General features: G+C 73.1%; 219 protein-coding genes, 4 tRNA genes and 4 pseudogenes (2 of these 227 only partly in view). 149 read left to right on the top strand and 78 right to left on the bottom strand.

The genetic code is table 11. The annotated features are described in order from the left end of the window. The 3 genes from mshD to AC0OLQ_RS33495 all read right to left on the bottom strand — a co-directional run. Positions 1 to 139 carry the beginning of a mycothiol synthase gene (gene mshD / locus AC0OLQ_RS33505; RefSeq protein ID WP_484529458.1) on the bottom strand. It extends 788 nt beyond the left edge of the window, so only the first 139 of its 927 coding nucleotides appear in the window; the start codon lies at positions 137 to 139; its stop codon lies off the left edge, out of view. Positions 140 to 205: 66 nt separating this feature from the next. After that, positions 206 to 1,075 carry a polysaccharide deacetylase family protein gene (locus AC0OLQ_RS33500; protein WP_484529457.1) on the bottom strand — a complete coding sequence of 290 codons (870 nt, stop codon included), beginning with the start codon at positions 1,073 to 1,075 and terminating at the stop codon, positions 206 to 208. 153 nt (positions 1,076 to 1,228) lie between these two features. Beyond that, positions 1,229 to 1,942 carry a winged helix-turn-helix transcriptional regulator gene (locus AC0OLQ_RS33495; protein WP_357334434.1) on the bottom strand — a complete coding sequence of 238 codons (714 nt, stop codon included), beginning with the start codon at positions 1,940 to 1,942 and terminating at the stop codon, positions 1,229 to 1,231. Between the two features lie 252 nt (positions 1,943 to 2,194). Here AC0OLQ_RS33495 and AC0OLQ_RS33490 point away from each other — a divergent pair, with 252 nt between their 5' ends. The 6 genes from AC0OLQ_RS33490 to AC0OLQ_RS33465 all read left to right on the top strand — a co-directional run bounded on the left by AC0OLQ_RS33490 (position 2,195) and on the right by AC0OLQ_RS33465 (position 6,620). Further along, on the top strand, positions 2,195 to 3,235 hold the full coding sequence (locus tag AC0OLQ_RS33490) for a hypothetical protein (RefSeq protein ID WP_484529456.1): 1,041 nt from the start codon (positions 2,195 to 2,197) through the stop codon (positions 3,233 to 3,235). A 79-nt stretch (positions 3,236 to 3,314) separates the two neighbouring features. After that, on the top strand, positions 3,315 to 4,100 hold the full coding sequence (locus AC0OLQ_RS33485) for an LmeA family phospholipid-binding protein (RefSeq protein ID WP_357334439.1): 786 nt from the start codon (positions 3,315 to 3,317) through the stop codon (positions 4,098 to 4,100). Between the two features lie 82 nt (positions 4,101 to 4,182). Further along, positions 4,183 to 4,260 carry an Ms5788A family Cys-rich leader peptide gene (locus tag AC0OLQ_RS33480; protein WP_311202345.1) on the top strand — a complete coding sequence of 26 codons (78 nt, stop codon included), beginning with the start codon at positions 4,183 to 4,185 and terminating at the stop codon, positions 4,258 to 4,260. A 204-nt stretch (positions 4,261 to 4,464) separates the two neighbouring features. Then, the gene (locus AC0OLQ_RS33475) at positions 4,465 to 5,313 is read left to right on the top strand and encodes a sulfurtransferase (RefSeq protein ID WP_484529455.1); all 849 of its coding nucleotides are present in this window, start codon (positions 4,465 to 4,467) and stop codon (positions 5,311 to 5,313) included. Between the two features lie 5 nt (positions 5,314 to 5,318). Then, positions 5,319 to 5,642: a DUF1416 domain-containing protein gene (locus AC0OLQ_RS33470; RefSeq protein WP_357334443.1), complete on the top strand. Its 324-nt coding sequence runs from the start codon at positions 5,319 to 5,321 to the stop codon at positions 5,640 to 5,642. A 114-nt stretch (positions 5,643 to 5,756) separates the two neighbouring features. After that, positions 5,757 to 6,620: a hypothetical protein gene (locus AC0OLQ_RS33465; protein ID WP_484529454.1), complete on the top strand. Its 864-nt coding sequence runs from the start codon at positions 5,757 to 5,759 to the stop codon at positions 6,618 to 6,620. 9 nt (positions 6,621 to 6,629) lie between these two features. Here the strand turns inward: AC0OLQ_RS33465 and AC0OLQ_RS33460 are convergent, their stop codons facing one another. The 3 genes from AC0OLQ_RS33460 to AC0OLQ_RS33450 all read right to left on the bottom strand — a co-directional run bounded on the left by AC0OLQ_RS33460 (position 6,630) and on the right by AC0OLQ_RS33450 (position 9,521). Next, a complete protein-coding gene (locus tag AC0OLQ_RS33460; RefSeq protein WP_484529453.1) occupies positions 6,630 to 8,684 on the bottom strand; it encodes an amylo-alpha-1,6-glucosidase in 2,055 nt (684 codons plus the stop codon). Continuing rightward, complete coding sequence (locus AC0OLQ_RS33455; RefSeq protein WP_357334451.1) at positions 8,681 to 9,061, bottom strand: SCP2 sterol-binding domain-containing protein; 381 nt, start codon at positions 9,059 to 9,061, stop codon at positions 8,681 to 8,683. Before AC0OLQ_RS33455 ends, AC0OLQ_RS33460 begins: the two co-directional genes overlap by 4 nt. Before the next feature lie 85 nt (positions 9,062 to 9,146). Further along, a complete protein-coding gene (locus tag AC0OLQ_RS33450) occupies positions 9,147 to 9,521 on the bottom strand; it encodes a DsrE family protein (protein ID WP_357334453.1) in 375 nt (124 codons plus the stop codon). A 12-nt stretch (positions 9,522 to 9,533) separates the two neighbouring features. Between AC0OLQ_RS33450 and mtfM the strand changes: the two genes are divergently transcribed. Together mtfM and AC0OLQ_RS33440 are read left to right on the top strand one after the other, a co-directional pair. After that, complete coding sequence (mtfM, locus tag AC0OLQ_RS33445) at positions 9,534 to 9,638, top strand: small membrane protein MtfM (RefSeq protein ID WP_046570768.1); 105 nt, start codon at positions 9,534 to 9,536, stop codon at positions 9,636 to 9,638. Next, on the top strand, positions 9,632 to 10,222 hold the full coding sequence (locus AC0OLQ_RS33440) for a heme-binding beta-barrel domain-containing protein (protein ID WP_357334456.1): 591 nt from the start codon (positions 9,632 to 9,634) through the stop codon (positions 10,220 to 10,222). Before mtfM ends, AC0OLQ_RS33440 begins: the two co-directional genes overlap by 7 nt. Positions 10,223 to 10,314: 92 nt before the next feature. Here the strand turns inward: AC0OLQ_RS33440 and AC0OLQ_RS33435 are convergent, their stop codons facing one another. Further along, positions 10,315 to 11,163, bottom strand: coding sequence for an aminotransferase class IV (locus AC0OLQ_RS33435; protein ID WP_484529452.1), 849 nt, complete (start codon positions 11,161 to 11,163; stop codon positions 10,315 to 10,317). A gap of 67 nt (positions 11,164 to 11,230) precedes the next feature. On the opposite strand from AC0OLQ_RS33435, the gene AC0OLQ_RS33430 reads away from it, so the two are divergent. The 4 genes from AC0OLQ_RS33430 (at position 11,231) to AC0OLQ_RS33415 (ending at position 14,769) form a co-directional block, all read left to right on the top strand. Beyond that, complete coding sequence (locus AC0OLQ_RS33430) at positions 11,231 to 11,656, top strand: Fur family transcriptional regulator (protein ID WP_357334461.1); 426 nt, start codon at positions 11,231 to 11,233, stop codon at positions 11,654 to 11,656. Next, entirely contained in the window at positions 11,657 to 12,769 is a 1,113-nt protein-coding gene (gene ygfZ / locus AC0OLQ_RS33425; RefSeq protein ID WP_484529451.1) for a CAF17-like 4Fe-4S cluster assembly/insertion protein YgfZ, read from the top strand. 118 nt (positions 12,770 to 12,887) lie between these two features. After that, positions 12,888 to 13,715: a beta-keto acid cleavage family enzyme gene (locus tag AC0OLQ_RS33420; RefSeq protein ID WP_484529450.1), complete on the top strand. Its 828-nt coding sequence runs from the start codon at positions 12,888 to 12,890 to the stop codon at positions 13,713 to 13,715. A 94-nt stretch (positions 13,716 to 13,809) separates the two neighbouring features. Then, positions 13,810 to 14,769 (top strand): asparaginase, encoded by a 960-nt coding sequence (locus AC0OLQ_RS33415; protein ID WP_484529449.1) that lies wholly within the window; start codon positions 13,810 to 13,812, stop codon positions 14,767 to 14,769. Between the two features lie 9 nt (positions 14,770 to 14,778). On the opposite strand, the gene AC0OLQ_RS33410 is transcribed toward AC0OLQ_RS33415, so the two are convergent. Further along, complete coding sequence (locus AC0OLQ_RS33410) at positions 14,779 to 15,576, bottom strand: alpha/beta fold hydrolase (protein ID WP_484529448.1); 798 nt, start codon at positions 15,574 to 15,576, stop codon at positions 14,779 to 14,781. A gap of 111 nt (positions 15,577 to 15,687) precedes the next feature. On the opposite strand from AC0OLQ_RS33410, the gene AC0OLQ_RS33405 reads away from it, so the two are divergent. From AC0OLQ_RS33405 to AC0OLQ_RS33385, 5 genes are all read left to right on the top strand, one after another. Next, positions 15,688 to 16,287: a helix-turn-helix domain-containing protein gene (locus AC0OLQ_RS33405; protein ID WP_357334473.1), complete on the top strand. Its 600-nt coding sequence runs from the start codon at positions 15,688 to 15,690 to the stop codon at positions 16,285 to 16,287. Continuing rightward, positions 16,284 to 16,946, top strand: a complete 663-nt coding sequence (locus AC0OLQ_RS33400) for a hypothetical protein (protein WP_484529447.1) — start codon at positions 16,284 to 16,286, stop codon at positions 16,944 to 16,946. Before AC0OLQ_RS33405 ends, AC0OLQ_RS33400 begins: the two co-directional genes overlap by 4 nt. A gap of 72 nt (positions 16,947 to 17,018) precedes the next feature. Then, positions 17,019 to 17,339 (top strand): DUF2516 family protein, encoded by a 321-nt coding sequence (locus tag AC0OLQ_RS33395; protein ID WP_357334478.1) that lies wholly within the window; start codon positions 17,019 to 17,021, stop codon positions 17,337 to 17,339. Further along, positions 17,336 to 18,223, top strand: coding sequence for an alpha/beta fold hydrolase (locus AC0OLQ_RS33390; RefSeq protein ID WP_357334480.1), 888 nt, complete (start codon positions 17,336 to 17,338; stop codon positions 18,221 to 18,223). Before AC0OLQ_RS33395 ends, AC0OLQ_RS33390 begins: the two co-directional genes overlap by 4 nt. Positions 18,224 to 18,234: 11 nt before the next feature. Continuing rightward, positions 18,235 to 18,972 carry an alanyl-tRNA editing protein gene (locus AC0OLQ_RS33385; RefSeq protein ID WP_484529446.1) on the top strand — a complete coding sequence of 246 codons (738 nt, stop codon included), beginning with the start codon at positions 18,235 to 18,237 and terminating at the stop codon, positions 18,970 to 18,972. Positions 18,973 to 18,975: 3 nt separating this feature from the next. Here AC0OLQ_RS33385 and AC0OLQ_RS33380 read toward each other — a convergent pair whose 3' ends face one another. Next, on the bottom strand, positions 18,976 to 19,698 hold the full coding sequence (locus AC0OLQ_RS33380; protein ID WP_484532500.1) for a nucleotidyltransferase domain-containing protein: 723 nt from the start codon (positions 19,696 to 19,698) through the stop codon (positions 18,976 to 18,978). Between the two features lie 76 nt (positions 19,699 to 19,774). Between AC0OLQ_RS33380 and AC0OLQ_RS33375 the strand changes: the two genes are divergently transcribed. Then, complete coding sequence (locus AC0OLQ_RS33375; RefSeq protein WP_484529445.1) at positions 19,775 to 20,689, top strand: SDR family oxidoreductase; 915 nt, start codon at positions 19,775 to 19,777, stop codon at positions 20,687 to 20,689. On the opposite strand, the gene AC0OLQ_RS33370 is transcribed toward AC0OLQ_RS33375, so the two are convergent. Then, the gene (locus AC0OLQ_RS33370) at positions 20,680 to 21,681 is read right to left on the bottom strand and encodes a helix-turn-helix transcriptional regulator (RefSeq protein ID WP_484529444.1); all 1,002 of its coding nucleotides are present in this window, start codon (positions 21,679 to 21,681) and stop codon (positions 20,680 to 20,682) included. The two genes, AC0OLQ_RS33375 and AC0OLQ_RS33370, sit on opposite strands and share 10 nt — an antisense overlap. A 64-nt stretch (positions 21,682 to 21,745) precedes the next feature. Here AC0OLQ_RS33370 and AC0OLQ_RS33365 point away from each other — a divergent pair, with 64 nt between their 5' ends. From AC0OLQ_RS33365 to mca, 4 genes are all read left to right on the top strand, one after another. Further along, on the top strand, positions 21,746 to 22,540 hold the full coding sequence (locus AC0OLQ_RS33365) for an EI24 domain-containing protein (RefSeq protein ID WP_484529443.1): 795 nt from the start codon (positions 21,746 to 21,748) through the stop codon (positions 22,538 to 22,540). A gap of 1 nt (position 22,541) precedes the next feature. Next, a complete protein-coding gene (locus AC0OLQ_RS33360) occupies positions 22,542 to 23,057 on the top strand; it encodes an O-acetyl-ADP-ribose deacetylase (RefSeq protein ID WP_484529442.1) in 516 nt (171 codons plus the stop codon). 154 nt (positions 23,058 to 23,211) lie between these two features. Beyond that, entirely contained in the window at positions 23,212 to 23,829 is a 618-nt protein-coding gene (locus tag AC0OLQ_RS33355) for a TetR/AcrR family transcriptional regulator (RefSeq protein ID WP_484529441.1), read from the top strand. A gap of 12 nt (positions 23,830 to 23,841) precedes the next feature. Further along, on the top strand, positions 23,842 to 24,696 hold the full coding sequence (mca, locus tag AC0OLQ_RS33350; protein WP_484529440.1) for a mycothiol conjugate amidase Mca: 855 nt from the start codon (positions 23,842 to 23,844) through the stop codon (positions 24,694 to 24,696). On the opposite strand, the gene AC0OLQ_RS33345 is transcribed toward mca, so the two are convergent. Together AC0OLQ_RS33345 and AC0OLQ_RS33340 are read right to left on the bottom strand one after the other, a co-directional pair. Continuing rightward, on the bottom strand, positions 24,689 to 25,594 hold the full coding sequence (locus tag AC0OLQ_RS33345; RefSeq protein WP_484529439.1) for a GNAT family N-acetyltransferase: 906 nt from the start codon (positions 25,592 to 25,594) through the stop codon (positions 24,689 to 24,691). The genes mca and AC0OLQ_RS33345 overlap by 8 nt on opposite strands. A 60-nt stretch (positions 25,595 to 25,654) precedes the next feature. Continuing rightward, positions 25,655 to 26,071, bottom strand: coding sequence for a RidA family protein (locus tag AC0OLQ_RS33340; RefSeq protein WP_484529438.1), 417 nt, complete (start codon positions 26,069 to 26,071; stop codon positions 25,655 to 25,657). A gap of 124 nt (positions 26,072 to 26,195) precedes the next feature. Between AC0OLQ_RS33340 and AC0OLQ_RS33335 the strand changes: the two genes are divergently transcribed. After that, positions 26,196 to 26,480, top strand: a complete 285-nt coding sequence (locus AC0OLQ_RS33335; RefSeq protein WP_484529437.1) for a hypothetical protein — start codon at positions 26,196 to 26,198, stop codon at positions 26,478 to 26,480. A gap of 41 nt (positions 26,481 to 26,521) precedes the next feature. Here the strand turns inward: AC0OLQ_RS33335 and AC0OLQ_RS33330 are convergent, their stop codons facing one another. From AC0OLQ_RS33330 to AC0OLQ_RS33305, 6 genes and pseudogenes are all read right to left on the bottom strand, one after another. After that, on the bottom strand, positions 26,522 to 27,529 hold the full coding sequence (locus AC0OLQ_RS33330; RefSeq protein ID WP_357334508.1) for a LacI family DNA-binding transcriptional regulator: 1,008 nt from the start codon (positions 27,527 to 27,529) through the stop codon (positions 26,522 to 26,524). 19 nt (positions 27,530 to 27,548) lie between these two features. After that, a pseudogene (locus AC0OLQ_RS33325) lies at positions 27,549 to 27,731 on the bottom strand (family 1 glycosylhydrolase); the annotation flags it as partial. Between the two features lie 11 nt (positions 27,732 to 27,742). Beyond that, positions 27,743 to 28,576 (bottom strand): carbohydrate ABC transporter permease, encoded by an 834-nt coding sequence (locus AC0OLQ_RS33320; RefSeq protein WP_484529436.1) that lies wholly within the window; start codon positions 28,574 to 28,576, stop codon positions 27,743 to 27,745. Further along, positions 28,573 to 29,562, bottom strand: coding sequence for a carbohydrate ABC transporter permease (locus AC0OLQ_RS33315; RefSeq protein ID WP_484529435.1), 990 nt, complete (start codon positions 29,560 to 29,562; stop codon positions 28,573 to 28,575). The genes AC0OLQ_RS33320 and AC0OLQ_RS33315 overlap by 4 nt, the downstream gene beginning before the upstream one ends. A gap of 68 nt (positions 29,563 to 29,630) precedes the next feature. Continuing rightward, positions 29,631 to 30,941 carry an ABC transporter substrate-binding protein gene (locus AC0OLQ_RS33310; RefSeq protein ID WP_484529434.1) on the bottom strand — a complete coding sequence of 437 codons (1,311 nt, stop codon included), beginning with the start codon at positions 30,939 to 30,941 and terminating at the stop codon, positions 29,631 to 29,633. Positions 30,942 to 31,138: 197 nt separating this feature from the next. Next, positions 31,139 to 31,894, bottom strand: coding sequence for a maleylpyruvate isomerase family mycothiol-dependent enzyme (locus AC0OLQ_RS33305; protein ID WP_357334517.1), 756 nt, complete (start codon positions 31,892 to 31,894; stop codon positions 31,139 to 31,141). Positions 31,895 to 31,964: 70 nt separating this feature from the next. Between AC0OLQ_RS33305 and AC0OLQ_RS33300 the strand changes: the two genes are divergently transcribed. After that, positions 31,965 to 33,056: a UDP-N-acetylmuramate dehydrogenase gene (locus AC0OLQ_RS33300; protein ID WP_484529433.1), complete on the top strand. Its 1,092-nt coding sequence runs from the start codon at positions 31,965 to 31,967 to the stop codon at positions 33,054 to 33,056. 151 nt (positions 33,057 to 33,207) lie between these two features. Here AC0OLQ_RS33300 and AC0OLQ_RS33295 read toward each other — a convergent pair whose 3' ends face one another. After that, positions 33,208 to 33,990 (bottom strand): class I SAM-dependent methyltransferase, encoded by a 783-nt coding sequence (locus tag AC0OLQ_RS33295; RefSeq protein ID WP_484529432.1) that lies wholly within the window; start codon positions 33,988 to 33,990, stop codon positions 33,208 to 33,210. Continuing rightward, on the bottom strand, positions 33,990 to 34,754 hold the full coding sequence (locus AC0OLQ_RS33290) for an SDR family NAD(P)-dependent oxidoreductase (protein WP_484529431.1): 765 nt from the start codon (positions 34,752 to 34,754) through the stop codon (positions 33,990 to 33,992). The genes AC0OLQ_RS33295 and AC0OLQ_RS33290 overlap by 1 nt, the downstream gene beginning before the upstream one ends. A gap of 171 nt (positions 34,755 to 34,925) precedes the next feature. Between AC0OLQ_RS33290 and mshA the strand changes: the two genes are divergently transcribed. The 3 genes from mshA (at position 34,926) to AC0OLQ_RS33275 (ending at position 38,005) form a co-directional block, all read left to right on the top strand. Next, the gene (gene mshA, locus AC0OLQ_RS33285; protein ID WP_484529430.1) at positions 34,926 to 36,287 is read left to right on the top strand and encodes a D-inositol-3-phosphate glycosyltransferase; all 1,362 of its coding nucleotides are present in this window, start codon (positions 34,926 to 34,928) and stop codon (positions 36,285 to 36,287) included. 37 nt (positions 36,288 to 36,324) lie between these two features. After that, positions 36,325 to 36,858, top strand: a complete 534-nt coding sequence (locus tag AC0OLQ_RS33280; protein WP_357334529.1) for a type III secretion system chaperone family protein — start codon at positions 36,325 to 36,327, stop codon at positions 36,856 to 36,858. Positions 36,859 to 37,387: 529 nt separating this feature from the next. Next, entirely contained in the window at positions 37,388 to 38,005 is a 618-nt protein-coding gene (locus AC0OLQ_RS33275) for a hypothetical protein (RefSeq protein WP_484532499.1), read from the top strand. A gap of 380 nt (positions 38,006 to 38,385) precedes the next feature. Here the strand turns inward: AC0OLQ_RS33275 and AC0OLQ_RS33270 are convergent, their stop codons facing one another. Then, on the bottom strand, positions 38,386 to 39,642 hold the full coding sequence (locus tag AC0OLQ_RS33270; RefSeq protein WP_484529429.1) for an MFS transporter: 1,257 nt from the start codon (positions 39,640 to 39,642) through the stop codon (positions 38,386 to 38,388). Positions 39,643 to 39,745: 103 nt separating this feature from the next. Further along, positions 39,746 to 41,071: an MDR family MFS transporter gene (locus AC0OLQ_RS33265; RefSeq protein WP_484529428.1), complete on the bottom strand. Its 1,326-nt coding sequence runs from the start codon at positions 41,069 to 41,071 to the stop codon at positions 39,746 to 39,748. Between the two features lie 150 nt (positions 41,072 to 41,221). Between AC0OLQ_RS33265 and AC0OLQ_RS33260 the strand changes: the two genes are divergently transcribed. Further along, positions 41,222 to 41,989 (top strand): phosphoglyceromutase, encoded by a 768-nt coding sequence (locus AC0OLQ_RS33260; RefSeq protein ID WP_484529427.1) that lies wholly within the window; start codon positions 41,222 to 41,224, stop codon positions 41,987 to 41,989. Positions 41,990 to 42,039: 50 nt separating this feature from the next. Here AC0OLQ_RS33260 and phoU read toward each other — a convergent pair whose 3' ends face one another. Further along, a complete protein-coding gene (gene phoU / locus AC0OLQ_RS33255) occupies positions 42,040 to 42,693 on the bottom strand; it encodes a phosphate signaling complex protein PhoU (protein ID WP_484529426.1) in 654 nt (217 codons plus the stop codon). Between the two features lie 210 nt (positions 42,694 to 42,903). Here phoU and AC0OLQ_RS33250 point away from each other — a divergent pair, with 210 nt between their 5' ends. From AC0OLQ_RS33250 to AC0OLQ_RS33240, 3 genes are all read left to right on the top strand, one after another. Continuing rightward, positions 42,904 to 44,196: a sensor histidine kinase gene (locus tag AC0OLQ_RS33250; RefSeq protein ID WP_484529425.1), complete on the top strand. Its 1,293-nt coding sequence runs from the start codon at positions 42,904 to 42,906 to the stop codon at positions 44,194 to 44,196. 22 nt (positions 44,197 to 44,218) lie between these two features. Next, positions 44,219 to 44,902, top strand: a complete 684-nt coding sequence (locus AC0OLQ_RS33245; protein WP_357334545.1) for a response regulator — start codon at positions 44,219 to 44,221, stop codon at positions 44,900 to 44,902. A gap of 672 nt (positions 44,903 to 45,574) precedes the next feature. Then, positions 45,575 to 46,147 (top strand): hypothetical protein, encoded by a 573-nt coding sequence (locus AC0OLQ_RS33240; protein ID WP_484529424.1) that lies wholly within the window; start codon positions 45,575 to 45,577, stop codon positions 46,145 to 46,147. Between the two features lie 62 nt (positions 46,148 to 46,209). Here AC0OLQ_RS33240 and AC0OLQ_RS33235 read toward each other — a convergent pair whose 3' ends face one another. After that, positions 46,210 to 46,884 (bottom strand): response regulator, encoded by a 675-nt coding sequence (locus AC0OLQ_RS33235; protein ID WP_484529423.1) that lies wholly within the window; start codon positions 46,882 to 46,884, stop codon positions 46,210 to 46,212. Continuing rightward, positions 46,881 to 48,527, bottom strand: a complete 1,647-nt coding sequence (locus AC0OLQ_RS33230) for a sensor histidine kinase (RefSeq protein ID WP_357334552.1) — start codon at positions 48,525 to 48,527, stop codon at positions 46,881 to 46,883. Before AC0OLQ_RS33230 ends, AC0OLQ_RS33235 begins: the two co-directional genes overlap by 4 nt. A gap of 99 nt (positions 48,528 to 48,626) precedes the next feature. On the opposite strand from AC0OLQ_RS33230, the gene AC0OLQ_RS33225 reads away from it, so the two are divergent. From AC0OLQ_RS33225 to rraA, 6 genes are read left to right on the top strand one after another with little or no spacing between them, the layout of a single operon-like run. Next, entirely contained in the window at positions 48,627 to 49,634 is a 1,008-nt protein-coding gene (locus AC0OLQ_RS33225; protein ID WP_484529422.1) for a Bug family tripartite tricarboxylate transporter substrate binding protein, read from the top strand. A gap of 5 nt (positions 49,635 to 49,639) precedes the next feature. Next, positions 49,640 to 50,284, top strand: a complete 645-nt coding sequence (locus tag AC0OLQ_RS33220; protein ID WP_484529421.1) for a tripartite tricarboxylate transporter TctB family protein — start codon at positions 49,640 to 49,642, stop codon at positions 50,282 to 50,284. Next, entirely contained in the window at positions 50,285 to 51,787 is a 1,503-nt protein-coding gene (locus AC0OLQ_RS33215; RefSeq protein ID WP_484529420.1) for a tripartite tricarboxylate transporter permease, read from the top strand. It begins immediately after the preceding gene. After that, positions 51,784 to 52,176: a universal stress protein gene (locus AC0OLQ_RS33210; protein WP_091317572.1), complete on the top strand. Its 393-nt coding sequence runs from the start codon at positions 51,784 to 51,786 to the stop codon at positions 52,174 to 52,176. The genes AC0OLQ_RS33215 and AC0OLQ_RS33210 overlap by 4 nt, the downstream gene beginning before the upstream one ends. Next, positions 52,177 to 53,379 carry an MFS transporter gene (locus AC0OLQ_RS33205; protein ID WP_484529419.1) on the top strand — a complete coding sequence of 401 codons (1,203 nt, stop codon included), beginning with the start codon at positions 52,177 to 52,179 and terminating at the stop codon, positions 53,377 to 53,379. Between the two features lie 13 nt (positions 53,380 to 53,392). Continuing rightward, positions 53,393 to 53,875 carry a ribonuclease E activity regulator RraA gene (rraA, locus tag AC0OLQ_RS33200; RefSeq protein ID WP_484529418.1) on the top strand — a complete coding sequence of 161 codons (483 nt, stop codon included), beginning with the start codon at positions 53,393 to 53,395 and terminating at the stop codon, positions 53,873 to 53,875. Between the two features lie 16 nt (positions 53,876 to 53,891). Here the strand turns inward: rraA and AC0OLQ_RS33195 are convergent, their stop codons facing one another. After that, the gene (locus AC0OLQ_RS33195) at positions 53,892 to 54,701 is read right to left on the bottom strand and encodes a DUF3109 family protein (RefSeq protein WP_357334570.1); all 810 of its coding nucleotides are present in this window, start codon (positions 54,699 to 54,701) and stop codon (positions 53,892 to 53,894) included. Between the two features lie 74 nt (positions 54,702 to 54,775). On the opposite strand from AC0OLQ_RS33195, the gene AC0OLQ_RS33190 reads away from it, so the two are divergent. Continuing rightward, positions 54,776 to 55,720 (top strand): Ppx/GppA phosphatase family protein, encoded by a 945-nt coding sequence (locus AC0OLQ_RS33190; RefSeq protein ID WP_484529417.1) that lies wholly within the window; start codon positions 54,776 to 54,778, stop codon positions 55,718 to 55,720. Positions 55,721 to 55,796: 76 nt separating this feature from the next. Beyond that, positions 55,797 to 56,603: a sugar phosphate isomerase/epimerase family protein gene (locus AC0OLQ_RS33185; RefSeq protein ID WP_484529416.1), complete on the top strand. Its 807-nt coding sequence runs from the start codon at positions 55,797 to 55,799 to the stop codon at positions 56,601 to 56,603. Between the two features lie 20 nt (positions 56,604 to 56,623). On the opposite strand, the gene AC0OLQ_RS33180 is transcribed toward AC0OLQ_RS33185, so the two are convergent. Genes AC0OLQ_RS33180 through AC0OLQ_RS33170 form a run of 3 tightly spaced genes read right to left on the bottom strand, consistent with a single transcriptional unit; the run spans position 56,624 to position 58,662 of the window. Beyond that, positions 56,624 to 57,199: a CGNR zinc finger domain-containing protein gene (locus tag AC0OLQ_RS33180; RefSeq protein WP_484529415.1), complete on the bottom strand. Its 576-nt coding sequence runs from the start codon at positions 57,197 to 57,199 to the stop codon at positions 56,624 to 56,626. A gap of 19 nt (positions 57,200 to 57,218) precedes the next feature. Continuing rightward, complete coding sequence (locus tag AC0OLQ_RS33175; RefSeq protein ID WP_484529414.1) at positions 57,219 to 58,385, bottom strand: glutathionylspermidine synthase family protein; 1,167 nt, start codon at positions 58,383 to 58,385, stop codon at positions 57,219 to 57,221. 1 nt (position 58,386) lies between these two features. Continuing rightward, complete coding sequence (locus AC0OLQ_RS33170; protein ID WP_484529413.1) at positions 58,387 to 58,662, bottom strand: hypothetical protein; 276 nt, start codon at positions 58,660 to 58,662, stop codon at positions 58,387 to 58,389. Positions 58,663 to 58,779: 117 nt separating this feature from the next. On the opposite strand from AC0OLQ_RS33170, the gene AC0OLQ_RS33165 reads away from it, so the two are divergent. After that, positions 58,780 to 59,700, top strand: a complete 921-nt coding sequence (locus AC0OLQ_RS33165; RefSeq protein WP_357334584.1) for a proline dehydrogenase family protein — start codon at positions 58,780 to 58,782, stop codon at positions 59,698 to 59,700. A 1-nt stretch (position 59,701) separates the two neighbouring features. Here AC0OLQ_RS33165 and AC0OLQ_RS33160 read toward each other — a convergent pair whose 3' ends face one another. Continuing rightward, the gene (locus tag AC0OLQ_RS33160; protein ID WP_484529412.1) at positions 59,702 to 60,106 is read right to left on the bottom strand and encodes a VOC family protein; all 405 of its coding nucleotides are present in this window, start codon (positions 60,104 to 60,106) and stop codon (positions 59,702 to 59,704) included. Between the two features lie 77 nt (positions 60,107 to 60,183). On the opposite strand from AC0OLQ_RS33160, the gene AC0OLQ_RS33155 reads away from it, so the two are divergent. The 3 genes from AC0OLQ_RS33155 to AC0OLQ_RS33145 are packed head-to-tail and all read left to right on the top strand — an operon-like array spanning position 60,184 to position 61,872. Continuing rightward, on the top strand, positions 60,184 to 60,978 hold the full coding sequence (locus tag AC0OLQ_RS33155; RefSeq protein ID WP_484529411.1) for an alpha/beta fold hydrolase: 795 nt from the start codon (positions 60,184 to 60,186) through the stop codon (positions 60,976 to 60,978). After that, complete coding sequence (locus AC0OLQ_RS33150) at positions 60,971 to 61,540, top strand: TetR-like C-terminal domain-containing protein (protein ID WP_484529410.1); 570 nt, start codon at positions 60,971 to 60,973, stop codon at positions 61,538 to 61,540. The genes AC0OLQ_RS33155 and AC0OLQ_RS33150 overlap by 8 nt, the downstream gene beginning before the upstream one ends. Then, entirely contained in the window at positions 61,537 to 61,872 is a 336-nt protein-coding gene (locus AC0OLQ_RS33145) for a YrdB family protein (protein WP_484529409.1), read from the top strand. Before AC0OLQ_RS33150 ends, AC0OLQ_RS33145 begins: the two co-directional genes overlap by 4 nt. A 251-nt stretch (positions 61,873 to 62,123) precedes the next feature. On the opposite strand, the gene AC0OLQ_RS33140 is transcribed toward AC0OLQ_RS33145, so the two are convergent. Beyond that, on the bottom strand, positions 62,124 to 63,362 hold the full coding sequence (locus AC0OLQ_RS33140; RefSeq protein ID WP_484529408.1) for a hypothetical protein: 1,239 nt from the start codon (positions 63,360 to 63,362) through the stop codon (positions 62,124 to 62,126). Positions 63,363 to 63,443: 81 nt separating this feature from the next. Between AC0OLQ_RS33140 and AC0OLQ_RS33135 the strand changes: the two genes are divergently transcribed. The 8 genes from AC0OLQ_RS33135 (at position 63,444) to AC0OLQ_RS33100 (ending at position 71,295) form a co-directional block, all read left to right on the top strand. Further along, positions 63,444 to 64,664, top strand: a complete 1,221-nt coding sequence (locus AC0OLQ_RS33135; RefSeq protein ID WP_484529407.1) for a hypothetical protein — start codon at positions 63,444 to 63,446, stop codon at positions 64,662 to 64,664. Positions 64,665 to 64,693: 29 nt separating this feature from the next. Next, positions 64,694 to 66,088 (top strand): efflux RND transporter periplasmic adaptor subunit, encoded by a 1,395-nt coding sequence (locus AC0OLQ_RS33130; protein ID WP_484529406.1) that lies wholly within the window; start codon positions 64,694 to 64,696, stop codon positions 66,086 to 66,088. Further along, the gene (locus AC0OLQ_RS33125; RefSeq protein WP_484529405.1) at positions 66,085 to 66,954 is read left to right on the top strand and encodes an ABC transporter ATP-binding protein; all 870 of its coding nucleotides are present in this window, start codon (positions 66,085 to 66,087) and stop codon (positions 66,952 to 66,954) included. The genes AC0OLQ_RS33130 and AC0OLQ_RS33125 overlap by 4 nt, the downstream gene beginning before the upstream one ends. Next, positions 66,951 to 68,135, top strand: a complete 1,185-nt coding sequence (locus AC0OLQ_RS33120; protein WP_357334599.1) for an ABC transporter permease — start codon at positions 66,951 to 66,953, stop codon at positions 68,133 to 68,135. Before AC0OLQ_RS33125 ends, AC0OLQ_RS33120 begins: the two co-directional genes overlap by 4 nt. Positions 68,136 to 68,365: 230 nt before the next feature. Then, complete coding sequence (locus AC0OLQ_RS33115) at positions 68,366 to 68,575, top strand: helix-turn-helix domain-containing protein (RefSeq protein ID WP_046564428.1); 210 nt, start codon at positions 68,366 to 68,368, stop codon at positions 68,573 to 68,575. A 219-nt stretch (positions 68,576 to 68,794) separates the two neighbouring features. Beyond that, positions 68,795 to 68,896: a 30S ribosomal protein bS22 gene (locus AC0OLQ_RS33110; protein WP_007465623.1), complete on the top strand. Its 102-nt coding sequence runs from the start codon at positions 68,795 to 68,797 to the stop codon at positions 68,894 to 68,896. A 120-nt stretch (positions 68,897 to 69,016) separates the two neighbouring features. Beyond that, entirely contained in the window at positions 69,017 to 70,090 is a 1,074-nt protein-coding gene (locus tag AC0OLQ_RS33105) for an NAD-dependent epimerase/dehydratase family protein (RefSeq protein WP_484529404.1), read from the top strand. A 227-nt stretch (positions 70,091 to 70,317) separates the two neighbouring features. Further along, the gene (locus AC0OLQ_RS33100) at positions 70,318 to 71,295 is read left to right on the top strand and encodes a lysophospholipid acyltransferase family protein (RefSeq protein ID WP_484532498.1); all 978 of its coding nucleotides are present in this window, start codon (positions 70,318 to 70,320) and stop codon (positions 71,293 to 71,295) included. 21 nt (positions 71,296 to 71,316) lie between these two features. Here AC0OLQ_RS33100 and AC0OLQ_RS33095 read toward each other — a convergent pair whose 3' ends face one another. From AC0OLQ_RS33095 to AC0OLQ_RS33085, 3 genes are all read right to left on the bottom strand, one after another. Beyond that, positions 71,317 to 72,240: an HAD family hydrolase gene (locus AC0OLQ_RS33095; protein WP_357334772.1), complete on the bottom strand. Its 924-nt coding sequence runs from the start codon at positions 72,238 to 72,240 to the stop codon at positions 71,317 to 71,319. A 65-nt stretch (positions 72,241 to 72,305) separates the two neighbouring features. Continuing rightward, on the bottom strand, positions 72,306 to 73,166 hold the full coding sequence (locus tag AC0OLQ_RS33090) for a DUF5667 domain-containing protein (RefSeq protein WP_484529403.1): 861 nt from the start codon (positions 73,164 to 73,166) through the stop codon (positions 72,306 to 72,308). Between the two features lie 291 nt (positions 73,167 to 73,457). Beyond that, positions 73,458 to 74,438, bottom strand: a complete 981-nt coding sequence (locus tag AC0OLQ_RS33085) for an ECF subfamily RNA polymerase sigma factor, BldN family (protein WP_357334608.1) — start codon at positions 74,436 to 74,438, stop codon at positions 73,458 to 73,460. 549 nt (positions 74,439 to 74,987) lie between these two features. Here AC0OLQ_RS33085 and AC0OLQ_RS33080 point away from each other — a divergent pair. The 3 genes from AC0OLQ_RS33080 to AC0OLQ_RS33070 are packed head-to-tail and all read left to right on the top strand — an operon-like array spanning position 74,988 to position 77,535. Next, on the top strand, positions 74,988 to 76,622 hold the full coding sequence (locus AC0OLQ_RS33080; RefSeq protein WP_484529402.1) for an AMP-binding protein: 1,635 nt from the start codon (positions 74,988 to 74,990) through the stop codon (positions 76,620 to 76,622). After that, complete coding sequence (locus tag AC0OLQ_RS33075) at positions 76,612 to 76,866, top strand: glutaredoxin family protein (RefSeq protein WP_484529401.1); 255 nt, start codon at positions 76,612 to 76,614, stop codon at positions 76,864 to 76,866. The genes AC0OLQ_RS33080 and AC0OLQ_RS33075 overlap by 11 nt, the downstream gene beginning before the upstream one ends. 21 nt (positions 76,867 to 76,887) lie before the next feature. Beyond that, a complete protein-coding gene (locus tag AC0OLQ_RS33070) occupies positions 76,888 to 77,535 on the top strand; it encodes an HAD family hydrolase (protein WP_484529400.1) in 648 nt (215 codons plus the stop codon). A gap of 36 nt (positions 77,536 to 77,571) precedes the next feature. Here AC0OLQ_RS33070 and AC0OLQ_RS33065 read toward each other — a convergent pair whose 3' ends face one another. Both AC0OLQ_RS33065 and AC0OLQ_RS33060 read right to left on the bottom strand, forming a co-directional pair. Beyond that, complete coding sequence (locus AC0OLQ_RS33065) at positions 77,572 to 78,234, bottom strand: response regulator (RefSeq protein WP_484529399.1); 663 nt, start codon at positions 78,232 to 78,234, stop codon at positions 77,572 to 77,574. A 41-nt stretch (positions 78,235 to 78,275) separates the two neighbouring features. Next, positions 78,276 to 79,580, bottom strand: coding sequence for a sensor histidine kinase (locus tag AC0OLQ_RS33060; RefSeq protein WP_484529398.1), 1,305 nt, complete (start codon positions 79,578 to 79,580; stop codon positions 78,276 to 78,278). Between the two features lie 391 nt (positions 79,581 to 79,971). On the opposite strand from AC0OLQ_RS33060, the gene AC0OLQ_RS33055 reads away from it, so the two are divergent. The 5 genes from AC0OLQ_RS33055 to hemB are packed head-to-tail and all read left to right on the top strand — an operon-like array spanning position 79,972 to position 85,609. After that, positions 79,972 to 80,709, top strand: coding sequence for a redox-sensing transcriptional repressor Rex (locus AC0OLQ_RS33055; protein ID WP_484529397.1), 738 nt, complete (start codon positions 79,972 to 79,974; stop codon positions 80,707 to 80,709). After that, positions 80,706 to 82,070, top strand: coding sequence for a glutamyl-tRNA reductase (locus AC0OLQ_RS33050; RefSeq protein WP_484529396.1), 1,365 nt, complete (start codon positions 80,706 to 80,708; stop codon positions 82,068 to 82,070). Before AC0OLQ_RS33055 ends, AC0OLQ_RS33050 begins: the two co-directional genes overlap by 4 nt. Then, on the top strand, positions 82,067 to 83,035 hold the full coding sequence (hemC, locus tag AC0OLQ_RS33045; protein WP_357334628.1) for a hydroxymethylbilane synthase: 969 nt from the start codon (positions 82,067 to 82,069) through the stop codon (positions 83,033 to 83,035). The genes AC0OLQ_RS33050 and hemC overlap by 4 nt, the downstream gene beginning before the upstream one ends. After that, positions 83,032 to 84,612, top strand: coding sequence for a bifunctional uroporphyrinogen-III C-methyltransferase/uroporphyrinogen-III synthase (locus AC0OLQ_RS33040; protein ID WP_484529395.1), 1,581 nt, complete (start codon positions 83,032 to 83,034; stop codon positions 84,610 to 84,612). Before hemC ends, AC0OLQ_RS33040 begins: the two co-directional genes overlap by 4 nt. A gap of 13 nt (positions 84,613 to 84,625) precedes the next feature. Then, positions 84,626 to 85,609, top strand: a complete 984-nt coding sequence (hemB, locus tag AC0OLQ_RS33035; protein ID WP_357334633.1) for a porphobilinogen synthase — start codon at positions 84,626 to 84,628, stop codon at positions 85,607 to 85,609. Here hemB and AC0OLQ_RS33030 read toward each other — a convergent pair. The 4 genes from AC0OLQ_RS33030 to AC0OLQ_RS33015 are packed head-to-tail and all read right to left on the bottom strand — an operon-like array spanning position 85,603 to position 89,413. Next, complete coding sequence (locus AC0OLQ_RS33030; protein WP_484529394.1) at positions 85,603 to 86,769, bottom strand: hypothetical protein; 1,167 nt, start codon at positions 86,767 to 86,769, stop codon at positions 85,603 to 85,605. The two genes, hemB and AC0OLQ_RS33030, sit on opposite strands and share 7 nt — an antisense overlap. Positions 86,770 to 86,771: 2 nt before the next feature. After that, the gene (locus AC0OLQ_RS33025; RefSeq protein ID WP_484529393.1) at positions 86,772 to 87,266 is read right to left on the bottom strand and encodes an RNA polymerase sigma factor; all 495 of its coding nucleotides are present in this window, start codon (positions 87,264 to 87,266) and stop codon (positions 86,772 to 86,774) included. A 46-nt stretch (positions 87,267 to 87,312) separates the two neighbouring features. Continuing rightward, positions 87,313 to 88,827, bottom strand: coding sequence for a DHA2 family efflux MFS transporter permease subunit (locus tag AC0OLQ_RS33020; RefSeq protein WP_484529392.1), 1,515 nt, complete (start codon positions 88,825 to 88,827; stop codon positions 87,313 to 87,315). 1 nt (position 88,828) lies between these two features. Beyond that, positions 88,829 to 89,413, bottom strand: a complete 585-nt coding sequence (locus tag AC0OLQ_RS33015) for an NADPH-dependent FMN reductase (protein WP_484529391.1) — start codon at positions 89,411 to 89,413, stop codon at positions 88,829 to 88,831. A gap of 57 nt (positions 89,414 to 89,470) precedes the next feature. On the opposite strand from AC0OLQ_RS33015, the gene AC0OLQ_RS33010 reads away from it, so the two are divergent. Then, positions 89,471 to 89,818: a MerR family transcriptional regulator gene (locus tag AC0OLQ_RS33010; RefSeq protein ID WP_484529390.1), complete on the top strand. Its 348-nt coding sequence runs from the start codon at positions 89,471 to 89,473 to the stop codon at positions 89,816 to 89,818. A 71-nt stretch (positions 89,819 to 89,889) separates the two neighbouring features. Here AC0OLQ_RS33010 and AC0OLQ_RS33005 read toward each other — a convergent pair whose 3' ends face one another. The 3 genes from AC0OLQ_RS33005 to AC0OLQ_RS32995 all read right to left on the bottom strand — a co-directional run bounded on the left by AC0OLQ_RS33005 (position 89,890) and on the right by AC0OLQ_RS32995 (position 95,692). After that, a complete protein-coding gene (locus AC0OLQ_RS33005; RefSeq protein WP_484529389.1) occupies positions 89,890 to 93,162 on the bottom strand; it encodes a lamin tail domain-containing protein in 3,273 nt (1,090 codons plus the stop codon). A gap of 94 nt (positions 93,163 to 93,256) precedes the next feature. After that, positions 93,257 to 94,273 (bottom strand): GNAT family N-acetyltransferase, encoded by a 1,017-nt coding sequence (locus AC0OLQ_RS33000; RefSeq protein ID WP_484532497.1) that lies wholly within the window; start codon positions 94,271 to 94,273, stop codon positions 93,257 to 93,259. Positions 94,274 to 94,345: 72 nt separating this feature from the next. After that, on the bottom strand, positions 94,346 to 95,692 hold the full coding sequence (locus AC0OLQ_RS32995) for a lytic transglycosylase domain-containing protein (RefSeq protein WP_484529388.1): 1,347 nt from the start codon (positions 95,690 to 95,692) through the stop codon (positions 94,346 to 94,348). Positions 95,693 to 95,730: 38 nt separating this feature from the next. Between AC0OLQ_RS32995 and AC0OLQ_RS32990 the strand changes: the two genes are divergently transcribed. Continuing rightward, on the top strand, positions 95,731 to 95,952 hold the full coding sequence (locus AC0OLQ_RS32990) for an FmdB family zinc ribbon protein (RefSeq protein WP_484529387.1): 222 nt from the start codon (positions 95,731 to 95,733) through the stop codon (positions 95,950 to 95,952). Between the two features lie 156 nt (positions 95,953 to 96,108). After that, a complete protein-coding gene (locus AC0OLQ_RS32985; protein ID WP_484529386.1) occupies positions 96,109 to 98,907 on the top strand; it encodes an ATP-binding protein in 2,799 nt (932 codons plus the stop codon). A gap of 87 nt (positions 98,908 to 98,994) precedes the next feature. Here the strand turns inward: AC0OLQ_RS32985 and AC0OLQ_RS32980 are convergent, their stop codons facing one another. After that, positions 98,995 to 99,534, bottom strand: a complete 540-nt coding sequence (locus AC0OLQ_RS32980; RefSeq protein ID WP_484529385.1) for a phospholipase — start codon at positions 99,532 to 99,534, stop codon at positions 98,995 to 98,997. Positions 99,535 to 99,710: 176 nt separating this feature from the next. Between AC0OLQ_RS32980 and AC0OLQ_RS32975 the strand changes: the two genes are divergently transcribed. Then, positions 99,711 to 100,358 (top strand): PadR family transcriptional regulator, encoded by a 648-nt coding sequence (locus AC0OLQ_RS32975; RefSeq protein ID WP_484529384.1) that lies wholly within the window; start codon positions 99,711 to 99,713, stop codon positions 100,356 to 100,358. A 163-nt stretch (positions 100,359 to 100,521) separates the two neighbouring features. After that, a complete protein-coding gene (locus tag AC0OLQ_RS32970) occupies positions 100,522 to 101,208 on the top strand; it encodes a class I SAM-dependent methyltransferase (RefSeq protein ID WP_484529383.1) in 687 nt (228 codons plus the stop codon). 51 nt (positions 101,209 to 101,259) lie between these two features. Here AC0OLQ_RS32970 and AC0OLQ_RS32965 read toward each other — a convergent pair whose 3' ends face one another. Then, a complete protein-coding gene (locus AC0OLQ_RS32965; RefSeq protein ID WP_484529382.1) occupies positions 101,260 to 102,918 on the bottom strand; it encodes a glycoside hydrolase family 10-like protein in 1,659 nt (552 codons plus the stop codon). Between the two features lie 306 nt (positions 102,919 to 103,224). Here AC0OLQ_RS32965 and AC0OLQ_RS32960 point away from each other — a divergent pair, with 306 nt between their 5' ends. Then, the gene (locus AC0OLQ_RS32960; protein ID WP_484529381.1) at positions 103,225 to 104,718 is read left to right on the top strand and encodes an amino acid permease; all 1,494 of its coding nucleotides are present in this window, start codon (positions 103,225 to 103,227) and stop codon (positions 104,716 to 104,718) included. Positions 104,719 to 104,775: 57 nt separating this feature from the next. Here the strand turns inward: AC0OLQ_RS32960 and AC0OLQ_RS32955 are convergent, their stop codons facing one another. From AC0OLQ_RS32955 to arfA, 5 genes are read right to left on the bottom strand one after another with little or no spacing between them, the layout of a single operon-like run. Further along, positions 104,776 to 105,789 (bottom strand): glycoside hydrolase family 43 protein, encoded by a 1,014-nt coding sequence (locus AC0OLQ_RS32955; protein WP_484529380.1) that lies wholly within the window; start codon positions 105,787 to 105,789, stop codon positions 104,776 to 104,778. Beyond that, the gene (locus tag AC0OLQ_RS32950) at positions 105,786 to 106,610 is read right to left on the bottom strand and encodes a carbohydrate ABC transporter permease (protein ID WP_357334670.1); all 825 of its coding nucleotides are present in this window, start codon (positions 106,608 to 106,610) and stop codon (positions 105,786 to 105,788) included. The genes AC0OLQ_RS32955 and AC0OLQ_RS32950 overlap by 4 nt, the downstream gene beginning before the upstream one ends. Before the next feature lie 10 nt (positions 106,611 to 106,620). Beyond that, the gene (locus tag AC0OLQ_RS32945; protein ID WP_484529379.1) at positions 106,621 to 107,583 is read right to left on the bottom strand and encodes a carbohydrate ABC transporter permease; all 963 of its coding nucleotides are present in this window, start codon (positions 107,581 to 107,583) and stop codon (positions 106,621 to 106,623) included. A 6-nt stretch (positions 107,584 to 107,589) separates the two neighbouring features. Next, the gene (locus tag AC0OLQ_RS32940; protein WP_484529378.1) at positions 107,590 to 108,921 is read right to left on the bottom strand and encodes an ABC transporter substrate-binding protein; all 1,332 of its coding nucleotides are present in this window, start codon (positions 108,919 to 108,921) and stop codon (positions 107,590 to 107,592) included. 37 nt (positions 108,922 to 108,958) lie between these two features. Next, positions 108,959 to 110,470: an arabinosylfuranosidase ArfA gene (gene arfA / locus AC0OLQ_RS32935; RefSeq protein WP_484529377.1), complete on the bottom strand. Its 1,512-nt coding sequence runs from the start codon at positions 110,468 to 110,470 to the stop codon at positions 108,959 to 108,961. Between the two features lie 148 nt (positions 110,471 to 110,618). On the opposite strand from arfA, the gene AC0OLQ_RS32930 reads away from it, so the two are divergent. Beyond that, positions 110,619 to 111,626 (top strand): LacI family DNA-binding transcriptional regulator, encoded by a 1,008-nt coding sequence (locus AC0OLQ_RS32930; protein WP_484529376.1) that lies wholly within the window; start codon positions 110,619 to 110,621, stop codon positions 111,624 to 111,626. A 49-nt stretch (positions 111,627 to 111,675) separates the two neighbouring features. Here the strand turns inward: AC0OLQ_RS32930 and AC0OLQ_RS32925 are convergent, their stop codons facing one another. The 3 genes from AC0OLQ_RS32925 to AC0OLQ_RS32915 form a co-directional block, all read right to left on the bottom strand. After that, entirely contained in the window at positions 111,676 to 112,401 is a 726-nt protein-coding gene (locus tag AC0OLQ_RS32925; protein WP_484529375.1) for a methyltransferase domain-containing protein, read from the bottom strand. 87 nt (positions 112,402 to 112,488) lie between these two features. Next, complete coding sequence (locus tag AC0OLQ_RS32920) at positions 112,489 to 112,806, bottom strand: hypothetical protein (RefSeq protein WP_262282959.1); 318 nt, start codon at positions 112,804 to 112,806, stop codon at positions 112,489 to 112,491. Between the two features lie 38 nt (positions 112,807 to 112,844). Then, entirely contained in the window at positions 112,845 to 114,482 is a 1,638-nt protein-coding gene (locus AC0OLQ_RS32915) for an ABC-F family ATP-binding cassette domain-containing protein (protein WP_484529374.1), read from the bottom strand. Between the two features lie 89 nt (positions 114,483 to 114,571). Between AC0OLQ_RS32915 and AC0OLQ_RS32910 the strand changes: the two genes are divergently transcribed. From AC0OLQ_RS32910 to AC0OLQ_RS32895, 4 genes are all read left to right on the top strand, one after another. After that, positions 114,572 to 115,342: an ROK family protein gene (locus tag AC0OLQ_RS32910; RefSeq protein ID WP_357334686.1), complete on the top strand. Its 771-nt coding sequence runs from the start codon at positions 114,572 to 114,574 to the stop codon at positions 115,340 to 115,342. Positions 115,343 to 115,430: 88 nt separating this feature from the next. Then, a complete protein-coding gene (locus AC0OLQ_RS32905) occupies positions 115,431 to 115,796 on the top strand; it encodes a tetratricopeptide repeat protein (protein WP_484529373.1) in 366 nt (121 codons plus the stop codon). Between the two features lie 59 nt (positions 115,797 to 115,855). Next, complete coding sequence (locus tag AC0OLQ_RS32900; protein WP_046564396.1) at positions 115,856 to 116,110, top strand: Smr/MutS family protein; 255 nt, start codon at positions 115,856 to 115,858, stop codon at positions 116,108 to 116,110. 342 nt (positions 116,111 to 116,452) lie between these two features. Continuing rightward, complete coding sequence (locus AC0OLQ_RS32895; protein WP_484529372.1) at positions 116,453 to 116,929, top strand: hypothetical protein; 477 nt, start codon at positions 116,453 to 116,455, stop codon at positions 116,927 to 116,929. A 112-nt stretch (positions 116,930 to 117,041) separates the two neighbouring features. Here AC0OLQ_RS32895 and AC0OLQ_RS32890 read toward each other — a convergent pair whose 3' ends face one another. From AC0OLQ_RS32890 to AC0OLQ_RS32880, 3 genes are all read right to left on the bottom strand, one after another. Further along, complete coding sequence (locus AC0OLQ_RS32890) at positions 117,042 to 117,449, bottom strand: DUF2267 domain-containing protein (RefSeq protein ID WP_484529371.1); 408 nt, start codon at positions 117,447 to 117,449, stop codon at positions 117,042 to 117,044. Positions 117,450 to 117,522: 73 nt separating this feature from the next. Beyond that, positions 117,523 to 117,681, bottom strand: coding sequence for a hypothetical protein (locus tag AC0OLQ_RS32885; RefSeq protein WP_484529370.1), 159 nt, complete (start codon positions 117,679 to 117,681; stop codon positions 117,523 to 117,525). 188 nt (positions 117,682 to 117,869) lie between these two features. Beyond that, a complete protein-coding gene (locus tag AC0OLQ_RS32880) occupies positions 117,870 to 118,568 on the bottom strand; it encodes a DUF998 domain-containing protein (RefSeq protein WP_484529369.1) in 699 nt (232 codons plus the stop codon). Positions 118,569 to 118,655: 87 nt separating this feature from the next. Here AC0OLQ_RS32880 and AC0OLQ_RS32875 point away from each other — a divergent pair, with 87 nt between their 5' ends. Further along, positions 118,656 to 119,264, top strand: coding sequence for a PadR family transcriptional regulator (locus AC0OLQ_RS32875; protein WP_484529368.1), 609 nt, complete (start codon positions 118,656 to 118,658; stop codon positions 119,262 to 119,264). A 94-nt stretch (positions 119,265 to 119,358) separates the two neighbouring features. Here the strand turns inward: AC0OLQ_RS32875 and AC0OLQ_RS32870 are convergent, their stop codons facing one another. From AC0OLQ_RS32870 to AC0OLQ_RS32860, 3 genes are read right to left on the bottom strand one after another with little or no spacing between them, the layout of a single operon-like run. Beyond that, a complete protein-coding gene (locus AC0OLQ_RS32870) occupies positions 119,359 to 120,054 on the bottom strand; it encodes a cation diffusion facilitator family transporter (RefSeq protein WP_484529367.1) in 696 nt (231 codons plus the stop codon). Continuing rightward, positions 120,051 to 120,410, bottom strand: coding sequence for an ArsR/SmtB family transcription factor (locus AC0OLQ_RS32865; protein WP_484529366.1), 360 nt, complete (start codon positions 120,408 to 120,410; stop codon positions 120,051 to 120,053). Before AC0OLQ_RS32865 ends, AC0OLQ_RS32870 begins: the two co-directional genes overlap by 4 nt. A gap of 57 nt (positions 120,411 to 120,467) precedes the next feature. Next, positions 120,468 to 120,938 carry a hypothetical protein gene (locus tag AC0OLQ_RS32860; RefSeq protein ID WP_484529365.1) on the bottom strand — a complete coding sequence of 157 codons (471 nt, stop codon included), beginning with the start codon at positions 120,936 to 120,938 and terminating at the stop codon, positions 120,468 to 120,470. Positions 120,939 to 121,124: 186 nt separating this feature from the next. Here AC0OLQ_RS32860 and AC0OLQ_RS32855 point away from each other — a divergent pair, with 186 nt between their 5' ends. Further along, complete coding sequence (locus tag AC0OLQ_RS32855; RefSeq protein ID WP_484529364.1) at positions 121,125 to 122,294, top strand: low temperature requirement protein A; 1,170 nt, start codon at positions 121,125 to 121,127, stop codon at positions 122,292 to 122,294. 18 nt (positions 122,295 to 122,312) lie between these two features. Here the strand turns inward: AC0OLQ_RS32855 and AC0OLQ_RS32850 are convergent, their stop codons facing one another. Together AC0OLQ_RS32850 and AC0OLQ_RS32845 are read right to left on the bottom strand one after the other, a co-directional pair. Then, positions 122,313 to 122,915 (bottom strand): dihydrofolate reductase family protein, encoded by a 603-nt coding sequence (locus tag AC0OLQ_RS32850; protein ID WP_484529363.1) that lies wholly within the window; start codon positions 122,913 to 122,915, stop codon positions 122,313 to 122,315. Between the two features lie 96 nt (positions 122,916 to 123,011). After that, the gene (locus AC0OLQ_RS32845; protein WP_484529362.1) at positions 123,012 to 125,438 is read right to left on the bottom strand and encodes a M28 family peptidase; all 2,427 of its coding nucleotides are present in this window, start codon (positions 125,436 to 125,438) and stop codon (positions 123,012 to 123,014) included. Between the two features lie 299 nt (positions 125,439 to 125,737). Between AC0OLQ_RS32845 and AC0OLQ_RS32840 the strand changes: the two genes are divergently transcribed. From AC0OLQ_RS32840 to AC0OLQ_RS32810, 7 genes are all read left to right on the top strand, one after another. Beyond that, the gene (locus tag AC0OLQ_RS32840; RefSeq protein ID WP_357338443.1) at positions 125,738 to 126,934 is read left to right on the top strand and encodes a PP2C family protein-serine/threonine phosphatase; all 1,197 of its coding nucleotides are present in this window, start codon (positions 125,738 to 125,740) and stop codon (positions 126,932 to 126,934) included. A gap of 55 nt (positions 126,935 to 126,989) precedes the next feature. After that, positions 126,990 to 128,729 (top strand): sensor histidine kinase, encoded by a 1,740-nt coding sequence (locus AC0OLQ_RS32835; protein ID WP_484529361.1) that lies wholly within the window; start codon positions 126,990 to 126,992, stop codon positions 128,727 to 128,729. Beyond that, positions 128,726 to 129,178: a response regulator gene (locus tag AC0OLQ_RS32830; protein ID WP_357338445.1), complete on the top strand. Its 453-nt coding sequence runs from the start codon at positions 128,726 to 128,728 to the stop codon at positions 129,176 to 129,178. The genes AC0OLQ_RS32835 and AC0OLQ_RS32830 overlap by 4 nt, the downstream gene beginning before the upstream one ends. Further along, positions 129,171 to 129,980 (top strand): inositol monophosphatase family protein, encoded by an 810-nt coding sequence (locus AC0OLQ_RS32825; RefSeq protein ID WP_484529360.1) that lies wholly within the window; start codon positions 129,171 to 129,173, stop codon positions 129,978 to 129,980. The genes AC0OLQ_RS32830 and AC0OLQ_RS32825 overlap by 8 nt, the downstream gene beginning before the upstream one ends. A gap of 193 nt (positions 129,981 to 130,173) precedes the next feature. After that, positions 130,174 to 131,214, top strand: coding sequence for a coiled-coil domain-containing protein (locus tag AC0OLQ_RS32820; protein ID WP_484529359.1), 1,041 nt, complete (start codon positions 130,174 to 130,176; stop codon positions 131,212 to 131,214). Positions 131,215 to 131,250: 36 nt separating this feature from the next. Continuing rightward, positions 131,251 to 132,804 (top strand): fused MFS/spermidine synthase, encoded by a 1,554-nt coding sequence (locus AC0OLQ_RS32815; protein ID WP_484529358.1) that lies wholly within the window; start codon positions 131,251 to 131,253, stop codon positions 132,802 to 132,804. Between the two features lie 71 nt (positions 132,805 to 132,875). Next, the gene (locus AC0OLQ_RS32810) at positions 132,876 to 134,492 is read left to right on the top strand and encodes a serine/threonine-protein kinase (RefSeq protein WP_484529357.1); all 1,617 of its coding nucleotides are present in this window, start codon (positions 132,876 to 132,878) and stop codon (positions 134,490 to 134,492) included. A 50-nt stretch (positions 134,493 to 134,542) separates the two neighbouring features. On the opposite strand, the gene AC0OLQ_RS32805 is transcribed toward AC0OLQ_RS32810, so the two are convergent. Beyond that, positions 134,543 to 135,211 carry a potassium channel family protein gene (locus AC0OLQ_RS32805; RefSeq protein WP_484529356.1) on the bottom strand — a complete coding sequence of 223 codons (669 nt, stop codon included), beginning with the start codon at positions 135,209 to 135,211 and terminating at the stop codon, positions 134,543 to 134,545. Further along, positions 135,201 to 136,535, bottom strand: a complete 1,335-nt coding sequence (locus AC0OLQ_RS32800; RefSeq protein ID WP_484529355.1) for a TrkH family potassium uptake protein — start codon at positions 136,533 to 136,535, stop codon at positions 135,201 to 135,203. The genes AC0OLQ_RS32805 and AC0OLQ_RS32800 overlap by 11 nt, the downstream gene beginning before the upstream one ends. Positions 136,536 to 137,031: 496 nt before the next feature. Between AC0OLQ_RS32800 and AC0OLQ_RS32795 the strand changes: the two genes are divergently transcribed. From AC0OLQ_RS32795 to AC0OLQ_RS32770, 6 genes are all read left to right on the top strand, one after another. Next, positions 137,032 to 138,234: a substrate-binding domain-containing protein gene (locus tag AC0OLQ_RS32795; protein ID WP_357338468.1), complete on the top strand. Its 1,203-nt coding sequence runs from the start codon at positions 137,032 to 137,034 to the stop codon at positions 138,232 to 138,234. Between the two features lie 2 nt (positions 138,235 to 138,236). Continuing rightward, entirely contained in the window at positions 138,237 to 138,980 is a 744-nt protein-coding gene (locus AC0OLQ_RS32790; RefSeq protein WP_484529354.1) for an ABC transporter ATP-binding protein, read from the top strand. Next, the gene (locus AC0OLQ_RS32785) at positions 138,977 to 139,720 is read left to right on the top strand and encodes an ABC transporter ATP-binding protein (RefSeq protein WP_484529353.1); all 744 of its coding nucleotides are present in this window, start codon (positions 138,977 to 138,979) and stop codon (positions 139,718 to 139,720) included. The genes AC0OLQ_RS32790 and AC0OLQ_RS32785 overlap by 4 nt, the downstream gene beginning before the upstream one ends. After that, a complete protein-coding gene (locus AC0OLQ_RS32780; protein WP_357338477.1) occupies positions 139,717 to 140,607 on the top strand; it encodes a branched-chain amino acid ABC transporter permease in 891 nt (296 codons plus the stop codon). Before AC0OLQ_RS32785 ends, AC0OLQ_RS32780 begins: the two co-directional genes overlap by 4 nt. Further along, the gene (locus AC0OLQ_RS32775; protein WP_484529352.1) at positions 140,604 to 141,719 is read left to right on the top strand and encodes a branched-chain amino acid ABC transporter permease; all 1,116 of its coding nucleotides are present in this window, start codon (positions 140,604 to 140,606) and stop codon (positions 141,717 to 141,719) included. The genes AC0OLQ_RS32780 and AC0OLQ_RS32775 overlap by 4 nt, the downstream gene beginning before the upstream one ends. Positions 141,720 to 141,798: 79 nt before the next feature. After that, a complete protein-coding gene (locus tag AC0OLQ_RS32770; protein ID WP_484529351.1) occupies positions 141,799 to 142,548 on the top strand; it encodes an SDR family NAD(P)-dependent oxidoreductase in 750 nt (249 codons plus the stop codon). 54 nt (positions 142,549 to 142,602) lie between these two features. Here AC0OLQ_RS32770 and AC0OLQ_RS32765 read toward each other — a convergent pair whose 3' ends face one another. Then, positions 142,603 to 143,424, bottom strand: a complete 822-nt coding sequence (locus AC0OLQ_RS32765) for a hypothetical protein (protein ID WP_484529350.1) — start codon at positions 143,422 to 143,424, stop codon at positions 142,603 to 142,605. A gap of 142 nt (positions 143,425 to 143,566) precedes the next feature. Between AC0OLQ_RS32765 and AC0OLQ_RS32760 the strand changes: the two genes are divergently transcribed. The 4 genes from AC0OLQ_RS32760 (at position 143,567) to AC0OLQ_RS32745 (ending at position 148,836) form a co-directional block, all read left to right on the top strand. Beyond that, positions 143,567 to 145,324: an AfsR/SARP family transcriptional regulator gene (locus AC0OLQ_RS32760; RefSeq protein ID WP_484529349.1), complete on the top strand. Its 1,758-nt coding sequence runs from the start codon at positions 143,567 to 143,569 to the stop codon at positions 145,322 to 145,324. A gap of 9 nt (positions 145,325 to 145,333) precedes the next feature. After that, entirely contained in the window at positions 145,334 to 147,454 is a 2,121-nt protein-coding gene (locus AC0OLQ_RS32755) for a RecQ family ATP-dependent DNA helicase (protein WP_484529348.1), read from the top strand. Between the two features lie 109 nt (positions 147,455 to 147,563). Beyond that, positions 147,564 to 147,794: a heavy-metal-associated domain-containing protein gene (locus AC0OLQ_RS32750; RefSeq protein WP_484529347.1), complete on the top strand. Its 231-nt coding sequence runs from the start codon at positions 147,564 to 147,566 to the stop codon at positions 147,792 to 147,794. Between the two features lie 91 nt (positions 147,795 to 147,885). Beyond that, a complete protein-coding gene (locus AC0OLQ_RS32745) occupies positions 147,886 to 148,836 on the top strand; it encodes a hypothetical protein (RefSeq protein ID WP_484529346.1) in 951 nt (316 codons plus the stop codon). 16 nt (positions 148,837 to 148,852) lie between these two features. On the opposite strand, the gene AC0OLQ_RS32740 is transcribed toward AC0OLQ_RS32745, so the two are convergent. Continuing rightward, positions 148,853 to 149,275, bottom strand: coding sequence for a helix-turn-helix domain-containing protein (locus tag AC0OLQ_RS32740; protein WP_484529345.1), 423 nt, complete (start codon positions 149,273 to 149,275; stop codon positions 148,853 to 148,855). Between the two features lie 190 nt (positions 149,276 to 149,465). On the opposite strand from AC0OLQ_RS32740, the gene AC0OLQ_RS32735 reads away from it, so the two are divergent. Continuing rightward, positions 149,466 to 149,897: a hypothetical protein gene (locus AC0OLQ_RS32735; RefSeq protein ID WP_484529344.1), complete on the top strand. Its 432-nt coding sequence runs from the start codon at positions 149,466 to 149,468 to the stop codon at positions 149,895 to 149,897. Here AC0OLQ_RS32735 and AC0OLQ_RS32730 read toward each other — a convergent pair. Continuing rightward, a complete protein-coding gene (locus AC0OLQ_RS32730; RefSeq protein ID WP_484529343.1) occupies positions 149,894 to 151,042 on the bottom strand; it encodes a class I SAM-dependent methyltransferase in 1,149 nt (382 codons plus the stop codon). The two genes, AC0OLQ_RS32735 and AC0OLQ_RS32730, sit on opposite strands and share 4 nt — an antisense overlap. A gap of 87 nt (positions 151,043 to 151,129) precedes the next feature. Beyond that, on the bottom strand, positions 151,130 to 152,803 hold the full coding sequence (locus AC0OLQ_RS32725; protein WP_484529342.1) for a DEAD/DEAH box helicase: 1,674 nt from the start codon (positions 152,801 to 152,803) through the stop codon (positions 151,130 to 151,132). A 297-nt stretch (positions 152,804 to 153,100) separates the two neighbouring features. Here AC0OLQ_RS32725 and AC0OLQ_RS32720 point away from each other — a divergent pair, with 297 nt between their 5' ends. Next, on the top strand, positions 153,101 to 153,742 hold the full coding sequence (locus AC0OLQ_RS32720; protein ID WP_484529341.1) for a ferritin-like fold-containing protein: 642 nt from the start codon (positions 153,101 to 153,103) through the stop codon (positions 153,740 to 153,742). A gap of 83 nt (positions 153,743 to 153,825) precedes the next feature. Here the strand turns inward: AC0OLQ_RS32720 and AC0OLQ_RS32715 are convergent, their stop codons facing one another. After that, positions 153,826 to 154,053 carry a DUF3107 domain-containing protein gene (locus tag AC0OLQ_RS32715; protein ID WP_107079692.1) on the bottom strand — a complete coding sequence of 76 codons (228 nt, stop codon included), beginning with the start codon at positions 154,051 to 154,053 and terminating at the stop codon, positions 153,826 to 153,828. A gap of 65 nt (positions 154,054 to 154,118) precedes the next feature. Beyond that, positions 154,119 to 154,757 (bottom strand): TetR/AcrR family transcriptional regulator, encoded by a 639-nt coding sequence (locus AC0OLQ_RS32710; RefSeq protein WP_074472473.1) that lies wholly within the window; start codon positions 154,755 to 154,757, stop codon positions 154,119 to 154,121. A 1,170-nt stretch (positions 154,758 to 155,927) separates the two neighbouring features. On the opposite strand from AC0OLQ_RS32710, the pseudogene AC0OLQ_RS32705 reads away from it, so the two are divergent. The 6 genes and pseudogenes from AC0OLQ_RS32705 to AC0OLQ_RS32680 form a co-directional block, all read left to right on the top strand. Further along, positions 155,928 to 157,879 (top strand): annotated as a pseudogene (locus tag AC0OLQ_RS32705) (hypothetical protein); the annotation flags it as partial. A gap of 39 nt (positions 157,880 to 157,918) precedes the next feature. After that, a complete protein-coding gene (locus AC0OLQ_RS32700; protein WP_484529340.1) occupies positions 157,919 to 158,962 on the top strand; it encodes an alpha/beta fold hydrolase in 1,044 nt (347 codons plus the stop codon). A 5-nt stretch (positions 158,963 to 158,967) separates the two neighbouring features. Next, positions 158,968 to 159,831, top strand: coding sequence for a DUF3152 domain-containing protein (locus AC0OLQ_RS32695; RefSeq protein WP_484529339.1), 864 nt, complete (start codon positions 158,968 to 158,970; stop codon positions 159,829 to 159,831). A 222-nt stretch (positions 159,832 to 160,053) separates the two neighbouring features. Beyond that, positions 160,054 to 160,818 carry a DUF3152 domain-containing protein gene (locus AC0OLQ_RS32690; RefSeq protein ID WP_484532496.1) on the top strand — a complete coding sequence of 255 codons (765 nt, stop codon included), beginning with the start codon at positions 160,054 to 160,056 and terminating at the stop codon, positions 160,816 to 160,818. 107 nt (positions 160,819 to 160,925) lie between these two features. Continuing rightward, positions 160,926 to 162,107, top strand: a complete 1,182-nt coding sequence (moeZ, locus tag AC0OLQ_RS32685; RefSeq protein WP_484529338.1) for an adenylyltransferase/sulfurtransferase MoeZ — start codon at positions 160,926 to 160,928, stop codon at positions 162,105 to 162,107. Between the two features lie 74 nt (positions 162,108 to 162,181). Then, positions 162,182 to 163,051 (top strand): annotated as a pseudogene (locus tag AC0OLQ_RS32680) (prenyltransferase/squalene oxidase repeat-containing protein); the annotation flags it as partial. A 195-nt stretch (positions 163,052 to 163,246) separates the two neighbouring features. On the opposite strand, the gene AC0OLQ_RS32675 reads toward AC0OLQ_RS32680, so the two are convergent. Together AC0OLQ_RS32675 and proB are read right to left on the bottom strand one after the other, a co-directional pair. Continuing rightward, on the bottom strand, positions 163,247 to 164,488 hold the full coding sequence (locus tag AC0OLQ_RS32675; RefSeq protein ID WP_484529337.1) for a glutamate-5-semialdehyde dehydrogenase: 1,242 nt from the start codon (positions 164,486 to 164,488) through the stop codon (positions 163,247 to 163,249). 11 nt (positions 164,489 to 164,499) lie between these two features. After that, positions 164,500 to 165,657 (bottom strand): glutamate 5-kinase, encoded by a 1,158-nt coding sequence (proB, locus tag AC0OLQ_RS32670; protein WP_484529336.1) that lies wholly within the window; start codon positions 165,655 to 165,657, stop codon positions 164,500 to 164,502. Positions 165,658 to 165,670: 13 nt separating this feature from the next. On the opposite strand from proB, the gene AC0OLQ_RS32665 reads away from it, so the two are divergent. From AC0OLQ_RS32665 to AC0OLQ_RS32650, 4 genes are all read left to right on the top strand, one after another. After that, positions 165,671 to 165,985, top strand: a complete 315-nt coding sequence (locus AC0OLQ_RS32665; RefSeq protein WP_091317788.1) for an MGMT family protein — start codon at positions 165,671 to 165,673, stop codon at positions 165,983 to 165,985. Positions 165,986 to 166,017: 32 nt separating this feature from the next. Then, a complete protein-coding gene (locus tag AC0OLQ_RS32660; RefSeq protein WP_484529335.1) occupies positions 166,018 to 167,388 on the top strand; it encodes an MFS transporter in 1,371 nt (456 codons plus the stop codon). Positions 167,389 to 167,443: 55 nt separating this feature from the next. Then, on the top strand, positions 167,444 to 168,919 hold the full coding sequence (locus AC0OLQ_RS32655) for a pyridoxal phosphate-dependent decarboxylase family protein (protein ID WP_484529334.1): 1,476 nt from the start codon (positions 167,444 to 167,446) through the stop codon (positions 168,917 to 168,919). 179 nt (positions 168,920 to 169,098) lie between these two features. Then, complete coding sequence (locus AC0OLQ_RS32650) at positions 169,099 to 170,484, top strand: D-glucuronyl C5-epimerase family protein (RefSeq protein ID WP_484529333.1); 1,386 nt, start codon at positions 169,099 to 169,101, stop codon at positions 170,482 to 170,484. Between the two features lie 104 nt (positions 170,485 to 170,588). On the opposite strand, the gene AC0OLQ_RS32645 is transcribed toward AC0OLQ_RS32650, so the two are convergent. Next, positions 170,589 to 171,788: a hypothetical protein gene (locus AC0OLQ_RS32645; protein ID WP_484529332.1), complete on the bottom strand. Its 1,200-nt coding sequence runs from the start codon at positions 171,786 to 171,788 to the stop codon at positions 170,589 to 170,591. After that, positions 171,781 to 172,350 (bottom strand): SigE family RNA polymerase sigma factor, encoded by a 570-nt coding sequence (locus AC0OLQ_RS32640; RefSeq protein WP_484529331.1) that lies wholly within the window; start codon positions 172,348 to 172,350, stop codon positions 171,781 to 171,783. Before AC0OLQ_RS32640 ends, AC0OLQ_RS32645 begins: the two co-directional genes overlap by 8 nt. Positions 172,351 to 172,485: 135 nt before the next feature. On the opposite strand from AC0OLQ_RS32640, the gene AC0OLQ_RS32635 reads away from it, so the two are divergent. After that, the gene (locus AC0OLQ_RS32635) at positions 172,486 to 173,061 is read left to right on the top strand and encodes an NADH-quinone oxidoreductase subunit B (RefSeq protein ID WP_357338547.1); all 576 of its coding nucleotides are present in this window, start codon (positions 172,486 to 172,488) and stop codon (positions 173,059 to 173,061) included. 35 nt (positions 173,062 to 173,096) lie between these two features. After that, positions 173,097 to 174,413, top strand: a complete 1,317-nt coding sequence (locus tag AC0OLQ_RS32630; protein WP_484529330.1) for a DUF2252 domain-containing protein — start codon at positions 173,097 to 173,099, stop codon at positions 174,411 to 174,413. A gap of 39 nt (positions 174,414 to 174,452) precedes the next feature. On the opposite strand, the gene AC0OLQ_RS32625 is transcribed toward AC0OLQ_RS32630, so the two are convergent. After that, positions 174,453 to 175,499 carry a glucose 1-dehydrogenase gene (locus AC0OLQ_RS32625; RefSeq protein WP_484529329.1) on the bottom strand — a complete coding sequence of 349 codons (1,047 nt, stop codon included), beginning with the start codon at positions 175,497 to 175,499 and terminating at the stop codon, positions 174,453 to 174,455. Positions 175,500 to 175,612: 113 nt separating this feature from the next. Between AC0OLQ_RS32625 and AC0OLQ_RS32620 the strand changes: the two are divergent. Together AC0OLQ_RS32620 and nuoH are read left to right on the top strand one after the other, a co-directional pair. After that, positions 175,613 to 176,212, top strand: a pseudogene (locus AC0OLQ_RS32620) (NADH-quinone oxidoreductase subunit C); the annotation flags it as partial. 275 nt (positions 176,213 to 176,487) lie between these two features. Next, positions 176,488 to 177,450, top strand: coding sequence for an NADH-quinone oxidoreductase subunit NuoH (gene nuoH / locus AC0OLQ_RS32615; protein WP_357338559.1), 963 nt, complete (start codon positions 176,488 to 176,490; stop codon positions 177,448 to 177,450). A gap of 21 nt (positions 177,451 to 177,471) precedes the next feature. Here nuoH and AC0OLQ_RS32610 read toward each other — a convergent pair whose 3' ends face one another. Beyond that, positions 177,472 to 178,527 carry a glutathione S-transferase family protein gene (locus tag AC0OLQ_RS32610; protein ID WP_484529328.1) on the bottom strand — a complete coding sequence of 352 codons (1,056 nt, stop codon included), beginning with the start codon at positions 178,525 to 178,527 and terminating at the stop codon, positions 177,472 to 177,474. A gap of 95 nt (positions 178,528 to 178,622) precedes the next feature. Here AC0OLQ_RS32610 and AC0OLQ_RS32605 point away from each other — a divergent pair, with 95 nt between their 5' ends. The 9 genes from AC0OLQ_RS32605 (at position 178,623) to AC0OLQ_RS32565 (ending at position 187,990) form a co-directional block, all read left to right on the top strand. Next, positions 178,623 to 179,045, top strand: a complete 423-nt coding sequence (locus AC0OLQ_RS32605) for an ester cyclase (protein ID WP_357338563.1) — start codon at positions 178,623 to 178,625, stop codon at positions 179,043 to 179,045. Positions 179,046 to 179,114: 69 nt separating this feature from the next. Beyond that, positions 179,115 to 179,708 carry a NuoI/complex I 23 kDa subunit family protein gene (locus AC0OLQ_RS32600; RefSeq protein ID WP_357338569.1) on the top strand — a complete coding sequence of 198 codons (594 nt, stop codon included), beginning with the start codon at positions 179,115 to 179,117 and terminating at the stop codon, positions 179,706 to 179,708. Continuing rightward, positions 179,705 to 180,307 carry an NADH-quinone oxidoreductase subunit J family protein gene (locus AC0OLQ_RS32595; protein WP_484529327.1) on the top strand — a complete coding sequence of 201 codons (603 nt, stop codon included), beginning with the start codon at positions 179,705 to 179,707 and terminating at the stop codon, positions 180,305 to 180,307. The genes AC0OLQ_RS32600 and AC0OLQ_RS32595 overlap by 4 nt, the downstream gene beginning before the upstream one ends. Beyond that, positions 180,304 to 180,681 (top strand): NADH-quinone oxidoreductase subunit NuoK, encoded by a 378-nt coding sequence (gene nuoK, locus AC0OLQ_RS32590; RefSeq protein ID WP_484529326.1) that lies wholly within the window; start codon positions 180,304 to 180,306, stop codon positions 180,679 to 180,681. The genes AC0OLQ_RS32595 and nuoK overlap by 4 nt, the downstream gene beginning before the upstream one ends. Continuing rightward, positions 180,678 to 182,603 (top strand): NADH-quinone oxidoreductase subunit 5 family protein, encoded by a 1,926-nt coding sequence (locus AC0OLQ_RS32585; protein WP_484529325.1) that lies wholly within the window; start codon positions 180,678 to 180,680, stop codon positions 182,601 to 182,603. Before nuoK ends, AC0OLQ_RS32585 begins: the two co-directional genes overlap by 4 nt. Continuing rightward, entirely contained in the window at positions 182,600 to 184,105 is a 1,506-nt protein-coding gene (locus AC0OLQ_RS32580) for a complex I subunit 4 family protein (protein WP_484529324.1), read from the top strand. The genes AC0OLQ_RS32585 and AC0OLQ_RS32580 overlap by 4 nt, the downstream gene beginning before the upstream one ends. After that, positions 184,102 to 185,568, top strand: a complete 1,467-nt coding sequence (locus tag AC0OLQ_RS32575) for an NADH-quinone oxidoreductase subunit N (RefSeq protein ID WP_484529323.1) — start codon at positions 184,102 to 184,104, stop codon at positions 185,566 to 185,568. Before AC0OLQ_RS32580 ends, AC0OLQ_RS32575 begins: the two co-directional genes overlap by 4 nt. Positions 185,569 to 185,716: 148 nt before the next feature. Continuing rightward, on the top strand, positions 185,717 to 186,595 hold the full coding sequence (htpX, locus tag AC0OLQ_RS32570; RefSeq protein WP_357338588.1) for a zinc metalloprotease HtpX: 879 nt from the start codon (positions 185,717 to 185,719) through the stop codon (positions 186,593 to 186,595). Positions 186,596 to 186,730: 135 nt separating this feature from the next. Continuing rightward, the gene (locus AC0OLQ_RS32565) at positions 186,731 to 187,990 is read left to right on the top strand and encodes an MFS transporter (RefSeq protein WP_484529322.1); all 1,260 of its coding nucleotides are present in this window, start codon (positions 186,731 to 186,733) and stop codon (positions 187,988 to 187,990) included. A 215-nt stretch (positions 187,991 to 188,205) separates the two neighbouring features. Here AC0OLQ_RS32565 and AC0OLQ_RS32560 read toward each other — a convergent pair whose 3' ends face one another. Beyond that, positions 188,206 to 188,793 carry a DinB family protein gene (locus tag AC0OLQ_RS32560; RefSeq protein ID WP_484529321.1) on the bottom strand — a complete coding sequence of 196 codons (588 nt, stop codon included), beginning with the start codon at positions 188,791 to 188,793 and terminating at the stop codon, positions 188,206 to 188,208. A 133-nt stretch (positions 188,794 to 188,926) separates the two neighbouring features. After that, entirely contained in the window at positions 188,927 to 189,421 is a 495-nt protein-coding gene (locus AC0OLQ_RS32555; protein ID WP_357338596.1) for a YajQ family cyclic di-GMP-binding protein, read from the bottom strand. A gap of 147 nt (positions 189,422 to 189,568) precedes the next feature. Here AC0OLQ_RS32555 and AC0OLQ_RS32550 point away from each other — a divergent pair. Both AC0OLQ_RS32550 and AC0OLQ_RS32545 read left to right on the top strand, forming a co-directional pair. Continuing rightward, a tRNA-Tyr gene (locus AC0OLQ_RS32550) sits at positions 189,569 to 189,652 on the top strand. A gap of 172 nt (positions 189,653 to 189,824) precedes the next feature. Continuing rightward, complete coding sequence (locus AC0OLQ_RS32545; RefSeq protein ID WP_484529320.1) at positions 189,825 to 190,208, top strand: DUF2750 domain-containing protein; 384 nt, start codon at positions 189,825 to 189,827, stop codon at positions 190,206 to 190,208. Positions 190,209 to 190,611: 403 nt separating this feature from the next. On the opposite strand, the gene AC0OLQ_RS32540 is transcribed toward AC0OLQ_RS32545, so the two are convergent. Next, positions 190,612 to 191,253 carry a GNAT family N-acetyltransferase gene (locus tag AC0OLQ_RS32540; RefSeq protein WP_484529319.1) on the bottom strand — a complete coding sequence of 214 codons (642 nt, stop codon included), beginning with the start codon at positions 191,251 to 191,253 and terminating at the stop codon, positions 190,612 to 190,614. Between the two features lie 704 nt (positions 191,254 to 191,957). Between AC0OLQ_RS32540 and AC0OLQ_RS32535 the strand changes: the two genes are divergently transcribed. From AC0OLQ_RS32535 to rpmC, 33 genes are all read left to right on the top strand, one after another. Then, positions 191,958 to 194,486 carry a putative bifunctional diguanylate cyclase/phosphodiesterase gene (locus AC0OLQ_RS32535; protein ID WP_484529318.1) on the top strand — a complete coding sequence of 843 codons (2,529 nt, stop codon included), beginning with the start codon at positions 191,958 to 191,960 and terminating at the stop codon, positions 194,484 to 194,486. Between the two features lie 96 nt (positions 194,487 to 194,582). After that, positions 194,583 to 194,655, top strand: a tRNA-Thr gene (locus tag AC0OLQ_RS32530). A gap of 25 nt (positions 194,656 to 194,680) precedes the next feature. Beyond that, positions 194,681 to 194,753: transfer RNA gene (locus AC0OLQ_RS32525), tRNA-Met, on the top strand. 131 nt (positions 194,754 to 194,884) lie between these two features. Next, positions 194,885 to 195,052 carry a 50S ribosomal protein L33 gene (gene rpmG, locus AC0OLQ_RS32520; protein WP_012184342.1) on the top strand — a complete coding sequence of 56 codons (168 nt, stop codon included), beginning with the start codon at positions 194,885 to 194,887 and terminating at the stop codon, positions 195,050 to 195,052. A 119-nt stretch (positions 195,053 to 195,171) separates the two neighbouring features. Next, entirely contained in the window at positions 195,172 to 195,618 is a 447-nt protein-coding gene (locus tag AC0OLQ_RS32515; protein ID WP_357338617.1) for an FAS1-like dehydratase domain-containing protein, read from the top strand. 3 nt (positions 195,619 to 195,621) lie between these two features. Continuing rightward, the gene (locus AC0OLQ_RS32510) at positions 195,622 to 196,014 is read left to right on the top strand and encodes a MaoC family dehydratase (protein WP_484529317.1); all 393 of its coding nucleotides are present in this window, start codon (positions 195,622 to 195,624) and stop codon (positions 196,012 to 196,014) included. A 126-nt stretch (positions 196,015 to 196,140) separates the two neighbouring features. Continuing rightward, positions 196,141 to 196,213: transfer RNA gene (locus AC0OLQ_RS32505), tRNA-Trp, on the top strand. A gap of 214 nt (positions 196,214 to 196,427) precedes the next feature. Further along, positions 196,428 to 196,820 (top strand): preprotein translocase subunit SecE, encoded by a 393-nt coding sequence (gene secE / locus AC0OLQ_RS32500; RefSeq protein ID WP_357338622.1) that lies wholly within the window; start codon positions 196,428 to 196,430, stop codon positions 196,818 to 196,820. 35 nt (positions 196,821 to 196,855) lie between these two features. Continuing rightward, positions 196,856 to 197,578: a transcription termination/antitermination protein NusG gene (nusG, locus tag AC0OLQ_RS32495; RefSeq protein WP_046567240.1), complete on the top strand. Its 723-nt coding sequence runs from the start codon at positions 196,856 to 196,858 to the stop codon at positions 197,576 to 197,578. A 187-nt stretch (positions 197,579 to 197,765) separates the two neighbouring features. Beyond that, positions 197,766 to 198,197: a 50S ribosomal protein L11 gene (rplK, locus tag AC0OLQ_RS32490; RefSeq protein WP_091570017.1), complete on the top strand. Its 432-nt coding sequence runs from the start codon at positions 197,766 to 197,768 to the stop codon at positions 198,195 to 198,197. 83 nt (positions 198,198 to 198,280) lie between these two features. Further along, a complete protein-coding gene (rplA, locus tag AC0OLQ_RS32485) occupies positions 198,281 to 198,997 on the top strand; it encodes a 50S ribosomal protein L1 (protein ID WP_357338631.1) in 717 nt (238 codons plus the stop codon). A 78-nt stretch (positions 198,998 to 199,075) separates the two neighbouring features. Continuing rightward, complete coding sequence (locus AC0OLQ_RS32480; RefSeq protein ID WP_484529316.1) at positions 199,076 to 199,978, top strand: ATP-binding cassette domain-containing protein; 903 nt, start codon at positions 199,076 to 199,078, stop codon at positions 199,976 to 199,978. Next, complete coding sequence (locus AC0OLQ_RS32475; protein ID WP_484529315.1) at positions 199,975 to 200,664, top strand: hypothetical protein; 690 nt, start codon at positions 199,975 to 199,977, stop codon at positions 200,662 to 200,664. Before AC0OLQ_RS32480 ends, AC0OLQ_RS32475 begins: the two co-directional genes overlap by 4 nt. Before the next feature lie 313 nt (positions 200,665 to 200,977). Continuing rightward, on the top strand, positions 200,978 to 201,523 hold the full coding sequence (gene rplJ, locus AC0OLQ_RS32470) for a 50S ribosomal protein L10 (RefSeq protein ID WP_046567232.1): 546 nt from the start codon (positions 200,978 to 200,980) through the stop codon (positions 201,521 to 201,523). A gap of 54 nt (positions 201,524 to 201,577) precedes the next feature. Further along, complete coding sequence (rplL, locus tag AC0OLQ_RS32465) at positions 201,578 to 201,964, top strand: 50S ribosomal protein L7/L12 (protein WP_091317960.1); 387 nt, start codon at positions 201,578 to 201,580, stop codon at positions 201,962 to 201,964. Positions 201,965 to 202,537: 573 nt separating this feature from the next. Beyond that, a complete protein-coding gene (gene rpoB / locus AC0OLQ_RS32460; RefSeq protein WP_357338638.1) occupies positions 202,538 to 205,969 on the top strand; it encodes a DNA-directed RNA polymerase subunit beta in 3,432 nt (1,143 codons plus the stop codon). Between the two features lie 81 nt (positions 205,970 to 206,050). After that, positions 206,051 to 209,938, top strand: a complete 3,888-nt coding sequence (locus AC0OLQ_RS32455; protein WP_484529314.1) for a DNA-directed RNA polymerase subunit beta' — start codon at positions 206,051 to 206,053, stop codon at positions 209,936 to 209,938. Positions 209,939 to 210,007: 69 nt separating this feature from the next. Beyond that, complete coding sequence (locus AC0OLQ_RS32450) at positions 210,008 to 210,376, top strand: hypothetical protein (protein WP_484529313.1); 369 nt, start codon at positions 210,008 to 210,010, stop codon at positions 210,374 to 210,376. Positions 210,377 to 210,921: 545 nt separating this feature from the next. Next, positions 210,922 to 211,344, top strand: a complete 423-nt coding sequence (locus AC0OLQ_RS32445; protein ID WP_357338979.1) for a hypothetical protein — start codon at positions 210,922 to 210,924, stop codon at positions 211,342 to 211,344. A gap of 534 nt (positions 211,345 to 211,878) precedes the next feature. After that, on the top strand, positions 211,879 to 212,253 hold the full coding sequence (gene rpsL / locus AC0OLQ_RS32440; protein WP_007465318.1) for a 30S ribosomal protein S12: 375 nt from the start codon (positions 211,879 to 211,881) through the stop codon (positions 212,251 to 212,253). Position 212,254: 1 nt separating this feature from the next. Next, positions 212,255 to 212,725: a 30S ribosomal protein S7 gene (gene rpsG / locus AC0OLQ_RS32435; protein ID WP_088647009.1), complete on the top strand. Its 471-nt coding sequence runs from the start codon at positions 212,255 to 212,257 to the stop codon at positions 212,723 to 212,725. Between the two features lie 75 nt (positions 212,726 to 212,800). After that, positions 212,801 to 214,897, top strand: a complete 2,097-nt coding sequence (gene fusA, locus AC0OLQ_RS32430) for an elongation factor G (protein ID WP_484529312.1) — start codon at positions 212,801 to 212,803, stop codon at positions 214,895 to 214,897. Positions 214,898 to 215,121: 224 nt separating this feature from the next. After that, positions 215,122 to 216,315, top strand: a complete 1,194-nt coding sequence (gene tuf, locus AC0OLQ_RS32425) for an elongation factor Tu (protein ID WP_262283035.1) — start codon at positions 215,122 to 215,124, stop codon at positions 216,313 to 216,315. 353 nt (positions 216,316 to 216,668) lie between these two features. Continuing rightward, entirely contained in the window at positions 216,669 to 216,977 is a 309-nt protein-coding gene (gene rpsJ, locus AC0OLQ_RS32420; protein WP_007073037.1) for a 30S ribosomal protein S10, read from the top strand. A gap of 11 nt (positions 216,978 to 216,988) precedes the next feature. Further along, entirely contained in the window at positions 216,989 to 217,654 is a 666-nt protein-coding gene (rplC, locus tag AC0OLQ_RS32415) for a 50S ribosomal protein L3 (RefSeq protein WP_357338663.1), read from the top strand. Continuing rightward, positions 217,651 to 218,301: a 50S ribosomal protein L4 gene (gene rplD / locus AC0OLQ_RS32410; RefSeq protein ID WP_355638003.1), complete on the top strand. Its 651-nt coding sequence runs from the start codon at positions 217,651 to 217,653 to the stop codon at positions 218,299 to 218,301. Before rplC ends, rplD begins: the two co-directional genes overlap by 4 nt. Continuing rightward, complete coding sequence (gene rplW / locus AC0OLQ_RS32405; protein ID WP_091317975.1) at positions 218,298 to 218,600, top strand: 50S ribosomal protein L23; 303 nt, start codon at positions 218,298 to 218,300, stop codon at positions 218,598 to 218,600. Before rplD ends, rplW begins: the two co-directional genes overlap by 4 nt. 12 nt (positions 218,601 to 218,612) lie before the next feature. Then, positions 218,613 to 219,452 carry a 50S ribosomal protein L2 gene (gene rplB / locus AC0OLQ_RS32400; protein ID WP_088976123.1) on the top strand — a complete coding sequence of 280 codons (840 nt, stop codon included), beginning with the start codon at positions 218,613 to 218,615 and terminating at the stop codon, positions 219,450 to 219,452. Between the two features lie 12 nt (positions 219,453 to 219,464). Further along, positions 219,465 to 219,746 carry a 30S ribosomal protein S19 gene (gene rpsS / locus AC0OLQ_RS32395; protein WP_007073032.1) on the top strand — a complete coding sequence of 94 codons (282 nt, stop codon included), beginning with the start codon at positions 219,465 to 219,467 and terminating at the stop codon, positions 219,744 to 219,746. 40 nt (positions 219,747 to 219,786) lie between these two features. Continuing rightward, positions 219,787 to 220,278: a 50S ribosomal protein L22 gene (rplV, locus tag AC0OLQ_RS32390; protein WP_484529311.1), complete on the top strand. Its 492-nt coding sequence runs from the start codon at positions 219,787 to 219,789 to the stop codon at positions 220,276 to 220,278. Then, positions 220,278 to 221,147: a 30S ribosomal protein S3 gene (gene rpsC / locus AC0OLQ_RS32385; protein ID WP_107076466.1), complete on the top strand. Its 870-nt coding sequence runs from the start codon at positions 220,278 to 220,280 to the stop codon at positions 221,145 to 221,147. Before rplV ends, rpsC begins: the two co-directional genes overlap by 1 nt. Positions 221,148 to 221,150: 3 nt before the next feature. Further along, a complete protein-coding gene (gene rplP, locus AC0OLQ_RS32380) occupies positions 221,151 to 221,576 on the top strand; it encodes a 50S ribosomal protein L16 (RefSeq protein ID WP_073834927.1) in 426 nt (141 codons plus the stop codon). Then, positions 221,576 to 221,648: the start of a 50S ribosomal protein L29 gene (gene rpmC / locus AC0OLQ_RS32375; protein ID WP_007073028.1), read on the top strand. It continues 164 nt past the right edge of the window; the window shows 73 of its 237 coding nt (coding positions 1-73); its start codon is at positions 221,576 to 221,578; the stop codon falls past the right edge of the window. Before rplP ends, rpmC begins: the two co-directional genes overlap by 1 nt.

Genomic DNA, 221,648 nt, shown 5'->3' with positions numbered 1-221,648 from the left:
GCAGTACGTGCTCGTCGAGCGGGTCGGCGCCGTCCGTGTCGCCGCCTGCGCGCGCGAGCGCCAGCACCTCGGCGACCTCGTCCGGCGCGAGCCGGTCGGCGCGGGCGACACGGTCGGCGGTCGGCGCGGTGCTGCTCATCCCGCCACCGTAGCGGCCGGCGAGCCGCCGATCATGCCGGACGCGGGCACCGGCCGGTGGCGGTGGTCACGTGGTGCCGGTGGGCAGCGCCTCGAGCTGGTAGCGGTGCAGCAGTTCGGGGAGCAGGTGCTGCAACGCCTCGACCGTGCCGGACCGGTCGCCGCCCGCGTCGTGCATGAGCACGATCGAGCCCGGCTTGGTCTGCGACAGCACCGTGTCGACTATCCGGTCGGCGCCGGGCGCCTGCCAGTCGCTCGGGTCCACCGCCCAGTGCAGCGGCGTCATGCCCAGCTCCTCGCAGACCGACACCACCGGGTTCGTCCAGGCCCCGCCCGGCTGCCGGAAGTACGCGATCCGCGCGTCCGGCGCGGCCGCCCGGATCGCGTCGCTGGTGCGCAGCAGGTCGTTCCGGATCGCCTCCGGCGAGAGCTTGCCCAGGCCGATGTCGTGGTTCCAGGAGTGGTTGCAGAGGGTGTGCCCGTCGGCCACGATCGACCGGACCAGGTCCGGGTGGCTCTCCACGTTCTCGCCGACCACGCAGAAGGTGGCCTTCACGCCGTACTCCTTGAGCAGCGCGAGCACCTGCGGGGTCCAGTGTGGGTCGGGGCCGTCGTCGAAGGTCAGTGCGACGCGGGCGGAGCCGGTGGTGATCTGCGCGCCGTACGGGCCCTCGCTGTCGTCGCCCTGGCGGGCCTGGTCCGGCGCGCTCGGGCTGGCGTCGGGGCTCGGCCCGCCGTAACCGCCGCCGGGCGGGCCGGGGAAGTCGGTGCTGGGCGGCTGGTCGCCGTAGCGCGGGGCGTGGACGCTGGCGGCCACGCCGGTGCCCTGCGGCGGGTGCTCGGGCACCAGGCTGCGCCCCAGCGCGTACGCCGAGCCGAGCAGCGCTGCCGCCACCAGCGTCACCATCCCGGCCGCGCGCAGCGTCGAGGCCGGCATCAGGAGGGCCGACCGTTCGTCGCCCCCGTGGTCATCACACGCACCGTCGCCCCCTTTGCCCGGCAGATCCGGCAGTCAGATTAGGTCTGACCGGCCGAGCAAAACGGGCATAAGGGGAAAACCTCGCCCGATGGGGGAGGGTGTGGGGCTCCGTCAGACGGAGAGCGGGGCGGGCTCCGACTCCGGCAGCGAGCGCGACGGCGGCACGACGAACTTGTAGCCCACCTGACGCACCGTGCCGATCATCGACTCGTACTCGGAGCCGAGCTTGGCCCGCAGCCGCCGGACGTGCACGTCGACCGTGCGGGTGCCGCCGAAGTAGTCGTAGCCCCAGACCTCGCGGAGCAACTGGTCCCGGGTGAACACCCGGCCCGGGTGCTGGGCGAGGAACTTCAGCAGCTCGAACTCCTTGTAGGTGAGGTCGAGCGGGCGGCCCTTCAGCTTGGCCGCGTAGGTGTCCGGGTCGATGGTCAGCTCGCCGGCCCGGATCGAGCCGCCGGCGCCCGCCGTCGCGTTGCTCAACCGGCCGACCGCGAGCCGCAGCCGTGCCTCCACCTCCGCCGGCCCCGCCCCGGCGAGGATCACGTCGTCCACGCCCCAGTCGGCGTTGAGCGCGATGAGACCGGCCTCGGTGACGACCGCGACCAGCGGGACGCCCAGCCCGGTGGCGTGCAGCATCCGGCAGGTCGCGCGGGCCTCGCTCAGCTCCGCGCGGGCGTCGACCAGGACGGCGTCCGGGGTCGGGCCGGAGACGAGCGTGCGCACGTCGCGCGGCGCGGTGCGGACCGAGTGCGGCAGCAGGTCGAGCGCCGGCAGCACGGCCGATGGTTCACCTGCGCGCGCGGTCACCAGAAGCAGGAGCTCCACACGATCACCTCCGTCCCGGCGGCGCTCCGGCCGCGCGCGACCAGCGGCACTCCCACCGGGGGGTGGCGCTGAGAATTTGCGTGGGTCCCGGCGTCGCTGACGGGCGGGTAACGGCTTGAGCGTAACCGATCGCCCGGCCTTCACCTCTGTGCCCTTTCCTGTTTGTCTGATCTGCCCTTGATCGCGGCTCAGGTTTTAACGTTGCCGAAACCGTGACTCCGCGGGGCCGGCCCGGTCTGGCACGATCGGGGCGTGTTTCCCTCCACCTCGCCCGACACCGGCCGTGGCCCGTGGCCCGACGCGGCTCCCGGGCCCGCCGGCCCCGCCCATGGCTACCCGCCGGCCCCGCGAACCGGTCCGGCCGCCGACGACGGGCGGGCGCGCAAGGGTCCCCGCCGGCTCCGCAAGGGCGGGCCGGGGCGGCGCCCGGACGACGAGCCCGACGAGGCGCCCGAGGAGGAGGTGCCGCCGGTCCCGGTGCGCCGCTCGCTGGCGCTGACCGTCGCGGGCTTCGCCGCGCTGCTCGGCGTCGGTCTGGTGCTCGGCGCGCAGACGGCCGGCCCGGGGCACCGGCTGCCCTTCGCGTTCATCATCTTCGGCGTCCAACTGCTCTTCGTGCTCGCCTGGACGATGGCCATGCGCCCGCCCGCGCTGCTGGTCGTCGCGCTGGTCAGCGCCGGTGCGGCCGGGATCGCCGACGCCGCGGCCGTGCAGTCGGAGATCGCCGGCCTGGCCCCCCTCGGCTACGCCGCCGCCGCCGGTTTCGTGCTCGGCGTGCTCGGCCAGCTGTTCCGCCGGGTGGACCGGGTGCGGGTCACCGACTCGCTGGGCAGCACCCTGCTCATCGTGGTGGGGGTGGTTGCCTTCGCCACGCTCATCGTGCTCAGCCGGATCCCGAAGGGCACCCAGGCGATCACCGTCTGCCTCACCGCGACCGGGGTGGCCCTGCTGGTGGCCCGGCTGACCGACGCGGTGGTCCCCCGGCCCCGGCTCGCCCCGCAGGTGCCCCGGGGCGCCGCCGGCGTGGTCGCCGGCGCCATGCTCGGCACCCTGACCAGCGCCGTGCTCGGCAGCTACCTGGTCGGCTTCACCCCGACCAGCGCCGCGCTGGTCGGCCTGGTCACCGCGGGAACCGCCGTGCTGGCCGACCTCGCCGTCGGCTACGCCGAGGCGGGCCGGCTGATGGCCGGCGAGACGCCGACCATGTGGGTCGCCCGGCACATGCAGGGCCCGCTGGGTGGCTTCGCGCTCGCCGCGCCGGCCGCGTACGCCATGTGCGTGCTCTTCCTCTGAGCGATTGGGGAAACGGCGCCTCGGGTAAGTACGGTTGCGGCGCGAGACGCGGTGATCGGTGGCGAGGGCAGGAGGCGGCGTGGCGGAGACGTACCCGGCGAACGAGGGCCGGCCCCGACGGCGGGGCCGGAAGGTGCTGGTCGGTTTCGTCGTCCTGCTGCTGGTCCTGGCCGGGCTCCTGATCGTCGCCGACCGGGTGGCCGCCGGCGTGGCCGAGCGGGCTATCGCCGACCAGGTGAAGAAGGAGGTCGCCAAGCAGGACGCGCAGTCCTCGGCGCCCAAGGTCGAGGTCGGTGGCTTCCCGTTCCTCACCCAGGTGCTCGCCGGGAAGTACGAGCGCATCTCGATCGTGCTGACCGACGTGACGGGCAACGTGCAGGGCGACGCGGTCAGCGTGCCGCGGCTGGACGTCGACGCCCGCAACGTCAAGGCGTCGCTGGACACCCTCCGCTCCGGACAGGGTGACGTGGTGGCCGAGACCGTCGACGGCCGGGGCACGGTGACCTACGACAGCCTGGCGAAGCTGCTCGACCGGCCCGGGCTCACCCTCGGCGAGCGGAACGGCAAGCTCGCGGTCACCGCGCCGGTGGACATCCTCGGCGCCAAGCTCACCGTCAACGGCACCGCCGACGTGACGGTCGCCAACGGCAAGGTGGCCCTGCGCTTCAACGACGTGACCGCCGAGGGCCTGCCCAACCTGCCGCTCGCCAAGACGCTGCTGGCCAACTACGCCAAGGGCATCTCCGTCGACGTGCCCCTGCCGGAGCTGCCCTTCCAGCTCAACGTGCGCAAGGTGGAGCCGAGGCCGGAGGGCCTCGTGGTCGACGCCGACGCGCGGAACGTGCCGATCAACTCCGCCGGCTGAGGCCCGTCCGCCGCCCGGGCGGTGTCCCGGATGCTGGTCGGTCCGCTGGCGCCGGCCGGGCCGGCTGGTAGTGTCCCTCTCCATGGGGACGCTCCTCACCAAACGGCGCGCGGTCGACCTGTGCCGCGTGGCCACCTGCCTGTGTCGCCCCGTCATCTGACGGCGGGGCTGTCCTCGGTCGCATAGCGGCCACCGGCACGCAGGGTCCGCGTACCCTCCGGTTTTCCCCCTGATCGCCCGGCAGCGGCGCCGTCGCACGTACCCGTGATCCGTTCCTAGCTCTGGGTCCCGCGCGTGGTGCGACAATCACCGACTTCGATCTCCGCGCGCAGGCTCACCATCCATCCTCACAGGGAGTGATCTGATGAGTCGCGACACCGCACTCGTCTCGGCCGAGTGGGCCGAGAAGAACATCGACGCCCCGGGCGTCGTCTTCGTCGAGGTCGACGAGGACACCTCGGCCTACGACACCGGCCACATCGCGGGCGCCGTCAAGCTCGACTGGCGTACCGACCTGCAGGACCCGGTGCGCCGGGACTTCGTCAACCAGGCCCAGTTCGCGGCGCTGCTCTCCGCGCGCGGCATCGCCAACGACGACACCGTCATCCTCTACGGCGGCAACAACAACTGGTTCGCCGCGTACGCGTACTGGTACTTCAAGCTCTACGGCCACCGCGACGTCAAGCTGCTCGACGGCGGCCGCAAGAAGTGGGAACTGGACGCCCGCCCGCTGGTGACGGACAAGGTGGACCGCCCGGCGACGCAGTACGTGGCGCAGGCGGCGGACACCTCGATCCGCGCCTTCCGCGACGAGGTGGTCGACGCGATCGGCACCAAGAACCTGGTCGACGTGCGCAGCCCCGACGAGTACGCCGGCCGGCTGCTCGCCCCGGCCCACCTCCCGCAGGAGCAGGCGCAGCGGGCCGGCCACGTGCCGACCGCGATCAGCGTCCCGTGGTCGAAGGCCGCCAACGAGGACGGCACGTTCAAGTCCGACGACGAGCTGCGCCGGATCTACGCCGACGCCGGGCTGGACGACAGCAGGGAGACCATCGCCTACTGCCGGATCGGCGAGCGCTCCTCGCACACCTGGTTCGTCCTGCAGGAGCTGCTCGGCCACCGCAACGTGAAGAACTACGACGGCTCCTGGACCGAGTACGGCTCGCTGGTCGGCGTGCCGGTCGCGCTCGGCGACGAGCCCGGGGAGGCCTGATCCCCATGACTGCTCCCACCGCCGCGGGCTGCGCCGCCCCGGACCAGGCCGCCCCCCTTCCGGCCAGCCTGGACCTGGAGAAGGAGACCGTCATCACCGGCCTGGTCAAGGCCGAGTCCGGCGAGGTCGTGCCGGGCGCGTACGTCCGGCTGCTCGACTCGACGGGCGAGTTCACCGCCGAGGTGGTGACCTCGCCGGCCGGCCAGTTCCGGTTCTTCGCGGCGCCGGGCGACTGGACCCTGCGGGCGCTCTCCCGGCACGGCAACGGCGACACCGCCGTCGCCGCCGCCCGCGGGATCAACGAGGTGACCGTCACGGTCGCCGCCTGACCCACGCTCTGATCGTGGCCCGTCGCCCCACCCGGGGCGGCGGGCCACGGGCGTTCCGGGGGCGGGACGCCGGGCGTGACCGGGCAGCTCGTCGCCGCGTGACACCATGGCCCGGTGAGTGGTGCCGTCCAGGGGGGATACGCCCCGCCGACCCGTCCCGACCAGCCGGCCTCCGGCCGGCGCCGGCTGCGCTGGCTGGTGGCCGCCACGGTGGCGTGGGCTGTGCTGCTCGCCGGGCTGACCTGGTGGTCGGTGCGGCAGGACCCGCCGACCGTCAAGGAGCAGCGTCCGCTGGACCAGGCCGGGCCGGTGGTGGACCGGGCGCTCGGCCGGCTGACCGCCGCGGTCGGTCGGGACGGGGTGCCCGCCCTCCTGCCGGACCGGATCGAGCGCGGCTGCCGGGTCACCCCGTTCGAGGACGGCGCCGAGCTGGAGCGCGGCGTGGAGGTCGTGCTGGCCGGCGACGACGTACGCGGGCTGCTCCAGCGGGTGGCCGACCGGCTGCCGGCGGACTGGCGGGCGGGCGTCTCCACGTTCGACGGCGAGCCGGTGCTGCGCGCCGACGCCGGGGAGTTCGTCGCGGTCGAGGGCCGGGCCGGCGCACCCGGGCGGGTGCTGCTCACCGCCGCCACCGGTTGCCGCCCGGTGGGTGCGGGCTACCGGACCCCGGCAGCCGACGCGGTGGCCGAGACCGCGGAGGCGCGGCGGGCCGCGATGCGCTGGGGCGGTGCCGCCGGGGCGGTCCAGGTGCTCGTGGCACCCTGCCCCGAGGGCGGCTCGGCTCGCACGGCGCGGGCGGAGACGGCCGGCGGGCCGGCCGGGTCTCCGCTGGCGGCGGCCTTCCGGGACGCCGCCGACGGCTCCCCGGTGCTCCGCGACTCCGCTGACGAATACGCGCTGCGGGGCAGCTTCGCGGTGCTGGCCGAGCGGGTCGACGACCGGGTCCGGGTGGCGGTCACCAGTCCCTGCCGGGCCTGATCCGGCCCGTCAGTGCCCGGTGCCGTGGTCGTGCGGCGTGCGGCTGCGGCCCAGCGCGTCCACCCGGCCCCACCGGCCGGGGATGTCCAGCAGCTCCACCCGGCCCATCCCGCTCGGGACGGTCGGATCGATGATCAGGTGGTCGCCCTGCGGTTCCAGGCCGAGCATCACCCGCAGCAGCAGCAGCGGGGTGCCGGCCGACCAGGCCTGCGGGCTGCACGCGGTGGGGTACTCCACCGGGTAGTCGGTGAGGTCGCGCTCGTAGCCGGCGAACGCCTCGGGGAGCCGGCCGTTGAAGTAGCGGGACGCGCCGAGCATCGCGTCGCAGATCTGGCCCGCCTCGTCCCGGAACCCGTACTTCCACAGGCCCCAAGCGATGATCGAGTTGTCGAACGGCCAGACCGTGCCGACGTGGTAACCGATCGGGTTGTAGCGGCCCTGGTCGTCGGCGAGGGTCCGCACGCCCCAGCCGGAGAAGAGCTTGGGCCCGAGCAGGTGCCCGGCCACCGTCGCCGCCCGCGACTCGTCGACGATGCCGCTCCAGAGCAGGTGGCCGATGTTGGAGGAGAGGGCGTCCACGTGCCGCCCGTCGGGGTCGAGGGCGAGCGCGTAGTACTCCCGCTCCGGGATCCAGAAGTCCCGGTTGAACCGCTCCTTCAGCGCCGCCGCCTCGCGCTCCAGCCGGTCGGCGTACGCCGGGTCGTTCCAGAAGGTCCGGGCCAGCCGGGCGCCCCGCAACTTGGCGTCGTACGCGTAGCCCTGGAGTTCGCAGGTGGCTCGGGGAAAGTCCGGCAGCCGCCCGTCGGAGTAGGAGATCGAGTCCCAGGAGTCCTTCCAGCACTGGTTCTGCAGGCCGGTCTCCGGATTGCGGGTCATGTACGAGACGTAGCCGGTGCCGAGCAGGTCCCCGTACGTGTCGAGCCAGTCCAGCGCGCTCCGGGCCTCGTGCTCCAGCTGCTTGATCAGCTTCGTGTCCCCGGTCCACCGCTCGTACTCGTCGAGCAGGATCACGAAGAGCGCCGTGGTGTCGGCCGAGCCGTAGTACGGCGCGTGCGGCTGTTCCTGGAAGCCGGCGGTCTCGCCGTAGCGCAGCTCGTGCAGGATCTTGCCGGGCTCCTCGTCCCGGAAGTCGTCCAGCCGGCTGCCCTGGAGGGCGGCCAGCATGAGGATGGTCGGCGGGACCAGGTCGGGCAGGAACGGCAGCACCTGGAGCGAGGTGAAGATGCTGTCCCGCCCGAACAGGGTCATGAACCACGGCAGGCCGGCGGCGAGCAGCCGTACGCCCAGCGCGATCGACTCGTACCGGAGGGCGGCCAGGTCGTTCAGGCTGCGCCGGTACGCCCCGGCCAGCGGCTCGCAGTCGCAGCCCAGCTTCGGGGCCCGCTCGATCAGCTCGTTCTGCTCGGCGTGAATGGCCGCCACCGAGCGGTGCCCGCCGAGCGGCAGGGTGGCCCGGATGTCCTCTCCGCGCGCCCCGAAGATCATCGTGGCCACCTGCAGCCGGGTGGTCCACTCGCCGTGCGGCGCGACCCGGAGCCGGAAGGTCATCCCCTCCCGGTCGACGTCGGCCGGCGCCGTGCTGGCCACCACCGCCTCCCGGTGGAACCCCTCCCGCCGGTAGGTGAGCCGCAGCTGGTTCTCGCTGACCGTGGGCGTGGTGTGCCCCTTCTTCTGCCGCTGGTGCTTGATCTCGAACAGGTCGGCGAAGTCGGAGCCGACGTCCAGCCGGAGGGTGAACTCCACCTCCTGGCCGGAGTGGTTGAGCAGGGTCAGCTCCTCCTCGAAGCTGCCGCCGATGGACCGGCTGCGGATCATCGAGACCTTGGCGTCCAGGTAGTGCGTCGGCTCGCCGGGCACCAGGAAGAACCGGGTCCGGTACGACAGCGAGTCGTCGATCGAGAGCGCGTCCAGCCGCTGCCCGTTGAGGGTGAGGATCCAGGTGGAGACGAACCGTGTGTCGAAGGAGAAGAGCCCGGTGGGGAAGTCGAACGACGGCTCGATGTCGCCGCGCCGGTCGCTGACCAGGAAGGTGTTGCCGTCCAGGATGCTGACGCGTTCCCTCATCCCGACCGCCGGACGTGTTCGCGGGCGGTCTCCCGGGGGTCCCGGACGCCGGGCGGACCGGGGAAGAACCGGCGGAACACCAGGAACAGCACCACGTTGCCGCTGAAGGTGGCCTCGTTGCGCAGCACCGCCGCCATGCCGGCCTGCCGGCCGGTGACCAGATCCTCGAAGAGGTCGGCGCTGACCGTGAAGACGGCGTCGGCCGGCAGTTGCTCCCGGCTCACCCGGACGGTCCCGGGCGCCAGCTCCAGGTACCAATGCTCGGTGCGGTTCTCGGTGGTCAGGTCCAGCTGGATGCGACCACGGGTCGGACCGCGCAGCACCGCCGGAGCACGCGCCGGCAGGGATGCGAAGAACCGCTCGGCCGCCTCACCCACATTCGAATCGTAGGCAGCGGTGGGACATGTCGGGCCAGGATCGGCAGTCCACGCGGAACGGACATTCGCCGCGTGGCCGGGAGGGTCAGTAGACGAGGGCCTGGGCGCCCTCGGCCATTACCTCCTCGACGAAGACCGCCGCCCCGGCGATCCGCACGCCGGGGATCACGTCGCCCGGGCCGATGTCGCGGCGGGCCGCGCACTGGGTGCAGGCCGTCACCTTGCCGGTGGTCAGGATGACGTGCAGCAGCTCGGCCAGCGGCGCGGAGTGCGGCAGTTCGAAGTCCTGCGCGCGCCCGGGCAGCGCGAACCAGGTCGACTCCCCGGTGAGCCAGAGCGAGACGTCGACGCCGGCGGCGGCCGCGGTGGCGGCGACGGTGAAGGCCTGTGCGCAGCGCTCCGGGGCGTCCGCGCCGGCGGTGGCCTTGACGACGAGAGTGCGGGCCATGACGCCCAGCATAGGATGACCGGGATGGTTACCGAGATCGGGTTCGTCAGCCTGCTGGTCGCCGGCCTCGGCGCGCTCGCCGGTGGCCTCGTCTACCTCGCTGTTCGCATCTCGAGAGGAAAATGGTGAGCGAGAACCCGCTCCAGCCGCCGTGGCTGAACGCGCCGCCGGTCGACCCGTACCCGTACGAGGAGAGCCACGACCTGCGTGTCGGCCCGAAGCTGCACCGGAGCCTGGACGGGCTGCTGCCGTACATCGGGGTGTGGCGCGGGCGGGGTCGCGGCGGTTTCCCCACCATCGAGGACTTCGACTTCGCCCAGGAGATCCGGATCAGCCACGACGGCCGGCCCTTCCTGTTCTACGAGTCCCGCGCCTGGATCCTCGACGAGCAGAGCCGTCCGGTCCGCCCGGCCGGCCGCGAGGTGGGCTGGTGGCGTCCGGTGCTGGACGGCGACCGGGTCACCGACGAGCTGGAAGCGCTGATGACCACGCCCACCGGCGTGATGGAGCTGCACATCGGCAAGCGCAAGGGCACCCAGATCGAGTTCGCCACCGACGCGGTGGTCCGCACGGCCACGGCCAAGGAGGTCACCGCCGGCGCCCGCCTCTTCGGCATCGTCGAGGGCGCCCTCCTCTACGCCCAGGAGATGGCCGCCATGGGCCACGCCCTGAGCCCTCACCTCTCCGCCCGCCTGACCCGCGTAGCCGGCTGACCCCCGCCCACCCCGGCCTTCCGGCCGGGCCATCCCGTTGATCATGAAGTTGGCGGCGACAAATCGGACGTCGAACGCCGCCAACCTCATGATCAATCAGTGGGGAAGCCCAGGAGGGTGAGGAGGGGGGCGGTCAGGGGGGAGTGTGGGCGGGGGGTTTTGTCCAGGGCGGTCACCTCGGCCAGGCCGCGGAGGGACGAGGTGAGCCAGATGGCGTCGGCCTCGTGCAGGTCGGTCGGGGTGGGCAGGCGTTCGTCGGCCCTGAGGCCCAGCTCGCCCGCGTGGTCCAGGAGCCACCGGGCGGTGACGCCGGGGAGGATCCCGGTGGCCGCGGCCGGGACCGTGCAGAGGGTGCCGTCGCTCAGCCAGACGACGTTCGCGGTGGGCGCCTCCAGTACGTAGCCGTCGGTGGAGACCCAGAGGACGTCGTCCACGCCGACCCGTTCCGCCCAGCGGCGGGCGGCGGTGCTCAGCGCGTACGAGGTGGACTTGACCCCGACCGGGAGCCAGCCCAGCTCGGGGCGGGAGCGGGCGGCCACCCCGAGCGGCAGGGTGGCGACCGTCACCCCGTCCCGCCGGGCCCGCCGCGCGGCCGCCGGCACCTCGCCCAGCGTCGCGTACACCGTGGGTGGCCCGCCGCCCTCCGGGCCCCGCGTGCAGACCAGCCGCACGGCGCCCTCGACCTCCGGCGGCCAGCCCGCGCGAACCGTGTCGAGCAGCTCGACCAGCACGTCGTCGGGGGGCAGGGGCAGCCCGATCGCGGCGGCACCGGCCCGCAGCCGGGCCAGGTGGGCGTCGCGCAGCCAGGGCCGTCCGCCGCGCAGGTGCAGGGTCTCGAAGAGGCCGTCGCCGTGCAGCACGCCCCGGTCGTCGCCGCGCAGCACCGGCTCGCCGGCCGGCACCAGACCCCGGCCCGGCACGGCCACCCGCGTCGCCACCACGAGCGCAGCGTAGTGGCGTACCCCGGCGGCGGGCGGACCGGCGCGGCGGCCGAACTATGATCGAACGGTGTCCGAATCCTCCCTGGCGGAACTGCTCCGCTCCCGTGGGCTGCGGCTGACGGCGCAGCGGCAGCTGGTCCTCCAGGCTGTCCTGGACCTGGGGCACGCCACGCCGGAGCAGGTGCACACGGCGGTCCGCGAGGTGGCCGCCGGGGTCAACATCACCACCATCTACCGCACGCTGGAGCTGCTGGAACGGCTCGGGCTGGTGACCCACACCCACCTGTCGCACGGTTCGCCGACCTACCATGCGGCCGGTGAGCACCAGCACGTCCACCTGGTCTGCCGGGAGTGCGGCGCGATCGACGAGATCGACCCCGAGTTGCTCCGGCCGCTCGCCGACCAGTTGGCCGCGCAGCGGGGATTCCGGGTCGACATCGGGCACGTGGCGCTCTTCGGCGTCTGCGGCCAGTGCGAGGGACGGGGAGCGTAAATGATCGACATCGCGGGAGCGGTCACGGCCGAGGCCATCGACGAGGAGACCCGGGACCAGCCGGAGCCGGCGCACCGGGCGGCCGGGGTCGGCCCGGTGGCCGCCCACTACGGCGACCCGATGCGCGAGCAGCGCACCCTGACCACCGGCGTCGGCCTGGTCGACCGCTCGCACCGCGGGGTGGTCGCGGTGCCGGGCGAGGAGCGGATGACCTGGCTGCACACGCTGACCAGCCAGCACCTGGCCGCGCTGCGTCCGTGGCAGGGCACCGAGCTGCTGGTGCTCTCGCCGCACGGGCACGTCGAGCAGCACGCCATGGTCGCCGAGGACGGCGAGACCACCTGGCTGGACACCGAACCCGGAATGACCGGCGGTCTGCTGTCCTACCTGGAGAAGATGCGGTTCTTCAGCAAGGTCGACCCGCGCGACGTCACGGCCGACCACGCACTGCTCTCGCTGGTCGGGCCGGAGGCCACCGGCGCGCTCGACACCCTCGGGGTCACCGGGCTGGCCGAGCCGGACGTGGTCGCGGTGCCGGGTCCGAAGTTCCGCTCCGGCGAGCTGCCGCCCCGGCCCTCCGTGGTGTACGACGTGAAGCCGCTGGCGGTCGGCGGCTGGGCCCGGCGGGTGGCGCTCGGCGTCGACCTGCTGGTGCCTCGCCCGGCCATGGCTGGGGTGGTCGAGGAACTGCGCGGCGCCGGCGTGCCGGTGGCCGGGCTGTGGGCGTACGAGGCGGTGCGGGTGGCCGCCCGGCGGGCGCGGGCCGGGGTGGACACCGACCACCGGACCATCCCCGCCGAGGTGGGCCTGATCGGCCCGGCCGTGCACCTGGACAAGGGCTGCTACCGCGGGCAGGAGACGGTGGCCCGGGTGCACAACATGGGCAAGCCGCCGCGCCGGCTCGTCCTGCTGCACCTGGACGGGGTGACCACCGACCAGCCGCCGGCCGCCGGCACGCCGGTGACCCTGGACGGCCGGGCGGTCGGCTTCGTCGGCACCGCGGTGCACCACTTCGAGCTGGGTCAGATCGCCCTCGCCGTGCTCAAGCGCAACGTGGCCGACGACGCCCGGCTGATGGTCGGCGAAACGGCCGCCGCCATCGATCCGGCGTAAGGGATGTCGTCCTGGCGGCCGTAAGGCGGAAAATCTTCCGCTTCCGGTGGTCGTCGCACCCGATTCTGCTGCGTTCCGGCTGTCGACCGGAGGGGAGTCGGCGGTTTAGGATCCCGGCATGACCACAGGGACGTTGATCACGGTTGCCCCCACCGGCGCGGAGTCGGCCAAGGCGGAGGTGCCGGCGCTGCCGGTGACCCTCGACGAGCTGCTGCTGACCGCCAAGGAGTGCGAGGCGCTCGGCGCCGCCGTGATCCACGTCCACATCCGCGACGACGAGGCGAAGCCCACCCTCGACCAGGGCCGGCTGCGGGAGACCGTGGCGGCGCTGCGGCAGAGCACCGACCTCATCGTGCAGCTCTCCTCCGGCGGCGCGGTAACCGACCCGGAGGCCGCCCGGCTGGCCGTGCTCGACGCCGCCCCGGACATGGCCTCCTGCACCATGGGCACGGTCAACTTCGGCGACGACGTGTTCCTCAACCGCTGGGAGTTCATCGTCGACCTGCACACCCGGATGCAGGAGCGGGGCGTCGTCCCCGAGTACGAGATCTTCGACCTCGGCCACCTCACCGCGCTCCAGCGGCTGCTCGGCAAGTACGGCCTGCCGCACGGCGGGCACGTGCACGTCGACTTCGTGATGGGCGTGCCGGGGGGCATGCCGGGCACCACGGCCACCCTGGTCGCCGCCCAGCAGATGCTGCGCGACCTGCCCGAGGGCACCACCTTCTCGGCCACCGGCATCGGCCGCAGCACCATCCCGGTGATGCTGGCCTCGCTCTCGGCCGGCGGTCACCTCCGGGTTGGCATGGAGGACACGGTCACCTACGCCAAGGGCCGGCCGGTCGAGTCCAACATGCAACTCGTCGCCCGGGCGGTCGGCTTCGCCCAGCTCGCCCAGCGTCCGCCGCTGACCACCGCCGAGGCCCGGGCGCTGCTCGGCCTGTAAGCGACGGTCCGCCCCGCACCCCTGTACGCCGGCGGCCGACGCCGCTGGTCACCCCGGTGCCGGGCTCGCTGAGGCCGTCGGTACCGTCCACCCCGTGGGAAAGACGTACGAGGGCGGCGTGCCGCTCGCCGAGGTGGTCCGGTCCGGGTTCGTGGAGGGCGTCCACCGTGGCTCCGTGGCGGTGCTCGACGCCACCGGCGCGCCGGTGTCCGGGACGGGGGACACCAGCTCGGCGATCTTCCCCCGGTCGTCCAACAAGCCGATGCAGGCGATCGGGATGCTCCGGGCCGGCCTGCCGCTCACCGATCCGGCCGACGTGGCGCTGGTCTCGGCGAGCCACGCCGGCGAGGAGTTCCACGTCGAGCGGGTGACCGCCCTGCTGCGCGGCGCCGGCCTGACCGAGGAGGCGCTGCACTGCCCGCCGGACCTGCCGGTCGGCGAGGCGGCCCGGGAAGCGGTGCTGCGCGCCGGGGGCGGGCGGACCCGGACCCTGATGAACTGTTCCGGCAAGCACACCGGGATGCTGCTCACCTGCCTGACCGCCGGCTGGCCGCTGGACGGCTACTGGCGCCCCGAGCACCCGCTCCAGCAGCGGCTCAGCGCCGCGATCGAGGAGTTCACCGGCGAGCGGGCGGCGGCCGTCGGGGTGGACGGCTGCGGCGCTCCGGTGCTGGCCGTCTCGCTGACCGGGCTGGCGCGGGCCTTCCTGCGGCTGGTCTCCGCCGAGCCAGGCACCGTCGAGCGGACCGTGGCCGACGCGATGCGGGCGTACCCGGAACTGGTGGGCGGCACCCAGGCCGACGACACCCGGCTGATGCGCGGCGTACCCGGGCTGCTGGCCAAGGTCGGCGCGGAGGGCGTGATCGCGGCGGCGGTGCCGGGGGTCGGCGCGGTCGCGCTCAAGATCGACGACGGCGCCGCACGGGCCCGGATGCCGGTGCTGGTGTCGGCGCTGCGCCGGCTCGGCGTCGAGGCCCCGGTGCTGACCGAGTACGCCGAGGTGCCGCTGCTCGGCGGCGGCCTGCCGGTCGGGGCGGTCCGCCCGGTCTGGTGACCGGGCCGCTCAGCGGAGGAAGTCGAGCAGCGCGGCGTTGACCGGTTCGGGGCGCTCCAGCGGCAGCAGGTGACCGGCGTCCGGCACGTCCGGCAGCCGCACGCCCCGCGGGGCCTCGGCGGCGATCCGGTCGGCCAGCCGGCGGATGTCGGCCAGGTCGTCTGCGCCCGCGCCGACCAGCACCGGCATCGACAGCTCGGCCAGCCGGTCGATCGCCGGCGGATCGAGCTCGCCCGCCTCGACCGCGCTGAGCGCCTGCTCGGCGGCGAGCGCCCGGCGGTCCATCTCCTCGGCGAACCGGATCAGCTCCGGGTCGACGTCGGCCGGCTCGCGGGTCGGGCCGACCACCCAGAACCGCACCTCGCCGGCCGCGGTCGCGGTGAAGTCCTCCGGGTCCACGTCACCGACCAGCTCCTCCCAGAGCTGCTCGGTCTCCTCGGACCACTCGTTGCCGGAGACCGGGGCGCCGAAGAGGGCCAGCGCGGCGACCCGGTCGGGGTACGCCAGCGCGGTGTCCACCACGACCTTGCCGCCGAACGAGCAGCCGACCAGGGCGGCCTGCGCGACGCCCAGCGCGTCGAGCAGCCCGATGACGTCGTCGTGGTGAGCGAACGGGGTGGGTGGCAGTTCGGAGTCGCCGTAGCCGCGCAGGTCGGGGACGATGACCCGGTGCCGGGCGGCGAGCGCGGACAGCTGGCTCCGCCACATCCGGCGGTCGGCGATGCCCGCGTGCAACAGCACCACGGGGCTGCCGGTGCCGGCCTCGTCGTACGCGAAAGAGGCGCCATTGACTTCGATCTTGACCACGGGGGAACCGTACGGACCGGACGCCGGGCGCGCAACCGGCTGTCCGTGACCTCGCTAACTCCGGCAAGCGTTTCGCTTGCAGCAGCTAGCACCACGGGCTAGCGTGGGGTCATGGCCACCAGCAAGGATCTTCCCGACGTCGGCGGGTTCATTCGCGACCTGCGGCGCAACGCCAAGATCTCACTGCGTCAGCTCGCCGAGCAGGCCGGCGTCAGCAACCCCTACCTGAGCCAGATCGAGCGCGGCCTGCGCAAGCCGAGCGCCGAGGTGCTCCAGCAGCTCGCCAGCGCGCTGCGCGTCTCCACCCCGGCCATGTACCTCCGCGCCGGGCTGCTGGACGACAAGGAGGGGCAGGGCGTGCTCGCGGCGATCGCCGTCGACCCCGAGCTGACCATGGCCCAGAAGCAGTCGCTCACCCAGATCTACGAGACGTTCCGTCGGGAGAACGCGCGCCTCGCCGAGGCGACGGCCGCGGCGCAGGCCACCGAACCGACCGAGCCGGGCACGGCGCCGGAGGCCCCGGCCACCGTCGCGCCGGCTGCGACCGGCCCCACGACGCCGGACGGCACCCCGACCGAGGCGGTCCTCGAGTCGGTCGCCGTCACCGAGGCGGGCCCGGCGCCCGCCCCGAGCACCGCCGTCCCCCAGAAGAAGACCGCCCGCACGGTGGTCCGAAAGGCCGCCGGTGCGGCCGAAGAGGAGCAGTCATGACCCAGCCGAAGACCAACCGCATCCCCGCCCCCGTCTACGCCGCCGCCGGCGCCGGCGAGCTGGCCCTCCAGCAGCTGCGCAAGCTGCCCACCGTGGTCAGTGGCCTCGGCGTTCGGGTCGTCGCCGACCTCGGTGGCAAGGCCGTCCTCACCGGCTTCGAGCTGCGCCAGCGGGCGACCGAGACGCTGAAGACCGCCAACCTGACCGCGACCGAGCTCCGGGAGAAGGCCGGCTCCGCCGACCTCGACCTGGACAAGCTGCGCGAGGCCGCCAACCTGGACAAGCTCCGGGAGGCCGCCAACCTGGACAAGCTGCGGGAGGCCGCCGGCCGCAACGCCGCCGCCGTGCTGGCCGGCGCGCAGGCCGCGCAGGAGCGGGCCCTGGCCGCGTACGCCGAGCTGGTCGCCCGCGGTGAGCGGGTCGTCGGCGCGGGCGTGCTGGAAGCCGCCGACACGGTGAACGCCGACATCGAGGCGACCGAGGCCGACACCACCCCGGTCGCGCCGGCCGAGGTCCCCACCCCGGCCGAGGTGGCCGCGGTCGTCGAGGCCAAGCCCGCCGTCAAGCGGACCCGGGCCAAGGCGACCACCGCCAAGGCCGACACCCCCTCGGCGAAGCTGCCGAAGACCACGAAGCGGACCCGCCCGGCCGCCGAGTGAGTCGAAGCTGGACCGAGACCCCGGACAGCGTCCTGTCGGACGTTTCCGGGGTCTCGGCATAAGCTTGCCGACATGGCCACTGCCGCGCCGCTCTTCTTCGACGACGTCCGCCTCGTGATCGAGCTGATCCTGCTCGTCTTCGCCCTGGTCATCGAGGCCGTCTCCCTGGTGCACGCGATCACCCAGCGGTCCGACGCGTTCGCCGCGATCGGCACCCTGCCCAAGGGCGGCTGGATCGCCATCCTGGCCGTCTGCATGGTGCTCACCCTGCTCGGCGTCGGGGGCGGCGTGCTGAGCATCTTCGGCCTGATCGGCATCGCGGCGGCGCTGATCTACCTGCTCGACGTCCGGGTCGGGCTGCGCGACCTGCACGACGGCCGAGGCTTCTGGTGAGGAGTTTCCGCTGGCCCCCGCCGCCGGACGGCGGCCCCCGCACCTGGGGCCCCGGCCCCGGCGCGCCCCGCACCGGCCGGCCGGCCCTGCCCGAGCCGGAGACCGAGCTGGTCACCACCCCGCACGGCGTACGCCTGGAACGGCTGGTCACCGGCACCGGTGACCCGGTCACCGTGTTCGCTCACGGGCTGGGCAACGGCATCGCCACCACCCGCCCGTTCGGCAGCGGGGTCACCGGCCGGCGGATCTTCTTCCAGTTCCGCGGGCACGGCCGCTCCGACTCGCCGCCCGGCCCGTGGAGCTACCTCGATCTGGCTCGTGACCTGCGGGCCGTCGCCGACCTCGGCGGCGCCACCCGGGCCTTCGGGGCCAGCCTCGGCGCCGGTGCGCTCTGCCGCCTGCTCGTCGAGAGCCCGGACCGCTTCGAGAAGCTGGTCTTCTTCCTGCCGGCCGTGCTGGACACCCCGCGCGGCGAGGTGGCCCGGGCCCGGCTCACCGACCTGCTCGACGCCGTGGCCGACGGCGACGCCTCCGCGCTGGCCGACGTGGTTGCGCTGGAGCTGCCGCCCTCGGTCCGCAACACCCCGGCCGGCTGGGCCTACCTGCGGCAGCGGCTCGACCAACTGCTCCGCGACGGCCTTGCGCCGGGCCTGGCCGGCCTGCCCGAGCAGGCCCCGCTGCGCGACGCCGGGGCGCTCGCCACGGTCACCGCGCCGGCCCTGGTGATCGGCTGCGCGGGCGACGACCTGCACCCGGTGGCCGTCGCCGAGCAGTTGGCCGCCGCGCTGCCCGGGGCCACCCTGCACGTGTACGACCGGCCGGGCGTGCTCTGGACGGAACGCGCCGACCTGAGGGAGCGGATCTCGACGTTCCTCAACGGGTAACGTCGGCGGTCATGGGCGTCACACACCACGGCCGCACGCACCGCCTCGACCTCGCCGACCCCACCCTGCGGGAATGGCGCTGCACGGTGCTCGCGGCCGATCCCGAGCAGGGCATCGTGCTGGACCGGTCGGCCTTCTACCCGGGCGGCGGCGGGCAGCCGCCGGACCACGGGGTGCTGCTCTGGCAGGGGGTGCAGACCCGGATCGTGGGCACCCGCAAGGGCGACGACCTCTGGCTCGTCCCGGCCGAGGGTGACCCGGTGCCGCCGGTCGGCACCGCCGTCGCCGGCGCGGTCGAGGACACCCGGCGGACCATGCTGATGCGTACCCACTCCGGCCTGCACGTGCTCTGCGGCGTGGTGTTCCGCGACTTCGGCGCGCTGGTCACCGGCGGCAACATGGAACCGGGCGAGGCCAGGATGGACTTCAACCTCCCCGAGGTGCCGCCGGACTTCAAGGCCCGGATCGAGGACCTGGTCAACGCCGAGGTGGCCGCGGACCGGTCGGTCGCCGTCCGGGTGCTGCCCCGGGCGGAGGCGCTGGCCCTGCCCGACATCATCCGTACCCAGTCCAACCTGATCCCGCCGGAGGAGCAGGAGGTACGGATCGTCGACATCGTCGGGCTGGACGTGCAGGCCGACGGCGGCACGCATGTCGCCTCCACCGCACAGATCGGCAAGGTCCAGGTGGTCAAGGTGGAGAGCAAGGGCCGCGCCAACCGCCGGGTACGCGTCCGCCTCACCGACTGAGGGTCAGCGCGGCAGGTGGGCCGCCCGGACGTCGAGCAGCCACCGTTCCACGGCCTCCTCGTCCGGGCGCTCCGGCAGCGGGGTGCGGATCCGGGCGAAGTCCTGCTCGGCCGCCGCCACCAGGGCCTCCGCCTCGGCCAGCGCGCCGCCGGCGACCCGCTCGCCGAACGCCCGGAACCACTCCGGGTCGGCGAGCCGGATCTCCAGCACACCGGTCGCGTAGAGCACCCGGCCCTGGTGCAGCAGCCGGGCCAGGTGCCGGGCGTGCTTCGCCGACCGCCGCCGCCCGCCGACCTGCGACGACTCCGGCTCGGCGCGTCTGCCGCCGCGCCGCGACCCGGAGCCGTCGGTGTCTCGCATGGTCAGCTTGCGGAACTGCTGGCTCGCGTAGCCGAGGTAGGCGTCCCGGACCCGGGGCGCGCTGAGGAACGCCGCGCGGATGCCGATCAGCCGCTCGCCGAATTCGGTGCGGGTCTCGTAGCACTCCGCGGGCAGCCACATCAGCTCGGTGGCGGTCGGGTTCCCGCTCAGCGCCAGGCGGGCGTACTTCGCGCACTCGTGCAGGGTCACGTCCGGATCCGTCGTCACCACGGACTCGCGCGGCGGGTGCAGGCCGTGGAAGGCGACCGTGGGCGCGGCGAAGACGCCGATCCGGTCCACGTCCGAGCCCGGGCCGGCCAGCCCGTACGCGACCGAGCCGACGATTCCGGAGAGCAGCAGGTGCATGCCGGCCATGATGGCCGATCCGGATCGCTCGGGAAACCGGACTTCCGCTGTCAGGTGTCGGTGCCATGGTGGTGGCATGACGACACCGCTGACAGGGAAGATCGCGCTCGTCGCCGGCGCGACCCGGGGCGCTGGGCGGCAGATCGCCGTCCAGCTCGGCGCCGCCGGGGCCACCGTCTACGCCACCGGCCGTTCCACCCGCGAACGCCGCTCCGAGATGGGCCGGCCGGAGACCATCGAGGAGACCGCCGAGCTGGTGACCGCGGCCGGCGGCACCGGCATCGCCGTCGCCGTCGACCACCTCGATCCCGAGCAGGTCCGTGGCCTCGTCGCGCGGATCGACGCCGAACAGGGCCGCCTCGACGTGCTGGTCAACGACATCTGGGGCGCCGACCCGCTGATCACCTGGGAGAAGCCGGTCTGGGAGCAGCCCCTCGACGCCGGCTTCCGCACCCTCCGGCTGGCCGTCGACACCCACATCATCACCAGCCACTTCGCCCTGCCGCTGCTGATCCGCAACCCCGGGGGCCTGGTGGTCGAGATCGGCGACGGGACCAAGGAGTACAACGACACCGAATACCGGCTCTCGGTCTTCTACGACCTGGCCAAGGTGTCGGTGAACCGGCTCGCCTTCAGCCAGGCGCACGAACTGGCGCCGCGTGGCGCCACCGCGGTCGCGCTCACCCCGGGCTGGCTGCGCTCGGAGGCCATGCTGGAGCACTTCGGCGTCACCGAGGCGAACTGGCGCGACGGCGCGGCCACCGACCCGCACTTCGTCATGTCGGAGACGCCGGCCTTCGTCGGGCGCGCGGTGGCCGCCCTTGCCGCCGACCCGGACCGGGCCCGCTGGAACGGGCGGTCCGTGGACAGTGGCGGGCTGGCCCAGGTGTACGGCTTCACCGACCTCGACGGCACCCGCCCGCACTGGGCGCGCTACTACGAGGAGGTGGTCCGGCCCGGCAAGCCGGCGAACGACACCGGCTACCGCTGACCGGCTTCCGGCGGGTCCGCGTCGTCGGCGTAGAGCGCGGCCGCGCGGCGGGCCGCCGCGGCGCAGCGGGCCCGCAGCTCGGGCGGGTCGAGCACCTCCACCTCGGGGCCGAGCGCCAGCAGTTGGGAGTACGCCACCTCGACCGACTCGACGGGCAGCCGGAGCACCACCCGACCCTGCCCGTCGGGCCGGCCGGCGGCGGCCACCGCCTCGGCGTAGACGAACGGGGCGTCGGCCAGGTGCCGCAACGCGCGCAGGCCGGCCGGGCTGAGCCGCACGGTCACCTCGGCCCGGAGCATGTCCCGCAGGAATGCCTCGGCCTGCCCGCGCCAGTACGCCCCGAGGTCGAAGCCCTCGTCCCGGACGAAGCCCTCCTCGCCCACCTCGGCGCCGACCACCCGGTCCACCCGGTACGTCCGCCACCCGTCGCCGACCCGCCCGACCAGGTACCAGACGCCGTTCTTCAGCACCAGCCCGTACGGCGCGACCGCGCGGGTCACCTCCCGGTCGCCGCGCCGGTAGCGCAGCTCGACCAGCCGGTCCCGCCAGACCGCCCGGGCCAGCTCGGCCAGCCACGGCGGCGGGGCGGATTCCCGGAACCAGCCCGGCACGTCCAGGTGGAACCGCTGGCCGGCCCGGGCGGGCGCGTCCCGCAGGCTCGGCGGCAGCGCGGCGAGCACCTTCAGCTCGGCGGCGGCCACCGCGTCGGCGAGCCCCATGTCGCCGGCCGGTCCGGGCAGCCCGGCCAGGAAGAGCGCCTCCGCCTCGTCCCGGGTCAGCCCGGTCAGCCGGGTCCGGTAGCCGCCGAGCAGGCGGTAGCCGCCGGTCCGGCCGCGGTCGGCGTACACCGGCACTCCGGCCGCGGAGAGCGCCAGCACGTCGCGGTAGACGGTGCGCTCGGAGACCTCCAGCTCCCGCGCCAGCTCGGCGGCGGTCATCGTCTCCCGCGACTGGAGCAGCAGGATCAGCGAGATCAGCCGGGACGCGCGCACCCGCCCATCTTGCCCCCGGCGCGAAACCGGTACGAGGTGCGGTCGGCCACTAGGCTCTCCGGTCGTGGACGCACCCCGCCTCGCCGCCCCCGTGACCGGCGCCGTCACCCGTTTCCTCGCCGGCGCCGGGCTGCTGCTGCGCGGCCTCGGCCTCTACGTCCGCAGCCCCGGGCTGATGCTGCTCGGGATCGTGCCGGCGCTGATCACCGGCGCGCTGTTCGTGGCCCTGTTCGCCACCCTGCTGTACTTCGTGGACGACCTCGCCGCGCTGGTCACCCCGTTCGCGGACGACTGGCCGGCGACCGGGCGCAGCCTCGTCCGGGTGGCGGCCGGGCTGGCCGTCGTGGGGCTGGCCGGCCTGCTCGGGGTGGTCACCTTCACCGCGGTCACGCTGGCCGTCGGCGACCCGTTCTACGAGAAGATCTCCGAGCGGGTGGAGGACCGCCTCGGCGGTACGCCCGGCGCAGTCGAGGTGCCGTTCTGGGCCTCGCTGCGGCGCAGCATCCTCGACTCGTTGCGCCTGGTGGCCATCTCGGCGCTGGTCGGCGTACCCCTCTTCGTGGCCGGTTTCATCCCGGTGGTCGGGCAGACGGTGGTCCCGGTGGTCGGCGCCCTGGTGGGCGGCTGGTTCCTCGCCCTGGAGCTGGTCGGCGCGCCGTTCTACCGGCGCGGCATGCGACTGCCGGAGCGGCGGTCGTTGCTCAGGGCGGACCGGCCGACCACCCTGGGCTTCGGGGTGGCGGTGTTCGTCTGCTTCCTGATCCCGCTCGGCGCGGTGCTGGTCATGCCGGCCGCCGTCGCGGGCGCCACCCTGCTGGCCCGCCGTTCGCTCGGGCAGTCCGTCGTCGAGGAGGGGTGACATGGAGACCGTCCTGATCGAGGGGGACATCACCGCGCAGCAGGTCGACGCCGTCGTCAACGCGGCCAACTCCTCGCTGCTCGGCGGCGGGGGCGTGGACGGCGCGATCCACCGCAAGGGTGGACCGGCCATCCTGGAGGAGTGCCGGGCACTCCGCGCCTCCCGCTACGGCCGAGGACTGCCCACCGGCCAGGCGGTCGCCACCACCGCCGGCCACCTGCCGGCCCGCTGGGTGGTGCACACCGTCGGTCCGGTCTTCTCCCCGCGCGAGGACCGGTCGGCGCTGCTGCGCGACTGCTACGCCAACAGCCTCCGGGTCGCCGACGACCTGGGAGCCCTGAGCGTCGCCTTCCCGTTGATCTCCGCCGGCATCTACGGCTGGCCGGTCGAGGACGCGGTGGCGCAGGCGCTGGCCGTGCTGCACGCGGCCACCCCGGTGAACGTCACCGAGGCCCGGCTGGTGCTCTTCGGCGCGGACACCTACGCGACCGCCGTCCGGGTCGCCGCCGGGGGCTGAGCCGAGCCCGCCCCGGGGCGGGCCCGACGTGGAACGCGGGTTCACCAGGTGATGCGCAGGTTCATCGCTGCCTCCCTTCGGTTCGGTGACACGCTACGGGGCAAAATTCCTGTGCTCAACCTAAATTTAGGGCGAGCATATGTATGCTCTTGGGGTGAGCGAGAGCCTGCGCGACCGCAAGAAGCGGCTGACCCGGCAGGCGATCTCCGACGTGGCGACCCGCCTGTTCCTGGCCCGCGGCTACGAGCAGGTCACCATCGCCGAGATCGCCGAGGCGGCGGGGGTCGCGAAGATGACCGTGACGAACTACTTCCCGCGCAAGGAGGACCTGGCCCTCGACGTCGCCGACGACTTCGTTGCCCTGCTGGCGGCGGCCGTCGCCGACCGGCCCGCCGGGGAGCGGGTGCTGGCTGCGCTCCAGCGGCGGTACGCCGAAGCGGTGGCCCGGCGGGACGCCCTGGTCGGTTTCGCGGGGGAGCCGTTCGTCCGGCTGATCCAGGACAGCCCGGCGCTCTCCGCCCGCCTGCGCGAGCTGCACGAGCTGCGCGAACGAGCCCTTGCCGCCCGGCTCGCCGACGAACGCGGAACCGGTGCGGAGGACCTGCCCGTGCGGGTGCTGGCCGCGCAACTCGCCGGGGCCTACCGGGTGCTGTTCGACGAGGCGTTCCGGCTGATCCGGGCCGGGCACGGCGAGGACGAGGTGCAAGCGGCCCTGGCCGAGGCCGGATCCCGCACATTCGCGCAGCTGGCCGCCGGCCTCGACCGGAGCTGACGAGAGGAGCACATGTCCACCCCGTTGCGGCTGATGGCCGTCCACGCCCACCCCGACGACGAATCCAGCAAGGGCGCTGCCACCCTGGCCCGGTACGCCGCCGAGGGGGTGGACGTGCTGGTGGTGACCTGCACCGGCGGAGAGCGCGGCGACATCCTCAACCCGGCTGTGGACCGCCCGGAGGTCCGCGCCGACCTGGCCCGGGTTCGCGCCTCGGAGATGGCCGCCGCCGCGGCCGTGCTCGGCGTGCGGCAGCGGTTCCTGGGCTTCGTCGACTCCGGACTGCCCGCCGACGGGGCCGAGTTACCCGCCGACGCGTTCGCCCGGCTCCCGCTCGCCGTGGCGGCGGCCCCCCTGGTGGCGCTGGTCCGCGAGTTCCGGCCCCAGGTGATCGTCAGCTATGACCCCAGCGGCGGCTACCCGCACCCCGACCACCTGCTGACCCATCGGGTGACCCGGCACGCCTTCGACGCCGCCGCCGACCCCGTCGCGTATCGGGGAAGCGGCCCGGCCTGGGCGGCGGCGAAGCTCTACTACCTGGTCTCGTTCAGTCGGTCCTGGTTCCGGGCCCTGCACGACGCCACTCGCGCCGCCGGGCTGCCCTCGGCCATGGCGGAGGTGCTGCGGGAGCTGCCCGAGGACCTGCCCGAGCCCCGGGTGACGACCCGGGTGGAGTGCGCCCGGTACTTCGCCACCCGCGACCGGGCGCTGCGGGCGCACACCACCCAGGTGGACCCGGCCCACCCGTTCTTCGCCCACTCCCGCGAGATCGAGCGGATGGCCTGGCCCACCGAGGACTACGAGCTGGCCAAGGCCCGGGTGCCGGTCTCGCTGCCGGAGGACGACCTCTTCGCCGGCCTCAGGTGAGGTCGCGCAGGCAGGACCACTGGGCGGCCACCGGCCGGTAGCCGAGCCGGGCGTTGATCGCCAGCATCGGCGCGTTCGCCTCGTCGTTCGAGGTGTACGCGGTGCGTACCCCGGAGGTCGCGGCCCGGTGCAGTGCGGCCTGCTTCGCCAGCCGGGCCAGGCCGCGCCCGCGGTGTCCGGGGACCGTGCCGGTGAAGTCCGACCACATCCGGTCGCCGTCCCGCTTGACCAGGCTGATGGCGACCAGCGTGCCGTCCACCTCGGCCACCGTGCTGGCGTCCCGATCCAGGCCCACGTTCTCCCAGACCTCGTGGTGCCAGATGTCGTAGCCCAGCGCGTCCGTCGGGACGTCGCCCGGCTCGTCCATCGACGACTCGGCGTCCACCCGGTGGATCCGGCGCGGGTCCACCTCGGTGGCCGTGAGAAGCCGCACGCCGCGCGGCGGCTCGGGCATCGGCGGGGCGGGCCGGAGGTCGAGCGCGGAGTAGCGCAGCTCGCGACTGGGTGTGAAACCGTGCCGCCGGGCGAACGGCAGGGAGTCGGGCTGGGACCAGGTGAGCAGCCGTTTCGCACCGATCAGGCGCAGGTGGCCGAGCGCGGCGTCCAGGAGGGCCGTGCCGAGTCCCCGGAGCCGGTGCGCCGGGTGGACGTGCAGGGTCGAGATCTCCCCGACGTTCGCCGCCGACGTGTGGCTGTTCCGGTACGCCGACACCCAGCCGACCACCTGCCCGTCCACCTCGGCCACCCAGGCCGCCCAGTCCTCGGCGGGCGGCGGCTCGGCGATCATGCGGCGGGTCGACTCGACGCCCCGCACCAGGTACGGGTGGACGACGGTGCGCAGCGCCACGACACCGGGCGCGTCCTCGGGGCGGGCACGTCTGATCAGGTCCTCGGTCATCCGGCCGACCCTAGGGCCGTCGCCCCTCCACCCGCGACGGGTTTATCGGGGCGGGTCGGCTCAGCCCATCTCCGCCCGGACCGCGGCGACCGCCTCGACCTCGACGAGCTGGTCCGGGTAGCCGAGCACGGCCACCCCGAGCAGCGTGCTGGGTGGATCGTGGTCGCCGAACGCGTCCCGGACGACCTGCCAGACGGACACCAGGTCGGTGCGGTCGCCGCTGGCCACGTAGACGGTGGTCTTGACGACATCGCCGAGCCGGGCGCCGGCGGCGACCAGTGCGGTCTCCAGGTTGGCCATCACCTGCCGGGCCTGGGCGGCGGGGTCGCCCGGCGCGACCGTCCGCCCCTCGGCGTCCAGCGGGCAGGCCCCGGCCGTGAAGATCAACCGCGCGGGCTGCGCGACCTCGGCCGCGTAGGCGTACTCGGCGACGTCGGAGAGCTGGGGCGCGCGGATCAGGCGCACGATGCCGGTCACCGGGCGACCGTAGCGCCGGTCGCCCCGGCCCGCGACGCAATACGCGGCCGCTCGCGGTCGGAAACTCTGGAGGTGAGCAGCTGCGATACCTTGCCGACCACGGAGTTCTGGAGGGGAGGCGCTGATGGAACCGCCCGAGCGGCCCGACATCAGACTCACCTTGTCCAGGGAGCAGGCCCTGGTGCTGTCCGACTGGCTGGACCGGCGGATGTCGGAGAAGGACTTCGCCGCCCTGGTCGACGACCGCGCGGTCTGGTCGCCGCTGCTCAAGCTGGCCGGCAGCCTGGAGACGCAATTGGCGGAGATCTTCGCCGCCAACTACAGCCAGCTGCTGGACGATGCGCGGCAGCGACTGCTGCCGGCCCTGGGTGAGTTCGGGCTGCCGGAAGGCGACGACTCGGCGGACTGATGTCTTGCGCTGGTGTTCCACACGTATGACGGAAGAGCGGATCAGGCGGATTCGCGGACCACCAGCTCGGTGGGGAGCATCAGGGCCTGCTCGACCTGCTCGCCCGCCGCGATCCGGAGCAGCTGCCGGGTCATCGCCCGTCCCAGCTCCACTATCGGCTGCTTCACGGTGGTCAGCGGCGGCTCGGTGTACGCGGCCGTCTCGATGTCGTCGAACCCGATCACCGCGACGTCGTCCGGCACCCGCCGGCCGGCCTCCCGCAGGGTGCGCAGCGCGGCGTGTGCCATCAGGTCGGACGCCGCGAACACCGCGTCCAGCTCCGGGTCGGCGGCGAGCAGTTGTCGCATGGCCGCGCTGCCCGACTCCCGGGTGAAGTCGCCGTACGCGACCAGCTCCGGCAGGCCGGCCGCGGCGACCGTCTCCCGGTAGCCGATCAGCCGTTCGATGCCGGCGACCATGTCCTGCGGCCCGGCGATGGTGGCGATCCGCCGCCGACCGTTCCCGATCAGGTGCCGGACCGCCTCGGCCACTCCGCCGACGTGGTCCACGTCGACGTACGGCACCTCGGCGCCGTCGAGGGGGCGGCCGCTGCACACCACCGGGATGCCGAGCCGGGCCAGCCGGCCCGGGAGCGGGTCCTCGCCGTGTAGCGAGGCGAAGAGCACCCCGTCGACGTGCCGCCCGGTGGTGTACCGCTCGACCCGTTCGTGGCCCGCCGGCGAGCCGGCCAGCATGAGCACGAGTTGCTTGTCGGCGGCCTCCAGCTCCTGAGCCGCGCCGCGGATGATCCCCGGAAAGACCTGGTCGTCGGAGAAGACCCGGGTGGCCGCCTCGGGAAGGACCAGCGCCACCGAGTCGGTGCGCTGGGTGACCAGGCTGCGGGCGGCGAGGTTCGGGACGTACCCCAGTTCCTCGACCGCCCGGCGGACCGCCTGCTGGATCGACGCGGCGACCGTGGTGGAGCCGTTGACCACCCGGGAGACCGTGGCCCGGGACACCCCTGCCCGCTTGGCCACCGCCTCCAGGGTCGGTCGCTGTGCCGTCGTCATCCCCGTCACCACCACCTCGTCACAGCCCGTTCCGGGAGATCACCCCCTGGTGCCAACGGGCATTTTCCTTCGGTGTGCGCCGCTGGGTCAGGTAGTCGACGTGGACGATCCCGAACCGCTTCCGGTAGCCCTCGGCCCATTCGAAGTTGTCCAGCAACGACCATACGAGATAACCGCGCAGGTCGACGCCGCGGGCGACGGCCTGCAGCGCGGTCACGCCTTGACCGCGCCTTCCATGATCCCGCCGATGATCTGGCGGCCGAACACCACGAACACCAGCAGCAGGGGCAGGGTGGCGATGGCCGTTCCGGTGAACACCTGCGACATGTCCTGGTAGTAGCCGTCGGACAGGGCCCGCAGCGACAGCTGCACGGTCGGGTTCTCCGGATCGTTGAGCACCGCGTACGGCCAGAGGAAGTCGTTCCAGGTGGTCATGAAGGTGAGCAGGCCGAGCACCGCGGCGGCCGGCCGCAGCGCCGGGAGCACCACGTTCCAGTAGATCCGCGCGGTGTTGCAGCCGTCCATCCGCGCCGCCTCGATCAGCTCGGTGCTGACCGCCTGGCCGGCGTACTGGCGCATCATGAACACGCCGAAGCCGGTGACCAGCGCCGGCACGATGACCGCCGGCAACCGGTCGTTCCAGTTCAGCTTGGTCATCAGCAGGTAGAGCGGGATCACGCCGAGCTGGGCGGGCACCATCATCGTGGCCACGATGACCAGCAGCAGCGCGTTGCGCCCGCGGAAGCGCAGCTTGGCGAAGGCGAACCCGGCCAGGGTGGAGAAGAAGACCACGGAGACGGTGACCGTGCCGGCCACGATCGCCGAGTTGATCAGGCCGGTGAGGAAGTACGCGTCGGTGTTGGCGAAGAGCCGGGCGATGTTGGCGCCGAGGTTGCCGCCCGGGGTGACCGGGGGCGGGACCTGGCCCATGGCGTCGCTGGTCCGGCTGGCCACCACGAACATCCAGTAGATCGGGAAGATCGACATCAGCGCCGTGAGGGTGAGCGCCAGGTAGGTGAGCCGGCCGGCCGACCAGAGGCGGGTCATCGGGGGTCCTCCTTGCGCGCGCCGCCGCCGAGCCGGCGAAGGAGCAGGACGTTGACGGCCGCGACCACCGCGATGAGCGCGAAGAGCAGCCAGGCGATCGCCGAGCCGTAGCCGAAGTTGTAGTGCGGCGCGAAGGCGTTCTCGAACATGTACATGGTCACCGTCTGCGACTCGCGCAGCGGCCCGCCGCGGATCGCGTTGGTGCCCGAGTTGAACAGCCGGGGCTCGGTGAAGAGCTGGAGCCCGCCGATGGTGGAGATGATGACCGCGAAGATGATCGTCGGCTTGAGCAGCGGCACGGTGATCGACCAGAACTGCCGGGCCCGGCCGGCCCCGTCGATCGCCGCGGACTCGTAGAGGTCGCGCGGGATGGCCTGCATGGCGGCCAGGAAGATCAGCGCGTTGTAGCCGGTCCACCGCCAGTCGACCATGGTGGAGATGGCCACCCAGGAGGCGAGCCGGTTGGCCTTCCAGTCGATCGCGTCGACGCCGACGTGGTCGAGCAGCCAGTTGATCATGCCGAAGTCGCGGCCGAAGAGCACCGCGAAGACGATCGCCACCGCGGCGGTGGAGGTGACGTTCGGGATCAGCACCGCCATCCGCCAGGTGGTCCGGGCCCGGAGCTGCCGGTTGAGCAGGTTGGCCAGCCAGAGCGCGAGCAGCAGTTGCGGGACCGTGGAGATGACGAAGATGCCGAGGGTGTTGACCACCGAGTGCCAGAAGTCGGGGTCGCCCAGCAGTTGGCTGTAGTTGTCGAGCCCGACGAACGGGTGCTCGGCGCCGAGCAGGTCCCAGTCGTGCAGCGAGACCCAGAAGGTGTAGGCCAGCGGGTAGATCCCGAAGACCCCGAAGAGCAGGAAGAACGGGGCGATGTAGAGGTAGGGCGAGTATCTCGTGTCGAACCGGCTGAGCCGGACGCCCCGGGAGGGGCGGGCGGCGCCGGGTGCCGGTAGGACCGGCGGGCGGGCGTCGAGCTGGACTGCCATGGCCCGGGACTCCTTTCCGTCGTGCGGGCGGCACCCGTCGCCGGGGCCGCCCGCACGCCTGGCTCGGGTTACTTGGCGGCGGCCTTCCCGGCGTTGGAGACCGCGTCGGTCCAGCCCTGCTCCGGGCTGCGCTTGCCCAGTTCCACGGTGCGCACGGCGTTCTCCACCTCGGTGCGGACGGCCTGGTTCTTCGGGCCCATGTAGACCGGCTTCAGGCTGGTGGCGCCCGCGGCGAAGATCCTGCCGACCGGGGCCGTCGAGAAGTACGCGTTGGTCGACTCGACGATCGCCGGGTCCGCCAGCGCCTGCGGGGAGGAGGGCAGCGGGCCCTTGGCCTTGAACGCGCCGATCTGCCCCTTGGCGCTGGTCAGGAACTTCGCCAGCTCGATGGCCTCGGCCTGGTGCCTGCCCTGCTTCGGCACCGCGAGGAAGGAGCCGCCCCAGTTGCCGCCGTTGCCGGGGACCTGGGCGATGTCCCACTTGCCCTTGGCGCCCGGGCCGGCGTTGCCCTCGATGACCCCGGTCATCCAGGCCGGGCAGGCGATGGTCGCGAACTTCGACTGCTTGAACGCGGAGACCCACTCCTCCGACCACGACCCGTACCGGCCCGACAGGCCGGAGTCGATGATGTCCATCGTGGTGTCGTACGCCTGCCGGACCGCGGGGTTGCTGTCGACGACCAGGTTGTTGCCGGTGTCGTAGTAGCTGTAGCCGGTGGTGTTGCCGGCGGTCTGGAGCAGGATGGTGTTGAACGTGTTCGTGGCGGCGTCGAGGAACGCGGCGCCGGTGTTCTTCGCCTTGAACTGCTCGCCGACCCTGATGTAGTCGGCCCAGGTGGGCCAGAGCTTCGAGACCGCCTCCCGCTCGGTGGGCAGGCCGGCCTTGGCGAACAGGTCCTTGCGGTAGCACATGGCCATGCCGCCGACGTCGGTGCCGAGGCCGATGAGCTGCTTGCCGTCGGCGGTGAGCCCCTGGTTCCACTTCCAGTCCAGGAAGTTGCCCTTCAGGTCGGCGGCGCCGTGGTCGAGCAGGTTGACGAAGTTCTGCGGGTTGGCCTTGTACTCGACCAGCAGGCCCTCCTCGATGGCGACGATGTCGCCCGCGCCCTTGCCCGCGGCGAGCCACTGGGTGAGCTTCGGCGAGTACTCGTCCAGGTTGCTGCCGGTGCCCCGCTCGACGATCTTCACGTCGGGGTGGCCGGCCATGTACTCCTTGTAGAGCTCCTCGTAGCCGAACTGGCCGAAGACGTCGACGGTGAGCGTGACCGGGCCACCGGCGGCGGCCTCGTCGTCACCGCCCCCGCAGGCGGTGGCGCCCAGCAGCGCGGTGGTGGCGACCAGGGCCACCGCGGCCAGGCGGCGGCGCGTGAAGGTGACCATCTCTTATCTGACCCCTCTAGGCGTATCGGGTGGTGGCGGGCGGTTCCGGAACTGAGAGAGCGCTCTCACGACAGGGTGGTGGCTGCCCCGGAACCTGTCAAGAGAGCGCTCTCAGAGCGCCCGGAAAAAGGCGGAGAGTGGCGCCCGGGTAGGAAACGCCGCTCTCCGCCCGATGTCGCGGGAAGCCTCCTGGCGGGTCAGCCCACCCGCAGCCCGCCGAGCAGGCGGCGGTCGCCCGCCACCCCGAGGGCGTCGAAGCTGATCCGGCCCATCACCGCCAGCAGCAGGTCGCTGGCGGTCCCGGTCACCTGCACCCGGGCGTGGTGGTCGTCGTGGTCGAGGATCGTCGCGGTGTCGAGCAGGGCCATCCCCTCGCCGCGTAGCCGCAGGTACCAGTCCTGGGCGGCGTCGGTGGCGGTCAGCTGGACCACCCCGTGCCACTGGCCGGGCTGGATCCGCCGACCCGCCGGCAGCCAGGTGTCCAGCACCTCGCTCACCCCGTCGGCCGCGAGCTTGGCCTCGATCGGCCCACCCGCGCCGATGGCGAGCTGGGCGTCCCAGCGGTGCACCGCGGTCTCGTGCGCCATCCGGCGCGGCCAGAAGGCCGCCTTCTTCGGCTGCGGGGCGAAGTTCCAGGCGGGAGCCTCCGGGTCCAGCGCCTCGAAGAGCGTGAGCAGCCGCTCGTACTCCTGGCCGTACCACTGGGCCGGGGTCAGGCCGGCCGGCGGCTCGGGGTCGTGCCGCTCGGGGCGGCTGGTCGTCCCGGCGGTCACCACCGTGCGCGCCCAGACGTAGACCCGGGTGAGGTGGTGGGCGAGGTGCGAGACCGTCCAGCCGGGACAGGACAGCACCGGTGTCTCGGGGGGTGCCTCCGCGACGGCGGCGGCGAAGGCGGGGCCCTCCATCCGCAACGCGCCGATCCAGAAGTCCTTCGTGCCGTGCAGTCTGCTCATCGCCATCCTCCCGGGGGTGACCGGGCCACCAGTGGGTGCCGCGGCTACCCCTCAGCCTAGGGTGAGAGGCGTGTCAGACGTCTACGCCGAACCGACGACCGGAGCAGACCCCACCGACCCGGCCACCCTGGCGCGCTACACCACGCTGCGCCTGGGCGGCCCCGCCGGACGGCTGGAGATCGCCACCAGCGCCGACGACATCGTCCGCGAGGTGCAGGAGGCGGAGGCGCGCGAGCAGGCCGTCCTCCTGCTCGCCGGCGGCAGCAACGTGGTGATCGGCGACCAGGGCTTCCCCGGCACCGTCGTGCTGATCCGCTCCCGGGGCTTCCGGGTCGTCGCCGAGGACGCCGACACCGTCACCGTACGGGTCGAGGCCGGCGAGCCCTGGGACGACCTCGTCGGCGCCACCGTCGAGCGTGGCTGGTCGGGGCTGGAGTGCCTCTCCGGCATCCCCGGCTCGGCCGGCGCCACCCCGATCCAGAACGTCGGCGCGTACGGCCAGGAGGTGGCCGAGACGATCACCGCGGTCGAGGCGTACGACCGGACCCACCGCACCGTGGTCCGGATCGCGGCGGCCGACTGCGGGTTCGCCTACCGGGGCAGCATCTTCAAGTACAGCGACCGCTGGGTCGTGCTGTCGGTCGACTTCCGGCTCACCCGCTCGCCGCTCTCCGGTCCGGTGCGCTACGCCGAACTGGCCCGGGCGCTCGGTGTCGAGGTGGGCGACCGGGTGCCGCTGGCCGACGCCCGGGCCACCGTGCGGCGGCTGCGCGCCGGCAAGGGCATGGTGCTCGACCCGCAGGACCCGGACACCTGGTCGGTGGGCTCGTTCTTCACCAACCCGGTGCTGGAGCGGGAGGCGTACGAGCTGCTCCGGGAGCGCGCCGCCGACCTGGGCGAGCCGCCGTCCTGGCCGTGCCCGGGAGACACGGTAAAGGTGAGCGCCGCCTGGCTGATCGACAAGGCCGGCTTCGGCAAGGGGCACACCGGCCCCGAGGGCGTCGCCATCTCCACCAAGCACACCCTGGCCCTGACCAACCGCACCGGCACCGCGAGCACGGCCGCCCTGGTCGCCCTGGCCCGCGACATCCGCGACGGGGTCCACGCCCGCTTCGGGGTGACCCTCCACCCCGAACCCGTCCTCATCAACTGCACAATCTGACCCCCGGGTCCCACCCTCACCCACGCCCCTCAACCCGGTGATCATGAGGTTAGCGGCGACAAATCGGACAGAAGTTGGCGTTAACTTCATGATCAACGGGGATGGCGCGGGCCGGGCGGCGGCGGGGCGGGCGGCGGCCGGGCGGGCTGGGTCAGGTGGGGGCGACTGTGGGCCAGGGGACAGTGAGTTCGCCGAGGCGCCAGCGGCGGGGGCGGTCCAGGACGGGCCAGCCGGCCTCCTTCACCGCGGCGACCGCGCGGGTCCAGCGGTCGCGGGGGCCGAAGGGGGCGTAGCCGGCGGTGGACCGCCAGGCGCTCTGCAGGGCCTCGATCAGGTCGTGGATCGGCTCGCCGGGGACGTTGCGGTGGATGAGCGCCTTGGGCAGCCGCTCGGCCAGCTCGGCCGGGCTGGCCAGGGTGGTGAGCTTCGCGGCCAGGGTCAGCGTGCGCGGGCCGGTGGCGTCGAGCAGCACCCAGCCGCCGAGCCGCCCCAGCTCGTCGCAGGTCCCCTCGACCAGCAGGCCGCCCGGGGCGAGCCGCCCGGTGACCGTACGCCAGGCGTCGGCCACCTCGCCCTCGTCGTACTGCCGCAGCACGTTGAACGCGCGGACCAGGGCGGGGCGGAGCCCGGCCAGTTCGAAGCCGCCCCGGGCGAAGGTGAGCCCGGGCGGGTCGGCGGCCGGCTGGGCGGCGGCCACGCGTACCGGATCGATCTCCAGCCCGACCACCCGGACGTCGGCGCGGACCGCGGCCGCGAGCCGGGCCCGCAGCTCGACGGCGGTGACCGGGGTGGCGCCGTAGCCCAGGTCGACCACGAGGGGGTCGGCGGCGGCGCGCAGCGCGTCGCCGCAGGTCGCGACGATCCAGTTGTCCACCCGCCGGAGCCGGTTCGGATTCGTCGTGCCCCGGGTGACCACCCCGAGCGGCCGGACCATCAGGCGGTCCGGTGCACCTTGTGCTGGGCGGCCTGGGCCAGCGGGCGGACCACGAGCTGGTCGATGTTGACGTGGTGCGGGCGGGTGGCGCACCAGGCGACGCAGTCGGCCACATCCTCGGCGACCAGCGGCTCGGCCACCCCGGCATAGACGGCGGCGGCCCGGTCGGCGTCGCCGCCGAACCGGACGAGGCCGAACTCCTCGGTCTTCACCATGCCGGGGTCGATCTCGATGACCCGGACCGGCCGGCCGCACAACTCCAGCCGGAGCGTGCCGGCGATCGCGGTCTGCGCGTGCTTGGCCGCCGCGTAGCCGCCACCGCCCTCGTAGACGACGTGCCCGGCGGTGGAGCTGACGATCACCACGGTGCCGGCGCCGGAGGACTCCAGCGCGGGCAGCAGCGCCTTGGTGACCCGGAGCGTGCCGAGCACGTTGACGTCGTACATCCACTGCCAGTCGCTGACGTCGGCGGACTCCACCGGGTCCAGCCCGCGCGCCCCGCCGGCGTTGTTCACCAGCAGGGTGACCGGGCCGGGAGCGGCGGCGGCCGCGGCGGCCAGGCCGGCGACCGACTCCTCCGAGGTCACGTCGCACTCCACCGCGGTGGCCGCGCCGCCGGCCGCCTCGATCTCGGCGACCAGGCCGGCCAGCCGGTCGGTACGCCGCGCGGCGGCGAGCACGTGGAAACCCTCGGCGGCCAGCCGGCGGGCGGTGGCCGCGCCGATCCCGCTGGACGCCCCGGTGATGATGGCGACTGAGGTCATCCGGTCATTCTCACCCGGCGCCCCGCTCCACGCGGTGATGAGGTCCGTCACGCCCGGGACCCGCCGGGGCGCATTTCCGAACCCCGATGGGGAAGATGACATCCGGCGCGGAGGTTGACCGAGATGCGCCGGTCGTGCGGGACGGCATCAACCGTGACAGAGGGAGCGGACGTGGCGGATTTGCACACCGGTGTCGGTCGTCAGCGAGGTGCCCTGCCGTGGCCGAGGCCGCGCCGGATCGCCACCCTCTCCGTGCACACCTCGCCGCTGCACCAGCCCGGCACGGGCGACGCCGGCGGCATGAACGTCTACATCCTGGAGGTCGCCCGGCGGCTGGCCGAGGCCGACGTCGAGGTGGAGATCTTCACCCGGGCCACCTCCGGCGACCTGCCGCCGGTGGTCGAGATGGCGCCCGGGGTGAGCGTCCGGCACGTGACGGCGGGCCCGCTCGAAGGGCTGACCAAGGAGGAGCTGCCCGGCCAGCTCTGCGCGTTCACCGCCGGGGTGCTCCGCGCCGAGGCGGCCCGCCCGCCGGGTCACTACGACCTGATCCACTCGCACTACTGGCTCTCCGGGCAGGTGGGCTGGCTGGCCAAGGAGCGCTGGGGCGTCCCGCTGGTGCACACCGCGCACACCCTGGCGAAGGTCAAGAACGCTCAGCTCGCCGCCGGAGACCGGCCCGAGCCCAAGGCGCGCGTGATCGGCGAGGAGCAGGTGGTCGCCGAGGCCGACCGGCTGGTCGCCAACACCCGGGTCGAGGCGCACGACCTGATCGGCCGGTACGACGCCGAGCCCGCCCGGGTGGCCGTGGTGGAGCCCGGCGTGGACCTGGACCGGTTCCGCCCCGCCCCCGGTGACCGGGACGCGGCTGTCCTGGCGGCCCGCCGCCGCCTCGGCCTGCCGACCAGCGGCTACGTGGTGGCCTTCGTCGGCCGGATCCAGCCGCTCAAGGCCCCGGACGTGCTGGTCCGGGCTGTCGCGGCGTTGCGCGAGCGGGAGCCCGCGCTGGCCGACGAGGTGACCGTGGTGATCTGTGGCGGCCCGAGTGGCAGCGGGCTGGACCGTCCCACCGCCCTGATCGAGCTGGCCGCCTCGCTGGGGGTCGCCGACCGGGTGCGGTTCCTCCCGCCGCAGACCGGCGACAACCTGCCCGCCCTCTACCGCGCGGCCGACCTCGTCGCGGTGCCCTCGTACAACGAGTCGTTCGGGCTGGTCGCGCTGGAGGCCCAGGCCTGCGGCACGCCGGTGCTGGCGGCCGCCGTGGGCGGGCTGGTCACCGCGGTCCGGGACGGCGTCAGCGGGGTGCTCATCGACGGCCACGACCCGGTCGACTGGGCCCGGGCGCTGGCCCGCCTGCTGCCCGAGCGGCTGCGCCGGGCCACCCTGGCCCGGGGCGCCGAACGGCACGCCCTCGCCTTCTCCTGGAACCGCACCGTCTCCGGCCTGCTCACCGTCTACGGCGAGGCGATGGCCGAGCACCGGGCCCGGCTGGCCGGCCGGCTCGGCGACCCCGCGCTCACCTGCTCCTGGTGAGCGGCGGCCTTCGGGGGCCGGCCGTAGAGTGGGTGCGATGAGCCGCAGGAGTGAGGTCGCCGCGCTGATCGAGGCCGTCTGCGCCGACCGCGAGCTGGAGTGGGAATCCACCGGCGAGACATCGTACGCGGTCACCCTGCCGGGGACCCACAAGCTCAAGACGATCTGCAACCTGATCGTCGGCGAGCACGCGCTGCGGGTCGAGGCGTTCGTGATGCGCCAGCCCGACGAGCGCCGCGAGGAACTCTGGGCCTGGCTGCTCCAGCGCAACGCCCGGATGTACGGCGTCTCCTTCTCCATCGACGCGGTCGGCGACGTCTACCTGACCGGTCGGGTCAACCTGGCCGGGGTCGACGCCGACGAACTGGACCGCCTGCTCGGGTCCGTGCTGACCTACGCCGACGAGTCCTTCGACAGCATGCTGGAGATCGGCTTCGGCACCGCCATCCGCCGGGAGTGGGAGTGGCGGGTCAAGCGGGGCGAGTCGACGGCCAATCTGGCGGCGTTCGCTCACCTCTTCGAACCCTCGACCTCGGCCGGCCCGGCCGCCGGAGGTTCGGCGCCGTCCTGACGGGTATGCCGCACCGCGCGGTGCGGCATTTGGGACCCACCGCGGGCCGAGGACGGACTGTCGAGGAGCGTGTCCCATGGCTCAGCGCAACAGCTCAAGTCGCGGCACGACTGCGACCAAACGCCAGCCGGGCAATCAGACGGCGAACACCCCGGGGATCTCCGAATCCGAGATCTCCCGGATGAAGGTCGACGACATTCGAGGTCAGCTGCGCCGGCGCGGGATCTCCGGTACCTCCGCCATGCGCAAGCCGGACCTGGTGAAGACCCTGGTCCGGTCGCTGCGCTCGGAGGGTCGCGGCGGCGCGGCGCGGAAGAGCACCGGCCCGGCCGGCCGGGCGCCGGCGACGAAGCGGACGACCGCGGCGAAGAAGACCACCGCGGCGAAGAAGACGACGGCGGCACGCAAGACCGCGCCGTCCCGGGCCAAGGCCGCGCCGGCGGCGAAGGCCACGGGCGCCCGCGCCAAGGCGGCGCCGGCGAAGAAGGCGGCGGGTACTCGGGCCAAGGCGGCGCCCGCGAAGAAGACGGTGGGTGCCCGGGCCAAGGCCGCGCCGGCGAAGAAGACGGTGGGGGCCCGGGCCAAGGCGGCGCCGGCGAAGAAGGCGGCGGGTACTCGGGCCAAGGCGGCGCCCGCGAAGAAGACGGCGGGTGCCTGGGCCAAGGCCGCGCCCGCGAAGAAGGCGGCCGGCGGCCGGGCCAAGGCCGCGCCGGCGAAGAAGGCCGTGGGCGGCGCGGGGCCGTCCCGGGGCGGGGGTACGGCGGCGACGGCCACGTCGGTCCGGAGCGGCCGGTCGGCCTCCCGGTCGGTTAGTTCGTCCCAGCAGATCACGTCGCTAGACGATCGTCCGGAGCGTCCCGGGCGGAGCCTGGTGACGACCAACCACGAGGTCATCCAGCGGTGGGCCCGGGCCCGCAACGCAAAGCCGGCCACCATCGCCGGAACCGAGCGGGACGACCGTCCCGGGGTGCTGACGTTCAACATCCCCGGATACCGGGAGAGCAGCCGGATCCGCGAGGTGAGCTGGGACGACTGGTTCCGGACGTTCGACCTGCGGGGGCTAAACCTGATCTACCAGGAGCAGATGCGGGACGGCCGGCAGAGCAACTTCTTCCGGACTGAGAACCCGAATCGCGAGGACGCCTGAGGTTTAGGGGAATGGCCGGCGGGAACCCGCTGTTGGCCAACGAAGAGACCGGAGCAGGGACAGCCGGATTTCCGACACGGACGCTGTGACGGGCAAGACAGCGATCTGGGTTGAATCCGGAATCCGGGCGAACTAACTTTATTGCACCGCGCCACGCTTGGAATCGTTCGGGGGAGCGGCGGATCGATCAGATCCGCGCAAGCGAGGCGCGAGGGATCGGGTGGATCACACCGTTGGGGGACGGTGCCACCCGTGGAACCGGCGGCGCGAGCGGGCGACGCTTACGGGGGTGAGGGTCGCCCGCCGCCGCCGGGTCGTACGGTGCGAGCGCCCATCACGACGGGGGTCGTGGTGGGCGCTCGACGCCGTTCCGGGGACGTTCAGCGCCCCGCCGAGACCGTCTGCGCCCGCTCCGCGGCGACCCGCAGCGCAACGACCCGGCGTTCCCGCGCCGGCCCGGCCAGCAGGTGACCGGCCGCCGCGACCAGGCCCAGGGCCCCCACTACCAGCCAGTGCCGTTCGCCGAGATGCTGGAGGCTGAGCCCGCCCAGCGCCGGCGCCACGAAGGACGCGGCCGGGAAGGTCAGGTAGAACACCGACTGGTAGCGGGCGCGCAGCTCGGGCGGGGCGAGGTCGGCGTTGATCTGCGCGTTCGGCGGCGCGGCGAGCATCTGCCCGACCGTCCACACCACGGCCGCGCCCAGGTAGAGCGGCAGGCCGTCGGCGACGGTCAGCGCTCCGAAGCCGAGCGCCATCAGCCCGGTGGAGACCGCCAGCACGGTCGACTTCCGGTAGGGCTCGATGAGCCGGGGCACGAAGAGCTGCCCGGCCACGATCAGCGCGCCGCCGAGCGCCACCACCAGCCCGTACGCCGAGGGGCGGAGCCCGTCCGCCCGCATCGCCAGCGGCATGATCGTCGAGGTCTGCATGGTGAGCACGGCCAGCAGGAAGGTCAGCCCGACGAAGGTCAGGAAGGTGCGGTCGGTCAGCGCGGTGTGCAGCCCGGGCCGTCGGCCCGCCACCGCGCGTGGGGTGACCGCCGGGCGGCGGGTGAGGGTCTCCGGCACCTTCAGCGCGATGACCACGGCCGCCGCCAGGGTGGCTGCCGCGTCGACCAGGAACAGCGCCAGGAAGCTCGCCTCGGCGAGCACCCCGGCCAGCAGCGAGGCCACCGCCATGCCCAGGTTGAACGCCCAGAACTGGAGGTTGAACGCGCGGGAGCGGCGGGCCTCCGGCACCACGTCCACGATGGCGGCGACGAACGCCGGGCTGGGCATCGAGTGCACCAGCCCGACCAGCGCGGCCAGCACGGCGATCACCGCCAGCTGCCGACTGAACGCCAGCGCCACCATGAGCCCGGCCGCGCCCAGGTGGGCGGCGAGCAGGGTGGCCCGCCGGCCCCACCGGTCGGCCAGCACCCCGCCGAGCAGCGTGCCGACCGCGCCGCCGGCCCCGTACGCCCCGACGACCAGGCCGGCCAGCGACGGCGAGGCGCCCCGGGCGGCGGTCAGGTAGAGCGACAGGAAGAGCATGGCGAAGGCGCCGGCCCGGTTGATCAGCAGGCCGGACCAGAGGTACCAGAACGTGGCGGGGAGCCCGCCGGCCGTGTCGTGCCACCAGCGCCGCAGGCCGTGCACCCGTCCTCCTGGGAAAGTTTGTTAACCGATCCGCTCTGTTGACCGTAGTGGCCCGAGCCGGCGGTTGCCGGCGTGGCGCTGGTCACCCCCCGGTCGGCGTACCTCAGGAGGTGACGCGGACTGGCTCGGCGGGTGCGGTGGCCGCGGCCTCGGCGGCCTCCGGCACCGGGGTGCGGACCACGGTCACCGGCGTGACCGGGATGCCCGGGGTGCTTAGCCGGGCCGCGCGCCGTTCCCGGGCCGGGCCGGAGACCAGGTGGGCCACCGCCATCACGGCCCCGATCACCGCGCAGCCGAGCCAGAGCGCGGTGTTGCCGGCGTGTTCACGGACCAGGCCGCCGAGGACCGGCGCGGTCGCCCCGGCGAGCTGCCAGGAGAGCGAGAAGGCGCCCTGGTACCGGCCGCGCAGCGCGGCGGGGGACAGCTCGGCGATCAGGGTGGCGTTGGACGGCGAGTTGAGCATCTCGCCGACCGTCCAGATCAGCACGGTCAGGCCGTAGAGCCAGGCGGTGTCGGCGAACGCGGTCAGCCCGAAGCCGACGCCCGTCACCAGCGCGGCGAGCGCGAGCACGTGCGAGCGGCTCCGGCCCTTGATCAGCTTGGGCACGAAGAGCTGGCCCACCACGATCAGCACCCCGTTGAGCGCGATCACCGAGCCGTACGTGGCCGGGCTCAGCCCGGAGTCGCCCATGGCGATCGGCAGCATCGAGATGTGCTGGAGGAAGACCAGCGCGGCGAACAGGTTGAGCGCCACGAAGCCCAGGAAGACCCGGTCGGTGAGGATGGTCCGCAGGGCGCCCGCGGGAGCCGCCGCGCCCTTGCTCACGGGGCCGGGCAGAGCCGACCGGGTCTCCCCGACCCGGGTGAAGATGATCAGCGCGGTGACCAGCGTGGTCGCCGCGTCGACCAGGAAGAGCAGCAGGTAGCTGGACTGGGCGGCGACGCCGGCCAGCACCGCGGCGCAGGCGAAGCCCAGGTTGATCGCCCAGTAGTTCAGCGAGAAGGCCCGCAGCCGGTCCTTCTCCGGCACCACGTCGACCATCATGGCGCCGAACGCCGGGCGGGCCGCCTCGGCGAAGGTGCCGAGCAGCAGCGCGCCCAGCGCCACCGCCCAGAGCGGCCGGGCCAGGCCGAGCGCGACCATCATGGTGGCCGCGCCGAGGTGCGCGGTGAGCAGGGTGGGCCGGCGTCCCCACCGGTCGGTCAGGGTGCCGCCGACCGTGGTGCCGACCGCGCCGCCGACGCCCCAGAGCCCGATGACCAGACCGGCCTGGGAGGCCGAGAAGTCGCGCTCCTGGGTGAGGTAGATGGCGAGGAAGACCAGGACGAACGAGCCGAGCCGGTTGATCAGGGTGCCGGTCCAGAGGTACCAGAAGGTCCTCGGTAGCCCGCCTGTGGTGTCCCGGAACCAGCCCCGTACCGTCCGCATCCCCGCGCCCCCGATTTGTAATGACCGATCTATCCCCAGCGCCTTACAACCTAGTCCCGCCCCGGAACGCCGGTCATCAGCTTTTCCACGTGGTGGTCGTCACGACCCGTCCCCGCGTGTCCGCCGAGCCGGTACGGCAGGATGATCGGCATGACTGCGAGCGAGGGGCCCACCGTCGGGACGCTGGTCCTGCTGCGGCACGGCGAGAGCGACTGGAACGCCAAGAACCTCTTCACCGGCTGGGTCGACGTCGACCTGACCACCAAGGGTGAGGCCGAGGCGCGGCGCGGCGGTGAGCTGCTGCGCGAGCACAACCTGCTGCCGGACGTGGTGCACACGAGCGTGCTGCGCCGCGCCATCCGCACCGCCGAGCTGGCGCTCAGCGCTGCCGACCGGCACTGGATCGCGGTGCGCCGGTCGTGGCGGCTCAACGAGCGCCACTACGGCGCTCTGCAGGGCAAGAACAAGAAGCAGACCCTGGACGAGTACGGCGAGGACCAGTTCATGCTCTGGCGCCGCTCGTACGACACGCCGCCGCCCCCGATCGACGACGCGGACGAGTGGTCGCAGGTCGGCGACCCCCGGTACAAGCTGCTGCCCACCGAGCTGATGCCGCGGACCGAGTGCCTGAAGGACGTCGTCGAGCGGATGCTGCCCTACTGGTACGACTCGATCGTGCCGGACGTCCTGGCCGGCCGGACGGTGCTGGTGGCGGCGCACGGCAACTCGCTGCGCGCTTTGGTCAAGCACCTCGACCAGATCTCCGACGAGGCGATCGCCAAGCTGAACATCCCCACCGGCATCCCGCTCCGCTACGACCTCGACCCCCACCTGCGCCCGCAGGTCCTCGGCGGGACCTACCTCGACCCCGACGCCGCCAAGGAGGCCGCCGCCGCGGTCGCCAACCAGGGCCGCTGACGCCGACGACGAAGGCCCCCGGGTGACCGGGGGCCTTCGTGGTGTCCGGGTCAGCTCGCCGAGGGCGCGGCCTCGCCGGTGATCAGATAGACCACGTGCTCGCCCGCGTTCACCGCGTGGTCGGCGAAGCGCTCGTAGAAGCGGCCCAGCAGGGTCGCGTCGATCGCGGTCTCCACCCCGTACGGCCAGTCGTCGCCGAGCAGCACGCCGAAGAGGCTCTTGTGCAGGTCGTCCATGGTGTCGTCGTCGCGGTCCAGCTCCGCGGCGAGGTCGGCGTCGGGCTTCGCCAGCACCGAGGCGATCTTCTCGGCCATCCGGTCGGCGATGGCGGCCATGTCGGTGAAGACCGGGCGCAGCTCGGCCGGCACCGCTGGCGAGGGGTGCCGGCGCAGCGCCGTCTTGGCCACGTGGTCGGCCAGGTCGCCCATCCGCTCCAGATCGGCGGCCACGTGCAGGGCGGTGATCATGGCGCGCAGGTCGGAGGCGACCGGGGCCTGCCGGGCCAGCAGGTCGCAGACCCGCTCCTCCACGTGCCGGTACAGCTCGTCGATCTCGGCGTCCCGCGCGATCACCGTCTCCGACGCGACGCGGTCCGCGGTGAGCAGGCCCCTGGTGGCCTGCCGCATGGCCGCCCGTACGCCCTCGGCCATGTCCACCAGCAGTTGGCTGACAATCTGCAGGTCGGCCCGGAACTCGTCGCGCATCGTCACTTCCTGGGGTCGGTGTCGCCGCCTTCGGCCGCAAGGGCCGGGTGCGGCGTGAGCAGGTGCGCGGCCCACGGTAGGCCGGGGAACCGCCGTCAAGATGAACGCGGGTGAACGACGAGGGACCCGCGAGTTAACTTTGCCGGAAGCGAGAGTGGTTCGTCCCGTTCTGACCGATCACCGGGTTAACAATGACCATACGATCGCCGGGTGGAATGGGCGGTGGCGGTCGTGGTGGCCGTGGCGCTGGCGACCGGGCTGGTCGCCGGAATCCTGCTGTCCGGACCCGTTCAGGAATGGCGGCGCCGGTCGGTGTCGCCGGGAGGCCGGTCCTCCCGCCGCAGTTCAGGGAGGCCCGCGATTCCCAAGGACCAGCAGGGCGGGCTCTCCGGGCTCGGCCGCAAGACGGTCGACGCGCTGCGCGCCGGCGTGGTGGTGCTCGACCCGGACGACGTCCCGGTGCTGGTGAACCCGGCCGCCCGTGCGCTGGGCCTGCTCCGCACCGGGGCGACACCCGGATCCATCGCCGCGCACCCGCTGATCCGTACCCTCGCCGGGCAGGTCCGCCGCACGGGCGTGCGCCGCGAGATCGAGCTGGACCTGCCGCGCGGTCGCGACACCGCGGGAGACAACCCGCTCGGCGTGCACCTGCGCGCCATGGGGCTGGGCGCCGGCTACATCTCGATCGAGGCGGCCGACGTCACCGAGTCGCACCGGCTGGCCCGGGTGCGGCGGGACTTCGTGGCCAACGTGAGCCACGAGCTGAAGACCCCAATCGGCGCCCTCCAGCTGCTCGCCGAGGCGCTGGTGGACGCCACCGAACCGGCCGGCGACGGGCCGGCCGAACTCTCTGAGGACCTGGTCGCCGCCCGGCGGTTCGCCGAGCGGATCCAGCACGAGTCGACCCGGCTCGGCCGGCTGGTGCAGGAACTGCTGGAGCTGACCCGGCTTCAGGGCGCCGAGCCGCAGCCCGCCCCAGAGCCCGTCTCGCTGGACTGGGTGATCGCCGAGGTGATCGACCGGACCCGGACCGCGGCCACCGCCCGGCACGTGGAGATCCTCGTCGAGGGGCGGCGTGGGCTCACCGCGTACGGCAGCGACAGCCAGCTCGCCACCGCGGTGGCGAATCTGGTGGAGAACGCCATCAACTACTCGGCCGAGGACACCACGGTCCGGGTGACCACCCGGGCGACGGACGAGCACGTCGAGATCGCCGTCGCCGACCAGGGCATCGGCATCGCCCCGAACGACGTCGACCGGATCTTCGAGCGGTTCTACCGGGCCGACCAGGCCCGCTCCCGGTCCACCGGGGGCACCGGCCTGGGTCTGGCCATCGTCAAACACATCGCCAGCAACCATGGCGGTCGGGTGGATGTGTCGAGCACTCTTGGTGGGGGGTCGACGTTCACCCTCCGGCTGCCCGCCCGCCCCCCGGACGACCCGGAGGCGACACTCTCCTCCGCTGAGATCGAGGCCGGCCCGGCCGAGCTCCGGCAGGTCTGACCGACAGGAAGGAAACACCCCGTTGAGCCGCGTACTGGTGGTGGAGGACGAGGAATCGTTCTCCGACGCCCTGTCCTACATGCTCCGCAAGGAGGGCTTCGAGGTCTCCGTCGCCGCGACGGGTCCCTCCGCCCTCACCGAGTTCGACCGGACCGGCGCCGACATCGTGCTGCTCGACCTGATGCTGCCCGAGATGTCGGGCACCGAGGTCTGCCGCCAGCTCCGGCAGCGGTCCCACGTGCCGATCATCATGGTCACCGCCCGGGACAGTGAGATCGACAAGGTGGTCGGCCTGGAGATCGGGGCCGACGACTACGTCACCAAGCCGTACTCGCCGCGCGAGCTGGTCGCCCGGATCCGGGCCGTGCTGCGCCGGCAGACCGCTGAGGCCGCCGAGTCCGGTGCGCCGACGCTGGCCGCCGGGCCGGTCCGGATGGACATCGAGCGGCACGTGGTGACCGTCGACGGCGGCGCCGTGCAGCTCCCGCTCAAGGAGTTCGAGCTGCTGGAGCTGCTGCTCCGCAACGCCGGCCGGGTGCTCACCCGCGGACAGCTCATCGACCGGGTCTGGGGCGCCGACTACGTGGGCGACACCAAGACGCTGGACGTGCACGTCAAGCGGCTGCGCTCCAAGGTCGAGCCGGAGCCGTCCGCCCCGCGCTACATCGTCACGGTCCGCGGCCTGGGCTACAAGTTCGAGCCGTGACCGGTCCGGCTTCGGCCCCCGCGTCCCGTTTGCGGTGATCATGAAGTTATTTCCGTCCGCACCGGCGTGTCGGGGCAACAACTTCATGATCGGCACCACGCCCGTTCCGTGATCGACTCCAGCTCGGCGGGGTGGCGGTGTCCGGGGTGCAATAAGGGACGCCAGCGCGGCGGCCTGGAGCTTCCTTGGCTACGGGTGAGGGTGCTGGGTGTAATGTCCGGTTCCCAGCGTCCATGGTGCGCTGAGTGGAACGCCATGTATGTCTCCGGGGCCCGATGACCTACATGGTGTTCCACCGGCGGTGTCGGCTTGGGCGGAGTGTCCGTTTCCGGGGTGGTCGGCGGCACTCTGACGGCGGAATGGCGGGCGGGCGGGGGTCGTTGTATCCGGGTGAACGGCTGAGGAAGACGCCCCGCCCGGCGGGGGACCGGCCCCCCGGGGCTGCCCGCCGAGGTGGGTGCGCTGAGCCCGGAATGATGGTGGGCTGCCGGTCGTTGTACATGGTCCCGGCGCGACGAAGAGGCCCCGGCCCCGCGCGCTGGATGATCCCCCAAGACTTTTTGCTCGATCCCCTCAAAGACTTTGTTGAGCGCCTGACGGTGCTTGCGGACACCGGATTGCCGACCTCCCCCGGTCGGGGTGTGCGCCAACCCCCGAATGGAGCTAACCCCCATGAACACGATGCTGCGTAAGAGCGTGCTCGGTATTGCTGGTCTGGCCTTCACCGGTGGCATCTTCGCCGGTCCGATCGCCGCCCACGCCGAGCCGGTGCACGACAGCAAGCCGGCCGCGGTGGCGGTGCAGGGTGACAAGCTGATCCCGCACGGTGTGCAGGGCGCCCAGTCGAAGATCGCTCTGAACGACGAGCAGACCGCCAACGCCAAGGCGATCATCGCCGCCACGAAGAAGGCCGGTCTCCCGAAGCGGGCCGCGGTCATCTCGATCGCCACCAGCCTGCAGGAGTCGAAGCTGGAGAACCTCGGCCACCTCGGCGACAAGAACGACCACGACTCGCTGGGCCTGTTCCAGCAGCGCCCGTCCAGCGGTTGGGGTTCGCCGGAGCAGATCACCGACCCCGAGTACTCCACGCTTGCGTTCCTGAAGGGTCTGAAGCAGGTCGACGGCTGGCAGGACATGCCGCTGACCGACGCCGCCCAGACCGTGCAGGTCTCGGCCTACCCGGACGCCTACGCCCAGTGGGAGCGGCAGGCCGCCGACATCGTCGCCCACAACTGGAACAGCTGACACAAGCAAACAACGCTGGCCGGCACCCGAACACCGGGGTGCCGGCCAGCGGCATCTTCAGGTCAGGACAGCCAGGTGTAGCGGCGTTCGGGCCGGCCGGCCGCGCCGTACTTCAGGGTGACCTCGGCCCGGCCGGTGCCCGAGAAGTGCTCCAGGTAGCGGCGGGCGCTGACCCGGGAGATGCCGACCCGGTCGGCGCACTCGCTGGCCGATAGCGTGCCCTCGTGCTCGCGCAGGGCGCGTTCCACCAGCTCGGCGGTCTCCGGGCTGAGGCCCCGGGGCAGGGTCGCGGTGGCGGCGGGCGAGCCGCTGCGGGACAGCACCCGGTCGACGTCGGCCTGGTCGGCGACGACGGCCGCGCGCAGCGCGGTGCGGCGGACGGCGTACTGCTCCAGCCGGGTGCGCAGCTCGTCGAAGCCGAACGGCTTGAGCAGGTAGTTGACGGCGCCGTAGCGGACCGCCCGGCGGACCGCCTCGGCCTCCCGGGCGGCGCTGATCACCAGCACGTCGCAGTCGTGCCCGGCGGCCCGGATCCGGGTCACCACATCCAGGCCGAACATGTCCGGCAGGTAGAGGTCGAGCAGGACCAGGTCGGGGCGGAGCTGGTCCACCGCGGCCACGGCCTGCTCGCCGGTGCTGGCGGCGCCGACCACCCGGAAGCCGTCGATCCGCTCGACGAAGCCACGGTGGATCCGGGCCACCATGAAGTCGTCGTCGACGACGAGTACGTCGATCATCGCGCCTCCTGCCAGACGTTCGGGGGCACCGAGATCCGCGCGGTGAACATCGCGCCCTCGTCGGTGTTCGCCACGGCCACCTCGCCGCCGCGGCGGTGGCAGACCAGCCGGGTGAGCGCGAGGCCGATCCCGCGCTCGCCGCCCTCGGCCGCCTTGGTGGTGAAGCCGTGGGTGAACACCTCCTGCGCCAGCTCGGGCGCCACCCCGGGGCCGGAGTCGCGGACCACGATCTCCACCGAGGCGGCGTCCTGGCGAAGTTCGACCTCCACCCAGGCGGGGCGGTCGGACGAGTCGGCGGCCACCGCCTCGACCGCGTTGTCCACCAGGTTGCCGAGGACGGTGGCCACATCCGCCGCCAGCTCCGGCGGCAGCCGGTCCAGCCCGGTCCGTTCGGAGACCCGCAGCTCCACCCGGCGCTCGGCGGCCACCGCCGACTTCGCCATGAGCAGCGCCGCCACCGCCGTGTCGTGGATTCGGCTGGTCACCGTGAGGTCGAGCGAGGCGCGGTGCCGGCTCAGCGCGTCGACGTACCGGACCACCTCGTCGTGCTCGCCGATCTGGATCAGCCCGGAGATCGTGTGCAACTGGTTGGCGAACTCGTGGGTCTGCGCCCTGAGCAGTTCGGTGGTGCTGCGGAACGAGCCGATCTCCTGCTCCAGCCGGGCCAGCTCGGTCCGGTCCCGCAGGGTGGTGACGGAGCCGAGCCGGTGACCGTCCTTGCGGACCGTCATCCGGTTCATCACCAGCACCCGGCCGCCCCGGACCACCACCTGGTCCCGGGCCTCCGGGCCGCTCCCCGCGCCGGCCAGCACGTCCCGCAGCCGGCCGTTGATCCTCAGCTCGGCGAGGCTGCGGCCGAGGCAGTGTTCGGGCAGGTCGAGCAGGCGTCGGCCGACCGCGTTGACCAGGGTGATCCGGTGCTGGGGGTCCAACGCGATCACCCCCTCGGCGATGCCGTGCAGCAGCGCCTCCCGGTGCTCGGCCAGCCCGGCGATCTCCCGGGGCTCCAGGCCGAGGGTCTGCCGCTTGATCCGGCGGGCCAGCAGCCACGATCCGACCACCCCGAGGCCGCAGGCGATGCCCAGGTAGGTGAGCAGGTAGGACGAGGCGCCGACGAGCCGCTCCGACCAGGTCGGCGCCGCCTCGCCGACCACCACCACGCCCAGGTACCGCCCGAGGTTCTTCTTGGTCTTCGGGTCGTCGCCGAGCACCGGCACCTGGGCCACCAGCTGCCGCGAGCCGTCGATCTCCAGCTCGCCGAACCAGCTCCGGCCGTCCGCCACCCGGGGGTCGCCGAGCACCACCCGGCTGCCCACCAGCGTCGGGTTGGTCGAGGCGACCACCCGGCCCCGGGCGTTCGCGACGGTCACCGAGGTGACGCCGTACTGGGTGAAGGTGTTCTGCACCAGCGGGGCGATGGCCTCGCCCGGCGCGGGCTGGTCGAGCTGGTCGCGGAGCAGGGGGCTGCCGCCGAGCCGTTCGCCGAGGGTGGCGACCCGGCGCCCCTCGACCCGGTTGAACGTCGCCGCCGACTGGGCCAGCGAGACGGCGGCGACCGCCACCAACACCACGACGATGATCGCGAGCTGGAGGATCAGCAGCTGCCCGGCGAGCGTGCGGCGCCGGGACGTGACCGCGACCACAAAGACCTCAACTTCCGCTGGTGACACAACGCAGACAAGCTGCCCGGGTGGAGGCCACCATCTTGCCGCTGGACTCATTCGAAACGGAAGAGAAACAAGATGGCAACTAGGAGAAACGTGCTGGTCATGGGGGTCGCCGCCGCCTCGGCGCTGGCCCTGGCTGCCTGTGGCGCCACCGCCGACAAGAACGAGGGCGGCTCCAGCAACGACGGCAAGCCGGTCAGCGGACTGCGGATCATGGTGCCGAACACCCCCGGTGGCGGATACGACACCACCGCCCGGACCGCCGCCAAGGTGATGGAGGACGCCAAGATCGCCACCGGCGTGCAGGTGTTCAACCTGCCCGGCGCGGGCGGCACGGTCGGCCTCCAGCGGACCGTGAACGAGAAGGGCAACGGCAAGCTGGCCATGCAGATGGGCCTGGGCGTGGTCGGTGCCTCGTACACCTCCAAGTCGGCGGCGACGCTGACCCAGACCACCCCGCTGGCCAAGCTGATCGAGGAGGCCGGCGCCATCGTGGTGCCGAAGGACTCCCCGTACAAGACCATCAACGACCTGGTCGCGGCGTGGAAGGCCAACCCGAAGGGCATCGCGGTCGGCGGCGGCTCCTCGCCCGGCGGCCCGGACCACCTGCTGCCCATGCAGCTCGCCAAGACCGTCGGCATCGACCCGCGCCAGGTCAACTTCGTCTCGTACGACGGCGGCGGCGAACTGCTGCCCGCCGTCCTCGGCGGCAAGGTGGCCTTCGGCGCCAGCGGGTTCGGCGAGTTCCTCGACCAGGTCGAGGCCGGCCAGATCCGGGTCCTCGCGGTGACCAGCGAGGCGCCGATCGAGGCGCTCAAGGAGGTGCCGACCCTGAAGTCCGCCGGCATCGACCTGGTCTTCACCAACTGGCGGGGCATCGTGGCGCCGCCCGGCATCAGCGACGCCGACAAGAAGGTCTGGATCGACGTGCTGACGAAGATGCACGAGTCGGAGGCGTGGAAGGCCGAGCTGACGAAGCGCGGTTGGACCGACGCGTTCGTCACCGGCGACGAGTTCGGCACCTTCCTCACCGAGCAGGACAAGGCAGTGGCCGACGTACTCAAGCAGCTCGGGTTGGCATGAGCGGCATGACGACGCGACCGGACCGGGGCGGCGAGCCGCCGTCCCGGCCCCCGGTCGTACCGGACATCCCGGCGCAGCCGGGCGCCGCGCGTACATCGGAGAAGCCGGCGGCCCCGGCGACTGGGACCGACCCGGCGGCGGACGCCGTGGCGGAGCCGGTCCGGAAGCCCGACCGGGCGCAGTACGGCGTCTGTGCGTTTCTCGCCCTGGTCGGCGGGCTGGTCATCTTCGACGCGACGACCCGGATCGGGAGCGCGATCAACACAGCCGACCCGATCGGCCCCAAGCCGGTGCCGATCCTGCTCGGTGTGCTGCTGCTCGTCATCGCGACGATCTACGCGGTGGACGTGGCCCGCGGCGGCGCCGGCGAGCCGGAGGCCGGCGAGGACGTCGATCTGACCGTTCCCGTCGACTGGCGCACCGTGCTGCTGCTCATCGGCGCGTTCCTGGTCAACGCCGTGCTCATCGAGCGGCTCGGCTGGGTGATCAGCGGAACGATCCTCTTCTGGGGTTCGGCGTACGCGCTGGGCAACCGGCACTACGTGCGCAACCTGCTGATCGCCGTCGCGCTGTCGTTGATCACGTTCTACACCTTCGCCATCGGGCTCGGCGTCGACCTGCCCGCGGGCGTGCTGCAAGGGATCCTGTAGATGGACAACTTCGCCAATCTGCTCGACGGGTTCGCCAATGTGCTGACCCCGATGAACCTGCTGTTCGCGCTGCTCGGGGTGACCATCGGCACCGCCGTCGGCGTGCTGCCCGGCATCGGCCCGGCGATGACCGTGGCGCTGCTCCTGCCGGTCACCTACGGGATGGAGCCGGCCCAGGCCTTCATCATGTTCGCCGGCATCTTCTACGGCGGCATGTACGGCGGTTCCACCACCTCGATCCTGTTGAACACCCCCGGCGAGTCCTCGTCGGTGGTGACCGCGATCGAGGGCAACAGGATGGCGAAGGCGGGCCGGGCCGCCCAGGCGCTGGCCACCGCCGCGATCGGCTCGTTCGTCGCCGGCACCATCGCCACCGTGCTGCTGGTGGTGGTCACGCCGCCGGTGGTGCAGTTCGCGATCAGCCTCGGCGCACCCGACTACTTCGCGCTGATGCTGTTGGCGTTCGTGTCCGTCACCGCGGTGCTCGGAGCGTCCCGGGTACGCGGCTTCGCCTCGCTGGTGCTCGGCCTGGTGATCGGTGTGATCGGCATCGACCAGTCCGGCCAGCAGCGGCTCACCTTCGGGCTGCCGCAGCTCGCCGATGGCATCGACGTGGTCGTGGTGGCCGTGGGCATCTTCGCCGTGGGCGAGGCGCTCTGGATCGCCGCGCACCTGCGGCGCAAGTCCGGCGAGGTGATCCCGGTGGGCCAGCCGTGGATGGGGAAGCAGGACTGGAAGCGGTCCTGGAAGCCGTGGTTGCGCGGCACGGCGTTCGGGTTCCCGTTCGGCGCGGTGCCGGCGGGCGGGGCGGAGATCCCCACCTTCCTGTCGTACGTCACCGAGAAGAAGCTGACGAAGCACCCGGAGGAGTTCGGCCGGGGGGCGATCGAGGGCGTCGCCGGTCCGGAGGCCGCGAACAACGCCTCGGCCGCGGGCACCCTGGTGCCGATGCTGGCGATCGGCCTGCCGACCAACGCCACCGCCGCGGTGATGCTGGCCGCCTTCGAGGGGTACGGCATCCAGCCCGGTCCGCTGCTCTTCACCCGGGAGTCCAGCCTGGTCTGGACGCTGATCGCCAGCCTGTTCGTGGGCAACCTGCTGCTGCTGGTGCTCAACCTGCCGCTCGCCCCGGCCTGGGCGCGGCTGCTGCGGATCCCGCGCCCCTACCTCTACGCCGGGATCCTCTTCTTCGCCTCGATGGGCGCGTACGCGGTCAACGCCCAGCCGTTCGACCTGTTCCTGCTGCTCGCCCTCGGCCTGCTCGGCTTCGGCATGCGCCGCTTCGGGTTGCCGATCCTGCCGCTGATCGTCGGCACCATCCTCGGCCCGCGTGCCGAGCTGCAGGGCCGGCGCGCGTTGCAGCTCTCCGGCGGTGAGCTGCACGGGCTGATCGGCGGCTGGGTGTCCTGGCTGATCTACGCCACGGTCGCCGCGGTGCTCCTCTGGCCGCTGATCGGCCGGTTCGTGGTCCGTCCGCTGCGCGGAAGGTCGGTGACGGCATGACGGTGCTGGTGGGGTACGTCCCCTCGCCGCTGGGCGAGGCGGCCCTGCGGGCCGCGATCGAGCAGGCCCGGTTCCGGGACGAGCCGGTGCTGGTGGTGAACACCTCGCGCGGCGACGCGTACGTCGACCCGCGGCTCGCCCAGGAGCCGGACCTGGACCGGGTGGTCCGCGAACTGGTCGCCGCCGGGGTGCCGCACGACGTCCGGCAGCTCATGCGAGGGCGGGACGCGGCGGAGGAGATCGCCGAGATCGCCGAGACCGAGGACGTGTCGCTGGTCGTGATCGGCATCCGGCACCGCACGCCGGTCGGCAAGCTGATCATGGGCTCGACCGCGCAGGAGATCCTGCTCCGGGTGCCCTGCCCGGTGCTCGCCGTGAAGGCCGACTGAGTGGCGCCCGGGGCCTCCGCGGTCCCCGGGCGCGCCCAGACCGGCCTGCTGCTCACGCACACCGTCGCGGTGCAGGCGGTCACCTTCATGCTCCGGCCGGCGTCCGCGTACCGGGCGTTGGAGCTGGACGTGCCGGGGGCCTGGCTGGCTGTGCTCGGGGCCAGCTTCGCCGTCGTACCCCTGGTGCTGGCCGTGCCCTCCGGGCACGCCGTGGATCGGCTCGGCGAGCGCCGCGTCGCGCTCGCCGGGTCGGCCCTGCTGGTCGCCGCCGGCCTCGGCTTCGTGCTGCTCGCCGGCTCGGTGGTCGGCCTGGTCCTGGCCAGCATGGCGCTCGGCACCGCACACCTCTGCGCGGTGGTCGCCCAGCAGGCGCTGGTCGCCAACCGCACCTCGGCCGACCGCTACGACGCCGCGTTCGGCTACTACACCTTCGCCGCCTCGCTGGGTCAGGCGCTCGGGCCCGGCCTGATCGTGCTCTTCGGCGGGGACCGCCCGATCCCCGACACCCGGTCCATCTTCCTCGGCGCCACGGTGGTGGCGCTGCCGCTGCTGGTCGTCGCGCTGTTCCTGCGCCCGTCCGGACACCACCGGCAGGCCGCCGACGGTTCCGGCGCCGATGGGCTGCGCGACCTGCTCCGCCGGCCCGGCCTGGTCCGCGCCCTCGTGGTGAGCTGCGTCGTCCTGGCGGCGGTCGACATCACCCTGGTCTACCTGCCCGCGCTCGGCGCGGAACGCGACATCGCCGCCGGTTCGATCGGCATCCTGCTCGCGGTCCGGGCGGTCGCCTCGATGGCGTCCCGGCTGCTGCTCGGCCGGCTCGTGGCCGCGCTCGGCCGGCGGGTCGTGCTGGTCGGCACCGTGGCGCTCTCCGCCGTCGGGCTGGCCCTGCTGCTGCCGCCGCTGCCGTTCGCGGTGCTGCTGGTCGTGGTCGCGGTGGCCGGGCTCGGGCTGGGTGCGGGCCAGCCGCTGACCATGTCATTCCTGGCCGAGGTGGCGCCGCCCGGGCTGCGCGGCCGGGCGATGTCGCTGCGGCTCACCGGCAATCGGCTCGGTCAGGTGCTCATCCCCAGCGCGGCCGGCGCGCTGGCGGCCGGTACGGGCGCGGCCGGCGTCCTCGCCTGCACCGCGGCCGGCCTGGCCGGCGCGGCCGTCACCGCCTCCCGCCTGCACCGGCCGCCGCCCGCGGATCCGATCCCTGAGTGAGAGAAGGACGACCATGGAGACCCCCACGACCGCCGACCTCTACGACCGGCACGGCGACGCCCTCGGTTCGTGCGACACCCAGTTGCGTCAGTTCGGCGGGGTCCGGGCCTTCGCCGGACCGGCCGTCACAGTGCGCTGCTTCCAGGACAACGCCCTGGTCAAGTCGATCGTGGCCGAGCCGGGGGAGGGCCGGGTGCTGGTGGTGGACGGCGGCGGCTCGCTGCACACCGCCCTGATGGGTGACCTCATCGCCGGCACGGCAGCGGAGAACGGCTGGGCCGGCGTGGTGATCAACGGCGCGGTCCGCGACGTCGTCGCCCTCGGTGCCCTGCCGATCGGCATCAAGGCGCTGGGCACGAACCCGCGCAAGAGCGCCAAGACCGGCGCCGGCGAGCGGGACGTGCCGGTGTCGTTCGGCAACTGCGTCTTCGCGCCCGGTGCGGAGGTGCACAGCGACGACGACGGCGTCGTCGTGCTGCTCGGACCAGTCAGATGATCCGCCGGACGGGGCCCTAAGCCTCGGTGGCCGGGTGCGGGGCGACCTGGCCCTGACGGAGCCGGGCCGCGCAGAGCTCGGCCAGCTTCGCGTACGCGGGGGCGCCGATCAGCGCGGTCAGCTCCGGGCCGTAGGAGATGTACATCGGCTCGGCGCCGACGTGCGCGTCGGTGGAGGAGGTGCACCACCAGTCCAGGTCGTGACCGCCCGCGCCCCAGCCGCGCCGGTCGAACTCGCTGAGCGTCGAGATCAGCACCTTGGTGTTGTCCGGCCGCTTGTGCCAGTCCTGGTCGCGGCGGATCGGCAGCTGCCAGCAGACGTCCGGCTTGTATTGCAGCGGGTGCACCCCGTCGCGCAGCGCCTGGGCGTGCAGCGCGCAGCCGCCCCCGCCGGGGAAGTCGACGTCGTTGAGGAAGACGCAGGGCGCGTCGGCGGCCCGGGTGGCCGTCCGCCGGGCGGGGTTCTTCCCGTCGATCGTGTCGTTCTCGGTCCAGTTCTTGAAGCCCCGGCGGAAATGCTGCCAGGTCTGCGGGGTGAGCCGCTTGACCGCCGCCCGGACCCGCTTCTCGTCGTCGCCGTCGGTGAAGAACGCGCCGTGTGAGCAGCAGCCGTCCGCGGCGCGGCCGGCGACGATGCCGTGGCAGCCCTTGCCGAAGATGCACGTCCAGCGGGAGAGCAGCCAGGTCAGGTCGGCCCGCACCACGTGCTTCGCGTCGGCCGGGTCGACGAACTCGATCCACTCCCGCGGGAAGTCCAGCCCGACCTCCCGGCTGCGCGGGTCGTCGGGGTCGTCCACCAGCACGTGAAGTTCGATCTGCCCTGTCACCCGGACCAGCGTACGCGGGGTGACCCCGCCCGGCCGGCGAGCCGAGGAAACGTGTTGGCCCTAGGGTCGTCAGCATGCGACTGGGTGTCCTCGACGTCGGTTCCAACACGGTGCACCTGCTGGTGGTCGACGCGCACCACGGCGCCCACCCGTGGCCGGCGCACTCCGAGAAGGTGGTGCTCCGGCTGGCCGAGCAGATGGGCCCGGACGGCGCGCTGACCGACGCGGGCGCCGACGGGCTGGTCAAGGCCGTCAGCATGGCGCGGGCGGCGGCGGACGGGCTGGAGGCCGAAGACCTGCTGGCCTTCGCCACCAGCGCGGTGCGCGACGCCAGCAACGCCGGCGAGGTGCTGGCCCGGGTCCGCGACGAGACCGGCGTACGCCTGGAGGTGCTCTCCGGCGCGGACGAGGCGCGGATGACCTTCCTGGCGGTCCGGCGCTGGTTCGGCTGGTCCGCCGGCCGGCTGCTGGCGATGGACATCGGGGGCGGCTCGCTGGAGCTGGCCGCCGGCATCGACGAGGGCCCGGACGTGGCGGTCTCGTTGCCGCTGGGCGCGGGGCGGCTGAGCCGGGAGCGGCTCAAGGTCGACCCGTCCGGCACCGTCCCGCCGTCGGCCGAGGCCGTCGAGGAGCTGCGGGAGTACGTCGACGCGCAGCTCGACCCGGCGGTCGAACAGCTCACCGAGGTGGGCTGGGAGCGTCCGGTGGCCACCTCGAAGACGTTCCGGACGCTGGCCCGGCTGGCCGGTGCGGCGCCCTCCGGGGCCGGGCTCTGGGCCCGGCGCAGCCTGACCCGTACCGGGCTGCGGCAGGTGCTCGGCTTCATCCGGCACATCCCGCCGGCCCAACTGCCCGAGCTGGAGGGGGTCAGCGCGCAGCGGGCCCACCAGCTCCTCGCCGGGGCGGTGGTGGCCGAGGCGGTGCTGCGCCGGCTCGACGTGGACTGCCTGGACATCTGCCCCTGGGCGCTGCGCGAGGGGGTCATCCTGCGCCGGTTGGATCAGCTGGCGCCGATGTGATCCCGGCCTGCCGCTCCAGGTGTTTTGTGGATACTCGTCCCGATGCTTTGTGGCGGGTGCGGCTACCCTCAGGGGTGTGACTTCCCGCGTTCCGGTGCTCCTGTCCACGTCCTCGGTCTTCCCTGAGCGGACCGCGGCGGCGTTCCAGCTCGCCTCGACGCTCGGATACGACGGCATCGAGGTGATGGTCTGGACCGACCCGGTCAGCCAGGACCCGGGCGCGCTGCGCGGCCTCGCCGACCACTACGGCGTCCCGGTCCTCTCGGTGCACGCGCCCTGCCTGCTGGTCACCCAGCGGGTGTGGAGCCCCGACCCGTGGGAGCGGCTGCGCAGGGCCGCCGAGCTGGCCGAGACGCTGGAGGCGCCCACCGTCGTGGTGCACCCGCCGTTCACCTGGCAGCGCGACTACGCCCGCAACTTCGCCGTAGGGCTGGACCAGATCGCCGGCCGCTTCGGCGGGCTGCGCTTCGCCGTGGAGAACATGTACCCGGTGCGGATGGCCGGCCGGCAGTTCGTCCCGTACGTGCCGGGCTGGGACCCGACCGACACCGGCTACGCCGCGTACACGCTGGACCTCTCGCACTGCGCGGCATCCCACACCGACGCCCTGGCCATGGCCGACCGGATGGGGTCCGCCCTGGCCCACGTGCACCTGGGCGACGGCACCGGCGAGGGGCGCGACGAGCACCTGGTGCCCGGGCGCGGCGGCCAGCCCTGCGCGGAGCTGCTCCGCTCGCTGGCCGGCCGGGGCTTCACCGGCTCGGTGGCGGTCGAGGTGACCACCCGGGGCGCGAAGAGCCGCGCGGTCCGCGAGGCGGACCTGCGCGAGTCGCTCGAGTTCGCCCGGGCCAACCTGACCGCCCCCTCCCCGGTCGAGGCCTGACCAGGAGTCGGAGCGGCGGGTCAGCTCACCGGGGTCAGCGGTTCCGGCTGGGCCGGAACGGTCACCTGGTCACCGACGGCGGCCCGCTTGCGGGCCCGGTGCGCGGCCACGTGCGAGCGGGTGGCGCAGCGCTCCGAGCAGAACCGCCGGCAGCAGTTCGACGAGGTGTCCAAGTAGACGTTGCCGCAGCGCTCGTCTGCGCAGACGCCGAACCGGGCGCTGCCGTACTCGCAGAGCCAGACCGACAGCCCCCAGACCGCGCCGGCCAGGTATTCGGAGCTGACCGAGGCGCCCCGGCTGGTCACGTGCATGTGCCAGTCGGAGGAGTCGTGGCCGGAGATGCGCGGCTGCACGGGGAACGCCTCCAGCAGCGCGTTCAGCTCCGTCACCGCCTCGGCGTCGCGGCCCGAGGTGCCGTAGTCGAAGATGTCGCGCAGGCGCTTCTGCGCCCGCCGGAAGATCGCCAGGTCCCGATCGGCGACCTCGTCGCGCATCCACGCGTTGTCGTCGGGGAAGAGGGCCCGCAGGTCGTCGAGGTCGTCCAGACGGGCGTTGACGAGATCAACACCGGTCCGGGCGTACGCGTCGAAGTTCACGACACCAACGGTAGACGACTCACGGGCTACGCGGCGCGTCGATGTAGTGGGGCAGGAACCGCGCGTAACCGTCCGTGATGAGACTCTCGCTCTCCCGGAGGCCCGCGCCGGCCGACTCGCCGTCCACGATCCAGCTGCCCAGCACCAACCGGCTGCCCGCGAACTCGGGCAACGCCCGGAACTCCTGGTAGCAGAAGCCCTCGTCGCCGTAGATCCCCGGGTTGGTGATCTCGGTGCCGGCGCTGACGATGCGGACCGAGCCGCCCTCCCGGCCGAGCAGCGGCTTGGCCACGTACTCGGTCATCCCGCGCGGCGAGTCCAGGTACGCGGGGAGCAGATACTCGTGGCCCGGGTAGAGCTCCCAGAGCACGGCCAGCAGCGCCTTGTTCGACAGCAGCAGCTTCCAGGCCGGCTCGATCCAGGTGGTCGGGGTGCCCGGCGCCAGGGCCGGCGGCCCGTACGGCTCGGCGAGCATCCACTCCCAGGGGTAGAGCTTGAAGCAGGTGGTGATCGGCCGGTCCTCGGCGTCGACGAAGCGCCGCCCGTCCCAGCCGACCCGCTGGATCGGCAGGAGCGTGACGTCCAACCCCGCCTGCCGGGCGGTCTCGGCCAGGTAGCCGGCGGTGATCTGGTCCTCGCCCGACTCCTCCTCCGCCGACCAGACCACGTGCACCCGGGGGTCGTGCAGGCCGGCGCCGATCTTGGCCCAGGCGCCGACCAGCCGCTCGTGCAGGCTGTTCCACTGGTCCGCGTCCGGGCGGGTGTGCTCCAGCCAGTACCACTGCACGATGCTCGCCTCGACCAGCGCGGTCGGGGTGTCGGCGTTGTACTCCAGCAGCTTCGGGGGCCAGCTGCCGTCGTACCAGAGGTCGAAGCGGCCGTAGAGGGTCGGCGGGGCCTCCCGCAGCGACCGGGCGACCGCCTCGGCGGCCCACTCCGGGATGCCGAACTCGGCGTACCGGTTGCGGGCCACCACGTGCTCGGCGGCGGCCACCGACATCCGGTGCAGCTCCTCGGTGGCCTCCTCCAGCCGGAGCACCTCGTCCAGCTCGAAGGCGTACGCGGCGGTCTCGTCCCAGTACGACATGATCCCGCCGTCGGGCAGTTCGGTGTCGACGTACACCAGGCCCTGGGCCCGGACGGTGGCGTCCCAGTCGGGGCGCGGGGTGCTCGCCTCGCGCCGCACCTCAGCCGCCGCAGGAGGCGAGGTGGGTGCCGAAGCCGCCGCGCTCGGGCAGCGCCGCGGCGACCGGCGCGGGGGTGTCCCGGGCGGCGGTGGCCGGTGCGGGGACCCGCAGCGCCACGGCGACGGTGTCGGCACCTCCGCCGGCCGGGCCCAGGGCGCAGTCGTCATCATCGTCGTCGTATCCGGTGTTGCAGCCGGAGAGGGCGAGGGCCAGGGCGGTCAGGGCGCCGAGCTGCACGGTGGCCGACCGGAGCCGGCGTCGGGGGCGTCGTTCCACGTGATCGTTGTAGCGGATCCCCGCCAGCCGGGCCGTCCCGCGGTCCCCACCGGAACGCTGCGTGACGTTGCCCGCCGCCCCCGGCGCGGGCCCACCGCCGGGCGTTACGCTCGGCTCATGCTCCGTTCCGTCATCCTCGCCGCCTCCCGGTCATCCCAGGTCGAGCGGCTCGTCGCGACGGCCCCGTTCACCCGGGATGTCGTCCGCCGGTTCGTCGCCGGCGCCGGCACCGACGACGCGCTGCGCGCGACCCGCGCACTCGTCGCCGACGGCCAAGCGGTCACCCTCGACAACCTCGGTGAGGACACCGTCACCCCGGAGCAGGCGAACGCCACCCGGGACGAATACCTCAAGCTGCTGCGCCTGCTCGGCGCCGCCGGGCTCACCCCGGCCGCCGAGGTCAGCGTGAAGCTCTCCGCGCTCGGGCAGATGTTCGACGAGCAACTCGCGTACGACAGCGCGCGGGCGATCTGCGCGGCGGCCGACGCGGCGGGCACCACGGTCACCCTGGACATGGAGGACCACACCACCACCGACTCGACCCTGGACATCCTGGCCAAGCTGCGCAAGGACTACCCGTCGACCGGTGCGGTGCTCCAGGCCTACCTGCGGCGGACCGAGTCGGACTGCCGCGAGCTGTCCGGCGCCGGCTCCCGGGTACGGCTCTGCAAGGGCGCGTACAAGGAGCCCGAGTCGGTGGCGTACCAGTCCGCCCGCGAGGTGGACAAGTCGTACGTGCGCTGCCTGAACGTGCTGATGTCCGGGGACGGCTACCCGATGCTGGCCACCCACGACCCGCGCCTGATCGCCATCGGCGAGGACCGGGCCCGCTGGTTCGACCGCGGCCCGGAGCGGTTCGAGTTCCAGATGCTGTTCGGCATCCGCCCCGAGGAGCAGAAGCGCCTCGTCGGCGACGGCTACACCGTGCGCACCTACGTCCCGTACGGCGACCAGTGGTACGGCTACCTGATGCGCCGGCTGGCCGAGCGCCCGGCCAACATGGTGTTCTTCGGCCGCGCGCTGATGTCGAAGAAGTGACTCAGGCGTTCGACCAGGTCCGGGTGCAGAGCACCAGCCGGTAGCCGTCCGGATCGGCGAACGTCACCCCCCAGCGGTCCCAGTACGGGCCGGCGGAGACCCTGGTCCCGCCGGCCCGTTCCAGTCGGTCGGCCAGTTCGTCGTCGACCGGCCCGTCGAGGTAGAGCACGAACAGGTCCTCCGTGGTGGGGCGTGGGGCGACGCTCGGCTGCCCGCCGCCGACCAGTTCCAGGTGCCAACCCGCGCCCGGCCAGCCGAGCATCACCAGGTCGTGCTCGCCGGGCCCGTCCGCGGCGCCGCGGTAGAGCACGTCCAGGCCCAGGCCGTCGGCCCAGAACCGTTCGGCGACGGCCAGGTCGCGGCTGGGGCGGGCGAGGCGTACGTGGGTGTCTGCGGAGAGCGGCATACGCGAAATCCTCCGAGCTCCACCCGACTTGAGGTCAACCCTTGACGGCGGAAGCTAATGGCATTAGCTTTGCGGCTATGACGATTAGCCAGGTGGACCGGGACGGCGGAACCATCGCGTACGAGGTGCACGGGGACGGGCCGCTGGTGGTCCTCTCGCACGGCATGGGAGAGAACCGGGGATCCTTCCGCCACCTGGTGCCCCGGCTGGTGGCGGCCGGCTACCGGGTCGCCACTGTCGACGTGCGCGGGCACGGCGACTCCAGCCCGCGCTGGCCCAGCTACGCCCCGGCCGAGATCGGCGGCGACCTGCTCGCCGTGGTCCGGGCGATCGGCGGCGGCCCGGCCACCCTGGTCGGCAGCTCGTCCAGCGCCGCCGCCGTGGTCTTCGCCGCCGCCGACGCCCCGGCGCTGGTCAACGGCATCGTGCAGGTCAGCCCGTTCGTCGCCGCGCCGAAACCGAACCCGGTGCTGCGGGCGGCCCAGGCGGTCGTGCTGCGCAGCCCGCGGCTGTTCGGCATGTTCCACCGCACCCTGTTCCCGGGCGCGCGGCCGGCCGACGACGCCGCGTACCGGAAGGAGATGGTCGCCAAGCTGCGCGGCCGGATGGCCGCGGTGCGCGGCGTGGTCGCGCCGGTCGACCCGCACTGGACCGCGCGGGCCCGGGAGGTGCGGCAGCCGGTGCTGGTGCTCATGGGCACGAAGGACCCGGACTTCCCGGACCCCGGTGCCGAGGCGCGGGCCGCCCGCCGCCACTTCGCCACCGCTGAGGCCCGCATGATCGCCGACTCCGGTCGCTACCCGCACGCCGACCAGCCCGACGCGACCGCCGCCGACCTGGTCGAGTTCCTGGCGGTGACCTCCGGTGCCTAGGGCCGGCCTGACTCCGCAGACCGTGGTCCGCGAGGCTGCCGTGCTCGCCGACGAGGTCGGCCACGACCGGCTCACCCTGGCCGCGCTCGCCGCCCGGCTCGGTGTCGCGCTGCCCAGCCTCTACAAGCACGTGCGGGGCGTGGACGCGCTGCACCAGAAGCTGGCCGTGCTGGCCACCGCGGAGGTCGCCACCGAGCTGACCACCGCCGCCGCGGGCCGGGCCGGTGGCGACGCGCTGCGCGCCGCCGCCACCGCCCTGCGGGAGTACGCCCGCCGGCACCCCGGCCGCTACCCGGCCACGCAGCGGGCGCCCGACCCCGACGACCCCGAGCACCTCGCCGCCGCCGAGCGGGCCGTCGGCGCGATCTACGCGATCCTGCGCGGGTACGACCTCAGCGGCGACGCGGCGGTCGACGCCACCAGGATGTTCCGGGCTGCGGTGCACGGGTTCATCACCCTCGAGGCGGCCGGCGGGTTCGGTCTGCCCCGGGACATCGACCGTTCCTTCGACGAGATGGTGGCCGCGCTGGACACCGCGTACCGCAACTGGAGGTCCCGGTGAAGGCCGCCCTGCTCACGCTCATCTTCCTGCTGGAGCTGGCCCTGCTCGCGGCCGCCGGCTGGTGGGGGTTCACCCTCGACGCCGGCTGGCCGGTACGGCTGCTCGCCGGCCTCGGCGCGCCGCTGGCGATCGCCGTGGTCTGGGGGCTGTTCTGCTCGCCCCGGGCCACCGTGGCGCTGCCCGCGCCGGCCAAGCTGAGCGTGCAGGCCGCCTGCTTCCTCACCGGCGGCCTGCTGCTCGCCCTGGCCGGGCGGCCCGTGCCGGGCGCGGTGCTGGTGGCCCTCTGGGCGCTCGACAAGACCCTGCTCACCCTCTCCGGCGAGAAGATCTGACCCTGATCCACCGGCTCCGAGTTCCGCCCCGCGGTTCCCCGGTGGCTCGGGTCGGTCGCCGTTCGAGCTGACGCCACAGACGACTCCCCACCTCCCCGATCCCGGCGGCCCTCCGGCTCGGGGAGGTGGCGGTGTCCGCGCCCGCTCTCTTGCTCGCCCCGGATCTTGGACGATTTCGGCCCCTCTGGGGGCCGTTTCCTACCAAGATCTCGTCCGGGCACTTCGCCGTCGGGGCTGAGGCGTTTACGTCATCAAGTTTGTAGGCGGGGAAACAGTTTGTGGGCGGCGAACTGAGAGCGCGGGCGGGCGGAGCCGGTTCGGCTCGGGGCGGCGCGCGGGGGACTCTTCCCGCCTCGCCCGATTGGTCGTACCCTTCGCCGGTGACCGACGGTGACGAGCGGCCCGCCGACGCGACGGCGAGCGGCGACGAGCAGCCGGCCACCGTGTCGCCGGACGGCGACAGTCCGGCCCGCCACCCGGCTGCTGCCGGGGCCGGCGAACCCGGCCGCACTGCCGCGCCGGACGGCATCCCGGCAGCCGAGAACGACGAGCCAGCAGAGAACGCCGATCGAGCCGGAAACGCCCAGCCGGCCAAGAACGACGGGCCAACCGGCAACGACGGGCCAGCCGGAAACGCTGAGCGAGCCGGAAACGCTGAGCGAGCCGGAAACGCTGAGCGAGCCGGAAACGCTGAGCGAGCCGGAAACGCTGAGCGAGCCGGAAACGCTGAGCGAGCCGGAAACGCTGAGCGAGCCGGAAACGCTGAGCGAGCCGGAAACGCTGAGCGAGCCGGAAACGCTGAGCGAGCCGGAAACGCTGAGCGAGCCGGAAACGCTGAGCGAGCCGGAAACGCTGAGCGAGCCGGAAACGCTGAGCGAGCCGGAAACGCTGAGCGAGCCGGAAACGCTGAGCGAGCCGGAAACGCTGAGCGAGCCGGAAACGCTGAGCGAGCCGGAAACGCTGAGCGAGCCGGAAACGCTGAGCGAGCCGGAAACGCTGAGCGAGCCGGAAACGCTGAGCGAGCCGGAAACGCTGAGCGAGCCGGAAACGCTGAGCGAGCCGGAAACGCTGAGCGAGCCGGAAACGCTGAGCGAGCCGGAAACGCTGAGCGAGCCGGAAACGCTGAGCGAGCCGGAAACGCTGAGCGAGCCGGAAACGCTGAGCGAGCCGGAAACGCTGAGCGAGCCGGAAACGCCGCCGAGCCAACCGGAAACGCCGAGCCGGCCAAGAACGACGGGCCAAGCGGCAACGACGGGCCAGCCGGAAACGCCGAGCGAGCCGGAAACGCCGCCGAGCGAGCCGGAAACGCCGAGCCGGCCAAGAACGATGAGCCAGCCGGGAACGACGGGCCAGCCGGGAACGACGGGCCCGAGGACGACGAGCCAGCCGTCCGGTGCGCGCTCGACGGTGCCGAGGATGTCGCCCCGGCACCCCGGCCGCAGCCCGGCCCGCCCGGTCACCCGCCCGGCGTTCACCCGCCCGGCGTTCACCCGTTCGTCGCGGGCGGCGGGCCGACGCCGGGGGTCGTACCGGAGCTGTCGGGCCGGCGGCGGCGTTGGCGGCTCTGGACGGTGCTGGGGCTGGTCCTCGTGCTGGTGGCGTGCGGCGTTCCCGGCGTACTCCTGCTCGGGCTGCTGCGCGACGCGGCCGGACGGCCGGCGGCGGGCCGGGACGACCGCGGCACGGCGGCCGAGCGGCGCCTCGGTGAGCGGATGGCGGCCCAGCTCGACCGGCAGGCCGCCGCCCTGCTCAACGGTGACCGGGCCGGCTTCCTCGCCGTCGCCGAGCCCGCCGCCCGACCCGCGCTCACCCGGCGGTACGCCGCGCTGCGCGCGCTCCGGGTCACCGCCTGGCGACCGGCGGCGGACGGGGTGCCGTCGGCGGTCGACCGGCGGCCGGGGGAGTGGCGGCTGACGGTGACGGTCGGCTACTGCTTCGTGGTGCCGGGCTGCGCACCGAGCAGCGTCGAGCTGGGCACCCGGTGGCGGGTGGTGGGTGACGCCGAACCCCGGCTGACCGCGGTCGAGGAGTCCCGGGCGACGTCGGCCGGCGCGCGGCCCTGGGAGGTCAGCGACCTGGCCGTGGCGGTCGGGAAGCGGGCCGTGGTCGCCACCACGCCGGCGCTGCGGGCCAAGCTGCCCGGCCTGCTCGCCCAGGCCGAGGCCGCCGCCCGGGTCGCCGACGGGTACGCGGTGGCCGGCCGACCGCCGGACCGCTACCTGGTCTACTACGCCGGCCGCGCCGAGTGGCAGCGCTGGTACGGCGGTGGCCGGCCGAAGTGGACCGCCGGGTACGCGGTCGGCGTCGGCGGCGGGCGCCACGACATCGTGCTCAACGCGCAGAGCCTGACGCCGACCGGCGTCGACGACCTGCTCCGGCATGAGCTGACCCACGCCGCGTCGCTGCCCGACGGGGGCTACGCGGACCGGTCGAGCTGGTGGCTGGTGGAAGGGCTGGCCGAGTACGCGGGCGCGGACGGCCAGCCGGTGGACCGCTACGAGGGCCTGGCCGAGGTGCGCAGGCTCGTCCGCGGCGGGTGGAACGGCCGGCTCGACGCGCTGGCGCCGGCCGACGACGCGGCGGACGACCGGGTCGGCGGCGCCTACGGCATCGGTTACCTGGCCGTGCGTCACCTGGTCGACCGGTACGGCGAGCAGCGGGTGCTGGACTTCTTCCGGGCCGTGGTGCACGAACGCCGGTCGATGGCCGAGGCCGCCGACGAGGTGTTCGGCGAGCCCTGGGCGGGGCTGCACGACGACTGCGTCGCCTACCTCCGGGCGGTCGCCGGCTGAGGCGTCGATGCTGGTCGACGGGTCGTAGCATGGGCCGGGTGGCCCGCACCCCCTCGCCGCGGCTGCCCGCGGCCCGCCGCCTCCGCCTTCACACCGCCCTCCTCGCCGTCGTCGCGCTGACCGGCGCCACCGCCGCCTCGTGCGGCGACGATCCGGCCACCGTCAGCGTGGCCCAGGTGGGCCGCTCCCCGGTGACCGAGGTGATCGACGCGCCGGCCACGGTGACCGCCCGGGCCGCCGCCACCCTCACCGCCCCCGCCGAGGGCACCGTGGTCAGCCTGCGCGTCCAGCCCGGACAGCGGGTCACCCGGGGGCAGGTGCTCGCCGTGATCGACTCGCCGTCCGCGCGGGACCGGTTGACGCAGGCCCGGGCGGCGCTGCGCGCGGCGAAGCGGGCCGGCCGGGGCGTCGGCGTCGGCGACCTGGGCGGCCGCCGGCGGGACACCGACCAGGCCGCCACCGAGGCGTTCGCCGCAGCCCGCAAGGCGGCCGGGAAGATCGGCGACCCGCAGTTGCGGTCCGCGCTGCTGCTCCAGGTCGAGTCGGCGCAGCAGCAGTACGCGTCGGCCGCCCGCGCCGCCGACCGGGCGGTCAGTGCCGTGCAGCGCGGGGTGGCCGGGCTGAACAGCGCCGTCGGCGCACTGTCGACCGCACAGCGCCTCCAGGCCCAGCAGGCGTACGACCTGGCCAAGGCGACGGTCGACGCGCTGACCCTGCGCGCCCCGATCGCCGGGGTGGTGCAGCCGGGCGGTACCCGGGCGGCCACCCCGACCGACCTCGGCGGACTGCTCGGCGCGGCCGGGGGCGCGGTGCCCGGCCTCGACCCGTCGGCCCTCGGGGCGGCCGGGCAGGGCGGCCCGCCGGCGGGGGTGGACGACGCGGTACCGGCCGGTGGCCGGGTCACCGCGGGCACGCCGGTGCTGACCGTGGTGGACACCGGGCAGCTCGGCCTGCTCGCCGAGGTGGACGAGACCGACGTGCTGCTGGTCCGGGCCGGGCTGACCGCCACGGTCGAGCTGGACGCGGTGACCGGCGCGACGTACGACGCCACGGTCCGCTCGGTGGACGTGCTGCCGACCAGCTCGGCCCGGGGCGGGGTCACCTACCGGGTCCGGCTCGGCCTCGGCGCCGGGCGGCTCGGCGAGGGCGAGGCCGCCCCGACGCCGCGCCCCGGCATGAACGCCGTGGTCCACCTCCGGGTCCGCGAGGCGGCCGACGCGGTGGCCGTACCCGCCTCGGCGGTCTTCTCCGCCGACGGGCGGGACGCGGTCTGGCTGCTGCGGGACGGGAAGGCCGACCGGGTGCCGGTGACCGTGGGCGTGCAGGGGCAGGACCTGGTGCAGATCGTCAGCGGGGTGCGGGCCGGCGACCGGATCGTGGTGCGCGGCGCCGACCAGGTCCACGACGGCCAGGAACTGCCGTGAGCGTCGCCGCGATCGAGGCGGTCGACGTGTCCCGCACGTACGAGCTGGACGGGGTCTCGGTGCCCGCGCTGCGCGGCGTGTCCCTCACCATCGAGCAGGGCGAGTACGTGGCGGTGATCGGGCCCTCCGGCTCGGGCAAGTCCACGCTGATGCACCTGCTCGGCGGGCTGGACCGGCCGACCGGCGGCCGGCTGGTGATCGGTGGCCGGGACGTGACCACCCTGACCGCGCCGGAGCTGGCGACGCTGCGCAACGAGACCATCGGCTTCGTCTTCCAGGCGTTCCACCTGCTGCCCCGGACGTCCGCGGTGGACAACGTGGCGCTGCCCCTGGTCTACCGGGGCCTCGGGGCGCGGCAGCGGCGGGAACGCGCGGCGGCGGTGCTCGGCCGGGTCGGGCTGGGGCACCGGCTGGGCCACCGCCCCAACCAGCTCTCCGGCGGCGAGCAGCAGCGGGTGGCGATCGCCCGGGCCCTGGTCACCGACCCGGCGGTGCTGCTCGCCGACGAGCCCACCGGCAACCTGGACAGCGCCACCGGCGAGGCGGTGCTGGAGCTGCTGGAACAGTTGAACGCCGAGTCCGGGGTGGCGCTGGTGATGGTGACCCACGACCCGGAGGTGGCGGCCCGGGCCCGCCGGCGGATCGCGGTCCGGGACGGGCTGATCCGGTCCGACACCGTTCATGATCGACCGCTGTCGGGCGGCGACGGTCGACCTGAGACACTGGACGCCGCTCCCAGCGCGGAGCCCCGGTCCGCGTCCGGAAGCGGCCCGGGGCACCCGTCCGGTGGCTCCGGTGGCGCCACCGGAGCCACCGGACGCCTTCCGCGCAGCGGCGGACCGGCCGCGGCCGGGGGTGCCCGGTGAGGCTGGCCGAGGCCTGGCGGGTCGCGTTGGACGCGCTGCGGGCCAACCGGATGCGCAGCGCGCTGACCATGCTCGGGGTGATCATCGGGGTCGCCTCGGTGGTGCTGCTGGTGGCCATCGGCACCGGCACCAAGCAGAAGGTCGAACAGCAGGTGGAGGGCCTCGGCTCGAACCTGCTCCTGGTGGTGCCCGGCAAGCTCGACGTCGGCACCGCCCCGGTGGTCTCGCCGCTGGACCTCAAGGACGTGGACGCCGTCTCCCGGGTGGTCGGTGACCCCGGCCGGGTGGCCGTCACGATCGCCTCCGGCGCGACCGCACGGGCCGGCACCCGTTCCGACTTCACCACCGTGCAGGGGGTGCTGGAGACCACCCCGACGGTCTTCACCCGCTCGCTGGCCCGGGGCCGCTATCTGAGCGGCGCCGACGTGGACACCAGCCGCCGGGTGGCGGTGCTCGGCGCGTCCGTGGCCCGGGCGCTCTTTCCCGACCGGGACCCGCTCGGCCAGCAGGTCACCCTTGCCGGGGTCCGGTTCCGGGTGATCGGCGTCTTCACCCCGCTCGGGCAGAGCCTCGGCGTGGACCGGGACGACGAGGTGCACATCCCGGTGACCGCCGCGCAGCGGCTCTGGGGGACCCAGCGGATCGACGGCATCGCGGTGAAGGCGCCCGACCGGGAGCGGATCGACCAGCTCGGCGAGAGGATCGTCGCCGAGCTGGCCCGCCGGCACCCGGACACCGAGTTCAGCGCGGTCACCCAGCAGCAGATCCTCGGCGTGCTCGGCGACATCCTCGGCGTGCTCACCGGGGTCCTCGCCGCCATCGCCGGCATCTCGCTGCTGGTCGGCGGCGTCGGCGTCTCCAACATCATGCTGGTCTCGGTCCGCGAACGGACCCGCGAGATCGGCCTGCGCAAGGCGGTCGGCGCGCGGCCCCGGGACATCGGCGTGCAGTTCCTGCTGGAGGCGGTCCTGCTCACCTCGATCGGCGGGCTGACCGGGATGGCACTCGGGGTGGGCACCGCGCTGCTGGTCGACGCGGTCTCGCCGATCCCGGCGGCGATCACCTGGTGGTCCCTGGCGCTCGCCTTCGGCGTCTCGGCGGCCGTCGGCATCGTCTTCGGGGTGGTGCCCGCCCAGCGCGCCGGCCGGCTCGACCCCGTGGTGGCGCTGCGCGCCGAGTGACGTCCCGGAAACCATGGCGGGCTCCCGGGATCGGGACAGGCCACCCGTCCGGGCGAAAAACACCAGCTCGACACGGGGTGACCAGGGGCCCATCCATGATCAAACGAAGGAAGGGATCGCGCCGGTCACAGCCGCCCCGCTACCGTACTGGTAACACGCGCGTCGCTCGTCGTGGCGGGAAACAACCTGCTCGGCGGCACGCGCCGGGCATGGGAATGGGTCGGTGAGCCATGGCCGGGTCGCAGTCCGACGCTCGACTGTCGGATGTCAGGTTCCTGACCGTCGCCGAGGTGGCGACGGTCATGCGGGTGTCCAAGATGACGGTCTACCGTCTCGTGCACAGCGGTGAGCTGACCGCGGTGCGGGTCGGTCGGTCGTTCCGGGTGCCCGAGCACGCCGTGCACGAATACCTCCGGGGCGCGTTCCAGGAAACCGCCTGACACGTCGCCGGCCAGGCCGGCGAGTGCGACGTAACGGGCATCGACGGGGGCGCGTTGGTCCTGCTGATGCACTCCGGCTACCCTGGACCCCGACCGTGACCGCACCCTGGTGTGCCCTGCCCACCACGCGGGTCCGGTCCGTTGTCCGCAAGCGGTCACGACACCACCCCCCGTGGTGTCTTCCGGTCCGCCCCGCACGTTGCATCGAAAGGCTGTCGTATGGGCTCGGTGGTCAAGAAGCGCCGCAAGCGCATGGCTAAGAAGAAGCACCGCAAGCTGCTGCGCAAGACCCGCGTCCAGCGTCGCCGTCTCGGCAAGTGACCGGGGCCGGGCTGCGGCCCGGCACCCGGCACCACTTGCCAACTGTCGACCCTCGGAGGCTCAGTTGATCAGGCCGCGGACGTCCCGGCTCGATCCCGCCTGCCGGACAAGGCGCACGACATGACCCCCGGTGGCACCTCAGGTGCTCCGGGGGTCGTCGTCGTGACCGGGGTCGGTCGCTATCTCGGCGCGCACGTCGCCGCCCGGCTCGCCGCCGACCCGCGCATCGAACGCGTCATCGGCGTCGACCCGGCCACGCCGAGCCCCGAGCTCACCGACCTGCTCGCCGGGGTCGAGCGGGTCCGGCTCGACCTCGACTCGCTCGGCGGCCTCCTGGTCGACCTCGACGTCGACGCCGTGGTGCACCTGGCGCTGGTCACCGCCCCCGACCCCCAGCAGGGCGGCCGGGCGGCGATGAAGGAACAGAACGTCATCGGCACCATGCAGCTCCTCGCCGCCTGCCAGCGGGCGCCCCGGCTACGCAAGCTGGTGGTCCGCTCGTCGACCGCCGCTTACGGGGTGTCGTTCCGGGATCCGGCCGTCTTCACCGAGGAGACCGAGCCACGCGAGGTGCCGCGCGGCGGTTTCGGCCGCGACATCCTCGACATCGAGGGGTACGTCCGCGGCTTCCGTCGCCGCCGGCCCGACGTCACCGCGACCGTGCTGCGCTTCGCGCCGTTCATCGGCTCGACCGCCGACACCACGCTCACCCGATACTTCGCCCAGCCCGTGGTGCCCACCGTCTTCGGCCGGGACCCGCGGCTGCAGTTCGTCCACTTCGACGACGCCCTGGAGGTGCTGCACCGGTCGGTCGCCGAGGAGCACGCCGGGACGTACAACGTCGCCGGGCCGGGTGTGCTCTCGCTGTCGCAGGCGATCCGCCGGGCCGGCCGGGTGGCCGTGCCGGTGCTGGAGCCGGGCCTCGCCGGGTTCGCCGCGATCGCCCGCAGCCTCGGCTTCGGCCGCTACGGACTGGACCAGGTCGACCTCTTCGTGCACGGTCGGGTGGTGGACACCACCAGACTGGAGCGCGAGTACGGCTTCACGCCCCGCACCACCGCGGCCGCCTTCGACGACTTCATCCGCGCCCACCATGGCGGCGTGGTGGTGACCCGGGACCAGCTCGCCACGGCCGAGCAGTTGGTGCTGGAGGGCATCCGGCAGGTCCGGTCGGCCGTGCGGGAGCGCTCGTGAGCGCGGCGGAGGAGCGGGGCGAGGCGCGGTACGACGTACCGCTGACCGTGCCCGGGCCGGACGCGGAGCCGGCGCGGCGCAACGGGCACCGGCGGGCCACGGCGGCCGCCGCCGAGCCGACGATGAAGGCGGCACCGGCGGCCGCGGACGAGCCGGACACCTCCACCGACGAGCCGGCGCCGAGCCCCAGGACGGGCGCGCCGGGCGAGGCCGCCCCGAAGAAGACGATGGCGAAGAAGGCCGTCGCCAAGAAGGCGGTCGCGAAGAAGGCCGTCGCAAAGAAGCCGACGGGCGAGCCGGTCGGGGCGCAGGACCGGCCGGGCGACGTGACCCCGCCCGGGCCGGCGGTGGCCGACCGGCCGGGGGACCACTGGGACCGGAAGGTCGCCAAGGGGCTGGCCTTCCTGCGGCGACGGCTCGCCGGCGACTACGAGGTGGACGAGTTCGGCTTCGACCCCGACCTCACCGACGCCGTCTTCCACCCGCTGGTCCGGCTGCTCTACCGGGACTGGTTCCGCACCGAGGTCGGTGGCGTCGAGCACGTTCCCGCCGAGGGGGCCGGCCTGGTGGTCGGCAACCACTCCGGCACGGTGGCGCTGGACGCGCTGGTGCTCGCCGCCGCGCTGCACGACCGGCACCCGGCGCGCCGCTACCTGCGGCTGCTCGGCGCCGACCTGGTCTTCCGGATGCCGGTGGTCTCCGAGATCGCCCGCAAGACCGGCGGCACGGTGGCCTGCAACCCCGACGCGGAACGGCTGCTCGGCAACGGCGAGCTGGTCGGTGTCTTCCCGGAGGGCTTCAAGGGGGTCGGCAAGCTCTACGCCGACCGCTACAAGCTCCAGCGCTTCGGGCGGGGCGGGTTCGTCTCGGCGGCGCTGCGGACCGGCACGCCGATCGTGCCGGTGGCGATCGTCGGCGGCGAGGAGATCTACCCGATGCTCGCCGACATCAAGCCGCTGGCCCGGCTGCTCAAGCTGCCATACTTCCCGGTCACGCCGACCTTCCCCTGGCTGGGGCCGCTGGGCATGGTGCCGCTGCCGAGCAAGTGGCTGATCGAGTTCTGCCCGCCGATCCCGACCGCGCACCTGCGCGACTCGGCCGACGATCCGCTGGTCGTGTTCAACCTCGCCGACCAGGTGCGGGAGACCATCCAGCAGACCCTGCACCGGCTGCTCGAACGCCGCCCGGACCCGTTCGGCCCCTGACCGACCGGCTGCGGCCCGGGGTCAGTCGACGCGCTGGCGGCGGCGGTGCAGGGCCAGCCCGGCGGTGACCGCGCCGGCGACCAGCCCGGCGGCGGCCGTGGACGGCACGGCGATCTTCACGGCCCGCCGGCCGGTGCGGAAGTCGCGGACGTCCCAGCCCCGCTCGCGGGCCCGCCGGAGCAGCGCGGGATCCGGGTTGACCGCCACCGGGCGCCCCACCGTGGAGAGCATCGGCAGGTCGTTGGCGGAGTCGCTGTAGGCCGCGCAGCGGCCCAGCTCCAGCCCTTCGACCGCGGCGAGCTGGGTGATGGCCTCGGCCTTGGCCGGCCCGTGCATGAGGTCGCCGACCAGCCGGCCGGTGTACGCCCCGTCGACCACCTCGGCGACCGTGCCGATCGCCCCGGTCAGGCCGAGCCGGGTCGCGATCACCCGCCCGATCTCCACCGGGGCGGCGCTGACCAGCCAGACCCGCTCGCCCGCGTCGAGGTGGCGCTGGGCCAGCTTGCGGGTGCCGGCCCAGATGCGCGGTGCCATCAGCTCGTCGAAGATCTCCTCGGCGAGGCGCTCCACGTCGTCCACCCGCCAGCCTTCGATGAAGGCGAGCGCCGCCTCCTTGGCCTGCGACATGTCCCCGGCGTGCTCGGTGGCGAGCAGCCGGAACTTCGCCTGCTGCCAGGCGAACCGGGCCAGGTCGCCGGTGGTGAAGTACTTCCGGGCGGCCAGCCCGCGGGCGAACCAGTAGATCGACGCGCCCTGCATCATCGTGTTGTCCACGTCGAAGAAGGCGGCGGCCGTCGGGTCGGGGGTGACGGTGGCCGGGGGCGCCTCCGGGGTCTCCGACCAGCCGGCGGTGTGCCCGTGGACGTCGGTGCTGACGGTCACCTTCCGGCTCCCGGTCACGACGTCCTCCCCTCGACGACCCCACGTACGCCCATCCGAGCCTATCCGGCGGGATGTGACGGACGGGTGTCCGGCGGGAGAAGTGTGGCGTGGACGGCTCTCCGCGCGGCTCAGCGGTCGCCGGGGCAGGTGGTCGGGGCGGGCCCGAGCGCGTCGCTGGCCGCCGGGGCCGGCAGCCCGCAGGCGATCGCCTCGCGAAGCGCGTCGGCACGCCGGCCGGCCGCGTCGAGCAGGGCGAGCGAGTGGCGGGTGCGGTCCCGGTCGGCCTGGTCCGACCGGTCGAGCAGCCCGCTGACCGCCCGGCGCTGGCCGCCGAGGAACGTGTCGAGGGCGTCCAGCGCCGCCGGGTCGGAGCGCTGCGCGGCCACCGTGGTCAGCAGGCGTACGCCCTGCCGGGTGTCGGCGTCCATGTCGTCCAGCACGGCGCTGAAGCCGAGCCGGTCGTGGCGGACCGTGGCGGCCTCGTCGAGCCGGGTGCGGGCGAAGTCGAGGAAGAGCTGGCCCCGGCTGATGTCGGAACTGGCCAGGGCGAGCTGGGCGCGCTCGGTCGAGCGCTTCATGCCGTAGAGGGCGTCGCCGGGCAGCGCGTTCTCGCTGGCGGCGGAGATGCCGGAGAGGGCGATCGCCCCGGCGGCCACGCCGACCAGGATCGCGCCGCGGGCCCGGGCCCGTCGCCCGGTCATCGCCGGCAGCAGCGAGCCGCGTATGCCGCTGGCGGCGCCGGCCTTCGCCGGGGCGGCAACGCCCTCGCGCTCGGCGGTGGCGACGAGCATCGCCCGCAGCCCGGTACGGAATTCCGCGTCCACCTCGGCGTCCGGCCGCTCGGCGGTGAGCCGCCGGCTCACCGCGACGAGCGCGGTGAGTTCGTCGTCGGCCCGGGAACGGACGTGGTGCCGCCGGCCGCCGTTGGCCTCGTCGAGGAGCTGCGCGAAGCGCTCGGCACGCCGACGGGAGAAGAGGTCGCTGTCCACCGCAGGCACCCCCTCTCGCTGGTCACGGCCGCTCTGGCCGTCGTCGTCACCAGCGACCGGTGGCAGCGTGCGGCCGACGGTCGACCGGGACGGCCGACCTGACCCACCGGACCGGATGGCCCGGGGGACGCCGGGACAACCACTGGTCGCACCCGGAGAAACGGTCCGCGCCGGTCGCCGGTTACGGGCCGGTCGGTGACGAAATCACCAAGAGTGATCGCGGTCGCGAGGTGCGGAGGGCGCGCGTGACCGCGCCCGGTGGGGTCGCCGGGCGGGTGGAAGCGGGTCGGGTCAGGGCTGGAAGCCGTCGGGCAGCAGCCGGGCCAGGGCCCGGACCGCCCGGTACTGCAACGCCTTGATGGCGCCCTCGTTCTTGCCCATGGCGCGGGCCGTCTCGGCCACCGAGAAGCCCTGGAGGAAGCGGAGCACGATGCACTCCTGCTGCTCCGGGTTGAGCTGCTTGACGGCGGTGAGCAGGGCGACGTTGGTGATGTGCTCGACCACCGCCGCCTCCGGGCTGCCCTCGGGCCCCCGGTCCTCCCGGTCGGCGTCGAGCACGTCGCCGGTCGTCACCTCCAGCCGGTAGCGGCCGGACTTGAAGTGGTCGGCGACCAGGTTGCGGGCGATGGTGACCAGCCAGGCGCCGAGGTCGCGCCCCTGCCAGGTGAAGCTGCCGATCCGCTTTAGCGCCCGGAGGAACGTGTCCGAGGTGAGGTCCTCGGCGAGCTGGCGGTTGCCGACCCGGAAGTAGACGAACCGGAAGACGGTGTCGACGTACCGGTCGTAGATCAGGCCGAACGCCTCGGCCTCCCCGGCCTGCGCCCGCTCGACCAGCGCCCAGACCTCGGTGGCCGGGTCGGACGGGTCGGGGCGGCTCGGGTAGCCGGTGGCCGGGGCGGCGGTCGCCGGGACGGCCGGCAGCACCGCCGTGTCGGCGGCGGTCACGGCGGGCAGGACGGCGGTCTCGGCGGCCGAGGGCTCGCTGTTGGCCCCGGCCTCACCGCGCCGGCCCTGGGCCGGCATGGCCGGCCGGGACGGGGCGCCGAGCCGGCCGGCGGCGGGTTTCGCGTTGCCGCCGGGCACCGTCGGGCGCGGTGGCGCCTCGTTGTGGTGCGTGCGGTTGCGGATCCGCCGTCCCTCGCCGCGCACCGCGAGACCGCGGGTCCCGTCGGCGGCGGTCCGTGGAGCGGGCTCCAGGCGCTCGTTGACGGGTGTTCGCTGGGTCGGGCCGGTCACCCCGGCCGGCCGGTCCGCGTAACCGAAGGTGGTCACCGCACCTCCCCGGGCGCGGCCGTTCCGGGACGTGCCGACGGGCGGCAGGTCTCCTTGAGGTGCTGGTCCAATGCGCTCACAGGCACGGGGGCCTCCTCGGGCTGAGGGGTGTCGACTCACGGCAAACGGGGTGAGCCGACCCGAGTGATGATAGGGCCAACGTCACCCGCGCGTGGCAAGTCCGTTACACAGAGCGGAAGTATTTCCGGTCGCGTCGCACAAATGGCGGACGCCTTGTCCGTCGTGTGCGGTTGACTTTCGCGCCGGTAGCTGGTCCGGAGTGGAAAGTCCTGGTCGGACCCAATTTTGTTGCGCCCTCGGCGTGTCGCGGCGGCGGCCCGGCCGGTGCGTTTCCGGCTGCCCGGACGACCCGGTCGGCCGACCGGCGGAGAGCCCTGTCCCACATTCGGGAATCCCGGGTGCCGGGGTGGACAGTCCCGTGGAGGGGACGCGTCCGGCGTGTCCGGTGGCGCATCGGCATCCGCCACGCGTCGCGGCCCGGTGTTCGGGCGTGGCCGGGCGGACGCGGCTGTGCCAGACTCAGCCACCGTGCAGGACGCAGCCGACAGTTCAGCGCCGAACCTCGCCGACCGGCTCCGCCGGGCGGCCGCCGTCCACGGTGACCGTCCCGCGCTGCATTGGCGCGACCGGACGCTGACCTGGTCGGCCCTGGACGCCTCGGTCACCGCGACCGCCCGCGCGCTGGCCGCAGCGGCGCCACCGTCCGCACCCGACGGCCATCCGCCCCGGGTGGCGATCGCCCTCGGCAACACCCCGGACTTCGTGGTCACCTACCTGGCCGTGCTCCGGGCCGGCCTGGTGGCGGTGCCGGTCAACCCAGGCTTCACCGCCCGGGAGCTGCGGCACGTGCTCGCCGACTCCGGGGCCGCCGTGCTGGTCGGCGCGGCGGAGGTGACCCGCCGGGTGTCCGCCGACGAACTGCCCGCCCTCACCGCGGTGCACACCGCCCCGCCGGTCACCGACGGTGACCAGGCGACCGGCTTCCCGATCCGGGGCGGGGACGACCTCGCCGTCCTGCTCTACACCTCGGGCACCGAGGGCCGGCCCAAGGGCGCCATGCTGTCGCACCGGGCGCTGGCCGCCAACCACGCCCAGGTCGACCGGATCGACCCGCCGGTGGTCGGCCCCGACGACACCGTGCTGCTCGCACTGCCGCTCTTCCACGCGTACGGGTTGAACTCCGGGCTCGGGGCCGTGGTGCACCACGGCGCGACCGGGGTGTTGGTCGACGAGCCCGGCCCGGCCGGGGCGCTCGACGAGATCGCCCGGCACCGGGTCAGCGTGGTGGTCGGCGTACCGTCGATGTTCCTGGCCTGGGCCGACGCGGCGGGCGACCCGGCCGCGGCGCTGGCCTCGGTGCGGGTCGCGGTGTGCGGCGCGGCGCCGCTGCCGCCGGCCGCCGGAGCGCGCTTCACCGAGGTGACCGGGCACCCCGTGCACGTCGGGTACGGGCTCACCGAGACCGCCCCGGTGCTCACCTCCACGCTGGTCGGCGGCGAGCCGAAGCCGGGCTCCATCGGCCGCCCGCTGCCCGGCGTCGAGCTGCGGCTGGTCGGGTCCGACGGCACGGAGCTGTGGCGCGACGGGGTGCCGGCGGCCGAGGAGGACGCCGACGAGCTGGACCTCTCCGACGACCCGACGGGCACCGACCCGGGGCAGATCGTGGTGCGCGGCGACAACCTGTTCGACGGCTACTGGCCGGACGGGCGCGGCGGCCCCGACCCGGACGGCAGCTGGTGGCCCACCGGCGACGTGGCGTACGCGGACGAGGACGGCGACCTCTTCCTGGTCGACCGGCTCGGCGAGCTGATCCTGGTCAACGGCTTCAACGTCTACCCGCACGAGGTGGAGCTGGTGCTCCAGGCGCACCCCGGGGTGGCCGAGTCGGCCGTCCTGGGGGTGCCGCACCCGCGGACCGGGGAGACTGTCCGGGCGTACGTGGTGCGGGCGGCCGGCTCGACGGTGACGACGGAGGAGCTGCTCGCCCACTGCGCGCGTAACCTGGCCCGGTTCAAGTGCCCGACCGCCGTCGAGTTCGTCGAACGCCTGCCCCACTCGGCGATCGGCAAGGTACGCAAGACCGAGCTCCGCCCGGCGGTGCCCCCGGTGCCCGCGCCGGCGCCGCCGACCGAGATCCGCACGGAGGTATCCGATGTCCAGTGACGCCCGGCTCGCCCTGATCACCCGGCCCGACTGCCACCTCTGCGAGGACGCGAAGGCGGCGCTCGACCGGGTGGTGGCGGTCACCGGGGACCGCTGGATCGAGAAGGACGTGACCGGCGACCTCGAGCTGGAGCGCGAGTACGGCGACCGGCTGCCGGTGGTGCTGCTCGACGGCAAGGAGCACGGCTACTGGCGGGTCGAGGAGGATCGGCTGCTGCGGGACCTGACCACCCCGCAGCTCTGAGCTGCCCCTTACAGTGCAGCGATGACCGCTGTGCGCCGCCACCTGGTGTGGGACTGGAACGGAACCCTCCTCGACGACCTCGACCTGGTGGTGCGGGCCACCAACGTCGCCTTCGCCAGCGCCGGCGGTCCGGTGGTCACGACCGACGAACACCGGGTCCGATTCCGCCGCCCGATCGCCGACTACTACGCCGAGATGCTCGGCCGGGCGATCGACGACGAGGCGTTCGGCCGGCTCGACCGGATCTTCCACGAGGCGTACCGGGCCGGATTGACGAGCTGCGCGCTGGCCGCCGACGCCACGGCCGCGATCGCCGCCTGGCCGGGCAGCCAGTCGCTGCTGTCCATGTGGTTCCACGACGAACTGGTGCCCACGGTGCACACCTACGGGCTGACCCCGCATTTCACCCGGGTGGACGGGCTGCGCGCGGCGGTCGGCGGCGGGCCGAAGGCGGAGTGGCTGGCGAAGCACCTGGCCGAGCTGGGCCTCGACGGCCGGCAGGTGGTGCTCATCGGCGACTCGCTGGACGACGCCGACGCCGCGCTCTCCGTCGGCGCCCGCTGCGTCCTCTACACCGGCGGCCTCTCCGACCCCGCCCGCCTGCGCACCTCCGGCCACCCGGTGGCCGACACCCTCACCGAGGCGGTCACCCTCGCTCAGGCGTGGTGATCGACTAGTGCCTGCCGGCCAGCGCGATCCGCGGCCTCAGGCGCGGAGGTGGGTGAGGACGGCGAGGACCCGGCGGTGGTGGTTGGTGGCGTCGGGGGGCAGGTCCAGCTTGGTGAAGATGTTCCGGACGTGCTTCTCGACGGCGCCGTCGCTGACCACCAGGGCGCGGGCGATGGCGGTGTTCGAGCGGCCCTCGGCCATCAGGGCCAGCACCTCGCGTTCGCGCGGGGTCAGCTCGGCCAGCGGGTCGTTCCGGCGGCGCCGGACCAGGAGCTGGCTGATCACCTCCGGGTCCAGCACCGTGCCCCCGGCGGCCACCCGGGCCAGCGCGTCCAGGAACTCGTCGATCGCGGCCACCCGGTCCTTGAGCAGGTAGCCGATCCCGCCCCCGCCGGCCCCGCCGCCGGTGGTGGCGAGAAGGTCGTCGGCGTACGACACCTCGACGTACTGGGAGAGCACCAGGACCGGCGTACGCGGCACCCGCCGCCGGGCCTCCACGGCCGCCCGGAGCCCCTCGTCGGTGTGCGACGGCGGCATCCGCACGTCCACCACCGAGACGTCCGGCCGGTGCGCCACCACCGCCTCGACCAGGGCGTCCCCGTCACCGACGGCGGCCACCACCTCGTGCCCCGACTCGGTCAGCAGCCGCATCAGCCCCTCCCGGAGCAGTACGGCGTCGTCCGCGATCACCACCCGCATGGGTCCGGTGTCTACCACGTCCTGGACCCACTGAGGGGACGTCACCGGGGAAGTTCCGCGTGGATCCGGGTCGGCCCGCCGGTCGGGCTGGCCACCTCCAGGGTCCCGCCGGCGGCCCGGACCCGGTCGGCGATGCCGCTCAGCCCGTGCCCCTTGGCCAGGTGGGCGCCGCCGATCCCGTCGTCTGCGACGGTGATCTCCAGCCGGCCGACCTTCCGGGTCACCTCGACCCGGCAGGCGGCGGCCCGGCTGTGCTTGGCCACGTTGGTCAGCGCCTCGGCCACCACGAAGTAGGCGGTGCTCTCCAGCCCTGGGTCGAGCCGCCCGGCGGCGGTGCCCAGCTCGTCGTCGATCACCAGCTCGGTGGGGACCAGGGCGCGGGCGGCCAGCGCGGCCAGCGCGCTGGGCAGGCCCCGGTCGACCAGGATCGGCGGGGCGATGCCCCGGGACAGGGCGCGCAGCTCGTCGAGGGTGTCCCGGGTCTGGCTGACCGCCTCGTCCAGGGTCCGGCGGGCCGCCTCCGGGTCGGCGGCGAGCTGCTGGCGGGCCCGGCTGAGGTCCATGGCGAGGCGGACCAGGCGCTGCTGGGGGCCGTCGTGGATGTCCCGCTCCAGCCGGCGCAGGGCGGACGCCTCGGCGGACGCGGCGGCCCGCTTCTGCTCCTCCAGCGTGGTGATCCGCTGCCGCATCTCGGCCACCCCGGTGAGCAGCGAGTACGCCAGGGCGGCCTGGATCCGGGCACACGCCCTGGCCACCAGGGGCAGGGTGAACAGGGCGAACACGCCGATCGCGGTGTTCAGGGCGACCCGCGCCCCGGCCCCGTCGCCCATCCCGAGCAGCTGGCTCAGGTCCTGGTCGTTGGGGCCGCGCGGGATGGCCCAGTCGTACGCGCCGTACAGCGTCCCGGTGAGGGCCAGCGCCCACCAGACCAGCACCACCACGAAGGTGGGCAGGGTCACCAGCAGCCGGACGAAGGCGTGCAGCAGGTCGAGCCAGGACTGCGGGTCGCGCATCGGGGTCAGGACCCGCCGCCAGAAGCCCGCGCCCCGCTCGGGGGCCAGGTAGACCGGGCGGACCCGGGGCTGGCGCAGCACGGCGGGCAGCCGCAGCCGTTCCAGGTCGGCGAGCCCCCGGGCGGCGTACAGGGCGCCGGCGAGGACCGGCAGGCCGAGCGTGGTGACCAGCAACCCGGCGGTGAGCGAGATCCCGGCCACGGCCAGCACGAAGCCGACCAGTGCCAGCGGGAGGCTGAAGAGCACGTAGCCGGAGTCGCGCACGAGTTGGCGGACGAGGCCCCGGACGGGGGTGGTGGGGGTGGGCGCGGCGCCCAGCGGTACGGCGGTCATGCTCCGAGGCTATGGGCCGGGAGCGGCCCGACCCATCCCGTGCGCGGGCCTCTCCGGGGTGGGGTTCTCCCTACCTGCCGGAGTGACTCACGCCTCTTCGCGACGGTGACACAGCGCTACCGGGCGCGCGCGATTGGTCAGAGAAGTCTGGATTGAGCAATAATCGCCACGCGGCGCCGAGGGAGCTCCGTCTATCGATCTTGTTGGAATGGAGGGGCAGGTGGAGGCGCGTCGCGAGCTATCAAGATCGCGATTTGTGCACCTCTTCACAAGCGCCTACTCTGTAGTTCCGACGCGCCCTGCTAGCACAGCCGGCAACATCGGTCGCCAGCGGGAGCCCCGGAACGACCGGTCACCGTCGCTGGTCGAGGATCGCACCGCACGGAGTCTCATGAGTCAGCACCGTCACCCTGGCGCGACCGGCCGCGCCGGTGCCGTACCGGCGCTTCCGGACCTGCCCGAGGCGACCGTCGCGCGGCTCCCGGAATACCTCCGTGCCCTGCACGCGATCGCCGAGACCGGTCACGACACGGTCTCCAGCGAGGGGCTCGCCAACGCCGCCGGGGTCAACTCGGCGAAGCTCCGCAAGGACCTCTCCCACCTCGGCTCGTACGGCACCCGGGGCGTCGGCTACGACGTCACGCTGCTGATCGACCAGATCGAGTCGGTGCTCGGGCTCACCCAGTGCCGCTCGGTCGCGCTGGTCGGCGTGGGTAATCTCGGTCACGCCCTGGCCGGCTACGACGGCTTCGCCAGCCGCGGCTTCCGGATCGCCGCGCTCTTCGACGCGGATCCGTCCCGGGTCGGCGAGGAGATCAACGGGCTGGTCGTCCGGCACGTCGACGAGCTGGGCCGGGTCGCCGTCGAGGAGTCGATCTCGATCGGCGTGATCGCCACCCCCGCCCCGGCCGCCCAGGCGGTCGCCGATCAGCTCGTGGCGGTCGGCGTGACGAGCATCCTCAACTTCGCGCCCTGCGTACTCTCGGTTCCGGAGGGAGTCGACGTGCGCAAGGTCGACCTCGCGATCGAGCTGCAGATCCTGTCCTTCCACGAGCACCGCAAGGCGTCGCTGACCGCGCTCCCCGGCGGGCTCGTGGCGACCGATACCCAGGAGGCGATCGGCACGTGAAACTGCTCGTCGTCGGCGCGTCCTACCGCACCGCCCCCGTCGCTACGCTGGAGCAGCTGGCGGTCCCGCCCGCGGACCTCATCCGCACCCTGGACCGCCTGGTCGCCCAGCCGTACGTGGCCGAGGCCGTGATCGTCTCCACCTGCAACCGCGTCGAGGTCTACGCGGCCGTCTCCGGCTTCCACGGCGGCCTCGGGGACATCTGCGCGGTCCTGGCCGACCAGGCCGGCGCCACGCCGGCAGCGCTCGCCAACCACCTCTACGTGCACTACGACGCCGCCGCCGTGGACCACGTCTTCCGGGTCGCCTCCGGGCTGGACTCGATGGTGGTCGGCGAGGCGCAGATCCTCGGCCAGCTCCGCGACGCGTACCACTCGGCCAGCGGCGCGGACTCGGCCGGCCGGCTGCTGCACGAGCTGATGCAGCAGGCGCTGCGGGTAGGCAAGCGCGCGCACGCCGAGACCAACATCGACCGGGCCGGGCAGAGCGTGGTCACCGCCGCCCTCGACCTGGCTGCCGACCTGCTCGACGGCGACCTGACCGGGCGGCCCGCCATGGTGGTCGGCGCGGGGGCGATGGGCTCGCTGGGCGTGGCCACCCTCTCCCGGCTGGGCGCCGGCCCGCTCACCGTCACCAACCGGGGCGCCGAGCGGGCCGTCCGGCTGGCCGCGTCCTACGGCGCGACCGCCGTGCCGATGACCGAGCTGGTCGACGCGCTCACCACGGTGGACGTCGTGGTGGCCGCCACCGCGGCCACCGAGCCGGTCCTCACCCGCGACGTGGTGACCCGGGCGCTGGCCCGCCGGGACGCCGCCCGGGGCCCGCTGGTCCTGCTCGACCTGGCCGTCCCGCGCGACGTCGAGGAGGGCGTCGCCGCGCTGCCCGGCGTCGAGGTGATCGACATCGACCGGATGGCGGCGATCCTCGCCGACGGCCCGGCCGCCGCCGACGCCGCCGAGGTGGCCCGGATCGTGGCCGGCGAGGTCGAGGCGTTCCTGAGCTGGCTGCGCGGCGCCGACGTGGCGCCCACCGTGGCGGCCCTGCGCGGGCGCGCCGACGACGTGGTCTCCGCTGAGCTGCGCCGGCTCGCCCAGCGCCGCCCGGACCTCACCGACGACCAGCGCGCCGAGGTGGCCCGCACCGTGCACCGGGTGGTGCAGCGGCTGCTGCACCAGCCGACCGTCCGGGTCCGCCAGCTCGCCGCCGAGCCCGGCGGCGACCAGTACGCCGCCCTGCTGCGCGAGCTGTTCGACCTCGAGGTGCCGCAGCAGACCTCCCCGGTCGACACCGTCCCCGACGTGGTGGAAGCGGAGATCGTCATGCCGGCCGACCCGATCCAGCCCACCGGAGGTGCGCGATGACCGCCCCCCTGCGTCTCGGCACCCGGGGCAGCGCCCTGGCGATGGCCCAGTCCGGCCACGTCGCCGAGGCTCTCACCGCGGCCACCGGCCGCCCGGTCGAGCTCGTCGAGGTGGTGACCGCCGGCGACCGCTCCGCGGCCCCGGTGCACCGGCTCGGCGTCGGCGTCTTCGTCTCCGCGCTGCGGGACGCGCTGGCCGCCCGGGAGATCGACTTCGCCGTCCACTCGTACAAGGACCTGCCCACCGCCGCGGCGCCCGGCCTGCACATCGCCGCCGTGCCGCCCCGGCAGGACCCGCGGGACGCGCTGATCGCCCGCGACGGCCGGACCCTCGCCGAGCTGCCGCCCGGCGCCCGGGTCGGCACCGGCGCGCTGCGCCGCATCGCCCAGCTGCACGCCCTCGGACTGCAGCTGGAGGTCACCCCGATCCGGGGCAACGTCGACACCCGCCTCGGCCGGGTGCTCGGCCCGGACGCCGACCTCGACGCGGTCGTGCTGGCCCGGGCCGGGCTCGCCCGCCTCGGCCGGACCGGCGTGATCACCGAGACGCTCGATCCGATGCTGATGCTGCCCGCGCCCGCCCAGGGCGCGCTGGCGGTGGAGTGCCGGATCGACGATCAGGACCTGGTCGAGCTGCTCGGCGTGCTCGACCACGCACCGTCCCGCGCCGCGGTCGTCGCGGAGCGGGCACTGCTGGCCACCCTGGAGGCCGGGTGCAGCGCGCCCGTCGCCGCCTACGGCGAACTCGCCGAGGGTGACGCCGGTGAGGAGATCTACCTGCGCGGGGCGGTGATCAGCCCGGACGGTACCCGTGACCTCCGGCTGTCCCGCACCGGAACGCCCGCCGACGCGGCGGAGATCGGCAAGGCACTCGCCGCCGAACTCCTCGAACTCGGCGCCGACTCGATCCTCGGCCAAGAAGGACACACCGGCCCGGGGACCCAGCAATTTGGGAGCACAGAATGACCCGCACCCGTAAGCCCGTAGGCCGGATCGCGTTCGTCGGGGCCGGCCCCGGCGACCCGGGCCTGCTGACCCGCCGGGCGGTGGACGCCCTGGTCGAGGCCGACCAGGTGGTGTACGACCGGGGAGTCCCCGAGTCGTTGCTCGAGTACGTCCGCGCCCAGGCCAGGCCCGACGCCGAGTTCAGCCCCGCCGAGGGCGTGCCGGGGGATGTGGCGAAGGTGCTGATCTCCGCGGCCCGGTCCGGCCAGAACGCCGTGCACCTGGTCGCCGGCGACCCGTTCGGCCACGACTCGGTGGTCAAGGAGGTGCAGGCGGTGGCGCGTACCGCCGCGCACTTCGAGGTGGTGCCGGGCGTCGGCCAGGCCGAGGGCGTGGCCACCTACGCCGGCGTGCCGCTGCCCGGGGTGCGTACCGCCGCCGACGTCGAGGACGTCACCACGCTCGACTTCGACGCGCTGGCCGCCGCCGTGGTCCGGGGCTCGCTGGCGATCGCGGTGGACGCCGGTGACCTGGCCGCCATCCGGGACGGCCTGCTGGCCGCCGGGGTGGACGGCGCCACCGCCGTCGGGGTGACCGGCGACGGCACCGGCGAGACGCAGTACACCACCACGTCGACCGTGGACTCCTTCGTCGCGGCGGCGCTCGGCTTCACCGGCCGCGTCGTGCTCACCGTCGGCGCGGGCGTCTCCGACCGCGACAAGCTGAGCTGGTGGGAGAACCGGCCGCTGTACGGCTGGAAGGTGCTCGTCCCCCGCACCAAGGAGCAGGCCGGCGCGATGAGCGCGCGGCTGCGCGCGTACGGGGCGATCCCGTGCGAGGTGCCGACCATCGCGGTCGAGCCGCCGCGCACCCCGGCCCAGATGGAGCGGGCGGTCAAGGGCCTGGTCGACGGCCGGTACGCCTGGGTGATCTTCACCTCGGTGAACGCGGTCCGGGCGGTCTGGGAGAAGTTCGCCGAGCACGGTCTGGACGCCCGCCACTTCGGCGGCGTCAAGATCGCCTGCATCGGCGAGGCCACCGCCGAGGCGGTCCGCGCCTTCGGCATCCAGCCGGAGCTGATCCCCTCCGGGGAGCAGTCCTCCGAGGGCCTGCTGGCCGAGTTCTCGCCGCACGACGAGATCCTCGACCCGGTCGGCCGGGTGCTGCTGCCGCGCGCCGACATCGCCACCGAGACCCTGGCCGCCGGGCTCACCGAGCGGGGCTGGGAGGTCGACGACGTGACCGCGTACCGGACCGTCCGGGCCGCGCCGCCGCCCGCCGAGATCCGCGACGCGATCAAGTCGGGCGGGTTCGACGCGGTGCTCTTCACCTCGTCCTCGACCGTCCGGAACCTGGTCGGAATCGCCGGGAAGCCCCACGCGCGTACCGTTGTTGCCGTCATCGGGCCCAAGACGGCGGAGACCGCCACGGAGTTCGGCCTGCGGGTCGACGTGCAGCCGCCGCACGCCTCGGTGCCCGATCTGGTGGAGGCGCTCGCCGCCTACGCCGTCGAGCTGCGCGAGAAGCTCGCCGCCATGCCGGCCAAGCAGCGCCGCGGCTCGAAGGTGCAGGGCCCGACCGCCCTGAGGTTCCGCTGACAGGAGGCCCCCCATGTCGTACCCCGAGATCCGGCCCCGCCGGCTGCGCCGTAACGCGGCCGTGCGGCGGCTGGTCTCCGAGACCCGCGTCGACCCGGCCGAGCTGGTCGTGCCGATGTTCGTCAAGGAGGGGCTGACCGAGCCACGGGCCGTGGCGTCGCTCCCGGGGGTGCTCCAGCACTCCCGGGACTCGCTGCGCAAGGCCGCCGTCGAGGCGGTCCAGGCCGGGGTCGGCGGGATCATGCTCTTCGGGGTGCCCGCGGCGCGGGACGAGACCGGGTCGGGCGGCATCGACCCGGACGGCATCCTCAACGTGGCCATCCGGGACGTGATCGCCGAGGTCGGCGACGCCACCGTGGTGATGAGCGACCTCTGCCTGGACGAGTTCACCTCGCACGGGCACTGCGGCCTGCTCACCCCCGACGGCGCCGTGGACAACGACGCCACCCTGGCGGCGTACGCCCGGATGGCGGTCGCCCAGGCCGACGCCGGGGTCCACGTGGTCGGGCCGTCCGGGATGATGGACGGCCAGGTCGGCGTGGTCCGCCGGGCCCTCGACGGCGCCGGGCACCAGGACGTGTCGATCCTCGCGTACGCGGTCAAGTACGCCTCCGCCTTCTTCGGCCCGTTCCGCGACGCCGTCGAGTCGGCCCTGGAGGGCGACCGGAGCACCTACCAGCAGGACCCGGCCAACCTGCGCGAGTCGCTGCGCGAGGTCGAGCTGGACGTCGCCGAGGGCGCCGACATGGTGATGGTCAAGCCGGCCCTGCCCTACCTCGACGTGGTCGCGGCGGTCCGGGCCGCGGTCGACGTCCCGGTCGCCGCCTACCAGGTCTCCGGCGAGTACGCGATGGTCGAGGCGGCCGCCGCGAACGGCTGGATCGACCGCGAGCGGACGATCCTGGAGACGCTCACCTCGATCCGCCGGGCCGGCGCGCAGATCATCCTCACCTACTGGGCGGTCGAGGCGGCCCAGCTGCTCCGCCAACGCTACTGAACGCCGACCGTCACCACCCGGGCCAGCTCCCCGACGGAGTAGACCTTCCGGGGCGGGTCCGGTAGCTGCGCCCAGACCACCCGGATGGTGGTGTCGTCGACCCAGGCGACCCCCCAGATCCCGCCGGACGTCAGGCCCGCGATGGTGTCCGCCGTCCCGATGACCTGGTCGGCCCGGCGCTGCCCGGTCGCGGTGTCGAGGATCGCCACCCGGTACTCCAGCGACCGTTCGGCGACCGGCCGGCGGTAGGGGACCGCCACGAGGGTGCCGTCCGGAGAGAGCCGGATCGACGGCGCGCAGTCGCCGTCCACCGTGGGACGGGACAGCCGGGTCCCGCCGGCCAGCCGCCGTACCTCCAGCCGGCAACGGGTCATGTCCGGCGCGCCCGTCGTTGACACCACCAGGCCCGCCGCCACGTCGGCACCCCGGAAGGGCAGCTCGCCGTCGGCCTTCGCGGCGACGCGGATGAGGGTCCTCTCCCTCCCGGTGGCCAGCTCGTGGGCCACCAGACCCATCCCATCGCGGACCAGGTAGGCGTACCGGGCGTCCGCCCCGACGAGGCTGAGGGCCTGCCCCTTGACCCGGACCTCCCGGCTCACCTGCACCCGGTCCTCCGGCCCGAGCACCATGAGCCGGATCGAGAGGCCCGCCACGTCCGGGCCGTCCGGCCGTCGCACGCCGGGCATGAGGTCGGTGAGCTTGAGACCCACCAGCCGCCCGTCCGGCAGCGGCACGGTCTGCTCCCAGCCGGCGGGGACCCGGTGCCGGACCACCGAGCCGTCGGCGGTCAGCTCGCTCGCGGTGCCGGCGACCAGGCCGATCTCCGGACCGTTCCGCACCGGCCGGACGCTCCCGCCCTCGCCGGAGAGGATCAGGCGTTGCGCGGGCCCGCGCGTGGGCGGCATGGCCGGCCTCGTCCCCGCCGGTCGGACCGACGGCGCGGACACCGGGCCGGCCGCCCGGTCGTCGCGGGCGAGCAGCGGGACGGCACCGCCGGTGAAAGCGACCAGCACCACCAGCCCCGCCACGCCGGTCACGCTCCGGCGGCGACGCCGGGCGCGGGCCCGCCGGCGGATGGTCGCCAGGTCCGCCGGGTGCGGAGCGGTCGCGCGTGCGGCGCGGTGGACCAGCTCGGCAAGGTCCTCGGGTACGACGTCCACGGTCACTCCTCCTCGGCCAGGGCGGCCCGCAGTTCGGCCAGCCCTCGGGAGAGGCGGCTGCGGACGGTGCCCTCGGTCAGGTTCAGCACGGCGGCGGTCTCGGCGGTGGAGAGGTCCAGCAGCACCCGGCAGACGATGACGGTGCGCCGGGCGGCGGGCAGCCGCTCCAGGGCGGACCGGGCGGCCAGCCCGGCCGGGTCCGGGGCGGCCGTCGCCGGGTGCCGGTCCTCGGCCGGCGGCCGTTCCCGGCGCACCTTCCGCCACCAGGAGGTGGCCCAGTTCAGCCCGACCCGGAACACCCAGCCGCCCGGGTTGTCCAGCCGGCGCACCCGGTCCCAGCGGGCGTACGCCCGGGCCATCGCCTCGTCGGTCGCCTCGCGGGCCACCGCGCCGTCCCCGACGGCCAGTGCGAGCGCGCGGTGGACCCGGTCGACGTGGTCCCGGTAGAACTGCTCGAACGGCAGCTCGGCGGGGGGCACGTCGCGGCGCGTCAGCACCGGCGTCCGTGTGGCCGGCGTGGCGGGATGGTTGCCCATGTCAGGTTCACGCCCGAGGGGCCCCGGGCGTTCCCGCCGAATCCACGTGACGGCTCCCGACTTCGTTCGGCGCGGGTCCGGGGCGGCGGTCGCCCGTGCCGGCGGGCAGGCGCCGGCTGGTCAGCCAGGCCAGCGCGAGCAGCACCCCCGACGTCGCCAGCGCGAACCGTACGGCCCGGGCCAGGTCGGCGGCGTACGCCGTCCGGTCGGCGGGCGCGAGCCGGGCGGCGGCGACGAGCCCGTCCTCGCCGAGGCCGGGAGCGAACCGGCCGACCAGCCAGGAGAGCGTGGCGGCGAGCAGTGCCGTGCCCACGGCCACCGCGCTGTTCGACACGGTGGTGAGCAGGGTGCTGCCGGCCGGGATGTCGTCGCGGGCCAGGGCGCGGCTGGCGGCGGCCATGGTGGGCATCAGGGTGGCGCCGGTGCCCAGCCCGGTGACCACCCCGAGCACCGCGAGCAGCGGATAGGAGGTGTCGGCGTCGAGTACCGCCACCCGGGCCGCCGTGCCGGCCAGCGCGGTCGCGATGCCGAGCCCGACCACCAGCCGCGGCGAGACCCGGTCCACCAGCCGGGTGGCGACCTGGAGCATCAGTCCGGTGGCCACCGCCTGCGGGATGCCCAGCGTGCCGGCCAGGGTGGCCGAGTCACCCCGGACCAGCTGCACGTAGGCCGGCAGGATCAGGAACGAGCCGAAGTAGCCGGCGGCGAAGAGCCCCACCGTGGCGGCGCCGGCCGCCATCCCGGGCACCCGCAGCACGGACAGCCGCAGCAGCGGGTGCGGCACCCGACCGGCCCGTGCGACGAACCCGGCCACCAGCACGCCGCCGACCAGGAGCGGCACCAGCACCGGCGCGGTGCGCAGCCCGCCCCGCTCGCCGGTGACGCTGAGCCCGTAGACGGCCAGGGCCAGGCCGGGGCAGAGCAGCAGCAGGCCGGGCAGGTCGAGCCGAGCGGCCGGCCGGGCGTCGGTGGCAGGCAGCATTCGCCGGCCGAGCAGCAGCGCCGCCACCCCGACGGGCAGGTTGATCCAGAAGATCCACCGCCAGGAGGCGTGATCCAGCAGCGCGCCCCCGAGCACCGGCCCGACCAGCGGGCCGACCAGGACCGGCAGCCCGGCCAGGCTCATCATCCGGCCGCGTCGGTCCGGCGGTACGGCGGCCAGCGCGATCGCCATCCCCACCGGGTTGAGCAGGCCGCCGCCGATGCCCTGGACGACCCGGAACGCGATCAGCGGGCCGACCGCCCAGGCGCACCCGGCCAGCAGCGAGCCGGCGGTGAACAGGGCCAGCGCGGCCAGGTAGGCCCGGCGGGCGCCGAACCGGCCGGCCACCCAGGCGGCGGCGGGCATCACCGCGACCAGGGCCAGCGCGTACGCGCTGGTGACCCAGCCGATCGTGGCGATGCCGGCGTCGAACTCCTCGACCAGCCGGGGCACGGCGACCACCGTCACGGTGGTGTCGATGACCGCGAGGAGGCCACCGAGGGTCAGGTACCAGCCGAGGCGGTATGCGGTGCGATCCACGTCAGCTCCCGTACGGCCGGTCGCGGCGGGCGGTGCGCAGCGCCTCGCCCCACCAGGCCAGCTCGTCGAGGGTGGCGTCGGCGGCCCGACCCAGCGGCCCGTCGTCGACCAGCCGGCCCTGCCGGTCGAGGCGCTCCCAGGGGGCGGTGAGCACCACCCCGGTGCGGGTGGTGGTGGCGTGCAGTTCGGCGAAGACCAGCCGGAGCTGCTCGACCGCGCGGATCCCGCCGGACCCGGCGCCGTACGAGACGAAGGCGACCGGCTTGGCGGTCCACTCCCGGTGGTGCCAGTCGATGGCGTTCTTCAGCGCGGCCGGGAAGCTGTGGTTGTACTCCGGGGTCACCACCACGAACGCGTCCGCGGCGGCCAGCCGCTCGGCGATCGGGCTGGCCGGGTTGCCGCCGGGCGGGGTGTCGGCGAGCGGGAGTGGCACCTCGGCCAGGTCGACCAGGTCCACCCGGAGGTCGTCGCGGCGGGCGGCCCGGTCGGTGAACCAGTCGGCGATGAGCCGGCCCATCCGGGGCTGGCGGACGCTGCCGACGAGCACGGCGAGGGTGAGCGGGGTCCGGAGTTCTTGCGTCGTCATGCGCTCGACGCTAAAACCGAAACAATTGTTGAAGTCAACCCGCGCGGAGGAGTGACGGTGGGCACGTTCACGGTGGGCGAGGTGGCCCGGGAGAGCGGGGTGAGCGGCTCCGCGATCCGCTTCTACGAGCGGCAGGGCCTCATCGAGGCCACCCGGACCGGCGGCAACCAGCGCCGGTTCGGCTCGGACGCGGCCTGCCGGGTGCGGGTCGCCCGGGTGGCCCAGCGGATCGGCCTCAGCGTCACCGAGATCCGGGATTTGCTCGCCGCCCTGCCGCCCGACCCCGGCCTCGCCGACTGGCAGGCCCTGCACGAGAAACTGACCGGCGAGGCGGAACGCCGGATCCGCGAGCTGCACGTCGCGCTCGACGACATCCGCTCCGGGCGCCGGCTCTGCGAGCTGTGACCCGGGCGGACGGGAACGGCCCGCCGTCCGGCCGGTGAGCCGGGCGACGGGCCGTTTCGCGGGTGCGGCCGTCAGTCGTCGTCGCGGATGGTGCCGACGCCGACCGGGTCGGTGAGCCGGAGCCCCGGCACGCCCGCCACGTACAGCTTGAGCTGCTCGTCCGCCTCGGGCTTCCGGTCACCGCGGACGGTCACCGGGAAGGTCAGCGAGGTCTGGCCGGCGGCCAGGGTCCGGCAGCCCACGTACGGGTCGTAGTCCGACCCGGCCTGCGCCGTGGTGCCGTAGGTGGTGGCGCAGAGCAGGGCCGGCTCCGAGAGCGGGCGGGAGACGGTCACCGTGAACGTCATGGTGCTGTCGCCCTTGTCGCCCTCGGCCACCGCCGCGTCGGAGACGCTCAGCGACGCGCGGGAGCGGAACCGGGCCACCTGCGGGTCGTGGTCGCTGGCCCCCCGGTCGCCCAGGTCCTCGGCGTCGGTGGGGTAGTCGGCGTTGATGTGCGCCGTGCGGACCTGGACGAGGTCCTCGTGCAGCGGGTCGTTGACGAAGAGGTTGTCCAGCGTCTGCGCCTGCCCGTCGTAGGTGTACGAGTAGGCCGCCGCCGGCACGTCCGCCACCAGGTTGTCCCAGAGGTTGTGCAGCCCGGCCTGGTAGAGCGGGGCGAGCTGGTCCGACGGCGTCGGGTTCGCCGCCGTGGCGATCGGGTCGTCCGGGCGCGGGAAGACGTTCAGGTCACCGCCGTAGATCACCCGCGCGTTCGGGTCGGCCGCCTCGACGGCCTGCACCAGCGCCGCCCCGTACGCGGCCTGCTCCCGCCGCTGCCCGACCCGGCTGTCCGGACCGGACGAGAAGTGGTTGGTGGCCGCCCACAGCGTGAAGTGCTCCGCCGAGCCGGGCGCCGCCGCCACGGTGAACTTGGCCAGCTGGACCGCCCGGGTGTAGACGTTGCTGCCGTCCACCCCGGTCGAGCGGTCGACGTCGGCCGGCAGCACGGCGTTGAACCCCTTCGGGTTCTGCACGTCGGCGTTCGACGGCAGGGCCGCCGAGCGGTACTGCACGGTCGGCGCCGAGCCCAGCAGCGGGTCGGTGGCGCTCGCCTCGGCCAGCGTCAGCCGGTCGGTGCGGTAGAGGAACGCAGAGGCGATGCCCCGGGCGTCCGCGCCGGTCCGGTCGTACGCCGCCGCGTAGGCGGGGCCGCCGTTGGCCGCGATGGTCAACGCCAGCTCCTGGATGGTGTCCGGGGCGCCGTCGGCGTTGTTCGTGTCGCCACAGACCAGCTTGCCGTCGGCCACCGCGCAGATGTCCTGGTCCTCGGCCTCCTGTACGAGCACCAGGTCCGGGCTGTGCAGGGCGCCGGTGATCTGCCGCGCCTGCACGCCCAGCTTCTCGGTGTACGCCGCCTCGCTGGCCGGCACGTAGTCGAACGGCGGGCTGACCCCGGTGCAGCCCGAGTTGCCGGCGAAGTCGCAGCCGTCGAACGGGTCGTCCCGGTAGTCGTACAGGTTCTCCACGTTGTAAGTGGCGACCGCGACCTCGCTGTTCCGGTCGGCCGGCAGCGGCGGGTTGTTCTCCGCCGGGTCCGCGCCGCCGGTCAGGGTCAGCTGCTCGGGCTGCACGCTGTACTTGCTGAACGCGTACGAGATGGCGCCGTAGGCGCCCTCGGTCAGCGTGTCGTAGGTGCGGGCCTCGGGCAGCAGCGCGGCCGAGTCCCCGGCGGTCGCCTTCACGCCGCCGGCGCCCAGCAGGATCCGCTGGTAGTTGCCGTTGTCGAACAGCGTGCCCGGGATGTCGTCCAGCGGGTGCGCGTCCCGGAACACCCGACGGGCGTACGGGTCGGACCGCTTCATGATCGGGTCCTCGCGGTCCAGCACGTAGATCTCGGAGTCCAGGGTGGACGCGAAGATGTGCCGCGGGGCGGAGATTCCGCTGCCGGAACGGACCCGCATCCGCTCGCCCTCGTGCCGCTCCCAGAACAGGCCGGCGGCGGCCGCGTCGGCCGGCGGCCGGGCGTCGTCCACCCGCACGGCGCTGTCCACGTCCAGCCCGGAGTCGAGCTTGCGCACCAGCGAGGCGCTGGAGAGCTGGGTCTGGTTGAAGTACTCGGAGACCCGGCCGCGCAGCACCACCTCGTCGCCCACGGTCGGGGCGTAGCCGCCGATCAGCGTGGTGAACGAGCCCATGAAGACGAAGATGCCGTCCGAGGTGAGCGGGTCGCCGTCCTCGGCGCCGGTGCGGCTCTGCAGGTAGAAGCCCCACTGGTCGGCGCCGGCGGAGCTGCGGGTCAGCGACTTCTGGGTGATCACGCCGCGCACGTCGTAGAGCATGGAGCTGGTGCCGTTGCCGCTGGCCGGGGCGAGCGGCGACCGGTCGGTGCGGCCGTCCTCGTCGTCACCGGTGCGGCCCTGCACCTCGCCCACCGACAGCACGGCGGTGGCCTGCACGGTCAGCGTGCAGGTCGCGGTGCCGCCCTCGGCGTCGGTGGAGGTGACGGTGACCGAGTAGGCGCCGGCCGGGAGGCCGGTGGCGGTCAGCGTGGCGGTGGCCGTGCCGCCGACCGCGGCGGCCGGGGTGAACCCGGTACGGCTGATCGAGCCGCTCGCCGGAGTCGGATTGACCGTGGTGACCGCGAGGTCGGTGACGGTGTCGTCGGCGTCGGTGGCGGTGACCTGGCGGGTCGCGGTGGCGCCCGCCTCCAGGGTCAGCGTGCCGCCGCAGGTCAGCGTCGGCGCCTGGTCGACCGGGCCGCCGCCGTCGATGCTGTGGCTGCCCAGCCCGTCGAAGGTGTCGGTGGCGAAGCCGGCCCACTGCACGGCCGGGTCGAACGGGTCCGCCGGGTTGGTGTCGCCGGCGCTCACCGAGGGGAGCCGGCGCAGGGTGTTGTCGGCCGTGCTGGTGAGCCCGGTGCCCCACTCGCTGCCCGGGTCGATGCCGACCTGGCCGATCGAGTCGACCACGGTCGTGCCCTTGCGCAGCACGATCGCGTCGTCGCCGTTGTAGAGCGAGCCGCCGTAGGTCTGGTCGGCCTGGGCGAGGATCGCCGGCGCGGCCGCCGAGGCGGCGAAGACGAAGACGTCACCCGCGGCGACCGTGCCGGTCAGCGGCACGTTGGTCGACGTGGTGGCGCCGTTGAAGTAGAGCTGGAGCTGGTAGCCGGCGGCGGCCAGGTCGATCGGGGCCCCGGTGCCGTTGTAGAGCTCGACGGCCTTGTTGTTGGACAGGCCCTCGACGTACTCGGAGATGAACAGGTCGGTGGGCGCGGCGCTGGCCGCGGGGGGCGCGATCCCGATGGCCGTGACGGAGACGGCGGCGGTGGTCGCGAGCGCGGCGAAGGTGCGGCGCGGGCGCATGGAGCCTCCACGATGGGTGGACAGGAACTAACGCACGTTAAGTGCCCTTCCGGTCCGCCGTCCATCCCCCGAGCAGCCGTTTGGTGAATATCTGTCAGCGCGGGCTGTCGAGCCGGTGCACCAGCTCGGCCACGTCGACGCTGTATTCGCACCAGTCCCGGTCGGGGCGGTAGCCCAGCTCGGCGTTGACCTTCAGCATCGCCTCGTTGGCCTGCGCGTTCCAGGTCTGCACCTCGGCCAGCTCCGGCTCGGCGGAGCGCAGCTCCAGCAGCATCCGGGCCTTGATGGCCCGGTCGATCCCGTAGCCCCGGTGGTCCCGGACCACGATCGTGTCGTACTGGTCGGCCCGGGTCGGGTGCTGCGCCGGCACCACCACCTCGGTCAGCCCGGCCACCTCGCCGGTCTGCTCGTGCCGGGCCAGCACGATGTACGGCTTCATGCCCCGCCGGTGCAGCGTGTCGAGGCTGTCCCGCAGCCGCTCCGGGTCGTAGGAGCTGGGCCGCAGCTCACCGTCGTCCACGTCGCGCACCTCGGCCTTGGCCCGCGCGTACGCCTCGATCAGGTCGTCCGGCGGCCCGCCCGGGCAGAACTCGACGTGGTAGCCGGCGCCCACCTCGGTGGCCATCTCGGCCAGCGCCGGCCACTCGACCGCGCCCAGGTCGAGCACGCTGCGGGTCTCGACGTATTCCCGGGCGAAGCCCAGCGCCTCGTAGAACGCCACGGCCGGGGTGCCGCCGACCACCTCCACGCCGATCGACTGGAAGCCCTCGTCCCAGACCCGGCGGGCGGCCACCCGCACCAGCTCACGGCCCAGCCGGCCGCGCCGGACATTCGGGTGCACCAGCACCTCCAGCACGCCGATGCCGCCGAGGAGCAGCACGTTGATGTGACCGAGCATCGGCCCGGGGGTGCCGTCGGCGGCGGGGTCGGCCTCGGCGACCCAGGAGATCCGGCGTTCACCCGGCATCACCTCGGAGAGGTACTCCCGCAGGGAGTTCTCCCGCCAGGGCGGATCCTGCGGCAGGTCGGCCGCCAACACCGCGTTCAGCGTGTCCAGCAGCGACGCTATCTCGGCGGACGACGCGGTCCGAGGGTCCCACTCGCGCACCATCACCCGTCTAGCTTGCCGTCAACGGCAGCCCGGGGGAAGGGTCTGGTCCGCGAATGTATGCGACCGGTCACGTCACGTACCGCTTAGCCGCCCGTACTCGTCGGCCTTGTCGAAGACGTCCTGGGCGTAGCGGCGTACATCGTTGTAGGAGAGGATGGCGCCCCACCAGTCGCCCGGGATGGTCATGTTCCGGCCGCCCTTGCAGAGGTAACGGCCGGCGGCCAGGGCCGCGTCGTCGATGTCGTGCGGGTTCTTGACGCCGTCGTTGTCGGCGTCCGCGCCGATCTCCTGCCAGGTGCTCGGGATGAACTGCATCGGGCCGAGCGCCTTGTCGTAGACCCGGTCGTGGTCGAGCTGCCCCTGGTCGGTGTCGAGGATCCGGGACCGGCCGCCCTGCCCGTCCAGCGGGGCGCCGAGGATCTCCGGGGCGGCGACCCCGTCGGGCCGGAGGGAGGACTTGTCGTGCGACCCGTGCCCGGACTCGACGTAGCCGATCGCGGCCAGCGTGGTCCAGCTCAGCTGGCAGCTGCGGTTCGTCTGGGCGAGCACCAGCTCGGCGTAGCCGTACGCCTGCATGGCGACCGGCGGGATGTGGGTCGTCGCGCTGACCCGTTGCGCCCAGTCGGCCAGCGCGTCGGCCGGGCGGCCGGGGACCGCCGTGCCGACGATCGGACCCGTCGGCGTGCCGCCGGGCGTCGCCGTGCCGGTCGGGCCGAAGGTGCCCGGCACCCCGGTCGCGCCGGGGCCGACCGGCACGCCGGTCGCCCCGGGCACGACGCCGGCCTGGGGGACGCCCTGGGCCGGGGCGTTCGTGGTGGCGTCGACGGCCACCGGCTGCGGCTTGCGGATCGCCGTGGGCACCAGCAGCGCGCCGGCCGCGGCGGTGGCCGCGACCAGGACGAGCAGGAACAGGCCGGGCAGGGTGGTGCGCCCACTCGGCCGGCGCGACCAGGCGCGGGTGGCCCGGGCCGCGCCGACGGCGAGTTGCCGGGGCGGTGGCACCCGGACCGCGTGCGCGAACGGCACCCGCCGCCGTCGGCCGGCCACCGGCTTCGTAGTCGGTGTGGCCTCCGCGCCAGCCAGCGCCGCCTTCGGCTCGGCCGGCTCCGCCTGCGTCTTCGGCTCGGCCGGCTCCGGCTTCGGCTCGACCGCCTCGGTCTTCGGGTCGACCGCCTCGGTCTTCGGATCGGCCGCCTTCGTCTCGGGCTCGGCCGGCTCCGGCTTCGGGTCGGCTGCCTTCGTCTTGGGCTCGGCCACGTCCGGCTTCGGGTCGGCCCTGGGGTCGCCGGCCGGGTCGGATGCCGCGTCGCGGCGGGGGCGGGGAACGGGGCCGGCGCCGCCGTCGGGCGGCGCGGCCGGTCGCAGGGGCCGAACCGTCGATCGCTGCTCGCCGTCCACCACCCGTCGAGTATCACCCATGGCGGCCGAGGCGTCAGGTCCGGCCGTACGCTGGTGGCATGCCCCGCTACGAGTTTCGCTGCCGCGCCTGCGGCGACACCTTCGAGGTCAACCGCCCGATGGCCCAGGCCGGTCAGCCGGCATCCTGCCCGCAGGGACACGCCGACACGGTGAAGCTGCTCTCCACCGTCGCGGTCACCGGCCGGGGCGGGTCCGGCCCGGTCGGCGGGGCGTCCACACCGGCCGGTGGCGGCTGCTGCGGCGGCGCCTGCGGCTGCTGACGGCCGGTAGGCCCTCGGCCCGCCGGTCTACCCGGCTTGCCGCCCGTGTGATCCTTTGGCACCTTGGGTCGGAATCTGCCCGGCCGTTCTCACGATGCGTGACCGCGTGACCATAGGGCAGCATGAAGCCGACGTCACGGGGCGGAGGTTCCACGCATGTCGCCACGGATCGACCTCCCGAGCGGATGGGTGACCTTCGTCTTCACCGACATCGAGGGCTCCACCCGCCTGGCCCAGCTGCTCGGCCCGGGCTACCGCCCGGTGCTGCGGGAACACCGCCGGCTGCTGCGCCACACGCTGGCCGGCACCGACGGGGCGGAGCTGCTGACCGAGGGCGACTCGTTCTTCCTCGCCTTCCCGGACGCGGCCACGGCGGTGCAGGCCTGCCTCACCGCGCAACGCGCGCTGGCCGGCCACGACTGGCCCACCCCGGAGGCCGCGCCCCGGGTCCGGATGGGCCTGCACACCGGCTACGCCGAACCCCGCGACGGCGAGTACGCCAGCCCCGAGGTGCACCGGGCGGCCCGGGTGGCCGCCGCCGCCCACGGCGGACAGGTGCTCTGCTCGGCCGCGACCGCCCGGCACGCCGACCCGCTGCCCGACGGGGCGTCCCTGTTGGACCTCGGGCTGCACCGGCTGCGCGGCTTCGACGACCGGGAACGGTTGTTCCAGCTCGTCGCGCCCGGCCTGGAGCGGAGCTTCCCGCGGCCGCGTACCGCCGACGCGGTGGCGCACAACCTGCCCACCCAGGTCACCTCGTTCGTCGGCCGGCAGGCCGAGCGGGCCGAGCTGCGGCGGCTGGTCGAGACGTACCGGCTGGTGACCGTGCTGGGCGCGGGCGGGGCGGGCAAGACCCGGCTGGCGGTGGAGCTGGCCTCCGGGGTGGTCGAGGCGTATCCGGACGGGGTGTGGTTCGTCGACGTCGCCGCGGTGACCGACCCGGGGCTGGTGGCGTTCGAGATCGCCGCCGTGCTCGGGCTCCGCCCGGAACCGGGCCGCCCCATGGTGGACACCCTGGTCGAGTACGCGGCGGCGCGGCGGATGCTGGTCGTGCTGGACACCTGCGACGCCCAGCCGGCCGCCTCGGCCGAGGTGATCGCCCGGCTGCTGGCCGGTGGCCGGGGCGTGCGGGTGCTGGCCACCAGCCGCGAGTCGTTCGGCGTGCCCGGCGAGGCGGTGTGGCGGATCCCGCCGCTCTCGGTGGACCCGGGCCCGGACGGCGGGGAGAGCGACGCGGTGGCCCTGCTGCTGGACCGCACCACGGCGGCCCGGGGTGGCCGGGCGCCCGAACCCGCCGAGCAGGCCGACCTGCGCCGGGTGGTCCGCCGGCTGGACGGACTGCCGCTCGCCATCGAGCTGGCCGCCGCGCGGCTGCGGGTGCTCTCGGTGGGGCAGCTCGCCGAGCGCCTCGACGACATGCTGGGCACCCTGGACGCCGGGCGGGAGGAGCTGGAGCAGTCCCCGGTGGAGGCCGGCTGGACCGGCAACCAGCAGGACACCGTCGACCTGGTGGCCGCCGCGACCGGGGCCGCTCCGGCCACCCCGGCGAGCCGGGCGGTGCAGCGCTCGGCGAACGAGCGGCACCTGACCATGCAGGCCACGGTCACCTGGTCGTACCGGACGCTGGGGGTGCGCTCGGCCCGGCTGCTGCGCTGGCTGGCCGTCTTCGCCGGTCCGGTGGACCTGCCGACCGTGCAGTGGCTGCTCGACGACGACCCGCTCGACCCGCTGTCGGTGCTGGTGGACAAGTCGATGGTGCTGGCCGAGCCGCACGCCTCGGGCAGCACCTACCGGATGCTGGACCCGATCCGGGCGTACGCGGCCCGGCGGCTGATCGAGGCGGGCGAGGAGCAGACCGCCCGGGACCGGCACGTCGCCTGGTCCCGGCACGCCCTGGAGCGCGCCCACCTGGGCCCGGACGGTCGCCCGGTCACCCTCTCCCTGTTCGCGCTCGACCCGCTCGCCGGGGAGTTGCGCGCCGCGCTGCGCTGGTGCGCCACCGGCGGCAGCGCCCGGTCGGGGCTGCGGCTGGCCGGGGGGCTGGACCAGTGGTGGCGGGAGCGGGGGCTGGCCCGGGAGGGGCGGCTCTGGCTGTTCCGGCTCTACGGCCGGATCGCGGAGACCGGGGAGCCGATCCCGGAGGCCGAGCTGGCGGCGGCGTACCACATGCACTCGTTGCACGCCGGGGCGGACGGCGAGTTCGCCGAGGAGCTGCGCTACTCGCAGCGGGCCGAGGCGGCCGCCCGGCAGGCCGGCGACCTGGGGCTGCTCGCCCGGGTGCTGGCGGGCCGGGCCGCGCCGCTGGTCGACATGGGACAGTTCGTCGAGGCGGAACGGGTCTGCCGGGAGGTGATCGACTGGGCGCACGCCCAGGACGTGGTCTCCGACGCGCTGCTCGCCGTCTACAACCTCGCCGAGCTGCTGTGGCGCCGGGGCGCGCTGGACGAGGCGGCCGAGGTGCTCGGCGCGGCTCGCCCGGTCGAGGCGGCGCGCCCGGTGGAGCGGGGCCGCCGGTCGGTGGACATGCTGCTCGGCCTGGTGGCGCTGGCCCGGGGCGACCTGGTGGCCGCGCACGAGCACCTGTTGGTGTCGCTCCGGTCCCGGATGAGCCACGGCTACCTGGGCCGGGCCTGCGACACGTTGAACGCGATCGCGGTGCGCTGCGCACTGGGCGGGGAGCCGGTGACCGCGGCCCGGATCTTCGGCGCGGCCCAGGCCACCCGGGCCAGCCTGCGCGCCACCCCAGGCATCTACGGCCCCTACTGGCTGGCCCGCCAGGCCGAGCTGCGGCGCGCCCTCGGCGACGCCGCGTTCGACGCCGCCTACGCCACCGGCGCCGCCCTTCCCCTGGAGGAGGCCGCCGCCCTGGCCCTCGACCTCGAACACCCCGACCTGGCCGTGCCGAATTCCCCCCGCTTCACCGCCCCCGCCCCGCGCCGCTCCACCGCGAGTTGACCAAGAGGTTCGCGTCGTGATCCGGGCCTCCGGCGACGCGAACCTCTTGATCGACGACGTGGGGCGGGGCGGGGGAGGGGGCAGGGGTCAGCGGAGGCTGGCGCGGCGTTCGGCGTCGGACTTGATGCGGGCGGCGCGGTCGAGGTCGGCCTGCTGGACGGCGGCGACCGAGCCGAAGACGCTGACCGCCTGGTAGTAGGTCCAGGCCAGGCTGTAGCAGGCGGGCCGGACCACGGCGTTGTAGGTGGCGCAGACCCGCTTCAGGTCCTCGTAGAAGGCGCTGTCCAGCCGGGACTTGTTGGCCGAGAACCGGCCCATCGCCTTGTAGTTGCGGTAGCCGAAGTCGTGCCGGTAGCAGGAGAGGCTGAAGTTGAAGCCGAGCGGGTTGTCCGGGCTGGACGAGCAGTAGTCGGTCGACCAGTTGAAGGCGTACTCGGTCCAGGCGGCCTTGTTCAGCCGGGCGGAGTTCCAGGCGTTGTAGCTGGTGGCGCTGGTCTGGGTCCAGCTGGAGAGCACGGCGAGCTTCTGCTCGGTGCTCACCGCGGCGGCGGCGGGGGTGGCCGCGCCGAGGGCGGTGAGCAGGGCGATCGTGCCGGCGGCGAGCAGGGTGGTGAGACGTCGGGACACGGGTACCTCCCCGGGGGTGTGGGGCCAGATGTCGATGATTTTCGATCGACCGCGGGACCCGGGGCGACGCTTCGGGCGACGTGTTGGTGACATGCGTCGAAACAGACGAATGCCTTTGCCTCAGGGGCAGGCGGCCATATACTCGTGTACGAGTAATCGGGCGCGAGGAGGGCACGGTGGCGAAGCGACGTCCGGTCGGCAATCTGCTGGCCCTCGCCGTGCTCGCGGCGCTGGCCGAGCGGCCCCGCCACCCCTACGAGATCGCCGCCGTGCTGAGCCAGCGCGGCAAGGACCAGGACATGCCGATCAAGTGGGGCTCGCTCTACACGGTGGTGGCGAACCTGGAGCGGCACGGCCTGCTGGTGGCGGTGGAGAGCGGGCGGCAGGGGCGGCGCCCGGAGCGCACCGTCTACCGGATCACCGACGCCGGGCGCGCGGAGCTCGTCGACTGGACCCGGGAGCTGGTCGCCGTCCCGGAGCGGGAGCAGCCCCGGTTCGAGGCCGGCCTGTCGGTGCTCGGCGTCCTCGGGCCCGACGAGGCGATCGAGCTGCTGCGGCAGCGCCTCGACCGGCTGGAGGAACAGCTCGCCGCGCAGCGGGCCGCGCTGGCCGGGCACGCCCGGGCGGTGCCCCGGATCTTCCTCATCGAGGCCGAGTACGACCTGGCCGTCCGGGAGGCCGAGGCGACCTGGTTGCGCGGCCTGCTCGACGAGCTGACCACCGGCGCGCTGCCGGGCGTGGCCGAGTGGCGGGCCTGGCACGAGACGGGCGCGGTGCCGCCCGAGTGGGCGGACCTGGCGGAGAGGGGGACCGAGCCGCACTGACAGTGGACCCCGGCGGGGGTGCGGGAACACCACCGCCGGGGTCCTGACCTGCGAATCGAGACCGCGGGAACGGCAACCCGGCCGCAAGGTGGCAACCGCAACGATAACCGGGCTCCCGTCCCCGGGTCGGTTCGTGCCCGCACGATCCGAGACGGAGGAAGACATGAGCACGAAGGACCTGCACCCGCCGAAGCGCAAGCTGCTGCCCGAGATGGAAGGGGCGACCGCCCGCTGGTACGCCCGCAACCGCGGCTCCGCCGCACAGCTGGCCGAATACCGGCGGCAGGCCGCCCGGCTGGTCGAGGGGCTGCCCGCCGGGGCGGCGGTGCTGGAGGTGGCGCCCGGCCCCGGCTACCTGGCGATCGAGCTGGCCCGGCTGGGGGCGTACCGGGTCACCGGGCTGGACGTCAGCCGGACGTTCGTGGAGCTGGCGGGGGAGGCCGCCCGGCGCGCCGGGGTCGAGGTGACCTTCCGCCAGGGCGACGTGCACGAGCTGCCCTTCCCGGCGGACTCGTTCGACCTGGTGGTCTGCCAGGCGGCGTTCAAGAACTTCGTCCGCCCGGTCCGGGCGCTGGACGATCTGCACCGGGTGCTCCGGCCGGGCGGCCGCGCGGTGATCCACGACCTGCGGGCGGACGCCTCGGCCGCGGACATCGAGCGGGAGGTGGCCCGGATGGGGCTGCGCGGGCTGGACGCCTTCTGGACCCGCTCGGCGCTGCGGATGCTGCGCCGGCGCGCGGTCACCGCCGACGCCTTCGCCCGGCTCGCCGCCGAGAGCGCCTTCGGCGGCGCCGAGGTGGACCGGGACGGGTTGATCGGGTTGGAGGTGCGGCTGCACCGGGCCGGCTGAGCACGGCGACGCCCGGGACCCCTGAGCGGGCCCCGGGCGTCACCGGTCGGATCAGCGCACGAAGCGCGGCGGGCTGACCGGGCCCTCGTTCCAGAGCCGGTCCAGCGCGGTCACGTAGTAGGTGTGCGCCCCGGCCGACGCCGTGGTGTCCACCCAGGACTGCACGTCACCCTCCGTGCCACGGACGGTCGCGACCAGGTGGGACGCGTCGGCGAAGTCGCAGCGGTCGGCCAGGCCGACGCCGTCGAACCGGTAGATCGCGTACCCGGTGGCGTCGCCGAGCGGGCCCTGGCCGTAGGCCGGCTGCCGCCAGCTCAGGCGCACCCCGTCGTCCTGCCGCTCGGCGCGGGTGACCACCGGGGCGAGCAGCGGCTGGGCCGGCAGGTGCGACATGGTCGGCACCAGCGCCGGTCGGGAGTAGTGCTCGGCCGCGTAGATGTCGGTGGCGCCGAGCCGGTTCGCCCGCACCTGCACCGCGGAGAAGTGCACGTTGCCGAGCACCTCCGGGTACGACCGGTTGAGCGTCAGGTGGTTCGACAGCTCCTGCGGGTTCATCCAGAACGAGCCGTACGCCGGGTCACCGCTCTTGTAGTCGGCCTGCCCGATGTAGAGCTGGACGCGGGTGCCCCGCACGGTCTCCGCCCACCACGGCACCAGCCGGGCGTAGTCGGCGGCCGGGTACTGGCCGATGTACCAGTAGAGCTGCGGCACGATGTAGTCGATCCACTCCTCCTTGACCCACTTGCGCGTGTCGGCGGAGATGATGTCGTACGACTGCGAGCCGGTGGTGTCCGAGCCGTTCGGGTCGGCCGACTTGTTGCGCCAGATGCCGAACGGGCTGACGCCGAACTTCACCCACGGCTTGACCGCCTTGATCTTGGCGTTCATCTCCTGGATCAGCAGGTTGATGTTGTCCCGCCGCCAGTCGGCCTTGTCGGTGAAGCCCCGGTTGTACTGCGCGAACGTGGCGTCGTCCGGGTACTGGTAGGTGCCGCTCGGGTACGGGTAGAAGTAGTCGTCGAAGTGCACGCCGTCGACGTCGTACCGCTTGACGGCGTCCATCATCGCGGTCTGCACGAACTCGCGGACCTCGGGGATGCCGGGGTTGTAGTAGAGCCGGCTGCCGGCGACCCCGGCCGGCGGGTAGGCGAACACCCAGTCCGGGTGCTGGCGCACCGGGTGGTTCGGGGCGAGCTTCGAGATGTCGGCGCCGGCGCCGCCGGGGGCCGGCATGGAGACCCGGTACGGGTTCATCCAGGCGTGGAACTCCAGGTTCCGCTTGTGCGACTCCTCGACGAGGAAGGCCAGCGGGTCCCAGCCAGGGTTCTGGCCGCGGACGCCGGTCAGGTACTCCGACCAGGGCTCGACCTCGGAGGGCCAGAACGCGTCCGCCGTCGGGCGGACCTGGACCACGACGGCGTTGTGGTTGAGCTTCTGGGCCAGGTCGAGCCAGGCCAGGTACTCCGCCTTCTGCTTGGCGATCTGGTCCGGCGCGGTCCAGGACGCCTTGGTGGGCCAGTCGATGTTCGTCACCGAGGCGATCCACATGGCCCGGAACTGCCGCTTCGGGACGGCCGGGTCGGTGACGCAGGTGGTCGCGGTGGAATCGGTCGCCGTGTCGCTCTCCGCGGCGCTGGCGGGGGTGCCGGCGACGAGCGCGCCGAGCAGCGCCACGGCCAGCCCGGCGGCTCTGAGCCGAGTTGCCTTCATGCGGTGCGGTCCCTTCGTTGGGCTCCCGGGGGGACGGTTTCGGGTGGCGACGGACGCCCGGCGCATCCGGCAAGATTCGCCGCAGATTGTCTATCGCTGGTAGAAAACTTTCATCAATCCGCAGGTGGCGCAAGACCTCCGGCCGGATCGATGGGCAGGTGGGGCCGAACGTCCGAGGGTGAGTCGGACCACAACCCGATCCGTGACCTTTCCGACACCCGGCGTACCGGATTACCGGGGCTGGGGCCTGGGTAGCTTGGCCGGTCACGGACCGCCACCGTGGTGGTCGCACGGTGGGAGGTGGTCATGTCCGTCCTGCGGACGAAACCGATCCGGGACGTGCTCGCCCAGGGAGAGGCCGACGGCGAGGACGGCCGGCCCGGGCTGCGTCGCCGGCTCGGCGCGGTCGACCTGATGGGCTTCGGCATCGGCATCGTGATCGGCACGGGCATCTTCACACTGACCGGCATCGAGGCGAAGAACCACGCCGGCCCCGGCGTGGTGATCTCCTTCGCCATCGCCGGCGTGGTCGCGCTGCTCGCCGCGCTCTGCTACGCGGAACTGGCGTCCAGCGTGCCGACCGCCGGCAGCGCCTACACCTACGCGTACGCGACGATGGGCGAGATCGTCGCCTGGATCATCGGCTGGGACCTGCTGCTGGAGTTCGCCCTCGGCTCGGCGGTGGTGGCCCGGGGCTGGTCCGGCTACCTGGCCTCGCTGTTCAACCTGCCGAGCGCCTGGTTCGCCGAGGAGGGCAGCGTGGTCAACCTCGGCGCGATCGCGATCGTGCTGATCCTCGGCGTCATCGGCATCGTCGGCATCCGGGAGTCCGCCCGGGTGACCAACCTGCTGGTCCTGGTCAAGGTCGCCATCTGCGTCTTCATCGTGGTCGCCGGGCTGTTCTTCGTGAAGGCCGCCAACCTCAGCCCGTTCATCCCGTCGACCGAGCCGGCCGGCGCGGGCGAGGACGGCATCCGCCAGCCGGTCACCCAGGCCGTCTTCGGGCTGGAGCCCTCCGTCTTCGGCTTCGCCGGGGTGCTCACGGCCGCGGCGGTGGTGTTCTTCGCGTACACCGGTTTCGAGGCCGTGGCGAACCTCGGCGAGGAGACCCGCAAGCCCCGCCGGGACCTGCCGCTGGGCCTGCTCGGCACGCTGGGCGTCTCCACCGTGCTGTACATCGGCGTCTCGCTGGTCGTGGTCGGCATGGTGCGCTACACCGACATCGACGAGGGCGCCCCGATCGCCTCGGCCTTCGAGGCGGTCGGCGCCGGCTGGGCCGCCGTCCTGGTCTCCATCGCCGCCGTCGCCGGCCTGACCAGCGTGATCCTGGTCGACCTGGTGGCCATGGGCCGGATCGGCTTCGCCATCGGCCGGGACGGGCTGATCCCGCCGTCGATCGCCAAGGTGCACCCGCGCTGGGGCACCCCGTACCGGATCTCGGCGATCATGACGATCGGCGTGGCCCTGCTCGCCGGCTTCCTGCCGCTCTCCGCGCTGGCCGACCTGGTCAGCATCGGCGCGCTCTGCGCGTTCGTGCTGGTCTCGGTCGCGGTGCCGATCCTGCGCCGGCGGCGCCCGGATCTGGAGCGGCCGTTCAAGGTGCCGTTCTCGCCGGTGCTGCCGATCGTGTCCGCGCTGGCCTGCCTCTACCTGATGCTCAACCTGTCGGTGGAGACCTGGCTCCGGTTCCTCGCCTGGATGCTGGTCGGCGGGCTCATCTACTTCGGCTACGGCTACCGGAAGAACCGCCTGGCCCGCCGGGAGGCGGCCGCCGACGAACCGTCCCCCGCCCTGCGCTGACCCGCCGGGAAGGGCCCCCGGCCGACGCCCGACGTCGGCAGGGGGCCCTTCCCGCGCTCAGGGCCGGGGTTGCGGGGTGGCCGTCGGCCCCTTGACGACCGGCTTGCCGTCGGTCCAGACCACCTCGTCGAGCCACACCTGGCGACCCGGGTCGGTGCTGCCCTCCTGGCCGGGCGGCCAGGCGTGGTAGAGCAGCCAGGTGCGGCCGTCCTTCTCGATCATCGACGCGTGGCCCGGGCCGGAGGCGACCCCGTTGGACTTCAGGATCGGGTTCTCCGGGGCCTTCACGCACGGCCCGATCGGGCCCTCGCAGACCGCGTAGCCCTCGGCGTAGCCCGCCTGGTCGTAGGCGTTGGCGGCGAAGAAGAGCAGCAGCTTCCCGTCGTGGCGGTGGAAGAACGGCCCCTCGATGAGCGCGCCCTCCCAGGGCTCGGTCTGCTTGAGCAGCTTCGTCGGGCTGCCGATCAGCCGCAGGCCGTCCGGCGACAGGCGCTGCGACCAGAGCCAGGTGTCCACCCCGATGGCGTTGCCGTCGTTCTTCCAGAGCAGCCACAGGCTGCCGTCGGTGTCCCGGTACGGGCTGGCGTCGATCGAGCCGCCCAGCTCCGCCTGGCAGACCAGCGGGCCGGCCGCGTCGTCCCGGTACGGCCCGAGCGGGGTGGCCGCCACCGCCCGGCCGACGCACTGCCGGCCGGAGGCCCGATCGGCCACCGTGTAGTAGAGGACGAACCGGTCCGGGGCGAGCTGGACGGCCTCCGGCGCCCAGGTCTTCCCGGCGTCGGCCCAGCCCGGCAGATCCGGCAGCGCGTCACCGGCCGGCGCCCAGTCGACCAGGTCGGGCGAGGTGAGCACCGGGACGTTCCGGCCGCCCGAGTTGGTGTGGAACAGGTACCAGGTCTCGCCGACCCGGATCGCCTGCGGGTCCGGGGCGTCGCTGCGGACGACCGGGTTGGTGAACACGTGCGCGTCCTCCGGCGTACTCGAGGGGGTTTCTCCGCTGCCGCAACCGGCGACGAGCAGCGCGGCGGCCAGGGCCGCCGCGCCGCGTCGCCGGGTCCGCCGGTCGATCATCCCTTCAGGCCGCTGCGGGACACGCCCTGGATGATGTGCCGCTGGGCGAGCACGAACAGGATCAGCACCGGCACGCTGGCCAGCACCGCCCCTGCCATGATCACCGGATAGTCGGTCACGTAGGCGCCCTGGAGCAGGCCCAGACCGGCCGGCAGGGTCAGCCGCTCCGGGCTGAACAGCACGTAGACCGGCCAGAGGAAGTCGTTCCAGTTGGTCAGGAACGACAGCACCGCCAGAGTGGCCAGCGCCGGCTTCGACAGCGGCAGCAGCACCTGGGAGAAGACCTGCCAGTGGTTCGCCCCGTCCAGCACCGCCGCCTCCTCCAGTTCGGCCGGGATGGAGAGGAAGAACTGGCGTAGGAAGAAGACGCCGAACGCGCTCGCCGCGCCGGGCACGACCACCACCGTCAGGGTGTCGATCCAGTTCAGCCGATCGGCGATCACGAAGTTCGGGATGATCAGCGAGGTGGGCGGCAGGAACAGCGTGCCGACGATCAGCGCGAAGCTCAGCTTCCGGCCCCGGAACCGCAGCCGGGCCAGGGCGTACGCGGCCATCGACGCGGTGACCAGCACCAGCAGCGTGTGCAGGCTCGCGGCCAGCATGCTGTTGACGAACCAGCGCAGGACCGGGTTGGCGGTGTTGTGGAGGATCTGGTCGTAGCCGTAGCTGGAGAACGGGTTCGGCAGCCAGCTCGGCGGGTCCTGCTGCGCGTCGTCGTACGTCTTCAGCGAGGTCAGGGCCATCCAGACCAGCGGGGTCACGAACACCGCGGTGATCAGGAGCAGCGCGGCGTAGCGCACCACCCGACGCACGTTCGTCATGGTCGTCCCCTCAGTCTTCCCGGTAGCGGAACAGCCGGAAGTTGACGATGCTGACCACCGCCAGCAGCAGCGCGAAGAGCACGCTCATCGCGGACGCCTGGCCGACGTCGTAGTTGCGCAGCCCTTCGTCGACGATCCGCCACACCACCGTCCGGGTCTGCTCGCCCGGGGCGCCCTGCGTGATCAGGAAGGACTGCCCGAAGACGTTCGCCGAGGCGAGGATGGTCGTGGTGAGCACGAAGAGCAGCACCGGGCGCAGCCCGGGGAGGGTGACGTGGCGGAACCGGGCCCAGGCGTTCGCGCCGTCCATCCGCGCCGCCTCGTACAACTCGGCCGGGATGTCCTGGAGCCCGGCCAGGTAGATCACCGCGTTGAAGCCGCAGGTCCACCAGACCGTCACGCCGACGAGTGACACCCAGGCCCACGGCACGTCGGTCACCCACGGGGTGTCCGCGGGCAGCCCGACCGCGCCGAGCAGCCGGTTCACCAGGCCGAGGTTCGCGTCCAGCAGGAAGCGCCAGAGCAGGCCGATCACCGCGACGCCGAGCACGTACGGGGCGAAGAAGGCGGCCCGGAAGAACGTCCGGCCGGGGAACTTCTGGTTCAGCAGCAGGGCCAGGCCCAGCGGGACCACGACCAGCAGCGGCACCGACAGCACCGTGAAGATCGCCGTCGCCCGGACGCTGGACCACCAGTCCGCGTAGTCGGCCGAGTCGCTGGAGAACAGGTCCCGGTAGTTCTCCAGCCCGACGAACGGCCGGTTCGGCAGCTGGAGGTCCCACTGGTGCAGGCTGATCCAGACGCCGAACAGGATCGGCGCCAGCCCGAAGACCAGGAAGAGCACCAGGTACGGCGCGAGGAAGAGGTACGGGGTCGCGCGGTGCCCCCGTTCCGTCACGCCCCGGCGGCGGGGGTTGCCCGCCGGGGGCGGCGCGTCACCACGCGCCGCCCCGACCTCGATCACGTCCGCCACCGCGGATCAGCTCCCGTACTTCTTGCGGTTGTCCTCAAGCTGCTTGTTGGCCTTGTCCACCCCGTCGTCCAGCGCCTGCTTCGGCGACTTCTTGCCGAGCGCCGCCTCGTTGAAGGAGTTGTAGAAGGTGGTCATGACCTCGCCGAGGCCCGGCGAGGCCGGCGGGAAGGCGGCGTACTCCAGCTCGGGGGCGAGTGCGCTGATCTCCGGCAGGGCCTTGAACTCGGCACCCTCCCGGACCTCCTTGCGGGCCGGGATCTGGCCACCCTTGGCCCAGTCGAGCGAGTGCTGGCTGAGCCAGTTGATGAAGACCTTCGCCCCGGAGACCTTGTTGTTGTCGGCGCTGCGCTGCTTGACGATCGTGAAGTTGTGCGAGTTCGCCCAGGTGGCCTTCTGGCTGCCGATCTGCGGCAGCGGGGCGACGCCCCACTGCACCTGGGGGCTCTTCTTCAGGTCGTTGATCTGCCAGATGCCGTTGAAGTTGAAGGCGTTCTTGCCGCTCTTGAGCGCCAGGTAGTCGGCGTCCTGGCCGACGTTGGCCGGGGAGAAGCCCTGCTTGATCATGTCGACCAGCCAGGTGCACGCCTCGACGGCCGGGTCGGAGTTGAAGGTCGCCTTCGCCACCTCGGGGTCGAAGAGCGTCCCACCCCACTGGTGCAGCAGGCTGTAGAAGGTCATGCCGCCGGTGAACTGGAACGGGCTGACCCAGAAGCCCTGCACGCCGGCCTTCTTCAGCTCGGTGAGCGCCGCCGTGTACTCGTCCTTGGTCGTCGGCGGCTTGTTCGGGTCCAGGCCGCCCTTCTGCATGACGGCCTTGTTGTAGTAGAAGCCCATCGGGTGCATGTCCAGCGGGATGCCGTACCGCTTGTCGTGGTAGATGCCGCCCTTCCACACCGTCGGGGCGAAGTCGCCCTCGCTCAGTTCCAGGGCCTTGGCCACGTCGTCCAGCTCGGTGATCACCCCGCGGGCGGCGAAGGTGGCGAGCTGGTCCATGTGCATGACCGCGATGTCCGGGCCGTTGCCGCTGGTGACCGCGCCGGGCAGCTTGCTGTAGTAGTCCTGCCACTCGTAGGTGATCACGCTGACGGCGATGTTCTGGTGCTCGCTGTTGAACTGCTCGACCAGCTTCTTGAAGATGTCGCCGTCGCCGCCGGTGAAGCCGTTCCAGAGCTTCAGGTCGACCTTCGGGCCGGTGTATTCCTTGCCGCCGTTGCCGGCCGCGGTGGACCCCTTGGTGCTGCTGCCGCCGCCGCAGCCGGCCAGCGTCAGCGTGGCCGCCGCGCCGAGCCCGACGCCGAGGCCGAGCAGCCGGCGCCGGCTCATCTCGTTCTGGATCATGCTTACTCCTTGGGGGACGGGTTGCAGTATTGCCTGGTCACGGCTGAGGCGCGAAGCGCAGCAGGTTCCAGGAGCAGGCGGGCAGCGCCACGGAGCACCGGCCGCCGTCGAGGGTGGGGGTGGTGACCTCCCGAGGCGTGACCCGCTCGGGCTCCGCCTCGGTGTTCGTGGCGGCCGGGTCGGCACCGGCCGCGAGGGTGGTGTGACCGACGGCGCGCAGGCCGGGCAGCCCGCGCAGGTCCAGGTCGAGCGGGAGCTCGTTAGAGCCCCGGTTGACCGCGAAGACCGCCAGTTCGCCGGTCTCCTCGTCGTGCACGGCGACGGTGTCCAGCACCGGCACCTCGCCGTACCGCTTCGTCTCGTACGTCGGGCCGACCGGCTCGGTGCGCAGCACGGTGCCCCGCGCGTACCGGGCGGTCAGGGCGAAGGGGTGGAAGATGCTCTGCCGCCAGGCCGGCCCCCCGTTGCGGGTGCGGATCGGGGCGATCACGTTGGCGAGCTGCGCCTGGCAGGCCACCCCGACCCGGTCGGCGTTCCGGAGCAGGGTGATCAGCAGGTCGCCGACCACCACGGCGTCGACCGCCGTGAAGTCGTCCTCGATGAGGGCCGGCGCCTCGACCCAGCCGCGCCGGTCGAGGTCGGCCTGGAGGCGGGACTGGTACCAGACGTTCCACTCGTCGAAGGAGATCTTCACCTTGCGCTTGTGCCGCTGCTTGGCGGCCACGTGGTCGGCCGTGGCGACCACCTCGCGGATGAAGCTGTCCATGTCGACGGCGGAGGCCAGGATGCTGGCCCGGTCGCCGTCGGACGGGTCGTAGTAGGTGTGGGCCGAGATGTAGTCGACGTGCTCGTAGGTGTGCTCCAGGACGGTCGCCTCCCACGAGGCGAAGGTCGGCATCCCCCGGTTGGAGCTGCCGCAGGCGACCAGGCTGATCGACGGGTCGATCATCTTCATGGCGCGGGCGGTCTCGGCGGCGAGGCGGCCGTACTCGTCGGCGGTCTTGTGGCCGACCTGCCACGGCCCGTCCAGCTCGTTGCCCAGGCACCAGAGCCGGACCCCGTACGGCTCCTCGGCGCCGTGCTTGCGGCGCAGGTCGGACAGCTGGGTGCCGCCCGGGTGGTTGGCGTACTCCAGCAGGTCGCAGGCCTCCTGCACGCCGCGGGTGCCGAGGTTGACCGCCATCATCGGCTCGACGCCGGCCTCGGCCGCCCAGGTCATGAACTCGTCCAGCCCGAACGCGTTGGTCTCGATGGTCTTCCAGGCCAGGTCCAGCCGGCGCGGACGGTCGCCGACCGGGCCGACGCCGTCCTCCCACCGGTAGCCGGAGACGAAGTTGCCGCCGGGGTAGCGGACCACCGATACGCCCAGCTCGCGGGTCAGCTCCAGCACGTCGCGCCGGAAGCCGCGCGGGTCGGCGTCCGGGTGCCCCGGTTCGTAGACTCCGCCGTAGACGCAGCGCCCCATGTGCTCGACGAAGGAGCCGAAGAGGCGACGGTCGGCCGCGCCGATGGTGAAGGTCGGGTCGATCGTCAGCTGCGCGTTCGGCACGGTGCCACCCTTTCCTCGGTGCTGTCCCGGTGACCTCGGTCACCGGTGTCCCTGGTTTGTACAACGTTGTAAGCAACGATGTAAAGGGGTCGTTACGTCGTCGTGACGCGGTAGAGTGCGCCCCAGCAGTCACCCGGGAGGAAGTTCAGTGCGGCACAGGCTCAAGGACGTCGCGGAACGGGCCGGCGTGTCGGTGAAGACCGTCTCCAACGTCGTCAACGGCTACCTGCACGTCCGCGCGGACACCCGCGCCCGGGTCGAGGCGGCCATCGCCGAACTCAACTACCGGCCCAACCTCTCGGCCCGCAACCTGCGCAAGGGGCGCACCGGGGTGATCGCCCTGGCCGTGCCGGAGCTCGACATCCCCTACTTCGCCGAGCTGGCCCGGCACGTGGTCACCGCCGCCGCCGAGCACGGCTGGACGGTGCTGATCGACCAGACCGGCGGCGGCCCGGAGCAGGAACGCAAGGCGGCCAGCGGGATCGGCGACCACATGATCGACGGCCTCATCTTCAGCCCGCTCGCGCTCACCGCCGACGACCTCGTCGGCCTCGACGGCATGCCGATGGTGCTGCTCGGCGAGCGGGTCGACCACGGCCCCGCCGACCACGTGGTGGTCGACAACGTGGCCGCCGCCCGGGAGATCACCGCCCACCTGGTCGGGCTCGGCCGCCGCCGGATCGCCGCGATCGGCTCGCAGCGCACCCCCGAGGGGGCCAGCGCCCGACTCCGCCTGGCCGGCTACACCGCCGCGCTGGCCGACGCCGGCATCGGCTACGACGAGCGCCTGGTGGCGCCCGCGCCGGCCTGGCACCGCGCGGACGGCGCGGCCGCCATGCGGCACCTGCTCACCTCCGAGGTACGCCCCGACGCCGTCTTCTGCTTCAACGACACCCTGGCCCTCGGCGCGCTGCGCGCCCTGCACGAGGCGGGCCTGCGGGTGCCCGACGACGTCGCGGTCGCCGGCTTCGACGACATCGAGGACGGCCGCTTCTCCATCCCGACCCTGAGCACGGTCGCCCCCGACAAGGAACGCATCGCCCGCCTGGCGGTCGAACTCCTGGCCGGCCGCCTGACGGGCGACCGGGAGGCCCCACCCCGCGAACTGGTCGCCCCCCACCGGCTGGCCCTCCGCGAATCCGCTCCGCCCCGTTGATCATGAGGTTGGCGGCGTGCCCGTGTCGGACGGCGGGTTCCGGTGCGGGTCAGTCGAAGAAGCGGGCCAGGTGGGAACCGGGTGGGGGTGGGGCGTCGGGAGGCAAGGGGGTGAGGTCGGCGAAGATGGAGGCGCCGTCGTTGCCCACGTGCAGCGGATACCAGCGCGGGGTGCCGGGCGGGCGCTGACCGCAGATGCCCTTGAAGGTCTGCACGTCCAGCAGCCGGACGTGGGTCGGGTCGGCCACCGCGTTCACGTGCCGCCACCAGGGGCTCATCACGTGCAGCACGCCGCCCGGGCGCAGCGCCCGGTGACACTCGTCGAGCAGCGGCAGGAAGTCGATCAGGTGCTCCAGGATGTGCACCGCGAAGAAGACGTCCACCGAGTCGTCGGCCAGCGGCAGCGAGCCGGAGAGGTCGGCCACCGCGTCCACCCCGGGCGCCGGGTAGATGTCCAGCCCCAGGTTGCCCGGCCACTGCTTGGTCGCCCCGCAGCCCAGGTCCACCACCACCGGCGCCCGGCCGGCGACGCTCACCCGGCCCCAGACGCCGAACACCCCGGCGAGCCGGCCCACCAGGTCCCGGACCAGCCGCAGCTCGGCCGGGTCGGCGACCGCGCCGTCGAGGTGGGCGACGCCCCGGTCGAAGCGCACCTCGACGGCCAGCCCGCGCAGCCGCTCGTCGTGCCGGGCCAGATCGGCCCACGCGTCGGCGAGGAAGCCGTCGACCTCCCGCAGCCGCTCGCCAGAGAGTGCGGATTGCGCCACCGCCACCATTCGCCACCTCCGGGCGGCGCGATACCCGCATCCCCGCCCGATATGCCTCACCCGCCGGAGTCCCGGCCGCTTCCAGGCGGGCGGTGGTCAGCCGGCGATGGTGCGGCGGGCGGTGCGGGAGCCGCGCATCCGCTGGCGCGGCTGCGGAGCGGGCGCCTTCGGTCGTTTGAGGTGGTAGCGGTGCAACTCGTTGTTGCCGGGCAGCGACGGGTCCTCACTCATCGCGACCAGTTCCCAGCCCTGGTCACCGGCCCGGTTCAGGTGGGCCAGCGCGGTGTCGCCGTACGGCGTGACGTCGATCATGGAGCCGTCCGGGCCGTACCAGATGAAGACGACCTCCCACCCGATGTCGGTGGTGGCGGCCTGGCGGCGGCGGACCAGCAGCGCGTACTCCCACTTGAGCATGGGCTCATTCTCACCCCGCGCGACCGGATCGGCACGGATCAATCCTCGGCGATCCGTCCGTCCGTCACCCGCAGCCGCCGGTTCACGCTCACCGCGTCCAGCATCCGCCGGTCGTGGGTCACCAGCAGCAGCGTCCCCGGGTAGCCGGCCAGGGCCGACTCGAGCTGCTCGATCGCCGGCAGGTCCAGGTGGTTGGTCGGCTCGTCGAGCACCAGCAGGTTCACCCCGCGCCCCTGGAGCAGGGCCAGCGCGGCCCGGGTGCGCTCGCCGGGGGAGAGGGTGGCCGCCGGCCGCAGCACGTGGTCGGCCCGGAGGCCGAACTTGGCCAGCAGCGTCCGCACGTCCGCCGGGTTCAGCTCGGGTACGGCCGCCCCGAACGCGTCCAGCAGGGGCTGGTCGCCGAGGAAGAGCCCCCGGGCCTGGTCCACCTCGCCCACCACGACGCCCGGACCGAGCGCCGCGTGCCCCTCGTCCAGCGGCAGCCGGCCCAGCAGCGCGGCCAGCAGGGTGCTCTTGCCGGACCCGTTCGCCCCGGTGATCGCCACCCGGTCGGCCCAGTCGATCTGGAGGTCCACCGGGCCGAGGGTGAAGTCGCCGCGGCGTACCACGGCGCCCCGGAGCGCGGCCACGACGGCGCCGGCGCGGGGCGCGGCGGCGATCTCCATCCGCAGCGCCCACTCCTTGCGCGGCTCCTCGACCACGTCCAGCCGCTCGATCAACCGCTCGGTCTGCCGGGCCTTGGCGGCCTGCTTCTCGCTGGACTCCGACCGGAACTTCCGGCCGATCTTGTCGTTGTCGGTGGCCTTGCGGCGGGCGTTCTTCACGCCCTTCTCCATCCACGACCGCTGCGTCCGGGCCCGCGCCTCCAACTGGGCGCGGGTGCCGGCGTACTCCTCGTAGTCCTCGCGGGCGTGCCGCCGGGCCACCTCGCGCTCCTCCAGGTAGGCCGCGTAGCCGCCGCCGAAGTGGTTGACCTGCCCCTGGTGCAGGTCCAGCTCCACGATCCGGGTGACGGTCCGGGTGAGGAACTCCCGGTCGTGGCTGACCAGCACCGTGCCGGCGCGCAGCCCGGTGACGAAGCGTTCCAGCCGGTCCAGGCCGGCCAGGTCGAGGTCGTTGGTGGGCTCGTCGAGCAGGAAGACGTCGTACCGGCTGAGCAGCAGCGAGGCCAGCCCGGCGCGGGCCGCCTGGCCGCCGGAGAGGCCGGTCATCGAGTGGTCCAGGTCGACGCGGAGCCCCAACTCGGCGGCGACCTGCTCGGCCCGCTCGTCCAGGTCCGCCCCGCCCAGGTCGAGCCAGCGCTCCAGCGCCGTGCCGTACGCGTCGTCCGCGCCCGGCGCCCCGGCGGTCAACGCCTCGGTGGCGGCGTCCAGCGCCGCCTGCGCCGCGGTCACCCCGGTCCGCCGGGCCAGGAAGTCCCGGACCGTCTCACCCGGGCGGCGCTCCGGCTCCTGCGGCAGGTAGCCGACCGTGGCGGTGGGCGGGTTCAACGCCACCGACCCCTGCTCCAGCGGCTGGAGCCCGGCCAGGGTGCGCAGCAGGGTGGACTTGCCGGCGCCGTTCACCCCGACCAGCCCGACCACGTCGCCGGGGGCGACCACCAGGTCCAGGTCGGCGAAGAGGAGGCGGTCGCCGTGCCCGGCGGTGAGGTCCTTGGCGATCAACGTGGCGCTCATGAGGAGATCGAGCCTACCGGCGCGGCCGGCCGCGGCGAATCGGATGACCCGGGCTCGGGGTGCGATCGAGGTGAGGGAGACTCACAGCCGTGGTGACCACTCTGGCGATCGACTGCGGGGGCGGCGGGATCAAGGCCTCCGTGCTGGACGCCGCGGGGACGATGCGGGCCCGGCCGCTGCGGGTCCCCACGCCGTACCCGCTGCCGCCGGCCCTGTTCGTCAAGACGCTGCTGGATCTCGGCGGCCGGCTGCCCCCGGCGGACCGGCTCACCGTCGGGATGCCCGGCATGATCCGGCACGGCGTGGTGGTGGCCACCCCGCACTATGTCACCCGCTCCGGCCCGCGCAGCCGGGTCGACCCCCAACTGGTCGCCGAGTGGTCCGGATACGACGCGCGCAGCGCCCTGGCCGAGGCGTTCGGCGTCCCGGCGCTGGTGCTCAACGACGCCGAGGTGCACGGCGCGGGCGTGGTCGCCGGGACCGGCTGCGAGCTGGTGCTGACCCTCGGCACCGGGCTGGGCAGCGCGCTCTTCGACGGCGGGGTGCTCGCCCCGCACCTGGAGCTGTCGCACGCCCCGGTGCGCTGGAACACCACCTACGACACGTACGTCGGGGAGCCGGAACGGCGGCGCCTCGGCGACGCGTTCTGGTCGCGGCGGATCCGGCAGGTGGTGGACGGCCTGCGGCCGGTCTTCCGCTGGGACCGGCTCTACCTGGGCGGCGGCAACTCGCGGCTGATCCGGCCGGAACAACTGGCCCGGATGGGCGACGACGTCGTGGTCGTCCCGAATACGGCCGGAATCGTCGGTGGTGTCCGGGCCTGGGACCTGGTCGGCGACCGGTACGACCCGACCACCTGAGCGATCACTCCGAAGGAACACTCGCGGTACGGCTGTTGTTGTGCCAGCGTCGGACAAAGGGCTGGCGCGACAGGAGGAGGTGGATCGAGTGGATCTTCTGGCGGAGTACCGGCGGGCGACCATGTTCTTCGAAGCGGGTGACCCGACCGGAGCGGCCCGGCTGCTCGAACCGATCGTCGAGGCCGAGCCCGGCAACTCCTCGGTACGGCAGCTGCTGGCCCGGGCGTACTTCCAGTCGGCCCAGCTCAACCGGGCCGAGGAGCAGCTGCGCGAGCTGGTCGACCGGGACCCGAGCGACCACTACGCGCACCACGTGCTGGGCCGGACGCTGGAGCGGATGAACCGTCCCGTCGACGCGCTGCGGCACCTGCGCATCGCCGCGGCCATGTACTCGACCAACGTCGACTACACCGCGGCGCTGCGCCGGGTGGAGGGCGAGGTCGGCGGTCGCTGACGGTTGACGACGAAGGGCAGCCCTGCCGGGCTGCCCTTTGGCGTACCTAGGATGGGCTCGTGAAGCTCAAGCTCGATCTCCACGACATCTACAACCGGGGCCACGACATCGACCGGGCCCTGCGCGGGATCATGGACGAGGCGGTGGCGAAGAAGGCCACGCTGGTGGAGATCATCCCTGGTAAGGGCTCCGGCCAGCTCAAGAAGAAGGTGCTGCGCTTCCTCGACCAGAAGGACGTCAAGCAGCTGTACCACCGGGTCGAGAAGGACTCGAAGAACTTCGGCCGTCTCTTCGTGCATTTCCGCTGGAAGTAAGAGCCCCAGCCTCCGGACCTCTCACGCGACTCCCGGCACGGCTTGTGACCTGCTGAAACGCCTTCCGTCGGTTTTTGGCGTCTTCCGCCGTTGCTCGCGCTCAGTTGTGCCGGATCTGTGCCCCGCCTTGAACCTGTGGATTGCCGGCGACGCGCTTGCTGACGGCCCGGTACGCAGGCCGGCGAGCGTTCGCCCGTCGGCGAGGGCTGTGACGGTGCCATGTGTCTGGGTGCTGTTTGGGGGCCTGTGCGAGAGCGAGTTCCGACCCGTGGATGGCGAGCGTCAGCCGGGTGCACCAGGCCAAATCTGGATCAGCTGGTCGAGTGGTCTTATCCTGCCGCCATGCAGCAGACGTGGCGGGTGTCGCTAGTGGGGCGGTTTTTCGGCATCCTCGTTCTGGTTCTGGCCGGCATCGTTGCCTCGGCCATCGTCGTCAGCGGGCTCGATTTCGCTTCGAAGGTTGTTGCTGTGGTGCTGCTCGGCGGCTTGGCAGCTTTGGTCTACGTGAACGCGTTGCGCCCGTCGATCACGTTGACCAGCTCTGAGTTGGTGATCCGGAACAAGCTCAGGACGTACCGAATCGATCTCAACACGATCGTTCGCGTGGACGCCGGCTATCACGGCATAGGCGTGCAGACAAGGCACGGTCAGGTGGTCCACGGTTGGGCTGTCCAGAAGTCGAACCTCGCCCGGTGGCTTGGTCGACACACCCGCGCGGATCTCGTGGTCGAGGCGATCGAGAAGGAGTCGAAGGCAGGGGCTGAGTGCGGCGACGTGAGACAGGCCGCCGCTCCAATTGCGTGGCACCATGAGTCCTGAACTCAAGACCCTCCCGACGGCAAGCGAGGGTTGAGCCGCGCGACGCGACGCGGTTTTGACGGGGATGCGGCGCGTGTTCGTGGCCGGATGCCTCGCTTACAAGACTCACTGGCTAGGTGCCGACCCGGCGGGGCTCGAGCCGTCCCGTCCCCGGCCCGGTCAACTGCCAGAACTCCTGCGGCAACTGGTCGACAAGGTCCCCGTACTCCTTCGCGCTGGCCGACTCACGAAGGGTATCCAGCACGGCCTGTGCTCCGTCGGTGGCCACCTGGCGATCCACCCCGGCCCGTGACTGCACCCGTTCGAAGAACTCGACGAGCCCGAACCGTTCCGGATCTTCGGTGGGCCTACCCACCAGGCCTCGTAGCTCCTCAGGAAGCTGGGAGGCGAGGTCTCTCGCCTGGCCACCAGTGATCCGTTCTGCCAACGTCTCGAGCGTGGCGCGGGTGATCGGTTCCGCCTGCCCCGGCGGAACCTTCGGTCGCGCTGCCACGGACTGGATGAACTCGGTGTAGTCCACCTCGGATCCCCTCTCGAACCGGATTGCGGCGGATACCCGCGCCCGCCGGGGTGAAACGGCGGTTCGCCCGCCCTCAGCCGCGGGGTGGCGGAGGGCGGTGGGTGATCCGGCGGGTCACCCGAAGCTGGTACAGACCGGCGCTGGTGACGGCGTAGAACAGGGGAAGGAGGAGGAAGATGGCGAGGCCGACCAGCGGCGCCACCAGGTAGTGAAGTTGACCTGTTCGTTCCACCAGACCGCTGGTGCTCGGCTGGCGGTGGTCGGGTGATGGGCTGGGTTGTGCCCGATCTGTTCCCGCGATCTTGGGTTGGCATTGCGTCGCAGGTCAACGCGCTGGTCTGCTCCGGTTCGCACATTTCCGCTGGAAGTATGAGCCGGGGCTGCCCAACCTCCCACGCTGCCCCTGCCGATCTCAGCTCCTCACGCTTCCCGCTGGCGGCGGGCCCACCAGCCCATCGCGGCGAACCAGGCGAGCACCTCGGTGAACAGGACCCGCTGGGTCAGGCCGGCGATGCCGTGGCCGGCAGCCGTCGCGTTCTGGTCGAAGGTCATCGAGAAGACGGCGGTGAGCACGAGGGTCAGCGCACCCGCGATCAGCAGCCCGTTGCCGAAGCGCCGCCACTGTGGGATGCCGCGCAGGTAGCGGCCGGCGAGCGGGAAGCTGACGATCGGCAGTATGTAGATCAGCGCGGCGCCGGTGAAGTGCGGCAGCGGTGAGTCCAGGTCGAAGAGGCCGACCACCACGAGGCCGACGGGCGACAGCGCGAGCAGGACGGTGCTGACCCACCGCGTCGCGGGTCGGCCGGTGCCGGCGGTGCCCTGGAAGACGCCGACGACGCCGGCGAGAAGCAGCAGCCCGCTAAGCACGAAGGCGGCGTTCATGAACGGGGCGGTGTCGCCCATGCCGAGGCCGCTGATGGGCTGGCTCACCAGCGAGTAGGGCGCGATGTGGGTGCCGGCGACGGTGTAGCCGGGGCTCACGAAACTCAGGACGAGCCAGGCCAGCGTGAAGAGCACCGGGCCGGCGACAGCGCCGAGGGCCAGCACGCGAGACAGGTGGGAGCCGGTCACGGCGGCGGGAAGCGGCCGGACTTCGGGGGAGGTTCTGTGAGTCGTCATGGATCGATAGTCGCATGGCGACTAGTATCTCGGCAACTAGTATATGGTTCCCGGGCGACCAACGGCTTCCGTCGCTCTCCTCTGGCGTTGACGATCCTCGGGCTCCTCGAAGACGGTCCGCTGCACCCGTACCGCATGCAGCAGCTGATCAAGCAGTGGGGGAAAGACCAGGTGGTCAACGTCGGACAACGCGCCACCCTGTACAAGACGATCAACCGGCTCGCCGAGGCCGGGTTGATCGAAGTACACGAGACCACGCGCGACCACCTGTACCCGGAGCGCACGACCTACCAGCTCACCGACGCCGGGCGCGCCGCGTCCCGCCAGTGGATCGCCGAGATCCTGTCCACGCCGCGCAACGAGTTCCCGGAACTGCCGGCGGCGCTCTCGTTCCTGCCGATGATCTCTCCACGGGCCACTCAGGACCTGCTGGCCACCCGTCGCGACCGGCTGCTCCAGCGGCTTGCCGAACGCGACGCGCTGGTGGCGAAGGCCGGCGTCGAGCTTTCGCGCGTGACCATGCTGGAGACCGAATACCTGCGGACGATGATCGAGGCGGAAATCCACTGGATCGACAGTGTCGTGGCCGGCCTCCAGGACGGCTCCATCACCTGGAATCAGAGGGAGATGCGAGAGACCGCCGAACGCCTGGGCCGTGCGGCGCCTCTCGGCCCGCCACGTCAAGCGGACCTTTGACGGCTCGTGTGGGCGCTCGCCGGTCCGGCGTCCTCGTCAACCGGATCGCCATGTCCTGGGCCGACCAGCCGGACCCGAACACGGACCACCAGGGTCATCCGGCGTCGGTGCAGCACCCGTCCGCGCAGCCGGAGAGCTGGCCGGCCCTCGCGTCGGTGGCCGGGAGCGGTGCGCAGTCGTCGCAGTGCTCGCCGCGCCAGGCCTCCCGGCCCTCCTTCACCGCGACCCCCGCGATGACGAGCGCGGCGATCGGGTCGGCCCACGACCAGCCCCAGGCGGCGTTGACGACCAGGCCGACGAGCAGCACCGCCGACAGGTAGGTGCAGAGCATCGTCTGGGTGGAGTCCGCCAGGACGGTGGCCGAGCCGAGTTCCCGGCCGGTGCGCCGCTTGGCCCGTACGAGCAACGGCATCACGATCAGCGAGGCGACCGCGATGCCGATGCCGACCGGGCTGTGCTCGGCCTCGCCGCCGGCGAGCAGTGAGCGCACGGCGTCGAAGGTCACCCAGGCGGCCAGGGCGAAGAACGACACGCCGATCAGGCGCAGCGCCAGCCGCTCCCGGTCCTCCGGCACCCGGGAGCGGAACTGCCAGATCACCACGGCCGCGCTGGAGACCTCGACCAGCGAATCCAGGCCGAAGCCGAGCAGCGCCGTGGACGAGGCCGCCGCGCCGGCGGCGATCGCGACCACGCCCTCGATGAGGTTGTAGCCGGCGGTGGCGTAGGCCAGCCACAGGCTGCGGCGCGACAGCACCACGCGACGCTCAGGAGTCAGCAGCGAGACGCTCACGCCGCCACCTCTGCGGGCGAGCCGGCCGTGGTGCCGTAGACCGGGCACAGGGCGACCGCGTCACCCGTGGCCGCCAGGACCTGTTCCGCCGAGCGCAGCAGGTGCAGCAACTCCGGCCGGGTGAGCGCGTAAAGCGACTGGCGACCCTCGACCCGGTAGTCGATCAGGCCGCAGTCCCGAAGACACGCCAGGTGCCTCGACACCGTCGACTGCGCCAACCCCAACTCGCCGGTCAGATCGACCACCCGCGCCTCGCCGGACGCGAGTCGGCGCAGGATCGCCAGCCGGGTCGGGTCGCCGAGGGACCGGAACAGCGCGACCGCCGGAGCCAGTCCGGGAGTGCAACCAATCGCCATGGCGCGATGATAGCCGCCTTCGGCGATTAGACGGCCGGTGTGTCGCGAGAGACCGGCTCACCCGTCTCGAGCGCCGGCCGACAGGTGGGGCGCCAGGTAGCGGATCATCGGCCCGGCCGGATCCTGGTAGTCGAGGATGATGTCCGGATCACGGTCGGCCGGGAACCCGGTGCCGCTCACGCCGTCATCCTGGACGGGAACGGCGGCGGTCACCCGGACGTCCACGCACAGCACGCCACGATCGATCCCGGTGGCGAGCCCGCCCGTGATGATCACGGCAGCCGAACCGTGCTGGCCCCGCCGCGGGGGCGGGTGGCCGGCCTCTCCCGGGTTCGGCCCGGCCGGTCGGCAGCGGCAGACGCGGCCTCGGGCGTGCAGGGCCTGCGCCAGATGGTCGACCACGGCGAGGCGGGACGTGGGGCAGGCCACCTCGATCCGGAGGCCCTTGTCGACCGACGCCGCGACGATCGCGTCGGCGATGGTCGCCAGCGCTGCCCGCTCTCGGGCGATCGAGGAAAGGTCAGGCATGGAAGTGCCGTTCGCGCAGGCTTGACTTCACCTCTGTACAGGCGCGAGCGACCCCGGTGCCTGTTACATCACGTCTGCCCGGTGGTGGGGCGGGAACGCCGATCCGGGGACGGGCCGCCGCGGCGGGCCGATAATTCTCCGGGACGCAGCGTCGCCCGCGACCTGATGTCGACGGGAGGCCGGGCAATGACGACCGGAGGCGGCAGGGCGCTGGTGCGCCGGCCGGACGGGTCCACCCGGGCGACCCTGCTGGAGCTGCTCTTCGACGTCGTCTTCGTGGCGGCCCTGGCGCTGGTCTCGATGCTGATCGCCGAGCGGAACTCGTGGGCCGGCGCCGGGCCGGTCGTGATCATGCTGATGGCGATCTGGTGGACCTGGTCGGTCACCTCCACCACCACGGACTTCTACGACCCCGACCAGCGACCGATCCAGGCCATCCTGATGGTGACCGCGCTGGGTGCCGTCGTGATGGCGGCGGCGGTGGCCGTCGAGTCGCACGCCATGGTCTTCGCCCTCGGGTACGTGGTCCCGCACCTCGTGCGGGGCGTGGTGCTGGTGAGCGTGCTGCACCGGCAACGGCACCAGGCCGAGGGACGGGCCGCACGCTTCCTCTTCTGGTTCCTGGTCTCCGGCGTCCTCTGGATCGGCGGGTCGATGGTGGAGCCGCAGTGGACGCTCTGGGCCGTGGCGGTGGCGATCGACTACGTCTCGTCCGCGGCGCGCTACCCGACGCCCGGACTCGGCCGGGTGCCCGTCGCGCAGTACGAGAACACCACCGAGCACCTGGGTGAGCGCTACCAGCAGTTCATCATCCTGGCGCTCGGCGACATCATCCTGGTGCCGACGCTGGAGATCCACGCCGCCGACTTCACCCGCGCCCGGTGGGTCGCCTTTCTGAGCGCCTTCGCCGCCATGCTGCTGCTCTGGCAGATCTACGTCCTGGGGGCCGGCGCCATCGTGCGGACCACCGCGCCGCGGCTGCTCCGGCGGGCGACCCGGTTGGCGCCGTACACCCACCTGGTCATGCTGGCCGGCATCGTCGGCACCGCCGCCGGGTTCGACCTGGTCGTGGGGCAGCCCACCGGCGACACGCCGGCGCGGTGGATCGCCCTGATCCTCGGCGGGCCGGCGCTCCTCTTGCTCGGGCGCATCCTGTTTACCTACCGGATCATCGGCACCGCCCCGTGGCACCGGGTGCTCTGGCTGCTGATCCTGCTGGCCGTGATGCCGTTGGTGGGCGGCTGGCCCCCGGTGCTGGTCACCACCCTCGTCGTGCTGATATTGGCGGGGGTGGTGACCAGCGACGCCATGGCCGGGCGGAGGCCTCGACGCCCGCTGCGGGGACGGCCCGGCTGACGGATGCGACTCGCAGCGTCAGCCCGCCTTGCGGACCCGGTAGGCGAGGTGGGTGACTCCGTTGCCCTGCACGACCCTGGTGGGGCCCTCCAGGTCGAGGGGCGCGATCCGCAGGTTCGCGAAGAGCGGGATGCCGTCGCCGAGCAGGACCGGGACGAGGTCGACGTGGACCTCGTCGAGCAGGCCGGCCTCCAGGACCTGCGTGGCGATGGTGCCGCCGTTGACACCGACCTCCTTGTCGCCGGCGATGGCCCTGGCCCGGTCGATCGCGCTCTCGATGCCGTCCGTGACGAACACGAACGAGTCGCCCTCCCGGTCCCAGCCCTCCGGCACGTGGTGCGTGACCACGACCACCGGCACGTCCATCGGGTGCCGGCCGCCCCAGCCGTTGGTCATGTCGAACAGCCGCCGGCCGACGACGAGCGCACCGGTCCGCTCGATCAGGTCGCGAATGTGTTCCGCACTCGCCGTCGACGTACGGAAGGTCATGTCGGGGTTGGCCGTCGGCGTCTCCACGTCGCCGTTGCCGTACCACTGGAAGAGGTGTTCGAAGCCACCGTGGGACGCGTCGGCGATGTAGCCGTCCAGCGACATGGTGGCTCCGGTCGTCACCTTCGTCATCGTGCTGCTCCTCAGGTCGTGTGCGTGTCCTTCACCCAGGGGTAGAAGCTGGGGCGCCTCCCCTCGACATCCGTCCCAAGAAATTTTCCGCGGCCGCTAGAGGGGATAGGTGCGGGCCACCGCCAGCATCTCCGAGCTGTGCGAACCGACCACGCCGACGTCCGCGGGCCGGGCCCGGAACCCGGGAAGCCCGCCCAGCCCGTCGCTGGCGTCCATCGCGCGCAGGTTCACCTGTCCCGCCTTCGGCACCAGGGTTAGGGTGACCTCGACGCCCTCGGGCGGCGGGGCGTGGAAGACGACGCCGAAGCCCCACCGGCCCTCGCGGGCCTTGACCGGCACGTCCCGCCCGGCCACCGTCGCCGAGCGCACCTCGGCGGTGGAGGTGTCCACGTGCAGGGAGAGCAGGCGGACCGGTCGCTGGGGCAGCACCCGGACGCGCAGCACCCGCTGGTCACCCGAGCGGGTGTCGGAGAGGGTGTCCAGCTTCGGGGCGGGCAGGCTCGCCGCCTGCGCCGGCCCGGCCCGCAGCTCCGCGTCACCCAGCCCCGGGAAGTCGTCGGCCACAGAGACGGTGCCGTCGACGTAGCCGTCGGTCCAGGACTGCGGGTCCTCCTCGTGGCTGAGCCACTGCGCCTTGCCGGTGCCGGCGTCGAGGGCGTACATGAGGTGGGTCGGCACGGGGTGCGCGGCGTCGAAGCGGTCCACGGCCAGGCCGACCCCGGCGAGCACCACGGCGGCGAGCGCGGCGGCGCCGGCCGGCAGCGTGCCGAGCCGGCGGGCCCGGAGCGCCACCAGGCCCCGCTGGCCGCCGGCCTGCGGGTGCAGCAGGTCCACCACGGGCAGCGCGGCCAGGCCGAGCAGCACCGCGAAGAGCGCCGCCACACCACCCATGCCCATGCCGAGCGCGGGGAAGAGCAGCACCACGGTGGGCAGCAGGATCACCACGGCCACCGCGCCGGCCAGGGTCACTGCGACCACCGGCCAGGGGCCGTCCCGCCGGGTGGCCAGCGCCGCCAGGCCGGCCAGGGCGCCGGCCAGGGCGGGCAGGGTGGTCAGGTACGCCCCACCGGGCACCAGCACGGCGAGCAGCACCCCGAACAGGGCCAGCCAGAACAGCCCGCCGAAGGCCAGGGCGGCCGGGCCGAACCGACGGCGGGTCAGCGCGTACCAGGCGAACAGGATCGCGGCGGCGAGCGCCACCACGGCGAGCCGGTACCAGACCGGGCGGTAGGGGTCGAGCAGCTCGGCGTAGCCGGGGCGGATGGTCGTGATCGCGGTCCAGAGCAGCCCCGCGCTCAGCGGGGCGGCGACGATCGGGACCAGGGTCAGCCCGACGCCGGCCGCGAGCCGTCCTGCGGTGGCCCGGCCGCGCCGGCGCAGCAGCCAGCCGAGCGCGCCGACCGCGACCAGGGCGGCCAGCGCCAGCGGCAGGGTCAGCCACCCGGGATAGCGGACCAGTCCGCCGGGCACCGGGAAGTAGGTGTCGTCGTGGCCGGACCGCAGGTCGCGCAGGTCGGTCCGGCCGAACTCGCGGGCCAGGCCGAGGGCGTTGTCGCCGTGCATCTGGAGGCTGCCCCGGTTCATCGCCGCTGGCACGTCGAGCGGGGTGTGGTAGACCGCGCCCCCGTCGATGTACGCCGAGTTCAGCCCGACGAACCGGTGGTCGAGGAAGGCGGTGAAGTCGGTGTCGTTGGGCAGCGCCCGGTAGATCTCCACCGCGAACGAGGTGCCCACCGGGTGCGGGGCGGCCCGGCCGAAGGCCTCCACCAGCTTCGCGTTGTTCCGGGACGTCTCGAACATGATCACCGGACCGGTGGAGCCGCGCGCCTCCAGGTTGAGCACCACGCCGCCGTCGGCGGCCAGCGGGTGGTCGGCGGCGAAGCCGGCGGCGCCGCAGAGGCAGGCCTCCTCCGCGTCGGTGAGCACGAGGACCACGTCGTTGCGGGGACGCGGGCCGGCGGCCAGCGCCCGGGCCACCTCCAGGATGGTGGACGTGCCGGCGGCGTCGTCGTTGCCGCCCGGCCCGGACTGCACCGAGTCGTAGTGGGCCACCAGGAAGACCCGCCCGGTGGGGTCGGTGCCGGGCAGCCGGGCCACCACGTTGCGGACCCGGGCCAGGGTCGCGCCGCCGGCCGCCCCGCTGAGCTGCCCGGCCTCCGGGGCCACGGTGTCCTGCACCTCGGTCTCCAGGCCCAGCCCGCGCAGCACGCCCACGACGTGCTCCCGGACCTGGTCGTTGGCGGCGCTGCCGGCCACGTGCGGCCGCGCCGCGATGACCTTGACATTCTGGTACGCCCGCTCGGCGCTGAACGCGTCCGCCGGGGCGTCGGCGGGGCGCGGCGCCGGGGTGGCCAGGTCGACCAGGACGCCGGCGCCCACGGCGAGCAGCGCGGCCAGCGCGGCGAGCGCGGCGGGCAGCCGCCGGCGGGGCCGGGCCAGCGCCCGGTCGGCCGGTCGGGTGGGCGGTACGCCCGGCGGCCGGGCCGGCGCGCGGTCGGCGGGGCGGGTGGGGGGTACGCCCACGGTGACTCCTCGGGGTGCTTCGGGTTGGGCATCATCCTGCACCCGTGCGGCCTGCGTGGGCACTCCCTCCGGCCGGTGTGATCCGGGCCGGACGCCGGTCGCGGCGTAACATCGGGCGTCGGCCGTGCCGCTGTCCGTTAGGTGGGTCTGCCCGCCCCGACTCCGCTCGTGTTGTGTGCGACCGTTGTCTGATACAGGATCAGCGGGGCACTCGGAAGGAGCCCGACATCACCAGCGAACTCCCGCGTCTCGCGGCGGTGACCCGGCCGCACCGGGGGGCCGGTCTGGCCGGTGCCCCCGTGGTGCCGCAGGCGGGGCTCGGGCACTACGGCAGCGTGCCGCCCGGCGAGCGGCTGCGGGTCCTGCTGGTCGAGGACGACGAGGGCGACGCCTTCCTGGTCGGCGAGCTGCTCGCCGAGACCAACTCGATGATCGACCTGCTGGTCGCCACCAGTCTCAGCGAGGCCCGGCAGCGGGTGATGGGGGTCGACTGCGTCCTGCTCGACCTGGGCCTGCCCGACGCGCAGGGCCTGGACGGGCTGCGCCAGGTGCTGGAGATGGCCAGCGGGTCGGCGGTCTGCGTGCTCACCGGCCGCTCCGACGAGCACCTGGGCATCGTCGCGGTCGCCGAGGGCGCACAGGACTACCTGGTCAAGGGGCAGGTTGACGGGGTCCTGCTGACCCGGGCGCTGCGCTACGCGGTGGAGCGCAAGCGGGCCGACGAGAACGCCCGCCGGCTGCGCGAGGTGGAGCTGCGCCAGGCCGAGTCGGCGCGCCTGGAGCGCGGCCTGCTGCCCCAGCCGCTGATGACCACCGACCAGGTGTCGGTGCACACCTTCTACCGCCCGGGCCGGCACGCCGCGCTGATCGGCGGTGACTTCTACGACGTGGTGCAGACCCGGCCGGACCGGATCGACCTGATCGTCGGCGACGTCTGCGGCCACGGCGTGGATGAGGCCGCCCTCGGCGTCGAGCTGCGGGTCGCCTGGCGGGCCCTGGTCCTTGCCGGGGTGCCGGACGAGGAGGTGCTGCCCGCGCTGGAGCAGGTGCTGATGAGCGAGCGCCGGCTCCAGGAGATTTTCGCCACGGTGGCCACCACCCGGCTCGACCTGGCGGCCAACCGGGCCACCGTGCGACTCGCCGGTCATCCGCCGCCGTTGCTGCTCAGCGGGGGTAAGGTCGCCCCGGTGCCGGCGCGCGGCGGTCTGCTGCTCGGCGTACGGCCGCGCCGGCCTGTTGCCTTCGACCTGGAGTTCGACACCGATGACTGGTCCCTGCTGATGTACACCGACGGCCTCATCGAGGGTCGGGTGGGCACCGGTGACGACCGGCTGGACGTGCCGGGGCTGACCGACCTGCTCGCCGACCCGGCCAACCGCGCCGTGCCCCTGGCCGAGCTGCCCGCCTGGCTGGTCGGCCGGGCCGAGCAGCTCAACGGCGGCCCGCTCGCCGACGACGTCGCCATGCTGCTGCTCACCCGGGGCGCCGGCCGGTGAGCGCGAGGTGTGAGCCGCTTCTGCGGGCCGCGCAGTCGCGAACGGAGATTGTTCTGTGAAGGCGTACCAGCAGGGGTGGACCCTGCGGCGGCGGGTCGGCGCGCTGCTCGGCGTGGTGCTGGTGCTGCTGCTCGCGCTGGCCGCGGCCGAGGCCACCCTCGCCGCCAAGAACCGGCAGAACATCGACGCGGTGCTGCTCAAGACCGGCCCGTTGCGGGTTCAGGCGCAGGAGCTGATGAGCGCCCTGCTCGACCAGGAGACCGCCGTCCGCGGCTACGCGGTGAACGCCGACCGCAACGACCTGGAGCCCTACCAGGAGGGTCTGCGGCGGGAGCAGGACACCGTCGCGGAGATGCGGAAGCTGGCCGTCGACTACCCGGACGTGCTGCGCGAGGTGGATGTCGTCGAGCAGCGGGCGGCGCAGTGGCGGGCCACCGTCGCCGAGCCCGTGATCACCACGACCGAGCACAGCGGCCCGTCCGCCGGCCGGGCGCTGATCACCGACGAGACCCGGCAGCAGTTCGAAGGCATCCGGTCCGCGGTGGACGCGCTGCAGGGTGAGATCCTCGAGGTCCGGCAGCAGACCGCCGACAAGGTCAACGCGACCAGCAACGTGCTGGTGGTGCTCCTGATCATCGCGGCCCTGGTGGTGGCGGTGGCCGGCGCGGTTCTGCTGCTCTCGCTGGACCGGATCCTGATCCGGCCGCTGGCCGGCCTCGTCACCCAGGTGCGCGAGGTCGCCTCGGGCGACTACCGGCACCACATCGAGGGCTCCGGCCCGCCGGAGTTCCGCCTGCTCGCCGACGACATCGACCTCATGCGGCAGAAGATCGCCCGGGAGCTGGACGAGGTCCGCGAGGCCCGGGAGCGCATCGAGTGGGTCAACAGCCAGCTCCAGAAGCAGGCCGAGGAGCTCACCCGCTCCAACCGTGACCTGGAGCAGTTCGCGTACGTCGCCTCGCACGACCTCCAGGAGCCGCTGCGCAAGGTGGCCAGCTTCTGCCAGCTCCTCCAGCGGCGCTACTCCGGTCAGCTCGACGAGCGGGCCGACCAGTACATCGCGTTCGCGGTGGACGGCGCGCAGCGGATGCAGCGGCTGATCAACGACCTGCTCGCGTTCTCCCGGATCGGCCGGCTCACCACCGGCTTCACCGAGGTCGACCTGAACAAGGTGATGGGCGACGTGGCCGGGCAGACCGAGGCGGCCCGGCAGTACGCCGACGCCGAGCTGACCTGGGACCGGCTGCCGGTGATCCGCGGCGAGGAGCCGCTGCTGACCAACCTGCTGGCCAACCTGGTCAGCAACTCGATCAAGTTCCGCCGGCCCGACGTGCCGCCGCGGGTGCACGTCTCCGCCCGGCTGGTCGACGACGAGTGGGAGATCAGCTGCCGGGACAACGGCATCGGGATCGAGCCGGAGTTCGCCGACAAGATCTTCGTGATCTTCCAGCGGCTGCACGCCAAGGACGCCTACCCGGGCACCGGCATCGGGCTGGCCATCGTCAAGAAGATCGTGGAATACCACGGCGGCCGGGTCTGGGTGGACACCGACGCCGCGGAGGGCACCACGATCCGGTTCGCCCTCCCCGCCCTGCCCGAGGACGTGGAGGCGGCACGGGCGGCGGAGCCGGCCGCGGACGAGGAGTCGACCGGGGACGGGACTGCGACCGGGGACGGCGCCGAGGACGCCGCGGTGAGCATGGCCCGGCAGCCGGACGGCACGGCACGGGAAGACACGCCCGAGGGGGCGGTCCGAGACGGTACAACGGGTGGCATGAAGGAGACGGTGGGATGACCGCGCCGGCGGACGGCAAGAGCCCGATCGAGGTCCTGCTCGTCGAGGACGACCCGGGCGACGTGCTGATGACCCAGGAGGCGTTCGAGGAGCACAAGCTCCGCAACCGCCTCACGGTCGTCTCGGACGGCGCCGAGGCGCTGGCCTACCTGCGCCGCGAGGGCCAGTACGCGGACGCGATCACCCCGGACCTGGTCCTGCTCGACCTCAACCTGCCCCGCCGGGACGGCCGGGAGGTGCTGGAGGAGATCAAGAAGGACGAGCAGCTCTGCCGGATCCCGGTCGTGGTGCTCACCACATCCCAGGCCGACGAGGACATCCTGCGCAGCTACCAGCTGCACGCCAACGCCTACGTGACCAAGCCGGTGGACTTCGAGCGCTTCATCTCGGTGGTCCGCCAGATCGACGAGTTCTTCGTCAGCGTGGTCAAGCTGCCGCCGCGTGGCTGACCAGCTGCTGGACGAGGTCGGCGCGCTGCTGCGGGAGGCCGCGGCCGACGTCGTGGTGCCGCTGTTCCGCCGCCTCGACGACGCCGACATCTCCGAGAAGGCACCCGGCGAGGTGGTCACCGTCGCGGACCGGAAGGCCGAGGCGCTGATCTCCGCCGGGCTGCGGCGGCTCCGCCCCGACTCGGTGGTGGTCGGTGAGGAGGCGGTCGCCGAGGACCCGACCCTGCTGCGGCACCTGCGCGGCGCCGGCGACGTGTGGCTGGTCGACCCGGTGGACGGCACCTCCAACTTCGCCGCCGGCCGGCGCCCGTTCGCCCTGATGGTGGCGCTGCTGACCGACGGGGAGCCGGTCGCCTCCTGGGTCTACGACCCGCTGGACGGCACGATGGCCACCTGCCGGGCGGGCGAGGGCACCTGGCTGGACGGCACGCGGGTGCGCACGGCCGGGCCGGAGCCGGCGGTGGGCGCGCTGCGCGGCACCGCGACGACCCGCTTCCTGCCCCCGGACCTCCGGCGCAGCGTGGAGGCCGGCGGCCGGCGGCTCGGCGAGCTGCTGCCCGGTCAGCACTGCGCCGGCCGGGAATACCTCGACATGCTCACCGGCACGCAGCAGTTCGTGCTCTTCTGGCGCACCCTGCCCTGGGACCATGCGCCGGGCACGCTGCTCGTCCGGGCGGCGGGCGGCGTGGCCCGCCGGTTCGACGGGACCGACTACCACCCCGCCGACGAGGGCAAGGGCCTGCTGGTCGCGGTCAGCGAGGAGATCTGGGACGAGGTCAGAGACGCCCTGCTGGGCGGCTGAGCGAGCGGTCCGCGACGGCCCCGGCACGGTGCGTCGACGATCCGCGTCGCCCGAGGTCGGGGGCATGGCGCGGGGCGTGTGGTCCGGTATCGTGACCGGCGGTCTCCGCCAGCAGGCCGCCGCCCGGGGCCGGTGGAGCCGCCGCCGCGCAAGGTCGACTCGGGGGGCCGGCGGTCGACGGAAGGACCTCTACGTGCCCAGGACCAGGCTCACCCGCCGGCGGGTCCGCCGGTCGTTGCTCGCTCTGCTCGCCGCGACGGCCCTGCTGCTGGGCGCCGGTCCCGCCCCCGCCGGGGCGGCCGCCGCCGCGCCCACCCCGAACGCCCCCGACGAGGGCGGCAGCAAGCAGCTCCGGGCGGCCCTGGAGGCGGCGGCGAAGGGCCACATCGAGGCCAAGAACCGGCTCGACAACTCCAAGCGCCGGCAGGTCGCGCTCGCCGGCCAGCTCAAGCAGACCGAGGTACGCCTGGTCGAGCTGTCCGCGCAGGTGGGCGAGGTGGCCGCGCAGTCCTACCGGCTGGGCCGGCTGACCCCGGTGTCGATGCTGCTGGCCAGCTCCGACCCGGACGCGTTCCTCGAGCGGGCGGCCGAGCTGGACATGATGGCGCAGCGGGACAGCAAGCGCCTGCACGATCTCAACGAGGCGAAGGCCCAGGCCGCCGAGGCCAAGGTGGCCATCGACACCGAGGTCCGGGAGCAGCAGAAGCAGCTCGCCGTGCTGGCCAAGAAGAAGCGGGACGCCGAGGTCGCGCTCGCCAAGGTCAGCTCCGGCGCCGGCTCCGGCTTCAGCGGCGGCTCGTCCTCGGCCAAGCCGGCGCCGCGCAACCCGGACGGCTCGTGGCCGTCGGAGTCCTGCTCGGTGAACGACCCGACGCCGGCCGACGGCTGCATCACCCCGCGCACCCTGCACATGCTCGAGCAGGCCAAGGCGGCCGGCTACAAGCGCTACGCCTCCTGCCACCGCAGCGGTGGCGGCGGCGAGCACCCGAAGGGTCGCGCCTGCGATTTCGCGGCCGCCACCGGCGGCTTCGAGGACGTCTCGGCCACCGGGGGCGACAAGGCGTACGGGGACAGCCTCGCCAGCTGGGCGAAGAACAACGCGAGCCGGCTGGGCATCATGTACGTCATCTGGTATCGCCAGATCTGGATGCCGAACACCGGCTGGCGGGCGTACAGCGGGGGTGGCAGTCCCGCCGCGGACCACACAAACCATGTTCACATCTCGATGTATTGACCCGCTCCGCCGGGAACGCTGCGTAGCATCGCCACGGTGAGCAGCACATCGTCCGACGTCGTCGCGGAGCCGGCGCCGAGCGCGCCGGTCCCGCCGCGGGCCCTGCCGAACGGGCTCGCCGCGTTCCTGGTCTTCCTCTCCAGCGGGGCGGTGCTGGTGCTGGAGACGGTCTCGCTCCGCCTGGTCGGCCCGTACGTCGGGGTGACCCTCCAGGTGACCAGCTCGGTGATCGGCATGGCGCTGGCCGCCATCGCGTACGGGGCGTGGATGGGCGGGTGGCTGGCCGACCGGCGGGACCCCCGCACCCTGCTCGCCCCGGCCCTGGTGCTGGCCGGCATCGCCACCGCGGTCACCCTGCCGGTGGTCCGGTACGCCGGTGAGGCGCTGCGCGGCGGCGCGGCGAGCGCGGTCCTGCTCCTGACCGCGTTGGCGGTGCTGCTGCCGGCGGCGTTGCTGGCCGGGGTCACCCCGCTGGTGGTGAAACTCCAGCTCGCCGACCTGCGCCGCACCGGGCAGGTGGTCGGCCGGCTCTCCGGCATCGGCACCCTGGGCGGCATCACGGCCACCCTGGTGACCGGCTTCGTGCTGGTGGCGGCGCTGCCGAGCACGGTGATCGTGCTCGCGCTGGCCGGCGTGCTGGGGGTGACCGGGCTGGTGCTCGGGGCGTACCTGCGCCGGGGGTCGGGGGCGGAGCTGCCCGGTCCCACCCGGGCCAAGGCCGCCCTGGCGGTGCTCGGCCTGGCCGGGGCCGGCCTCTCCGCGGTCGCCCCGAACCCGTGCGATGTCGAGACGGCCTACCACTGCGCCCGCGTCGAGGTGGACGGGCAGTGGACCGAGGGGCGAACGCTCTACCTCAACTCCGCCGAGCACTCGTACGTGAACCTGGCCGACCCGACCCACCTGAAGTACGCGTACACCCAGTGGATCGGCCTGGTCGCGGACCTGGCGCGGCCGGCGAAGCAGCGGATGGACGCGCTGCACCTGGGCGGCGGCGGCTTCACCATGCCGCGCTACCTGGCGGCGACCCGGCCGGGCAGCGACAACCTGGTCTTCGAGATCGACGGCGGCCTGGTCGAGCTGGACCGGCGGGAGCTGGGCGTGCGCACCGGGCCGCAGCTGCGCGCCCGGGTGGGGGACGCGCGGGTGCTGCTCGGCGCCGAGCCCGGCGACAGCCGCGACTTCATCGTCGGCGACGCCTTCGGGCACCTGGTGGTGCCCTGGCACCTGGCCACCCGCGAGATGGCCGCCGACATCCGCCGGGTGCTCCGCCCGGACGGCATCTACGTGCAGAACGTCATCGACTACCCGCCGGACCGGTTCATCCGGGCCGAGCTGGCCACCGTGGCGGCCGAGTTCCGCCACGTCGCGCTGATCGCCCCGCCCGGCGCGATCGCCGGGCAGCACGGCGCGAACTTCGTGATCGTGGCGTCGGACGCGCCGCTGCCGCTGGCCGGGATCCCGGCCCGGCTGCGGCTGCTGCCGGAGCCGGCGACGCTGCTGGACGAGGCGAAGGTGGCCGCGTTCGTCGGGGACGCGATGGTGCTCACCGACGACTACGCGCCGGTGGACCAGCTCCTGGCGACCGCCTGAACGGGTGACTTCGCTGACCGATTTCGACCCACCAGGTGTACGAGGGTCAACCTCGGGCAACTGGACCCACCATGGGTGCAGTGGTCAGGAACGGCGCGCAACTGCTCGGTGAGCGGTACCGGCTGGTCGAACAGCTCGGCGCGGGGGGCATGTCGGTCGTCTGGCGTGGCTACGACGAGGTGCTCGGCCGGCAGGTGGCGATCAAGGTGCTCGCCTCGCGGCTGGCGAGCGACAAGGCGTTCCGGCACCGGATCCGGATCGAGGCGCAGGCCGCCGCGCGGCTCTGCCACCCCAACATCACCAACGTGTACGACTACGGCGAGTCCGTGCAGGTCGGGCTGACCGTCCCGTACGTGGTGATGGAGCTGGTCGACGGCGGGCCGCTGAGCAGCCGGCTCGGCCGGGGCGGGCAGCTGCCCTGGCGGGAGGCGGTGACGATCGGCGCGGAGGTGGCGTCCGCGCTGGCCGCCGCGCACGCCCGGGGTGTGGTGCACCGGGACGTGACCCCCGGCAACGTCATGCTCACCTCGACCGGCGTGAAGGTCGTCGACTTCGGCATCTCGGCGCTGGTGGGGGAGAGCGAGAAGGGCCCGGACGGGGCGCTGCTCGGCACGCCCGCCTACCTGGCCCCGGAGCGGCTGGACAACGGCCAGGTCTCCCCGGCCACCGACGTCTACGCGGTCGGCCTGCTGCTCTACCGGATGCTCACCGGCCGGCTGCCCTGGCAGGCCAGCACCACCACCCAGATGCTCCGCGCCCACATGTACAACGACCCGGACCCGATGCCCCCGGTGGTGGGCCTCCCCGACGAGGTCGCCGAGCTGGTCCGGCGCTGCCTGGCCAAGCGCCCGGAGGACCGCCCCGCCACCGCCGAGGTGGCCCGTACGCTCGCCGAGGCGGCCGGGATCGCGGCGATCGTGCCGGTCTCCCCGGCGCTCGGCCAGTTCGACCCGGCGCTGATGGAGAACGCCGGCACCACGATCCTGCCCTGGTCCACGGGCACCGACGCGCTGCCCTTCTCGGCCGTCCGCACCCGTACCCGCCGGTCCGCGACCCGGCGCAAGGTGGAGGCCGGGGTGGCCGCCGCCGGTCTGATCGCGGTCACCGCGACCCTGTGGGGAGTCACCTCCAAGAGCCCGGCCAGCGGCGGGGTGGAGCCGACCGAGGCCCGGATGGGTGCGCCCGAGCCGATCCCATGCGCCGTCGACTACGTGCTGCGCCGCGACTCCGGCAAGGACTTCACCGCGGACCTGACCCTCACCAACACCGGCACCCGCGAGCTGCGCGACTGGACCATGAGCTTCACCTTCCCCGGCCGGCAGACGGTCAGCGCGGCCCAGCCGGCGGTACGCCAGCATGGCAGGACGGTGCTGCTCCAGGCGCCGGCCACCGACGCCGCGTTGGCTCCGGGCGCCTCGAAGAAGGTCTCGTTGACCGGCAGCTACACCGGGGGCAACCCGCTGCCGGTGGAGTTCAAGGTCGGGGAGAGCACCTGCGGCGTGCAGGTGTCCGGCGTCGCCGGCTCAGTGCCGACCACCGCGCCGCCGACGACCAGGCCGCCCGCCAAGCCGCCGGCCAAGGCGCCCGCGAAGCCCGCCGCGAAGAGCGGGGGCGGGCAGACGTCCGGCAAGTCCAAGCCCGACAATTCCGGCAAGGGCAAGGTGAGTGGCAAGGGAAAAGGGAAGTGAACCGCACGAAGGGGGGTGGATCCGGCGGTAAGGGCGGGAAGAAGTGACGGTCAGCCCAGTCCGGCGAACTGCTGCACCCGGCCGATCGGTCCCTCCACGATGAGCATGCTGTCCGGCTGGAGAACGGTGTCCGGGCCGGCGTAGCGGAACGGCTCGCCGGAGAGCTTCGCGCCGACCACCATCACCCCGTACCGGTCGGTCGGGGCCAGCTCCCGCAGCGACCGGCCGACGAGCGACGCGGGCACCCGGACCTTGGCGATGGCGAAGTCGTCGCCGAACTCGATGAAGTCGAGCATCCGGCTGACGATCAGATGCGCCACCCGTTCGCTGGTCTCGGCCTCCGGGAACATCACGTGGTGCGCCCCCACCGAGTGCAGGATCTTCGCGTGCTTCTCGGAGGTGGCCCGCGCCCAGATCTGCGGGATGTCCAACTCGGTCAGGGCCAGCACGGTGAGCACGCTCGCCTCGACCGAGGCGCCGATGGCCACCACCACCCGCCGGAACTCGGCGACGCCCAGCTGGCGCAGCACGTTCTCCTCGGTGGTGTCCGCCTGTACCACCCGGTCCAGCCGGGACGCCCAGCGCTGCACCCGCTCCTGCTCGTGGTCGATGGCGAGCACGTCCTGGTCGAGTTGCAGCAGTGCGCCGGCCAGCCGGGAGCCGAACCGGCCCAGGCCGATCACCACGATGCTGCTGTCGTCCGTCCTCCTAGCCGACAATGGGTTGCTCCTCCGGGTAGCGGTACAGGTGTCGCCCGGTGTTCAACGCGATCGCGGACCCGAGCGTGAGCGGGCCGACCCGACCGATGAACATGAGCACGATGAGCACGTACTGGCCGGGTTGCGACAGATTCGGGGCCAGGCCGGTGGAGAGCCCCGTGGTGCTGAACGCGGAGGTCACCTCGAAGACCGCGGCGAAGTTGGGCAGGTTGTCGGTGAACACGATCAGCAGGATCGTGCCGACGACGACCAGCGCCACGCTGAGCAGCGCCACCGTGATCGCCTGGCGCTGGCTGGCCGTGGCCACCCGCCGGTCGCCCACCGCCACGTCCGGCTCGCCGCGCAGCTCGGCCCAGATCACGAAGGCGAGCAGGAAGAACGTGGACACCTTGATGCCGCCGGCGGTGCTGGCGCTGCCGCCGCCGATGAACATCAGCACGATGAGCAGCGGATAGCTCTCGTTGCTGAGCCTGTCGACGTTGATCACGTCGAAGCCACCGGTGCGGCTCAGCGCGATCTGGGAGAACGACGCCAGCACCTTGCCGCCCGCGTCGTAGGTGCCGATGGTGGCCGGGTTGGTCCACTCGGCGAGCAGCAGGAACCCGAAGCCCAGTCCGATCAGCGCGACGCTGCCCCAGATGGTCAACTTGGTGGCGACCGCCCAGCGGCGCGGTTTCCGCCACTCCCGAACGGCCTCGAACAGCGCCGGGAAGCCGAGGCCGCCGATGATCGCGCCCAGGCTCAGCGACAGCGCGACCCACGGGTCGCGGGAGAAGGCCACCAGGCCGTCCGAATAGAGGGTGAAGCCGCCGTTGTTGAACGCCTGGATCGCGTGGAAGGCGGCGAACCAGAGCGCCCGCCCCGGCGGATAGTCGTAGACCAGCCAGAGCCGGCCGGTGATCACCGCGGTCATCACCGCCTCCGTGGCGAAGACCGTCGCGACGATCCGCACCAGCAGCCAGCGGATGTCGCCGAGGCCGAACTCGGCGGTCTCGGCCTGTACCAGCAGCCGGTTGCGCAGGCCGAGCCGCCGGGAGACCACCAGGATCACCAGCGCCGCGACGGTCAGGATGCCCAGGCCGCCGAGCTGGGTGAGCACGGTGATCATGGCCAGGCCGAAGTCGTTCCAGTAGTTCGGCGTGTCGTTGACGGCGAGGCCGGTGACCGAGACCGCCGAGGTCGAGGTGAACAGCGCCGTCACGAAGGGCGTGTAGTGCTGCTCGCTGGTGGCCTGGGGCAGCATCAGCAGGCCGGTGCCGAGCAGGATCACCGCCAAGAACCCGAACGGCACCAGCCGTACGGGGTTCCGGAGCAGGCGGCGCACCAGGTCATCTTCCGTCCGGAGATTCACCGGCAGGTCAGGAACAGACCAACTGCCGGTCAACCGGAACGGGTGGCACGGGCTTGATCCACACCAGTCCGGCGAGGTAGGGGTGTCGGCGGGGCTGGGATACCGCCAGGTCGGCGAGCTGGAGTGGATCAGGGCTGAGGGCGGAGCGGACCCTCGTCCGGGGTGCCGCCTCGTCGTGGCAGCGCCAACCCTGCCCGGCTCGACGGCGGCTCTGCCCGCTCCCGGCCGACCACGACGGCGACTGCCGCCCGCGCCGCCAGCGGTGGCGGGCCGGGACACAGCGGCGCCCCGGCCGGTGGTGCCGGCGGCCACCGCGAAGGGGAGAGTGATCCACCACTCGGGGGTGCTTGTAACGGCGGGCCACCCCACCCTGGTTACTTGTGTGTTTCGGCCACATAGCCCGTGCGTGACGTCACTTCTAGCGTGAGCCGACAACTGACACTTCCCCCTGTCCCCACCTGGAGTCGCAATGACGATCCGGCACACGCGACGGGTGTTCCTTTCCGCCGCCACGGCGATGGCGGCCGCGCTCGCGGCCACGGCCTGTGGCAGCCCGCAGGACACCGCCTCCGGCGGCGGCGACGCCGCACCGGTCAAGGTCGGCCTCGTGTATTCCCAGTCCGGTCCGCTGGCCAGCTACGGCAAGCAGTACATCGAGGGCTTCAAGGCCGGCCTCGACTTCGCCACCAAGGGCACCGGCAAGGTCGGCGACCGGAAGATCGAGCTCACCGAGGTCGACGACGCCGGCGACCCGGCGAAGGCGGTCTCCGCGGCCAAGGACCTGATCGGCAAGGGCACGAAGATCATCGCCGGGTCCACCTCGTCCGGCGTCGCCCTCCAGGTCGCCCCGATCGCGGCGCAGAACAAGGTGCTGTTCATCTCCGGCCCGGCCGCCACCGACGCCGTGACCGGCGCGAACAAGTACACCTTCCGCTCCGGCCGGCAGTCGTACCAGGACGTGGTGACCGCCAAGTCGTTCATCGGCGACGCCGCCGGCAAGAAGGTGGTCGTCTTCGCCCAGGACGGCGCCTTCGGTGACGCGAACGAGGCCGCCGTCAAGGCCGTCATCGGCGGCGCCGGTGCGACCGTGAGCAGCGTCCGGGCCCCGGCCAGCGCGACCGAGTTCACCCCGTTCGCCAGCCAGATCAAGGCCGCCAAGCCGGACCTGCTCTTCGTCGCCTGGGCCGGCACCACCGCCCCGGCCATGTGGCAGACCCTCGACCAGCAGGGCGTGCTCGCCTCCACCACGGTCGTCACCGGCCTGGACATCCGCGCCTCCTGGCCCACCTTCGGCGCGGCCGGCAGCAAGATCTCCTTCCTGTCGCACTACTTCGACGGGGCCAGCGACACCGAGGCCGCCAAGGCCGCCAAGGCCAAGATCCCGGGCGGCACGCTCGACCTGTTCCACCCGGACGGCTTCGCCGCCGCGCAGATGGTCGTCCGCGCCGTGCAGGAGGGCGGCGACGACGTGGAGAAGATGATCAAGGCGCTGGAGGGCTGGCAGTTCGACGGCGTCAAGGGCAAGATGACCATCCGCGCCGAGGACCACGCGCTGCTCCAGCCGATGTACCAGGCGAAGCTCTCCGGCAGCGGCACCGCCTTCACGGCGGCCGCGCAGAAGACCCTGACCGGTGACGAGAGCGCGCCGCCGGTCGCGCAGATGAAGGGCTGACCATGCTCGCCACCCGCGGTCTGACCTGGCGGATCGGTGAGGTCGCCATCGTCGACTCCGTCTACCTCGACCTCGCGCCCGGGGAGTTCCTCGGCGTGATCGGGCCGAACGGCGCCGGCAAGACCTCCCTGTTCAACCTGATCACCGGCCTGCGCCGGCCCACCGAGGGGCGGATCCTGCTGGACGGGGCGGACGTCACCGAACTCCCGCCGCACCAGAGGGCCCGCCTCGGGCTGGGGCGTACCTTCCAGGCGTCCTCGGTCTTCGGTTCGCTGACGGTGCGGGAGAACGTCCGGCTCGCCGTACAGGCGCACCGGGGTGGCTCGATGAAGCTGTGGCGGCGGGCGGCGGCCGACCGGGAGGTGGCCGCCGCCGCCGACGCGGCGCTCGACCGGGTCGGCCTCGCCCACCGGGGTGCGGCGCTGGCCGGCACCCTGGCCCACGGCGAGAAGCGCAAGCTGGAGATCGCCCTGCTGCTCGCCGGGGAGCCCCGGGTGATGCTGCTGGACGAGCCGATGGCCGGGGTGAGCGCCGAGGACGTGCCCGAGCTGGTCAGCGTGATCAAGTCGCTGACCGGGGACAGCGGCCGGTCGGTGCTCATGGTGGAGCACCACATGGACGTGATCCTGGAGCTGGCCGACCGGATCGCCGTGATGCACCACGGCGCGCTGCTGGCCTGCGACACCCCGGACACGGTGATGGCCAACGCCACCGTGCAGGAGGCGTACCTGGGGGAATCGCTATGACGGAACCGATCCTGTCGGTGGAGAACCTGTCCGTGCGGATCGCCGGGCTGCACATCCTCCAGGGGGTGTCCTTCGGGGTCGCGCCGACCGGGGTGACCGTGCTGCTCGGCCGCAACGGCGTCGGCAAGACCACCACGCTGCGCGCGATCGTCGGGCTGACCCCGCGCAACGGCGAGGTCCGCGGCACCGTCCGGATGGGCGCGCAGAGCCTGCTGGCCCGGCCCACCCACCGCCTGGTCCGCGGCGGCCTCGGCTACGTGCCGGAGGACCGCTGCGTCTTCGCCGCGCTCACCGTCGCGGAGAACCTGCGGCTGGCCGAGCGGCGGGGCACCACCCCGGCGTACGACAAGGTCTACGCCCTCTTTCCCGAGCTGGACCGGCGCGGACGGCAACGGGCCGGCTCGCTCTCCGGCGGGCAGCAGCAGATGCTCGCGATCGGCCGGGTGCTGCTCAACGACAACCGGCTGCTGCTGGTCGACGAGCCGACCAAGGGGTTGGCGCCGAAGGTGGTGACCGAGGTGGCCGAGGTGCTGGAACGGGTCGCGGAATCCGTGCCGGTGCTGCTGGTCGAGCAGAACCTGGCCGTGGTGCGGCGGCTGGCGCGCGACGCCGTGGTGCTCTCCGCCGGCAAGGTGGCCTGGACCGGCGACGCGCAGGACCTGCTGCTGGAGACCGCGCTGACCAAGTCGCTGCTGGGCGTCGGCTCCGGTGAGGTTCGAACGAAGGATGGCATCGCGTGAGCACGGTGATCCTGCTGATCCTGACCGGGCTTGGCCTGGCGGCGCTCTACTTCCTGGTCGCCTCGGGTCTCTCCCTGGTCTTCGGCCTGGCCGACGTGCTCAACTTCGCGCACGGCCTCTTCCTCGGCGTCGGGGCGTACGCGACCTGGTGGGCGGCGGGCAACCTGCCCGGGGCCGGCTCGGACGGTTTCGGGTTCGTGGTGGCGGTCGCCTTCGGCGTGCTCGCCGGTGCGGTGGTGGCGGTGCTGGTCGAGCTGGTGCTGATCCGGCCGCTCTACTCCCGCACCATCGAGCAGGTGCTGGTCACCGTCGGTCTGTCGCTGGCCGGGGTGGCGCTGCTCCAGGCCACCTGGGGCGCCGACGCGCGGCCGTTCCCGCGCCCCGGCTGGACCCGGGACGTGACCTCGGTGCTCGGCGCCCAGGTGCCGAACGCCGGGCTGCTGCTGATCGTCGCCGCCGTGGTGGTGCTCGGCGCGCTGCTCGCCTTCCTCCGGTTCACCCGGTACGGCCTGATCATCCGGGCCGGCGTGGAGAACCGGGAGATGGTGACCGCGCTCGGCATCGACGTGCGCAAGGCGTTCACCCTGGTCTTCGCGATCGGCGGGGCGGCCGCCGCGTTGGCCGGCGCGCTCGGCTCGGTCTACTTCGGCACCGTCTCGCCTGGGCAGGGCGGCTCGCTGCTGATCTTCGCGTTCATCGTGGTGGTGATCGGCGGCATGGGCTCGGTGGTCGGGTCCGCGTACGCGGCGGTCGCGGTGGGGCTGCTGCAACAGTTCGTCAACTACTACGGCACGTCCGGGCTGGGTGACCTCTGCGTGGTCGGCCTGCTCGCCGTGGTGCTGCTGCTGCGTCCGCAGGGCCTGGCCGGAAAGGTGGCTCACGCATGACCGAGGTCAAGAGTCCGGAGGTGGCGGCGCCGCCCGCGGCGGTGCCCGACGAGCTGACCCCCGGCCACGCCCGCTGGCACGGCCTGCGCCCGTACGCGCCGCTGGCCGCCCTCGTGGTGGCGGCGATCCTCCCGTATTCCACGGTCAACCTGCCGGGCATCTTCGAGGGGCCGCTGAACTCGCCGGGCACCCTGCAACTGCTCGCCATCTGCCTGGTCTTCGGCGGCCTGGCGGCCGGCTACGACCTGCTCTTCGGGCGCACCGGGATGCTCTCCTTCGGGCACGCCCTCTACTTCGCCGCCGGGGTCTACGGCACCGACGTGCTGGTCACCCGGGCCGGGCTGCCGCTCTGGCAGGCCGCGCTGCTCACCGTCACCGGCGGGACGATCCTCGCCGCGCTGCTCGGCGCGGTCGCGCTGCGCACGGTCGGGATCGCGTTCGCCATGGTGACGCTCGCCTTCGCCCAGGTCGGGGCGATCCTGGTGGCCCGGGACTTCGGCGGGCTGACCGGCGGCGAGGAGGGGCTGCCGCTGGACGTCTCGGGGCTGCCGGCCGCCCTGGTCGGGGTCACCAACACGGTGAACCTCTACTGGCTGGCGCTGGCGTACCTGGCCCTGGTGGTCCTCGTCGTGCACCGGGTCAGCGGCTCGCCGACCGGGCGGGTGCTGGCCGGGCTGCGCGACGACGAGCGGCGGATCGGGGTGCTCGGGCTCGACCCGTACCGGTTCAAGCTGGTCGCGTTCACCCTGGCCGGCGGCCTGGCCACGGCCGGCGGGGTGGTCTACTGCCTGATCGTCGGCGGCGCCAGCACGCACGTCACGTCGAGTGAGCTGACCCTGTCGCTGCTGGTCATGGTGGTGCTCGGCGGCCCCGGCACGCGCTGGGGCCCGGTGCTCGGCGGCATCCTCTACATGTACCTGGACCACCGCCTCACCGCCTTCGGCACCAGCGACGCGGTCAACAACCTCCCGGCGATCCTCAGCCGCCCCCTGTCCCAGCCGCTGTTCGTCCTCGGCACCGTCTTCATCCTGGCCGTCTACTTCTTCCCCGGCGGCCTGGCCAGCCTCCGCACCCGCCTACACCCCCTCCTGACGGCCCTCCGCCGCCGCTGACCCCGGCGTTGATCAAGAAGTTCGCGTCGGGAATCCGCCGTAGGATGACGCAAACTTCTTGATCAACTGGGGAGGGGTCATGGGGGAGAGCAAGCTGGCCGTGGTCAGCGGGGGTGGGACCGGGATCGGGGCCGCCGTGGCGCGGGGGCTCGTCGACGACGGGTACGACGTGGTGATCGTAGGGCGGCGGGGAGACGTGCTCGCGGAGGCCGCCTCGCGGATCGGGGACTCGTGCGGGCGGGCCGACGCGGTCACCCCGGTGGTCGTCGATCTGACCGATCCGGGGCAGGTTTCGGCGGTGGTCGAGGCGGTCGGGGAGCGGACCGTCGACGCGGTGGTGAACAACGCCGGCGGTTACCTGGGCGGACCGACCGACACCCTGGCCGACGTGGCGGCCTGGTGGCGGGCGAACCTCGACGCCAACGTGCTCACCGCGGTCCTGCTCACCGAGGCGCTGCTGCCCGCCCTGCGCCGCCCCGGCGGACGGGTGGTGCTGCTCAGCTCGATCGCCGCCCAGCGGGGCGGGGGCGGACCGTACTCGGCGGCGAAGGCCGCGCTGCACGGCTGGGCGTACGACCTGGCCGCCCAGCTCGGTCCGGAACAGATCACGGTCAACGTGGTCAGCCCCGGATACGTCGTCGAGACCGAGTTCTTCGGCGACCGGATGACCCCGGAGGGGCACGCCAAGCGGGTGGCCGCCACCCTGGTCGGCCGGGCCGGCGTGCCGGACGACATCGCGGCCGCTGTCCGCTACCTGGTCGGCCCGTCCGCCGGCTACGTCACCGGCCAGGTGCTCGGCGTCAACGGCGGCTCCGTCCTCGGCCGCTGACGCGGAAGGGGCGGCGGCCCCCCGTGTGGCCGCCGCCCCTCCTCTCGTCGCGGGTCAGCCGTTCAGCAGCTCGTACGCCGACGCCGGCGCCTTCTGCACCTGGTCCCCGGCGGGCGCGGTGAGCTTCGGCGCCTTGCCGAAGTCGTAGTACCGGGTGACCAGCTTCATGGCCTTCTGCTTGCCGGCGGCCGGGATCTCCAGGGTCAGCGTGCTGAGGTTGCCGTCCGGGCCGACCACCGCGGTGAACGGCACCTTCTTCGCCGCCTCGCCCAGCGCCGCCACGTCCACCCCGTCGAAGGCGCTCTTCACGTCGACGTTGTCGGTCAGGTCGGCAAGGCCGGTGTACGTTCCGTTGCCCTTGTCCTCGACCGTGTCGGCGGTCCGGATGATCGCGCCGGTGTTCGCCGGGTCCGCGTTCTGGTAGACCGGCGCCTCCGAGCCGTCGTCCAGCTTGGTCCGGTCCAGCGCCATCCAGCGCTTCGGCAGCTTCAGCATGTCGTGCAGGCCGGAGATGCCCGTCAGCTTGACCCGCATCCACAGGTCCTCGTCGATCACCCGGAACGTCATGTCCATGGTGAACTCCGGGTCGTCGTTCTTCTGCGACATCCCCAGCTCCATGGCGTGCGCGGCCGGGTCCACCACGCCGACGAACTTGTCGGCGCCGTCGAGGGTGGAGAACCGGAAGGCCGGGTCCTTGTCGTCCGGCACGGCGGCCAGGAGCGCGGCCTTCGGGTCGGCCGACGGGGACGGGGCCGGGTCGGATCCGGTGCTCCCGCCGGTGCCGCACCCCGCGGACAGGGCGGTGGCGGCCAGCACGGCCGTCGCGATGGCCGCGACCCGCCGGAACGTCACGGCGGTGCCGGTACGCTGCGTCATCTCGTTTGACTCACTTTCCCAGGTGGCTGTTGCACCGGCATCCTGACAGGCCGCCCCGGCCGTCCCGCTGCCGATATGCTGCCGTCCGACTGCCGCGGGCCGCCGCGGCGGGCGACCGGGGGGTACAGGAGCGGAAACTCGCATGTCAGAGGCGTTGCGCTTCGAGATCCTGGGCCCGCAACGGGCCTGGTACGCGGACCGCCCGCTCGACCTCGGCCCCGGCAAGCAGCGGGCCGTGCTGGCCGTGCTGCTGCTCGCCGCGGGCCGTCCCGTCCCGACCGGGCAGATCGTCGACGCGGTGTGGCCCGAGGAGCCCCCGGCGAACGGCCCGAACGTGGTGCAGAAGTACGTGGCCGGGCTGCGCCGGGTGCTCGAACCCGACCGGTCGCCGCGTACGCCGGCACAGGTGCTGGCCCTCACCGACGCCGGGTACCTGCTGCGGATCCCGCCGGAGGCGGTGGACGCGGTCCGCTTCGAGCGGGGGGTACGACGGGCCCGGCAGTGGCACGCGGAGGGGCGTACCGAGGAGGCGCTGGCCGAGGTCGGCGCCGCGCTGGAGCGGTGGCAGGGGGAGCCGTTCACCGGGTTCGCCGGCCCGTTCTTCGACGCCGCCCGGCACCGGCTCGTGGAGCTGCGGGCCGTCGCCCTGGAGACACGTACCGAGCTGGAGCTGGCCAGCGGCCGGCACGGCGAGCTGGTCGGCCGCCTGGTCGAGCTGGTGGCCGAGTTCCCGGTCCGGGAGCGGCTGCGCCACCAGCTCATGCTGGCGCTGCACCGCAGCGGCCGGCAGGCCGAGGCGCTGGCCGCCTACCGCGACTTCGCCGGCCTGCTCCGCGAGGAGTACGGCATCGAGCCCGGCGAGGCGCTCCAGGAACTGCACCAGCGCATCCTCCGCGCCGACCCGACCCTGCTCCCGCCGTCGGCGCCGGAGGCCGTGCCGGCTCCCCGGGCCGGTGGCGCCCCCGGCGCCAGCGAGGGGGGCGTGTCGGACGGGTCGCCGGCCGCCGCGCCGGAAGCGGCTGCCGCCGGGTCGGTGTCCACCGCCCCGACCCGGGACACTGCCGGACCGGCCGCCACTCCCGCCCCGATCCCACCGGCCCCACCGGGTTGGGGCGGCGCGGGGCCGGTGGCCCCGATCCCGCACGCCCTCCTGGTCGCCATGAATCAGCCGGAGGCGCCGACGGCACGCCGGGCGCCGGGGTGGATGCGGCTCGCCGCGACCGTCGTCGGCACCGCCGGCGCGCTGCTGTCGTTCGGCGCGCTCACCTGGGCCGTGGTCCTCGGGTACGCGCTGTGGCGGCGTAGCTGGCGGTTGGCGCTGGCCGGCCTCGGCTACTTCCTGCTCGTCCTCAGCGTGTTCGTCCTCGCGGTCACCAGTCCGGAGAACGAGGAGCCGACCGACGGGGAGACGCTCTACTTCATCGTCGCGCTGGGCATCTGCTGGCTGCTCGGCGCGGCGCACGTGGTGCTGCTCAATCCCGCGCTCTGGGCGGCCGTCGGCGGGCTGTTCTGGACCGGCCGGCAGCGCACCGACGAGCAGCGGCGGTTGCGCCGGGAGCAGGCCCGCTACCTGCTGCACCACTATCCGTCCGCCCGGGCCGAGTTGCGGATCGGCCGCCCGGACCTGCTCCGCGGCTATGACGACGGCGGCCTGGTGGACCTCAACGCGGTGCCCGATCCGGTGCTGGCCACGCTGCCCGGGCTGACCGTCGATCAGCGCCGCCAGATCGCTGTCGACCGCTGGCTGCGCGGCCCGTACGGGTCGCTGGAGGAGCTGGCCGGGCGGTGCCACCTGCCGCCCGGCGCGACCGAACGGCTCCGGGACGTGCTGCTCTTCCTGCCGCCCGAGCCGCCGCCCGTCCGGCCCTCGTCCCTCGGCTCCCCGCCGGTCGCCTGGTAGAAATGCCGGATGGGTCAGGATCGGATGGCCGTCCGGGAGCGCGCCGAGGCGGTGCTGCGGCGGCTGGCGGGTGAGCACGCCCGGCTCCGCGAGGACCAGTGGCGGGCCATCGAGGCGCTGGTGGTCGATCGGCGGCGGGTGCTCTGCGTGCAGCGCACCGGCTGGGGCAAGTCGGCCGTCTACTTCGTGGCCACCGCGCTGCTCCGCGAGGGTGGCGAGCACGGCCCCACGGTGATCGTCTCGCCGCTGCTGGCGCTGATGCGCAACCAGGTCGAGTCGGCCGCGCGGGCCGGCATCCGGGCCCGCACCATCAACTCGGCCAACCTGGACGAGTGGGACGAGATCACCGCCGAGATCCACGCCGGCGCGGTGGACGTGCTGCTGATCAGCCCGGAACGCCTCAACAACCCGGACTTCCGGGACGGCGTGCTGCCGAAGCTGGCCGCCACCACCGGGCTGCTGGTGGTGGACGAGGCGCACTGCGTCTCCGACTGGGGGCACGACTTCCGCCCCGACTACCGGCGGCTGCGCACCTTCCTGGCCAACCTGCCCGAGCGGACCCCGGTGCTCGCCACCACGGCCACCGCCAACGCGCGGGTCACCCAGGACGTCGCCGAGCAACTCGGCGATGCCCTCGTGCTGCGCGGCACCCTCGACCGGGAGTCGCTGCGGCTCGGCGTACTGGACCTGCCCAGCCCGGCGCACCGGCTGGCCTGGCTCGCCGACCACCTGGACCGGCTCCCCGGCTCCGGGATCATCTACACGCTGACCGTGGCGGCGGCCGGCGAGACCGCGGAGTTCCTCCGCGCCCGGGGCTGGTCGGTGGCCGCCTACACGGGGCAGGCCGAGGACGCCGACCGGCGGGCCGCCGAGCAGGACCTGCTGGACAACAAGATCAAGGCGCTGGTGGCCACCAGCGCGCTCGGCATGGGCTTCGACAAGCCCGACCTCGGCTTCGTGGTGCACCTCGGGGCGCCGCCCTCGCCGATCGCCTACTACCAGCAGGTCGGCCGGGCCGGCCGGGCCGTCGAGCACGCCGAGGTGCTGCTGCTCCCCGGCGTCGAGGACGCGGCCATCTGGCGGTACTTCGCCTCGCTGGCCTTCCCGCCCGAGGAGCAGGTCCGGGCGGTGCTCACCGCCCTGGACACCGAGCGGCCGATCTCCACCCAGGCCCTCGAACCGGTGGTCGACCTGCGCCGGGCCCGGCTGGAGCTGATGCTCAAGGTGCTCGACGTGGACGGCGCGGTCCGCCGGGTGCGCGGCGGCTGGCTCGCCACCGGCGAGCCCTGGGTCTACGACGAGGCCCGGTTGCGCCGCGTCGCCCAGGCGCGCACCGCCGAGCAGCAGGCCATGCGGGAGTACGCGGCCACGCCCGGCTGCCGGATGCGCTACCTGCGGGAGTGCCTGGACGACGCCGGTGCGGGGGACTGCGGCCGGTGCGACAACTGCGCCGCCCCAATGTTCGGCGTCGAGGTCTCCGATGCCGCGCTCAGCGCCGCGCAGACCTTCCTCGGCCGCCCCGGTGTGGAGATCGCGCCGAAGAAGCTCTGGCCGACCGGGCTGGAGGCGGTCGGCGTACCCCTGAAGGGGCGCATCTCCCCGGCGGAGCAGGCGCTGCCCGGGCGGGCCGTGGGACGCCTCTCCGACCTGGGCTGGGGTGGGCGGCTGCGCGGCCTGGTGGGGCCGGACGCTCCGGACGGCCCGGTCCCCGACGACGTGGCGGCGGCGGTGGTCGAGGTGCTGAAGGCCTGGGCGCACGGCGACGACCCGTGGCCGCGTCGCCCGGCCGGCGTGGTCGCGGTCGGTTCCCGCACCCGGCCGCTGCTGGTCGGCTCGCTCGCCGAGCGGATCGCCGCGGTGGGCCGGCTGCCGCTGCTCGGCCGGGTCGTCCCGACCGGCCCCGGCGGGGACGGCGGGCCGCGGGGCAACAGCGCCCAGCGGGTACGCGCGCTGCACGACGCCTTCGCGGTGCCCGGCGACCTGACCGACGCGCTGGCCGGGCTGGACGGGCCGGTGCTGCTCGTCGACGATCTCGTCGACTCGGGCTGGACCATGAGCATGGTGGCCCGGCTGCTGCGTCGGGCCGGCGCACCCGACGTCCTCCCGCTGGCTCTCGCGGTCGCCGGCTGAACCGTCGCTCCCCGGGCCCGGAAAGTTCCGACCGGTCTGCGAATGCGAGCGTCGCCACCGTCGGCGGACCGTCGGCGGGCCGACTCCCGACCGGCGGTACCGTGGGCCCATGACCGAGCAGCGACCCGTCGTCCAGACGTACGCCGTCACCGGCATGACCTGCGAACACTGCGTCCGGGCGGTGACCGAGGAGCTGTCCGCCCTGCCGGGTGTCGAGGAGGTCCGGATCGACCTCGCCGCCGGCACGGCCACGGTCACCAGCGCCGCCCCGCTGCCCGTCGAGTCCGTCCGCGCCGCCGTCGACGAGGCGGGCTACGAGCTGGCCGCCGGCATTGCCTGAGTCACCGCCCCTCGCCGGCCCCGACGCGCCGCCCGGCCCCGCCGCGCGGCCGGGTCCCGAGGCGCGGCCGGGCCCCGACGTGGCGGGGTCCGTGGCCAACGCTGGCGCGTCCGCTCCGGGCGGGCCCGTCGAGGTGGATCGGGCGACGCTGCGGCTCGCCCTGGTGGTGGGCGGGCTGGTGCTGGCCGTGCTGCTCGGCTTCGGTCTCGGCCGGCTGAACCCGCCGTCGAACCCGGCGCGCGCCGGGGCCGTCCCGGTGACCGCCGGGCACACCCACGACCCGGGCACCGGGGCGCACTCGCACGGCGGGGCCACCGTCACCCAGGGCGCTGACGCGGACGCGGCCGGCCTGTCGATCAGCTCGGCCGGCTACACGCTCGCCCCGTCGACCGTGGAGTTCACCCCTGGCAGGGCCGGTGAGCTGCGGTTCCAGATCAGGGACGAGCGGCGGCGGGCGGTCACCCGGTTCGCCGTCGTGCACGACAAGCCGATGCACCTCATCGTGGTGCGCCGCGACCTCACCGGCTACCGGCACCTGCACCCGACCATGGCCGCCGACGGCACCTGGTCGGTGCCGCTGACCCTGGCCGAGCCGGGCGCCTGGCGGGCGTACGCGGACTTCACCGCGGTCGCCGACGACGGCCGGCAGACCGCCGTGATCCTCGGCGCCGACCTGGCCGCCCCCGGCGGGTACGCGCCCCGGCCGCTGCCGGCCCCGGCCACCTCGACCACGGTCGACGGGTTCACCGTCGGCTACGCGGGCACCCCGGCGGTAGGGCAGTCGGTGCCGCTGCGGTTCCGGGTCACCGGCCCCGCCGGCGCAGCCGCTCCGCTGGAGCCGTACCTCGGCGCGTACGGCCACCTGGTCACGCTCCGCGAGGGCGACCTCGGCTACCTGCACGTGCACCCCGAGCCGGTGCGGGACGGCGACGCGGTGACCTTCTGGATGACCGCGCCCGGGCCGGGCCGCTACCGGATGTTCCTGGACTTCCAGGTCGGCGGCGTGGTGCGGACCGCCGCGTTCACCGTGTCGGTGGCCTGAGCCGCCGGCCGGCCGGTCAGCCCGCCCGGCGGATCGGGCGGCGGGCCAGGTAGCGGAGCAGGTCGCGGATGTGGTGCTTCTCCTCGGCGGGGACGCTCGGGTCGGCCAGCCGCTCCAGGATCACCCGCACGTCGGCCTCCACCGGGCCGTCCTCGGCGCCGGCGCGGCGGCGGGGCACGGCGCCGGCGTCGGGCAGGCCCAGCGCGCGGAAGGCGGCCGCCACCGGCAGGTCGAGGGCGGCGCAGAAGCCGCGCACCTTGGCCAGCTCCGGGTAGTCCTGCCAGTCGCCGGCCAGCCAGCGGAACACGGTCGACCGCCCCACGCCGGTGTGCGTGGCGAGATCGGTCACCGTCCAGCCGCGCTCCTCGCGGGCGTCATCGATGGCGCGTCGCACGAAGCGCGCGAACGCCATCTGCGGCGAAACCTCTGCGGAACCCATCCCCCGGGCTCTGTCCCTTTCCGCCGGAGCACCCGACTCTGGGCACCGAGCCTAGTACGCGCCGACTGATAAGTAACTGACTGATCGGTCGGAAGGTCCCGTGGGCGGGACCGCTGCGGGCATAGACAGTTGTGAGTCGTCAACTAAACTCGACGGACCCGCTGAGCAGCGAACACACGCGAGGAGCAGCATGGCCGAGCCGGACCGTCCCGTGCCCCACCACCCCGGCGCGATCAGCCTCTTCTTCGTGGCCAAGGCCGGCGTCTTCGCCCTGGGCTTCTGGATCTGGCTGCTGGTGCTGGCGGTGCTCGGCGATCCGCTGACCGGGGTGCACCTGATCGCCGCGAGCGGGGCCGTCACCACGACGCTGGTCGGCGTGGTGCTGGGCGCCCGGATGGCGCTCCAGCGCAACGCGGCCGTCCGGCACGCCGAACTCAAGCGGCTGCTGGTCGACATCTCGTGGAACGCGTTCGCCGCCGCCGGCAACGCCGACGAGTCGGCGACCGTGGTGCCGTTCCCGACCGCGGCGCAGGAGGCCGACCGGTCCACCAACCGGGGGCCCGGCGAGCGGATGCCCGCGTTCGACCGGGGGGAGCGCAACCGGGGCGAGCGCCGCCGCTAGGGGCGGCCGGCGAGCAGCGCCTCCAGCCGGGGCGTGACGCCCCACTGGTCGACCAGCTCGCGATATTCGGCGCGCTGGTCGTCGGTCGGCGCGCTCCCGGTGCGCCGGGCCCGGATCAGCAGGTTGCGCGGGGTGTGCCGGGAGTCGACGAACTCCACCACCTCGGCCCGGTAGCCGTGCAGCCGGAGCAGGCCGGCGCGGAGCGCGTCGGTGAGCACGTCGGCGAACCGCTCGCGCAGGATGCCCTGTCGGGTCAGCAGCTCGTACGGCCCCGGCGCGGGTCGGGCCCGGAGCTGGGCGGCCACGTCGTGGTGGCAGCACGGGGCGGCGAGCACCCAGCGGGCACCCCAGCGCAGCGCGCGGGCCAGCGCCTCGTCGGTCGCGGTGTCGCAGGCGTGCAGCGCGAGCACCAGGTCGGGGGCCGGCGCGACCTGCGCGTCGGCGATGGTGCCGGCCACGAAGCTCACCCGGTCGGCCCAGCCCAGCCGCTCGGCCAGCTCGGTGTTGCGCCGGCGCTGGTCCTCGCGGACGTCCACCCCGACCAGCGTCACGTCCAGTCCGCGCTGGGCCAGGTAGCGGTAGGCCGCGAAGGTCAGGTAGGCGTTGCCGCAGCCCAGGTCCACCACGCGCAGCGGCCCGGTCAGCTCGTCCGGCAGGGTGGCGGCCAGCGCCCGGAGGAACGCGTCCACCTGGCGGCGCTTGGCCGCCGAGCCGCCGATCTCGGCGAAGATCGGGTCGCCCGGGTCGAGCAGCCAGTCCTTGGCCCGGTCGTGGCCGCCCGGCTCCGGCGCCGGCCGGCTGGCCGCCGCCCGGTGCACCTGCGCCTCGCCCGACTTCGTCACCCGGAGCTGGAGCGTGCTGTCGGCGGTCTCCACGTGCCAGTTGCCGAAGGGCTCGGCGAGCAGCGCGTCGACCGCCGTGTCGGCCTCCGCGCCCGGCACCACGTTCCGGGTGTACGGCCGGGCCCCGTCGGAGGTGGAGATCTGCAGCCGGGGGCCGCCCTTGAGGGTGACCGGACGCAGCTCGGCGCGGACCACCGAGGGGCGCTGGCCGCGCCGACGCCCGGCGGCGACCGCCCGGGTCAGGGCGGGGTCGAGCAGCAGCGCCCGGACCTCGCTCAGCGCGGCGTCCAGCGGTTCCGGCATGGCTTCCTCTTCCTCGGCAGGATGGGTGGAACGGGGACGTCCCCCGCACCGGGTGACCGGTACGGGGGACGTCGGATGTCTCGCGGGTCAGTCGGCGTTGGCCTCGGCCGGCGTACCGGTGCCGCCACCGCCACCACGGCGGCGCCGGCGGCGGCGCGGCTTGGCGGCCGACTCGCCCTCGGCGGCCGAAGCGGCCGGCTCGGCGCCACCCTCGGCAGAGATCACCGCGGTGGGCTCACCGGCGACCGTCTCGCCGGCCCGGCGACGCCGGCGGTGGCGCGGGGTACGGGTGCCCTCCTCGGCGGACGCCTCGGCGGCCGTGCCCTCGGGCGCCGCCCCGCTGTCGCCCTCGCGACCCCGGCGGCGCTCCCGGCTCCGACCCTCGCCCCGGCCCTCGCCCCGGCCCTCGCCGCGCCGCGGACCGCGCTCGCCGCGCTCGCCGCGCCGCGACCGGCCACCGCCCAGGTCCTCCTCGACCTCGGCCGACAGGCCGGCGCGGGTGCGCTCGGCGGTCGGCAGCGTGCCGGTCATGTCTCGGGAGATGTCCAGGTCGGTGTAGAGGTGCGGGGAGGTGTGGTAGGTCTCCGGGGGTTCCGGCATGTCGAGCCCCAGGGTCTTGTCGATGATCCGCCAGCGGGGCATGTCGTCCCAGTCGACGAAGGTCACCGCGACACCGGACGCCCCGGCCCGGCCGGTGCGGCCGATCCGGTGGGTGTAGGTGTCCTGGTCCTCCGGGCAGTCGTAGTTGATGACGTGGGTGACGCCGGTGACGTCGAGCCCACGCGCCGCCACGTCGGTGGCGACCAGAATGTCGATCTTGCCGGCCCGGAACGCCCGCAGCGCCCGCTCCCGCGCCCCCTGGCCCAGGTCGCCGTGGACGGCGGCGACCGCGAAACCGCGGAAGTCGAGGTCCTCGGCCACCCGGTCGGCGGCCCGCTTGGTCCGGGTGAAGATCATGGTCAGCCCGCGGCCCTCCGCCTGGAGGATGCGCGCCACGATCTCGACCTTGTTCATCGAGTGGGTGCGGTAGACCAGCTGCTGGGTCTGCGGCGACGGGCCGGTCTCGGCGGTGTGCCCGGCGTGGATCGTCACCGGCCGGCGCAGGAAGCGCCGGGACAGCGCCACGATCGGGTCCGGCATGGTGGCCGAGAAGAGCATGGTCTGCCGGTCCTCCGGCAGCATCGCCAGGATCTTCTCGACGTCGTCGAGGAAGCCCAGGTCGAGCATCCGGTCGGCCTCGTCGAGCACCAGCGCGTGCACCCGGTCGAGCCGGAGGTGCTTCTGCTTCGACAGGTCGAGCAGCCGGCCGGGGGTGCCGACCAGGATCTCGACGCCCTTGCGCAGCGCGTCGATCTGCGGCTCGTACGCGACGCCGCCGTAGATCGGCAGCACCCGGACGCCCCGGGTGCGGCCCGCGGCGGCGAGGTCCTTGGCGACCTGGAGGCCCAGCTCGCGGGTGGGAACGACGACCAGCGCCTGCGGCACGCCGTCGCCGCCCTCGGCGGGGGCGAAGACGCGCTCCAGCAGCGGAATGCCGAAGCCCAGGGTCTTGCCGGTGCCGGTGGGCGCCTGACCGATCAGGTCGACGCCGCGCAGCCCGATCGGCAGCGCGTACTCCTGGATGGCGAAGGCGCGGGTGATGCCGGCGGCGGCCAGGGCCTCGACGGTCTCCTGGCGGGCGCCGAGTTCGGCGAATGTGGGAGCTTCCGGACGGACCGGAGCGGTGGGGGCCAGTTCCTGGCCTTGAATCTGCTCGCTCATGTGGATTTGGGGGTGCCCTCTCGTGGTGCGCCCCGTCATGTCCTCAGGGCGCGAACGGTATGGCGCGGGCCACACGGTCGGGGGCGGTTACGCCGAGCCGGACCGGGCCGCACGCGCGCCGGGGACCGGCGTTGATCAGCTCAGCTGAACGGATCGGTGCCCACGGCAACTGTGTCATCTTACCTGAACGGCACGGGGGCCGTCCTGATTCCAGGTGACCACACGGCGCCCGGGGGTGACCGGTGTGACCTGGGTCACTGGGCGGTCGTCCTTGCGCCCGGGCGGTAGCCTGCGCTCGTGTCCGCCCCCGACCCCGCCCTGGCCGATCTGCTCGGCCTCGTGGCCTACGGCGAACTGCTCGCCTTCGACCGGTTGGCCGCCGACGCCCGCCTGGCCCCCGACCTGCGCCGCCGGGCCGCGTTGAGCGAGATGGCCGCCGCCGAGATCGCCCACTACCGGTGGATCGGTGACCGGATCAGCGCGCTCGGGGTGACCCCCGACGAGGCCATGGCGCCCTACGTCGCGGCGTTGCAGGCGTACCACGACTCTACCGAGCCGAAGGACTGGCTGGAGGCGGTTACGAAGGCGTACGTGGGCGACGCCATCAGCGACGACTTCCTGCGCGTGATCGCCGACGGCCTCGACGGGCCGGACCAGCGACTGATCCTCGACGTGCTGCACGACTCCCAATACGCCGAGTTCGCCGCCGCCGAGATCCGGGCCGCGATCGGGGCCGACCCCCGGGTGGCCAACCGGCTCTCGATGTGGGCCCGGCGGCTGGTCGGCGAGGCGCTCTCGCAGGCCGGCCGGGTCGCCGCCGCCGACCGGGGCGCGCTCACCGCGCTGATCTCCCGGGAGGGCGTGGACGTGCCGGCGCTGTTCCGCCGGCTCACCGACGCGCACACGGCGCGGATGACCGCCGTGGGGCTGAACAACTGACGCCGGGCGCCGCCGTGACGGGCTTCCCCGCCACGGGCGGGCCGGCCGGGGATGACAGCCCGTCACGGCGGGCCGGCTGGGGATCAGCGGACGGTGAACCCGACCGCGCGGGGCGAGGCCTCCGCGATCTCGACGTAGGCGACCTTCGTGACCGGCACGATGACCCGCCGGCCCTTCTCGTCGGTCAGGGAGAGGGCGCCCTCACCCTTGGCGACGGCGTCGGTCACGATCTGCTCGATCTCGGCCGGCGACTGCGCGCTCTCCAGGACCAGCTCCCGCGGCGCGTACTGCACGCCGATCTTGACCTCCACTGTGCCTCCTCAACTGGGGCGAAAAAGCCACCCTGGGAAGGCTATCCGATCTGGCGGCCCGATGTTCAGGCTGACTCACCTTGCAGGGGGAAGCTGGCGATGCCCCGCCAGGACAGGGCCGCGACCAGGGCTTCGGCCTCCGCCTTGGGCACCTGGCGACCGCCGGCCAGCCAGAACTGGGCGGCCGTCTCGGCCGCACCGACCAGCCCGGAGGCGAGCAGTTCGGCGTGCGCCCGGCTCACGCCGGTGTCCGAGATGATGGTGTCGGTGATCGCGGCGATGCAGCCCTGCTCGACCCGCTCCACCCGCTGCCGCACGGCCGGGTCGTTGCGCAGGTCCGACTCGAAGACCAGCCGGAACGCCTCGCTCTCGTGGTCGACGAAGTCGAAGTACGCGCGCACCGAGGCGCCGACCCGCTCCTTGTTGTCGTTGGTGCCGCGCATCGCGTCGTGCACCTTCGCCACGATGGCGTCGCAGTGCGTGTCCAGCAGCGCCAGGTAGAGCTCCATCTTGCCGGGGAAGTGCTGGTAGAGCACGGGCTTGGAGACTCCCGCCCGCTCGGCGATGTCGTCCATCGCGGCGGCGTGGTAGCCCTGCGCGACGAACACCTCCTGGGCGGCCGCGAGCAGCTGCTTGCGCCGCGCCGAGCGGGGTAGGCGGGTGGGCCGGCCGGCGGTCTGCGCACCGTTCCCCACAGCGGTCATGGGAACCTCCGAGTTTCTCTGTACGAGCCGGCACTTATCACCCGAACCGGTCCGGGTTCGTGAACCCGTCGCGGAATTGGCCCGCCGCTGTAACTTATCGCCACTGTCACCACACGGTAGCCTCAGCGGGGGCGACCAAGGAGCGCGCGGTGAGTGAATCAGGGCAACCCGGAGCCGCCACCCCGGGAGAGCACGGCGACGGCACGGGTCAGCAGGACGACCTGGCCCACGCCGGCAGCGGGTGGGCGCCCCCGGCGACCGGCTGGGCCCGGGGCGCACCGGCGCCCGGCGGCTGGCCCCGCGCCGACCTCACCACCGGCTGGGGCGCCTCGTCCCCCCGGCACGGCGACCTCCCGGCCCCGCTGCCCGGGCTGACCGACGAGGAGCCGCCCGTCCGGGTCAACGGCCGCCACGTCAACGGCGTGCACCACGGCGGGGAGGAGTCGCCCGTGACCCGCCCGGCGCCGGTCAGTGCCCCGCCCGCGGACGAGCCGCGCCGGGACACCGACGGCGGCCGGCTGGTCGTGCCGGCCCAGCGGCCCGCGCCCGCGGTCGAGCAGCCGACCGCCGAGGCCGAGCCCACCGGCTCCCGGCACGCCTCCGACGACCCGCCGGCGGGGCGCGCCCCGCGCTGGGCGGAGAGCGGCCCGACATCCGCGCCACCGGCCCTCCAGGTGCCGCCGGTCGGCGCCGCCGCCTCCGGCTTCGAGGTGCCCCCGGGCTTCCACGCCCCGACCGCCGAGCCCTCCGAACCCGCCCCGTCGCTCTCCCACGGCTGGGCCGACCGCTTCCCGCCCGAGCAGCCCCCGACCGAGGCGCCGCGCTCCGCCGGCCCGGCCGACCGCTTCCCGCCGGAGCAGCCACCGAGCGAGGCGCCGTCGCTCTCCCGGGGCTGGGGCGACCGGCCCACGTCGGCCCCGCCCGCCGGGGCCGCCGAGGAGCGCCGGCCGGCCACCGAGCAGCCGCGCGCCGCCGCCGACGACCGGGGCGCCGGGCCGGCCGGGGAGCGCCCGCCGGCCGGGGAACCGGAATGGTCCGGCCCCGCCTGGAACCGCCCGAGCTGGGGCGGAGGCTGGGCGCCGCCGTGGGGCCGCGGAGACGAACCGACCGGCCGCCGCGCCCGCGAGCAGGAGGAGGCCGCCGGCCTCCGCGCCCGCGAGAACGAGCCGGTCGGCCGCCGGGCCGCCCGCGAGGAGTGGGCGCCCGAGCCGTCCCGCCCGTACGAGCCGGCCCGGGCCGAGCCCCCCGTCGGGTACGAGCCGCCCCGGCCGGAGCCGGTCCGCCCGTACGAGCCGGCCCGCGCCGAGCCACCCGCGGGCTATGAGCCGGTCCGCGCCGAGCCGCCCGCGGGCTACGAGACGCCGCGCGCCGAGCCGGCCCGGCCGTACGAGGCGCCCCGGGGCGACGCCGAGCCGCGTGCGGCCTACGAGCCGGCCGCCCGGGAGGTCCCCGAGCGGCCCCCGTGGGCTGGGCCGCCCGTGCCGGTGACCCCGTTCAGCGCGCCGCCGCACACCACCCCGACCAGCGCCCCGCCGGTGCCCCGCGAGGCGCCCACCGGGCCGCCGTCCACCGGCTACCCGCCCGCGCCGGCCGTCCGCGCCGCCGACGAGCGGGAGGGTGCGCCGTACCGGCTGCCGGGCGGGGCGGAGCGGCCGCCCGCCGAGCCGGCCGGCCCACCGTCGGCCCCCGCCACCGGCGGCGTGGCCCCCTACGACCGCACCCCCGCGCCCGCCCCCACGAGCGCACCTCCCTATGCGGCCCGCCGGTCCGCCCCGGAGCCGGTGCCGACCGCCGAGGCGGTCGCCGAGCCCCAGCCGGCCGAACTCACCCCGGTGTTGCCGCAGCGCGTCCCCGCCGAGCCGGACGTGCCCGTCGTGCCGGAGCCGCCCGCCGTGGAACCGTCCGCCGAGACCCCGGAACTCGCCCGCATCGCCACCCACCTGCGCCGGGACGACGAACCCGCGCCGCTGCGCGAGAGGCCGGAGGGCTTCGACGTCAACGCGATCCTCGACGCCGTCCGCGAGGTGGCCGGCGTCCGCGACGCCGCGCTGCGCCGCACCCCGGCCGGCGCGCACAGCCTCCGGCTGGACCTCGCCGACGGCGCGGACCCGGCCGAGGTGAGCCGGGTGGTGGCCCGCCTGCTCCAGGAGCGGATGGGGTTGGCCGCCGCCCCGCAGAACCTGCCCGGCGCCCCGGCGACCCCGCCGCCCCCGGTCCGCCGCAGGTCGGCCCAGCGCGCTGACCGCCCGGCCGAGGATCCGGCGGCCCGGTCCGGCCCGCAGTCCCGTCCGACCGAGGAACCGACCGGTCCGGCACCGTTCGGCGCACAGCCCCGTGCGACCGAGGAGGTGGGCCCTGCGGTGCCGTCCGGTCCGCAGTTCCGTGCGGCCGAGGAGGTGGGCGGCGCGGCGCGGTCCGGTCCGAACCGGCCGGCCGAGAACCGGTCCGGGGAGGGTCGGTTCGCCGCGCCCGAGGCGCGTGCCGGCCGGCTCGCCGAGGCGCCCGCCGAGGGCGCCGACCCGGGCGTCGAGCAGCGCCGCCGCCGGCAGGCCAGCAGCCACCGGGGCCGGGCCACGGTCGAGGAGTCCTCGCTCGCCACCGCCCCGGCCGGCACGCCCACCGGCAGCCCGGTCACGCTCGGCACCTCGTACTCCGGCGGGCAGATGAGCACGACGGAGACCGCGCCGTCGCGACCGCTGGACACCGGCGGCCTGCCGGGCCCCCGGGTGGTGATCGACCACGTCCAGGTGAGCACCTTCGGCCTCGACGCCACCGTGGAGGTCCGCCTGATCGCCGGCGACCGGACGGCGGAGGGCCACTCCACCGGGCCCGCCGTCGACGGCTACGTGATGCGGCTCTGCGCGGTGGCCGCGGCCGCCGCGGTGGACGAACTGCTCGGCCGGGCCGCGCCGGCCGGCGAGCGGGGCCGGTGCTTCGTCGAGCACGCCGCCGTGGTGCCGTTCGGCAACTGCGAGGTGGCGACCGTGGTGGTGCTGCTGGTCTGCGACGGCTGGGTGGAGCAGCTGGCCGGCTCGGCCCTGGTGGCCGGGGATCCCCGGCAGGCCGTGGTCCGGGCGACCCTGGCCGCGGTGAACCGCCGGCTGGAGGCCCTGCTCGCCTGAGCCGGTGTCGGGCCGGACCGCTCCGGGAAGACTGGAACCATGAAGCCCGCCGCCCTCTGGCCGGACGACCTCCTGCCCGCGCACCACGTCCCGCCGCCCTGGCCCGGCCGGCAGGTCCGTCTCGACGGCACGGTGACGTACGTGCGGGACACCCCGGCCACCGCCCCCGGCGCCGAGCCGGCGCTCTACGTGCACGGCCTCGGTGGCTCGTCGCAGAACTGGACGGACCTGGCCGGCCTGCTCGCCGACCGGCTCGACGGCCAGGCGATCGACCTGCCCGGTTTCGGGCGCAGCGAGCCCGGCCGGCGCTACACCGTGCCGACCTTCGCCGAGCGGGTGGTCCGCTGGATCGAGCACAGCGACCGGGGGCCGGTGCACCTGTTCGGCAACTCGCTCGGCGGCGCCGTCTCGGTCCGGGTCGCGGCGCTGCGTCCGGATCTGGTCCGCACGCTGACCCTGATCTCCCCGGCGCTGCCGTTCCTGGACTTCCGGCGCTCGTTGCAGGGACGGATGCTGCCGCTGCTGGCGGTCCCCCGGGGCGAGCGGCTGGCCGCCCGGCGGCTGGCCCAGCTCGCTCCCGAGGTGATGGCCCAGCAGGTGATGGAGGCATGCATCGCCGACCTGACCCGGATCAGCGAGCAGCGCCGGCGGGAGGCGGTCGAGGAGATCCGGATCCGCTACGAGGCGGCGCACTACGCGGCCGCCTACGTCCGTACCTTTCGGGGCCTGGTCTCCAGCTTCCTGCGGTCGTACCTGCCCGGGTCGGGCTCGCTGTGGCGGCTGGCGGCGGCGGTGCGGGCGCCCACGCTGGTGGTGGGCGGGCGGCAGGACCGGCTGGTCGACGTGCGGGTGGCGCCGCAGGCCGCCCGGGTGATCCCGGACAGCCGCCTGCTGCTGCTCGACGGCGTCGGCCACGTGGCCCAGCTGGAGGTGCCCCGGACCGTGGCGCGGGCGGTGCTGGCGCTGCTCGCCGAGGCGTCCCCGAGCGGGTCGCCGCCGGGTGGGGAGCGGGCGGAGGCGCAGGCCACGGCCCTGATCGCCGAAACGGAGGAGAGCGGGCTGCGCCGCGACATGGCAGGCTGAGCCGGATGCCCACCTCCGCCCGTCCGCGTGCCGCGCGGCCCACCGCCCCGCCCACCGGTCGCTGGCGTTCCGCAGTCGTGGCCGGTGCCTTCCTCGTCGCCGCCGCGATCGGCATCGGGGTGGCGCTGCAACATCCGTCGGTCGGGGTCGAGGCGCTGGCCGATGCCGCCTCGACGGCCCAGCCACTCATGCCGACCGTGGCGCCGCCGTCGAGCGCGCCGCCGTCGCCGGACCCGGCGCCGAGCATTCCGGTGGCGCCGGTGCTGCGCCTGCCCGGCCCGGTGCCCGCGCACGGGCGGGGCAGCTTCGGATACGACGACCGGGCCGGCGGCGTGCTGGGCCGGGCCGGGGTGCTGCGCCGGTTCCGGGTGGCGGTGGAGGACGGCTCCGGGGAGGACGTGCGCGCCTTCGGCGACGCCGTGCAGCGGGCGCTGGCCGGGCCGGGGAGCTGGGTGGACGGTGGCCAGCTGCGGTTGCAGCGGGTCGGCCCGGGCAGCCGGTCCGACTTCACGATCTACCTGGCCACCCGGGACACCGCGGGCCGGCTCTGCCGGGCCGGGGGCATCGACATCCGGGTGGGCGGCGTGCCGTACACGTCGTGCCGGGTCACCGGCAAGGTGGTGATCAACCTGGACCGGTGGCGGACGTCGGCGCCGCACCTGGTCGCGGCGAAGCTGTCGCTGGACACCTACCGGCTCTACGTCATCAACCACGAGGTGGGTCACCAGCTGGGACACCATCACGAGGCCTGCCCGGGGGCGGGCCGGGCGGCGCCGGTGATGCAGCAGCAGACCCTGTTCCTGAACGGCTGCCGGGCGAACCCGTGGCCGTACGTGGGTGGGAAGCGGTACACCGGTCCGTCGGTGTGAGAGACCTGATCCTGGCGATGAGAAGTATTTCGCGGGAGGACTGGCAAAAAGGGCTAATTGCCCGAATTGCCATGGCACGCTGATGTCATGACGCCGTCGTCCCCTTACGACCCGCCTGAGGACCCCGCGCCGGTCGGCGACCGCCCGTCGCCCCGGCTCGACTTCGACCGTCCGCCGGCCCGCCCCGGGCCCCCGGCGCCGGGCCGTCCCAGCCTGCGCCGGATGCGGCGCCGCCGCCGGCGGGCCACGCTGCTCCTGGCGGTGCTGCTCGCCGCGGGTGCCGGCGCGTTCGGGGCGACCCGGCTGGCCGGCCCGGGCGGGCCGGTGCACCTGTCCACCCGGCATCCGCTCTCCGCCGATCCGTCGCTGGCCAACGGCACCGGCGCGGGGGCCCGGACCGAGCCGAGCGGGTACCCCGCCGAGGGCCCCGGCAGCTTCGCCGCAGCCGACAGCCACTCCCCGGTGCGCGGCGAGGACGGCCCGCTGCGCCGCTACCGCGTCGAGGTCGAGCAGGGCGCCGGGCAGGACGTCGACGAGTTCGCCGCCACGGTGGACGCGGTGCTCGGCGACCCGCGTAGCTGGATCGCCTCGGGTGAGCTGCGGGTGCAGCGGGTGCCCGAGGCCGTCGCCGCCGACTTCACCATCTACCTGGCCACCCCGGCCACCTCCGAGCGGATGTGCGCCGAGGGCGGGCTGAGCACCGAGCGCTACACCTCCTGCCGGCTGCCCGGGCGGGTCATCATCAACCTGGCCCGCTGGCTGGAGGCGGTGCCCGACTACGGCGCCCCGCTGGAGGTGTACCGGACCTACGTGGTCAACCACGAGGTCGGGCACGAGTTCGGCGAGCTGCACCAGGCCTGCCCCGGGCCCGGCGCGCCGGCCCCGGTGATGCAGCAGCAGACGTACGGGCTGGACGGCTGCGTGCCGAACGCCTGGCCGTACGTCGACGGGATCCGCTACGAGGGCGAGCCGACCGACGGGGTCTGAGTTATTCCCGCTCCCGCATGTCGGGCTACGTGGCCCTCATCATGGCCGATCCCTACCGGGGCGAGCGACAATGACGCGGTCCCACCGCCGATCCCGGGGAGTCCACCGTGTCGTTGCCCCCGCTCGTCGAGCCCGCCGCCGAGCTGACCGTAGACGAGATCCGCCGTTACTCGCGCCACCTGATCATCCCGGACGTCGGGGTCGAGGGGCAGAAGCGGCTGAAGAACGCCCGGGTGCTCTGCGTCGGCGCCGGCGGTCTCGGCTCGCCGGCCCTGATGTACCTCGCCGCCGCCGGCGTCGGCACCCTCGGCATCATCGACTTCGACACCGTCGACGAGTCCAACCTCCAGCGCCAGATCATCCACGGCGTCTCCGACGTCGGCCGATCCAAGGCCGAGTCCGCCGCCGCCTCGATCCGCGAGATCAACCCGCTGGTCAACGTGGAGATCCACAACACCGCGCTGGACCGGGACAACGTCCGGGAGATCTTCGCCCGGTACGACCTGATCGTCGACGGCACCGACAACTTCGCCACCCGCTACATGGTCAACGACGCGGCCGTGCTGCTCGGCAAGCCGTACGTCTGGGGTTCGATCTACCGGTTCGACGGCCAGGCGTCGGTGTTCTGGGCCGAGCACGGCCCCTGCTACCGCTGCCTCTACCCGGAGCCGCCGCCGCCCGGCATGGTCCCGTCCTGCGCCGAGGGCGGCGTGCTGGGCGTGCTCTGCGCGTCCATCGGGTCCATCCAGGTCAACGAGGCGATCAAGCTGCTGGCCGGCATCGGCGAGCCGCTGGTCGGCCGGCTGATGGTCTACGACGCCCTGGAGATGAGCTACCGCAAGATCAAGGTCCGCAAGGACCCGAACTGCGTGCTCTGCGGCGAGAACCCGACCGTCACCGACCTGCTGGAGGACTACGAGGACTTCTGCGGCGCGGTCTCCGACGAGGCGCAGGAGGCGGTGGTCGACTCGACCATCACCGCGCTGGAGCTCAAGGAGTGGCAGGACGCCGGCAAGGACATCTTCCTGGTCGACGTCCGCGAGCCGGCCGAGTACGAGATCGTCCGGATCCCCGGCGCCACCCTGATCCCCAAGGGCGAGATCATCTCGGGCGACGCCCTGGCGAAGCTCCCGCAGGACAAGCAGATCGTGCTGCACTGCAAGTCCGGCGTCCGCTCCGCCGAGGCGCTCGCCGCGCTCAAGGCGGCCGGCTTCAAGGACGCCGTGCACGTCCAGGGCGGGGTGCTCTCCTGGATCAAGCAGATCGACCCGGCGCTGCCGGCGTACTGAGTCGTCCGCGTCGAAGGGCCCTCCCGGGTGTGCCGGGAGGGCCCTTCGCGTACCGCCGGTGGGCCGGGCCACCCCTGGCCGAGCTACCGAGGCGTAACCGCGTTTGCGCCGGTAGCGTGGCTTGCGTGGTGGATCTGGACGCGGCGATCGGCTTCGTCGTGGCGCATGGCGACGCGGTGGACCGCGCCCGCCTCTCCCGGCTGCGCACCGGTGCCCCGGTGCCGTCCGAGCTGCTCGACGCGGCCGAGTCAGGGCAGGCCCCTGGCGGCGGCTGGCCCGCCGTGCTCGACGGCGAGGTCGCCTCGGTCGACGCGACCTGCTACCGCCTGGCCGAGCTGGACGACCTCGGCGCGCTGGGCCGCCCCGCCGCCCGGCACGCGCTGGACTGGCTGGCCGCCCGCCAACTCGCCGACGGCGGCTGGGACGAGGACCCGTCGCTGGCCGGGTTCGCCCCCGAGTGGGCCACCCCGGGCGACCCCGAGGCCCGGCTCTTCCTGACCGCCAACGCCGGGTTCTGGCTGACCGTGGCCGGGCTGGACGCCCGCGCCGCCGGCCCGCTCGACCACCGGGTCGGCGGCGCGTACGCCGGGGTGGTGCAGGCGGCGGCCCAGGCGCTCGCCGCGCAGCTCGCGCCGGACGGCAGCTGGCCGTCCTTCCTCCCGGCCGGTTGGTTCGCCGCGGCCGTGCTGCACCGCCAGCAGATGTACTACGAGTCGGCCCGGATCCAGGCGGTGCTGGCCGAGCGCATCCCGCGGATGTCCCCGGCCGACGTGGCCTGGCTCGCCGCCACGCTGCGCCGGGTCGACGTGGGTGAGGAGCAGTGGCTGCTGGTCTCCGCCCGTCGGCGGCTCGCCGAGACGCAGCGCAGCGACGGCGGCTGGGACAGCGACGACGGCCACCAGTTCGACGTGCACACCACGCTACGGGCGATCCGGGCCTGCCGCCCGACCACGCCCGAGGCCCCGGTCTCCGGCGCGCCGTTCGTGGCGCCGCTGGTGCCCGCGCCGCGCCCGGCGCCCGCGAACGACCTGATCCTGCCGCCCGTCGTCCCGTTGCCGAGGCCGGCCCCGCCGTCCGCACCGGGGTCGGCGCCGCCCGAGCCGGCCGCGCCCACCACCTGAGCCGTCCGGGCCGGCCGGTCAGCGCAGGTGGCCGTCCCCGGTGACCACGTACTTGGTGCTGGTCAGCTCGGGCAGCCCCATCGGGCCGCGGGCGTGCAGCTTCTGGGTGGAGATGCCGATCTCGGCGCCGAAGCCGAACTCGCCCCCGTCGGTGAACCGGGTGGAGGCGTTCACCATCACGGCCGCGGCGTCCACCCGGGCCACGAACTCGCGCGCCGCGGGCTGGGAGTCGGTGACGATCGCCTCGGTGTGCCCGGTGCCGTGCCGCCGGATGTGCGCGACCGCCGCGTCCAGCGAGTCGACCACGGCGACCGAGATGTCGGCGGAGAGGTATTCGGTGTCGAAGTCCTCCTCGGTGGCCGGCACCACCGCGTCCGAGTACGCGGCCACCCGCGCGTCGCCGTGCACGGTCACCCCGGCGTCGGCGAAGGCGGCCAGCACGGCCGGCAGGAAGGCGTCCGCGACGCCCGCGTGCACCAGCAACGACTCGGCGGTGTTGCAGGTGGACAGGCGCTGGGTCTTGGCGTTCAGGGTGATGGCCACGGCCTTGGCCAGGTCGGCGGCGGCGTCCACGTAGACGTGGCAGTTGCCCACCCCGGTCTCGATCACCGGCACGGTGGACTCCTCGACCACGGCCTTGATCAGCGACGCGCCGCCGCGCGGGATCAGCACGTCGACCAGACCCCGGGCGCGCATCAGCTCCTTGACCGAGTCGCGGGTGCTGGCGTCGAGCAGCTGCACCGCGTCGGCCGGCAGGCCGGCCCCGGCGACCGCGTCGCGGAGCACCGCGACCAGGGCGGCGTTGGAGTGCGCCGCCGAGGAGGAGCCGCGCAGCAGGGCCGCGTTGCCGGACTTCAGGCAGATCCCGGCCGCGTCGACGGTCACGTTGGGGCGGCCCTCGTAGATGATGCCGACCACCCCGAACGGCACCCGGACCTGGCGCAGCTCCAGCCCGTTGGGCAGGGTCGCGCCGCGGACCACCTCGCCGACCGGGTCGGGCAGCGCGGCCATCTGGCGCAGCGCGTCGGCGATGCCGGCCACCCGGCCCTCGTCGAGGGCCAGCCGGTCCAGCACGGCCGCGCTCAGCCCGGCCTCGCGCCCGGCCGCCAGGTCCGCCGCGTTCGCGGTCAGGATCTCCGGGGTACGCGCCACCAGCGCGTCGGCCATCGCGTGCAGCGCGGCGTCCTTGACCGTACGGGTGGCGACCGCGAGGGCCTCCGCCGCGCCCCGGGCCCGGCGGGCCTGCTCGACCACGCTCATGCCAGCACTCCTCACAGCAGTACGAGGTCGTCGCGGTGGACGACCTCCCGTTCGTACGCCGGGCCGAGCGCCGCGGCGAGTTCCGAGGTGGAGCGGCCGAGCAGCCCGGGCAGCTCGATCGCGTCGTAGTTGACCAGCCCGCGGGCGACCGGCGCGCCCTCGGTGTCGACCAGGTCCACCGGGTCCCCGGCGGTGAACGCGCCGTCCACCGCAGTGATCCCGGCCGGGAGCAGGGACTTGCGCCGGCCGACCACCGCCTGCACCGCGCCCGGGTCGAGGTGCAGGCGGCCGCGCGGGGCGGTGGCGTGCGCCAGCCAGAAGAGCCGGGCGGCCGGGCGCCGGCTGCTCGGGTGGAAGAAGGTGCCGACCGGCTCGCCGGTCAGCACGGGCGCGGCCAGCGGCGCGGCGCTGAGCACCACCGGGATGCCGAAGCCGGTGGCGATCCGGGCCGCCTCGACCTTGGTGACCATGCCCCCGGTGCCCACCCCGGCCCGGCCCGCGCCGCCGATGTCCACCCCGGCCAGGTCGCCCTCGCCGTGCACCTCGGTGATCCGGGTGCTGCCGGCGCGGGTCGGGTCGCCGGTCCAGAGCGCGTCCACGTCCGACAGCAGCACCAGCAGGTCGGCGTCGACCAGGGCGGCGACCAGGGCGGCGAGCCGGTCGTTGTCGCCGAACCGGATCTCCTCGGTGGCCACCGTGTCGTTCTCGTTGACGATCGGCACGGCCCGCAGGTCGAGCAGCTTGCGCAGGGTCCGGTAGGCGTTGCGGTAGTGCGCCCGCCGGGTCACGTCGTCGACGGTGAGCAGCACCTGCCCGACGGTCAGCCGGTGCCGGGCGAAGGCCGCCGCGTACCGGCCGATCAGCAGGCCCTGCCCGACGCTGGCGGCGGCCTGCTGGGTGGCCAGGTCGCGGGGGCGCCGGGGCAGCCCGAGCGGGGCCAGGCCGGCGGCGATCGCACCGGAGGAGACCAGCACCACCTCGCGCCCCGCGGCGGCCAGTGCGCCGAGCGTGTCGACCAGCGCGTCGACCCGGGTGTCGTCCAGGCCGCCCGCCGGGGTGGTCAGCGAGGACGACCCGATCTTGACGACGATCCGGCGGGCCGAGGTGACTGCTTCGCGCACCCGACCATTCTGCGCGCTGCGGTCCGCCGCACCTCGGCGCGTTCCCATATCGTGGCAGCCCGTGACACCTGACGAGTACGTCGAGGCGGTGCTGGACCTGGTCGAGCGGATCCCGCCCGGCCGGGTGATGTCGTACGGGGCGGTGGCCGACGCGCTGGCCGACCGTTCGGGGCGGGCCTCGGCCCGGCTGGTCGGCTCGATCATGGCCCGGCACGGGGGCGGCGTGCCCTGGCACCGGGTGGTGAACTCGGCCGGCCGGCTGCCACCGGGGCACGAGGTGGAGGCGCGGGCCCGGCTGCGCGCGGAGGGCTGCCCGTTGCGCCCCGCCGGGGTGGACATGGCGGCGGCCGCCTGGTCGCCCGACGAGGGGATGTGACCGCCGGCACAACGTGAGTAGCATTCGGCTCCATGACAGCAACGGGCGGGAGCCTGCCTCGCCGGGTGCACGCCGGATACGCGCTCGGCTCGCTGGTCACCGGCGCGTTCGGCACGGTGCCCGGGCTGCTCCTGCTGCCGTACCTCACCGACACGCTGGGCGTCGCGGCCGGGGTGGCCGCCCTCCTGGTGCTCCTGCCGAAGGCGTGGGACGTGCTGGTGAACCCGGTCGCCGGGCGGATCTCCGACCGGACCCGGTCCCGCTGGGGCGCGCGCCGGCCCTGGCTGCTCGGCGGCGGGCTGGCGCTGGCCGTGCTCTTCGCCGCCATCTTCGCGGCGCCGTTCGGGACCGGCCCGGCCGCCGGCACGTACGTGGCCCTGGCGTTCCTGGCCACCGCGACCGCGTTCGCCTTCTTCCAGGTGCCCTACGTGGCCATGCCCGCCGAGCTGACCGACGACCCGGCCGAACGTACCCGGCTGATGAGCTGGCGGATCGCGGTGCTGGCGCTGGCCATCCTGGTCGCCGGCGCGGTGGCCCCGGCCGTGGTGACCGCCGGCGGCGACGGCGTGCCCGGGCACCGCTGGATGGGCCTGTTCGTGGCGGTGCTGATCGTGGCCGGCACGGTCGGCGCCTTCCTCGGCACCCGCTCCGCGCCGAGCGGCACGGTGGGGGAGAGCGAGCCCAGCCTGCGCGCCCAGCTCGCGGTCGCCGGCCGCAACCGGCCGTTCCGGGTGCTGCTGGCCTGCTTCGTGATCCAGTCCGCCGGGGTGGCCACCGTGCTGGCCGGGGTGAAGTACTTCGCCGACCAGGTGCTCCGCGCCCCGGACAGCGGGCCGACCCTGCTCTTCGCCTGCTTCGTCGGCCCGGCCCTGCTGGTCATGCCGCTCTGGACCCGGGCCGGCGCCCGGCTGGGCAAGCGCGCCGCGCTGGTCGTCGCGTCGCTGCTCTTCGCGGCCGGCGCGCTGGCCCTGGTCGCCGCCCCGGCGGTGCCGGCCGCTGCGGTGTACGCCGTGGTCGCGCTGATCGGCGTCGGCTACGCCGGCCAGCAGGTCTTCGCGCTCGCCATGCTGCCCGACTGCATCGCCTACGACACCGTGCGCACCGGCCGGCGGCAGGCCGGGGTGTTCACCGGGCTGTGGACCGCCGGGGAGACCTTCGGCCTGGCCCTCGGCCCCGGCATCTACGGCCTGGTCCTCCAGCTCTCGGGCTACGTCTCCTCGTCCACCGGGGTCGCCGCCGCCCAGTCGGCGACCGCCCGGCTCGGCGTGCTGCTCGGCTTCACGGTCCTGCCGGCCCTGCTGGTCGCCGCCCCGGTGGTGCTGCTGCGCGGCTACACCCTGACGCCCGCCCAGCTGGCCGCCGCGCCCGCCCCCGGCCCGGCCGCGCCGACCGTGCCGGCGTGAGGCACGCGAATCCGTCCGCCCGGCCGGACCGTCACGAGAGGAATGCCCGAGACCGATGACCGACACGGCAGGGGCGGGCGCGCTGCCCGTCGAGGGGGTGCCCGCGGCGCGGGTGCTCGACGAGATCCGGGCCCTGCGGGCGGCCGACCGGCCGACGCACGGCGGGCGGCTGTTCGCCTACGTCTACGACCCCGGGGTGGCCGGGCTGGACGAGCTGGCGCAGGCCGCCCACGCGGAGAGCGCGCACGTCAACGGCCTCGACCCGACCGCCTTCCCGTCCCTGCTGGCCATGGAGAACGCGCTGGTCGGCGCGGCCGCCCGGCTGCTCGGCGGCGGCCCCGGCACATCTGCGCCGGACGTGGTCGGCAGCGTCACCGGCGGCGGCACCGAGTCGCTGATGCTGGCCGTCAAGGCGGCCCGGGACGCCCGGCCCGACCTGGCCGAGCCGCGCATCGTGGTGCCGGTCAGCGGGCACGCCGCCTTCGCCAAGGCGGCCCACTACCTGCGGGTGGCCCTCGACCCGGTGCCGGTGGACCCGGTGACCCTGCGCCCGGCCGTCGCCGACGTGGCCGCCGCGATCCGGCCGGAGACCGTGCTGGTGGTCGCCTCCGCCCCGTCGTACGCGCACGGCGTGGTGGACCCGGTGGCGGAGATCGCGGCCGTGGCGGCCGAGGCGGGCGTGCGCTGCCACGTGGACGCCTGCTTCGGCGGCTGGGCGCTGCCCTGGCTGCGCCGGCTCGGCGCGCCGGTGCCCCCGTTCGACTTCGCCGTGCCCGGGGTCACCTCGATCTCGGTCGACCTGCACAAGTACGCGTACGCCCCGAAGGGGGTGTCGGTGCTGCTGCACCGCGACCCGGGGCTGCGCGCGCCGCAGTTCTTCGCGTACGCCGACTGGCCCGGCTACACGATGGTCAACCCGGTGATCGCCTCGACCCGCTCGGGCGGTCCGATCGCCGCCGCGTACGCCACCCTGCGGCACCTCGGCGAGGACGGCTACCTGCGGCTGGCCGCGCGGACCCGGGACGCGGTAGCCGGGCTCGCCGACGCGGTCCGCGCCGTCGACGGGCTGCGGCTGATGGCCGAGCCGGAGTCGACAGTGGTCTGCTTCACCGCCGACGACCCGGGCCTTGACCTGTTCGTGCTGGTGGACGAGCTGACCGCCCGGGGTTGGCACACCCAGCCGCAGCTCGCGTACGCCGGTCTGCCGGCCAGCGTGCACCTCACGGTGACCGCGGCGGTGGGCCCGCGGGTGGCCGAGTTCGGCCCGGCGGTGGCCGACGCGGCGGCGGCCGCCCGCGCGGCCGGGCCGGTCGTGCTGCCGCCGGAACTCCTGGCGCTCGCCGGCAGCCTCACCCCGGAGGCGCTCACCCCCGACCTGATCGCCGGGCTCGCCGCCGGCCTGGGGCTCGGCGCCGGGCCGGCGCCGGACCGGATGGCCGCGGTGAACACCCTGCTCCAGGCGGCCCCGGTCCGGCTGCGGGAGCGGCTGCTGGTGGAGTTCGTCGGACTGCTGCAACGGCCGGCCTGGTAACGCGGGGCGGCCCGTTCGGTCGATGCCGCCGCAACACAAGGCCCGCCAGGTCGACCGATCCGGTGGTGCTTGATCAGCCGAGGGTCCGCTAGCGTCCCAACGTTGAAGATACGCGGGGGATTTCGATGATTAAGCTACGTTGGTCGCGTCCTGCCCGTTGGACGGCTGCCGTCCTTTTTGTGGGCCTGCTCGCCGGGGTGGTGCCGCTGCTCGCCGCCTGCAGCCGGTCGGACGGCGACCTGGAGTTCAAGCGGAACGGCTACCAGCTGCACAGCGTGTCCGCCGAGGCCCTGCCGTCCAAGGAAGAGGAACCGGCGCCGCTGGTCGACGCGGGGCAGCACGACGACCAGGGCGTGCGGATGTTCAAGAAGGACGACAAGCTCTGGGACCACCCGGTCGCGCAGGCGCAGTGGGCGCTGCGCAACCTCACCAGCTGGGAGGCCACCAACGACCGCCGGTACCTGGACCGGGCCATCGCGAACGCCCAGCGGAACCTGGACCGGCGCGTGGAGTCGCGCGGCGCCTGGTGGTACCCCTATGAATTCGATCTCACTCGATGCAAGGGGCGCCCGGTCATCAAGGCCACCTGGTACAGCGGCATGTCGCAGGGGCAGCTGCTCAGTGTCTTCGTGCGGCTGTTCGAGGAGACCGGCGACGCCAAGTGGAAGGAAGCGGCGGACAAGACCTTCCTCAGTCTGACCCTGCCCCCGGACGAGAAGGCCCCCTGGGCCGTCTGGACCGACCCCGACGGTTACCTCTGGCTCGAGGAATACCCGGAGAGCGATGCCCTGCGCGGCGAGCGGGTGATGAACGGCCACATCTTCTCCATGTTCGGCGTCTACGACTACTGGCGGATCACCAAGGACAGCCGCGCGGTCACGATCTTCGACGGGGCGGCCAGCACCGTCCGCCGGTACCTGCCGTCGAAGATCCGGGTGGAGGACTGGGCGAGCCGGTACTCGATCAAGTGCACCCACAACCACGTGAAGTACCACCAGGTGCACACCCGGCAGACCCTCAGCCTCTACGGGGTGACCCACGCGCCGGCCTTCGCCGAGTTGGCGTACAACCTCCGCTCCGACTACCCGGTGCCGGACCTCAAGGGCACCGTGCAGTTCGAGGCCGGTACCCACAAGGGCTACACCTTCGACGTCAAGGGCGCCGTCACCGGGGAGAAGTCGGTGTCCTTCAGCAAGCCGACCCGGGCCGCCGTGGACCAGCGGATCCGGGTCCGCAACCGGGGCATCTACTACCGGATCACCGGAGGGGCGCTCGCCGGATACCTGGTGCCGGAGGAGTACGGCCAGCGCGTCCTCCTCGGCAAGGCGGTGGAACACCGGTACGCGCCGGCGCGGGAAATCAAGGTGGCACCGGGCAGCTACACCGGATACGCCTACGACGACGCCGGCAAGGTCGTCGGCTCCAAGGAGGTCAAGGTCGACGCGGCGTCCACCTTCTCGGTGCAGGCCAGCGCCTGGGTGAACGGCCGGCTCAGCTACGAGGTCACCTCGGGCGACCTCACGGGCCACTGGCTGCCGCACGACACGGGGATCACCTTCTCCTGAGGTGAGGCACGGAAGCGGAACGAGGCCCGTCCGGGATCCCGGACGGGCCTCGTCGTCGCCGGTCAGCTCGCGTCGCCCGCGGTCGCGAACGCGACGCCGCGCGGCTAGCCGGCCGTGTGCAGGTCGACGTGGTTGTCCTTCCGGCTCAGGTCGTTCCAGTACCGCTCCTGCGAGTCGTAGTGGATGACCCTGAGGGCCGGTTGGATGTCGGACGCCGGCGGTTCGTAGCGGAACGTGAAGGTGTAGGTCTTCCGCTTCCCGGCCGGCAGACCGTCCAGGACGCAGGCTTCCCCCCCGTCCGACCGCACCGTCCGGCACCTGCTCAGGTCCCCGCCCGCCGGCTCGCCGATGGTGTAGAAATCGGAGAAGCCGAGCAGCGGTACGTCCACCGGTCCCTTGTTCACCACCGTGACGGTCACCGTGGCGGTGCGGTTGCCCTTCGTGTCCGCCGTGCCGATGACGAGGTCGCCGGCTGTCAGGGTGAGGTCGGTCAGGCGGGGGTCGACCCCGAACTTCGTCGGCCCCGCCGTCTGGGTGAACCGCTCGCCGGTCCAGGCGTACGTCCGCCACTGCCGCTGCGGCGACCACTGGGGAGTGCTGCAGCAGGGCTGGATGTCGGCCACGTAGGCACGGATCCTCCCGTCGTCCCGCACCGAGAAATCGGTGATGTCGTCCATCCCGTCGTGGGTGCCGACCACCCGGCCCATGGTGACGACCCGGCCGGCGTCGTCCCGGTCGAAGGCCAGCACCTGCTTCGCCGAGGCCTCGCCGTAGCGGCAGGCGACCAGGGCCACCGTCTCGGTCGCGCCGTCGCCGTCGAGGTCGCCGTAGCGGGGATCGGTCAGCAGCGTCGGCACGGAATCCGACTGCGGCCCGGACCGGAGCCGGACGTCGTCGCTGACGCAGGTCTTCGGGGCGTACCCCGGCCAGGCCGCCAGGTCCAGCCGGGCGGCGAGCAGTTGGGACCGGGTGATCCGCCCGTCCGGGGCGGCCGGGGTGGGGCTGGCCGTGCTCGGCGTCGGCGTCGGCGGGGTGGGTGAGGCGGTCGACTCCGACGGGCTCGGGGTGGCGGTCTGCGCCGGCCCCGCTGGCGGACCGGGGCGCCGGTTCAGGGCGGCGTTCGCGCCCACCGGGATGGCCACGGCGAGCACCACGGCCGCCGCGGTGACCACCGCGGTACGCCGGCGCCGGCGGCGGACGGTCTCCCGCACCGCCGTCGTCCCGGCCGGTTGCACCGCCGGGGCGTACGCCTCCCGGAACGCGGCGAACTCGCCGCTGACCAGGATGTCCTCGAATTCAGTCATGGTGGTTCACCTCGTTCGTGGTGGCCAGCTGGGCCGCCAGCGCGGCCCGGCCCCGGTGCAGCCAGGACTTGACGGTGCCCTCCGGCACCCCCTCCTGCTCCGCGATCTGCACGACCGTGAGATCGGCCAGGTAGTGCAGCACCACGGCGCGGCGCTGGACGGCCGGCAACTGGGCCAGCGCGGCGGTCAGCGCCACCCGGTCCGGGCCCGGGCCCGGCACGTGCTCCTCGCGCTGCCGGTGCAGCCAGGACTGGGCCGTGCGCAGCCGCCGCCACCGGCTGGTGGCCAGGTTCCAGGCGACCCGGCGTACCCAGGCCACCGGGTCGTCGTAGCGGGACACCCGGGACCAGCGGGCGAACGCCCGGCAGAACGCCTCCTGCACCACGTCCTGCGCCTGCGACAGGTCGCCGCAGTAGGCGGCGAGCTGGAGCGTCAGGGACCGGAAGTGCGCATGGTAGAGACCGTCGAAGTCGATCGCCTCGCGCCCGTCCGGGGGTTCCGGCCGGTCCGCTGTCCTCCCGGGTGGCGGCTCGCCGAGCCGTGGCTCCCTCGTCACCGTCATCTGATCCTCCCCGTGCACGTGCCGCCGGCGCGGTCACCCTCGTCACACGCCCTGACGCCGGCACCGGTTGCGCGGGTTGCCCACGCCATCCCTGTGGTTGACTGTCTGTTCCAAGACAGCTGAGGGAGGCGCGAGGTGCAGTTGCCGGCCGTGCTCGGCGAGCCGATCCGGTTCGTGCTGAACTGGGGCCGCCGCTACTCGCTCTGGGTGTTCAACTTCGGGCTTGCCTGCTGCGCCATCGAGTTCATCGCCACCAGCATGGGCCGGCACGACTTCATGCGGCTCGGCGTGATCCCGTTCGCCCACGGCCCCCGCCAGGCCGACCTCATGGTGGTCTCCGGCACGGTCACCGACAAGATGGCCCCGGCGGTCAAGCGGCTCTACGACCAGATGCCCGAGCCGAAGTACGTGATCTCGTTCGGCGCCTGCTCGAACTGCGGTGGGCCCTACTGGGACTCCTACTCGGTGACCAAGGGGGTCGACCAGCTCATCCCGGTCGACGTCTACGTGCCCGGCTGCCCGCCCCGCCCGGAGGCGCTGCTGCACGGCATCCTCCGCCTCCAGGAGAAGATCGCTGCCGAGGAGTCCGGCGTCGGCGGCGTGCCCCGCCCCGACCGGCTCGCCCCGCCGGTCGACCCGCGGCCCGCGGAGAGCACTCCCCGGCCGGTGGAATCCCTCACCGCGCCACCGGTACGTCCTCCGGCCGGCTGATCCCGAGGTGGCGGCCGAGGTCTAGCCTGCGGACCATGACCCAGTCCGCGGACAAGCGCTCCGCCTTCATCGTCGACGTGCTGACCGAGGAGTTCGGCGCGTCGATGGCGATCGACCCGGCGGCGTTCCGCCGCAAGTTCCGCAAGATGGCCGCCTCACCGTTCGCCTTCTATCGGGGCAGCGCCTCGCTCTTCTACGCCGACCAGCGCGGCGACTTCGCCAGCGACCGGTTCCTCGACGAGCGGACCAGCCGGGTGTGGATCCACGGCGACCTGCACGCCGAGAACTTCGGCACCTACATGAACGGCTCCGGGCAGCTCGTGTTCAACGTCAACGACTTCGACGAGGCGTACGTCGGGCCGTTCTCCTGGGACCTGAAGCGCTTCGCCGCCAGCGTGGCCCTGCTCGGCTACGCCAAGGCGCTCTCCGACCGGGTGATCGGCGAGCTGGTGGCCGGCTTCGCCCGGTCGTACCTGGGCGAGCTGCGGGCCATCGCGGCCGGCGGGGACGACGCGATCGGCTCGATCACCCTGGACAACGCCGACGGCGTGCTGCGCCGGGTGCTCCAGCAGGCCCGGCTGAACACCCGGGTCGACCTGCTCGCCACCCAGACCACGATCGACAACTACGAGCGCCGGTTCTCCCTCGGCGACGGGGTCTACGAGATCGACGCGGCGACCCGGGAGCAGGTCAGCGCCGCGTTCCAGGACTACCTGGACACGCTGCCGGCGGCGACCGCCCGGCTCCGCCCGGTCGCCGCGAACATCAAGGACGTGGTGCTGCGCAAGGGCGTGGGCATCGGCTCCGCCGGACTGCCCTCCTACAACCTGCTGCTGGAGGGGCACACCCAGGCGCTGGAGAACGACGTCGTCATCTACATGAAGCAGGCCCAGGTGCCGGCGGTGGCGCGGCACATCGACGACGAGCGGGTCCGCTCGTACTTCCGGCACCAGGGGCACCGGACCGCCGAGTCGCAGCGGGCGCTGCAGGCGCACGCCGACCCGTGGCTGGGCTTCACCGAGCTGGACGGCGCCGGTCAGCTCGTCGCGGAGGTCTCCCCGTACGCGGCCGACCTCGACTGGGCCGACGTGAACGAGCCGGAGGAGCTGGCCGGGGTCCTCGCCGACCTGGGCCGGGCGGTGGCCCGGATGCACTCGGTGGCCGACGACGAGTCCAGCCACGACCTGGTGGACTACTCCACCGAGGAGGCGATCGTCGCGGTCGTGGACGCCGACCCGGAGAGCTTCGTCGCCTACCTGATCGAGTTCGCGCACACCTACGGCATCCGGGCGCGCGAGGACCACCAGCTCTTCGTGGACCTGTTCCGCAACGGCCGGCTCCCCGGCATCTGAGGTTCCGGGGCGCCGGAGCCCGCGCTCCGCCGCCCCGCCTCACTGCTCGAAGTCGAGCACCACCTTGATGTCCGCGCCGGTGGAGGCGTAGGCGTCGGCGTATGAGGAGACCGGCACCCGGCGGGTGACCAGCGAGCTGAGCCAGGCCTGGTCGGCGCGGGCGAGCGCCTCCGCCGCCAGCTCCCAGTGCCGCCGGTTGGCGTTCACCGAGCCGAAGACCACGTTGTTCTCCAGCACCAGCTCCCGGTTCAGCGCCCCCGCGTCGAGGTCGATGGTCCGGCCGCCGCTGGACACCCCGGTCAGGCAGACGATGCCGTTCGTCCCCGCCTTGCGCATCGTGTCCAACACCACCACCGGGGCGCCGGTGCACTCCACCACCACGTCCGGCTGGAAGTCCAGCTCCGCCACCGTCGAGGTGTGGTACGTCGCGCCGAGCGAGCGGACCAGCTCCGGCTTCGGGCCGGTCTTGTTCCGGTCCAGCACGTGCACCGACAGCCCGCGCTGGACGCCCAGCAGGGCGGCCAGCAGCCCGATCGGCCCGGCCCCGGTGACCAGCACGCTCTGCGGCTGCCACACGGCCCGGCTGCCGATCCGCTCGATGTGGTCCCACGCCTTCGCCACCACACTGGTCGGCTCCAGCAGCATCCCGACCGGGGCGAGCGCCGGGTCCAGGCGGACGGCGAACCTCGGCTGCACCCGCCAGCGGTCCCGGGCGAAGCCGCTCAGCCCTTTGATCCCGTGCTCGGTGTACCGGCCGTTGCGGCACATGTCCCACTCGCCGACGGCGCAGTTCGGGCAGGGCACCGGGTCCGGATGCCGGACGATCCCGGCCACCAGGTCGCCGGGCTGGAGGGTTCCGGTCGGGTCCTCCAGCACCCGGCCCAGCGACTCGTGCCCGAGCACCAGGCGTTCCTGGCCGGGCGGCGCCTGGCCGTACTCGCCCGCGATGATCTCCTGGTCGGTCCCGCAGACGCCGACCGCCAGCGCCTGGACCAGGATCGCGCCCTCCTCCGGGGCCGGCTCGGGCCAGTCGTCGTCGAGGCGGAGCGAATCGGGGACGCCGGGAGTCACAGTGACAGCGCGCACGCTGTCCATCCTTCCCCGCCGAGGGCCCGCGTGCCCGGCAAAGGGCCGGATCCCGCCCGGGCGGGCGTGGACGCCCGACACAGCTCCGGGGCGCCGGCCATAGGATCAGCGGCATGACTCCGGAAGAGGTCGGCCGGCGGGTGGTCGCGCTGCTCGCGCCCGTCGAGGCCGTCGCATCGGTCTCCGGCGGTCAGGGGTACGCCCGCGCCACCGTCGACGTACCCCCGGCGAGCTGGGGCGACGCGGTGCGCGCGGCGCGCGGCGACGCCGAGCTGGGCTGCGACTACTTCGACTGGCTGTCGGCGGTCGACGAGCTGGCCGAGGGCTTCGACGTCGTGGCCCACCTCTGGTCGACCCGGCACCGGCACGGGCTGCTGCTGCGCACCCGGGTGCCCCGGGAGACGCCGGTGGTGCCGTCCGTGGTCGACGTCTTCCCCGGCGCGGCCTGGCACGAGCGGGAGACCCACGAGATGTTCGGCATCGGCTTCGACGGGCACGGCGAGCTGCGGCCGCTGCTGCTGCCGCCGGAGTTCGAGGGCCACCCGCTGCGCAAGGAGTTCGTGCTCGCCTCCCGGGTCGCCAAGCCCTGGCCGGGCGCGAAGGAACCCGGTGAGTCGGAGGCCGGCGGCGGCCGCCGGCCGATCCGGCCGCCGGGCGTGCCGGCGCCGGGGGAGTGGGGGACGACGCCCACGCCGGCCGGCGCGGCCGGGGCGGGCGAGGGCCCCCGCGGGGGTACGCCGGCCCGCCCGGCCCGGGAACGCCCGGCGCGCCCCGCCCCGGGCGAACGTCCGGCCCGCCGGGAACCGCCACCCGCGCCCGCGGAGCCCGGCCCGATCGGGCGCCCGGTGCCCGGCGAGCGGCCGACCGGCCCCGCCCGCCCGGTGCCCGGCGAGCGGCCGACCGGCCCCGCCCGCCCGGTGCCCGGCGAGCGGCCGACCGGCCCCGCCCGGCCGGAGCCGGCGGCCGGCGCCGAGGAGGGGGAGGGCTGATGCCGACCTGGTTGGAGCTGGTCCTCCGGGTGGCGGGCGTGCTGGTCGCGTTCCTCACCCTGCCGCTGATCGTGGGCCAGGCCGAGCACAAGGTGATGGCCCACATGCAGGGCCGGCTCGGCCCGATGTACGCGGGCGGCTTCCACGGCTGGGCGCAGCTCGTCGCCGACGGCATCAAGTTCGTGCAGAAGGAGGACGTCACCCCGCGGGACGCGGACCGGCCGGTGTTCCGGCTGGCCCCGGCGGTGGCCCTGGTGCCCTACCTGCTCGCCCTGCTGGTCATCCCGCTCGGTCCGGGCGATCTGGTCGGGCAGCCGCTCGACATCGGCCTGTTCTTCGTGCTGGCCGTGGTCGGCATCGGGGTGCTGGCGGTGCTGATGTCGGCCTGGGCCTCGGCCAACAAGTACAGCCTGCTCGGCGGGCTGCGCGGGGCGGCCCAGCTGCTCGGCTACGAGCTGCCGCTGGTGCTGGCCGCCGCCTCGGTGGCGATGGCGGCCGGGACGCTCAGCCTGCCCGGCATCGTGGAGGCGTGGCACCCCTGGTGGCTGCTCTGGCAGGCGCCGGCCATGGTGATCTTCTTCGTCGCCGGGCTGGCCGAGATCCGCCGGCCACCGTTCGACATGCCGGTGGCCGACTCCGAGCTGGTCTTCGGCTACATGACCGAGTACACCGGCCTGCGCTTCGCCTTCTTCCTGCTCGCCGAGTACGTCGGCATCGTGGTGATCGCCGCACTGACCACGGTGCTCTTCCTCGGTGGCTGGCAGGGCCCGTTCGCCGACGCCCAGCTCGGCTGGCTGTGGACCCTGCTCAAGGTGTTCGCCGTCGCGTTCGTGATCATCTGGCTCCGGGTGAGCTATCCGCGGCTGCGCGAGGACCAGCTCCAGCGCCTCTGCTGGCTGGTGCTGGTCCCGCTGGCCCTGGCCCAGCTGGTGCTGACCGCCGCCGTCCGCCTGGCCATGTGAGGACGGGCCCTCCGCGCGGGGTCAGCCAATGTCGCGCAGCGGGGTGTGGGCCGGGTCGACGCGTTCCTCGGGCGGCGCCGGCAGCGGCGGGGTGCCGTCGCCGAACGGGCGGCCGCCGAGCTGCTCGCGGCCGTGCGGGGTGAGCCAGTTCGCCAGGTCCGGGCCGAGCGGCACCACCCCGGTCGGGTTGATGTCCCGGTGCACCTCGTAGTAGTGCCGCTTGATGTGGTCGAAGTCGATGGTGTCGCCGAAGCCCGGGGTCTGGAACAGGTCCCGGGCGTACGCCCAGAGCACCGGCATCTCGGTCAGCTTCTGCCGGTTGCACTTGAAGTGGCCGTGGTAGACCGGGTCGAAGCGGACCAGTGTGGTGAACAGCCGGACGTCCGCCTCGGTGATCGTGTCGCCGACGAGGTAGCGCTGCCCGGTCAGCCGCTCGGTCAACCAGTCCAGCCGGTCGAAGAGCCGGTGGTACGCCCGCTCGTACGCCTCCTGGCTGCCGGCGAAGCCGCACCGGTAGACGCCGTTGTTCACGTCCGCGAAGACCACCGCGTTGACCTCGTCGATATCGGCCCGCAGCCGCTCCGGGTAGAGCTCCGGCGCGCCCGGCCGGTGGTAAGCGGTCCACTCCGTCGACAGGTCCAGGCTCATCCGGGCGTAGTCGTTGGTGACGACCTGCCCGGTCGGCACGTCCACCATCGCCGGCACGGTGATGCCCCGCTCATAGCCGGGGAAGCGCTTGAAGTAGGCCTCGGCCAGCCGCTCGATGCCGAGCACCGGGTCCCGGCCGCCGGGGTCGAGGTCGAAGGTCCAGCTCCGCTTGTCGTGGGTGGGGCCGGCCACCGCCATCGAGATGGCGGCCTCCAGCCCGAGCAGCCGCCGGACGATGATCAGCCGGTTCGCCCACGGGCAGGCCCGGCTGACCGCCAGCCGGTACCGGCCCGGCTCCACCGGCCATTCGCTCGTTCCGTCGGCGGTGATCCGGGTGGCGATGTAGCGCTGGTCCCGGGTGAACTCGCCACCCGGCTCGACGTACTTGCCGCCGGTCTGGTCGAGGATCTCGTCGCCCTTGTCGCCCACGCCGCCTCCCGAGGATGTCTCGTTCCGGTCCCATCATGGTCGCTCCGGCGGTCTCCGGCAGGCCGACTGTCCAGGAGCGGGGCTAGGCTGCCGCGGTGACCGATGTGGAGGCGGCGGCCCGGCGCTTCATCGCGGACGTGTGGAACGCGGGCCGCGAGGAGAGCGCGTACGACCTGATCGCCGAGGACTGCCCTGGGCTGGGCGGGACCGGCCCGGAGGCCACCCTGGCCTGGCACCGCGACCGGCGGGCGTCCTTCCCCGACCTGCGTTACAAGATCGTCGAGGTGGTGGCGACCGACGCCCGCGTGGCCGTGCACTGGCGGGCCGCCGGCACCCAGGCCGGGCAGTTCGGCCCGGTGCCGCCGACCGGCCGGGTGGTCAGCTACTCGGGGGCGAGCTTCCTCCGCTTCGACGAGACCGGCCGGATCGTCGACGTGTGGAGCGTGAACGAGCTGTTCCAGGTCCTCCAGCAACTCGGCGTCGAGATGCTCCCGCCGCTGCCGGCCGGCGACGCCTGACCGCGTGGCGGTCCGCCGGCGGGGAGATCCGCCGGGTGGTGGTCGCGCGCATCGGGGGCACAGGGCAGGATGGGCGACATGAGCGAGCGCAGCGGCGTGCCCGGCGAGGGGTTGGTGAAGGGCCTGGCGGTCACGCTGAAGACGATGACCCGCCGCTCGACCACGCAGCAGTACCCGGACGTGGTCCCCGAGCTGCCGCCCCGCTCCCGCGGCGTGATCGCGCTGCTCGAGGAGAACTGCACGGTCTGCATGCTCTGCGCCCGCGAGTGCCCGGACTGGTGCATCTACATCGACTCCCACAAGGAGGAGGTGGCGGTCCCCGGCGCCGCCCGCCCCCGCCAGCGCAACGTGCTCGACAAGTTCGACATCGACTTCTCGCTCTGCATGTACTGCGGCATCTGCATCGAGGTCTGCCCGTTCGACGCGCTCTACTGGTCCCCCGAGTTCGAGTACGCCGAGTACGACATCAAGGACCTGCTGCACGACAAGGACCACCTCGGCGAGTGGATGGTGACCGTCCCGCCGCCGCCGGCCCACGACCCGCAGGGCGACCCCTCGAAGGAGGAGACCACCGCCGCCCGCAAGGCCGCCGCCCCCGCCGCGCGCCCGGCCCCGGCACGCCCCGCGCCCGGCGCCGAGCAGGGCGGAGGCGCGCCGTCATGACGGGTGCCGACGTGCTGCTGCTCGCGCTCGGCGCGGTGGCGGTGGGCGCGGGCGCGCTGGTGGTGGGCACCCGGCACCTGGTCCGGGCCGGGCTCTGGCTGGTGGTCTGCCTGGGCGCGCTGGCCGGTGACTACCTGGTGCTCAGCGCCGAGCTGGTGGCCTGGGTGCAGGTGCTCATCTACGTCGGTGCGGTGGTGGTGCTGCTGCTCTTCGCGGTGATGCTGACCCGGGCCCCGATCGGTCCCTCCGACGACCTCGACCGGCCCGGCTGGCCGGCCGCCTTGATCGGTGCCGGCAGCGGGCTGGGCCTGGCCGTGCTGCTGGTCGACGCGTTCCGCTGGTCTCGGGTCGGGCTGCCCGCCGCGGGCACCGCCGAGCGCCTCGGCGAGCAGGTGTTCCGCTCCTGGGTGCTGCCCTTCGAGGTGCTGTCGGTGCTGCTGCTCGCCGCCCTGGTCGGCGCGATCGTGCTCTCCCGGCCCGACATCGGCCGGCCGGGCGCGACCCCGGGCGGCACGCCGGCCCGCCCCGGTCGCCCGGCTGGCCCGGTCGAGCCGGCCCGCCCGGTCGTCGCGGCCGCCGACGAGGGCGGGCGCGCGTGAGACCGATCATCCCGTACGTCACCGCCGCGCTGCTGTTCGGCCTCGGCGTCTACGGCGTGCTGCGCCGCCGCAACGCCGTCCTCGTGCTGATGGCCGTCGAGCTGATGCTCAACGCGGTCAACCTGATCCTGGTCACCGCCGACACCACGGTCCGGGCCGCGCTGCCGCACTCCGGCCAGGTCTTCGCGCTCTTCGTGATCGTGCTCGCCGCCGCCGAGATCGGCGTCGGGCTGGCCATCGTGCTCCAGCTCTACCGGCTGCGGGCCGGCGTATCGGTGGACGACGTGCCGCTCGCCGAGGCGCCCGCCCCGCTCGCCGAGGCGCCCGCCCCGGCCGCCGGGGTCGCCGCCGACCGGGGCGAGGGGGAGAAGTGACCGGACTGCTCGCGGTGGCGCTGCCCGGCGTACCCCTGCTCGCCGGCCTGCTCGGGCTGCTGCTGCCGCCGTCGCCGCGCGGGGCGGCCAGCGGCGAGGATCCGGCCCGGCGGGCGGCGATCGTGCTCGGCGTGGCCGGCGCGGCGGTCGCGCTGCTGGCGGCCGTGGCGCTGCTGGTCCGGGTGGACGGCCCGGTCGAGGCGGGCACCGACTGGGTCGACCTGGGCGGGTTGCGGGTCACCCTCGGCTACCGGCTGGACGGGGTGGCCGTGCTGGTCGCCGTGGCGGTGGCCGCGGTGGCCCTGGCCGTGCAGGTCTACTCGATCGGCTACCTGCGGCGCGGCCCGCACGACGACGTCGAGGTGGATCACCGCTACCCGCCCTACGCCGCCCAGATCAGCCTCTTCACGGCCGCGATGCTGACCGTGGTGGTCTCCGGCGACCTGATCCTGCTGCTGGTCGGCTGGGAGGTGATGGGCATCTGCTCCTACCTGCTCATCGCCCACGACCGGCGGCTGCCCGAGGCGCCGGCCGCCGCCGTGAAGGCGTTCCTGGTCACCCGGGTGGGTGACGTCGGCTTCCTGCTCGGCATCGCGCTGCTCGGCGTCGGCGCGGGCAGCTTCCGGATCGCCGACGTGCTGGCCCACGACTATTCGACCGGCACGCTCACCGCGGCCTGCCTGCTGCTGCTCGCCGGGGTGGCCGGCAAGAGCGCCCAGTTCCCGCTGCACACCTGGCTGCCGGACGCGATGGCCGGTCCCACTCCGATCTCCGCGCTGATCCACGCGGCCACCATGGTCGCCGCCGGGGTCTACGCGGTGGCCCGGCTCTTCCCCCTCTTCGCGCAGGCCCCGGCCGCCCTCGCCGTGCTGGGGGTGATGGCGGCGGTGACCCTGCTGCTCGGCGCGTTCGCGGCCACCGCCCAGGACGACATCAAGCGGGTGCTCGCCTGGTCGACGGTCTCCCAGATCGGCTACATGACCGGCGCGCTCGCCGTCGGCGCCCCCGCGGTGGCCCTGTTCCACCTGCTCACCCACGCCGCGTTCAAGGCGCTGCTGTTCCTCGCGGCCGGCGCGGTGATCCACGCGGTCGGCACCACCCTGATGTCCCGGATGGGCGGCCTGCGGACCGCCATGCCGGTGACGTTCTGGTGCATGCTGATCGGCCTCAGCGCGCTGGCCGGGGTGCCGCCGCTGTCCGGGTTCTGGAGCAAGGACGGCGTGCTCGCCGCCGCGCAGGCCGCCGCGCTGGACGGCGTCGGCCCGGCCCCGGCCTGGGTGGGCTGGCTGGTCTGGCTGGCCGGGCTGCTCGGCGTCGCGGTCACCGCCTGGTACGCGACCCGCCTGCTGCTGCGGACCTTCCTCGGCGCGACCCGGATTCCCCTGGCACACCCGCACGACCCGCCGGCGGTGCTGCGCTGGCCGGTGCTGCTGCTCGCGGTGCCCGCCGCGCTGCTCGGTCTGGCCGCCTTCGCGCCCTGGTTCGCCGACCGGCTGCGGGTGCCGGCGGACGCCTCCGGGGCGGCCGTCGAACTGGTCCACCTCGCACCGAACCTGGTCCTGCCGTTCCTGCTGCTGCTGGTCGGCGCGGGCGTCGCCTGGGCCGGCTGGCGCCGCGACCCGGCCGGCGACCCGGCGCGCTTCCTGGGTCCGCTGCGGCCGGTCTTCGCCCGGGCGTTCCGGCTCGACGACGTCCAGCGGGCCCTCGTGGTACGCCCGACGACCGCCCTGGCCCGGGTCGTGCGGACCGGGGACGAGCTGGGGGTGGACGGCCTCGTGGAGGGCAGCGGCCGGGCCGCGGTCGGGCTCGGCGGCGGGCTGGTCGCGCTGCACCGGGCGGCGCTGCCCCGCGCGGCGGCCGGGGTGCTGGCCGGCGCGCTGCTGATCGGCCTCGCGGTCGCCCTGATCGGAGTGACCTCATGACGTTCGGGCAGTTTCTGCTGGTCGCGGTCCTCGCGGTGCCCGCGTTGGGCGCTCTCGCGGCCGCCGCCGTCCCCGGTGACCGGGCCGGCCGGCTCGTCGGCACGGCCGCCGCCGCCCTGACCCTGCTCGCCACTCTGCCACTGGTCGGCGGCGACCACGGCTGGTTCGCTTACGGCCCCCGGCCGGCCGTGCAGCCCTGGCACCAGCTCGACGTGTCCTGGGTGCCCGGCCTCAACCTGAGCTTCCACCTCGGGGTGGACGGCATCTCCTGGCCGCTGGTGGTGCTCACCGCGCTGCTCACCCTGCTCTGCTGCGGCTATACGCTCTGGCGGGTGCCCGCCGGAGGCGGCAGCGGGCGGGCCCTGGTGGCGCTGCTGCTGGTGGTCGAGGTGGGCATCCTGGGCACCTTCCTCGCCCTCGACCTCGTGCTGTTCTTCCTCTTCTTCGAGGTGGTCCTGCTGCCCATGTACGCGATCATCGCCGGCTGGGGCGGCGACGACCGGCGCCGGGCGGCCCGCAAGTTCGTCCTCTACACGCTCTTCGGCTCGGTGCTGCTGCTGGTCGGCGTCTACGTGGTGGTCGCCGCCGCGGGCACCGCCGACCTGGTGACGCTGACCGGCGGCACCGGGCTGTCCCGGGGCACCCAGTTGGCCGCGTTCACGCTGCTGGCGCTGGCCTTCGCGGTGAAGAGCCCGCTCTGGCCGCTGCACTCCTGGCTGCCCGACGCGCACACCCAGGCCCCCACCGTGGGCAGCGTGATCCTGGCCGGGGTGCTGCTCAAGATGGGCACGTACGGGCTGATCCGGGTGGCGGTCGGGGTGGCCCCGGAGGGCGCCCGCTGGGCAGCCCCGGTGCTCGGCGTGCTCGCCGTCGCGGCGATCCTGGTCGGCGGGCTGGTCTGCCTGGCGCAGGACGAGCTGAAGCGGCTGATCGCGTACTCCAGCGTGGGGCACATGGGCTTCGTGCTGCTCGGGGTCGCCACGCTCACCGCCACCGGCCTGCAGGCCGCGCTGATCGGCAACATCGCGCACGGCGTGATCACCGGGCTGCTGTTCTTCCTGGCCGGGGCGGTCAAGGACCGCACCGGCACCGGCTCGCTCGGCGAGCTGTCCGGGCTGCGGGAGACCGCGCCCCGGCTGGCCGGGCTGCTCGGCTTCGCGGCGGTCGCCTCGCTGGGGCTCCCCGGGCTGGCCGGCTTCTGGGGCGAGGCGTTCGCCGTGGTGGCCGCGCTCCAACGCGGCGGCGGGCTGTGGACCACCCTGGCGGTGCTGGCCGCGCTGGGCGCGGCGCTGACCGCCGCGTACTTCCTCCGTTTGCTGCGCCGGGTCACCCACGGGCGGCCCAGCCCGGCGGTGGCCCCGCTCGCGCCCGGCCTGGCCGGGGCGGAGCTGACCGCCTGGGCGCCGCTGGTGCTGCTCGCCCTCGCCGTCGGCCTGGCCCCGGCCCTGGTCCTGTCCTACGCCTCCGGCCCGGTCGGCGCCCTGGTGGGAGTCCTCAAATGAGTGTCGTGCAGAGCGTGGACAACGTGGCGCTGCTGCCGGCCTACCTGGCCGCCGGCACGGCCGTGCTGGTGCTTCTGGTCGACCTGCTGGTGGCCCGGGCCGCCGCGACGGTGGCGGTGGCCGCCCTCGGCGCGGCGGGCACCGCGCTCGGCGCGGCGCTGGTCGGCGCGGCCGGCGAACGCCGCACCTTCTGCGTCGGCGCGGACTGCTCCTGGCTGTGGACCGGGCGGGCCGCGCTGGTCGCGGCGGTCATCGCGCTGCTCACCCTCGGCGTGCTGGCGCTCTCCGGCCCGCTGCTGCGCGCCGGCCGGATCCCCGTCGGCGAATACTGCTTCCTGCTCGCCTGCGCGATGACCGGCGGCGTGGTGCTCGGCGCGGCCGGCGACCTGATCACCCTGGTCGTGGCGCTGGAGACGCTCACCCTGCCGCTCTACGTGCTGGTCGGGCTGCGCCGGGGCAGCCGGGCCGGGGCCGAGGCGGCGGTGACCTTCTTCGTGGTCAGCGTGGTGGCCACCACGGTGACCCTGCTCGGCGCGGCGCTGCTCTACGCGGTGACCGGCAGCCTGCACCTCGACCGGCTCGGCGCGGCCTTCGGCGCCGGCCGGCAGGGTCTGCTCGACCTGCCGCTCACCACGGTCGCCGTGGCGCTGGTGGTGGCCGGGCTGGCCTTCAAGGTCGCCGCGGTGCCGTTCCACGCCTGGGCGCCGGCCACCTACGACGGCGCGCCGCTGCCGGTGGCCGCGTACCTGTCGACCGCCTCGAAGCTGGGTGGCGTGGTGGCCCTGCTCGCCGTGGTGCAGCGGGCGCTGCCGGCCGACGTGACCGGCCCGGTGCTCGCCCTGCTGGCGGTGCTCACCATGACCGTGGGCAACCTGGTGGCGCTGCGCCAGCGGCGTACCGTCCGGCTGCTCGCCTGGTCCTCGGTGGCCCAGGCCGGCTACATCCTCGCCCCGCTGGGCGCGCTCGCGCTGGCCGCCGGGCGCACCGCCGACGCCCGCGCCGGGGCGTACGCCGCGGCCGTCGCGTACACCGTCTTCTTCGTGCTGCTGGAGCTGGCCGCGTTCGCCGCGGTGGTGGCGCTGCGGCCGGCGGACGGTGACGGCGGCACCCTGGCCGACCTGCGCGGAGCGGCCCGGCGGCACCCCTGGGTGGGTGGCGCGTTCGCGCTGGCCCTGATCGGGCTGGCCGGGCTGCCGCCCGGCCTGGCCGGCCTGTTCGCCAAGGTGACCGTGGTCCGCGCGCTGCTGGCCGGGCACGCCGGCTGGCTCGCCCTGGTGGTGGCGTTGAACGCGGTGCTCGGCCTGGCCTACTACCTGCGCCTGGCCGCCACCCTCTACGCCGCGCCCGGCGAGGTCGCGGTCCGCCCGGCCCGGATCGTGGTGGTGGCGCTCGGGGTCGCCACCGCGCTGGCCGTGGTGCTCGGCTTCGCCCCGCAGCTCGTGCTCGACGTGGCGGCCCGCTGAGGGTTTCGTCCCCCGGTGGGAAGGTCGCTCAGCCCGCGCACAGGAATCCCCAGCCAACTTTCAGCCATGAGCCGGATGGTTGGCGGGTACCGGTGTGTTGAACCGGTCAGCGGGCGCCCGCGCGGGCCCGCGCACCGAAGGAGCGATCGTGCATCACAACCGTCTCAAGACCGCAGCGCTGCTCGGCCTGTTGACCTCGCTGATCCTCGCGGTCGGCTACTGGTTCGGCGGTAGCGGCGGTCTTGTCATCGCCGTCGTCGTCTCGTTGCTGATGAACGGCGTGACCTACTTCTACTCCGACAAGCTCGCGCTGCGCTCGATGCGGGCGCAACCGGTCAGCGAGGCGGAGTTCCCCGAGCTGTACCGGATGGTCCGGGAGCTCTCCACCCAGGCGGGCAAGCCGATGCCCCGGCTCTACGTGAGCCCCACGGCGCAGCCCAACGCGTTCGCCACCGGGCGCAACCCGGAGCACGCGGCGGTCTGCGTCACCCAGGGGATCGTCGAGATCCTCGACTACCGGGAGCTGCGGGGCGTGATCGGACACGAGCTGTCCCACGTCTACAACCGGGACATCCTGATCTCCAGCGTGGCCGCCGGCCTGGCCGGCATCATCACCGCGCTGGCGAACATCGCCTGGTTCATCCCGCTGGGCTCCTCGGACGACGAGGATGGCCCGAACCCGGCGGTGCTGCTGCTCACCCTGATCCTCGGCCCGATCGCGGCCACCCTGATCCAGCTGGCGATCAGCCGGAGCCGGGAGTTCCAGGCCGACCAGTCCGGCGCCGAGCTGAGCCGGGACCCGCTGGCCCTGGCCAGCGCCCTGCGCAAGATCCACGCCGGTACGCAGGCCCGCCCGCTGCCGCCGCAGGGCCAGCTCACCAGCACCGCGCACCTGATGATCGACAACCCGTTCAAGCGGGGCGGCGGCATCGCCGCGATGTTCGCCACCCACCCGCCGATGGAGCAGCGGGTGGCCCGGCTGGAGCAGCTGGCCGGCAGCGCCGGGCCGGTGCAGTTCCAGCGCTGACCCGCACCGACCACCTCCGCCCGCGTCCACCCGGACGCGGGCGGAGTGGTGTGTCCGGGCACAAACCGTTTCCCCCGGATACGCCGCGGCGTTAGGGTCAAAACGTCTCTCACCCGTTACACCTGGAGGTCGACCGTGGCCGCACTGCGCCAGTACCTGGGCGTCTGGCGGATCCCCGGCGCCCCGATGCTGCTGGTCCTCGGCGTCATCGGCCGGCTCGGGATCGGCATGACGCCGCTGGCGCTGCTGCTGGTGGTCGCGGAGGTCACCGACCGGTACTCATTCGCCGCCGTCGCCGGCGGCATCTACGCGCTCTCCGGCGCCGCGCTCAGCCCGGTCGCCGGACGGGTCGCCGACCGGGTCGGCCCCACCCCGGTGCTGCTGGCCACCGCCCTGGCCCACCCGCTCGCCCTCTTCGGGCTGCTCGGTGCCAGCCGGTCCGGCTCCGGCAGCCTCGGCCTGATCTACCTGGCCGCCGGCGTCGCCGGCGCCACGTACCCGCCGCTGACCGCCGCCATCCGGGGCGCCTGGAACGACCTCACCGCCCCGGCCACCGGCAGGGCCCACCTGCGCAACACCGCACTCGCCGCGGAGACCTCCCTCTTCGAGGTCGTCTTCGTGCTCGGCCCGCTGCTGGTGGCCGGCTTCGTCCTGCTCGCCGACGCCGCCGCCGCACTGGTCGGTGCCGCCGTGGTCACCCTGGTCGGCACCACCGCCGTCGCGCTCGGCCGGGTCATGCGCGGCTGGCAGCCGCACCCGCGCGAGCACCACGCCAAGGGCCTCGGCCCGCTGCGGGTCGGCGGCTTCCCGGCCCTGCTGCTCTGCGTCGCCAGCCTCGGCATCGCCTTCGGCGCCGCCGGCGTGACCGTCCCGGCCTTCGCCGGGAACGCCACCGCCGACGACCCGGAGAGCCTCGCCGGCGTGCTGCTCGCCGTCTGGGGCATCGGCAGCGCCTTCGGCGGCTTCTGGTTCGGGGTACGCCGACCCGCCGCCAACATGACCCGCCAGTTCGCCTGGCTGCTCGGCGCGGTCGCGGCCAGCTTCGCCGTCTTCGCGGTGATGCCCGGCCCGGCGGCGCTCGGCGTCGCGCTGGTGCTCGGCGGGGCCACCATCGCCCCCGCGCTCACCCTGGAGAACACCCTGGTCGGCCGGATCGCCCCGGCCGGCATGCTGAACGAGGCGTACACCTGGGTGGTCACCATGTCGGTGGCGGCGAGCGCCGCCGGGGGAGCGGTGGCCGGACTGATCGTCGACCACGCCGGCGGGGTGCCCTGGGCCTTCCTCTTCGCCGGGGCGGCGGTCGCCGTCGGGGCCGCGGTCGCCGCGTTGCCCACCGGGCCGATCGCCCGCGCCGAGGCCACCGCGGTACGCGCCGAGCAGTCGCTCGTCGCCTGAGCCCCGGGATCAAACCGGCCGGGACGGGTACACCCCGGCATGTTCCTCTTCCTCTCGAACCGGATCGGCTGCCTCGGCTCGATCCTGATCAGCGCGATCCTGACCGCGATCCTGCTGCTGATCTTCTCGCGCTGACCGTGGTCGGCGGGCCTCAGGCGCCGAGCTGGATGGCGTCGCAGCGAGGGTGCGACGACATCGCCGTTCGGCGCTGGGTTTCACGCCTTGGTGGGGTCGGCCGCTCTGGCCGCCCGCTCGATCGTCGCGTAGCCGTCCTCCCGGACAGCCTTGTCGTGGTGCGGCTTCGGGTGGTGGGCCGCTGTCCCGGTCGAGCCGTCGAGCTGTTCACGCAGGATGTCGGCATGCCCGGCATGTCGGCTGGTCTCCGTGAGTACGTGGACCAGGATGTTGAACAGCTTCACGTTCGGGCTCGGCCACCACGGCACGTGCCCGGGCGAGTCGATGGCCAGGGCGGTGATCGTCGCGTCCGAGTGCGCCCACGCTCGCCGGTACCGGTCGATGATCTCCTCACGCGTCTCGCGCTCGGTCGCCCACATCTCGGTGCCATGCGCCCCCAGGTCGTCCCACCGGGGCAGGGGTTCGGGGAACGGCCGGTCGAAGACCTCACCGAAGTACCTGGACTCCCAGATCGACAGGTGCTTCACCAGGCCGAGCAGGTTCGTTCCGGTCGGGGTCAGGGGGCGGCGGACGTCGTACTCGCCCAGTCCGTCGAGCTTCCAGAGCATCACCTTGCGCAGCATCCGAAGATCGCTGTGCAGGTACTCCTTCGCGAAATCATCGATCATGGGCCCGAGCCTGTCATGGGCCGGCGCAGGCCGAAACCCCACGACCAGCACCTGACGGAGTGTCCGATGGCAACGACGCCTGCCCAGGTTGCAGGTCGTGGCCGACCTCCTCGCCGGCCACGACGGCGGCGGCTTACCGGTAGTTGGTGAACTGGAGGGCGACGCCGAAGTCCTCGCCCTTGAGCAGCGCGATGACGGCCTGGAGGTCGTCCTTCTTCTTGCCGGTGACCCGGAGCTGGTCGCCCTGGATCTGCGCCTGGACGCCCTTCGGGCCCTCGTCGCGGATCTTCTTGCTGATCGCCTTGGCCTTGTCCGAGTCGATGCCCTGGATCACCTTGGCGTCGATCTTGAAGATCTTGCCCGAGGCGCGGGGGTCACCGGCGTCCAGCGACTTGAGCGAGATGTTCCGCTTGACCAGCTTCTCCTTGAAGACGTCCAGCGCGGCCCGGACCCGCTCCTCGGTCTCCGCCTGGAGACTGATCGCCTCCTCGCCAGACCAGGAGATCTCGGCGCCGGTGCCGCGGAAGTCGAACCGCGTCGCGAGCTCCTTCTCCGCCTGGCGGAGGGCGTTGTCGACCTCCTGCCGGTCGACCTTGCTCACGATGTCGAAGGACGGGTTCGCTGCCATGCTCATGCTCCTGCTGTCCGGCGGTCTGTCCTGATCCGTCCCCCACTGACCAGCGTGGGACCCCCTGACGGTACCCGGTTGCGGCGGACCCGGGGGCAACCGCTATTCTTGCTTCCGCCGCCGCGTCGCGACGCGGTGGGGTGCCCTGGCGGGTTGCCCGAGCGGCCAATGGGAGCGGACTGTAAATCCGTCGCGAAAGCTACAGAGGTTCGAATCCTCTACCCGCCACCAGGGACTGACAAGGCCCTCGACCTGCGGAAACGCAAGTTGTGGGCCTTTGTCGTCTCCTGCTGCTGTTGACCGCGAGTGCCCCCGATTCACTGGCTGATCGGGCACGCAAGGGGCACGTAGGCGAGTTGTCGGGTGAGGCCCGCGGAAGCGTCGAAACGGTCGGGAGGCAGGTTTGACTGTCAGTGCAGCTCACTCAGCTGCGTTCCGGAGAGAGGCTCCTGCTGCCGGGCGTGTCTGGACCCTCCTGGAGGAGGATGGCTCCTACATCGCGCCCCACAAGCCCGACGGGAGCCGGGCGATGCCCTTCTGGTCGCAGCGGTCACGAGCGCAACGTGTGGTCGAACAGGTGCCCGCTTACAACGGGCTCGAGATCGTCTCCATGCCGTTCGATCAGTGGCTGCGCGACTTTGTGCCCTGGTTAGCGGAGCAGGGTGTCCTGATCGGCGTCAACTGGAGCGGGGAACGAGCCACGGGCTACGACGTGAGCCCTCAAGACATGCTCGGCTGGTTCGCAGGGCTTGAAGGGGATTCATCGCCTACAGCTGCGATTGATTGACCGCCAGGCTGCCCCGGTTCCCGGATTGGTGCCAAGGACTGCGGCGCCCGGTCGGCGTCAAGGATGGCCGTAGGTCATCGGCGTGCCGACGCACAGGGCCCTTGATGCCGGGCGGGTGGCGTAGAGGATCGGGCACCCGGGGGATGGGTCACGCCCTGGTCCTCGTCGTCATCGAACCGCGGACAGTCCTGACGTCAGTCGGAGGCAGGCAACTCTGCTGCGCGGCAGCGATCGCCCCGCCTTGGACGATGAGCAACCCCGAGGGCGATCGTCCCGCCTCAGCCACTTATATGCTTTGTTTTCCGCCAGCGTGGCCGGCCGGCCCGGCCGCTGCCGGCCGAAGGTCGCCAGCAGGCAACGAAAGGCCCCTGACCTGCACGTCGGGGGCCTTTCTCGTGGGCTGTCAGAGGCCGAACAGCGGGCGGCAGGCCGCCATCCCGTCCACCCGCACCGCGAGCCGCTTCTCCCGAGTCCACTTCTCCCTGGTCAGGCGTAGGCGGTCGGACACGACCGCCTCGTCGCCGCGGGCGTCGACCGAGATGCCGTCATGCTCGTAGCCGAGCTTGCGGGACACGCCCTGCGAGGCGTGGTTGTCCTGGAACACCTCGGTGCGGGCGGCACGTGCGTCGAGGTGGTCGAAGGCCAGCGTGAGCAGGCCGGCACGAGCTTCCGTTCCATAGCCCCTGCCCTGGTATTCGATGCCCAGCCAGGCGGAGGTGGTGACCTCCCGTACGACCGGGAAGTCGCGGGCTCGGAGGGTGACCACGCCCAGGGGCTCTCCGTCGCGGAAGACCCCGAGCCCGAGTCGCCACGCCGTCGGGCTCCATTCTCCGAGCCCGCTCCAGTGGCCCTGCAGAACGACCCGCGCCCGATCCTCGGGGCTGCCGTCGGTCCACGGCGTCAGGAACGGACGTTCGTCCGGGCGGTGCACCCCTTTACCGGCGAGGTGGGCGAGGGCCGCCAACTCCTCCTCGTGGGGCAGGCGGAGCTCGAGTCGTGGTGTCGAGATGGTCAGGCCGTACAGGGGCCAGAGGTCAGCAAGCACGGGCTCGATCATGACCAGGCGGCCCATGGTGATGCGACTGAGTTAGCGATCGCCGGGCGGGGAGGGGCGGAGGCGGCCCCGCCGGCGGAGGTGCCGGGCGCTCAGATCGGACACCCCGAGACCCTTGCCCGGATATCGATGATGGTGGAGTCTGTTCGAGGGCTTGCCGCGGCTGCCAGGTTCGCCGTCCATTGTGGTCATGGTCACCGATCATCATGCCTGGTAGGCGAATCTGTTCTTAAGCGCGGTTTAACCGGGAAGTCGTTGTGTGCGCCTTCCGTAGCAGCGCCGGGACCGATCGTGACAGCATGCTGGGCCGGAGGGGCGGGCGCGCCGGTCGAACGGATGATTTCCCTGTCTGCCGCCGCGCGGGGGGCCCTCCACCGCTTTTGCGCGCGCTCCCCGTGTGGCACGATCGTGGAACCTCCACCATCACTGAAACTCTCTCGACAGGAGCAATCATGTCTGGTCGAAGGTTGGGCCGGCTGCTTGGCTCACTTTTCATTCTCGCCGCCCTCGTCGGTGGTGTCGGCGGTTTCGACTTCGATGGCAGCACGGGGGGCGTGCAGACCCAGGACCTCATCTGGACGTGACCGGGTCTCCGGTCCGTTCTCGTCGATCTCCGGTTGCCACGAGCATCGCGCCAGCCGGAGATCGACGCATGTCGGTGACGGGACGGCGCGCCGCCAATGAGAAGGAGCGGCATGGTCGGTCGCGATCAGCCACGGCGCAGGTCGTCTGAGGACGCCTGGATCATCACCGCGCCGATGGCCCTGCTCGCCGTCGCCTGCGCCACGGTGACCGGTCTGCTCGCCGATCACCCCTCCGGCCGCTGGCCGCAGGGGGCGCTCTTCCTGGTTCTGATGATCGCGGCCGGGCTGCCGTTGCTGAGTGTGGTCGTCCGCCGGCAGACGTCGGCCGTCACGCTGACCGAGCTGCCGCTGGTGCTGGCACTCTATTTCCTGCCGCCGCTGACCGTCGTGGTCATCTACACGCTGGCCACGCTGGTCACGAACATCCGCCACCGGCTGTCGGCGCCGAAGGTCTGGTTCAACGTGGCCCGGGCCGCGGCCGGCACCTCGCTGGCCGTGCTGGTCCTCCAGGCGCTCCCGCCGCTCGACGAGGTGGAGCCGCGGACCTGGCTCAGCATCTCCGCCGCCGTCAGCATGGTGCTGCTGGTCAGCGTCGTCAGTGTGGTCGCCGTGCACACCCTGTTGAACGGCTGGCCGAACGGCCGCGGGGCGCTGCGCAGCGCCAAGACCGCGCTGCTGACCGCGGCGATCAACGTGACGGTCGGGCTGATCGTGCTGATCCTGGTGGGCAGCACCTGGTGGTCGTTGCTGCTGATCGCCGCGCTCGGCGCCGGTCTGGTGCCGGTCTACCGATCGTACGCACAGTTCTTCCGTCAGCACCGCACCCTGACCGACCTCTACGAGCTGACCCGCGCGGTGGTCGAGAGCGGGCAGAGCGGCACGCTGGCCGACGCCCTGCTCGGCCGGGTGCGCGCCCTCATGCAGGCTGAGTACGCGACGCTGTGGCTCCCGGCCCAGGGGCGGCACCCGGAGACACTGCTGACCTCCCGGGTCGACGACCCGGGGCTGCTGGACATGGCGCACACCCCGCAGTCGCTCCGGGAGAAGGTGCGGGACACCCGTCGTACGGTGGCGGTCGGCCGGGGCGTGACCACCAACGGCGAGTTCCGGGCGGAGCTGGGGGAGCGGCGGGTCAAGGACGCCGTGGTGGTGCCGCTGCGCTCCGGTCCGGTGGTGATCGGCACCCTGGAGGTGGCCAACCGGCTCGGTGACGGCAACTACTTCACCCCGGCGGACATCGCCGTCTTCGAGACCGTCGCCGCGCATGCCGCGGTCGCCCTGGAGAACTCCCGCCTGGTCGATCGGCTGCGGCATGACGCCGAGCACGACGCGCTGACCAAGCTGCCCAACCGCCGGCGGATCACCGCGGCGGTGGCCGAGGCGGTCCGCATCGCGGCGCCCGGCGAGGTGGTGGCGCTGCTGCTCTTCGACGTCGACCGGCTGCGCCAGGTCAACGAGTCGCTCGGCCACGCGGCCGGCGACAAGGTCCTCGTCGAGGTGGCCGAGCGGCTGCGCGCCTGCGCGCCCTCCTCGGCCCTGGTCGGCCGGGCCGGCGGCGACGAATTCCTGGTGACGCTGCGGTTGGAGAGCACCGAGGCGGCGCTGGAGCTGGCCGGCCAGCTGCGCGAGCAGATCCGCGACGAGATGGTGTTCGACGCGCTGACCCTGGACGTGGACACCGCCGTCGGGGTGGCCGTCCACCCGGACCACGGCAGCGACGCGGTGGCCCTGCTCCAGCGGGTGGACCTGGCGGCCACCGCGGCCAAGTCGGTCCCGGGCAGCGTGCAGCTCTACAGTCCGGCGCTGGAGTCCCGCTCGCTCCGCCGGCTGGGTCTCGCCGGGGACCTGCGCCGGGCCCTGGACGACGGCGCGCTGGAGGTCTACTTCCAGCCCAAGGTCACGCTGCGGGACCGGCGCCTGGTCGGGGTGGAGTGCCTGGCCCGCTGGGAGCACCCGGCGCACGGCACGGTGGCCCCGGGCGACTTCGTGGCGGTGGCCGAGCACACCGGCCAGCTCGGCCGCCTCACCGAGTTCGTGCTGCGGGAGAGCCTGCGGCGCAGCCGGGACTGGAGCCACGGCGAGCAGGCGCTCGCCGTCTCGGTCAACCTCGCCGCCCGTACCCTCACCGACCAGCACTTCCCGGCGCTGGTCCGGGACCTGCTCGAGGAATACGGCGTGCCGCCGCAGCGGCTCACCCTGGAGATCACCGAGGCCGGGGTGCTGGACGGCACCGAACGTCCCATTCCGACCCTGCAGCGCCTGCGCGACCTCGGTGTCCGGCTCTCGGTGGACGACTTCGGCACCGGCAACTCGTCCCTGGCCCAGCTGCGCCGGCTGCCCGTGCACGAGGTCAAGGTCGATCGCTCCTTCGTGCAGGGGATGGCGACCGACCCGGGCGACCTGGCCATCGTCAACGCCGTGGTGACGCTCTCCCAGCAGTTCGGCCTGACCGTGGTGGCCGAGGGCGTGGAGAGCGAGCTGACCCTGGAGCTGCTCCAGGACATCGGCTGCGAGATCGGGCAGGGCTTCCTGTTCAGCCGGCCCCTGCCGTACGAGCGGCTGGAGGCCTGGTTCGGCGCCCAGGTCGACCCCGAGACGATCGTGGCCGGCGAGTTGCCCCGCCTGCGCGTTGTGCCCTGAACTGGGACGACGCGGTAAGGGGGGATCCGATTTCACCTCGGCGGCGGGGTCGTGTACTGTTTCCTCTGCGCGACACCCCACAGGGTGATCGGGTAGGCCCCCTTAGCTCAGTCGGCAGAGCGTCTCCATGGTAAGGAGAAGGTCTACGGTTCGATTCCGTAAGGGGGCTCAGAGGGTCCGGCTGGACCCGCCACGGCGGTGTAGCTCAGATGGCAGAGCAAGCGGCTCATAATCGCTGTGTCGCCGGTTCAAGTCCGGCCACCGCTACTCTCGTCCTCCGGGCCCGCCCGGTGGTCGGTGGGATGGGCGCCACAGGCGCCCACTTTGCATGTCCGCGTAGTCAGCGCCTAGGCTGATGCGCTGTAGTTGTTATCCGTGAGCGAGGAAGGCACTCCGCCGTGGCGAAGGCGACCGATGTCCGGCCGAAGATCACTTTGGCGTGTGTGGAGTGCAAGGAGCGCAACTACATCACGCGCAAGAACCGCCGTAACGACCCGGACCGCATCGAGCTGAAGAAGTTCTGCCCCCGGGACGGCAGGCACACCATCCACCGCGAGACCCGCTGACCCGCGGCCGGCACAGCCGGCCCGCAATCAGCTACCCGAACGCCGATCCACACGGCGGCGGCCCTGGAGCCGCCCGACCGTAGGGATCGGCGTTCGTGCTTTCCGTGTAGGTTCGCGGCATGTCCCTGGACCCGTCCTTCGTCGGCCGGACCTATCCGCCGACCGCCCCCTACGAGGTGGGCCGAGAAAAGATCCGCGAGTTCGCCACCGCCATCGGCGCGACCGATCCGGCGCATCACGACCCGGCGGCCGCCCGGGCGCTCGGCCACCCCGACGTGGTGGCCCCGCCGACCTTCCCGGTGATCGTCACGATGGCCGCCAGCCGGCAGATCGTCGAGGACCCGGAGCTCGGCGTCGACTACAGCCGGGTGGTGCACGGCGACCAGCGCTTCGCCTACAACCGGCCGGTGGTGGCCGGGGACGAGCTGGTCTGCGTGAACACCATCGAGGAGGTCACCAGCCGGGGCGGACACGGCTTCCTGACCACCCGCACCGACGTGAGCACCGTCGCCGGTGAGCCGGTGGTCGCCGTCTGGTCCAAGATCGTCGTACGCGGGGAGGCCTGAGAAGTGGAACTGCCGACCCAGACGTTCCGGGTGACCCGCGCGGACCTGGTCCGCTACGCGGGCGCCTCGGGCGACTTCAACCCGATCCACTGGAGCGACCGGACCGCCACCAAGGTCGGCCTGCCCGGGGTGATCGCCCACGGCATGTTCACCATGGCCCTGGTCGGCCGGGCGGTCACCACCTGGGCCGGCGCGCCGGACGCGGTGGTCGACTTCAACGTCCGCTTCACCCGCCCGGTGGTCGTGCCGGACACCGACGAAGGCACCGAGGTCGAGGTCTCCGCGGTGGTCAAGGAGACCACCGACGAGGGCCTGACCAGGCTCGACATCACTGCTACCTGCCTGGGGGAGAAGGTGCTGTCGCAGGCTCGGGCAACCGTCCGGACCCCTCGCTGAGGATCCGTCCGACGCGCGAGGGGTGGACCGGTTGGGAAAGTCGCACGACTACCCGTACACTGGTCCGCCGTGGGGCAAGTGACCCCTGCTCGGCACTGCGTGTCCGGGTGGGGTGAGTTGCCGCACAGGGGTGTAGCTCAATTGGCAGAGCAGCGGTCTCCAAAACCGCAGGCTGCAGGTTCAAGTCCTGTCACCCCTGCGCCTCAGGCCTGACCGTTCCCGTGGGTCGCGCCGCCGCACGGCGGCGCCCGGCCCGTGGTGGTGGCATCGGCGGGGTTGGTTCCGAGGCATTCGGGGCCCTCCCGGTCGATCCGCCGGCCGCGGCCCGTCGCGGGACGGTTGGTCCGGCCGGCGTGACCACACGCCGCGCACGCCGCCCGGCGTGCGACCCGATATCCCGCACGGAGGGCGAAGTGGCCGAGAGCAAGCGGCGCGGCGAGGACGCCGGCGACGAGCGTCTGAACGACGACGCGACCGTCGACGGCGTGGCCGACGACGACGCCACCGACGCGGACGAGACGGTCTCGCGGGGCGGCACCGCGACCCGCAAGCGGGCCCGCGCCGATTCGACCGAGGGCCGGAAGACCCGGAAGGACACCGAGCGGATCGGGCTGTTCGCCCGCATCGCGCGGTTCTTCCGCGAGGTCGTGGCCGAGCTGCGTAAGGTCATCTGGCCGACCCGCAAGGAGCTGCTGACCTACACGGCCGTCGTGGTCACCTTCGTCGCGGTGATGTTGGCGATCGTGGCCGGCCTGGACTACGGCTTCGCGAAGGCGGTGCTGTGGGTCTTCGGCAACCCCAGCTGACCTGCGGACAGCGATAGTGACGGAAGTGAGCGAGCGTGCCTGAGTACGACGAGACCGCCGAGACCCCGGACGAGCAGTCCACGGTGGCGACGGCGGCCAACGATGAGTCGGTCGAGGCCGCCAGCGAGCCGGAGTTCCCGACCACCGAGCCCGCCCCGGACGAGGACTTCGACCCGGTCGCCGAGCTGCGCCAGAAGCTGCGTTACGCCCCGGGCGACTGGTACGTGGTGCACTCCTACGCCGGCTACGAGAACAAGGTCAAGACCAACCTCGAGACCCGGATCACCTCCCTCGACATGGAGGACTTCATCTACCAGGTCGAGGTGCCGACCCGGGAAGAGGTCGAGGTCAAGAACGGCAAGCGGTCGCAGGTCCAGGCGAAGGTCTTCCCGGGCTACATCCTGGTCCGGATGGAGCTGACCGCCGAGTCCTACTCCTGCGTCCGGAACACCCCGGGGGTCACCGGCTTCGTCGGCGCGACCGACCGGGCCGACCGGCCGGCGCCGCTGAGCCTCGACGAGGTGCTCAAGTGGCTGGCCCCGGCGGTCGAGACCGAGCAGAAGAAGGCCAAGCCCGAGGTCAAGGTCCTCGACTTCGAGGTCGGCGACTCGGTCACCGTCACCGACGGCGCCTTCGCCTCGCTGCCGGCGACGATCAGCGAGATCAACGCCGACCAGCAGAAGCTCAAGGTCCTGGTGTCGATCTTCGGCCGGGAGACCCCGGTCGAGCTCAACTTCAACCAGGTCGCCAAGATCTGACGTACGTCCCGCACCGGCGGTGGGCCCTCCGGCCGGCCGCCGGTGCGTCGTTTTCGCCGTCCGCCGGACCTCGGCGGGGAGGGTGGCGCAAGGCTGCGCTACCCTAGAACGTCGGCTGTCCGCAACGCGCTGACCGTGCGCGCCCGCGGGCCGGCGAAAATCCCAGTTCCAAGCCCCAGGAAGAGACATGCCTCCGAAGAAGAAGCTCGTCAAGACGTTCACGCTTCAGCTGCCGGCGGGCCAGGCCACCCCGGCGCCGCCGGTCGGCCCCGCGCTCGGCCAGCACGGCGTGAACATCATGGAGTTCTGCAAGTCCTACAACGCGCAGACCGAGTCGCAGCGGGGCGACATCGTCCCCGCCGAGATCAGCGTCTACGAGGACCGCACCTTCACCTTCGTGCTGAAGACCCCGCCCGCCGCCCGGCTGCTGATCAAGGCCGCCGGTGTGCAGAAGGGCTCGGGCGTCCCGCACACGCAGAAGGTCGGCTCCGTCACCCGCGCCCAGCTGCGGGAGATCGCCGAGAAGAAGATGGCGGACCTCAACGCCAACGACATCGACCAGGCTGAGAAGATCATCGCCGGCACCGCCCGGTCGATGGGCCTGACCGTCGCCGACTGACGTCGGCTCACCGCTCCACCCGATCAGTTCGTGGGAGGGCCGCGGAGTCGCGGGCCCGCCATAAACCACAGGAGTTACCAGAAATGCAGCGCAGCAAGAGCTACCGCAAGGCCGCCGATGTCATCGACCGGTCGAAGCTCTACTCTCCCGCCGAGGCCGTCAAGCTGGCCAAGGAGACCACCAACGTCAAGTTCGACGCCACGGTCGAGGTCGCCATGCGCCTCGGCGTCGACCCCCGCAAGGCGGACCAGATGGTCCGCGGCACGGTCAACCTGCCGCACGGCACCGGTAAGACCGCCCGCGTGATCGTCTTCGCCGCCGGCGCGAAGGCCGAGGAGGCCGCCGCCGCGGGTGCGGACGAGGTGGGCACCGACGAGCTGGTCGCCCGTATCCAGGGCGGTTGGCTGGACTTCGACGCGGCGATCGCCACCCCGGACCAGATGGCCAAGATCGGCCGGATCGCGCGGATCCTGGGCCCGCGCGGCCTCATGCCGAACCCGAAGACCGGCACGGTGACCATGGACGTCACCAAGGCCGTCTCGGACATCAAGGGCGGTAAGATCACCTTCCGGGTGGACAAGCACTCCAACCTCCACCTGATCATCGGCAAGGCCTCGTTCTCCGAGTCCCAGCTGATCGACAACTACGCTGCGGTGCTGGACGAGGTGCTCCGCTCGAAGCCGTCCGCGGCCAAGGGCAAGTACCTGAAGAAGGTCACCCTCACCACCACCATGGGCCCGGGCGTCCCGGTCGACCCGAACGTGGTGAAGAACCTGACCGAGGCTCCGGCCGAGGCCTGAGCACGACTGCCCTGACGGGGCCCCGCCACCACCGGTGGCGGGGCCCCGTCCGTCTGTCCGGTGTGGCAGGCTCGGCGCATGCGGCTGGAAGGCGTCTGGCTGCGGTACCACCGGCGCGGTCCGTGGGTGCTGCGGGAGACCGACGTGGCGATCGGCCCGGGCGAGGTGGCGGTGGTGCTCGGGCGCAACGGGGTGGGCAAGTCCACCCTGCTCCAACTCGCCGCCGGGGTGCTGCGGCCGACCCGGGGCCGGGTGGTCGACCGGCCGGCGGCCGTCGGCTGGGTGCCCGAGCGCTTCCCCGCCGACCAGCCCTTCACCGTGGGCGGCTACCTCACCGCGATGGCCCGGGTGGCCGGCCTGCCCGGCATAGAGGCCGACCGGGCGGTGCGGCGCTGGGTCGACCGGCTCGGCCTGGCCCGCTACCACGGGGTGCGGCTGCCCCAGCTCTCCAAGGGCACCGCGCAGAAGGTCGGCCTCGCCCAGGCGCTGCTCCGCCCGCCCGGCCTGCTCATCCTCGACGAGCCCTGGGAGGGGCTCGACGCCGCCGCCCGCGAGCTGGTGCCCGAGGTGATCGACGAGGTGCTCGCCGACGGCGGCACGGTGCTGGTCAGCGACCACCGCGGCGAGACGATCCGGCTTCCCGGCGCCCGGCACTGGTCGGTCGCCGACGGCACCGTCACCGAGGCGGCGCCGTCCGGGGCCGCGGCCACCGTCGTGGTCGAGCTGTCGGTCCCGGCCGCCGGGGTCACGGCCGCCGTCGCCCGGCTGCGCGCCGACGGCCACCACGTCCTCCGGGTACGCGACCACGCCGTCCCGCCCGCCGCCACGCGACCCGGCTCCGACGCCCCGCCCGCCGTCACGGGCCCGGTGTCCGCTGCCGGGCGGTCCAACGAGCCCGACCGGCCGGCAACCGCACCCGACCAGACCCCGATGTCCGGCGCGCCCGGCCGGCCCGGTCCCGCCTCCGAGGTGGCCCGGTGACCGCCCTGGTCCGGCTGCGGCTGGCCGGCTTCCTGCGTACCGGGAGGGCGCTGGCCCCGGTGCTGGCCGGCCTGCTGGCCCTCGGCGTCCTCTACGGCGGCGGCCGGGCCCAGCCGGCGGAGGCCTACGGCGTCTCGGCGGTGGTGCTCTTCCCGGTGCTGGCCTGGCAGACCAAGATCCTGCTCGACGTCGAGCCCGATGTGCAGCGCCGGCTGGCCCGGGTGGTCCTCGGCGCCGCCCGGGAGCGCGCCGCGGGCCTGCTCGCGGCGGCCGTGGCCGGCCTCGGCACGGTGGCCGTGGCGCTGGTCCTCCCCTGGCTGGTCGGCGGGGTGACCGGCCCGGCCGGGTCGGGGGACCGGCCGCTGGCCGAGGGGCTCGCGCTCGGCCTCTGGGCGCACCTGCTGGCCCTGCCGGCGGCGGTGGCGCTGGGCGCCCTGGCCAGCCGGGTGATCACCCGCAGCGCCGGCTACGGCGTTGCCGTGCTCACCGTCGGCGCGGTGGCCGCGGTGGTCCTCGGCCTCTCCGGCTCGGTGGCGCCCTGGCTGGTCCCGCCGGTGCTGCCCACTGCCCGGGCACTGGCCGGCCCGCTGGCGGTCCCCACCGGCCTGCTGCTGACCGCCTGGGCGCTGGCCTGGGCGGCCGTGGCGCTGGCCGGCTACGGCTGGGGCCGCCGGAGCCGTGCCTGAGTGACCGGGAGCACTCCGGGGGCGATTTGGAGGTAACGGGACACGTCGCGTAACCTTGGCGCGTAGTTCCACCCAGAGACCGCTGGTCACCGTGCCCTGGCACGGTCGAAGGTCCCGCGATGACGGGCGACCCGCGCAGGGCGGCAAGCGAAAATCGGTGCTGTGCGTGGTCCGCCGACCGCGCCCGTCGTGCCGGCCCTCGCCCCGCGCGCCCTGCGCCGGGGCTTTTCTCGTTGTCGTGATGCCTCCGCCGCCGTCGCGAGCGTCCGCTCGTCGCCGGCGTACCAGCTCCGAGCAACGAGAGAGGAGGGACATGGCGGACAAGCCGATCCGGGCCGACAAGGCCACGGCCGTCGCCGAGCTGACCGAGAGCTTCCGCAACGCGGGGGCGACCGTGCTCACCGAGTACCGCGGGCTCACGGTTTCGCAGCTCACCCAGCTGCGACGCTCGCTCGGCAAGGAGACCAGCTACACGGTCGCGAAGAACACGCTGGCCAAGCGTGCGGCGACCGATGCGGGCATCTCCGGCCTCGACGAGCTGTTCACCGGTCCTACCGCGCTGACTTTCGTTTCGGGCGACGTCGTCGAGGCGGCGAAGGGGCTTCGCGACTTCGCGAAGGCCAACCCGAAGCTCGTCATCAAGGGCGGTGTCTTCGAGGGCAAGGCCATTTCCGCGGCCGAGGTCACGAAGCTCGCCGACCTGGAGTCCCGCGAGGTGCTGCTGGCGAAGCTGGCCGGCGCCATGAAGGGCAACCTGAGCAAGGCCGCGGCCCTGTTCCAGGCTCCGCTCGCCAAGACCGCGCGTCTGGCGGCCGCCCTGCAGGACAAGCGCGAGAAGGAGGGCGCCGAGGCGGCCTGAGGCCACCCGGCGCACCCACGTTCTTAGTTTTCACTTTCAGAAAGGACGCCAGACATGGCGAAGCTCAGCACCGACGAGCTGCTCGACGCGTTCAAGGAGATGACGCTGATCGAGCTCTCCGAGTTCGTGAAGCAGTTCGAGGAGACCTTCGAGGTCACCGCGGCGGCTCCGGTCGCCGTTGCCGCCGCCGGCGGCCCCGCCGGCCCGGCCGCCGAGGCCGAGCCGGAGAAGGACGAGTTCGACGTCATCCTCGACGCCGACGGTGGCAAGAAGATCCAGGTCATCAAGGTCGTGCGTGAGCTGACCGGCCTGGGCCTCAAGGAGGCCAAGGACCTGGTCGAGGCCGCTCCGAAGGCCGTCCTGGAGAAGGCCAACAAGGAGACCGCCGAGAAGGCCAAGGCCAAGCTCGAGGGCGAGGGCGCCAAGGTCACCCTCAAGTGACCTTGAGTTCGACCTGACGCGCGTCCGGCTCACGTGAGCCGGGGCACACCGCGTCGCGGCGGGCGGTGATCCGGGGAACCGGATCGCCGCCCGCCGTGTTGGTGCTACCCGGGGGCAGTGGCGTGAGCAGGGCGTCCGCGCGCGGCGTTCCGGCGTTCCGGGAGGGTCTGTCGGTAGCCCGTCGGTGGGAATGACACCCCGAGCGGTAACCGGCCCTTGACGCGGCACGGGCCAGGCAGGCACGCTGACACCAGCAAGACCTTCCGCGCTTGCAACGGCCGCCTCTCGGGTAAGGCAACGGCAGCACCACCGCCGCTGCGCCTGAGCGGACCGGCAGGACGTCGCGTTCCGAGCAGCTCGGTTGACCCGGTTTTCCGAGGTCCCGAGGCAAGTTCCGCGACGACCTGCGGGGTGGGCTGGACAGCGGTTAGCCTCTCGGCTACACTGCTAGTTTGCGCTGCCTTCCGACTTGACCCCTGCTCGGAAATGTCCGTTTACGGATATTTCTGGTGGGGTCATTGGAGTGCACGCGTACCAGCCGTTCTGCAGCACCGGTCCTCGGAAGGACGCATCTTGGCAGCTTCCCGCCCTGCGAAGACCAGTCGTACGTCGAGCGCTTTCGCGCCCCGCCGAGTTTCTTTCGGTCGGATTACCGAACACCTCGAGGTCCCCAACCTCCTCGCCATCCAGAACGAGTCCTTCGACTGGCTCGTCGGCAACGAGGCTTGGCAGGGCCGGTCGGCGGACGACCCGCACGCACGCTCGGGTCTCGCGGAGATCCTCGACGAGATCAGTCCCATTGAGGACTTCTCCGGCACCATGTCGCTTTCCTTCTCGGCTCCGCGCTTCGACGAGGTCAAGGCCTCGATCGAGGAGTGCAAGGAGAAGGACCTGACCTACTGCGCCCCGCTGTTCGTGACCGCGGAGTTCACCAACAACACCACTGGCGAGATCAAGAGCCAGACGGTGTTCATGGGTGACTTCCCGATGATGACGCCCAAGGGCACCTTCATCATCAACGGCACCGAGCGCGTCGTGGTCAGCCAGCTCGTCCGCTCGCCGGGCGTCTACTTCGACAAGCAGCCGGACAAGACCTCCGACCGCGACCTCTCCAGCGTCAAGGTGATCCCGAGCCGGGGTGCCTGGCTGGAGTTCGACATCGACAAGCGCGACACGGTCGGCGTTCGCATCGACCGCAAGCGCCGGCAGGCCGTCACCGTCCTGCTCAAGGCCATCGGGTGGTCCGCGGAGCAGATCCGCGAGAAGTTCGGCTGGTCCGAGCTGATGATGACCACGCTCGAGAAGGACCACATCGCCGGGCAGGACGAGGCCCTGCTCGACATCTACCGGAAGCTCCGCCCTGGCGAGCCGCCGACCCGTGAGAACGCCCAGACCCTGCTCGACAACCTCTTCTTCAACCCGAAGCGGTACGACGTCGCCAAGGTCGGTCGTTACAAGTTCAACAAGAAGCTCGAGCTGGACGTGCCGATCACCACCGGCACGCTGACCGAGGACGACATCGTCGCCACCGTGGAATACCTCTGCCGGCTGCACGCCGGTGAGGAGGGCTACGAGGCCGACGACATCGACCACTTCGGCAACCGGCGCCTGCGCACCGTGGGCGAGCTGATCCAGAACCAGGTCCGGGTCGGCCTTTCCCGGATGGAGCGGGTCGTCCGCGAGCGGATGACCACCCAGGACGTCGAGGCGATCACGCCGCAGACCCTGATCAACATCCGCCCGGTGGTGGCGGCGATCAAGGAGTTCTTCGGTACGTCGCAGCTGTCCCAGTTCATGGACCAGACCAACCCGCTGGCGGGCCTGACCCACCGGCGCCGGCTGAGCGCGCTCGGCCCGGGTGGTCTGTCCCGGGAGCGGGCCGGCTTCGAGGTCCGTGACGTGCACCCGTCCCACTACGGCCGGATGTGCCCGATCGAGACGCCGGAAGGCCCGAACATCGGTCTGATCGGCGCCCTGTCCACCTTCGCCCGGGTCAACCCGTTCGGCTTCATCGAGACGCCGTACCGGAAGGTCGTCGAGGGTCGGGTCACCGACCAGATCGACTACCTGACCGCGGACGAGGAGGACCGGTTCGTCAAGGCGCAGGCCAACGCGCCGCTGCGGGCCGACGGCACGTTCGCGGAGGACCGCGTCCTGGTCCGCCGTAAGGGCGGCGAGACCGAGGACGTGGCGCCGGCGGCCGTGGACTACATGGACGTGTCGCCGCGGCAGATGGTCTCGGTCGCCACCGCGATGATCCCGTTCCTCGAGCACGACGACGCCAACCGGGCCCTGATGGGCGCGAACATGCAGCGCCAGGCGGTGCCGCTGGTCAAGGCCGAGGCCCCGCTGGTCGGCACGGGCATGGAGTACCGCGCGGCCGTCGACGCCGGCGACGTGGTCGTCGCCGAGGTCGGCGGTGTGGTCGAGGACCTCTGCGCGGACTACATCACCGTCCACCAGGACGACGGCCACCGCCGGACGTACCTGCTGCACAAGTTCCGCCGCTCCAACGCCGGCTCCTGCGTCAACCAGAAGCCGGTCGTCTTCGAGGGCGACCGCGTCGAGGCCGGCCAGGTCATCGCCGACGGTCCGTGCACCGACGAGGGCGAGATGGCGCTCGGGCGCAACCTGCTCGTGGCGTTCATGACCTGGGAGGGCCACAACTACGAGGACGCGATCATCCTGTCGCAGCGCCTCGTGCAGCAGGACGTGCTCACCTCGATCCACATCGAGGAGCACGAGGTCGACGCCCGGGACACCAAGCTCGGCCCGGAGGAGATCACCCGCGACATCCCGAACGTCAGCGAGGAGATGCTCGCCGACCTCGACGAGCGCGGCATCATCCGGATCGGCGCCGAGGTCGTCCCCGGCGACATCCTGGTCGGCAAGGTCACCCCGAAGGGCGAGACCGAGCTGACCCCCGAGGAGCGGCTGCTCCGCGCGATCTTCGGCGAGAAGGCGCGCGAGGTCCGGGACACCTCGCTGAAGGTGCCGCACGGCGAGACCGGCACGGTCATCGGTGTGCGTACCTTCTCCCGCGAGGACGGCGACGAGCTGCCCCCGGGCGTGAACGAGCTGGTCCGGGTCTACGTGGCCCAGAAGCGCAAGATCCAGGACGGTGACAAGCTCGCGGGCCGCCACGGCAACAAGGGCGTCATCTCCAAGATCCTGCCGATCGAGGACATGCCGTTCCTGGAGGACGGCACCCCGGTCGACATCGTGCTGAACCCGCTCGGTGTGCCGTCCCGGATGAACATCGGCCAGGTCCTGGAGACCCACCTCGGGTGGGTGGCCAAGACCGGCTGGAGCGTGGACGGCGACGACACCGAGTGGAAGCGCAACCTCCGCTCGATCGACGCGCACGAGTCCGAGCCGGACACCAACGTGGCCACTCCGGTCTTCGACGGTGCCCGCGAGGAGGAGATCTCCGGTCTGCTCGAGTCGACCCTGCCCAACCGGGACGGCAACCAGATGATCGGGCGCAGCGGCAAGGCGCAGCTGTTCGACGGTCGCTCCGGCGAGCCGCTGCCGGACCCGATCGCGGTCGGCTACGTCTACATCCTGAAGCTCAACCACCTGGTCGACGACAAGATCCACGCCCGGTCGACCGGCCCGTACTCGATGATCACGCAGCAGCCGCTGGGTGGTAAGGCGCAGTTCGGTGGCCAGCGCTTCGGTGAGATGGAGTGCTGGGCCATGCAGGCGTACGGCGCCGCCTACGCCCTGCAGGAGCTGCTGACCATCAAGTCCGACGACGTCCTCGGCCGGGTGAAGGTCTACGAGGCGATCGTCAAGGGCGAGAACATCCCGGAGCCGGGCATCCCGGAGTCGTTCAAGGTGCTGCTCAAGGAGCTGCAGTCGCTGTGCCTCAACGTCGAGGTGCTCTCCAGCGACGGTGTGGCCCTGGAGATGCGCGAGACCGACGACGAGGTGTTCCGGGCCGCGGAGGAGCTGGGCATCGACCTGTCCCGGCGCGAGCCGAGCTCGGTCGAAGAGGTCTGAGGCGAGCGGTCGGGAGCCGGTTCGCCGGCTCCCGACCCCGCCCGTTAGCTAGGCAGTACAGACGACGACATAGGGGACATAGTGCTCGACGTCAACTTCTTCGACGAGCTGCGCATTGGTCTCGCCACCGCCGACGACATCCGTCAGTGGTCCCACGGCGAGGTCAAGAAGCCCGAGACCATCAACTACCGCACCCTGAAGCCGGAAAAGGACGGGCTCTTCTGCGAGAAGATCTTCGGTCCGCAGCGGGACTGGGAGTGCTACTGCGGTAAGTACAAGCGGGTCCGCTTCAAGGGCATCATCTGCGAGCGCTGCGGCGTCGAGGTGACCCGCTCCAAGGTTCGCCGGGAGCGGATGGGTCACATCGAGCTGGCCGCTCCGGTGACTCACATCTGGTACTTCAAGGGCGTGCCGAGCCGGCTGGGCTACCTGCTGGACCTCGCCCCGAAGGACCTCGAGAAGATCATCTACTTCGCCTCGTACGTCGTGACGAGCGTGGACGCCGAAGCGCGTCACCGTGACCTCTCGACCATCGAGAACGAGATCCTGGCCGAGAAGCGGCAGGCCGAGAACAGCCGCGACTCGGAGATCGAGAAGCGGGCCGCCAAGCTCGAGGCCGACCTGGCCGAGCTGGAGGCCGAGGGCGCGAAGGCGGACGTCCGGCGCAAGGTCAAGGAGGGCGGAGAGCGCGAGATGCGCCAGATCCGCGACCGGGCCCAGCGCGAGATCGACCGCCTCGACGAGGTCCTCGACACCTTCCGCAAGCTCGAGCCGAAGCAGCTGGTGACCGACGAGCTGCTCTACCGCGAGCTGCGCGACCGCTTCGGCGAGTACTTCACCGGCAGCATGGGCGCCGAGGCCATCAAGGCGCTGGTCCAGAACATGGACCTGGAGGCCGAGGCCGAGAGCCTGCGCGAGACCATCCGGTCCGGCAAGGGCCAGCGGAAGATCCGGGCGCTCAAGCGGCTCAAGGTCGTGGCGGCGTTCCAGAACACCCGCAACTCGCCGCTCGGCATGGTGCTGGACTGCGTCCCGGTCATCCCGCCGGACCTGCGTCCGATGGTGCAGCTGGACGGTGGCCGCTTCGCGACCTCCGACCTGAACGACCTGTACCGCCGCGTGATCAACCGGAACAACCGCCTCAAGCGGCTGATCGACCTCGGCGCGCCCGAGATCATCGTCAACAACGAGAAGCGGATGCTCCAGGAGGCCGTCGACGCGCTGTTCGACAACGGCCGTCGCGGCCGGCCGGTCACCGGTCCGGGTAACCGCCCGCTGAAGTCGCTCTCCGACATGCTCAAGGGCAAGCAGGGCCGGTTCCGCCAGAACCTGCTCGGCAAGCGCGTCGACTACTCCGGCCGTTCGGTCATCGTGGTCGGCCCGAAGCTCAAGCTGCACCAGTGCGGCCTGCCCAAGCAGATGGCGCTGGAGCTGTTCAAGCCGTTCGTGATGAAGCGGCTGGTGGACCTGAACCACGCGCAGAACATCAAGTCCGCCAAGCGGATGGTCGAGCGGCAGCGGCCGGTCGTGTGGGACGTGCTGGAAGAGGTCATCGGCGAGCACCCGGTCCTGCTGAACCGGGCGCCGACCCTGCACCGGCTGGGCATCCAGGCCTTCGAGCCGCAGCTGGTCGAGGGCAAGGCGATCCAGATCCACCCGCTGGTCTGCACCGCGTTCAACGCCGACTTCGACGGTGACCAGATGGCGGTCCACGTGCCGCTGTCCGCCGAGGCCCAGGCCGAGGCGCGGATCCTGATGCTGTCGTCGAACAACATCCTCAAGCCGGCCGACGGCAAGCCGGTCACCATGCCCACCCAGGACATGGTCATCGGCCTCTACCACCTCACCCACCTCACCCCCGCTGGGCAGGGCGAGGGCCGGGCGTTCAGCTCGGACGCCGAGGCGCGGATGGCCTTCGACAACCGTGAGCTGCACCTGCAGACCCCGGTCAAGATCCGCCTGCGGGGCATCGTCGGGGTCGACAACGGCGCCGGCGCGGAGCCGTGGGTCGCGCCCGAGGGCTGGGTCGAGGGCGAGCCGGTGACGGTGGAGACCACCCTGGGCCGGGTCCTGTTCAACGAGACGCTGCCGCAGGGCTACCGCTTCGTGAACTACGAGATCCGCAAGGGCCAGCTCTCCGCGATCGTCAACGACCTCGCCGAGCGCTTCCCGAAGGTGGCCCTGGCTGCCACCCTGGACGGGCTCAAGGAGGCCGGCTTCCACTGGGCCACCTGGTCCGGCGTCACCATCGGCATGGAGGACGTCATCGCTCCTCCGCGCAAGCGGGAGATCCTGGACAAGTACGAGAAGGAAGCCGACCGGATCGACAAGCAGTACCAGCGTGGTCTGATGACCGCCGAGGAGCGTCGCGGCGAGCTCATCGAGATCTGGACCAAGGCGACCAACGAGGTCGCCAAGGAGATGGACACCGCGCTGCCGCAGGAGAACCCGCTGTGGAAGATGATCAACTCGGGTGCCCGCGGTAACCTGCTCCAGCTCCGGCAGATCGCGGCGATCCGTGGTCTGGTGGCCAACCCGAAGGGTGAGATCATCCCGCGGCCGATCAAGGCCTCGTACCGGGAGGGTCTGTCCGTGCTGGAGTACTTCATCTCCACGCACGGCGCCCGGAAGGGTCTCGCGGACACCGCCCTGCGTACCGCCGACTCGGGTTACCTGACCCGGCGTCTGGTGGACGTCTCGCAGGACGTCATCATCCGCGAGGAGGACTGCGGCACCGACCGCGCCATCCCGATGCAGATCGGCGAGCGGCTCGACGGCAAGCTGGTCGTGCACGAGCACGCCGAGACCAGCGTGCACGCCCGTACCCTGGCCGACGACATCAAGGGGCCGGACGGCACCGTGGTGGCCCACCGGGGTCAGGACCTCAACTCGATCCTGGTCGACGCGATCGTCGCGGCCGGGGTGGAGACGGTGCGGGTGCGCAGCGTGCTCACCTGCGAGTCGAAGCTGGGCGTCTGCGGTGCGTGCTACGGTCGCTCGCTGCCGACCGGCAAGACCGTGGACGTCGGCGAGGCGGTCGGCATCATCGCCGCCCAGTCGATCGGTGAGCCGGGTACGCAGCTGACGATGCGTACCTTCCACACCGGTGGTGTCGCGGGTGAGGACATCACCCAGGGTCTGCCCCGTGTCCAGGAGATCTTCGAGGCCCGGGTCCCGAAGGGTAAGGCGCCCATCGCCGACACCCCGGGTCGGATCCGGATCGAGGACGGCGAGCGGTCCCGCAAGATCGTCGTCATCCCGGACGACGGCAGCGACGAGATTGTCTACGACAAGATCTCGAAGCGGGTCCGGCTCCGGGCGCACGACGGCGACCACGTCGAGGTCGGCGAGAAGCTCACCGAGGGCACCATCGACCCGCACGAGCTGCTGCGCATCCTCGGCCCGCGCGCGGTCCAGGTCCACCTGACCCAGGAGGTCCAGGAGGTCTACCGCTCGCAGGGTGTGCTCATCCACGACAAGCACATCGAGATCATCATCCGCCAGATGCTCAAGCGGGTGACGGTCATCGACTCCGGCTCGACCGAGTTCCTGCCGGGCGTGCTGGTCGACCGGGCGCTGTTCGAGTCGGAGAACCGCCGACTCGTCGGCGAGGGCGGCGAGCCCGCCGCCGGTCGCCCCGTGCTGATGGGTATCACCAAGGCCTCGCTGGCCACGGATTCCTGGCTGTCGGCGGCCTCCTTCCAGGAGACCACCCGGGTGCTGACGGACGCGGCGATCCACGCCCGCAGCGACTCGCTGATCGGCCTCAAGGAGAACGTGATCATCGGTAAGCTCATCCCGGCCGGTACGGGCATCAGCAAGTACCGCAACGTCCGGGTCGAGCCGACCGAGGAGGCGAAGGCCAAGGTCTACTCGATGACCGGCTACCCGGAGACCGACTACGGCTTCGGGCCGGCCAGCGGCCAGGCGGTGCCGCTGGACGACTTCGACTTCGGGTCGTACCGCTAAGCAGTAGGAAACGACGAGGCCCCCGGCGACTGCCGGGGGCCTCGTCGCGTCTGCGGCATGATGGTGGGCATGACGACCGTGCCCGGGCAGGTGCCCGTCGCCCAGCAGGGGCAGCGCCACTCGCTCGACCCCGAGCCGGTCCGCTCGACCAAGGCCCGCGCGGTCTTCGCCCTCGGGCTGATCGGGGCGCTCACCGGGTTCTTCGTCGGCGGGGTGGTGCCCGCGACCATCGCGCTCACCCTGGCCCGGCAGGCCCGCCGCGAGGCGTACGTCTCGGGTGGCTTTCTCACCGGCGCCGGCTGGGTGCGCCGGGGCGAGCAGTTGGCGTGGACGGGCCTGCTGCTCGCGGCCGTGGCGATCGTGGCGGCCGTGGTGATCGGTGTGGTCCGGCTCGCCGGCGCTCCGATGGGGCACGACTTTGCCCCCAACGTCGACTGACCGGGCGGGGGAGGGCACCCGCGCCCGACCCCGCCGGCGGGACCCGCGGCGGTAGCCTGGCCGGTGTCCGCCGCGCGGTGGGCGAGCCATGCCGACAGGAGGACCCCGTGACGGAACCGGCCCCGCCGCCGGAAGGCGACCCGACCCGCCGCGGCACCGGGCCGGACGCCGGCGGGCCGCCGCCTGCCAGCCCCTGGGCCGGACTGGATGCCGCCGGATCGAGGCCGGACGCCCGGTCCGCCGAGGGGTGGAGCGCGCCGCCGGAGGCCGGCCCCATGGGGTACGCCTCGCCGCAGTCCGCGCCGCCCGGGTCCTGGCCGCCCGCCGGGCCCTATCCGCCCGCCCCGGCGGCGCCGCCCGGCGCGGCCCCGCACCACGTCGGGCACTCCGCTCCCGCGTCCCCCGGGTCACCGCACGGAGCGTCCGCCCCGGCCGGTTGGCCGGCGTCCGGGGCGTACCCCGGGCAGCAGTCGCCGCCCGGCGGTGGGTGGGCGGCGCCGGGGAGCGCGCCGGCCGGCGGTGGCTGGGGTTCCGTTTCCCCGGCAGTGCCGCCGCCCCCGCGCGAGGCGGCCCGCCCGCCGAAGCGGGTCGACGCGGTCCCGGGCACGCCGTTCGGGGTGGTCCACCTGGACGTGCCGCCGGTGACCTCCGGGCTCGCCATCGGATCGCTGGTCACCGGGATCGCCTCGATCCTGGTCTCGCTGCTGGTCCTCTGCTTCGGCATCGCCGGGACCAACTACGGCGGGGCCTGGGCGGCCGGTGCGTTCACCGTGCTCGGGGCGATCGCCGGGGTCGCGGCGATCGTGGCCGGCCTGCTGGCCCGGCGGCAGATCCGGCGGCCGGCGCCGCCGCCGGCGGTCCGGTTCACCGGGCGCGGCCTGGCCGTGGCCGGTCTCAGCTGCGGGGGAGTGGGGCTGCTGGTCAGCCTGGGCGGGCTCGCGCTGGCCCTGGTGTTGCAGATCACGTGAGCCGGCCCGCTCGGACGGGCGGCGCGCTGACCAGCTACGACCGCTATGCCCGGATGTCCGGTGCGCGGGCGGAACCGGGGCCGCCCGGCCCAGTGCTGGGGAAGCCGGTACACTTGTCACCGTAGGTGCCCATGACGGGCGGGCGGGCACGACGCGATCGGCCGGCGGACTGCGACGCGGTCCTCTCGGGCCGCTCCGTTTTGACCCGCGCGGCTGTGGTAGGTATTCTTTCCCCTTGTGCCCGGGCCAGCCCGGGCAATGCGTGCGTGCGCCGGAACCGGTCAGCCGGTGATCGCGCGCCGCACGACAGAGCCGCAAGACCTGGCGCCGGGAGTTCCCTGCGCCGGTGACAAAAACCCTGGTACGACGCGCGAGCGACGCGCCGGGGACCGTGACTCGGGCGACACGCCCGACCGCGGGTGCTGGGACCCCCGTCAGGTGGCCCTGGTTGCAATGTAGGAGAGCCGTCCATCAGGCCGGCTAGAGCAGACGGCGCGGTCGCCTCGCAGCGGCCGAAGGGAGCGGAGAAACCCGGTGCCCACCATTCAGCAGCTGGTCCGAAAGGGCCGTCAGGCCAAGACGACCAAGACCAAGACCCCGGCGCTCAAGGGGTCTCCCCAGCGGCGCGGCGTGTGCACCCGCGTGTACACCACCACCCCCAAGAAGCCGAACTCGGCGCTGCGCAAGGTCGCTCGTGTCAAGCTCAGCAGCCAGATCGAGGTGACCGCCTACATCCCGGGCGTCGGCCACAACCTGCAGGAGCACTCGATCGTGCTCGTCCGCGGCGGCCGTGTGAAGGACCTCCCCGGCGTGCGGTACAAGATCGTTCGCGGCTCGCTGGACACCCAGGGTGTCCGCAACCGCAAGCAGGCTCGCAGCCGTTACGGCGCGAAGAAGGAGAAGAGCTGACATGCCGCGTAAGGGACCCGCTCCGCGGAAGCCGCTGGTCGCTGACCCGGTGTACAACTCGCCGCTGGTCACCCAGCTGGTGAACAAGATCCTGATGCGCGGCAAGCGTCAGCTCGCCGAGCGCATCGTCTACGCCGCCCTGGAGGGGTGCCGCGAGAAGAGCGGCACCGACCCGGTCGTCACGCTCAAGCGCGCGATGGACAACGTCAAGCCCACCCTGGAGGTGCGCAGCCGCCGGGTCGGTGGCGCCACCTACCAGGTGCCGGTCGAGGTCCGTCCGGCCCGCGCGACCACCCTCGGCCTTCGCTGGCTGGTGACGTACTCCAAGGCCCGTCGCGAGAAGACCATGGTCGAGCGGCTGATGAACGAGCTGCTGGACGCGAGCAACGGCCTCGGTGCCGCCGTCAAGCGGCGCGAGGACACGCACAAGATGGCCGAGTCCAACAAGGCCTTCGCGCACTACCGCTGGTAACACCCTGGTTCCGGCGCCCACGAGGCGCCGGAACCGCCACCAGTTGTGTCTAGACGACGATAAGTAGGGATAGAAGTGGCCGCCGCAGACGCGCTCGCCAACGTACGCAACATCGGCATCATGGCGCACATCGATGCCGGTAAGACCACGACCACCGAGCGGATCCTGTTCTACACCGGTATCACGTACAAGATCGGTGAGGTCCACGAGGGCGCTGCCGTCATGGACTGGATGGAGCAGGAGCAGGAGCGTGGCATCACCATCACCTCCGCTGCTACCAAGTGTGAGTGGAAGGGCCACACGATCCAGATCATCGACACGCCCGGTCACGTCGACTTCACGGTCGAGGTCGAGCGGTCGCTGCGGGTGCTGGACGGTGCGGTCGCGGTCTACGACGGTGTCGCCGGCGTGGAGCCGCAGACGGAGAACGTCTGGCGGCAGGCCGACAAGTACCACGTCCCGCGGATGTGCTTCGTCAACAAGCTCGACCGGACCGGCGCCGACTTCTTCCGCTGCGTGCAGATGATGATCGACCGGCTCAACGCCACCCCGCTGGTGCTCCAGATCCCGATCGGGCTCGAGGGCGACCACATCGGCGTCGTCGACCTGATCAACATGCGGGCGCTCACCTGGCGCGGGGAGACCCAGAAGGGTGAGGACTACGCGATCGAGGAGATCCCGGCCGACCTGGCCGACTCCGCGGCCGAGTGGCGCGAGAAGCTGATGGAGACCCTGGCCGACGTCGACGACTCGGTGATGGAGAAGTACCTGGAGGGCGAGGAGATCTCCGTCGAGGAGATCAAGGCCGCCATCCGGCGCGCCACCATCGCCAGCAAGGCCAACCCGGTGCTCTGCGGCTCGGCGTTCAAGAACAAGGGCGTGCAGCCCATGCTCGACGCCGTGGTCGACTTCCTGCCGTCGCCGCTGGACGTCCCGGCCATCGAGGGCACCGCGACCGACGGCGAGACCCCGCTGCAGCGGAAGCCGTCGACCTCCGAGCCCTTCTCCGGCCTGGCCTTCAAGATCCAGACCGACAAGCACCTCGGCAAGCTCACCTACGTCCGGGTCTACTCCGGCGTGGTCGAGTCCGGGTCCCAGGTGGTCAACTCCACCAAGGACCGCAAGGAGCGGATCGGCAAGATCTACCAGATGCACGCCAACAAGCGGGAGGAGCGCGGCTCCGCCAAGGCCGGCGACATCATCGCGGTCCAGGGTCTGAAGCAGACCACCACCGGTGACACCCTGTGCGACCCGGCGAACCCGGTCATCCTCGAGTCGATGACCTTCCCGGAGCCGGTCATCGAGGTGGCCATCGAGCCGAAGACCAAGGCCGACCAGGAGAAGCTCAGCACCGCCATCCAGCGGCTGGCCGAGGAGGACCCGACCTTCCGCGTCAAGCTGGACGAGGAGACCGGCCAGACGGTCATCTCCGGCATGGGCGAGCTGCACCTGGACATCCTGGTGGACCGGATGCGCCGCGAGTTCAACGTCGAGGCGAACATCGGTAAGCCGCAGGTGGCGTACCGCGAGACGATCCGCCGCAAGGTGGAGAAGATCGAGTACACCCACAAGAAGCAGACCGGTGGTTCCGGCCAGTACGCCCGGGTGATCGTGAGCCTGGAGCCGCTGCCGCTGGACAACGACTCGCCGACCTACGAGTTCGCGAACGCCGTCACCGGTGGCCGCATCCCCCGGGAGTTCATCCCGTCGGTGGACGCGGGCGCCCAGGACGCCATGCAGTACGGCATTCTCGCCGGCTTCCCGCTGGTGGGTGTCAAGCTGACGCTGCTGGACGGCCAGTACCACGAGGTCGACTCGTCGGAAATGGCGTTCAAGATCGCCGGCTCGATGGTGATGAAGGAGGCGGCCCGCAAGGCCGACCCCGCACTGCTCGAGCCGATGATGGCCGTTGAGGTCACCACCCCTGAGGAGAACATGGGTGACGTCATCGGCGACCTCAACTCCCGGCGGGGCATCATCCAGGCGATGGAGGAGCGCAGCGGCGCCCGCATCGTCCGGGCCCTGGTGCCGTTGTCGGAGATGTTCGGCTACGTCGGCGACCTGCGGTCGAAGACCCAGGGCCGGGCTAGCTACAGCATGCAGTTCGACTCCTACGCCGAGGTTCCGCAGAGCGTGGCGAAGGAGATCATCGCCAAGGCGACGGGTGAGTGACGCTCACCTGAGCTGACCCGATGATCCGGGGACGGTCGCGGGAGGGATCTCCCGCCCGCGACCACCTCGGTCGGGTTGTGTGAATTCCGGGCCTGTAGGCTTCATCGCCGCAGAACCCACCAAGGCTCTCCGGCCACCAGGTCGGAAAGGCTGTCGACAGAGTCCTAAGCGCCGACCCGGCGCACCGGGGCGAACGAACCAAGAAAGTCCACAGGAGGACACCAGTGGCGAAGGCGAAGTTCGAGCGGACTAAGCCGCACGTCAACATCGGCACCATTGGTCACATCGACCACGGTAAGACGACGCTGACGGCGGCCATCACCAAGGTCCTGCACGACCAGTTCCCGGACCTCAACCCGTATACGCCGTTCGATGAGATCGACAAGGCGCCGGAGGAGAAGGCCCGCGGCATCACGATCTCCATCGCGCACGTCGAGTACCAGACCGAGGCGCGTCACTACGCGCACGTCGACTGCCCCGGTCACGCCGACTACATCAAGAACATGATCACCGGTGCCGCCCAGATGGACGGCGCGATCCTGGTGGTGGCGGCGACCGACGGCCCGATGCCGCAGACCCGCGAGCACGTGCTGCTGGCCCGTCAGGTCGGTGTGCCGTACATCGTCGTGGCGCTCAACAAGAGCGACATGGTCGACGACGAGGAGCTCCTGGAGCTCGTCGAGCTCGAGGTCCGCGAGCTGCTCTCGTCGCAGGAGTACCCGGGTGACGACCTGCCGGTCGTGCGGGTCTCGGCGCTGAAGGCCCTCGAGGGTGACCCCGAGTGGACCGGCAAGCTCATGGACCTCATGAACGCTGTCGACACCGCGATCCCGCAGCCGGAGCGCGAGACCGAGAAGCCGTTCCTGATGCCGATCGAGGACGTGTTCACGATCACCGGTCGTGGCACCGTCGTCACCGGTCGCGCGGAGCGCGGCATCCTCAAGCCGAACGAGGAGGTGGAGATCGTCGGTATCCGCGAGAAGTCGCAGAAGACGGTCTGCACCGGCATCGAGATGTTCCGCAAGCTGCTCGACGAGGCCCGGGCCGGCGAGAACGTCGGTCTGCTCCTCCGCGGCATCAAGCGCGAGGACGTCGAGCGCGGCATGGTCGTCATCAAGCCGGGCACCACGACCCCGCACACGGAGTTCGAGGCGACGGTCTACATCCTCTCCAAGGAGGAGGGCGGCCGGCACACCCCGTTCTTCCAGAACTACCGTCCGCAGTTCTACTTCCGGACCACGGACGTTACCGGCGTCGTCACGCTGCCCGAGGGCACCGAGATGGTCATGCCGGGCGACAACACCACGATGTCCGTGAAGCTGATCCAGCCCATCGCGATGGAGGAAAACCTCAAGTTCGCGATCCGGGAGGGTGGCCGTACGGTCGGCGCTGGTCGCGTCACCAAGATCGTCAAGTGAGCTGGGTAACCCCGATTAGCGTTGCCGCCGGTCGTGCGGCATACTAGTCAGGTTGCGTAACGACGGTCGGTCGCCCGCGTCCGGTTAACGCTGGACCTCCGGGTGTCAGACAGTCTCGCGTGGGGTGGTTGATCGCCCATGGTGATCAACCACCCTCGCGCGGCGTCCAGGTCGCGGTCACCGCGATCGGCGCCATGACCCACCGCGCGGTCGGAAATCGCTCCGGAGTCCCGGGGCGGAGCCTGGCCCACGGGCGCGACACGCCCGACCGCGGGGGTCGGCGAAGTGGGCCTGTACCAGCCGGTACAGGCGCCCGCAACACAGCGGCATCGAGAGAAGGAACAGAAGCCACCATGGCGGGACAGAAGATCCGCATCCGGCTCAAGGCCTATGACCACGAGGTCGTCGACTCCTCGGCTCGGAAGATCGTCGAGACGGTGACGCGTACCGGGGCGCAGGTCGCTGGCCCGGTGCCGCTGCCCACGGAGATCAACCGTTTCTGCGTCATCCGCTCGCCGCACAAGTACAAGGACTCGCGCGAGCACTTCGAGATGCGCACGCACAAGCGTCTGATCGACATCATCGACCCGACCCCGAAGACGGTCGACTCGCTCATGCGCCTCGACCTGCCGGCTGGCGTCGACATCGAGATCAAGCTGTAGGGACCGGACAAATGGACAGGCAAGTCAAGGGGATCCTGGGCGCAAAGCTCGGCATGACCCAGGTCTGGGACAACAACCGCGTTGTTCCCGTGACCGTGGTTCAGGCCGGCCCGTGCGTCGTGAGCCAGGTTCGTAGCGCCGACAAGGACGGTTACTCCGCGGTCCAGCTGGCGTACGGGGCCATCGACCCGCGCAAGGTCAAGAAGCCGATCGCCGGGCACTACGCCAAGGCGGACGTCGCGCCGCGCCGGCACATCGTCGAGCTGCGCACCGCGGACGCCGCGGACTACTCGCCGGGCCAGGAGGTCACGGTCGAGGAGTTCCCCGCCGGTGTGGCCATCGACGTCACCGGCAAGACCAAGGGCAAGGGCTACGCCGGCCCGATGAAGCGGCACGGCTTCCACGGCCTGCGCGCCAGCCACGGTGTCGAGCGCAAGCACCGCTCGCCCGGCTCGATCGGCGCCTGCGCGACCCCGGGTCGCGTCTTCAAGGGCACCCGGATGGCGGGTCGGATGGGTGGCGTGCGCTACACCGTCCAGAACCTGACCGTCCAGGCGGTCGACACTGAGAACAACCTCCTGCTCGTCCGTGGCGCCATCCCGGGCCCCAAGGGCGCGCTGGTCCTGGTCCGCACGGCGGCCAAGACCAAGGTGAAGAAGGGCGGTGCGGCCAAGTGACCACCGTTGACGTCCTCAACGTCGAAGGCAACAAGGCCGGCTCCGTCGAGCTGCCCGCCGACATCTTCGACGCCCAGGCCAACATCCCGCTGATGCACCAGGTCGTGGTGGCTCAGCTGGCGGCGGCCCGGCAGGGCACGCACAAGGTCAAGACTCGCGGCGAGGTCTCCGGTGGAGGCAAGAAGCCGTACAAGCAGAAGGGCACCGGTCGTGCCCGCCAGGGCTCGATCCGCGCGCCGCAGTTCGCCGGCGGTGGCGTGGTCCACGGCCCGGTGCCGCGCGACTACAGCCAGCGCACCCCGAAGAAGATGAAGGCCGCCGCTCTGCGTGGCGCCCTCTCCGACCGGGCCCGCGCCGGCCAGGTGCACGTCGTCGAGGCGTTCGTCTCTGGCGAGAAGCCGTCGACCAAGGCCGCCCTGGCCACGCTGGCGAAGCTGACCGAGGCCCGTCGGGTCCTGGTCGTGCTGAGCAGCACCGACGAGCTGAACTGGGTGTCGCTGCGCAACGAGCCGCGGGTGCACCTGATCGAGGCCGGCCAGCTCAACACGTACGACGTGCTGGTGGCCGACGACGTGGTCTTCACGAAGGAGGCCCTGGACGAGTTCCTGGGCGTTCCCGCCGAGACCACCGAGGAGGGTGGCAAGTGAGCACGATCGCCGATCCGCGCGACATCATCGTCGCCCCGGTCGTCTCGGAGAAGAGCTACAGCGAGCTGAACCGGAACTGGTACACCTTCCTGGTGCACCCGGACGCGAACAAGACCGAGATCAAGATCGCTATCCAGCAGATCTTCAACGTCCGCGTCCTGACGGTCAACACGCTCAACCGCGAGGGCAAGCGCAAGCGCACCAAGACCGGGTTCGGTCAGCGCAAGTCGACCAAGCGGGCGATCGTGAAGCTGGCTGACGGTGACCGTATCGAGGCCTTCGGCGGCCCGGTCAGCTGAGGGGTGTAGACAATGGCTATCCGTAAGTACAAGCCGACGACGCCGGGCCGGCGTGGCTCGAGTGTCGCCGACTTCGCTGAGATCACCCGGTCGACGCCCGAGAAGTCGCTGCTGGCTCCGCTGCCGAAGAAGGGCGGACGCAACGCCCACGGCCGGATCACCACGCGGCACCACGGTGGCGGCCACAAGCGGCAGTACCGTCTGATCGACTTCAAGCGGGTCGACAAGGACGGCGTGCCGGCGAAGGTCGCGCACATCGAGTACGACCCGAACCGCACCGCGCGCATCGCGCTGCTGCACTACGCCGACGGCGAGAAGCGCTACATCATCGCGCCGAAGGACCTGAAGCAGGGCGACCGGGTGGAGTCTGGGCCGAGCGCCGACATCAAGCCGGGCAACAACCTGCCGCTGCGCAACATCCCGGTCGGTACCACCATCCACAACGTGGAGCTGCGTCCGGGCGGCGGCGCCAAGCTGGCCCGCTCGGCCGGCGTCGGCATCCAGCTGCTCGGCCGTGAGGGCGCGTACGCGACCCTCCGCATGCCGTCCGGCGAGATCCGGCGGGTCGACGTGCGCTGCCGCGCCAGCATCGGCGAGATCGGCAACGCCGACCAGTCGAACATCAACTGGGGTAAGGCCGGCCGCATGCGGTGGAAGGGCAAGCGCCCGACCGTCCGTGGTGTCGCCATGAACCCGGTCGACCACCCGCACGGTGGTGGTGAGGGTAAGACCTCCGGTGGTCGCCACCCGGTCAACCCGCAGGGTAAGCCCGAGGGCCGCACCCGTCGTAAGGGCCAGCCGAGCGACCGGCTGATCGTCCGCCGCCGCTACGCCACGCGTAAGCGCGGCTGAGGGAGATAAGACATGCCTCGCAGCCTGAAGAAGGGCCCGTTCGTCGACGACCACCTGCTCAAGAAGGTGGAGACGCAGAACGACAAGGGCTCGAAGAACGTCATCAAGACCTGGTCGCGGCGCTCGACGATCATCCCGGAGATGCTGGGTCACACGATCGCCGTGCACGACGGACGCAAGCACGTCCCGGTCTTCGTGACCGAGGCCATGGTCGGGCACAAGCTCGGCGAGTTCGCGCTGACCCGCACGTTCAAGGGTCACGAGAAGGACGACCGGAAGAGCCGCCGGCGCTGACGCCGCGGGCATACGGATAGAGGAACAAGGGGTTACAGCGATGCCAGGAAAGGGCGACGCTCCGGTGCTTCCGGGCGCGCGGGCGGTTGCGCGGCACGTGCGCATCTCGCCGATGAAGGCGCGCCGGGTGGTCAACCTCGTCCGCGGCCTGCCCGCGAAGGAGGCGCTCACGGTGCTGCAGTTCGCGCCGCAGGCTGCGAGCGAGCAGGTGTACAAGGTGCTCGCGAGCGCGATCGCCAACGCGGAGAACAACGAGCGGCTGGACCCCGACGCGCTGCTCGTCAGCGAGGCGTTCGTCGACGAGGGCCCGACGATGAAGCGGTTCCGGCCGCGGGCGCAGGGCCGGGCGTACCGGATCCGCAAGCGCACCTGCCACATCACCGTGGCGGTCGAGGCGGTTGCGCCGGCCGCGCCGAAGAAGTCGGCGAAGAAGGCCGAGCCGGCGAAGAAGGCCGAGCCGGCGAAGAAGGCCGCGCCGGCCAACCAGGCCGAGACGGCTGAGGGGCAGAGCACGACGGAGGGTGCCGAGTAATGGGTCAGAAGGTTCACCCGACCGGGTTCCGGCTCGGCATCTCGACCGACTGGAAGTCCCGCTGGTTCGCGGACAAGCTCTACAAGGACTACATCGGCGAGGATGTCAAGATCCGCCGGATGATGTCCAAGGGCCTCGAGCGTGCCGGCATCTCCAAGGTCGACATCGAGCGCACCCGGGACCGGGTCCGCGTCGACATCCACACCGCCCGGCCGGGCATCGTCATCGGCCGTAAGGGTGCGGAGGCCGACCGGATCCGCGGCGAGCTGGAGAAGCTCACCGGCAAGCAGGTTCAGCTGAACATCATCGAGGTGAAGAGCCCCGAGTCGGACGCGCAGCTGGTCGCCCAGGGCGTCGCCGAGCAGCTGTCCAGCCGGGTCAGCTTCCGTCGGGCCATGCGCAAGGCGATGCAGTCCGCGATGAAGAACCCGGTCTGCAAGGGCATCCGGGTTCAGGTCTCGGGCCGCCTCGGCGGCGCCGAGATGAGCCGGACCGAGTTCTACCGCGAGGGCCGGGTCCCGCTGCACACGCTGCGGGCCAACATCGAGTACGGCTTCTTCGAGGCTCGTACCACCTTCGGCCGGATCGGCGTGAAGGTCTGGATCTACAAGGGCGACGCCGTCCCGGGCCGGGAGGCTCCGGCCGAGGCCGGTCCGTCCCGCCCGCGCCGTGACCGCGGCGACCGCCCCGAGCGGCCGCGCCGTGGCCGGTCGGGTTCGTCGGGCACGACCGCCGGTGGCACCGAGGCCGGCCGGGCTGCCGCGACCACCATCGCGCAGCAGGCCGAGACGCCGAGCGGCGAGCCGGTTGACGCCGGCGCCGTCGCCGCGGCCGCCACTCAGCCGGCAGAAACGCAGCAGGAGGGCTGACAGATGCTGATGCCGCGCAAGCCCCCGAAGGGCTTCCGCAAGCCGCACCACCCGGACCGCCACGGCGCGTCGAAGGGTGGTAACCGGGTGGTGTTCGGCGAGTTCGGGATCCAGGCTCTCGAGCCGGCGTACGTGACCAACCGCCAGATCGAGTCGGCGCGTATCGCGATGACCCGTCACATCAAGCGTGGCGGCAAGGTCTGGATCACGATCTTCCCGGACCAGGCCCTCACCAAGAAGCCGGCGGAAACCCGGATGGGTTCCGGTAAGGGTTCGCCCGAGTGGTGGGTCGCCAACGTCAAGCCGGGGCGGGTTCTCTTCGAGATGTCCTTCCCCAACGAGCAGATCGCGCGAGAGGCGATGCGTCGCGCGATCCACAAGCTCCCGATGAAGTGCCGCATTGTTACGCGCGAAGTGGGTGAATCCTGATGGCAGCGGGCGTCAAGGCCTCCGAGCTGCGTGAGCTCTCCGAGGAGGAGCTGGTCACGAAGCTGCGCGAGG

Source organism: Micromonospora sp. Utrum1 (assembly GCF_057197805.1).
The sequence above is the reverse complement of the archived record's forward strand: the minus strand, read 5'-3'. Positions and strand labels throughout refer to the sequence as shown.

What these genes read in the sequence shown, in the direction of transcription:
- AC0OLQ_RS32770 (WP_484529351.1), top strand. Translation starts at nt 141,799, where the DNA reads ATGGGGGAGAGCAAGCTGGCCGTGGTCAGCGGGGGTGGGACCGGGATC.
- AC0OLQ_RS33280 (WP_357334529.1), top strand. Translation starts at nt 36,325, where the DNA reads ATGAGCCGCAGGAGTGAGGTCGCCGCGCTGATCGAGGCCGTCTGCGCC.
- AC0OLQ_RS32660 (WP_484529335.1), top strand. Translation starts at nt 166,018, where the DNA reads ATGACAGCAACGGGCGGGAGCCTGCCTCGCCGGGTGCACGCCGGATAC.
- AC0OLQ_RS32755 (WP_484529348.1), top strand. Translation starts at nt 145,334, where the DNA reads ATGGGTCAGGATCGGATGGCCGTCCGGGAGCGCGCCGAGGCGGTGCTG.
- AC0OLQ_RS32985 (WP_484529386.1), top strand. Translation starts at nt 96,109, where the DNA reads ATGTCGCCACGGATCGACCTCCCGAGCGGATGGGTGACCTTCGTCTTC.
- AC0OLQ_RS33420 (WP_484529450.1), top strand. Translation starts at nt 12,888, where the DNA reads ATGACCACAGGGACGTTGATCACGGTTGCCCCCACCGGCGCGGAGTCG.
- AC0OLQ_RS32655 (WP_484529334.1), top strand. Translation starts at nt 167,444, where the DNA reads ATGACCGACACGGCAGGGGCGGGCGCGCTGCCCGTCGAGGGGGTGCCC.
- AC0OLQ_RS33310 (WP_484529434.1), bottom strand. Translation starts at nt 30,941, where the DNA reads ATGGTCACCTTCACGCGCCGCCGCCTGGCCGCGGTGGCCCTGGTCGCC.
- AC0OLQ_RS32850 (WP_484529363.1), bottom strand. Translation starts at nt 122,915, where the DNA reads ATGACGAAGGTGACGACCGGAGCCACCATGTCGCTGGACGGCTACATC.
- AC0OLQ_RS33265 (WP_484529428.1), bottom strand. Translation starts at nt 41,071, where the DNA reads ATGCGGACGGTACGGGGCTGGTTCCGGGACACCACAGGCGGGCTACCG.
- AC0OLQ_RS33000 (WP_484532497.1), bottom strand. Translation starts at nt 94,273, where the DNA reads ATGGTGCGCGAGTGGGACCCTCGGACCGCGTCGTCCGCCGAGATAGCG.
- AC0OLQ_RS33345 (WP_484529439.1), bottom strand. Translation starts at nt 25,594, where the DNA reads ATGACCGAGGACCTGATCAGACGTGCCCGCCCCGAGGACGCGCCCGGT.
- AC0OLQ_RS32960 (WP_484529381.1), top strand. Translation starts at nt 103,225, where the DNA reads ATGTCCGTCCTGCGGACGAAACCGATCCGGGACGTGCTCGCCCAGGGA.
- AC0OLQ_RS32640 (WP_484529331.1), bottom strand. Translation starts at nt 172,350, where the DNA reads ATGACGGTGACGAGGGAGCCACGGCTCGGCGAGCCGCCACCCGGGAGG.
- AC0OLQ_RS32595 (WP_484529327.1), top strand. Translation starts at nt 179,705, where the DNA reads ATGACGGGTGCCGACGTGCTGCTGCTCGCGCTCGGCGCGGTGGCGGTG.
- AC0OLQ_RS32740 (WP_484529345.1), bottom strand. Translation starts at nt 149,275, where the DNA reads ATGGGTTCCGCAGAGGTTTCGCCGCAGATGGCGTTCGCGCGCTTCGTG.
- rplK (WP_091570017.1), top strand. Translation starts at nt 197,766, where the DNA reads ATGCCTCCGAAGAAGAAGCTCGTCAAGACGTTCACGCTTCAGCTGCCG.
- AC0OLQ_RS32915 (WP_484529374.1), bottom strand. Translation starts at nt 114,482, where the DNA reads ATGAGCGCCACGTTGATCGCCAAGGACCTCACCGCCGGGCACGGCGAC.
- AC0OLQ_RS33225 (WP_484529422.1), top strand. Translation starts at nt 48,627, where the DNA reads ATGGCAACTAGGAGAAACGTGCTGGTCATGGGGGTCGCCGCCGCCTCG.
- AC0OLQ_RS32730 (WP_484529343.1), bottom strand. Translation starts at nt 151,042, where the DNA reads ATGCCGGAACCGCTGGACGCCGCGCTGAGCGAGGTCCGGGCGCTGCTG.
- AC0OLQ_RS32725 (WP_484529342.1), bottom strand. Translation starts at nt 152,803, where the DNA reads ATGAGCGAGCAGATTCAAGGCCAGGAACTGGCCCCCACCGCTCCGGTC.
- AC0OLQ_RS33105 (WP_484529404.1), top strand. Translation starts at nt 69,017, where the DNA reads ATGACCCCCGGTGGCACCTCAGGTGCTCCGGGGGTCGTCGTCGTGACC.
- AC0OLQ_RS33475 (WP_484529455.1), top strand. Translation starts at nt 4,465, where the DNA reads ATGAGTCGCGACACCGCACTCGTCTCGGCCGAGTGGGCCGAGAAGAAC.
- AC0OLQ_RS32950 (WP_357334670.1), bottom strand. Translation starts at nt 106,610, where the DNA reads ATGACGAACGTGCGTCGGGTGGTGCGCTACGCCGCGCTGCTCCTGATC.
- AC0OLQ_RS33360 (WP_484529442.1), top strand. Translation starts at nt 22,542, where the DNA reads ATGGAGACCGTCCTGATCGAGGGGGACATCACCGCGCAGCAGGTCGAC.
- AC0OLQ_RS33040 (WP_484529395.1), top strand. Translation starts at nt 83,032, where the DNA reads ATGACCCGCACCCGTAAGCCCGTAGGCCGGATCGCGTTCGTCGGGGCC.
- rplP (WP_073834927.1), top strand. Translation starts at nt 221,151, where the DNA reads ATGCTGATGCCGCGCAAGCCCCCGAAGGGCTTCCGCAAGCCGCACCAC.
- AC0OLQ_RS33405 (WP_357334473.1), top strand. Translation starts at nt 15,688, where the DNA reads ATGGCCACCAGCAAGGATCTTCCCGACGTCGGCGGGTTCATTCGCGAC.
- AC0OLQ_RS32575 (WP_484529323.1), top strand. Translation starts at nt 184,102, where the DNA reads ATGAGTGTCGTGCAGAGCGTGGACAACGTGGCGCTGCTGCCGGCCTAC.
- AC0OLQ_RS32995 (WP_484529388.1), bottom strand. Translation starts at nt 95,692, where the DNA reads ATGGGTGATACTCGACGGGTGGTGGACGGCGAGCAGCGATCGACGGTT.
- AC0OLQ_RS33015 (WP_484529391.1), bottom strand. Translation starts at nt 89,413, where the DNA reads ATGACGACGCAAGAACTCCGGACCCCGCTCACCCTCGCCGTGCTCGTC.
- nuoH (WP_357338559.1), top strand. Translation starts at nt 176,488, where the DNA reads ATGCCGACCTGGTTGGAGCTGGTCCTCCGGGTGGCGGGCGTGCTGGTC.
- AC0OLQ_RS32735 (WP_484529344.1), top strand. Translation starts at nt 149,466, where the DNA reads ATGGCCGAGCCGGACCGTCCCGTGCCCCACCACCCCGGCGCGATCAGC.
- rplL (WP_091317960.1), top strand. Translation starts at nt 201,578, where the DNA reads ATGGCGAAGCTCAGCACCGACGAGCTGCTCGACGCGTTCAAGGAGATG.
- AC0OLQ_RS32795 (WP_357338468.1), top strand. Translation starts at nt 137,032, where the DNA reads ATGACGATCCGGCACACGCGACGGGTGTTCCTTTCCGCCGCCACGGCG.
- AC0OLQ_RS33075 (WP_484529401.1), top strand. Translation starts at nt 76,612, where the DNA reads ATGTCCAGTGACGCCCGGCTCGCCCTGATCACCCGGCCCGACTGCCAC.
- AC0OLQ_RS33375 (WP_484529445.1), top strand. Translation starts at nt 19,775, where the DNA reads ATGACGACACCGCTGACAGGGAAGATCGCGCTCGTCGCCGGCGCGACC.
- AC0OLQ_RS33210 (WP_091317572.1), top strand. Translation starts at nt 51,784, where the DNA reads ATGACGGTGCTGGTGGGGTACGTCCCCTCGCCGCTGGGCGAGGCGGCC.
- AC0OLQ_RS32810 (WP_484529357.1), top strand. Translation starts at nt 132,876, where the DNA reads ATGGGTGCAGTGGTCAGGAACGGCGCGCAACTGCTCGGTGAGCGGTAC.
- AC0OLQ_RS33235 (WP_484529423.1), bottom strand. Translation starts at nt 46,884, where the DNA reads ATGATCGACGTACTCGTCGTCGACGACGACTTCATGGTGGCCCGGATC.
- rplJ (WP_046567232.1), top strand. Translation starts at nt 200,978, where the DNA reads ATGGCGGACAAGCCGATCCGGGCCGACAAGGCCACGGCCGTCGCCGAG.
- rplB (WP_088976123.1), top strand. Translation starts at nt 218,613, where the DNA reads ATGGCTATCCGTAAGTACAAGCCGACGACGCCGGGCCGGCGTGGCTCG.
- AC0OLQ_RS32765 (WP_484529350.1), bottom strand. Translation starts at nt 143,424, where the DNA reads ATGACGCAGCGTACCGGCACCGCCGTGACGTTCCGGCGGGTCGCGGCC.
- AC0OLQ_RS32580 (WP_484529324.1), top strand. Translation starts at nt 182,600, where the DNA reads ATGACGTTCGGGCAGTTTCTGCTGGTCGCGGTCCTCGCGGTGCCCGCG.
- AC0OLQ_RS32630 (WP_484529330.1), top strand. Translation starts at nt 173,097, where the DNA reads ATGACCCAGTCCGCGGACAAGCGCTCCGCCTTCATCGTCGACGTGCTG.
- AC0OLQ_RS32555 (WP_357338596.1), bottom strand. Translation starts at nt 189,421, where the DNA reads ATGGCAGCGAACCCGTCCTTCGACATCGTGAGCAAGGTCGACCGGCAG.
- AC0OLQ_RS32830 (WP_357338445.1), top strand. Translation starts at nt 128,726, where the DNA reads ATGACCGCGCCGGCGGACGGCAAGAGCCCGATCGAGGTCCTGCTCGTC.
- AC0OLQ_RS33215 (WP_484529420.1), top strand. Translation starts at nt 50,285, where the DNA reads ATGGACAACTTCGCCAATCTGCTCGACGGGTTCGCCAATGTGCTGACC.
- AC0OLQ_RS32675 (WP_484529337.1), bottom strand. Translation starts at nt 164,488, where the DNA reads ATGAGCGTGGTCGAGCAGGCCCGCCGGGCCCGGGGCGCGGCGGAGGCC.
- AC0OLQ_RS33060 (WP_484529398.1), bottom strand. Translation starts at nt 79,580, where the DNA reads ATGACCGCCGTACCGCTGGGCGCCGCGCCCACCCCCACCACCCCCGTC.
- AC0OLQ_RS32760 (WP_484529349.1), top strand. Translation starts at nt 143,567, where the DNA reads ATGTCAGAGGCGTTGCGCTTCGAGATCCTGGGCCCGCAACGGGCCTGG.
- AC0OLQ_RS33065 (WP_484529399.1), bottom strand. Translation starts at nt 78,234, where the DNA reads ATGCGGGTGGTGATCGCGGACGACGCCGTACTGCTCCGGGAGGGGCTG.
- AC0OLQ_RS33450 (WP_357334453.1), bottom strand. Translation starts at nt 9,521, where the DNA reads ATGCTGGGCGTCATGGCCCGCACTCTCGTCGTCAAGGCCACCGCCGGC.
- AC0OLQ_RS33155 (WP_484529411.1), top strand. Translation starts at nt 60,184, where the DNA reads ATGACGATTAGCCAGGTGGACCGGGACGGCGGAACCATCGCGTACGAG.
- AC0OLQ_RS32990 (WP_484529387.1), top strand. Translation starts at nt 95,731, where the DNA reads ATGCCCCGCTACGAGTTTCGCTGCCGCGCCTGCGGCGACACCTTCGAG.
- AC0OLQ_RS33335 (WP_484529437.1), top strand. Translation starts at nt 26,196, where the DNA reads ATGGAACCGCCCGAGCGGCCCGACATCAGACTCACCTTGTCCAGGGAG.
- mca (WP_484529440.1), top strand. Translation starts at nt 23,842, where the DNA reads ATGTCCACCCCGTTGCGGCTGATGGCCGTCCACGCCCACCCCGACGAC.
- AC0OLQ_RS33500 (WP_484529457.1), bottom strand. Translation starts at nt 1,075, where the DNA reads ATGCCGGCCTCGACGCTGCGCGCGGCCGGGATGGTGACGCTGGTGGCG.
- AC0OLQ_RS32790 (WP_484529354.1), top strand. Translation starts at nt 138,237, where the DNA reads ATGCTCGCCACCCGCGGTCTGACCTGGCGGATCGGTGAGGTCGCCATC.
- AC0OLQ_RS32750 (WP_484529347.1), top strand. Translation starts at nt 147,564, where the DNA reads ATGACCGAGCAGCGACCCGTCGTCCAGACGTACGCCGTCACCGGCATG.
- AC0OLQ_RS32860 (WP_484529365.1), bottom strand. Translation starts at nt 120,938, where the DNA reads ATGCCTGACCTTTCCTCGATCGCCCGAGAGCGGGCAGCGCTGGCGACC.
- AC0OLQ_RS32865 (WP_484529366.1), bottom strand. Translation starts at nt 120,410, where the DNA reads ATGGCGATTGGTTGCACTCCCGGACTGGCTCCGGCGGTCGCGCTGTTC.
- AC0OLQ_RS32700 (WP_484529340.1), top strand. Translation starts at nt 157,919, where the DNA reads ATGAAGCCCGCCGCCCTCTGGCCGGACGACCTCCTGCCCGCGCACCAC.
- AC0OLQ_RS33470 (WP_357334443.1), top strand. Translation starts at nt 5,319, where the DNA reads ATGACTGCTCCCACCGCCGCGGGCTGCGCCGCCCCGGACCAGGCCGCC.
- AC0OLQ_RS33385 (WP_484529446.1), top strand. Translation starts at nt 18,235, where the DNA reads ATGGGCGTCACACACCACGGCCGCACGCACCGCCTCGACCTCGCCGAC.
- AC0OLQ_RS32515 (WP_357338617.1), top strand. Translation starts at nt 195,172, where the DNA reads ATGTCCCTGGACCCGTCCTTCGTCGGCCGGACCTATCCGCCGACCGCC.
- hemC (WP_357334628.1), top strand. Translation starts at nt 82,067, where the DNA reads ATGACCGCCCCCCTGCGTCTCGGCACCCGGGGCAGCGCCCTGGCGATG.
- AC0OLQ_RS33115 (WP_046564428.1), top strand. Translation starts at nt 68,366, where the DNA reads ATGGCCGGGTCGCAGTCCGACGCTCGACTGTCGGATGTCAGGTTCCTG.
- AC0OLQ_RS33395 (WP_357334478.1), top strand. Translation starts at nt 17,019, where the DNA reads ATGGCCACTGCCGCGCCGCTCTTCTTCGACGACGTCCGCCTCGTGATC.
- AC0OLQ_RS32480 (WP_484529316.1), top strand. Translation starts at nt 199,076, where the DNA reads ATGCGGCTGGAAGGCGTCTGGCTGCGGTACCACCGGCGCGGTCCGTGG.
- AC0OLQ_RS32970 (WP_484529383.1), top strand. Translation starts at nt 100,522, where the DNA reads ATGAGCACGAAGGACCTGCACCCGCCGAAGCGCAAGCTGCTGCCCGAG.
- AC0OLQ_RS32560 (WP_484529321.1), bottom strand. Translation starts at nt 188,793, where the DNA reads ATGATCGATGATTTCGCGAAGGAGTACCTGCACAGCGATCTTCGGATG.
- AC0OLQ_RS33240 (WP_484529424.1), top strand. Translation starts at nt 45,575, where the DNA reads ATGAACACGATGCTGCGTAAGAGCGTGCTCGGTATTGCTGGTCTGGCC.
- AC0OLQ_RS32450 (WP_484529313.1), top strand. Translation starts at nt 210,008, where the DNA reads ATGACGACCGTGCCCGGGCAGGTGCCCGTCGCCCAGCAGGGGCAGCGC.
- AC0OLQ_RS33110 (WP_007465623.1), top strand. Translation starts at nt 68,795, where the DNA reads ATGGGCTCGGTGGTCAAGAAGCGCCGCAAGCGCATGGCTAAGAAGAAG.
- AC0OLQ_RS33165 (WP_357334584.1), top strand. Translation starts at nt 58,780, where the DNA reads ATGCTCCGTTCCGTCATCCTCGCCGCCTCCCGGTCATCCCAGGTCGAG.
- hemB (WP_357334633.1), top strand. Translation starts at nt 84,626, where the DNA reads ATGTCGTACCCCGAGATCCGGCCCCGCCGGCTGCGCCGTAACGCGGCC.
- AC0OLQ_RS33480 (WP_311202345.1), top strand. Translation starts at nt 4,183, where the DNA reads ATGGGGACGCTCCTCACCAAACGGCGCGCGGTCGACCTGTGCCGCGTG.
- AC0OLQ_RS33070 (WP_484529400.1), top strand. Translation starts at nt 76,888, where the DNA reads ATGACCGCTGTGCGCCGCCACCTGGTGTGGGACTGGAACGGAACCCTC.
- rplA (WP_357338631.1), top strand. Translation starts at nt 198,281, where the DNA reads ATGCAGCGCAGCAAGAGCTACCGCAAGGCCGCCGATGTCATCGACCGG.
- AC0OLQ_RS32920 (WP_262282959.1), bottom strand. Translation starts at nt 112,806, where the DNA reads ATGCTCAAGTGGGAGTACGCGCTGCTGGTCCGCCGCCGCCAGGCCGCC.
- AC0OLQ_RS33260 (WP_484529427.1), top strand. Translation starts at nt 41,222, where the DNA reads ATGACTGCGAGCGAGGGGCCCACCGTCGGGACGCTGGTCCTGCTGCGG.
- rpsS (WP_007073032.1), top strand. Translation starts at nt 219,465, where the DNA reads ATGCCTCGCAGCCTGAAGAAGGGCCCGTTCGTCGACGACCACCTGCTC.
- AC0OLQ_RS33160 (WP_484529412.1), bottom strand. Translation starts at nt 60,106, where the DNA reads ATGCCGCTCTCCGCAGACACCCACGTACGCCTCGCCCGCCCCAGCCGC.
- AC0OLQ_RS33290 (WP_484529431.1), bottom strand. Translation starts at nt 34,754, where the DNA reads ATGACCTCAGTCGCCATCATCACCGGGGCGTCCAGCGGGATCGGCGCG.
- AC0OLQ_RS33190 (WP_484529417.1), top strand. Translation starts at nt 54,776, where the DNA reads ATGCGACTGGGTGTCCTCGACGTCGGTTCCAACACGGTGCACCTGCTG.
- AC0OLQ_RS33005 (WP_484529389.1), bottom strand. Translation starts at nt 93,162, where the DNA reads ATGCGCCCGCGCCGCACCTTCGCCGCGCTCGCGACCACCGCCGCCGTC.
- proB (WP_484529336.1), bottom strand. Translation starts at nt 165,657, where the DNA reads ATGGGAACGCGCCGAGGTGCGGCGGACCGCAGCGCGCAGAATGGTCGG.
- AC0OLQ_RS33330 (WP_357334508.1), bottom strand. Translation starts at nt 27,529, where the DNA reads ATGACGACGGCACAGCGACCGACCCTGGAGGCGGTGGCCAAGCGGGCA.
- AC0OLQ_RS32535 (WP_484529318.1), top strand. Translation starts at nt 191,958, where the DNA reads ATGGTCGGTCGCGATCAGCCACGGCGCAGGTCGTCTGAGGACGCCTGG.
- AC0OLQ_RS32925 (WP_484529375.1), bottom strand. Translation starts at nt 112,401, where the DNA reads ATGGTGGCGGTGGCGCAATCCGCACTCTCTGGCGAGCGGCTGCGGGAG.
- AC0OLQ_RS33320 (WP_484529436.1), bottom strand. Translation starts at nt 28,576, where the DNA reads ATGACCCGCCTCTGGTCGGCCGGCCGGCTCACCTACCTGGCGCTCACC.
- AC0OLQ_RS33400 (WP_484529447.1), top strand. Translation starts at nt 16,284, where the DNA reads ATGACCCAGCCGAAGACCAACCGCATCCCCGCCCCCGTCTACGCCGCC.
- AC0OLQ_RS33130 (WP_484529406.1), top strand. Translation starts at nt 64,694, where the DNA reads ATGGGCCGGGTGGCCCGCACCCCCTCGCCGCGGCTGCCCGCGGCCCGC.
- AC0OLQ_RS33220 (WP_484529421.1), top strand. Translation starts at nt 49,640, where the DNA reads ATGACGACGCGACCGGACCGGGGCGGCGAGCCGCCGTCCCGGCCCCCG.
- AC0OLQ_RS33440 (WP_357334456.1), top strand. Translation starts at nt 9,632, where the DNA reads ATGGTGAGCGAGAACCCGCTCCAGCCGCCGTGGCTGAACGCGCCGCCG.
- rpsJ (WP_007073037.1), top strand. Translation starts at nt 216,669, where the DNA reads ATGGCGGGACAGAAGATCCGCATCCGGCTCAAGGCCTATGACCACGAG.
- rplV (WP_484529311.1), top strand. Translation starts at nt 219,787, where the DNA reads ATGCCAGGAAAGGGCGACGCTCCGGTGCTTCCGGGCGCGCGGGCGGTT.
- AC0OLQ_RS33460 (WP_484529453.1), bottom strand. Translation starts at nt 8,684, where the DNA reads ATGAGGGAACGCGTCAGCATCCTGGACGGCAACACCTTCCTGGTCAGC.
- mtfM (WP_046570768.1), top strand. Translation starts at nt 9,534, where the DNA reads ATGGTTACCGAGATCGGGTTCGTCAGCCTGCTGGTCGCCGGCCTCGGC.
- AC0OLQ_RS33380 (WP_484532500.1), bottom strand. Translation starts at nt 19,698, where the DNA reads ATGCACCTGCTGCTCTCCGGAATCGTCGGCTCGGTCGCGTACGGGCTG.
- AC0OLQ_RS32775 (WP_484529352.1), top strand. Translation starts at nt 140,604, where the DNA reads ATGACCGAGGTCAAGAGTCCGGAGGTGGCGGCGCCGCCCGCGGCGGTG.
- AC0OLQ_RS32955 (WP_484529380.1), bottom strand. Translation starts at nt 105,789, where the DNA reads ATGATCGACCGGCGGACCCGGCGACGCGGCGCGGCGGCCCTGGCCGCC.
- AC0OLQ_RS33315 (WP_484529435.1), bottom strand. Translation starts at nt 29,562, where the DNA reads ATGGCAGTCCAGCTCGACGCCCGCCCGCCGGTCCTACCGGCACCCGGC.
- AC0OLQ_RS32690 (WP_484532496.1), top strand. Translation starts at nt 160,054, where the DNA reads ATGCGGCGCCGCCGCCGGCGGGCCACGCTGCTCCTGGCGGTGCTGCTC.
- AC0OLQ_RS32695 (WP_484529339.1), top strand. Translation starts at nt 158,968, where the DNA reads ATGCCCACCTCCGCCCGTCCGCGTGCCGCGCGGCCCACCGCCCCGCCC.
- rraA (WP_484529418.1), top strand. Translation starts at nt 53,393, where the DNA reads ATGGAGACCCCCACGACCGCCGACCTCTACGACCGGCACGGCGACGCC.
- AC0OLQ_RS32895 (WP_484529372.1), top strand. Translation starts at nt 116,453, where the DNA reads ATGCAGCAGACGTGGCGGGTGTCGCTAGTGGGGCGGTTTTTCGGCATC.
- rplC (WP_357338663.1), top strand. Translation starts at nt 216,989, where the DNA reads ATGGACAGGCAAGTCAAGGGGATCCTGGGCGCAAAGCTCGGCATGACC.
- phoU (WP_484529426.1), bottom strand. Translation starts at nt 42,693, where the DNA reads ATGCGCGACGAGTTCCGGGCCGACCTGCAGATTGTCAGCCAACTGCTG.
- AC0OLQ_RS33055 (WP_484529397.1), top strand. Translation starts at nt 79,972, where the DNA reads ATGAGTCAGCACCGTCACCCTGGCGCGACCGGCCGCGCCGGTGCCGTA.
- AC0OLQ_RS32600 (WP_357338569.1), top strand. Translation starts at nt 179,115, where the DNA reads ATGGGCGACATGAGCGAGCGCAGCGGCGTGCCCGGCGAGGGGTTGGTG.
- AC0OLQ_RS32785 (WP_484529353.1), top strand. Translation starts at nt 138,977, where the DNA reads ATGACGGAACCGATCCTGTCGGTGGAGAACCTGTCCGTGCGGATCGCC.
- AC0OLQ_RS32940 (WP_484529378.1), bottom strand. Translation starts at nt 108,921, where the DNA reads ATGATCCAGAACGAGATGAGCCGGCGCCGGCTGCTCGGCCTCGGCGTC.
- AC0OLQ_RS32645 (WP_484529332.1), bottom strand. Translation starts at nt 171,788, where the DNA reads ATGACTGAATTCGAGGACATCCTGGTCAGCGGCGAGTTCGCCGCGTTC.
- AC0OLQ_RS32710 (WP_074472473.1), bottom strand. Translation starts at nt 154,757, where the DNA reads ATGACCGCTGTGGGGAACGGTGCGCAGACCGCCGGCCGGCCCACCCGC.
- AC0OLQ_RS32880 (WP_484529369.1), bottom strand. Translation starts at nt 118,568, where the DNA reads ATGACGACTCACAGAACCTCCCCCGAAGTCCGGCCGCTTCCCGCCGCC.
- AC0OLQ_RS33100 (WP_484532498.1), top strand. Translation starts at nt 70,318, where the DNA reads ATGGCGAAGAAGGCCGTCGCCAAGAAGGCGGTCGCGAAGAAGGCCGTC.
- AC0OLQ_RS33305 (WP_357334517.1), bottom strand. Translation starts at nt 31,894, where the DNA reads ATGAGCAGACTGCACGGCACGAAGGACTTCTGGATCGGCGCGTTGCGG.
- rpsG (WP_088647009.1), top strand. Translation starts at nt 212,255, where the DNA reads ATGCCGCGTAAGGGACCCGCTCCGCGGAAGCCGCTGGTCGCTGACCCG.
- AC0OLQ_RS33295 (WP_484529432.1), bottom strand. Translation starts at nt 33,990, where the DNA reads ATGGTCCGGCCGCTCGGGGTGGTCACCCGGGGCACGACGAATCCGAAC.
- AC0OLQ_RS32855 (WP_484529364.1), top strand. Translation starts at nt 121,125, where the DNA reads ATGACGACCGGAGGCGGCAGGGCGCTGGTGCGCCGGCCGGACGGGTCC.
- ygfZ (WP_484529451.1), top strand. Translation starts at nt 11,657, where the DNA reads ATGATCGACATCGCGGGAGCGGTCACGGCCGAGGCCATCGACGAGGAG.
- rpsC (WP_107076466.1), top strand. Translation starts at nt 220,278, where the DNA reads ATGGGTCAGAAGGTTCACCCGACCGGGTTCCGGCTCGGCATCTCGACC.
- AC0OLQ_RS32965 (WP_484529382.1), bottom strand. Translation starts at nt 102,918, where the DNA reads ATGAAGGCAACTCGGCTCAGAGCCGCCGGGCTGGCCGTGGCGCTGCTC.